The sequence below is a fragment of the Lentzea sp. NPDC003310 genome (assembly GCF_040610935.1).
Lineage (GTDB): Bacteria > Actinomycetota > Actinomycetes > Mycobacteriales > Pseudonocardiaceae > Lentzea.
The window spans coordinates 170934-372005 of record NZ_JBEXNC010000009.1 but is presented as its reverse complement, the minus strand read 5'-3'; the positions used below and the strand labels follow the sequence as shown (position 1 = coordinate 372005).

Annotated in this window: 204 protein-coding genes, 2 tRNA genes, 1 pseudogene and 2 riboswitches (1 of these 209 cut by a window edge); of the genes and pseudogenes, 80 read left to right on the top strand and 127 right to left on the bottom strand. The window is 69.9% G+C overall.

Translation table 11 applies throughout. From position 1 onward, the window contains the following. Positions 1-224: 224 nt before the first annotated feature. Positions 225-1439 (bottom strand): glucose-1-phosphate adenylyltransferase, encoded by a 1215-nt coding sequence (gene glgC, locus ABZX02_RS20990; protein ID WP_355300248.1) that lies wholly within the window; start codon positions 1437-1439, stop codon positions 225-227. An 88-nt stretch (positions 1440-1527) separates the two neighbouring features. Here glgC and glgA point away from each other — a divergent pair, with 88 nt between their 5' ends. Further along, positions 1528-2679: a glycogen synthase gene (gene glgA / locus ABZX02_RS20985; RefSeq protein ID WP_355300247.1), complete on the top strand. Its 1152-nt coding sequence runs from the start codon at positions 1528-1530 to the stop codon at positions 2677-2679. A 1329-nt stretch (positions 2680-4008) separates the two neighbouring features. Here glgA and ABZX02_RS20980 read toward each other — a convergent pair. Next, a complete protein-coding gene (locus ABZX02_RS20980; RefSeq protein WP_355300246.1) occupies positions 4009-5253 on the bottom strand; it encodes an MFS transporter in 1245 nt (414 codons plus the stop codon). 52 nt (positions 5254-5305) lie between these two features. Here ABZX02_RS20980 and ABZX02_RS20975 point away from each other — a divergent pair, with 52 nt between their 5' ends. Further along, positions 5306-6226 (top strand): LysR family transcriptional regulator, encoded by a 921-nt coding sequence (locus ABZX02_RS20975; protein ID WP_355300245.1) that lies wholly within the window; start codon positions 5306-5308, stop codon positions 6224-6226. Here the strand turns inward: ABZX02_RS20975 and ABZX02_RS20970 are convergent. The 3 genes from ABZX02_RS20970 to ABZX02_RS20960 all read right to left on the bottom strand — a co-directional run bounded on the left by ABZX02_RS20970 (position 6189) and on the right by ABZX02_RS20960 (position 9609). After that, on the bottom strand, positions 6189-7703 hold the full coding sequence (locus tag ABZX02_RS20970; protein ID WP_355300244.1) for a hypothetical protein: 1515 nt from the start codon (positions 7701-7703) through the stop codon (positions 6189-6191). The two genes, ABZX02_RS20975 and ABZX02_RS20970, sit on opposite strands and share 38 nt — an antisense overlap. Before the next feature lie 167 nt (positions 7704-7870). Beyond that, positions 7871-9322, bottom strand: coding sequence for a leucyl aminopeptidase (locus ABZX02_RS20965; RefSeq protein WP_355300243.1), 1452 nt, complete (start codon positions 9320-9322; stop codon positions 7871-7873). A gap of 119 nt (positions 9323-9441) precedes the next feature. After that, complete coding sequence (locus ABZX02_RS20960; protein ID WP_065914675.1) at positions 9442-9609, bottom strand: DUF3117 domain-containing protein; 168 nt, start codon at positions 9607-9609, stop codon at positions 9442-9444. A 290-nt stretch (positions 9610-9899) separates the two neighbouring features. On the opposite strand from ABZX02_RS20960, the gene ABZX02_RS20955 reads away from it, so the two are divergent. Then, positions 9900-10697, top strand: a complete 798-nt coding sequence (locus ABZX02_RS20955; protein WP_355300242.1) for a PaaX family transcriptional regulator C-terminal domain-containing protein — start codon at positions 9900-9902, stop codon at positions 10695-10697. 10 nt (positions 10698-10707) lie between these two features. After that, complete coding sequence (locus tag ABZX02_RS20950) at positions 10708-11493, top strand: enoyl-CoA hydratase-related protein (RefSeq protein ID WP_355300241.1); 786 nt, start codon at positions 10708-10710, stop codon at positions 11491-11493. 126 nt (positions 11494-11619) lie between these two features. On the opposite strand, the gene ABZX02_RS20945 is transcribed toward ABZX02_RS20950, so the two are convergent. Genes ABZX02_RS20945 through ABZX02_RS20930 form a run of 4 tightly spaced genes read right to left on the bottom strand, consistent with a single transcriptional unit; the run spans position 11620 to position 13493 of the window. After that, positions 11620-12207: a DNA-3-methyladenine glycosylase I gene (locus tag ABZX02_RS20945; protein WP_355300240.1), complete on the bottom strand. Its 588-nt coding sequence runs from the start codon at positions 12205-12207 to the stop codon at positions 11620-11622. Then, positions 12191-12499, bottom strand: coding sequence for a DivIVA domain-containing protein (locus ABZX02_RS20940; protein WP_355300239.1), 309 nt, complete (start codon positions 12497-12499; stop codon positions 12191-12193). The genes ABZX02_RS20945 and ABZX02_RS20940 overlap by 17 nt, the downstream gene beginning before the upstream one ends. Further along, positions 12496-13173 (bottom strand): permease prefix domain 1-containing protein, encoded by a 678-nt coding sequence (locus tag ABZX02_RS20935; RefSeq protein ID WP_355300238.1) that lies wholly within the window; start codon positions 13171-13173, stop codon positions 12496-12498. The genes ABZX02_RS20940 and ABZX02_RS20935 overlap by 4 nt, the downstream gene beginning before the upstream one ends. After that, positions 13158-13493 carry a helix-turn-helix transcriptional regulator gene (locus ABZX02_RS20930; RefSeq protein WP_355300237.1) on the bottom strand — a complete coding sequence of 112 codons (336 nt, stop codon included), beginning with the start codon at positions 13491-13493 and terminating at the stop codon, positions 13158-13160. The genes ABZX02_RS20935 and ABZX02_RS20930 overlap by 16 nt, the downstream gene beginning before the upstream one ends. Positions 13494-13625: 132 nt before the next feature. Between ABZX02_RS20930 and ABZX02_RS20925 the strand changes: the two genes are divergently transcribed. The 4 genes from ABZX02_RS20925 to ABZX02_RS20910 are packed head-to-tail and all read left to right on the top strand — an operon-like array spanning position 13626 to position 18026. Next, positions 13626-14786 (top strand): cytochrome ubiquinol oxidase subunit I, encoded by a 1161-nt coding sequence (locus ABZX02_RS20925; protein WP_355300236.1) that lies wholly within the window; start codon positions 13626-13628, stop codon positions 14784-14786. Further along, on the top strand, positions 14786-15409 hold the full coding sequence (locus tag ABZX02_RS20920; RefSeq protein WP_355300235.1) for a cytochrome d ubiquinol oxidase subunit II: 624 nt from the start codon (positions 14786-14788) through the stop codon (positions 15407-15409). Before ABZX02_RS20925 ends, ABZX02_RS20920 begins: the two co-directional genes overlap by 1 nt. Beyond that, positions 15379-16728, top strand: a complete 1350-nt coding sequence (locus ABZX02_RS20915; RefSeq protein ID WP_355300234.1) for an ATP-binding cassette domain-containing protein — start codon at positions 15379-15381, stop codon at positions 16726-16728. Before ABZX02_RS20920 ends, ABZX02_RS20915 begins: the two co-directional genes overlap by 31 nt. Further along, entirely contained in the window at positions 16725-18026 is a 1302-nt protein-coding gene (locus ABZX02_RS20910) for an ATP-binding cassette domain-containing protein (RefSeq protein ID WP_355300233.1), read from the top strand. The genes ABZX02_RS20915 and ABZX02_RS20910 overlap by 4 nt, the downstream gene beginning before the upstream one ends. Here the strand turns inward: ABZX02_RS20910 and ABZX02_RS20905 are convergent. Together ABZX02_RS20905 and ABZX02_RS20900 are read right to left on the bottom strand one after the other, a co-directional pair. Further along, positions 17958-18869 carry a glucosyl-3-phosphoglycerate synthase gene (locus tag ABZX02_RS20905; RefSeq protein WP_355300232.1) on the bottom strand — a complete coding sequence of 304 codons (912 nt, stop codon included), beginning with the start codon at positions 18867-18869 and terminating at the stop codon, positions 17958-17960. The two genes, ABZX02_RS20910 and ABZX02_RS20905, sit on opposite strands and share 69 nt — an antisense overlap. Next, positions 18869-19207, bottom strand: a complete 339-nt coding sequence (locus ABZX02_RS20900; RefSeq protein WP_355300231.1) for a hypothetical protein — start codon at positions 19205-19207, stop codon at positions 18869-18871. The genes ABZX02_RS20905 and ABZX02_RS20900 overlap by 1 nt, the downstream gene beginning before the upstream one ends. Positions 19208-19324: 117 nt before the next feature. Here ABZX02_RS20900 and ABZX02_RS20895 point away from each other — a divergent pair, with 117 nt between their 5' ends. Both ABZX02_RS20895 and ABZX02_RS20890 read left to right on the top strand, forming a co-directional pair. Further along, positions 19325-20827 (top strand): CocE/NonD family hydrolase, encoded by a 1503-nt coding sequence (locus ABZX02_RS20895; RefSeq protein WP_355300230.1) that lies wholly within the window; start codon positions 19325-19327, stop codon positions 20825-20827. Between the two features lie 10 nt (positions 20828-20837). Continuing rightward, entirely contained in the window at positions 20838-21890 is a 1053-nt protein-coding gene (locus tag ABZX02_RS20890; RefSeq protein ID WP_355300229.1) for a winged helix DNA-binding domain-containing protein, read from the top strand. Here ABZX02_RS20890 and ABZX02_RS20885 read toward each other — a convergent pair. The 3 genes from ABZX02_RS20885 to dapE all read right to left on the bottom strand — a co-directional run bounded on the left by ABZX02_RS20885 (position 21861) and on the right by dapE (position 24308). Further along, on the bottom strand, positions 21861-22382 hold the full coding sequence (locus ABZX02_RS20885) for a TIGR00730 family Rossman fold protein (RefSeq protein WP_355300270.1): 522 nt from the start codon (positions 22380-22382) through the stop codon (positions 21861-21863). The genes ABZX02_RS20890 and ABZX02_RS20885 overlap by 30 nt on opposite strands. Positions 22383-22443: 61 nt before the next feature. Then, complete coding sequence (locus tag ABZX02_RS20880) at positions 22444-23223, bottom strand: TIGR00730 family Rossman fold protein (RefSeq protein ID WP_355300228.1); 780 nt, start codon at positions 23221-23223, stop codon at positions 22444-22446. Positions 23224-23240: 17 nt separating this feature from the next. Beyond that, the gene (gene dapE / locus ABZX02_RS20875; RefSeq protein ID WP_355300227.1) at positions 23241-24308 is read right to left on the bottom strand and encodes a succinyl-diaminopimelate desuccinylase; all 1068 of its coding nucleotides are present in this window, start codon (positions 24306-24308) and stop codon (positions 23241-23243) included. Between the two features lie 59 nt (positions 24309-24367). Here dapE and ABZX02_RS20870 point away from each other — a divergent pair, with 59 nt between their 5' ends. The 3 genes from ABZX02_RS20870 to ABZX02_RS20860 all read left to right on the top strand — a co-directional run bounded on the left by ABZX02_RS20870 (position 24368) and on the right by ABZX02_RS20860 (position 26749). After that, entirely contained in the window at positions 24368-24781 is a 414-nt protein-coding gene (locus tag ABZX02_RS20870) for a hypothetical protein (protein WP_355300226.1), read from the top strand. A gap of 25 nt (positions 24782-24806) precedes the next feature. Continuing rightward, positions 24807-25763 (top strand): 2,3,4,5-tetrahydropyridine-2,6-dicarboxylate N-succinyltransferase, encoded by a 957-nt coding sequence (gene dapD, locus ABZX02_RS20865; protein ID WP_355300225.1) that lies wholly within the window; start codon positions 24807-24809, stop codon positions 25761-25763. A gap of 80 nt (positions 25764-25843) precedes the next feature. Then, on the top strand, positions 25844-26749 hold the full coding sequence (locus tag ABZX02_RS20860; RefSeq protein WP_355300224.1) for a hypothetical protein: 906 nt from the start codon (positions 25844-25846) through the stop codon (positions 26747-26749). Here the strand turns inward: ABZX02_RS20860 and dapC are convergent. Together dapC and fdxA are read right to left on the bottom strand one after the other, a co-directional pair. Further along, positions 26739-27836: a succinyldiaminopimelate transaminase gene (gene dapC / locus ABZX02_RS20855; RefSeq protein WP_355300223.1), complete on the bottom strand. Its 1098-nt coding sequence runs from the start codon at positions 27834-27836 to the stop codon at positions 26739-26741. The two genes, ABZX02_RS20860 and dapC, sit on opposite strands and share 11 nt — an antisense overlap. Then, positions 27833-28162 carry a ferredoxin gene (gene fdxA / locus ABZX02_RS20850; protein WP_218130387.1) on the bottom strand — a complete coding sequence of 110 codons (330 nt, stop codon included), beginning with the start codon at positions 28160-28162 and terminating at the stop codon, positions 27833-27835. Before fdxA ends, dapC begins: the two co-directional genes overlap by 4 nt. 153 nt (positions 28163-28315) lie before the next feature. On the opposite strand from fdxA, the gene ABZX02_RS20845 reads away from it, so the two are divergent. After that, on the top strand, positions 28316-29038 hold the full coding sequence (locus ABZX02_RS20845; RefSeq protein WP_355300222.1) for a GNAT family N-acetyltransferase: 723 nt from the start codon (positions 28316-28318) through the stop codon (positions 29036-29038). On the opposite strand, the gene ABZX02_RS20840 is transcribed toward ABZX02_RS20845, so the two are convergent. From ABZX02_RS20840 to typA, 9 genes are all read right to left on the bottom strand, one after another. Beyond that, positions 29014-29490, bottom strand: a complete 477-nt coding sequence (locus ABZX02_RS20840) for a hypothetical protein (RefSeq protein ID WP_355300221.1) — start codon at positions 29488-29490, stop codon at positions 29014-29016. The two genes, ABZX02_RS20845 and ABZX02_RS20840, sit on opposite strands and share 25 nt — an antisense overlap. 53 nt (positions 29491-29543) lie before the next feature. Next, on the bottom strand, positions 29544-30380 hold the full coding sequence (mshB, locus tag ABZX02_RS20835) for an N-acetyl-1-D-myo-inositol-2-amino-2-deoxy-alpha-D-glucopyranoside deacetylase (RefSeq protein WP_355300220.1): 837 nt from the start codon (positions 30378-30380) through the stop codon (positions 29544-29546). Between the two features lie 323 nt (positions 30381-30703). Then, on the bottom strand, positions 30704-31696 hold the full coding sequence (locus ABZX02_RS20830; RefSeq protein WP_355300219.1) for a dipeptide ABC transporter ATP-binding protein: 993 nt from the start codon (positions 31694-31696) through the stop codon (positions 30704-30706). After that, the gene (locus ABZX02_RS20825; RefSeq protein ID WP_355300218.1) at positions 31693-32853 is read right to left on the bottom strand and encodes an ABC transporter ATP-binding protein; all 1161 of its coding nucleotides are present in this window, start codon (positions 32851-32853) and stop codon (positions 31693-31695) included. Before ABZX02_RS20825 ends, ABZX02_RS20830 begins: the two co-directional genes overlap by 4 nt. Beyond that, positions 32853-33752: an ABC transporter permease gene (locus ABZX02_RS20820; RefSeq protein WP_355300269.1), complete on the bottom strand. Its 900-nt coding sequence runs from the start codon at positions 33750-33752 to the stop codon at positions 32853-32855. The genes ABZX02_RS20825 and ABZX02_RS20820 overlap by 1 nt, the downstream gene beginning before the upstream one ends. 25 nt (positions 33753-33777) lie before the next feature. Then, positions 33778-34776, bottom strand: a complete 999-nt coding sequence (locus ABZX02_RS20815; RefSeq protein ID WP_355300217.1) for an ABC transporter permease — start codon at positions 34774-34776, stop codon at positions 33778-33780. 92 nt (positions 34777-34868) lie between these two features. After that, on the bottom strand, positions 34869-36650 hold the full coding sequence (locus ABZX02_RS20810; protein ID WP_355300216.1) for an ABC transporter family substrate-binding protein: 1782 nt from the start codon (positions 36648-36650) through the stop codon (positions 34869-34871). A 302-nt stretch (positions 36651-36952) separates the two neighbouring features. Next, positions 36953-38614, bottom strand: coding sequence for an ABC transporter family substrate-binding protein (locus tag ABZX02_RS20805; RefSeq protein ID WP_355300215.1), 1662 nt, complete (start codon positions 38612-38614; stop codon positions 36953-36955). A 645-nt stretch (positions 38615-39259) separates the two neighbouring features. Continuing rightward, a complete protein-coding gene (typA, locus tag ABZX02_RS20800; protein WP_355300214.1) occupies positions 39260-41155 on the bottom strand; it encodes a translational GTPase TypA in 1896 nt (631 codons plus the stop codon). Between the two features lie 165 nt (positions 41156-41320). On the opposite strand from typA, the gene ABZX02_RS20795 reads away from it, so the two are divergent. Together ABZX02_RS20795 and ABZX02_RS20790 are read left to right on the top strand one after the other, a co-directional pair. Continuing rightward, positions 41321-41476, top strand: a complete 156-nt coding sequence (locus tag ABZX02_RS20795) for a hypothetical protein (protein WP_162185756.1) — start codon at positions 41321-41323, stop codon at positions 41474-41476. Then, positions 41473-41694, top strand: a complete 222-nt coding sequence (locus ABZX02_RS20790) for a hypothetical protein (RefSeq protein WP_355300213.1) — start codon at positions 41473-41475, stop codon at positions 41692-41694. Before ABZX02_RS20795 ends, ABZX02_RS20790 begins: the two co-directional genes overlap by 4 nt. 367 nt (positions 41695-42061) lie before the next feature. Here the strand turns inward: ABZX02_RS20790 and ABZX02_RS20785 are convergent, their stop codons facing one another. Then, positions 42062-42364, bottom strand: coding sequence for a YciI family protein (locus ABZX02_RS20785; protein ID WP_355300212.1), 303 nt, complete (start codon positions 42362-42364; stop codon positions 42062-42064). Positions 42365-42540: 176 nt separating this feature from the next. On the opposite strand from ABZX02_RS20785, the gene trpS reads away from it, so the two are divergent. Then, on the top strand, positions 42541-43464 hold the full coding sequence (gene trpS, locus ABZX02_RS20780) for a tryptophan--tRNA ligase (protein WP_355300211.1): 924 nt from the start codon (positions 42541-42543) through the stop codon (positions 43462-43464). Here the strand turns inward: trpS and ABZX02_RS20775 are convergent. The 3 genes from ABZX02_RS20775 to ABZX02_RS20765 are packed head-to-tail and all read right to left on the bottom strand — an operon-like array spanning position 43457 to position 46206. Continuing rightward, entirely contained in the window at positions 43457-44230 is a 774-nt protein-coding gene (locus ABZX02_RS20775; RefSeq protein WP_355300210.1) for a (deoxy)nucleoside triphosphate pyrophosphohydrolase, read from the bottom strand. The genes trpS and ABZX02_RS20775 overlap by 8 nt on opposite strands. Positions 44231-44239: 9 nt before the next feature. Further along, complete coding sequence (locus tag ABZX02_RS20770; RefSeq protein ID WP_355300209.1) at positions 44240-45496, bottom strand: ATP-binding protein; 1257 nt, start codon at positions 45494-45496, stop codon at positions 44240-44242. Beyond that, the gene (locus tag ABZX02_RS20765; protein WP_355300208.1) at positions 45493-46206 is read right to left on the bottom strand and encodes a response regulator transcription factor; all 714 of its coding nucleotides are present in this window, start codon (positions 46204-46206) and stop codon (positions 45493-45495) included. Before ABZX02_RS20765 ends, ABZX02_RS20770 begins: the two co-directional genes overlap by 4 nt. A gap of 155 nt (positions 46207-46361) precedes the next feature. On the opposite strand from ABZX02_RS20765, the gene ABZX02_RS20760 reads away from it, so the two are divergent. The 3 genes from ABZX02_RS20760 to ABZX02_RS20750 are packed head-to-tail and all read left to right on the top strand — an operon-like array spanning position 46362 to position 49233. After that, positions 46362-47435 carry a hypothetical protein gene (locus tag ABZX02_RS20760; protein WP_355300207.1) on the top strand — a complete coding sequence of 358 codons (1074 nt, stop codon included), beginning with the start codon at positions 46362-46364 and terminating at the stop codon, positions 47433-47435. Continuing rightward, positions 47432-48436 carry an ABC transporter ATP-binding protein gene (locus ABZX02_RS20755; RefSeq protein WP_355300206.1) on the top strand — a complete coding sequence of 335 codons (1005 nt, stop codon included), beginning with the start codon at positions 47432-47434 and terminating at the stop codon, positions 48434-48436. Before ABZX02_RS20760 ends, ABZX02_RS20755 begins: the two co-directional genes overlap by 4 nt. After that, the gene (locus ABZX02_RS20750) at positions 48433-49233 is read left to right on the top strand and encodes an ABC transporter permease subunit (RefSeq protein WP_355300205.1); all 801 of its coding nucleotides are present in this window, start codon (positions 48433-48435) and stop codon (positions 49231-49233) included. The genes ABZX02_RS20755 and ABZX02_RS20750 overlap by 4 nt, the downstream gene beginning before the upstream one ends. Here the strand turns inward: ABZX02_RS20750 and ABZX02_RS20745 are convergent. Genes ABZX02_RS20745 through ABZX02_RS20730 form a run of 4 tightly spaced genes read right to left on the bottom strand, consistent with a single transcriptional unit; the run spans position 49230 to position 53496 of the window. Next, positions 49230-49985, bottom strand: a complete 756-nt coding sequence (locus ABZX02_RS20745) for an SDR family oxidoreductase (RefSeq protein WP_355300204.1) — start codon at positions 49983-49985, stop codon at positions 49230-49232. The genes ABZX02_RS20750 and ABZX02_RS20745 overlap by 4 nt on opposite strands. Positions 49986-49997: 12 nt before the next feature. Next, on the bottom strand, positions 49998-50948 hold the full coding sequence (locus ABZX02_RS20740) for an ABC transporter ATP-binding protein (protein WP_355300203.1): 951 nt from the start codon (positions 50946-50948) through the stop codon (positions 49998-50000). Then, the gene (locus tag ABZX02_RS20735; RefSeq protein ID WP_355300268.1) at positions 50948-52555 is read right to left on the bottom strand and encodes an iron ABC transporter permease; all 1608 of its coding nucleotides are present in this window, start codon (positions 52553-52555) and stop codon (positions 50948-50950) included. Before ABZX02_RS20735 ends, ABZX02_RS20740 begins: the two co-directional genes overlap by 1 nt. Further along, on the bottom strand, positions 52531-53496 hold the full coding sequence (locus tag ABZX02_RS20730; RefSeq protein ID WP_355300267.1) for a thiamine ABC transporter substrate-binding protein: 966 nt from the start codon (positions 53494-53496) through the stop codon (positions 52531-52533). Before ABZX02_RS20730 ends, ABZX02_RS20735 begins: the two co-directional genes overlap by 25 nt. Before the next feature lie 26 nt (positions 53497-53522). Continuing rightward, positions 53523-53633, bottom strand: a riboswitch (TPP riboswitch). Between the two features lie 34 nt (positions 53634-53667). On the opposite strand from ABZX02_RS20730, the gene ABZX02_RS20725 reads away from it, so the two are divergent. After that, complete coding sequence (locus tag ABZX02_RS20725; RefSeq protein ID WP_355300202.1) at positions 53668-53961, top strand: 4a-hydroxytetrahydrobiopterin dehydratase; 294 nt, start codon at positions 53668-53670, stop codon at positions 53959-53961. A 318-nt stretch (positions 53962-54279) separates the two neighbouring features. Here ABZX02_RS20725 and ABZX02_RS20720 read toward each other — a convergent pair whose 3' ends face one another. From ABZX02_RS20720 to ychF, 6 genes are all read right to left on the bottom strand, one after another. After that, a complete protein-coding gene (locus ABZX02_RS20720; RefSeq protein WP_355300201.1) occupies positions 54280-55494 on the bottom strand; it encodes a mannosyltransferase in 1215 nt (404 codons plus the stop codon). 279 nt (positions 55495-55773) lie between these two features. Next, a complete protein-coding gene (locus ABZX02_RS20715) occupies positions 55774-55929 on the bottom strand; it encodes a DUF6131 family protein (RefSeq protein WP_090007203.1) in 156 nt (51 codons plus the stop codon). Positions 55930-55992: 63 nt separating this feature from the next. Continuing rightward, positions 55993-58734, bottom strand: coding sequence for a BTAD domain-containing putative transcriptional regulator (locus ABZX02_RS20710; protein WP_355300200.1), 2742 nt, complete (start codon positions 58732-58734; stop codon positions 55993-55995). A gap of 11 nt (positions 58735-58745) precedes the next feature. After that, the gene (locus ABZX02_RS20705) at positions 58746-61463 is read right to left on the bottom strand and encodes a BTAD domain-containing putative transcriptional regulator (RefSeq protein WP_355300199.1); all 2718 of its coding nucleotides are present in this window, start codon (positions 61461-61463) and stop codon (positions 58746-58748) included. Between the two features lie 11 nt (positions 61464-61474). After that, on the bottom strand, positions 61475-64591 hold the full coding sequence (locus ABZX02_RS20700) for a BTAD domain-containing putative transcriptional regulator (RefSeq protein WP_355300198.1): 3117 nt from the start codon (positions 64589-64591) through the stop codon (positions 61475-61477). A 305-nt stretch (positions 64592-64896) separates the two neighbouring features. Continuing rightward, positions 64897-65976, bottom strand: coding sequence for a redox-regulated ATPase YchF (ychF, locus tag ABZX02_RS20695; protein ID WP_355300197.1), 1080 nt, complete (start codon positions 65974-65976; stop codon positions 64897-64899). An 80-nt stretch (positions 65977-66056) separates the two neighbouring features. On the opposite strand from ychF, the gene ABZX02_RS20690 reads away from it, so the two are divergent. Both ABZX02_RS20690 and ABZX02_RS20685 read left to right on the top strand, forming a co-directional pair. Then, positions 66057-67343, top strand: a complete 1287-nt coding sequence (locus tag ABZX02_RS20690; protein ID WP_355300196.1) for an AlkA N-terminal domain-containing protein — start codon at positions 66057-66059, stop codon at positions 67341-67343. Continuing rightward, the gene (locus tag ABZX02_RS20685) at positions 67340-67837 is read left to right on the top strand and encodes a methylated-DNA--[protein]-cysteine S-methyltransferase (protein WP_355300195.1); all 498 of its coding nucleotides are present in this window, start codon (positions 67340-67342) and stop codon (positions 67835-67837) included. Before ABZX02_RS20690 ends, ABZX02_RS20685 begins: the two co-directional genes overlap by 4 nt. Before the next feature lie 34 nt (positions 67838-67871). Here ABZX02_RS20685 and ABZX02_RS20680 read toward each other — a convergent pair whose 3' ends face one another. The 3 genes from ABZX02_RS20680 to ABZX02_RS20670 are packed head-to-tail and all read right to left on the bottom strand — an operon-like array spanning position 67872 to position 72405. Further along, positions 67872-68372 carry a hypothetical protein gene (locus tag ABZX02_RS20680; protein WP_355300194.1) on the bottom strand — a complete coding sequence of 167 codons (501 nt, stop codon included), beginning with the start codon at positions 68370-68372 and terminating at the stop codon, positions 67872-67874. Between the two features lie 20 nt (positions 68373-68392). Further along, complete coding sequence (locus tag ABZX02_RS20675) at positions 68393-71269, bottom strand: SMC family ATPase (RefSeq protein WP_355300193.1); 2877 nt, start codon at positions 71267-71269, stop codon at positions 68393-68395. Next, positions 71266-72405, bottom strand: coding sequence for an exonuclease SbcCD subunit D (locus ABZX02_RS20670; protein WP_355300192.1), 1140 nt, complete (start codon positions 72403-72405; stop codon positions 71266-71268). Before ABZX02_RS20670 ends, ABZX02_RS20675 begins: the two co-directional genes overlap by 4 nt. A gap of 99 nt (positions 72406-72504) precedes the next feature. Here ABZX02_RS20670 and ABZX02_RS20665 point away from each other — a divergent pair, with 99 nt between their 5' ends. Both ABZX02_RS20665 and ABZX02_RS20660 read left to right on the top strand, forming a co-directional pair. Next, on the top strand, positions 72505-73416 hold the full coding sequence (locus tag ABZX02_RS20665; RefSeq protein WP_089909587.1) for a DNA recombination protein RmuC: 912 nt from the start codon (positions 72505-72507) through the stop codon (positions 73414-73416). An 89-nt stretch (positions 73417-73505) separates the two neighbouring features. Beyond that, on the top strand, positions 73506-74228 hold the full coding sequence (locus ABZX02_RS20660; protein WP_355300191.1) for a DUF6542 domain-containing protein: 723 nt from the start codon (positions 73506-73508) through the stop codon (positions 74226-74228). A gap of 122 nt (positions 74229-74350) precedes the next feature. Here the strand turns inward: ABZX02_RS20660 and ABZX02_RS20655 are convergent, their stop codons facing one another. Then, positions 74351-75295: a 4-hydroxy-3-methylbut-2-enyl diphosphate reductase gene (locus ABZX02_RS20655; protein WP_355300190.1), complete on the bottom strand. Its 945-nt coding sequence runs from the start codon at positions 75293-75295 to the stop codon at positions 74351-74353. 63 nt (positions 75296-75358) lie between these two features. Here ABZX02_RS20655 and ABZX02_RS20650 point away from each other — a divergent pair, with 63 nt between their 5' ends. The 9 genes from ABZX02_RS20650 (at position 75359) to ABZX02_RS20610 (ending at position 81196) form a co-directional block, all read left to right on the top strand. After that, the gene (locus ABZX02_RS20650) at positions 75359-75865 is read left to right on the top strand and encodes a lipid droplet-associated protein (protein ID WP_355300189.1); all 507 of its coding nucleotides are present in this window, start codon (positions 75359-75361) and stop codon (positions 75863-75865) included. Next, complete coding sequence (xseA, locus tag ABZX02_RS20645) at positions 75862-77100, top strand: exodeoxyribonuclease VII large subunit (RefSeq protein WP_355300188.1); 1239 nt, start codon at positions 75862-75864, stop codon at positions 77098-77100. Before ABZX02_RS20650 ends, xseA begins: the two co-directional genes overlap by 4 nt. Next, complete coding sequence (locus ABZX02_RS20640; protein ID WP_355300187.1) at positions 77090-77434, top strand: sugar ABC transporter substrate-binding protein; 345 nt, start codon at positions 77090-77092, stop codon at positions 77432-77434. The genes xseA and ABZX02_RS20640 overlap by 11 nt, the downstream gene beginning before the upstream one ends. Then, positions 77431-77646, top strand: a complete 216-nt coding sequence (locus ABZX02_RS20635; protein WP_355300186.1) for an exodeoxyribonuclease VII small subunit — start codon at positions 77431-77433, stop codon at positions 77644-77646. Before ABZX02_RS20640 ends, ABZX02_RS20635 begins: the two co-directional genes overlap by 4 nt. Before the next feature lie 67 nt (positions 77647-77713). Continuing rightward, positions 77714-78754: a class II fructose-bisphosphatase gene (gene glpX / locus ABZX02_RS20630; protein WP_355300185.1), complete on the top strand. Its 1041-nt coding sequence runs from the start codon at positions 77714-77716 to the stop codon at positions 78752-78754. Between the two features lie 132 nt (positions 78755-78886). Beyond that, positions 78887-79657, top strand: a complete 771-nt coding sequence (locus ABZX02_RS20625; RefSeq protein ID WP_355300184.1) for a serine protease — start codon at positions 78887-78889, stop codon at positions 79655-79657. Between the two features lie 133 nt (positions 79658-79790). After that, the gene (locus tag ABZX02_RS20620; RefSeq protein WP_355300183.1) at positions 79791-80312 is read left to right on the top strand and encodes a L,D-transpeptidase; all 522 of its coding nucleotides are present in this window, start codon (positions 79791-79793) and stop codon (positions 80310-80312) included. A 9-nt stretch (positions 80313-80321) separates the two neighbouring features. Beyond that, positions 80322-80729, top strand: coding sequence for a L,D-transpeptidase (locus ABZX02_RS20615; protein WP_355300182.1), 408 nt, complete (start codon positions 80322-80324; stop codon positions 80727-80729). A 56-nt stretch (positions 80730-80785) separates the two neighbouring features. Further along, positions 80786-81196 (top strand): L,D-transpeptidase, encoded by a 411-nt coding sequence (locus ABZX02_RS20610; RefSeq protein WP_355300181.1) that lies wholly within the window; start codon positions 80786-80788, stop codon positions 81194-81196. Between the two features lie 44 nt (positions 81197-81240). On the opposite strand, the gene ABZX02_RS20605 is transcribed toward ABZX02_RS20610, so the two are convergent. After that, entirely contained in the window at positions 81241-81669 is a 429-nt protein-coding gene (locus ABZX02_RS20605) for a hypothetical protein (RefSeq protein WP_355300180.1), read from the bottom strand. A gap of 132 nt (positions 81670-81801) precedes the next feature. Beyond that, a complete protein-coding gene (locus ABZX02_RS20600; RefSeq protein WP_355300179.1) occupies positions 81802-82767 on the bottom strand; it encodes a Glu/Leu/Phe/Val dehydrogenase dimerization domain-containing protein in 966 nt (321 codons plus the stop codon). 83 nt (positions 82768-82850) lie between these two features. Between ABZX02_RS20600 and ABZX02_RS20595 the strand changes: the two genes are divergently transcribed. After that, on the top strand, positions 82851-83312 hold the full coding sequence (locus ABZX02_RS20595; RefSeq protein WP_355300178.1) for an Lrp/AsnC family transcriptional regulator: 462 nt from the start codon (positions 82851-82853) through the stop codon (positions 83310-83312). A gap of 18 nt (positions 83313-83330) precedes the next feature. Here ABZX02_RS20595 and ABZX02_RS20590 read toward each other — a convergent pair whose 3' ends face one another. Beyond that, positions 83331-84299, bottom strand: coding sequence for an NAD(P)/FAD-dependent oxidoreductase (locus ABZX02_RS20590; RefSeq protein ID WP_355300177.1), 969 nt, complete (start codon positions 84297-84299; stop codon positions 83331-83333). A gap of 63 nt (positions 84300-84362) precedes the next feature. On the opposite strand from ABZX02_RS20590, the gene ABZX02_RS20585 reads away from it, so the two are divergent. Continuing rightward, positions 84363-85757 carry a class II fumarate hydratase gene (locus ABZX02_RS20585; RefSeq protein WP_355300176.1) on the top strand — a complete coding sequence of 465 codons (1395 nt, stop codon included), beginning with the start codon at positions 84363-84365 and terminating at the stop codon, positions 85755-85757. A gap of 45 nt (positions 85758-85802) precedes the next feature. On the opposite strand, the gene ABZX02_RS20580 is transcribed toward ABZX02_RS20585, so the two are convergent. Together ABZX02_RS20580 and ABZX02_RS20575 are read right to left on the bottom strand one after the other, a co-directional pair. Next, positions 85803-86009, bottom strand: a complete 207-nt coding sequence (locus tag ABZX02_RS20580) for a hypothetical protein (protein WP_355300175.1) — start codon at positions 86007-86009, stop codon at positions 85803-85805. A 46-nt stretch (positions 86010-86055) separates the two neighbouring features. Next, positions 86056-86727, bottom strand: coding sequence for a hemolysin III family protein (locus ABZX02_RS20575; RefSeq protein WP_355300174.1), 672 nt, complete (start codon positions 86725-86727; stop codon positions 86056-86058). A gap of 77 nt (positions 86728-86804) precedes the next feature. Between ABZX02_RS20575 and ABZX02_RS20570 the strand changes: the two genes are divergently transcribed. Continuing rightward, entirely contained in the window at positions 86805-87587 is a 783-nt protein-coding gene (locus ABZX02_RS20570) for an isoprenyl transferase (protein WP_355300173.1), read from the top strand. A gap of 61 nt (positions 87588-87648) precedes the next feature. Here ABZX02_RS20570 and ABZX02_RS20565 read toward each other — a convergent pair whose 3' ends face one another. Both ABZX02_RS20565 and ABZX02_RS20560 read right to left on the bottom strand, forming a co-directional pair. After that, on the bottom strand, positions 87649-87918 hold the full coding sequence (locus ABZX02_RS20565) for a hypothetical protein (RefSeq protein WP_355300172.1): 270 nt from the start codon (positions 87916-87918) through the stop codon (positions 87649-87651). An 86-nt stretch (positions 87919-88004) separates the two neighbouring features. Beyond that, positions 88005-88268: a hypothetical protein gene (locus ABZX02_RS20560; RefSeq protein ID WP_355300171.1), complete on the bottom strand. Its 264-nt coding sequence runs from the start codon at positions 88266-88268 to the stop codon at positions 88005-88007. A 229-nt stretch (positions 88269-88497) separates the two neighbouring features. On the opposite strand from ABZX02_RS20560, the gene ABZX02_RS20555 reads away from it, so the two are divergent. After that, complete coding sequence (locus ABZX02_RS20555; RefSeq protein WP_355300170.1) at positions 88498-89748, top strand: DUF885 domain-containing protein; 1251 nt, start codon at positions 88498-88500, stop codon at positions 89746-89748. Positions 89749-90149: 401 nt separating this feature from the next. After that, complete coding sequence (locus ABZX02_RS20550) at positions 90150-91445, top strand: PhoH family protein (protein WP_355300169.1); 1296 nt, start codon at positions 90150-90152, stop codon at positions 91443-91445. A 53-nt stretch (positions 91446-91498) separates the two neighbouring features. Here the strand turns inward: ABZX02_RS20550 and ABZX02_RS20545 are convergent, their stop codons facing one another. The 6 genes from ABZX02_RS20545 to ABZX02_RS20520 all read right to left on the bottom strand — a co-directional run bounded on the left by ABZX02_RS20545 (position 91499) and on the right by ABZX02_RS20520 (position 97943). Further along, positions 91499-92269, bottom strand: coding sequence for an ABC transporter permease (locus ABZX02_RS20545; protein ID WP_089909534.1), 771 nt, complete (start codon positions 92267-92269; stop codon positions 91499-91501). Beyond that, complete coding sequence (locus tag ABZX02_RS20540; protein WP_355300168.1) at positions 92266-93219, bottom strand: ABC transporter ATP-binding protein; 954 nt, start codon at positions 93217-93219, stop codon at positions 92266-92268. Before ABZX02_RS20540 ends, ABZX02_RS20545 begins: the two co-directional genes overlap by 4 nt. 4 nt (positions 93220-93223) lie before the next feature. Continuing rightward, positions 93224-94663, bottom strand: a complete 1440-nt coding sequence (locus tag ABZX02_RS20535) for a GuaB1 family IMP dehydrogenase-related protein (RefSeq protein WP_355300167.1) — start codon at positions 94661-94663, stop codon at positions 93224-93226. A gap of 37 nt (positions 94664-94700) precedes the next feature. After that, positions 94701-95060 carry a DUF6210 family protein gene (locus ABZX02_RS20530; protein WP_355300166.1) on the bottom strand — a complete coding sequence of 120 codons (360 nt, stop codon included), beginning with the start codon at positions 95058-95060 and terminating at the stop codon, positions 94701-94703. Next, the gene (locus ABZX02_RS20525; RefSeq protein ID WP_355300165.1) at positions 95057-95836 is read right to left on the bottom strand and encodes a GNAT family N-acetyltransferase; all 780 of its coding nucleotides are present in this window, start codon (positions 95834-95836) and stop codon (positions 95057-95059) included. The genes ABZX02_RS20530 and ABZX02_RS20525 overlap by 4 nt, the downstream gene beginning before the upstream one ends. 577 nt (positions 95837-96413) lie before the next feature. Further along, positions 96414-97943, bottom strand: a complete 1530-nt coding sequence (locus ABZX02_RS20520) for an ATP-dependent DNA ligase (protein WP_355300164.1) — start codon at positions 97941-97943, stop codon at positions 96414-96416. A gap of 91 nt (positions 97944-98034) precedes the next feature. Between ABZX02_RS20520 and ABZX02_RS20515 the strand changes: the two genes are divergently transcribed. Beyond that, positions 98035-98166 (top strand): hypothetical protein, encoded by a 132-nt coding sequence (locus ABZX02_RS20515; protein ID WP_355300163.1) that lies wholly within the window; start codon positions 98035-98037, stop codon positions 98164-98166. Here the strand turns inward: ABZX02_RS20515 and ABZX02_RS20510 are convergent. Further along, positions 98163-99515: a PLP-dependent aminotransferase family protein gene (locus tag ABZX02_RS20510; protein WP_355300162.1), complete on the bottom strand. Its 1353-nt coding sequence runs from the start codon at positions 99513-99515 to the stop codon at positions 98163-98165. The genes ABZX02_RS20515 and ABZX02_RS20510 overlap by 4 nt on opposite strands. Positions 99516-99562: 47 nt before the next feature. Here ABZX02_RS20510 and ABZX02_RS20505 point away from each other — a divergent pair, with 47 nt between their 5' ends. Next, positions 99563-100462: a DMT family transporter gene (locus tag ABZX02_RS20505; protein WP_355300161.1), complete on the top strand. Its 900-nt coding sequence runs from the start codon at positions 99563-99565 to the stop codon at positions 100460-100462. Between the two features lie 291 nt (positions 100463-100753). Here the strand turns inward: ABZX02_RS20505 and ABZX02_RS20500 are convergent, their stop codons facing one another. The 3 genes from ABZX02_RS20500 to ABZX02_RS20490 form a co-directional block, all read right to left on the bottom strand. Further along, positions 100754-101284: a hypothetical protein gene (locus ABZX02_RS20500; RefSeq protein WP_355300160.1), complete on the bottom strand. Its 531-nt coding sequence runs from the start codon at positions 101282-101284 to the stop codon at positions 100754-100756. Positions 101285-101362: 78 nt separating this feature from the next. Beyond that, positions 101363-101917 (bottom strand): hypothetical protein, encoded by a 555-nt coding sequence (locus tag ABZX02_RS20495; protein WP_355300159.1) that lies wholly within the window; start codon positions 101915-101917, stop codon positions 101363-101365. Positions 101918-101973: 56 nt separating this feature from the next. After that, a complete protein-coding gene (locus tag ABZX02_RS20490) occupies positions 101974-103947 on the bottom strand; it encodes a thioredoxin domain-containing protein (RefSeq protein ID WP_355300158.1) in 1974 nt (657 codons plus the stop codon). Between the two features lie 55 nt (positions 103948-104002). On the opposite strand from ABZX02_RS20490, the gene ABZX02_RS20485 reads away from it, so the two are divergent. Genes ABZX02_RS20485 through ABZX02_RS20470 form a run of 4 tightly spaced genes read left to right on the top strand, consistent with a single transcriptional unit; the run spans position 104003 to position 109174 of the window. Continuing rightward, positions 104003-105340: a 3' terminal RNA ribose 2'-O-methyltransferase Hen1 gene (locus ABZX02_RS20485; protein WP_355300157.1), complete on the top strand. Its 1338-nt coding sequence runs from the start codon at positions 104003-104005 to the stop codon at positions 105338-105340. Then, on the top strand, positions 105340-107808 hold the full coding sequence (locus ABZX02_RS20480) for a polynucleotide kinase-phosphatase (protein WP_355300156.1): 2469 nt from the start codon (positions 105340-105342) through the stop codon (positions 107806-107808). The genes ABZX02_RS20485 and ABZX02_RS20480 overlap by 1 nt, the downstream gene beginning before the upstream one ends. After that, the gene (locus tag ABZX02_RS20475) at positions 107805-108419 is read left to right on the top strand and encodes a nucleotidyltransferase domain-containing protein (RefSeq protein WP_355300155.1); all 615 of its coding nucleotides are present in this window, start codon (positions 107805-107807) and stop codon (positions 108417-108419) included. Before ABZX02_RS20480 ends, ABZX02_RS20475 begins: the two co-directional genes overlap by 4 nt. Next, positions 108416-109174, top strand: coding sequence for a nucleotidyltransferase domain-containing protein (locus ABZX02_RS20470; protein WP_355300154.1), 759 nt, complete (start codon positions 108416-108418; stop codon positions 109172-109174). Before ABZX02_RS20475 ends, ABZX02_RS20470 begins: the two co-directional genes overlap by 4 nt. Before the next feature lie 119 nt (positions 109175-109293). On the opposite strand, the gene ABZX02_RS20465 is transcribed toward ABZX02_RS20470, so the two are convergent. Both ABZX02_RS20465 and mca read right to left on the bottom strand, forming a co-directional pair. Beyond that, a complete protein-coding gene (locus tag ABZX02_RS20465; protein ID WP_355300153.1) occupies positions 109294-109560 on the bottom strand; it encodes a hypothetical protein in 267 nt (88 codons plus the stop codon). Between the two features lie 2 nt (positions 109561-109562). Further along, entirely contained in the window at positions 109563-110432 is an 870-nt protein-coding gene (gene mca, locus ABZX02_RS20460; protein ID WP_355300152.1) for a mycothiol conjugate amidase Mca, read from the bottom strand. Positions 110433-110528: 96 nt separating this feature from the next. Here mca and ABZX02_RS20455 point away from each other — a divergent pair, with 96 nt between their 5' ends. Then, entirely contained in the window at positions 110529-110951 is a 423-nt protein-coding gene (locus tag ABZX02_RS20455; protein ID WP_355300151.1) for a DUF4307 domain-containing protein, read from the top strand. A 186-nt stretch (positions 110952-111137) separates the two neighbouring features. Next, entirely contained in the window at positions 111138-111632 is a 495-nt protein-coding gene (gene greA, locus ABZX02_RS20450; protein WP_355300150.1) for a transcription elongation factor GreA, read from the top strand. A gap of 28 nt (positions 111633-111660) precedes the next feature. On the opposite strand, the gene ABZX02_RS20445 is transcribed toward greA, so the two are convergent. Continuing rightward, on the bottom strand, positions 111661-112170 hold the full coding sequence (locus tag ABZX02_RS20445) for an Lrp/AsnC ligand binding domain-containing protein (protein WP_355300149.1): 510 nt from the start codon (positions 112168-112170) through the stop codon (positions 111661-111663). A gap of 74 nt (positions 112171-112244) precedes the next feature. Here ABZX02_RS20445 and hppD point away from each other — a divergent pair, with 74 nt between their 5' ends. Both hppD and ABZX02_RS20435 read left to right on the top strand, forming a co-directional pair. Continuing rightward, positions 112245-113426 carry a 4-hydroxyphenylpyruvate dioxygenase gene (gene hppD / locus ABZX02_RS20440; RefSeq protein WP_355300148.1) on the top strand — a complete coding sequence of 394 codons (1182 nt, stop codon included), beginning with the start codon at positions 112245-112247 and terminating at the stop codon, positions 113424-113426. 66 nt (positions 113427-113492) lie between these two features. Beyond that, entirely contained in the window at positions 113493-113735 is a 243-nt protein-coding gene (locus ABZX02_RS20435; RefSeq protein ID WP_189158166.1) for a hypothetical protein, read from the top strand. A 54-nt stretch (positions 113736-113789) separates the two neighbouring features. Here ABZX02_RS20435 and ABZX02_RS20430 read toward each other — a convergent pair whose 3' ends face one another. The 3 genes from ABZX02_RS20430 to ABZX02_RS20420 all read right to left on the bottom strand — a co-directional run bounded on the left by ABZX02_RS20430 (position 113790) and on the right by ABZX02_RS20420 (position 117549). Further along, the gene (locus tag ABZX02_RS20430) at positions 113790-114935 is read right to left on the bottom strand and encodes a cystathionine gamma-synthase (protein ID WP_355300147.1); all 1146 of its coding nucleotides are present in this window, start codon (positions 114933-114935) and stop codon (positions 113790-113792) included. Between the two features lie 115 nt (positions 114936-115050). Then, positions 115051-116088, bottom strand: coding sequence for an RDD family protein (locus ABZX02_RS20425; protein ID WP_355300146.1), 1038 nt, complete (start codon positions 116086-116088; stop codon positions 115051-115053). A 90-nt stretch (positions 116089-116178) separates the two neighbouring features. Then, positions 116179-117549, bottom strand: a complete 1371-nt coding sequence (locus ABZX02_RS20420) for a cystathionine beta-synthase (protein WP_355300145.1) — start codon at positions 117547-117549, stop codon at positions 116179-116181. Between the two features lie 117 nt (positions 117550-117666). Here ABZX02_RS20420 and ABZX02_RS20415 point away from each other — a divergent pair, with 117 nt between their 5' ends. Together ABZX02_RS20415 and ABZX02_RS20410 are read left to right on the top strand one after the other, a co-directional pair. Next, the gene (locus ABZX02_RS20415; protein WP_355300144.1) at positions 117667-118539 is read left to right on the top strand and encodes an SGNH/GDSL hydrolase family protein; all 873 of its coding nucleotides are present in this window, start codon (positions 117667-117669) and stop codon (positions 118537-118539) included. 91 nt (positions 118540-118630) lie between these two features. Continuing rightward, on the top strand, positions 118631-119851 hold the full coding sequence (locus ABZX02_RS20410) for an acetyl-CoA C-acetyltransferase (RefSeq protein WP_355300143.1): 1221 nt from the start codon (positions 118631-118633) through the stop codon (positions 119849-119851). A gap of 373 nt (positions 119852-120224) precedes the next feature. On the opposite strand, the gene ABZX02_RS20405 is transcribed toward ABZX02_RS20410, so the two are convergent. The 3 genes from ABZX02_RS20405 to ABZX02_RS20395 all read right to left on the bottom strand — a co-directional run bounded on the left by ABZX02_RS20405 (position 120225) and on the right by ABZX02_RS20395 (position 121864). Next, complete coding sequence (locus ABZX02_RS20405) at positions 120225-120635, bottom strand: GNAT family N-acetyltransferase (RefSeq protein ID WP_355300142.1); 411 nt, start codon at positions 120633-120635, stop codon at positions 120225-120227. Between the two features lie 12 nt (positions 120636-120647). Further along, positions 120648-120983 (bottom strand): HEAT repeat domain-containing protein, encoded by a 336-nt coding sequence (locus ABZX02_RS20400; RefSeq protein WP_355300141.1) that lies wholly within the window; start codon positions 120981-120983, stop codon positions 120648-120650. A 71-nt stretch (positions 120984-121054) separates the two neighbouring features. Then, positions 121055-121864 carry a Bax inhibitor-1/YccA family protein gene (locus ABZX02_RS20395; RefSeq protein ID WP_355300140.1) on the bottom strand — a complete coding sequence of 270 codons (810 nt, stop codon included), beginning with the start codon at positions 121862-121864 and terminating at the stop codon, positions 121055-121057. 318 nt (positions 121865-122182) lie between these two features. Here ABZX02_RS20395 and ABZX02_RS20390 point away from each other — a divergent pair, with 318 nt between their 5' ends. The 3 genes from ABZX02_RS20390 to ABZX02_RS20380 all read left to right on the top strand — a co-directional run bounded on the left by ABZX02_RS20390 (position 122183) and on the right by ABZX02_RS20380 (position 125494). Then, entirely contained in the window at positions 122183-123571 is a 1389-nt protein-coding gene (locus ABZX02_RS20390) for a hypothetical protein (RefSeq protein WP_355300139.1), read from the top strand. Next, complete coding sequence (locus ABZX02_RS20385; protein ID WP_355300138.1) at positions 123556-124275, top strand: class F sortase; 720 nt, start codon at positions 123556-123558, stop codon at positions 124273-124275. Before ABZX02_RS20390 ends, ABZX02_RS20385 begins: the two co-directional genes overlap by 16 nt. A 70-nt stretch (positions 124276-124345) precedes the next feature. After that, positions 124346-125494, top strand: coding sequence for a polysaccharide deacetylase (locus tag ABZX02_RS20380; RefSeq protein ID WP_355300137.1), 1149 nt, complete (start codon positions 124346-124348; stop codon positions 125492-125494). 6 nt (positions 125495-125500) lie between these two features. Here ABZX02_RS20380 and ABZX02_RS20375 read toward each other — a convergent pair whose 3' ends face one another. After that, entirely contained in the window at positions 125501-126493 is a 993-nt protein-coding gene (locus ABZX02_RS20375) for a PQQ-dependent sugar dehydrogenase (protein WP_355300136.1), read from the bottom strand. Positions 126494-126822: 329 nt separating this feature from the next. Here ABZX02_RS20375 and pqqA point away from each other — a divergent pair, with 329 nt between their 5' ends. From pqqA to ABZX02_RS20345, 6 genes are all read left to right on the top strand, one after another. Further along, a complete protein-coding gene (pqqA, locus tag ABZX02_RS20370; protein WP_063758378.1) occupies positions 126823-126945 on the top strand; it encodes a pyrroloquinoline quinone precursor peptide PqqA in 123 nt (40 codons plus the stop codon). Between the two features lie 77 nt (positions 126946-127022). Then, positions 127023-127718: a pyrroloquinoline-quinone synthase PqqC gene (gene pqqC / locus ABZX02_RS20365; RefSeq protein WP_355300135.1), complete on the top strand. Its 696-nt coding sequence runs from the start codon at positions 127023-127025 to the stop codon at positions 127716-127718. Beyond that, positions 127715-127987 (top strand): pyrroloquinoline quinone biosynthesis peptide chaperone PqqD, encoded by a 273-nt coding sequence (pqqD, locus tag ABZX02_RS20360; RefSeq protein WP_355300134.1) that lies wholly within the window; start codon positions 127715-127717, stop codon positions 127985-127987. The genes pqqC and pqqD overlap by 4 nt, the downstream gene beginning before the upstream one ends. After that, positions 127980-129059 carry a pyrroloquinoline quinone biosynthesis protein PqqE gene (gene pqqE / locus ABZX02_RS20355; protein ID WP_355300133.1) on the top strand — a complete coding sequence of 360 codons (1080 nt, stop codon included), beginning with the start codon at positions 127980-127982 and terminating at the stop codon, positions 129057-129059. Before pqqD ends, pqqE begins: the two co-directional genes overlap by 8 nt. Then, entirely contained in the window at positions 129056-129934 is an 879-nt protein-coding gene (gene pqqB / locus ABZX02_RS20350; protein WP_355300132.1) for a pyrroloquinoline quinone biosynthesis protein PqqB, read from the top strand. Before pqqE ends, pqqB begins: the two co-directional genes overlap by 4 nt. 14 nt (positions 129935-129948) lie before the next feature. Next, on the top strand, positions 129949-131097 hold the full coding sequence (locus ABZX02_RS20345; protein ID WP_355300131.1) for a helix-turn-helix domain-containing protein: 1149 nt from the start codon (positions 129949-129951) through the stop codon (positions 131095-131097). On the opposite strand, the gene ABZX02_RS20340 is transcribed toward ABZX02_RS20345, so the two are convergent. Continuing rightward, a complete protein-coding gene (locus tag ABZX02_RS20340) occupies positions 131051-131896 on the bottom strand; it encodes an SGNH/GDSL hydrolase family protein (protein ID WP_355300130.1) in 846 nt (281 codons plus the stop codon). The genes ABZX02_RS20345 and ABZX02_RS20340 overlap by 47 nt on opposite strands. A gap of 117 nt (positions 131897-132013) precedes the next feature. Here ABZX02_RS20340 and ABZX02_RS20335 point away from each other — a divergent pair, with 117 nt between their 5' ends. Both ABZX02_RS20335 and ABZX02_RS20330 read left to right on the top strand, forming a co-directional pair. Further along, a complete protein-coding gene (locus ABZX02_RS20335; protein ID WP_355300129.1) occupies positions 132014-132754 on the top strand; it encodes an inositol monophosphatase family protein in 741 nt (246 codons plus the stop codon). Next, positions 132751-133437: an SDR family NAD(P)-dependent oxidoreductase gene (locus ABZX02_RS20330; RefSeq protein ID WP_355300128.1), complete on the top strand. Its 687-nt coding sequence runs from the start codon at positions 132751-132753 to the stop codon at positions 133435-133437. The genes ABZX02_RS20335 and ABZX02_RS20330 overlap by 4 nt, the downstream gene beginning before the upstream one ends. Here ABZX02_RS20330 and ABZX02_RS20325 read toward each other — a convergent pair. The 15 genes from ABZX02_RS20325 to ABZX02_RS20255 form a co-directional block, all read right to left on the bottom strand. Further along, a complete protein-coding gene (locus ABZX02_RS20325) occupies positions 133382-133831 on the bottom strand; it encodes a DUF6346 domain-containing protein (protein WP_355300127.1) in 450 nt (149 codons plus the stop codon). The two genes, ABZX02_RS20330 and ABZX02_RS20325, sit on opposite strands and share 56 nt — an antisense overlap. Before the next feature lie 16 nt (positions 133832-133847). After that, the gene (locus ABZX02_RS20320) at positions 133848-134948 is read right to left on the bottom strand and encodes a DUF3578 domain-containing protein (protein WP_355300126.1); all 1101 of its coding nucleotides are present in this window, start codon (positions 134946-134948) and stop codon (positions 133848-133850) included. Between the two features lie 389 nt (positions 134949-135337). Then, positions 135338-135414: transfer RNA gene (locus ABZX02_RS20315), tRNA-Leu, on the bottom strand. A 118-nt stretch (positions 135415-135532) separates the two neighbouring features. Further along, a complete protein-coding gene (locus ABZX02_RS20310) occupies positions 135533-136636 on the bottom strand; it encodes a hypothetical protein (RefSeq protein ID WP_355300125.1) in 1104 nt (367 codons plus the stop codon). Next, positions 136633-136755, bottom strand: coding sequence for a hypothetical protein (locus ABZX02_RS20305; RefSeq protein ID WP_256238980.1), 123 nt, complete (start codon positions 136753-136755; stop codon positions 136633-136635). The genes ABZX02_RS20310 and ABZX02_RS20305 overlap by 4 nt, the downstream gene beginning before the upstream one ends. Positions 136756-136981: 226 nt before the next feature. Continuing rightward, positions 136982-138307: an NAD(P)/FAD-dependent oxidoreductase gene (locus ABZX02_RS20300; RefSeq protein WP_355300124.1), complete on the bottom strand. Its 1326-nt coding sequence runs from the start codon at positions 138305-138307 to the stop codon at positions 136982-136984. Positions 138308-138449: 142 nt separating this feature from the next. Then, a complete protein-coding gene (locus tag ABZX02_RS20295; RefSeq protein ID WP_355300123.1) occupies positions 138450-138905 on the bottom strand; it encodes a hypothetical protein in 456 nt (151 codons plus the stop codon). Next, positions 138905-140134, bottom strand: coding sequence for a DUF58 domain-containing protein (locus ABZX02_RS20290; protein ID WP_355300122.1), 1230 nt, complete (start codon positions 140132-140134; stop codon positions 138905-138907). The genes ABZX02_RS20295 and ABZX02_RS20290 overlap by 1 nt, the downstream gene beginning before the upstream one ends. Further along, positions 140131-141072 carry a MoxR family ATPase gene (locus ABZX02_RS20285; protein WP_355300121.1) on the bottom strand — a complete coding sequence of 314 codons (942 nt, stop codon included), beginning with the start codon at positions 141070-141072 and terminating at the stop codon, positions 140131-140133. The genes ABZX02_RS20290 and ABZX02_RS20285 overlap by 4 nt, the downstream gene beginning before the upstream one ends. Further along, positions 141069-141419, bottom strand: coding sequence for a hypothetical protein (locus ABZX02_RS20280; protein ID WP_355300120.1), 351 nt, complete (start codon positions 141417-141419; stop codon positions 141069-141071). The genes ABZX02_RS20285 and ABZX02_RS20280 overlap by 4 nt, the downstream gene beginning before the upstream one ends. After that, complete coding sequence (locus ABZX02_RS20275; RefSeq protein ID WP_355300119.1) at positions 141416-142039, bottom strand: DUF4129 domain-containing protein; 624 nt, start codon at positions 142037-142039, stop codon at positions 141416-141418. The genes ABZX02_RS20280 and ABZX02_RS20275 overlap by 4 nt, the downstream gene beginning before the upstream one ends. A gap of 27 nt (positions 142040-142066) precedes the next feature. Further along, positions 142067-142531, bottom strand: coding sequence for an SMI1/KNR4 family protein (locus ABZX02_RS20270; protein WP_355300118.1), 465 nt, complete (start codon positions 142529-142531; stop codon positions 142067-142069). Continuing rightward, entirely contained in the window at positions 142531-142821 is a 291-nt protein-coding gene (locus tag ABZX02_RS20265; RefSeq protein ID WP_355300117.1) for a hypothetical protein, read from the bottom strand. Before ABZX02_RS20265 ends, ABZX02_RS20270 begins: the two co-directional genes overlap by 1 nt. A 484-nt stretch (positions 142822-143305) precedes the next feature. Further along, complete coding sequence (locus tag ABZX02_RS20260; protein ID WP_355300116.1) at positions 143306-143632, bottom strand: CPCC family cysteine-rich protein; 327 nt, start codon at positions 143630-143632, stop codon at positions 143306-143308. 10 nt (positions 143633-143642) lie between these two features. Then, entirely contained in the window at positions 143643-144266 is a 624-nt protein-coding gene (locus tag ABZX02_RS20255; RefSeq protein ID WP_355300266.1) for a uracil-DNA glycosylase, read from the bottom strand. Positions 144267-144296: 30 nt separating this feature from the next. Here ABZX02_RS20255 and ABZX02_RS20250 point away from each other — a divergent pair, with 30 nt between their 5' ends. Genes ABZX02_RS20250 through ABZX02_RS20240 form a run of 3 tightly spaced genes read left to right on the top strand, consistent with a single transcriptional unit; the run spans position 144297 to position 146745 of the window. Next, complete coding sequence (locus tag ABZX02_RS20250; RefSeq protein WP_355300115.1) at positions 144297-145757, top strand: peptidase S10; 1461 nt, start codon at positions 144297-144299, stop codon at positions 145755-145757. Then, entirely contained in the window at positions 145754-146182 is a 429-nt protein-coding gene (locus ABZX02_RS20245; RefSeq protein ID WP_355300114.1) for a GNAT family N-acetyltransferase, read from the top strand. The genes ABZX02_RS20250 and ABZX02_RS20245 overlap by 4 nt, the downstream gene beginning before the upstream one ends. Next, positions 146179-146745 (top strand): AAA family ATPase, encoded by a 567-nt coding sequence (locus ABZX02_RS20240; RefSeq protein WP_355300113.1) that lies wholly within the window; start codon positions 146179-146181, stop codon positions 146743-146745. The genes ABZX02_RS20245 and ABZX02_RS20240 overlap by 4 nt, the downstream gene beginning before the upstream one ends. A 7-nt stretch (positions 146746-146752) precedes the next feature. Here the strand turns inward: ABZX02_RS20240 and ABZX02_RS20235 are convergent, their stop codons facing one another. The 23 genes from ABZX02_RS20235 to ABZX02_RS20125 form a co-directional block, all read right to left on the bottom strand. Continuing rightward, positions 146753-147748 carry a dipeptide ABC transporter ATP-binding protein gene (locus ABZX02_RS20235; RefSeq protein ID WP_355300112.1) on the bottom strand — a complete coding sequence of 332 codons (996 nt, stop codon included), beginning with the start codon at positions 147746-147748 and terminating at the stop codon, positions 146753-146755. Continuing rightward, the gene (locus ABZX02_RS20230) at positions 147741-148691 is read right to left on the bottom strand and encodes an ABC transporter ATP-binding protein (protein WP_355300111.1); all 951 of its coding nucleotides are present in this window, start codon (positions 148689-148691) and stop codon (positions 147741-147743) included. The genes ABZX02_RS20235 and ABZX02_RS20230 overlap by 8 nt, the downstream gene beginning before the upstream one ends. Positions 148692-148736: 45 nt before the next feature. Then, positions 148737-149711 carry an ABC transporter permease gene (locus tag ABZX02_RS20225; RefSeq protein WP_355300110.1) on the bottom strand — a complete coding sequence of 325 codons (975 nt, stop codon included), beginning with the start codon at positions 149709-149711 and terminating at the stop codon, positions 148737-148739. Further along, complete coding sequence (locus ABZX02_RS20220; protein WP_355300109.1) at positions 149704-150633, bottom strand: ABC transporter permease; 930 nt, start codon at positions 150631-150633, stop codon at positions 149704-149706. Before ABZX02_RS20220 ends, ABZX02_RS20225 begins: the two co-directional genes overlap by 8 nt. A 121-nt stretch (positions 150634-150754) precedes the next feature. After that, positions 150755-152380 carry an ABC transporter substrate-binding protein gene (locus ABZX02_RS20215; protein WP_355300108.1) on the bottom strand — a complete coding sequence of 542 codons (1626 nt, stop codon included), beginning with the start codon at positions 152378-152380 and terminating at the stop codon, positions 150755-150757. Between the two features lie 176 nt (positions 152381-152556). Further along, positions 152557-153498 (bottom strand): Ppx/GppA phosphatase family protein, encoded by a 942-nt coding sequence (locus tag ABZX02_RS20210; RefSeq protein ID WP_355300107.1) that lies wholly within the window; start codon positions 153496-153498, stop codon positions 152557-152559. A gap of 147 nt (positions 153499-153645) precedes the next feature. Continuing rightward, positions 153646-153885 carry a hypothetical protein gene (locus ABZX02_RS20205; RefSeq protein WP_355300106.1) on the bottom strand — a complete coding sequence of 80 codons (240 nt, stop codon included), beginning with the start codon at positions 153883-153885 and terminating at the stop codon, positions 153646-153648. Beyond that, positions 153886-154263 carry a hypothetical protein gene (locus ABZX02_RS20200; RefSeq protein ID WP_355300105.1) on the bottom strand — a complete coding sequence of 126 codons (378 nt, stop codon included), beginning with the start codon at positions 154261-154263 and terminating at the stop codon, positions 153886-153888. It lies immediately after the preceding gene. A 44-nt stretch (positions 154264-154307) separates the two neighbouring features. Then, positions 154308-154700: a hypothetical protein gene (locus ABZX02_RS20195; RefSeq protein ID WP_355300104.1), complete on the bottom strand. Its 393-nt coding sequence runs from the start codon at positions 154698-154700 to the stop codon at positions 154308-154310. A 4-nt stretch (positions 154701-154704) separates the two neighbouring features. Then, on the bottom strand, positions 154705-155094 hold the full coding sequence (locus ABZX02_RS20190) for a hypothetical protein (RefSeq protein ID WP_355300103.1): 390 nt from the start codon (positions 155092-155094) through the stop codon (positions 154705-154707). A gap of 3 nt (positions 155095-155097) precedes the next feature. Continuing rightward, on the bottom strand, positions 155098-155253 hold the full coding sequence (locus ABZX02_RS20185) for a DUF397 domain-containing protein (RefSeq protein ID WP_355300102.1): 156 nt from the start codon (positions 155251-155253) through the stop codon (positions 155098-155100). A 97-nt stretch (positions 155254-155350) separates the two neighbouring features. After that, the gene (locus tag ABZX02_RS20180) at positions 155351-155905 is read right to left on the bottom strand and encodes a GNAT family protein (protein ID WP_355300101.1); all 555 of its coding nucleotides are present in this window, start codon (positions 155903-155905) and stop codon (positions 155351-155353) included. Beyond that, positions 155892-156437, bottom strand: a complete 546-nt coding sequence (locus ABZX02_RS20175; protein ID WP_355300100.1) for a GNAT family N-acetyltransferase — start codon at positions 156435-156437, stop codon at positions 155892-155894. The genes ABZX02_RS20180 and ABZX02_RS20175 overlap by 14 nt, the downstream gene beginning before the upstream one ends. A gap of 36 nt (positions 156438-156473) precedes the next feature. After that, a complete protein-coding gene (locus ABZX02_RS20170; RefSeq protein ID WP_355300099.1) occupies positions 156474-156890 on the bottom strand; it encodes an SUKH-3 domain-containing protein in 417 nt (138 codons plus the stop codon). A 120-nt stretch (positions 156891-157010) separates the two neighbouring features. Further along, the gene (locus ABZX02_RS20165) at positions 157011-157415 is read right to left on the bottom strand and encodes a hypothetical protein (protein WP_355300098.1); all 405 of its coding nucleotides are present in this window, start codon (positions 157413-157415) and stop codon (positions 157011-157013) included. A gap of 82 nt (positions 157416-157497) precedes the next feature. Continuing rightward, entirely contained in the window at positions 157498-157656 is a 159-nt protein-coding gene (locus tag ABZX02_RS20160) for a DUF397 domain-containing protein (RefSeq protein WP_355300097.1), read from the bottom strand. Positions 157657-157670: 14 nt separating this feature from the next. Further along, positions 157671-158504: a helix-turn-helix transcriptional regulator gene (locus ABZX02_RS20155; protein ID WP_355300096.1), complete on the bottom strand. Its 834-nt coding sequence runs from the start codon at positions 158502-158504 to the stop codon at positions 157671-157673. Positions 158505-158606: 102 nt separating this feature from the next. Beyond that, on the bottom strand, positions 158607-159905 hold the full coding sequence (locus ABZX02_RS20150) for a lytic transglycosylase domain-containing protein (protein ID WP_355300095.1): 1299 nt from the start codon (positions 159903-159905) through the stop codon (positions 158607-158609). A 151-nt stretch (positions 159906-160056) separates the two neighbouring features. Then, entirely contained in the window at positions 160057-160554 is a 498-nt protein-coding gene (locus tag ABZX02_RS20145) for a DUF501 domain-containing protein (RefSeq protein ID WP_355300265.1), read from the bottom strand. Continuing rightward, positions 160536-161030 (bottom strand): septum formation initiator family protein, encoded by a 495-nt coding sequence (locus ABZX02_RS20140; protein WP_355300094.1) that lies wholly within the window; start codon positions 161028-161030, stop codon positions 160536-160538. The genes ABZX02_RS20145 and ABZX02_RS20140 overlap by 19 nt, the downstream gene beginning before the upstream one ends. Positions 161031-161043: 13 nt before the next feature. Continuing rightward, on the bottom strand, positions 161044-162330 hold the full coding sequence (eno, locus tag ABZX02_RS20135) for a phosphopyruvate hydratase (protein WP_355300093.1): 1287 nt from the start codon (positions 162328-162330) through the stop codon (positions 161044-161046). Positions 162331-162409: 79 nt separating this feature from the next. Continuing rightward, a complete protein-coding gene (locus tag ABZX02_RS20130) occupies positions 162410-163102 on the bottom strand; it encodes a hypothetical protein (RefSeq protein WP_355300092.1) in 693 nt (230 codons plus the stop codon). A 4-nt stretch (positions 163103-163106) separates the two neighbouring features. Beyond that, positions 163107-164330, bottom strand: a complete 1224-nt coding sequence (locus ABZX02_RS20125) for a cytochrome P450 (RefSeq protein WP_355300091.1) — start codon at positions 164328-164330, stop codon at positions 163107-163109. A 15-nt stretch (positions 164331-164345) separates the two neighbouring features. On the opposite strand from ABZX02_RS20125, the gene ABZX02_RS20120 reads away from it, so the two are divergent. After that, positions 164346-165047: an alpha/beta fold hydrolase gene (locus tag ABZX02_RS20120; protein ID WP_355300090.1), complete on the top strand. Its 702-nt coding sequence runs from the start codon at positions 164346-164348 to the stop codon at positions 165045-165047. Here ABZX02_RS20120 and ABZX02_RS20115 read toward each other — a convergent pair. Then, entirely contained in the window at positions 165032-165772 is a 741-nt protein-coding gene (locus ABZX02_RS20115) for an SDR family oxidoreductase (RefSeq protein WP_355300089.1), read from the bottom strand. The two genes, ABZX02_RS20120 and ABZX02_RS20115, sit on opposite strands and share 16 nt — an antisense overlap. A gap of 50 nt (positions 165773-165822) precedes the next feature. Then, positions 165823-167361, bottom strand: a complete 1539-nt coding sequence (locus tag ABZX02_RS20110; protein ID WP_355300088.1) for a BTAD domain-containing putative transcriptional regulator — start codon at positions 167359-167361, stop codon at positions 165823-165825. A 134-nt stretch (positions 167362-167495) separates the two neighbouring features. Here ABZX02_RS20110 and ABZX02_RS20105 point away from each other — a divergent pair, with 134 nt between their 5' ends. Continuing rightward, positions 167496-167867: a tetratricopeptide repeat protein gene (locus ABZX02_RS20105; RefSeq protein ID WP_191305703.1), complete on the top strand. Its 372-nt coding sequence runs from the start codon at positions 167496-167498 to the stop codon at positions 167865-167867. Here ABZX02_RS20105 and efeB read toward each other — a convergent pair. From efeB to efeU, 3 genes are read right to left on the bottom strand one after another with little or no spacing between them, the layout of a single operon-like run. Continuing rightward, positions 167864-169114 carry an iron uptake transporter deferrochelatase/peroxidase subunit gene (gene efeB, locus ABZX02_RS20100; protein ID WP_355300087.1) on the bottom strand — a complete coding sequence of 417 codons (1251 nt, stop codon included), beginning with the start codon at positions 169112-169114 and terminating at the stop codon, positions 167864-167866. The two genes, ABZX02_RS20105 and efeB, sit on opposite strands and share 4 nt — an antisense overlap. Continuing rightward, on the bottom strand, positions 169111-170229 hold the full coding sequence (gene efeO / locus ABZX02_RS20095) for an iron uptake system protein EfeO (protein ID WP_355300086.1): 1119 nt from the start codon (positions 170227-170229) through the stop codon (positions 169111-169113). Before efeO ends, efeB begins: the two co-directional genes overlap by 4 nt. 15 nt (positions 170230-170244) lie before the next feature. Beyond that, complete coding sequence (gene efeU, locus ABZX02_RS20090) at positions 170245-171069, bottom strand: iron uptake transporter permease EfeU (RefSeq protein ID WP_355300264.1); 825 nt, start codon at positions 171067-171069, stop codon at positions 170245-170247. A 130-nt stretch (positions 171070-171199) separates the two neighbouring features. Here efeU and ABZX02_RS20085 point away from each other — a divergent pair, with 130 nt between their 5' ends. Continuing rightward, entirely contained in the window at positions 171200-172018 is an 819-nt protein-coding gene (locus ABZX02_RS20085; protein ID WP_355300085.1) for a lytic murein transglycosylase, read from the top strand. Positions 172019-172069: 51 nt separating this feature from the next. Here the strand turns inward: ABZX02_RS20085 and ABZX02_RS20080 are convergent, their stop codons facing one another. The 5 genes from ABZX02_RS20080 to mfd form a co-directional block, all read right to left on the bottom strand. Then, complete coding sequence (locus ABZX02_RS20080) at positions 172070-172741, bottom strand: hypothetical protein (protein WP_355300084.1); 672 nt, start codon at positions 172739-172741, stop codon at positions 172070-172072. Positions 172742-172836: 95 nt separating this feature from the next. Then, positions 172837-176007, bottom strand: coding sequence for a PDZ domain-containing protein (locus ABZX02_RS20075; protein ID WP_355300083.1), 3171 nt, complete (start codon positions 176005-176007; stop codon positions 172837-172839). A 29-nt stretch (positions 176008-176036) separates the two neighbouring features. Continuing rightward, a complete protein-coding gene (locus ABZX02_RS20070; protein WP_355300082.1) occupies positions 176037-176957 on the bottom strand; it encodes a MazG family protein in 921 nt (306 codons plus the stop codon). Continuing rightward, on the bottom strand, positions 176954-177895 hold the full coding sequence (locus tag ABZX02_RS20065) for a hypothetical protein (protein WP_355300081.1): 942 nt from the start codon (positions 177893-177895) through the stop codon (positions 176954-176956). Before ABZX02_RS20065 ends, ABZX02_RS20070 begins: the two co-directional genes overlap by 4 nt. 14 nt (positions 177896-177909) lie before the next feature. Beyond that, the gene (gene mfd, locus ABZX02_RS20060) at positions 177910-181461 is read right to left on the bottom strand and encodes a transcription-repair coupling factor (RefSeq protein WP_355300263.1); all 3552 of its coding nucleotides are present in this window, start codon (positions 181459-181461) and stop codon (positions 177910-177912) included. 187 nt (positions 181462-181648) lie between these two features. Between mfd and ABZX02_RS20055 the strand changes: the two genes are divergently transcribed. Next, the gene (locus ABZX02_RS20055) at positions 181649-182182 is read left to right on the top strand and encodes a DUF4291 domain-containing protein (protein ID WP_355300080.1); all 534 of its coding nucleotides are present in this window, start codon (positions 181649-181651) and stop codon (positions 182180-182182) included. A gap of 7 nt (positions 182183-182189) precedes the next feature. Beyond that, positions 182190-183299 (top strand): PQQ-dependent sugar dehydrogenase, encoded by a 1110-nt coding sequence (locus ABZX02_RS20050; RefSeq protein WP_355300079.1) that lies wholly within the window; start codon positions 182190-182192, stop codon positions 183297-183299. 145 nt (positions 183300-183444) lie between these two features. Here the strand turns inward: ABZX02_RS20050 and ABZX02_RS20045 are convergent, their stop codons facing one another. Beyond that, the gene (locus ABZX02_RS20045; RefSeq protein WP_355300262.1) at positions 183445-184047 is read right to left on the bottom strand and encodes a TetR/AcrR family transcriptional regulator; all 603 of its coding nucleotides are present in this window, start codon (positions 184045-184047) and stop codon (positions 183445-183447) included. Between the two features lie 99 nt (positions 184048-184146). Here ABZX02_RS20045 and ABZX02_RS20040 point away from each other — a divergent pair, with 99 nt between their 5' ends. The 8 genes from ABZX02_RS20040 (at position 184147) to pth (ending at position 191948) form a co-directional block, all read left to right on the top strand. After that, the gene (locus ABZX02_RS20040; protein ID WP_355300078.1) at positions 184147-185286 is read left to right on the top strand and encodes an alpha/beta fold hydrolase; all 1140 of its coding nucleotides are present in this window, start codon (positions 184147-184149) and stop codon (positions 185284-185286) included. Between the two features lie 89 nt (positions 185287-185375). Further along, positions 185376-185446 (top strand) — tRNA-Gln (locus tag ABZX02_RS20035). A 28-nt stretch (positions 185447-185474) separates the two neighbouring features. After that, the gene (locus ABZX02_RS20030; protein ID WP_355300077.1) at positions 185475-187169 is read left to right on the top strand and encodes a GGDEF domain-containing protein; all 1695 of its coding nucleotides are present in this window, start codon (positions 185475-185477) and stop codon (positions 187167-187169) included. Positions 187170-187216: 47 nt separating this feature from the next. After that, positions 187217-188689 carry a bifunctional UDP-N-acetylglucosamine diphosphorylase/glucosamine-1-phosphate N-acetyltransferase GlmU gene (glmU, locus tag ABZX02_RS20025; protein WP_355300076.1) on the top strand — a complete coding sequence of 491 codons (1473 nt, stop codon included), beginning with the start codon at positions 187217-187219 and terminating at the stop codon, positions 188687-188689. 14 nt (positions 188690-188703) lie between these two features. Beyond that, complete coding sequence (locus tag ABZX02_RS20020; RefSeq protein WP_355300261.1) at positions 188704-189675, top strand: ribose-phosphate diphosphokinase; 972 nt, start codon at positions 188704-188706, stop codon at positions 189673-189675. A gap of 545 nt (positions 189676-190220) precedes the next feature. After that, positions 190221-190826, top strand: coding sequence for a 50S ribosomal protein L25/general stress protein Ctc (locus tag ABZX02_RS20015; RefSeq protein WP_355300075.1), 606 nt, complete (start codon positions 190221-190223; stop codon positions 190824-190826). 62 nt (positions 190827-190888) lie between these two features. Then, positions 190889-191395, top strand: a complete 507-nt coding sequence (locus ABZX02_RS20010) for a DivIVA domain-containing protein (RefSeq protein WP_355300074.1) — start codon at positions 190889-190891, stop codon at positions 191393-191395. Next, complete coding sequence (gene pth / locus ABZX02_RS20005) at positions 191385-191948, top strand: aminoacyl-tRNA hydrolase (RefSeq protein WP_355300073.1); 564 nt, start codon at positions 191385-191387, stop codon at positions 191946-191948. Before ABZX02_RS20010 ends, pth begins: the two co-directional genes overlap by 11 nt. Here the strand turns inward: pth and ABZX02_RS20000 are convergent. After that, on the bottom strand, positions 191945-193558 hold the full coding sequence (locus tag ABZX02_RS20000) for a fatty acyl-AMP ligase (RefSeq protein WP_355300072.1): 1614 nt from the start codon (positions 193556-193558) through the stop codon (positions 191945-191947). The genes pth and ABZX02_RS20000 overlap by 4 nt on opposite strands. Positions 193559-193712: 154 nt before the next feature. On the opposite strand from ABZX02_RS20000, the pseudogene ABZX02_RS19995 reads away from it, so the two are divergent. Together ABZX02_RS19995 and ABZX02_RS19990 are read left to right on the top strand one after the other, a co-directional pair. Further along, positions 193713-193817, top strand: a pseudogene (locus tag ABZX02_RS19995) (DivIVA domain-containing protein); the annotation flags it as partial. 6 nt (positions 193818-193823) lie between these two features. Further along, positions 193824-195017 carry a DivIVA domain-containing protein gene (locus ABZX02_RS19990; RefSeq protein WP_355300260.1) on the top strand — a complete coding sequence of 398 codons (1194 nt, stop codon included), beginning with the start codon at positions 193824-193826 and terminating at the stop codon, positions 195015-195017. A gap of 10 nt (positions 195018-195027) precedes the next feature. Here the strand turns inward: ABZX02_RS19990 and ABZX02_RS19985 are convergent, their stop codons facing one another. The 6 genes from ABZX02_RS19985 to rsmA all read right to left on the bottom strand — a co-directional run. Next, positions 195028-196800, bottom strand: a complete 1773-nt coding sequence (locus ABZX02_RS19985) for an ABC-F family ATP-binding cassette domain-containing protein (protein WP_355300071.1) — start codon at positions 196798-196800, stop codon at positions 195028-195030. Positions 196801-196867: 67 nt separating this feature from the next. Continuing rightward, entirely contained in the window at positions 196868-197833 is a 966-nt protein-coding gene (locus ABZX02_RS19980) for a 4-(cytidine 5'-diphospho)-2-C-methyl-D-erythritol kinase (RefSeq protein ID WP_355300070.1), read from the bottom strand. 54 nt (positions 197834-197887) lie between these two features. Further along, positions 197888-198688: a MetQ/NlpA family ABC transporter substrate-binding protein gene (locus ABZX02_RS19975; protein WP_355300069.1), complete on the bottom strand. Its 801-nt coding sequence runs from the start codon at positions 198686-198688 to the stop codon at positions 197888-197890. A 28-nt stretch (positions 198689-198716) separates the two neighbouring features. Further along, positions 198717-199400 carry a methionine ABC transporter permease gene (locus tag ABZX02_RS19970; protein ID WP_355300068.1) on the bottom strand — a complete coding sequence of 228 codons (684 nt, stop codon included), beginning with the start codon at positions 199398-199400 and terminating at the stop codon, positions 198717-198719. Beyond that, positions 199397-200395, bottom strand: a complete 999-nt coding sequence (locus ABZX02_RS19965; RefSeq protein WP_355300067.1) for a methionine ABC transporter ATP-binding protein — start codon at positions 200393-200395, stop codon at positions 199397-199399. The genes ABZX02_RS19970 and ABZX02_RS19965 overlap by 4 nt, the downstream gene beginning before the upstream one ends. 223 nt (positions 200396-200618) lie before the next feature. Then, positions 200619-200712: riboswitch (SAM riboswitch) on the bottom strand. A gap of 88 nt (positions 200713-200800) precedes the next feature. Then, positions 200801-201072, bottom strand: partial view of a 16S rRNA (adenine(1518)-N(6)/adenine(1519)-N(6))-dimethyltransferase RsmA gene (gene rsmA / locus ABZX02_RS19960; RefSeq protein WP_355300259.1) — the 3' end only. It continues 550 nt past the right edge of the window; 272 of the gene's 822 nt are visible here — the last part of the coding sequence; its start codon lies off the right edge, out of view — the gene reads right to left on this strand; it ends in the stop codon at positions 200801-200803.

Genomic DNA, 201072 nt, shown 5'->3' with positions numbered 1-201072 from the left:
GTGGCCCGCTCTTGGCTCGGCTCGTGATGGGACCCCACCGCCAACGCAACCTTCTAAGCAACGGGCAGCCGCTCTACGCAACAGGCGTGCCATCAACCCGCCCACAGCGCGGACCACCTGATCAGACCACCTGATCAGATTGCCGGGGTCTGGGGCAGAGCCCCAGGGGAAGCACCCAACGCAAGGTCGCCGCACGCAAGGCGACCACCCACAAAACAACGCGATCAGTAAGCCCGAACGCCCTTGCCGAGGACCGTGACTCCACTCGCGGAAACCGTGTACCGCTCCCGATCCATAGGAGCGTCCACCCCGATCAACGCCCCATCCGGCACCACGACGTTCTTGTCCAAAATGGCCCGCCGAACCACGGCACCCTTACCGATCCGCACCCCAGGCAGCAGCACAGACCCCTGCACCACAGACCCGACCTCCACAGTCACATCAGACGAGATCACCGACCCGTGAATCTTCCCGGAGATGATCGACCCAGGCCCCACCATCGAGTCCTCGGCAGACCCCCCGGCGATGAACTTGGCGGGCGGCAACGGCGGCGTAGCCGTCCGAATAGGCCACAACTGGTTGTACAAGTTGAAGATCGGGTGAACGGACACGAGGTCCATGTGCGCGTCGTAGTAGGCGTCGATCGTCCCCACGTCCCGCCAGTACCCGCGGTCCCGATCGGTCGCCCCGGGCACCTCGTTGTCCTGGAAGTCGTAGACGTGCGCCTTACCGCGGTCCACGAGCATGGGGATGATGTCGCCACCCATGTCGTGGTCCGAGTCGGGGTTCAACGCGTCCCCGCGCAGCGCGTCGAGCAACGCCTCCGTCGTGAAGACGTAGTTGCCCATCGAAGCGAAAGTCACTTCCGGGTCGTCCGGCACGTGCGGCGGCTCGGACGGCTTCTCCAGGAACCGGGTGATCTTGCCGGAGGCGTCGCTGTCGATGCAGCCGAACGCCTTGGCCTCGTTGCGCGGCACGCGGATGCCGGCCACGGTCACGGCCGCGCCCGACTCGATGTGCTGCGAGATCATCTGGCCCGGGTCCATCCGGTACACGTGGTCGGCGCCGAAGATGACCACGTGGTCCGGCTTCTCGTCGTGGACGAGGTTCAGCGACTGGAAGATCGCGTCCGCCGAGCCCGTGTACCAGCGCGGACCGAGGCGCTGCTGCGCCGGGACCGGGGTCACGTACTGACCGAGCACATTGGACAGGCGCCACGTCGTCGAGATGTGGCGGTCCAGCGAGTGCGACTTGTACTGCGTCAGCACGCAGAGCTTCGCGAGCCCCGCGTTGACCAGGTTCGACAGGACGAAGTCGACGAGCCGGTAGTTGCCCCCGAAGGGCACAGCCGGTTTCGCGCGGTCGGCCGTCAGTGGCCAGAGGCGCTTGCCTTCACCACCGGCAAGCACAATTCCGAGGACGTGCGGCTGCCCCTTCACAGCATGTGACCCTATCCGTGCGATCGTTCTCGAACCAGACGCAAAGTGGCCAGTCCCAACACCTGTGCGAGTGATCTACGGTGAGTGCGTGCGAGTTGCGCTGCTGACACGGGAGTACCCGCCGGAGGTCTACGGCGGAGCTGGAGTGCACGTGGGATTCCTCGTGCCTCATCTCCGCGAGCTGGTGGATGTCGACGTGCACTGCTTCGGTGCGCCCAGATCCGACGCCACGGCCCACAACGCCCCGCACAGCCTGGAGCAGGCGAACGCGGCGCTCTCGACCCTCGCGGTCGACCTCGAAATGGCCTCGGCGATCTCCTCGGCGAACCTCGTGCACTCGCACACCTGGTACGCCAACATGGGCGGTCACCTGGGCAAACTCCTGCACGGCATCCCCCACGTGGTGACCGCGCACTCGCTCGAACCGCGCCGGCCGTGGAAGGCCGAGCAGCTCGGCGGCGGGTACCGGATCTCGTCCTGGGCGGAGCGCACGGCGTACGAACACGCCGACGCGGTCATCGCCGTGAGCGAGGGGATGCGGGCCGACGTGCTCGACGCCTACCCCGCTCTCGACCCCGCGCGGGTGCACGTCGTGCGCAACGGCATCGACAGCAACGCGTACCACCCGGTGGCCGAAACGGACGCCCTGACGACCCGTGGAATCGATCCCACGAGGCCGATCGTGACCTTCGTGGGAAGGATCACCCGCCAAAAAGGTTTGAGCCACCTCGTGGCCGCCGCGCACCACGTCGACCCCGAGGCGCAGATCGTGCTGTGCGCCGGCGCGCCGGACACGCCGGAGATCGCGGAGGAGATCCGGCAGGCGGTCGCCGAGCTGTCCGAGCACCGGCCCGGCGTCTTCTGGATCCAGAAGATGCTGCAGCCCGCCGAGGTCCGGCAGATCCTCAGCCACTCGACGGTGTTCGTGTGCCCGTCGGTCTACGAACCGCTCGGCATCGTGAACCTGGAGGCGATGGCGTGCGGCACCGCGGTCGTCGCGAGCGACGTCGGCGGCATCCCCGAGGTCGTCGTGCCCGGCGAGACGGGTCTGCTCGTCCACTACGACGAGCGTGATTTGTCGACATATCGACACCAGCTCGCCGAGTCGATCAACGAACTCGTCACGGACCCCGAGCGGGCCCAGCGCTTCGGAACGGCCGGGCGCGCGCGGGCCGAGCAGGAGTTCTCCTGGTCCGCGATGGCCGAGCAGACCGTCGAGGTCTACCGCAGTGTGATCTGAGACACACTCTGCGGGGGCAACCCCAACGAGTGAGGACCGCCTTTAACCAGTAGTGACGTTTCGGCTTCAACTGGTGAGGGGCAAGAGGACTGTGCGTGGTGCGCTGCTGGGCCTGACGCTCCTCCTGGCAGCGACAGGATGTGCCACAGCTCCCGCCTCCCAGCCGGCCGCGATCCAGCCCACCATCGACGGCAAGAAGCTGGCCGATGCCTCTGAGCTGCAGTCCAACGCCGAAGCCCAGCTCGCCTACACGCTGGAGTACGGCTACGTGGCACGGGCCGGGGCCGCCGCGGTCAGCTGCTGGTTCGCGAAGACCGGCCTCGAGTCCGAGGTCGACAAGCGGCTGTGGTGCGGGCCGGTCCAGGTGCCCGGCACCGGCGCCGGCACCGACTGGGTGCCCGTGCCACTGAAGGAAGTCACCAAGACGGATGACGAGGTCCGTTACGAGGTGCAGTCGCCGCAGGTGCCCGAGAAGGGCAACCGCAGCACGCCCAGCGGGACGCTCGTGCGCACCGACGGCAAGGAGTTCGACCCGTCGAAGCAGCAGGACCTGACGGCCGGGCGCGACTTCCTGGCCGTGCTGCCCGACGACGGCAAGCGCTCCAACCTCGACCTCGGCCTCGGCGAGGCCGACATCAAGCTGCGCGACGACCTGCTCGGCACCACCGTGACCGGCTGGGCGAACCCGGACATCTGGTTCACCTCCGAGGGCACGCTGCGCGCCGAGGCGGGCTCACGGCTGCGCGTCGTCCGGATGAAGGTCGAGAAGCTCAACGAGACGGACAGCGGTTTCCACCGCACGAACTGGCAGGGGTTCGCCCCGCAGCCGTCCGAGCTCGCACTCGAGGTCCCCGGCAAGCGCCAGGTCCTCCCGGCCGACCGGCTGCCCGCCAACGGCTCGGTCTTCGTCGTCTACACCGTGCCGGACCCCCAGGAGGGCGTCGAGCACCTCGCGCTCGGCACGCTCGGCGCCAAGTCGCTGGAGCAGCGCGTCGAGGTCCCGTCCGGCAAGCGGACCGACACCCCGCCCGCCGTGCTGCAGCGCGCCGCCGCGCCCGGCCAGTTCAAGGAGCAGACGCAGAAGATCCGCTTCGGCGACCGCGAGCTCGGCATGAAGGTCACCGGCGTGCGGCTCGGCCGCCAGCGCCCGGTCAAGCTCGGCGAGAGCCAGTACGACGTGGCCACGATCTCCGGCGCCGACAAGGCGTTGCTGGAGGTGCGGGTCGAGGCCGTCGGCGACCTCCCCGACACCGCCGGTGGCCTGCTCACCAAGGACCTGATCACCGTCACGCTGCCGGACGGCTCGACCGCCAAGCAGGTCGGCGCCCGCTACGACGGCGGCCCGCTGCCGTTCGCGATCGTCGTCGAGGTCCCGGCGGACACCCGCTCGGTCTCGGTCGGCATGACGGACGGGGTGCTGGACCTGCCGCGCCTCGGCAGGACGAGCATCTCGCCGGTCGACTCGCGGGTGACCCTCGCCCTGGAGTTCTGAGCGAGCATCGCCGCCAGCGCGAGCCAGCCGAGGATCACCAGCACCAGACCGCTCCAGCCCCACTCCTCGTACGCGGTGGCTCCGGACGTCCCGCCGATGCTGCTGCCCACGTAGAACCCGGCGAGGTAGAGCCCCGAGGCCTGGCCTCGGGCGTGCGCGGGAGCCCGGGCCGCCACCCAGCCGCTCGCCGTGGTGTGCGCGGCGAAGAACCCGGCGGTGACGACCGCGAGACCCAGCGGCACCCACAAGAGGCTCGCCAGGGCGCCGGCCGCCAGCACGCCGATGCACAGCAGCAGGACCCGGCCGCGCCCGAACCGGTCGGCCATCCGGCCCGCCACGGCGGCCGCGGTGCTGCCGAACCCGTAGAAGAGGAACACCAGCGTCTCGAGCCACGTGGGACCGGACAGCTGGAAGCCCGCGACGTTGTAGAACGAGATGAACGTGCCCACGAGCAGCACCGCGACCACGTACATCGACAGCAGCACCGGATCGCGCAGCGCGGCCCGCATGCCGCTGGGCGCCCGCTTCGGCCGCTGCTGGGCCCTGGGCAGGAAGAACACCACGACCAGTGCCGCGACCAGCCCGAACGCGCCCGCGAGCAGCACGGAGCCGCGCCAGCCGAGCCAGTCCGAGGTGAGGCCGGTGACCATCCGCCCGGACATGCCGCCGAGGCTGTTGCCCGCGATCATCGCGCCCATCGCGGCGCCGAGCCGGTCCTTGCCGAGCTCGTCGGCGAGGTAGGCCATCGACGCCGCGGGCACGCCGGCCGCCGCGATGCCCTGCAGCACTCGCAGGGCCAGGAAGACCTCGTAGTTCGGCGCGAACGGCAGCACGAGCCCGAGCAGCGCCGCCACCAGCACGCTGACCACGATCACCGGACGCCGGCCGACCCGTTCCGACAGCATCGCGATCGGCACCACGACGACCGCGAGCGCCAGCGTGGCCGCGGACAGCGCCAGCGACGCGCTGCCCGGACCGAGCCCGTACTCGGCGGCGATCTGCGGCATGACCGGCTGCGGGGTGTAGAGCAACGCGAAGCACGCGAACCCCGAGGCGGCGATGGACGCGGTCAACCTGTTCACGCCTCTGACGCTAAGCCATACGTCCAATACGAAAATGCGGCAGAATCAATCCGTGGATGAATTAGACCTGGCCCCGAAGCTGGCGGTGCTGAAAGCGCTTGCCGCCGACGAGCACGTGACTCGCGTCGCAGAACGGGTCGGGCTCCCCCAGCCGACCGTCAGCCGCTGGATCGCCGAGCTCGGCGAGCAGCTCGGTGCGCCGTTGCTCGCGAGGTCGGGCCGCCGGGTCCGCCTCACCCGCGTCGGCCGGCTGCTCGCCGAGTCCGCGACGCGGTCCCTCGCCGCGCTCGAGCCCGGTCTGCGCGAGGTCGAGGAGGAACTCGACCCGGAGAAGGGCCGGGTCGTGCTCGGCTTCCTGCACATGCTCGGGCGGGCGATCGTGCCGGAACTGGTCCGCAGCTACCGCGCCGAGCACCCGCACGTCCGGTTCGGCCTGGTCCAGAACGCCCGCCAGGCCGTGGTCGACAAGCTGCGCAGCGGCGAGATCGACCTCGCGCTGGTCGCCCCGCCGCCGGAGGGACCCGAGTTCGAGTCCGTGGTGGTGTTCGAGCAGCCGCTGATCGTCGTGGTGCACGAGGGGCACCGCCTGGAGTCCCGCCGGGCCGTGCGGATCGAGGACCTGGCCGACGAGGACCTGATCACCCTGGAGCCGGGCTACGGCCTGCGCCAGATCACCGACGACATGTGTGCCGCGGCCGGCGTCACGCCGCGGTACGTCTTCGAGTGCCAGGAGATCGAGACCGTGCGAGGCCTGGTCGCGCACGGACTCGGCGTGGCACTGCTCACCCACGCCGAGTTCGCGCCGCCTCCCGGGCTGCGGGAGCTGTCACTGACGCCGAGGAGCGGCCGGACGTTCGGGCTCACCTGGCTGCGGGACAACCCGCTGCCACCCGCCGTCCGGGCCTTCCGCGACCACGCCCTGAGGACTCACGGCGTCAGCGCGTCCAGCGCTGCACCCCCTGCCACGTCCTGAGGTACGACTCGGCACCGCTCAGCATGTCCTGGACGAGCTGGTCGCCGCCGAGCTGGCGGACGCGCTCGACCCAGTCCGGCAGCAGCCCGATGTGCGCGCCGCCGTCGACGTTGATGTCCCAGACCCGCTCACCGGTGCGCTGCCGGTCGACCAGCGGGCCGTCCGGGAAGCTGCGGAACGGGTAGGTCACGCCGGTCTGCGGTGCCGGGTGCGAGCCCACGCCGTTGTAGTCGGAGCCGAACCCGATGCCCACGTCGTACTTGCGCCGCAACGGTTCCGCGGCGGCGGCCTGCGCGACGTACCCCTCAGGGCTGTTCTCGTAGCCCGCCACGAACCCGCCGAGCTGGTAGACCTTCTCGGTCCACTGCGCGTCCATCCAGCTGTGGCTCGACACGATGCCGGGGTAGCGCGCCGCGGCCGCGAGGTCCAGCGTGCGGCCGGCGGCCTTCACGCTCATGTGGTCGATCTCGATCATCATGTGCCGCTTCATCATGGCCTGCACCGCGTACTCGCCGAGCGAGGTCAGCCCGCGCACGTTGCAGCGCTTGGCCGGGTCGTAGGCGGGCGCGACGACGCCCGCGGGGATCAGCGCGTTCGGGCCGACGGTGCCGATCGGGTTGTCCTGCTGCGGGCCCTTGCAGACCTCGGTCTGCCACCACTGGCCGGTGCGCAGGAACTGGCCCGCGTTGATCACGCCGCCCTGGGTGCCCGAGTCGAACCGGACGCCGCACAGCGCGTTGTCGAACTTGTGGCACAGGAACGCGCTGCGCACGCCGAGCGCGTACATCTCGTCCAGGCCGCGGTCGATGGCGTCCCGGTTGCACAGCGGGAGGTCGAGGAACGTGCGGCAGCCGAAGATCTCGGAGGTCTCGATGCCGAGGACCACCGCGAGCTTGCCCTGGGTGATCACGTCACGGGCCTGCTCGGCCGAGGTGACGATGCGGAACCAGCCCTTGCCCGCGCCGCCGAACTGCTTGTCGATGAACGCCTGCAGCTCGTAGGTGCGCTGGGCCTGCAGCCGGACCGACTGCATCTCGTCGCAGGGCTTGTCCTTGAACGGGTGGATGACGCACAGCGTGGCGTTGCTCGTCAGGTCCTGCACCAGCACGCGCTGGCCGCCGCGCCAGGCCCGTTCCAGCCAGGCGTAGTAGTTCTGCTGGTGCGACACCGTGGTGGAGGACGGCCAGTCCTTGAACGTCGGCCAGCCCACCGGGTCGTGGCCGTCGAAGTCGCCCGTCACGATCGCCTCGAAGATCGCGCCGAGGCCCGCCGGGTGGTGCTCGGAGCAGTCCTTCAGCGCGTCCGCGATGCCCTGCTCGGAGAACGGCTTGCCGCAGATCAGCTTGCCGCCGAAGCCCTCGTGCGTCATGAGGTGGTTGTGCGCGTCGACGAGCCCGCGCACCCTGCCCTGGCCGTCCGTGCCCTTGAACGGCTCACCCGTCACGTTGATCTGCGAGTCCGGTGCCGGTCGCGACACCGGTTCCCACCACGGCGCCGCAGCGGCTGCGGCGGGCGATAACGACGCTATGACCAACGAGACGGCGACAGCCAGGCGGAGTAACACGGGCGGGCTCCTCTACGGCGTTGTGAAGGAGCTCACATCATGCCGTGGAACGTCGCCGTCTCGTATCGGTCGTTCGTAGGTTAACGCGAATATTTTTCAGCCAACTCGACCAGCGTCCGCGCGGCGAAGCCCGTGGCGCCCGCGACGACCTCGTCGTAGACCTTCTCCGACCGGGCCGGGCCCGCGATGTCGAGGTGCGCCCACGGCACGTCGCCCGCGAACTTCTGCAGGAACAGCGCCGCGGTGATGCCGCCGGGGCCGGGCGGGCACTGCCGGTAGTCCGCGATCTCGCTGGAGACGGCGGCGGCGTGCTCCTCCAGCAGCGGCATCCGCCACCACTTCTCGCCGACGTTCGCACCGGCCGCGACGACCTCGGCCGCGAGCTCGTCGGACGAGCTGAACACGCCACCCGTGCGCAGGCCGAGCGAGACCTTCATCGCGCCGGTCAGCGTCGCGACGTCCACGAGGAGGTCGGGCTTCAGGGTCTTGACCGCGTACGCCATCGCGTCGGCCAGCACCATGCGGCCCTCGGCGTCGGTGTTGGTGACCTCGGTGGTCGCGCCGCCGTAGTGGCGCACGACGTCGCCCGGCCGGTACGCCGAGCCGGAGACGTGGTTCTCGGCGCACGGCACGAGCCCGGTCACCCGGACCGGCAGCTGCCGCCGCGCCACGGCGAGCAGCGCGGAGATCACCGCGGCGCCGCCCGCCATGTCGGTGCGCATGAGGTGCATGCCGTCCGCGGGCTTGACCGAGATGCCGCCCGTGTCGAACGTGATGCCCTTGCCGACGAACACGATGTGCGGGCCAGTGGTGCCGTAGGTGAGCTCGACCAGGCGCGGCGGGCGGGCCGAGCCGCCGCCGACCGCGAGCACGCCGCCGAAGCCCTGCTGCTGCAGCCACTTCTCGTCGCGCACGGTGACCTTGAGCCCGTCGACCTTGTCCGCGAGCTTCGCGGCGGTCGTGGCGAGCCAGCGCGGGTCCTTGACGTTGGACGGGGTGTTGGCGAGGTCGCGGGTCAGCGAGGTCGCGGCGGCGAGCGCGTGGGCCTTCAGCGCGGCCGACGTGAGCACCTCCTCGAACCCGGTGTCGGCCGTGACCAGCCGCAGCGAGCCGACCCGCTTCGGGGCGTCCTCGGCGGTGACCTTGAACCGGTAGCCGCCGAGCGCCGCGCCCAGCACGAACGCGCGCACCTTGGCGGCGTCGAAGTCCGGGGTCAGCAGGACGTCGGCGGTCTTGGGGGCGTCGTCGCCTCCCAGGGCGCGCACGAGGCTCGCACCGGCCGCGCGGAGGTCGGCCGGGGTGCCGGCGCCGACGCCGAGCGTCCAGGCGTCGTCGTGCCGCACCGCCTCACCGGCCTTGCCCGTCAGGTCGGAGACGTCGATGCCGTCGCCGCCCGGTCCGAGCGCGGGTCCGGTGGCCGCGAGCACGACCTGCGGGACGCCGCGGCGCGAGGTGGTGGCCACCTCGACGTCCACGAGCTTGGTGGGCACTGACGGCACCGTCGACGGCACGGTTGGACCTCCCTGACGCATTAACGACCGTTCATTCTCACCCACGGCTCGGGGCGCCCACCCGCAGGGCGGGAACGAAGCGATGCCCCGGTCTCCACTGTGGAAACCGGGGCTCGACACTGCTTCCTACGCCGGGTGCCTCAGCCGGCGGCGGCCTTCAGCGCGTCGCCCAAGGCGCTGGCCTCGTCCGCCGACATCTCGACGACAAGGCGCCCACCACCCTCGAGCGGCACGCGCATGACGATGCCGCGTCCCTCCTTGGTGACCTCGAGGGGACCGTCGCCGGTCCGGGGCTTCATGGCCGCCATCGCGTGCTCCCTCCGTCAACATCTTCCCCGTCCGGCCAGGCCGGATCTGCTCCATTCTCCCCTATCGCGACTCAGGGGCGAAACCGAACCGATCTTTTGGCGAGTCCGGGTGACACTTGTGGATCTTCACTTGTGCCTGATCAACACCTGTTCTCACGACCTCACAACAGTTTCGGCACCGACGGGCGCGGCGGGCCGGAATCGCCGGCGGGTGACGTCGCCGGGAGGTCCGCGGGCCCGGACCGCCGCGGTCGCGCCGGCGTGCGGCCCACCGTGACAGACTGGGCAGGGTGCGAGCCCGTTCCGCGCTCTTCGACGTCTACGGCGGCCACCTCCGCGACCGCGGTGGCGCCGCCACCATCGCCGCGCTCGTCCGGTTGCTCGAGCCCCTCGGTTTCGCCGCGCCGGCCGTCCGCACGGCCGTGTCGCGCACCGTCCGGCAGGGCTGGCTGCAGCCCGCACGGCTCCCTGACGGGCCCGGATACGCCATGACACCCCGCGGGGAACGCCGTCTCGACGAGGCCGCCGCCCGCATCTACCGCACCGGGCCGTCCACGTGGGACGGTCGCTGGCACGTCGTGGTGCTGGAGGAGTTGCCCGGCCGCGACTCGCGCGACCACCTCGCGTCGGAGCTGCAGCTGCTCGGCTACGGCGCCCTCGGTCCTGTGACGTGGATCGCGCCCCGGCCGTCCCCGGAACTGGCCGACGTGCTGGCCGCCGAGCAGGTCGCCGCACGAACTTTTCACGGTTCACACGACGGTGGCGACGCCGAGCTCGCGGCGAAGGCGTGGGACCTGGCCGAACTGGGCCGCGACTACGCGGAGTTCGTCGCGCACTGGACCGAGACGGTGTCCGTTGTGGACGAAACGGACGACGCGGCCGCGTTCGCCGCGTCACAACAGCTGCTGCACGCGTGGCGCAAGTTCCTGTTCCGCGATCCCGGTCTTCCTGCTGAACTGTTGCCACCGGACTGGCCGGGGCACGCGGCAGCGTCGTTCTTCGACGAACAGACGCTGCGGCTCGCGCCGGGCACGAGTCGTTTCGTCGACGAGTGCCTGCGGCCGGTGCGCAACGTTTCCACTGCTTGATGGAGGTCCAGTGTCCGAGCTCCTCGTCGACGACGCCGATGGTGTGCGCACGCTCACGTTCAACCGCCCGGAGTCGTTCAACGCCTTCACGGTCACGTTGAAGGAGGCGTTCCTCGCCGCGCTGAAGGAGGCGGCGGCGGACCCGGAGGTGCGCGCGGTGGTGATCACGGGCGCGGGCCGGGCGTTCTGCGCGGGCCAGGACCTCAAGGAGCACATCGGGTTGCTGCAGGCCGGCGACCCCGCGCCGTTGAACACGGTCGAGAAGCACTACAACCCGATCGTGCGCGAGCTGATCGGCATGCCGAAGCCGGTGATCGCCGCGGTCAACGGCAGCGCGGCCGGCGCCGGCGCGTCGTTCGCCTACGCCGCCGACCTGCGCATCGCGGGCCAGTCGGCCAAGTTCCTGATGGCCTTCGCGAACGTCGGCCTCACGGCGGACTCGGGCGCCTCGTACACGTTGCCGCGGCTCATCGGCCACGGCCGCGCGATGGAGATGATGCTGCTCGCGCAGCCCGTCGGCGCCGAGGAGGCGTTGCGGGTCGGCATGGTCAACCAGGTCGTGCCCGACGCCGAACTGCTGGAGACCGCGCACCTGCTGGCCGCGAAGCTCGCCAAGGGGCCGACGACGGCCTACGCGAAGATCAAGGAGGCGCTGGCCGCCGCCGCGGACGGGACGCTGGAGGACGCGCTGGAGGCCGAGCGCCGCACCCAGGCCGAGTGCGGCGCGACCGAGGACCACCGCGAGGCCGTGGACGCGTTCGTGAACAAGCGGGCGCCGGAGTTCAGCGGGAAGTAGGCCGTGTCCCGGAAGTTCGTCCGGTGGCAGGCGCGGGCGAGAGTCCCGGAGACGGCGCCGCCGCGATGCCCTCATACCGGGCGTATTCGGGTGTCGCGGCGGTGTCGTCTCCGGGGCCCTCGGCCGCTACTGCCGCCCGACGGGACTTCCGGGACACGGCCTGGCGCGGAAGCACGTCGAGATGTGGTCGTCGACCATCCCGGTCGCCTGCATCAGCGCGTAGCACGTGGTGGGGCCGAGGAACTTGAAGCCGCGCTTCTTCAGTTCCTTGGCCATCGCCTTGGACTCGTCGGTGATCGCCGGCACGTCCGCGAACGTCCGAGGCCGCCGGTGCCCCACCGGCGCGAACGACCACAGCAGCGCGTCCAGGTCGACGGACTGCTCCACGATCACGCGGGCGTTGTGGATCGCGGCGTCGATCTTCATCCGGTTCCGGACGATGCCCGCGTCGGCCATCAGCCGTTCGACGTCGGCGGGGCCGAACGTCGCGACGACCTCCGGGTCGAAGTCGCCGAACGCCGCGCGGAACGCCGGCCGCTTGCGCAGGATCGTGATCCACGACAGGCCGGACTGGAACGCCTCCAGCGACATCCGCTCGTAGAGCTCCGGCGTGCCGTGCAGCTCCACGCCCCACTCGGTGTCGTGGTACTCGGCGTAGTCCGGGGTCGAGTCGCCCCACGGGCAGCGGACGACCGGCTCAGGCGCCGTGTTCACTCGTCTCCCGGTCCTCCAGCTCGGCGACGCGCGCCCGCAGGGTCTCGACCTCGGTCGCGAGCCGCTGCAGCGCCCAGTCCACCTCGCTCATCTTGTAGCCGCGGAAGACCTGCTGGAACTTCAGGTCGCGCACGTCGTCCTCGGTGATGTCGTCGGACGGCAGCCGCGTGGGCGACGCACCGGGGGGCAGCGGCGCGAGCTCCTCGCCGCGCCCGAACACCAACGCCGCGAGCAGGAACACCACTGCCGCGACGGCGATCATCACGATCAGGTAGATCAGGGCGTTGGTCACGCGACGATCGTGGCACAGCGCAGGCTGCGGCGAGCGAGCAGACCGAGTCGGACGATCACGATCCAGGTGATCAGGCTCGCGATGGTCATCGGCAGGGACTGCACCAGCCGGGCCAGGTCGAGGTGCGCGGTGGCGAGGATGATCGACACGTTGCCCAGCAGGACGGCGGCGACGGCCGCGAGCGCGACGCCCGCACCGATCCTGGCCAGCAGTTTCGCGTCGTACCGGCGGGCGAGGACTCGGCCGAGGATCAACGCGACCAGTGCCACGCCGGACGCGATGCCGCTCGTCAGGTCGTTGGCCTTGGCGACGAACAGGTACCAGGCGGGCGGCATCGCGCCGAAGTCCTGCCACGGCCCGATGAGCAGCATCCGGCCGTACTCCCACGCCATGTGCATCAGCGGCAGCACGATCGCGAGCCACACGAGCGTGCGCGTGCCGTACGCGACGGCCAGCTCCGCCTGGTACTCATTGGCGATCTCGCGGACGGGACCGAACTCCTCGACCGCGCGCCGCTGGGCCTCGTGCTCGCTCAGGCCGCTGCCGACGTGCGCCTCGGTGGCGTCGGTGAGGCTGTCCCTGGTCTCGGTGAGCAGGTCACGCACCTGCTTGCGCGACCCCTGCAAGCGCGAGCCGAGGTCGGTCACGTACTCCTCGATCACTGCTGCGCCCACCTGCCACCTCCCAGGACCCCGTCGATGACGGTCGTGAACTCGCGCCACGCGGCGCGTTCGGCGTGCAGGGCCCGCTGCCCGGCCTGCGTCAGCCGGTAGGTGCGGCGTTTGCGGCCGCCCACCGTGCTCCAGTCGCTGGTGACGTGCCCGGCCCGTTCGAGGCGGCGCAACGCCGGGTAGACCGTGCCCGTCGGGAGGTCGAGCGCACCCCCGCTGCCCTGCTGCAGCGCTTCGATGATTGCGTAGCCGTGCAGCTGCTCGCCGTCGAGCGTGGCCAGCAGCAACGCATCGAGGTGGCCGCGGAGCGCGTCGGGCTTCATGAGTAGCGAGTCTACGGATCGAGGCCCTCGGAGCGGTCCCTGAAATCCGCGGTCAGGGTCAGCCCTGAGATCCCCCGGAGATGCGCCGCGAAGCCTTCATAAGTAGCGGAGCTACACATAGCTTCCCTACTCATGAGCGCCGTAGACCTCGCCCGCCTCCAGTTCGCGTTGACGACCTCGTTCCACTTCCTGTTCGTGCTGCTCACGCTGGGTCTGGTCACGCTGCTCGTGATCATGCAGACGAGGTTCACGATCACCGGCGCGCCCGTGCACGAGCGGATGACCCGGTTCTGGGGCCGCATCTACGTGATCAACTACGCGCTGGGGATCGTCACCGGCGTCGTGATGGAGTTCCAGTTCGGGTTGAACTGGTCGGGCCTCGCGACCTACGCCGGCGACGTGTTCGGGGCGCCGCTCGCGCTGGAGACGCTGATCGCGTTCTTCCTGGAGTCGACGTTCCTCGGGCTGTGGATCTTCGGCTGGGGGAAGCTGAACCGCTGGCTGCACCTCGCGCTGCTGTACGCCACCGCGCTGACGGCGTTCGCGTCGGCGTTCTGGATCATGGCGGCGAACGGGTTCCTGCAGCACCCGGTCGGCTACCGGGTCGACGGGGACGTGCTGCGGCTGGACGACTTCGGCGCGCTGCTGACCAACCCGACGTTCACCTCCGCGCTGACGCACGTGGTCTTCGCGTCGATCACGGTCGGCGGCGTGTTCCTCACCGGTGTCTCGGCGTACCACTTCATCCGGCGCACCCCCGAGGTCGACTTCTTCCGGCGCTCGCTGCGGCTGGGCGTGGTGACCACGGCGCTCGCCACGCCGTCGCTGATCGGCGCCGGGTTCGCGCAGTTCCCCGTCATCGCGCAGTACCAGCCGGGCAAGACCGAGGCGGCGCCGTGGATCGGGGCACCGCTCGGGTTCATGATCCTGATCGGGATGGGGCTGACGGCGATCAGCTGGCTGACGCTGCCGTTGCTCATCAAGGACGCGGTGATCCGGATGCGCTTCCCCCTCTACCTCATGGTGATCGGCATCCCGTTCCCGTTCGCGGCGGCGATCTTCGGGTGGATGTTCCGGGAGGTCGGACGGCAACCGTGGCTCGTCTACGGCCTGTTGCGCACCGAGGACGCGGTGTCGCATGTGGACGCTTCGCAGATCCTGCTGTCGCTCATCGTGTTCACGTCGTTGTTCGTCCTGCTGGCCTGCGTCGACTGGGCGTTGATCGCACGTGCGGTCCGCCGCGGCCCGGACGTCGCGCCCGCTCCCGTCTCGCCGATGGTGGTGACCCTCTGATGGAAGCCCTGTGGTTGACCGTGCTCGGTGTGCTCACCGCCGGGTACTTCGCGCTGGCCGGTTTCGACTACGGCAGCGGCCTGCTGCTGCCGTTCCGCTCCCGCGCCGAGACCTACCGCTCGGTGACGCAGTTCTTCCTCGGCAACGAGGTGTGGCTGGTCGCGGCGATCGGCGTGCTGTTCGCCGCGTTCCCCCGGCTCGAGGGCGAGCTGCTCTCGGGCGCGCACAGCACGTTCACGCTGCTGCTGGCCGGACTGGTGCTGTTCATGGCGTCCGTGCAGCTGCGGCTCTGGTGGTGGCTCGTGTTCACCGGCGCGCTGATGGTGTCCGCGGGCTGGGGGTTGTTCCTCGCCCACCTGCTGGACGCGCCGTGGCCGGTCGCGTTCGTGATGCCGGTGCTGTTCGCGGTGCACGGCTGGGTGTTCCAGACGCGGCGCTGGAAGCTGTTCCCCGTCACGGCGTCGCTCTGCGCGCTGCCGATCCCGCTCGCGTTCGGCTCGATCGACGTCACCGGGCTGATGGCGCACCCCGACACGCTCGGCCTGCTCGCGTGGGTCGCGATCCCGATCATCCCGCTGGTGGTGGTGTTGCAGTGGTCGATCGTCGCCCTCTCCTCGCGCTGATCCCCGTCCCGTTCCTGGCGCTGGCGCAGGCCGAACTGCTGGCGTCCGTGCTGAGCGGCGGGACCGGTTTTCTCCTGCTGTGCCTCGTGATCGGCGCACGGGTGCTGGTGTGGTGGCTGCACCGCGAGTGGGCCCACCGGGCCGCCGAACGGACCCGGACGCGGGTGCGGGAGGCCTTCCTGCGCTCGCCCGGTACCAAGGCCGGCGAGGTCGCCACGCTGGTCACCAGGGGCGTGCACGACGTGACGCCGTACGCCGTCGGCTTTCTGGCGCAACAGGTCCTGGCCGTGGTGGTCCCACTCGCGGTGGTGACCAGGCTGGCGTTCGCCGACCTCACCGCCGCGCTGACGATCCTCGTCACGCTGCCGTTGATCCCGGTCTTCGGTGCTCTCGTCGGGGCGCACACCCGCGAACGCACGGCGCGGCAGTGGGACGCGCTGGCCACCCTCGGCGGGCACTTCCTCGACGTGGTCAAGGGAATCGGCACGCTGCGGGCGTTCGGACGGGCCGAGGCGCAGTCGGCGACCGTGCGGAAGCTGGCCGAGCGGCACCTGACCGAGACCATGTCCGCGCTCAGGGTCGCGTTCCTGAGCGCGTTCGTCCTGGAGCTCGTGGCGACGATGTCGGTCGCGCTCGTCGCGGTGCCGGTCGGCCTGCGGTTGCTCGACGGCGGGGTGCCACTGCACACCGCCCTGCTCGTTCTTCTCCTTGCCCCGGAAGCGTTCCTGCCGCTCCGATCCGCCGGAGCGCAGTACCACGCGAGCGCCCAGGGTCGTGCGGTCCTCGCGAAGGTGCCGCAGCACGACGACACCAAAGGCGTGATGCCACCGGACCTCGCGGGGGCCGAGATCGTGCTCGACAACGTGTCGGTCCGCAGCCTCAAGAACTTCTCGCTGCACATCAAACCTGGCGACCGCATCGCACTGGTCGGTCCGAGCGGCGCGGGCAAGAGCACGGTTCTCGGGCTGCTGCTGGGTTTCGTGCGCCCGGACGAGGGGCGCGTGCTCGTCGGTGGCGTCGACCTCGCGGACATAGACCGGGCGAAGTGGCTCGAGGCGCTGTCCTGGGTGCCGCAACGCCCGACGCTCGTCCCGGCGAACCTCTCGTCCGGCGAGCAGCAAAGGGTCGCGCTGGCCAACGCCCTGGACCGCCGCCGGGCCGGGCTGTTCCTGCTGGACGAACCCACCGCCCACCTCGACGCCGAAACGGAGTCCCTTGTGCTCCAGGCAACACGCACTTACACGAAAGGCCGCACCGCCGTGATCGTCGCGCACCGGGAAGCCCTCCTCGGCGAGGTCGACAGAGTGGTCCGGGTATGAAGCTCGCGATCGTCGTCGGCACGCTCGCCGAACTGGCGGGCGTCGGCCTCACCGCCACCGCCACGTGGTTGATCATGCGCGCCGCCGAGCACCCGCCGATGGCGGCGCTGACCGTGGCGATCGTCGCCGTGCGCACGCTCGCGCTGGCCAAGGGCGCGCTGCGCTACCTCGAACGCCTGACCAGCCACAAAGCTGTGCTCGGCGAGGCCGTCGAGCTGCGCGGCCGGGTCTACGACGACCTCGCGCGCCGTCGCCACGTCCCGTCCGGCACCGCGCTCACCCGCGTCGTCACGAACGTCGACCAGCACCTCGACACGAGGCTGCGCGTCACCCTCCCGTGGATCACCGCGGCGGCCACCGGCGCGACCGTCGTGGTCGTTTCCGGCTTCTCGCTGCCGCTAGCCGGCGGCCTGCTGATCACCCTCGTGCTGCTCCCCTGGCTCGCCGTCCGCAACCCGCGCGACCTCACGCCGTTGCGCGCGAAGCTGACCGAGCAGGCCACCGAACTGGTGCACAGCAAGGAAGAGCTCATCGCGTACGGCCTGTTCGAGGAGCGGCTGGCCGCAGCCACCAGGACCGCGAAGACGTTGTCCCGTAAGGAACGCACGCGAGACCTGACCCCGCTGGCGATCGCCGTCCAGTTCGGCACGGCCTTGCTCCTGCTGGCCCAGCACGAACCGGCCTGGCTGGTCATGGCGGCCGTCGCCACGTTCGAGATCACCGTTCCGCTCGCGGCGCTGACGAGGCCGGCCCCGGAGCCCACCGACGAGCCGGACCCACCGCACGTCCCCGAAGTCCCGGAACTCAGCGGCAGGACGGCCGTCGTCGGCCCCAGCTGCGCGGGCAAGACCACGTTGCTCAACGCCGTCGCGCGCGAGCTCGAACCGAGCAAGGGCGCGCTGGCCGACGCGCACGTCTTCCACACCACGGTCCGCACGAACGTCCTGCTCGCCAAACCCGGTGCCACGCAGGAAGAACTCGACCGCGCGGCCGAGATCGCCGAGCTCGACCTCGACTGGGACCGGGTCGTCGGCGAACGCGGCGAGGAGATCTCCGGCGGCCAGCGGCAACGCCTGGTCCTCGCCCGGTCCGTGCTCGCCCGCCCCGAGGTCCTGCTGCTCGACGAACCGACCGAGGGCCTCGACCCCGAACAGGCCGACCGCGTGCTCGCCAAGGTCCTCGACCACAGCCGGGGCACCGCCCTGGTCGTGACGCACCGGACCGAGCAGCTAGCCCTGTTCGACCACGTGCACCATCGGGGGCCGGTCGGCCACGACCACGTCGGTCGAGTCGGGTAGCCACTCGCCGCCCACCTGCACGAACTGGGTGAGCGGACCGGACTCGGCCTCGACCCCGCACCGGGCCAGCGCCGTGCCCATGATCTGCGACGACATCGCGCCGAGTTGCAGCAGCGACCGGTTCCGGTGCTTGCGCACGCCGAGGTTCACCTGCGCCAGCGCGGACAGGCCGTGCAGCCGGTGCACGTCCAGCAGCAACCCGATCTCCACGCCGTACCCGGCCGCGAACGGCACGGACTCCAGGAAGGACCGGGTGGCCGCGTACTCGCCGCCGAGCGGCTGCACGACACCGGACAGCTCCGGCCGCAGGGTGTTCAGCAACGGCCGTGCCACCAGTTCCGTGACCCGTCCGCCGCCGGAGCTCTCCAGCCGCAACGGCCGCCGGTAGAAGCCCTTCACCAGGTGGACGTCACCGTCGAGCAGCAACGGCCCGAGCAGCGCCGTGACGAACGCGGTCTCGGGATCCACCAGGTCGGAGTCCAGGAAGACGACCAGGTCGCCGGTGGTCGCGGCGAGCGAGCGCCACAGCACCTCGCCCTTGCCCGGCACCGGCGGCAACCACGGGACGACGTCCTCGCGCAGCACGACCCGCGCACCGGCGGCGGCGGCGACCTCGACGGTCCGGTCGGTGGAGCCGGAGTCCATGACCACCAGCTCGTCGACGAGCGTCCCGAGCAGCGGGCGGACCACGGAGACCACGTCCCCCACGGTCTCCTCCTCGTCCAGCGCGGGCAGCACGACGGACACCGTCCGGCCGCGCTTGAGCGCCACCAGCTCGTCCACCGTCCACGACGGCTGCTGCCAGGTGTGCGAGGCGAACCAGGCTTCGACCGAGGGCAGCATCAGGCGAGCGCCCGCAGCGCCCTGGCCGGCGGACGCGTCCCCTGAACGCTCGCCACCATCTCCACGACCTTCCTCGCCTGCCGCACGTCGGACGCACGAACGGCGCGTGCTCCGGACATCGCAGCGACCGTGGCGGCCGCCAGCGTGAAGTCCTCGTCCCCTGCTGGGATCGTCACCACGTCCAACGTTTCGGACAGCGACGGCAATTCCAGCTCGCCGTCGAACTCGACGACGTCGGCACCGTCCTCGACCGCCCGCACCAGTGCTTCCGCGCTGGTCAGATGCGCAACGACCAGCACGCGGTCTTTCGGCAGCTCAGTGACGCGGAATCGGTTCACGCCACCCAGCGTAGACAGTGAGCTGGCTCACAGCTTCTTGCTACCCACGAGTAGCAACCTGGTTTACTCCCCGGTAACAACCCTGTGTGATCTACGTCATGGTCAAGGAGGACCAGCGTGCGACGATCACTTGTTTTAGTCCTGGTACTCCTCTCAACCCTGCTCGGTGCTCCTGTTGCCGCCACGGCGGCACCCGGACACCAGATCACCTACCGCTCCATCCCCGGCGTCGGCGGCACGGTCCTGAAGGCCCTCGTCGTCGAGCCGACCGGTCAGGGCAGCGGCCCGTTCCCGCTGCTCGTCATGCCGTCCAGCTGGGCGGTGCCCAACATCGAGTACGTCGGCGCGGCGGCCAAGCTCGCCAAGGAGTCCGGCTATGTCGTGGTCAGCTACACGAGCCGCGGCTTCTGGGACTCCGGCGGCACGATCGACGTCGCCGGACCCGAGACCGTCGGTGACGTCAGCAAGGTCATCGACTGGGCGATCACGAACGCGCACGCCGACGGCTCCAAGGTCGGCGCGGCCGGGATCTCCTACGGCGCCGGGCAGTCCCTGCTCGCGGCGGCGAACGACAAGCGCATCAAGGCCGCGGCGGCCCTGAGCACGTGGACCGACCTCGCCCGGTCGCTCTACCCCAACAACACCGTGAACAAGCAGGCCGTCGAGGTCCTGCTCGCGGCGGGCAAGGCCACCGGACGGCCGGGCCCGGTCCTCGTCGAGGCCGAGGACGCCTACCGCGACGGCAGGTTCTGGGAGGTCGTGCCGATCTCCGCCGAACGCTCGGCGGCCACCGCCACGAAGATCGCCCAGATCAACGCCAACGGCACCGCGGTCATGCTCGGCAACGCCTGGAACGACGGCATCTTCGCGCCGGGCCAGATCGCGGACTTCTACGGCAAGCTCACCGGCCCGAAGCGGCTCATGCTCTCGCCGGGCGACCACGCCACCGCCGAGCTGTTCGGCGCGGCCGGTCTGCCCAACGAGATCTGGGAGTCGGTCGGCCGCTGGTTCGACCGCTACGTCAAGGGCACGGCCAACGGCATCGACGCCGAGCAGCCGGTGCAGCTCAAGCCCAACAACGGTGGCACGTGGAAGAAGTTCGGGGCCTGGCCGAACGGCAACGCCGACACGCTGCAGCTCGACGGCAAGCGGATCACCGCGGGCTGGGGCACGGTCGCGGACAGCGGCACGATCCTGCTCTCCGGTGCGCTGCAAGGGTTCCTGAACATCCCGACCGGGGTCTCGCTGCCGTTCGTCGACCGCAACGTCGCGGGCGTGTGGCACGGCCCGGTGTACTGGGGCGGCGCGACGCTGGCCGGCACGCCGAAGCTCAAGCTGACCGTGACGCCGAGTGCGGAGACGACGACGTTGTTCGCGTACCTGTACGAGGTGGGCCCGCTCGGCCTGGGCGCGCTGGTCACGCACAAGCCGGTGAAGGTGACCGGCGCGGGCCGCACCCAGACGCTCGACGTCGAGCTCGAACCGACGGTCTGGAACGTGGCTCCGGGCAACCGGCTCGCACTGGTGATCGACACGGTCGACCCCCGTTACCTGACGGAATCGACTCGCGGCTCAACCGTCACCTTCGGACCGTCGAGCCTCACGGTTCCGAAGGCGTAAGAATGTCCGGGTGGACCTCACCCGGCAACAGGTGCTCCTCCACCGGATCCACCAGCACGAGCTGGACCGGCGGACCGGCGACGCGACCGAGCTGGCGGTGTTCTCCCTGGGCGTCCAGGACAACACCGCCGGTTCGGCGCTGCTGAGTCTCGCCGCGAGGCTGGACGCACCGACGACAGACGACTTCACCGTGACCTGGTCGGTCCGCGGTGCCCCGCACCTGCACCGCGCCGGCGAGCTGAAAGCGTTCTCCCGGGCCCTGTGGCCGTGGAGCGACGCCGACGCGCGCGCCCGTGCCGCCCGCCCGAAGGTCGACGACCTCCTGGACGCCCTGCGGCACATCTCGACGGCGATGCGCTCGATCGTCACGAAGCCGATGACCAAGGGCGAGGTCAGCAAGGCCCTCACCCCGTTGGCACCGAAGCAGACCGTCGAGCCGTGCCGGGGTTGTCAGACCGAGCACGTCAGCGACCCGATCTTCCGCCTCGGCGCGCTGCCCGCGGGCCTCCGGATCATCCCGGAGGAGAAGACCGTCACGTTCGAACGCATCCACGGCTGGCCGGGCGTCCCGCGCAAGACGGCGGGGTTCGACGAGCTGATCCACCGCTACCTGACCCTGCACGGCCCTGCGGGACCGTCCGATGTGGCCAGTTACTTCGGCACCTCGACGCGGGAGCTCAAGAAGCGCTGGCCGAAGGAGGGCCTCGTCGAGGTGACTGTCGAAGGTCAGAAGGCCTGGCTGCCGGAAGGCCTGGAGATCGTCGACGCCGAACCACCGGACGTGCGGCTGCTCCCGCCCACCGACCCGTACCTGCAGGCGCGCGACCGCGACCTGCTGCTGCCGGACAAGGCGGCGCAGAAGGACATCTTCCGCATCCTCGGCCGCCGCGGCGCGATCCTCGTCGACGGCGAGATCGCGGGCTCCTGGCAGGGCAGGGTGGTGTCCGGCAAGCGCTTCGAGGTCACCGCGACCCCGTACCGCCCGCTGCCGGACCTCCTGCCGGAGACCCAACTGCTGGCCAAGGCCAAGGGACTAGACGACGCAAGCGTCAAGAGCAACTGACACGTCGTCCGTGACGATCAGCGACTTCAGCGCGGCGTGCGAGACGAAACCCTTGTCCCGCAACTCCATCAGCCACTCGACCAGACCCTTGTAGTGGTTGTCGACGTCCAGCAGCACCACGGGCTTGCCGTGCATGCCGAGCACGCCGGCCGTCCACACCTCGAAGAACTCCTCGGCGGTCCCGATGCCTCCGGGCAGCGTCAGGAAGGCGTCGGCCTTGTCGTCCATCATCTTCTTGCGCTCGCGCATGGTGTCGACGACGTGCAGCTCGGTCGACTCGCGGTCGGCGATCTCCCTGGTGGCGAGCCCCTTCGGGATCACGCCGTAGGTGTGCGCGCCACCGGCCCTGGCCTCGCGGGCCACCGCGCCCATCATGGACGTCTGCCCGCCGCCCCACACGAGGTGCCAGCCGCGGGCCGCGATCTGCCGGCCGACCTCGGCGGCGAGGTCGACGTAGCTCTGGGGCACCGTGGCGAGGCTTCCGCAATACACAGCTATGTACACCGCGCTGATGTTTCCACCTCGCCGCCGGGAGGTGTGCGCGGCTCCCGGCTCAGTGGGCGTCGGCCCACGCCTTGTGCGCGTCCTTGACGACCCTCACGGCGTCGTCGATGTCGTCGGTCAGGTGCAGCAGCGCCAGGTCCTTCTCGCCGACCTTCCCGCCCTCCAGCACGGAGTTCTGGATCCAGTCGTAGAGCCCCTGCCAGTACTGCGTGCCGAACAGGACCACCGGGAACTTGGTGACCTTCTTCGTCTGCACCAGGGTCAGGGCCTCGAACAGCTCGTCGAGCGTGCCGAACCCGCCCGGCAGGCAGATGAACGCCTGCGAGTACTTGATGAACATCGTCTTGCGCACGAAGAAGTAGCGGAAGTTCACACCGAGGTCGACCCACGGGTTCAGGCCCTGCTCGAACGGCAGCTCGATGCCGAGGCCGATCGAGAACCCGCCGGCCTCCGAGCACCCGCGGTTGACCGCCTCCATCGCACCGGGTCCGCCACCGGTGATCGCCGCGAACCCGGCCTCGGCCAGCGCCGCGCCCAGGTCGCGTCCGAGCTGGTACTCCGGGTGGTCCCGGCCGGTCCGCGCGGACCCGAACACGGTGACCGCGCTCGGCACCTCGGCGAGCGCGCCGAAGCCCTCGACGAACTCCGCCTGGATCCGCAGCACGCGCCACGGGTCGGTGTGCACCCAGTCCGACGGGCCGCGCGAGTCGAGCAGGCGCTGGTCGGTGGTGGTCAGCTCGTCCTTGCGGTCACGCCTCAGCACGACCGGGCCGCGCTGCTTCTCGGTGGGGCGCTCGTCGACGGCGCCGTTCTTCTTCTCTTCCGTCATCACTGAGATTCTAGTGATCAGTCCAGCAGAAATCGCTTAAGCACGGCGAAACACTCGGTGATCTGGTGGACCGGCACGTGCTCCTCCCGAGTGTGCGCGAGCGTCGGGTCGCCCGGCCCGAAGTTGACCGCGGGCATGCCCAGCGCGGCGAAGCGCGCGACGTCCGTCCAGCCCAGCTTGGCCACGGGCGTGCCACCGGCGGCGGTGACCAGCTCGACCGCCGCCGGAGCGCCGAGTCCGGGCAGTGCGCCGGCCGCGGAGTCCGTGAGCACGACGTCGAACCCGTCGAACACCTCGCGCACGTGCTGCTCGGCCTGCTCGACGGACCGGTCCGGCGCGAAGCGGTGGTTCACCGTCAGCACGGCCTCGTCCGGCACGACGTTGCCCGCGACCCCGCCGCTGATCTTCACGGCCTGCAGGCCCTCGTGGTAGTGGCAGCCGTCGATCTCGGGCTGCCGCGGCACGTACGCCTCCAGGCGCCGCAGCGCCTCGCCCAGGCCGTGGATCGCGTTGGAGCCCATCCACGCCCTGGCGGTGTGCGCCCGCTTGCCGGACGTCCTGACCTCGACGCGGAGCGTGCCCTGACAGCCCGCCTCGACCACGCCGTTCGACGGCTCGCAGACGATCGCGAGGTCGCCCAGCAGCCACTCCGGCAGGTCGCGCTGGATGCGCGTCAGGCCGTTGCGCTCGGCCTCGATCTCCTCGCAGTCGTAGAAGACGAACGTGAGGTCGTGGCGCGCGTCGGCGCTCAGGGCCGCGATCGCGAGCATGACCGCGTCGCCGCCCTTCATGTCGACGGTGCCGCAGCCGTGCAGCACGTCGCCCTCGCGGCGGCTCGGGAAGTTCTGGTTGATCGGCACGGTGTCCAGGTGCCCGGCGAGCACCACCCGCCGGCCGCGGCCGAGCGAGGTGCGCGCCAGCACGGCGTTCCCCGAACGGGTGATCTCCAGGTGCGGCGCGTGCAGCCGGAGCGACCGTTCGACGAGGTCCGCGATCTCCGCCTCCTCCCCGGACACGCTGCGGACATCCACCAGCGAGGTCGTCAGGTCGATCGGGTCGGCGAGGAGATCAAGGGTGTCGGACACGCGGTCACCCTACTGCGGCGGCTTGGGCGCTGAGCCGTTCGGCGGATACGGTGCAGCGCGTGATCAAGCGCACACTCCTGGTCATCTCCCTGCTGCTCACGGCCACCGCGTGCGGTGAGGCCCCCGCCGCGTGCGACCGGCAGTGCGGCGAGATCAGGGCCTTGTTCACCGCGCCGTGCGGGTCGCAGCACAGCTTCACCCCGGCCGACTGCGCCGGCTGGGTCCACGAGGTGAGCACCATGACCCGGGAGCTCGACGAGTCGTTGCAGGGCAAGCAGGTCCAGCAGGACGTCAGCGAGGTCCTGCCGCGCCTCCTCACGGCGGTCGGCGACTTCGAGGCGCACCGGTGCGGCGAGGTGCGCGTCGACAACGTGTCGAGCACCGACGCGCGCCAGTCGAAGTGCAACGAGGCGCTCATCGCGACCCGCGGCGACCTGGGTTCGCTGTACTTCAGCGCCGAGGTCCCCGACTGACCCCGTCGGACTAAGCTCGGTACCCGTGAGCACCGCATACGGCATCGGCCTGGCCACTGTGACCCCGGACGGCACCGTCCTCGACACCTGGTACCCGTCCCCCGCCCTCGGTGAGGCGGGCGAGCTGGGCACCACCCGCGTGTCGTCGGCCGAGATCGCGGAGGCGCTCGGTGAGGCCGCCGCGAAGCTGCTCGGCGAGGACCTGGAGCGCGGCGTCGAGGTCGTCGGCGTCAGGGTCGCCATCGACCTGGACGCGGCCCCGGAGAACACCTACGACGTCTGGCTGCGCCTGCACCTGCTCAGCCACCGCCTGGTCCAGCCGCACGGCGCGAACCTCGACGGTCTCTTCGGCCTGCTGACGAACGTGGTGTGGACCAACCACGGCCCGTGCGCGGTCGACGGCTTCGAGCAGACCCGCATCCGCCTGCGCGTGCGCGGCCCGGTGACGGTCTACAGCGTCGACAAGTTCCCGCGCATGGTCGACTACGTCGTCCCGTCCGGCGTCCGCATCGGCGACGCGGACCGCGTCCGCCTGGGCGCCCACCTCGCGGCCGGCACCACGGTCATGCACGAGGGCTTCGTGAACTTCAACGCCGGCACGCTCGGCAACTCGATGGTCGAGGGCCGCATCTCCGGCGGCGTCGTGGTCGGCGACGGCTCGGACGTCGGCGGCGGCGCGTCGATCATGGGCACCCTGTCCGGCGGCGGCAAGCAGGTCATCAGCATCGGCGAGCGCAACCTGCTCGGTGCCAACGCGGGCCTCGGCATCTCGCTCGGCGACGACTGCGTGGTCGAGGCGGGCCTCTACATCACCGCGGGCACGAAGGTCACGCTTCCGGACGGGGAGGTCGTCAAGGCGGTCTCCCTGAGCGGACAATCGAACCTGCTGTTCATCAGGGACTCCGTGACCGGCACGGTCCTGGTGAAGCCCCGCAAGGGCACCGGCGTCGAACTGAACGCGGCTCTGCACGCGAACGACTGAGGGGCCTCGAAAACTCGGTGTCCGGGGCCCGGTCTGCTGATGCAGGCTGGGCCCCGGCCAGCTGGACGGAGGAGGTGCACGTGCTGAAACAGCGACTGGAGTTGAACGCCCGAGCCGCCATCGAACGTGCCCTCCAGGGCGCGCAGTCAGAGGACTCCTTCGTGGAGTTCAAGACGCAGTGGCCGGTGGACCACGGCAAGGCGGCCCGGCAGATCGCGGCCCTGTGCAACGCGGCGCGCGGCTCCGAGGCGATGTGGATCGTCGGGGTCGACGAGAAGGGCCGCTACGTCAAGGGCGCCCCGGCCGAGGAGCTGTCCTCGTGGTGGCCGCGCGTGGAGAGCCACTTCGACGGCGTGGCACCGGGTCTGACCACCGTCGCGTTCGACTGGGCGCGCAACCGCACGGTCGTCGTGCTGAGCCTGCAGACCGACAACGCGCCGTACGTGTTCGTGACGAAGAAAGAGCCGTATAGCAGGGAGATCCCGTGGCGCTCGGGCGAGCGCACGAGGTCCGCGCGGCGTGGTGAGGTGCTGGAACTGCTGGTGCCCAAGCTCGACATGCCGGGCTGGGAGTTCGTGAGCGCGCGGGCGACCCTGAGCCAGCACTCGCCGACGCTGCGGTTCGAGGGCGACCTCTACCTGGAGACGAACCAGCCGTTGTCGTTGCCGCACCACCGTTGCCACTCGTACGCGACGTACGGGCTCGACAGCGAGACGGTCGACCTGCAGTTCAGCTTCCGCACGAACACGCGGGACGTGCGGGCGGTGGAACGCGTCGTGCGCGTGGCGGAACCGGCGGTGCTGCACGTGAGCGCGGACGCGGACGTGGAGCTGGACGCGTTCGCCGACCTGTGGGACCTGCACTGGCACCTGGTGCTGGGCCTCGGCCTGAGCGGCGAGGAGATCAGCACCAGCGTCCGCCTGACGACGGACGCGGTGCCGCCGAACCAGTTCACCCGCAGGGTCTGGTCGGCTCTCAAACCTTGAGTCGCTCGACGGCTGCGGCGATCCGCTCGTCGGTGGCCGTGAGCGCGATCCGCACGTGCCGCGCGCCCTGCGGGCCGTAGAACGTGCCGGGAGCGGCCAGGATCCCGCGGTCGGCCAGCCAGGAGATGGTCTCCCAGGCGTCCTCGCCGCGCGACGACCACAGGTAGAGCCCGGCCTCGGAATGCGACACGGTGAACCCGGCCGCCTCCAGGGCGGGCTTGAGCACCTCGCGCCGAGCCAGGTAGCGCGACCGCTGCTCGGCCACGTGCGCGTCGTCCTCGAGCGCGGCCCGCATGGCCTCCTGCACCGGCCGCGGCACGATCATGCCCGCGTGCTTGCGCAGTTCCAGCAGGCCCGCGACCAGTTCCGGGTCACCGGTGACGAACCCGGCCCGGTAGCCCGCGAGCGACGACGACTTCGACAGCGAGTGCACCGCGAGCACGCCGTCGAACGAGTCCACAACGGACGGGTGCAGCACCGACACCGGGGAGGAGTCCCACGGCAGCGCCAGGTAGCACTCGTCCGAGGCCACGACGGCGCCGACGGCACGGGCCGCGGCCACCGCGTCCTTCAGCTGCGCGGCCGACAGCACCCGCCCGGTCGGGTTCGAGGGCGAGTTGAGCCACACGAGCTTCGTGCCGGCGGGCGGCAGCTCGCCGTCGGCCAGGCGGACGACCTCGGCCCCCGCCATCAGCGCGCCCACCTCGTAGGTGGGGTACGCGACGGCGGGCACGGCCACGACGTCGCCCGGCCCGACGCCGAGCAGGGTGGGCAGCCACGCGACGAGCTCCTTGGAGCCGATCGTGGGCAGCACCGCGTCCGCCGTGAGCCCGACGATCCCGTACCGGCGCTCCACCGCGGCGACGAAGGCCGCGCGCAGTTCGGGAGTGCCGTGGGTGGTCGGGTAACCGGGGACGTCGGCGACCGACGACAACGCGGCCTGGATCACCGCGGGAACCGGGTCGACCGGGGTGCCGACCGACAGGTCGACCACACCACCGGGGTGCTTGCGCGCCTTGGCGGCGTGGTCTGCCAACTGGTCCCACGGGAAGTCCGGCAGAGCCGGACCCCTGCTGTGAATGATCAATGCCCCTCGGCAGCCTGCGGTGCGAGCGCCTTCACGAACTCCGGGTCGGCGCTGACCTTGCCGACCTTCGACGCGCCACCGGGCGAGCCGAGCTCGTTGAAGAAGTCGACGTTCGCCTTGGTGTAGTCCTTCCACTCGTCGGGGACGTCGTCCTCGTAGTAGATGGCTTCCACCGGGCACACCGGCTCGCACGCGCCACAGTCCACACACTCGTCGGGGTGGATGTAGAGCATCCGGTCGCCTTCGTAGATGCAGTCGACAGGGCACTCTTCGATGCACGCCTTGTCGAGCAGATCCACGCACGGCTGGGCGATCACATAAGTCACTGCGCTCTCCAACTTCATCTGGTCACACCGCGCAAGCCGGAGAGTACGCGGCACGTTCGAGTATCACCCGGTCAGGCTTGCCTTAGCTGTGCGGTGTGACACGTCACAACCCCTCCCCGGAAAACCTCTTCCCAACCTAGTCAGGATGGACGGGTGCACACCGTGGATCACCTGGAAACGCTCTGCGCGCGAGCATGGCCCGCCCTGGCAGAAGTTCCGCTCGGAAATTGGTGGATGCGCGCCGCCGAGGGCTTCACCGGCCGCGCCAACAGCACGCTGACCTGCGGCGATCCCGGCATGCCGATCCCAGACGCGCTGAAGCTCGTGCAGCGGTTCGCCCGTGACCACGGCATCAAACCCACCGCGCATGTGGTCAACGGCTCACCCGCGGAGTCCGGCGTCGAAGCCGCAGGCTGGAGGGTGGATCTGGATCATCCGGGCGGCGCCGAGTCGCTCGTGATGACCGGTCCGCTGGAGAAGTTCGCGGACGGCGTAGTCGAGAGTCGTGATCTTCCCGGATGGTGGGAACTGACGGCAGGATCCGAGATCACCACCGCCCAGCGGCACGTGCTCGGCAGCGGCCCGAACGTCTGCTTCGCGTCGATCGTCGTGGACGGCGTCGTGGTCGCGGCCGTCCGCGGGGCCGTGGTCGAGGACGTCCTGCACGTGGCCCGCCTCGCCGTGCGCCCGTCGCACCGCCGTCAGGGCCTCGCCCGGCGGCTGATGGGCGAGCTGGCGGGCTGGGGCCTGACCCAGGGCGCCACGACGTGCGTGCTGCAGGTGGCCGAGCACAACGAGGCGGCGATCAGGCTGTACGAGGAGCTCGGCTGCACCGAGCACCACCGCTACCGCTACTGGATCCCGGCGGTCTCGTAGAGGCCGGGCCGGTTGGCCGCGTTGCGCGCCATCACGGCCCCCACCGCCACCGCACCGGGGAACGCCCCGGCGGCGAGGAGCAGCAGCCCGCGCCAGTCCTGCAGCAGCAGGGTCGAGCTCCCGGTGCTGCCCGGCTCCAGGTACCCGAAGATCATCAGCGTGAAGAACCACACGAGCAGCGGCAGCGACGCCGTGAACACGCGGGTGGACAGCGAGGCCGCCCACGACACCAGCACCGGTGTCATGACGGCGGCCACCGCGATCGTCACGGGGAAGGGGAAGTCCGCCAGCTCCGGCAGCAGCGTGCCGTCGAAGCGCAGGGGCAGGTAGATCGTCTCGAGCACGGCGAGCACCGCCGCCTCGACGCACAGGAGCAGCAGCAGGAGCACCCGCCAGCCGGTGCGGTGGCCACCGGTCGCCGTCGTGTCGTCCTGGCGGTCAGACGGGTGCATCGCAGCCCCCCGCCGAGCGCCGGCACGCCCCGGCGACCAACGCGGTCATCGCACTAGCGGTCACCCAGTCCTCCGAACAGATCCGTCTCCGCGCCGGCCGCGGACCCCTTGGCGAGCACGTAGTACTCGGCACCGACGAGCGGCTGCGCGATGTCGTTAGACAACGCGTACCCGCCCTCCCACACACTGACCTGCGTCGAGTGTGCCCTCAACGCACGCCGTTTGGCCGTCAGGTGCTCCGACACGTCCACAACCGTTGTGATCTCTTCATCCGGCGTCACCGGCAACTCGCCCGCCTCCGGCAACCGGAACGCCTCCGGAACGTTTCCCAGGGCCGCGACCCCGGCGCTCGTGGCGTCCCGCGACGTCACCGCGTAGAACACCCGCTCGACGTCCGAGACCTGGGCGCACGCGGCGACCGTGATCTCGTGCGCGCGGATGTGGTCGGGATGGCCGTAGCCGCCGAACGCGTCGTAGCTCACCACGACCTGGGGCTTGACCTCGCGCAGGATCTCGACCAGCTGAGCCGTCTGCTCGTCGAGCGGTCCCTGGATGAACGCGCGCGGCTTCGCGTTGGACGGCACGTCGACCATGCCGGAGTCGCGCCAGCGGCCGATGCCGCCGAGGAACCGGTGGTCGGTCACACCGAGCGCGGCGCAGGCCGACCGGAGTTCGCCCACTCGGTAACCGCCGAGTTGGTCGGCCTCGTCGGCGGCGAGGTGCGCCAGGGCGGGCGGGATGATCTCGCCCTCTTCTCCCAGCGTGCAGGTGACCACGGTGACGTGCGCGCCGGCGGAGGCGTAGCGCGCGATGGTGCCGCCGGTCCACAGACTCTCGTCGTCTGGGTGGGCGTGCACGAAGAGCAACCGTGGTGGGGCAGTCAGGGTCACTGAAACAGAGTAAAGCTGTGTTAATGGCCCCTGCTCCGCAGGGGCGGCGAGATCGCCGGGAAGTCGGTCGTCCGGCCGAATCGCTCTTGTCGAATTGGGCTTCGCCGAATTCGACAAGAGCGGTTGACCGGACGACCGACGCGATCTCGCGAAGCTCGTGGCGCGGTTGCAGCGCGGCACCCAAACCGTTGTCCAGCAACGAGAATCCAGCTCGGCAATGCCTTCCCAGCCGACAGCACAGACCTCGGCCACCAAAACGAACCGGCCCGAGGGCGCCCTTTCGGCGCGGCCTCGGGCCGGTGTCTCACTTCGTGGCGTGGTGGTCAGACCACCACTCGTTCTTCGGCGAAGTGGCACGCGGAGAGCGTTCCCTCCGGGCCGCCGCGCCGTTCCAGCTTCGGTTCCTCGGTCGCGCAGATGTCCTGCGCCTTCCAGCACCGCGTGCGGAAGCGGCACCCCGACGGCGGGTTGACCGGCGACGGCACGTCACCGGTCAGCACGATCCGCTGGCGCTTGCGCTCCGCCTTCGGGTCCGGCATCGGCACGGCCGACAGCAGCGCCTGCGTGTACGGGTGCATCGGCTTGCCGTAGATGGTCTCGCGCTCGCCCATCTCGATGATCTTGCCGAGGTACATGACCGCGACCCGGTCCGAGATGTGCCGCACCACCGAGAGGTCGTGCGCCACGAACAGGTAGGCGAGGCCGAGCCGTTCCTGCAGTTCCTCCAACAGGTTCACGACGCCGGCCTGCACCGAGACGTCCAAAGCGGACACCGGCTCGTCCAGCACCATGAACCGCGGGTTCAGCGCCAGCGCGCGGGCGATGCCGATGCGTTGGCGCTGACCGCCGGAGAACTCGTGCGCGTAGCGGTTGCGGTGCTCGGGGTTGAGGCCGACGAGCTCCATGAGTTCGTTGACCCGCCGCTGCACGCCGCCTTCGACACCGTGGATCACCAGGGGTTCCGCGATGATGTCGTTGACCTGCCACTTGGGGTTCAGCGACGCGTACGGGTCCTGGAAGACGATCTGGATGTCCTTGCGCAGCGGCCGCAGCTGCTTGGTGCTCATGGAGGTGAGCTCGCGGCCTTCGAACTTCACCGAGCCCGAGGTCGGCTTGTGCAGCTGCAGGATCGCGCGGCCGGTGGTGGACTTGCCACAGCCGGACTCGCCGACGAGGCCGAGCGTCTCGCCGGGGTGCAGCGTGAACGACACCCCGGACACGGCCTGCACCGTGCCGACGTTGCGCGGGATGATTCCCTTGCCGCGCACCGGGAACTCCTTGACGAGGTCGGTGACCTCCAGCAGCGGAGCGGTCACTTCGCCTCCTCATCGGTGATCAACGAGCCGTGCACGGCGGTCACTTCGAGCGACTCGTCGGGGTTGGCCGCGGCGAACGCGGCGGGGTTCTCGACGGTGCCGATCTCGTCGTGCAGGAACAGCCTCTGCGGCGTCTCGATGTTCGCCAGGTGTTCCCAGCGGTGGCAGCGCGTCGTGTGGTTCGCGGCGCCCGCCTCCTCCAGCAGCGGCTCGTACTCGTGGCACACGTCGGCGACGAGCGGGCAGCGCGGCGAGAACGAGCAGCCGGTCGGCAGGTTCACCAGCGAGGGCGGCGCGCCCTTGATCGGGGTGAGCCGCTTGCCCAGCGTGGACGGGTTCGGGACGGAACCCAGCAGCCCGACCGTGTAGGGCATCCGCGGCCGTTCGAAGACGTCGTCGACCGGGCCGGACTCGACCACGGTGCCGCCGTACATCACCTGCACGCGGTTCACCATGCCCGCGACCACGCCGAGGTCGTGCGTGATCATGACGATCGCCGCGTCGGTCTCGGTCTGGATGCGCAGCATGGTGTCGAGGATCTGCGCCTGCACCGTCACGTCGAGCGCGGTGGTCGGCTCGTCGGCGATGATCACGCTGGGATCGTTGATGATCGACATCGCGATCACCACGCGCTGCCGCATGCCGCCGGAGAACTCGTGCGGGTACTGCGCCGCGCGCTTGTCCGGCTGCGGGATGCCGACCAGTTCCAGCGACTCGACCGCCTTGGCCCACGCCGCCTTCTTCGAGACGTCGTGGTGCGCGCGGTAGGTCTCGGCGAGCTGCCACCCCACGGTGTAGACGGGGTTCAGCGACGTCATCGGGTCCTGGAAGATCATCGAGATGTGCTTGCTGCGGAACGGCTGCATCTGCTTGTAGGTGCGGCCGTTCAGCTCCTCGCCGCGGTAGCGGATCGAGCCCTCGATGACGGCGTTCTTGGGCAGCAGGCCCATGATCGCCATGGACGACACCGACTTGCCGGAGCCCGACTCGCCGACGATGCCCAGCACGTCGCCGGGGTTGAGGTCGAACGAGACGTTGCGCACGGCGCGGACGTCACCGTCGTCGGTCGGGAACGTGACGCTCAGGTCCTTGACCGACAACAGAGGTGCGGTGGTCTTGGAGGGCAGGAAGTCCTCCGACAGTTCGGAAACACTCATCAGGCACGCACCTTCGTCTGCCTCGGGTCGAACGCGTCGCGCAGGCCGTCACCGATGAAGTTGACGGCGAGGGAGAGCGACACGAGCACGATGAACGGACCCCAGAACAGCCACGGCCGGTTCATGAACTGCCCGTAGTTCTCCAGCACGATCACGCCGAGCGAGGTGTCCGGGGGCTGGACTCCCAGTCCCAGGAACGACAGCGCGGCCTCGGTCAGCACCGCGGCGGCGATCGCCAGCGTGGCGTTGACCGTGATGCTGCCGATCATGTTCGGCACGAGGTGCTTGAAGATGATCCGCGGCGTCGAGGCGCCACAGGCACGTGCCGCCTCGATGAACTCCCGCTGCGCCAAGGAAAGCGTCTCACCGCGGGTGATGCGGGCGATCGACATCCACGCGAACGCCGCGAGCACCAGGGCGACCACGTACCAGCTGCCCGAGAAGCCCTTGACGACGATCGCGGCGACCGCGATCTGCGGGATGATCAGCAACAGGTCGACGAGGCGCATCAGCGCGGTGTCGATGAAGCCGCGCAGGTATCCCGCCAGGGCGCCAAAGGTCACGCCGATGGCGGTCGCGAGCGCGGCCACGATCAACGCGATCTGCAGCGAGTAGCCCGTGCCGCGCATGAGCAGCGCGAGCATGTCCTTGCCGACCTGGGTGGTGCCGAGCGGGTGTGCGCCGCTCATCGGCTGGTAGGACTTGCTGGTCACGTCCTCGTAGTCGTAGGTCCAGACGAACGGGCCGACGAACGCGAAGAGGACGAGGAACACGAAGACGGCGAGGCTCACCATCGCGAGCCGGTGGCGCAGGAAGCGCCGCAGGACGAGCTGGCCCTGCGTGCGGGTCTTGGTGGCGTCGAACTCGTGGGAGTCGGACTGGGGAGCGCTGTTCACCACGCCGCCCTCGGACGCCAAGTTGATGTTAGCCAAGGCGAATCCTAGGGTCGAGGATGCCGTACACGACGTCGGCGATCAGGTTGAACAGCACGATCAGGGTCGCGGTCACGGCGAGCCAGCCCATCAGCATCGGCGGGTCGAACTGCCGCACCGAGTTGACCAGCAGCGTGCCCATGCCGGCCCAGCCGAACACCGTCTCGGTGATGATCGCGCCCGAGAGCACGGCACCGAAGTTCAGCGAGAACAGCGTGGACACGGGGATGAGCGCGTTGCGGAACGCGTGCCGGAAGATCACGCGGCCCTGCGAGATGCCCTTGGCCCGCGCGGTGCGCACGAAGTCCGAGTGCAGGATCTCCAGCATCGAGGCACGTTCGAACCGGCTGTAGGCGGCGAAGCTGATCAGCATCAGCGCGACCGTCGGCAGCAGGAACGTGCCGGTGTACTTGAAGATCACTTCGCCGAAGCTGCCGGTGAACCCACCGGGCCGCGGACCCGCGGTGGTGAGCCAGCGGTCCAGCCCCATCGACTCCAGGACGTTGTTGAACTGGATGCCGTAGTTCTTCACGATGACCGCGACGCAGAAGATCGGCATCGAGAACATGAGGAACGCGGTGCTGGTGGCGAGGTAGTCGAAGATCGAGTACTGGCGCACGGCGGCGAGCACGCCGACCGCGACACCCAGTGTCAGAGCGAGGAGTTCGGCACCGATGACGAGTCGTCCGGTGGTCCACAGCGCGTCGGTGACGGCCGGGAAGACAGCGGTCTTGGCCTGACCGAGGGCGATGCTCTGGCCCCAGTCACCGGACAGGAAGTCCGTGAGCCAGTTCCAGTAGCGGATGACAACGGGCTTGTCCAGGCCGAGGGCGACTTCGGCGGCCCTGAGGTCGGCTTCGGTGACGCCGGGCCGGAATCGCATTTCCGCCAAGGGGTTTCCGGCGGTGGCGACGAGGACGTAACAGGCGAAGCTGCCGATCAGCAGAATGGGTATGGAGATCAGCAGCCGTCGGAGGATGTACTGGATCACGGCGGGCTCCTAGGGGGCAACCCGGCTCGGGCGGGGCCGGACTCGTGGTCCGGCCCCGCCCGGTCAGGCGTTGCGCACTTCAGCTATGGCGATTACTTGGTCTGCCACTCGTTGGCGTTCCACAGCGCGCCGTAGTAGCTCTGGAAGTACACGCGGTCGAGACCCTTGAAGGCCCACATGTTCGGCATCTGGAAGAGCGGGAGCGAACCGTAGGCGTTCGCGATCTCCTCGTCGGCCTTCGCGAACAGCTTGAGCGAGTCCGAGATCGACGTCTGCGAGACGGCCTCCTTCATGGCGGCGTCGGCAGCCGGGACGCTCAGGTTCTGCCAGTTCTGGCCACCGCCGGTCTCGTAGATCGACTTCTTGTCGCTCTTGAGAGGACCACCGGACCACGCGAACAGCGCGACGTCGTAGTCACCCTGCGAAACGCGCTCGTCGAGGAAGTTCGGGTCGGTGTCGTCCTTGACCTCGATGCCGGCTTCCTTGCACTGGCCCTGGATCAGCTCGACGGTCTGCTTGCGCCGCGGGATGTCGGTGTGGCTGATCCGGAAGGAGGCGCGCAGGCCGTCCTTCGCGAACACGCCGTCCGCACCCTGCGTCCAACCCGCGTCACCGAGGATCTTCTTCGCCGCGGCCGGGTCGCCCTTGGCCTTCTCGGCGTAGACGTCCTTGTAGCCCTCGTCCTTCGGGAAGAAGATCAGGCTGCCGAGCGGCTTCGCGTCGGACTGCACCTCGGAGATCAGCTTGTCGATGATGTCCTGGCGCTTGACGCACATGAAGAAGGCCTTGCGGACCTCTTCCTTGGCGAGCACCGGGTTCTTGAACTGGATGTCGAGGTGCTCGAACGACAGGCCGGGGCCCGCGCCGAACGTGATGCCCTGGGCGCTCAGGCCCTTGAGCTTCGTCGCGGCGTTCGCGTCGGGCTGGGCCATGGAGTTGACGGCGACCTCACCGTTCTCCAGCGCCTGCGCCTGCGCGACGGGGTCCGGAACGGCCTTCAGGATGATCTTGGCGGGGCCACCCTTGGCGCCGATCCACTTCGGGTTGCGCTCGAGCGTCACCGACTGGTTCGGCTCGAAGGCGGTCAGCACGTAGGGACCGGCACCAGGCATGAGGTCCTTGGTGAAGCCGTTCCACTTCTCGTTCCAGAAGTCCGCGGCCTTCTGGATGTCCGCGGCGGCGGAGTCCTTGTTCAGCTTGGTGATGTCGGCGACGCCGGCGTTCTTCTCGAGGATGTGCGCGGGAAGGACGTCGTTGTTGAACAGGCCGATGTAGTCCGGGTACGGGCTCGAGAAGGACCCGACGAACGTCTGGTCGTCCTTGCACTCACCGGACATCAGGTCGTAGCCGGTGGTACCGGCGGCCTTGAAGTACTTGCCGGCGTCGGCCTTCTTGGCCGAGTTGCTCTGGGAGAACCACGCCAGGTAGAAGTCGTCGCAGTCCCAGGCCTCGCCGTCGGACCAGGTGACGCCCTTCTTCAGCTTCCAAGTGACGACCTGCGGAGACTTCGAGGTGACCTCGACGCTCTCCATGACGTTCTTGTTCAGGCTGTACTTGTTGTTGCCGTTCAGGATGTGCGCACCCGGTTGCGTGAGAACCAGCGCGAACGTGTTGTAGGACTGGTTGGCGTCCTCCGTCGCGTTGTTGTACGCCGTAAACGCCTTGTCAGTGGAGACGACGACCTGGTCGCTCTCCTTCGTCTCCGGCGCGGTGTAGCCGTCCGCGGATTCACCGCGTGCGACAGCCATCTCCGCGATGGTGGAGTCGCCACCGTTCGCGTCGCTGCTCCCGCCACCGCCACCACCACATGCACCCAGCACGAGAGACGCGCTGGCGACCAGCGCGATCGCCGGAAGTGCTTTGGTTCTCCTCATCGACACGTGCCCTCCTAGCACTGGGCGGCCGTCGCCAGGACGGCGAGCACACCCATAACCGTGATGTGCCATACGCGCCCCGAACCGGCACATCGTGGGCAGCACGGTAAGAACCCGTTGAGGCGGCGGTCACTACCTGAGAGGGCGATCGTGACCCAATGGAAACAGGTTGTAGCAGGCCGCAATGGCCCGATTACCGGGCGAAAGCGTTCGTTGACCGGGCACGCGGAATTCTGTCAATGAAGGCGGCCGAACGTAGCAACGCTCCGAGGCCGCGCGCAACGCAATTTCGGGCCCCTCGACTACTTGTCGAGACGCCGCCATTCGGGTGCTCCGCTGAGCACGCCCGCCAGGGGTGCCCCGGTGTCGACACCTGAAACCGTCGGCAGCACCCCGAGCAGGTCGACGACCTGGAACAGGGGCACCGCCACGGCCTGGGCGGCGATCAACGGCTCGACCCTCGCCAGCACGTCGGCCACGAGGACCTTGCCGTTCAGCGCGGAGTCGATGTCGGCCTGGATGGCCTGGTCGCAGAAGCCGGCGGGGTTCTGCGGGCTGGGCGTGGCACCGTCCGGTGCCTCCCCCGCGCACCCGAACCAGCTGGCGAGCGCCGCCGCCGTGTCGCCGGTGTCGACGCGCGGTACGACAGCGATGTCGACGTCGGACTCGGTCAGCTGCTTGCTGAAGAGGTCCTCCGCCGTGGGCGTGACGACCTCGGAGTCGATGCCGCGCTCCGCGAGCTGGGCCTTGATGCGGTTAGCGAGGCCGACGTAGGGCTCGCTCTTCTCGGGCGCGGCGATGCGCAGCTTGAGTGCCTTGCCGGCCTTCTGCCACTGACCGCCGGTCTTCGCGTACCCGGCCTCGGTCAGCAGCCGCTCGCTGGCCGCGGCGTCGAGCGTGTTCCCGTTGATGGTCTTCACGTACCCGGCGCGGCTCGGCGGCACGACGTACGAGTCGGCGCGGAACGAGGCGCTGGGTCCGCTCTGCGTGCCGGACGCGATCAGCGCGTCGCGGTCGAGCGCGGCGACGACAGCCTTGCGCGTGGTCACGTCCTTGAGCTGCTCGCTGGCGGGCCGCAGCAGCACCTGCACGACCTCGTTGCGCGGCACCGGCTTCGTGGTGACCTCGTCGAGCGTCTTGAGCAGGTTCACGTCCGCCGCGTCGGCCCGCAGCAGCGCGGCCTGGTTGTCGCCCTTGGACAGCGACTCGGCCATCGCGCTGTGCGTGGCCCGGCGCAGGACGACCCGGTCCAGCGTGGTCGGCACCTCCCAGTACCGGTCGCTGCGCTCGAGCACGACCTCACCGCGCGGCTCGTCGAGGCTGCGCACCTGGAACGGCCCGGCGGTGGCGGGGAACCCGGTGGCGAGCACGTTCGACCACGTGCCGGGCGCGTCCTTGAGCAGGTGCGCGGGCAGGAGGTTCGAGAAGAGGCTCCGCCAGCCGGGGAACGGCTTGCCGAACGCGACCTCGACGGTCTTGCCGCCCTCGCGGGCGCTGATGTTGTTGATGAGCCGGTAACCTGCCGGATCCACAACTCCCGGTTCGGCGCGCATACGCTGCCACAGGTAGTAGAAGTCCTCGGCGGCGATCGGTGCGCTGTCCGACCAGCTCGCGTCTTTGCGGATCGTGTAGGTGACGGTGAACGGCTCGGCCTTGGTGACCTTCGCGCTGACCATGAGGTTGCGGTCGAGCTGCGGCGCGCCGTCGTTGCCCGGCCGGAACGGACTCGGCAGGAGCAGGGAGCCGAGCGCGGTCGTGATGGGACTCTGGGCCGCGAGGGCGTGCGGGTTGTAGCCGCCCGCCACGTCGTCCACGCCGACGACGATCTCGGTCACCTTCGGGCCCGTGGTGGTGATGACCGGGGCCTCGGACTTGGGGACCAGCGGGGGAGGCGGCGCGTTCGTGCACGCCGCAGCGGTGCCGCACAGGACGGCCGCAGCTAGCACTCCCCCGAGTCGCCTCATGGTCCTCACACTGCCAGAAGGGTGGTGGTGGCGGTCGGGCAACCCAGGTTTTGTCACCCTTGCCACGTGTAGGGACGTGTGGTGGTTCGGCGGGGTTGCTCGTTCGGTGAGTAGTACGGCTCACCTGGAAGAGTGGTTCGGGTTGTTCGTCACCTTGCGTGGGCTGGCGCCTGTTCCAGCGGGGTGGTCGCCTCCTGTGCGTCCCGTCACCTTGCGAGGGTGGTCCATCAGGTCGGCACGAACCCGTAGTGGGTTGCGATCGGGGCTTGACCTCGAGCCTCTGGCGGGGCGCTGTGGACGGCCGGAAAAGGCCGGGCTGAAAAGCGCCCGGCCGTGCCCGTCAGGGGTAGCACCCCGCCCCTCGAGGTCAAGCCCCGATCGCCTTCGCGTACCCGAACCGCTGCCCGGCGCCGTAGAGGTTCGTCCGGCTCGCTTCGCATCGCCACGCCAGGCCTCGTGCGTGGTTGGCCTTGGGTGGGCGGGCGCCTGTTCTGGGGCGGTTGTCTGCCTGCCTCGTGGGTTCTGCGGCTGGTTCCTGTTCCAGCGGAGGGGTCGCCCTGCGTGCTCCCGTTTGCCTCTCCCGGACACGACGAAGGGCGGCCAGGCCTTCGGCCCAGCCCGCCCCGTCAGGCGTTCAGCTTGCTGCTAGCCGCGCTGCTTCAGGCGCGAGCGCTCGCGGCCGCGCAGGTTCGCGTCCAGGATCACCTTGCGGACGCGCACGACCTCCGGCGCCACCTCCACGCACTCGTCGAAGGCGCAGAACTCCAGCGCCTCCTCCAGCGAGAGCTTGCGGGGGCGGGCCAGGGTCTCCATCACGTCGGCCGTGGAGGAGCGCATGTTCGTGAGCTTCTTCTCGCGGGTGACGTTGACGTCGAGGTCCTCGGCGCGCGGGTTCTCGCCCACGACCATGCCCTCGTACGCGTCGGCGCCCGGCTCGACGAAGAACGTGCCGCGGTCGGCGAGCTGGATCATCGCGTAGGCGGTGATGGAGCCGCTGCGGTCGGCGACCAGGGAGCCGTTGTGGCGGGTGCGGATCTCGCCCGCCCACGGGCCGTAGCCCTCGGAGACGGCGTTGGCGATGCCGGTGCCGCGGGTCTCGGTGAGGAACTCCGTGCGGAAGCCGATGAGGCCCCGCGACGGGACCACGTAGTCGAGCTTGATGCGGCCGGTGCCGTGGCCCGACATGTTCTCCATGCGGCCCTTGCGGTTCGCGAGGAGCTGCGTGACGGCGCCGAGGTGCTCCTCGGGGCAGTCGACGGACAGGCGCTCGAACGGCTCGTGGACCTTGCCGTCGACCGTGCGGGTGACGACCTGCGGCTTGCCCACGGTGAGCTCGAAGCCCTCGCGGCGCATCTGCTCGACCAGGATGGCCAGGGCGAGCTCGCCGCGGCCCTGCACCTCCCAGGTGTCCGGGCGCTCGGTCGGGAGGACGCGCACGGACACGTTGCCGATGAGCTCCGAGTCGAGGCGCGACTTGAGCATGCGGGCGGTGAGCTTGGTGCCACCGTTGCGGCCGGCCAGCGGGCTGGTGTTCACACCGACGGTCATCGAGATCGCGGGCTCGTCGACCGTGATGCGGGGCAGCGCGACCGGGGCCTCGGCGTCGGCGAGGGTGTCGCCGATCGTGATGTCCGGGATGCCGGCGATCGCGACCAGGTCACCGGCGCGGGCCAGTTCGGCCGGCTGGCGGTCGAGGGCCTCGGTGATGAGGAGCTCGGTGATGCGGACCTTGACGGGCTCGCCGTCCTCGCGGCACCAGGCCACGGTCTCGCCCTTGCGCAGCGTGCCCTGGTGGATGCGGCACAGCGCGATGCGGCCGAGGAACGTGGAGGCGTCGAGGTTCGTGACGAGCGCCTGCAGCGGGCCGTCGACGTCGACCTGGGGGGCCGGGATGTGCTCGAGCAGCACCTGGAACAGCGTGTCCAGGTTCTCCTCGTCCGGCAGGCCGCCGTCCTCGGGCTGGGTGAGCGACGCGCGACCGGCGCGCGCGGAGGCGTAGACGACCGGCAGGTCCAGGACGGACTCGTCGGCGCCCACCTCGGTCGCGAGGTCGAGCAGCAGGTCGTGGGCCTCCTCGACGACCTCGGAGATCCGGGCGTCGGGGCGGTCGACCTTGTTGACCAGCAGGATCACCGGCAGGCCGGCGGCGAGGGTCTTGCGGAGCACGAAGCGCGTCTGGGGCAGCGGGCCCTCGGACGCGTCGACGAGCAGGACGACACCGTCGACCATGGACAGGGCACGCTCGACCTCGCCACCGAAGTCGGCGTGGCCGGGGGTGTCGACGACGTTGATGATCACGTCGCCGTCCGGCGTGTGCCTGCGCACGGCCGTGTTCTTGGCGAGGATCGTGATGCCCTTCTCGCGCTCCAGCTCGCCGGAGTCCATGACCCGGTCGACGAGCTCGGCACGCGCGGAGAAGGCGCCGGACTGGCGCAGCATGGCGTCGACCAGGGTGGTCTTGCCGTGGTCGACGTGCGCGACGATCGCGACATTTCGCAGGTCAGTGCGCGTCTGAAGGGCAGACGCGGTGGCCGTGGGCACGCAGAACTCCTAGAGCTTCGAAGGCGTTGGAGGGGCTCGCGCCGGACACTTCGATGCGCAGGGCCGCGTTTGATACTACCGGCTGCGTCGCCATTACCACACAAGAGTGCCAGTGAAGTGAGCCTCACCTACTCTAGCGATACGTGGCGGAGTGGAGTTCAACCAGTGGGTAAAAAGCTCAAGAAGAAGTGCTGCCGGTCGAAGCCCCAGTGCAAGCGCTGCCCGGTTCCGTTCCTGCTCAAGGAACGGGACAAGGCCAGGAAGAAGGCGGCGAAGAAGGCCGCGAAGGCCGCCAAGAAGGCCCTGAAGAAGGCCGCTTGAGACCGGCGGGCCACGCGTACGTCGACACGGCGCTCGACCTCCTCCAGCGCCACTCGATCGAGAGCGCGGGCGCCGACTGGCCCTCGTTACGTGCGCAAGCTCACGCCGTCGAGGACGCCGACGAGGCGATCCGGCACGTGATCGCCGCCCTCGGCAACCCGCACACCCACCTCATCACGGCCGCGGACCGCACGCCGTCACTTCGACAGGCGGGATGATGGCAGGAGCCGGGCGGCTGGTCCTGCCGCAACGGCCGGGCCCACGTCGCGGCGGGTCCGCGCGTGTCGCGGCCTGATCGCCCGGCGACCGACCAGCTGGGTGGTCGACCCGCACGGCGACCGCGGCGGCGAGGTGCCGGTGCTCACGGTCGTCGTCCCGTTGCTCGGCGAGGCCGAGCGGGGCAGGTCCATCGGCCGACACGGCGGACGAGCTGGGCCGTGCGGCGCGGCCACGTGCACAACGGCGGCCGGACGGCGTTGCAGTGGCGCGGACCCCCTGCCGGACGTACGGCAACGACCCGATCACCCCGCACGTGGTCGTCGACGACGCACCCGCAGCGGCGATCGAGTGGCTGGCTGAGCCGACCTAAGACTGGAGCACGGCCTCGTTCAGCTTCGAGAGCTCGGGCGCCGTCCGCGTCGCCTCGAACTCGCAGATCTCGTACTTCACCAGCTTCTGCTCGGCCCACGGGTCCGTGGCGAGCAGCGCTTCGAGCTTGCCCCGGGGCATGGGCCGCGTGATGATCACGCCGCCCGTCCTCGGCACCTGACGCCCCGAGGCGAGGAAGAGACCTCGCTCGTACTGCTTCTCGACCCACTCGCGGTGGTCGGGGAGGGCGTAGTCGATCTGTTCCAGTGGCGCGACGTACTTCAGCAGCACGATGAACATGCGTTGACGGTAGACCTATACTCATGATCGTGCGCACTCTGAACGCCTTCTGGTGGGCCGCTTTCAGGCGGCCGGAGTAGCAGCGCGCAGACACCACTGACGCGAACCAACTGGCCGCCCGGACGGGCGGCTTTTTTGATGCGCACGCACGGGCGGTCCCCACGGAAGGACCGACCATGATCCGCCTCTCCGCCATCACGCCCTCCGGCCAGGTGCACTTGGGCAACTACCTGGGCGCCCTGCGCACGTGGGCGAAGGAGGGCACCGACGAGGACGTGTACTTCATCAGCGACCTGCACGCGATGACGTCCTCGCACAACCCGCAACGCCTGCGAGCCATGACGCGCGAACAGCTCGCCGTGCTCGTCGCGTCCGGCATCGACCCGGCCAGCGTGTGCGTGCAGAGCGACCTGATCCGCGAGCTGGGGGCGTTGAACTGGGTGCTGGAGTGCACCTGCACCTACGGCGAGGCCGCGCGGATGATCCAGTTCAAGGAGAAGTCGCTCGGCCGCGAGTCCGTGCGGCTGAGCCTGCTCACCTACCCGGTGCTGATGGCCGCGGACATCCTGCTGCAGGGCACCGCGGAGGTGCCGGTGGGAGAGGACCAGCTCCAGCACGTCGAACTGGCGCGCGCCCTGGCTCGGCGGTTCAACCACGCGTACGGCGACGCGTTCATCGTGCCGACCGCGGTGGTGCCGAAGGTCGGAGCGCGCATCAAGGACCTCGCGGACCCGGAGCGCAAGATGGACAAGTCGGCGCAGAACTCCGCGGGCGTGGTGTTCGTGCTCGACGAGCCGGACCTGGTGCGGCGCAAGGTCCGCAGGGCCGTCTCGTCGACGGAGGGCATCGCGAACCTGACCGAGATCCTCGCCTCCTGCACCGGCAAGGAGCCCGAGGACTACACGAGCAGGTTCGCCGACCTGAAGAACGTCGTCGCCGAAGCGGTGATCGAGGAACTTCGCCCGGTCCGCGACCGCACGCTGGAGCTCCTCGCCGACCCGGCGGAGCTGGACCGGATCAGGGCGTCGGGTGCCGAACGGGCCCGCGACCGCGCGCAGCACCGGCTGAACGCGGCCCTGCGCCTGTCCGGGCTCAGTTGAGGAGCTCCTGAAGGGCCGGCACCAGCACGCGGTCGGCCGGCAGCCAGTCCAACCCGGGGACCTCGTCGGCGGTGATCCACCGGACAGCGTTGTGCTCCAACGCCTCCGGCTCACCGTCGGCGAGCTCCGCGGCGAAGATCCGCAGCACCATGTCCTTCTTCAACGGCACGTCCGGCCCGACCTGCTCGCCGACGACCACGCGCACGCCCAGTTCCTCCACGCACTCGCGCACCAGCGCGTCCGCGGGCTTCTCCCCCGGCTCGACCCGCCCGCCGGGCAGTTCCCACTGCCCCGCATGACTTTCCGGGTACGACCGCTGCTGCGCCAGCAACCGTCCACCCCGGACGATCGCCGCGCCGACGACGACCCGCGCCGCCCGCAGCTCCTCACACCGCCGGGCGAGCAGCGCCGAGCGCTTCTCCAGCACCCGCAACGCCATCCCGCGTCCGACGGTCAGGTCCGCGACCCTCCCGACGACGCCGCGCACGGAGGTCCACGCGACGCGGTCGATCACCATCGTCCCTGCACCGGTGACCACGAGATCCGTGTGCAGCTCCAGGAAACCGCCCGCCGCCGACACTCCGGACAGATCGGCACGGGTGACCGTCAGCCGGACGCCGAACGGCCCGGTGAGCACATCTCCCCGGCACAGCAAGGAATTCGGGACCTCCACCCCGAACCCGGTGATCAGCGAGGTGTCCAACAGGGCACCCGCGACAGCGGCAACCGGCGCGTCGACCAGTGCCGACGCTCGCAACTCTGGCACCAGAGCTTGCTACCAGGACGGCCAGCGGATCTCCAAACGCGCACCACCGGCCGGGGACTCGGCGGCCCGCACCGAGCCGCCCCGCCGCTCCACGAGGTGCGAGACCAGCGCGAGCCCCAGGCCGAAGCCTCCGGAGCTGCGCCCGCGGTCCTCCTCCACCCGGTAGAACCGGTCGAACACCTTCGTCCGGTGCTCGGCGGGGATGCCGTGCCCGTCGTCGTCCACGAGCAACCGGACGTCCCGCCCGACCGGCACCAGCGTGAGCGTGATCGTCGAGTACGCGTACCGGGCGGCGTTGCGCAGCAGGTTGTCCAGCACCAGCTCGACCTCGGACCGCGTGGCCGACACCAGGCACGCCGACGGCGGCGCGTTGAGCCGCACCAGCAGTTCCGTGTCGAGGCGCGAGATCGCCGCCTCGGCCTCCAGCACCAGGTCCACGGCCTCGGCCCGCGGCGGCGCCCCGGTGTCCGCGCGGGCCAGGATGAGCAACGAGTCCACCAGCGCGCTGAGCCGGATCGACTCCTCGACCACGGACTCCAGCACCTCGATGGAGAAGTCCGGATCCGGGTGCGCCACCGCGACCTCGGCCTGCGCCCGCACGGACGCGACCGGCGACCTCAGCTCGTGCGCGGCGTCGCCGGTGAAGCGCCGCAACCGGTCCGAGGCCTCGTCCCGGCGGGCCAGCAACGCGTTCAACGCCTCGGCCAGCGCCTGCAGCTCGTCGCGCGAGGGCGGCACCGGCAGCCGTTCACCGTGCGGCAGCTCCCCCGCCGCGACCCGCATCCGTTCGACCGGCCGCAGCGACGACCGCACCGAGAGCCACGTCGCGATGCCCACCAGCCCGGCCACCAGCACGGCCGCGACGGCGAGCCAGCGGGTGCCGAGCGTGTTCGCGTTCTCGTAGCCGAGCAACGTGCTGCCGTAGACCTCCAGGCGCGGCGTGCCGTCCCCGGTGAACACCACCTGGCCTCGGTAGCGCAGCGCGGAGGCCCCGTCCATCCGCAGCACCGGTTCGCCGGACCGCAGGGTCCGGATGTCCTGGTCGGTCAGCGCGAGCGGTGGCTTGCCGTCGACCGGCGCGCCGGAGACGTCCAGCAGCCGCGGTTCCGACTTCGCGAGCTCCTGGTCCACGGCGGTGATCTGGATCAGCCCGATCAACGCCGGCGCGAGTCCGGTGAACGCGAGCAGGCACAGCAGCGCGACCCCGGTGGCCACGACGGTGATGCGGAAGCGCAGGGTGCGCCGCAACCACCAGCCAGGCGTCACCTGTTCCCCAGCGCGTTGTCGAGGTCCGGCGTGGACGCGATGTACCCGTGTCCGCGGATGGTCCGCACGACCTCACCGGCCCCCACGGCGTCGAGCTTGCGGCGCAGGTACCCGACGTAGACCTCGACGGCGTTGCGGGTCGCGGCCTGCTCGTCGCCCCAGACCGTGCGCAGCAGCTCGTCCTTGGTCACCACGGACCCCGCGCGCGACGCGAGCACGTCGAGCACCGCGTACTCGCGGGGGCTGAGCGACACGTCGAGCCCGGCCCAGCTCACCTCGCGCAGGCCGCGGTCGATCACCAGGTTCCCCAGCGTGAGCTTGCGCCGCGCCCCGCCACCGCGCCGCAGCAACGCCCTGACCTGTGCCACCAGCACGACGAAGCTGAACGGCTTGACCAGGTACCCGTCGGCGCCGAGGTCGAGGCCGTCGGCCTGGTCGATCTCGCCGTCCTTGGCGGAGACCATCAGCACGGGCGTGCGCACCCCGTCGGCGCGCATGCGCTGCAACACCCGGTAACCCGAGAGGCCCGGCAGCATGATGTCGAGCAGCACCACGTCGAACGCCCCGGTCAGCGCCACCCGCAGCGCGGTGGGGCCGTCGGCCGCGGTGACGACCTCCATGCCTTCGGCCGACAGGCCGCGTTCCAGCGCCCGGCGCACGCCGACTTCGTCGTCCACGACCAGCACTCGAGGCTTCACGGGACACAGCATGCCGTTCCGGACTCCCAGCCGCGCGCATGATCTCAGCCGACTCTCAGAAACGACCTCGTCACGAGCACATAACCGCAGGTGGGACTAGTCTCAGCACCATCTCAGCAACCCACCACCAAGCTGTGACTACAAGCCCTTGGAGGAGGGGACCACTGATGAACAAGCGAAAGGTGACCCTGGCCGCTGCGGCGGCCGGTGTGATCACCGGTGCGGCAGGCCTGAGCCTGCTCGCCATGCCAGCGGGTGCGGGCCAGCCGCCATCACTCCCGGACGTGTCCGCGGAGTCACTCGTGGAACAGGTGCTGACGAGCAAGCCGGGTGCGTTCGGCGGAACCGTGGAGGTCGACAACAAACTCGGCCTCCCGGCGATCTCCGAGATCCCGCAGCTCGCCGACGGCAAGCACAGCGCGCGGATCTGGACGGACGGCACCGGCAAGTTCCGCGCCGCCCTGCCGAACGGCCAGTCCGAGCAGACCATCGTGAACGACGGCACGACCACCTGGTCGTGGAACTCCGCGGACAACGAGGTCGTGAAGTCCGAGCACAAGGCGGACGAGCCGAAGGCCGAGAAGCCGGAGCAGGCCGAGTCGGTCAACCCGGCCGAGGCGGCCAAGCAGGTCGTCGGCATGACCAAGGAGTTCAGCGACATCACCGTGGACGGCACCGCGCGCGTCGCGAACCGTGCCGCCTACGAGCTCGTGCTGACCCCCAAGGCCAGCGAGAAGACGCTGATCCGCGAGGTGCGGATCGCCGTCGACGCCGAGCTCAAGATGCCGTTGCGCGTCGCCGTGCTGACCAACGGCACGGCGGAGCCCGCGGGCACCGTCGGCTTCAGCCAGATCAACGTCGGCCCGCAGGACCCGAAGCTCTTCGAGTTCACGCCGCCGGCGCAGGCGAAGGTCAGCACGCCGGAGGACAAGGAGCAGCGGGAGGACCGCAGGCCCGAGCTCGGCCTGGAGCAGGCTCTGCAGGGTGAGGACCCGCAGATCTTCGGCACGGGCTGGGACACGGTCGTGGGCGCGCGCATCCCGGCGCAGGCCATGACCCAGGTGCCGGCCGAGGCCCAGGGCCTGGTCGACAGGTTCACGAAGAAGGTCAGCGGCACCTGGGGCAGCGGCCAGCTGTTCACCACGAAGGTCGCCACGATCCTGATCGCGGACGACGGCCGCGTGGTCGCGGGTGCCGTGCCCGAGCAGGTCCTGTTCGACACGATCGGACAGGTGAAGTGACCACCTCGACCAGCGCGCCGGTGACGGTTCCGTCGAAGACGGCCGTCGCCGCGCGGACCAAGGGACTGCGCAAGGAGTACGGGAGCACGGTCGCCGTCGACCGCGTCGACCTCGAGCTGCCGGAAGGTGCCGTGCTCGGCATGCTGGGCCCCAACGGGTCCGGCAAGACGACCACGATCCGGATGCTGCTCGGGCTGGTCCGCCCCACGCAGGGGGAGATCGAACTGCTCGGAAGGCCGCTGCCGGAGGGAGCCGAGCAGGCGCTGCCGCACGTGGGCGCGCTGGTCGAGGGTCCGGGGTTCCACCCGTTCCTCAGTGGACGGGAGAACCTCGTCAGGTGTGCCGCGTTCGAGCCTCTGCTGCCCCGCAAGGAGATCAAGCAGGCGGTCGAGGACGCCATCGAACGCGTCGGGCTCGCCCAGGCGGCCCACCGCAGGTACCGGGGGTACTCGCTCGGCATGAAGCAACGTCTCGGCCTGGCCGCGGCGTTGCTCGTGCCGCGCAAGCTCGTCGTGCTCGACGAGCCGACCAACGGCCTCGACCCGGCCGGCACGCGGGAGATCCGCAAGATCATCGCGGACCTGCACGCGTCCGGCAGCACGGTGCTGGTCTCCAGCCACCTGCTGAGCGAGGTCGAGGCCACCTGCACGCACGTCGCGGTGCTGCACCGCGGCACCGTGGTGGCGCAGGGAGAACTGACCGAGCTGCTGCAGGCGGGCGGCTCGGCCCTCCAGGTGATCACCCCGGACGTCGAGGTGGCGCTGAGCGCGTTGCGGCAGGCCAAGATCTCGGCCCGGCCGCTCGGTGACGGGCTCCGCGTGGAGCTCGCCGGCACGAGCGCGCCGCAGGTGATCGAGACGCTGGTGCAGGGCGGCGCGCGCGTGTTCGAGGCGACGCGCTGGAAGACCGGCCTGGAGGAGCTGTTCGCGCGGCTCACCGAGGCCGAGGAGGCCGAGCGCGGAATGTCCGCTGTGGACACCCTGGACGGGGGACGCCGATGATCACGCGTCAGTTCGGCTCCGAGGTGCGCTGGATGCTGCGGCGCCCGCGCACCCTCATCGGCCTGTTCGGGCTCGTGCTGGTGCCGATCGTCATCAGCTTCGGCGTCTGGACGGCCGGCGACGAGAGCGGCGGCCCCGGGCTCGCCGCGATCATCCAGGGCAACGGCCTGATCGTCCCGATCTTCACGTTGTTCCTGTCGCTCAACCTGCTGCTGCCGCTGGTGGCGTCGATCTGGGCGGCGGACGGCCTGGCGGGCGAGGCCCAGCACGGCACGTTGCGCGGCCTGCTGGTCGCGCCGGTGTCGCGGGTGCGGCTGCTGTTCGTGAAGCTCTTCGGCCTCGCCGCGATGTCGTTGTTCGCCGTCACGCTGATGGCCGTCGTCGGCATCATCGCCGGCACCGCGTTCCTCGGCTCCGACGGCATGGCGACGCTGTCCGGCACGACCCTCTCGACCGGAGAGGGCCTGGTCCGCATCGCGTTGTTCATCGTCCTGGTGACGTTCCAGATGGTGTCGGTCGGCGCGGTCGCCCTCGCCGTCTCGGCCACCACCGAGCACCCGCTCGTGGTGCAGGCGGCGACCATGACGACGATCATCGTGTTCCAGGTGCTGGGGCAGTTCCCGTCGCTGGACTGGCTGCACCCGTTCCTGATCACGACGGGCTTCCCGGGGCTGGTCGACGTGATGCGCGACCCGATCCCGTGGGGGCAGATCGGCGACAGCACACTGCTGGCCGGGTGCTACCTGCTGATCGGGACCGGGCTTGCGGCGATCCGCCTGATCACGAAGGACAACTAGCGGCGGAAGCCGCCCTCGCTGTTGAGCACCTGTCCGGTGATCCAGGCAGCGTCGGGCGTGCAGAGCCAGGAGATCAGCCGGGCCGCGTCGTCCGGCTGACCCCAGCGCTTCAACGGCATTCGCTCGTTCACGAACTCGGTGAGCTCCGGCCCCGCCCACCCCGTGTCGGTGGGGCCGGGGTTCACCGCGTTGACGGTGATCCCCCGGTCCGCGAGCTCGTGCGACAGCGTCGCGACGATCGCCGCCAGCGCGCCCTTCGACGCCGCGTAGGCGATCTCGCCGGGCATCGGGCCGAGGTTCTGGCCGGACGTCAGGAACACGATCCGTCCGCCGTCGGTCCTGGTCCAGCGCCGGGCAAACGCTTGCGCCAGCAGGATCGACGACCGGGTGTTCACGGCGTAGTGCTCGTCGATCATCTCGGCCGTCAGCTCTCCCAACGGCCCGTCTCCGCCGGATCGCGCGTGGTTGCACACCAACATGTCGACCCGTCCGAACGCCTCGACGGCCGCGGCCACCAGCTCCTCGGGTGCCTCCGGCCGGGCCAGGTCCACGCCCAGACCGGGCGCGCCGATGTCCTCCAGCACCTCGTCCACGGCGTCGGCGCCCCACGGCTGCGAGGCGTCGTGCGCGACGTGGTGCTGCACGAACAGGTCGGCGCCCAACGCGCGCAGCCGGGAGGCGATGGCGTAGCCGATGCCCGCCCGCCTGCTCACGCCGGTGACCAGTGCGACGCGTCCGTCAAGAAGTCCCATAGGGCTCAATGACTACCCGACGCGCGCGACGCCGTCCAAGTCGATTGCGAGCCGCACGCGGTCGCCGACGGACACCGGTCCCACGGCCTCGTACTCCTCGCCGCCGATCTCCACCAGCAGCCGCACGTGGTCGCGGCGGTGGACCCGTTCCAGCACCGTGCCTTCCAGCAGGCCGTCGGCGTCCACGCGCAACGCCGTGGCGCGCAGCCCCACCCGTTCGACGTCGAGCCCCACGAACGAACCGGGCACGAACTTGCTGCAGCCCAGGAACTTCGCGGTCTCCACGTCCACGGGCGACGACCACACCTGCGCCGGCGGGCCGACCTGGACGATCCGGCCGCGCGACATGATCGCGACCCGGTCGGCCAGGGTGAAGGCCTCGTCGTGGTCGTGCGTCACGACGAGCGCGGTGGTCGCGGCCTCGCGCAGCAGCCGGGCCAGGTCGACCGCGAGCTGTTCGCGCAGTGCGCGGTCCAAGGCCGACAGCGGTTCGTCCAGCAGCAGCAGGCGCGGCGAGGGAGCCAGTGCCCGCGCCAGCGCGACCCGTTGCTGCTCGCCGCCGGACAGCTGCGTCACGCGACGCCCCGCATACCCCTCCAGGCCGACGAGTTCCAGCAACGAGAGCACGCGCTTGTCCCGCGCTTCCCGCTCGACCTTCTGCATGCGCAGGCCGAACGCCACGTTCCCGGCGACCGTGCGGTGCGGGAACAGCTGGCCGTCCTGGAACACCAGCCCGAACTCCCTGCGGTGCACCGGAACGCCCGCCAGGTCGGCGGAATCCCACCGCACGGCACCGGAAGAGGGCTTCTCCAGCCCGGCGACGGCGCGCAGCAGGGTCGACTTGCCGCACCCGGACGGCCCGAGCAGCGCGACGACCTCGCCGTCCGCCACCTCGAGCGACACGTCCGACACGGCGGTCGTCTGTCCATAGCGGACGGTGATCGAGTCCAGTTCCAGTGCCATCAGAACTCCCCGCTGCTCGGCACGCGCAGCCGTTCGATCAGCAGCACGCACCCGACCGTCACGACCATCAGCAGCGCGCACGCCGCGTAGGCCATCTGGCTGTTCAACTCCCCCGGCCGCGACATCAGCCGCGCGATCACCACCGGCAACGTCGGCGCGTCCGGCCGCGCGAGGAAGCTCGTCGCCCCGAACTCGCCCAGCGCCACCACGTACCCGAACCCGGCCGCCGCCACGAGCGACCGGCCGACCAGCGGCAGGTCCACTTCGCGCCACACGCGGGCCGGCGAGGCGCCCAGCGTCGCCGCCGCCTGCCGCAGCCGTTCGTCGACGGCCCGCAGCACCGGCAGCACCATCCGCACGATCAACGGCGTCACCACGAGCGCCTGCGCCAGCGGCACCAGCAGCGGCGAGGTCCGGAAGTCGCCGGGCAGCGCGTCCATCGTGATCAGGTACCCGAAGCCGACCGTCACCGCGGACACGCCGAGCGGCAGCATCAGCGCGGTGTCCAGCACCTCGGCGAACCGCGCGCCGGACCGCCGCAGCCCGACCAGCACGACGGCCGAGAACACCCCGACCACCAACGCCACGAGCGTCGCGTCGAAAGCGGTCCGCAACGAGTTCACCGCCGCGTCGATCCCGGTCACGGCCAGCGTTCCCCGGTCGCCGCGGGTGGTCAGCGCCACGTACCCGGCGAAGCTCCAACCGTCCCGGGTGGACAGTGACCTGGCCACCAGCCCCACCACGGGCACCAGCAGCGTCGCCACCACCGCGAAGGCGGCGGCCACGACGTACCACTCGCCGCCGGACGGGCGCCGCGCCAGCTCTTCCCTGCCCCGCAACGCGAGCGCGGTCTCGCGCCGCCGCCGGGCCAGCGCTCCCAGCACCAGCACCGCGAGCACGGCCGCGAACTGCAGCAACGACAACGCCGCCGCCCCGGACAGGTCGAACAGCTCGACCGTGCGCAGGTAGATCTCGGTCTCCAGCGTCCGGTACCGCGACCCGCCCAGTACCAGCACGACGCCGAAACTCGTGGCGCAGAACAGGAACACGACTGCGGCGGCCGACCCGATCGCCGGCGCCAGCGCGGGCAGCACGACCGAGAGGAACGCTCGCGGCCGTGACGCGCCCAACGCCCGTGCAGCGTCCTCGGCCCGCCGATCTGTGTGTGCCCACAGCCCACCCACGGTCCGCGCGACCACGGCGACGTTGAAGAACGCGTTGGCCAGCACGATCGGCAGCACCCCGCCGTCCGGCCAGAACGTCCGGAACGCGAGGCCCACCACCACGGTCGGCAGCACGAACGGCACCATCACGGCCGCGCGGATCACACCCAGGCCGCGGATCTTGCACCGCGCCAGGACGAACGCGAGCGGCATCCCGGCGACGACGGCCACGACCGTCGACGCGGCGGCCTGGCCGAGGGTGAACCCGACCAGCTCCCACGTGTCGCCCTCACCGAGTGCCTTCAGCACACCGCCTTCGCGGAAGCCGAGGGCGACGATGGCGAGGACGGGCCAGGCGAAGAACAGGGCGAGGAAGGCGAGCGGCAGCAGTGCCGCCGCCGACCACCCCGTCCGCGAACTCAGCCCTGCACCAGCTTGCGCCACTGCTCGACCCACGCCTCGCGGTTGTCCTTCACCTTGTCCGCGGGCAGCGACTGCGGCGAAGACGGCAGCGGAGCGTCCTTGGCCCACGACTCGGGCAGCGCGACGCCCTCGCGCGACGGGTACACGTACATCTGCTCGGCCACCTGGGCCTGGAACTTCTCGCCCAGCAGGAAGTCGAGGACCTTCTTGGCGTCCTCGGGGTTCTTCGCCCCGGTCAGCACGCCCGCGTACTCGACCTGCCGGTAGCAGGTGTCGAGCACGGCCTTGGTCTTGCCGCCCTCGGCCGACGGCGACGACGCGTACGACACCACGATCGGCCGGTCGCCCTTGGTGGCGGAGAACTCCTGGTTGTAGGCCTCTTCCCAGCCGCTCACGACCTTGACGCCGTTGGCCTTGAGCTTGGTCCAGTAGTCCTGCCAGCCGTTCTCGCCGTACTTGGCGATCGTGCCGAGCAGGAACGCGAGCCCCGGCGACGAGGTGGCCGGGTTCTCGACGACCAGCTTGTCCTTGAACCTCGGGTCGATCAGGTCGTCGTACGACTTCGGCTCGACGCCACCGAGCTTCGCCGGGTCGATGTTGAGGCACACGTCACCGACGTCGACGGCCTGCAGCCGGTTCGTGTCGTCGGCCTTGTACCGCTGGGCGCCCTTGGAGGCCTCCGGCGAGGCGTACTCGGCGAACACGCCCTCGGTCAGCGCACGCGAGGCGAACGTCGAGTCGACGCCGAACGCGATGTCGCCGATCGGGTTCGCCTTGGTGAGCACCAGCTTGTTGGTGAGCTCACCCGCGTCCCCGCTGGCGATCTGCTTCACGGTGATGCCCGAGGACTTCTGGAACTCGTCCAGCACCTCCGGCTTCACCACGAACGAGTCGTGGGTCACCAGCGTGACCTCGTGCGACTGCGGCGCCGTCGGCGCACCGGCCGAACAGCCGGCCAGCACGAGAGCAGCGCAAACAGCGAAAATCCTTCTCACGTCAAACCTCTCCCTACGCCGGTATGACCCGGATCAGGTGGACGGTCGAGGGCTTGCGAGCCCTCCTCTCAGCCCGGCGCTTCACCGGACTCCCGTGGTAAACGCGCAGCTTACGTGACGTGGTGGGACGATCAGGACATGGCCGAGCTGTTGAGCGACGATCAGTTGAACGACGTGCTGCCCAAGCTGCCCGACTGGACCGCGCAGGACGCGGCGCTCGTCCGGACCGTGGAGCTGGCGAGCTTCCCGCAGGCGATCATGGTCGTGAACCGGATCGCGGAGATCGCGGAGAACGACAACCACCACCCGGACATCGACATCCGTTACAAGACACTGACATTTCGCCTGAGCACGCATTTCAAGGGAGGAATCACCGCCCTCGACGTGACTCTCGCCGAGGAGATCGACGGAGTCCTGGACGCGATGAGCTGATTCGGTCAAGATGTGCGCTGCCGCCGCCCGCGGAGTGGAGAGGGAACACCCTCATGCGGTTGCGCACATCACTTTCTGTCGCCAACGCGGGCTTCCACGTCGGCGACCTCGCCCAGGTGCGGACCACCGGCATCAGCAACCACAAGACGTGGCCGTGGGTACAGGCGAACTCCTACCTGCTGCCGGTCGACCCGGCGAACCCCCTTCGCCCCGGACGCGCTGAACATGGCGCTGCCGTCGTTCACGCGGATCGCGCTCGCGGACGATGGCCAGGCGATGCTCGGCTGGACCGCGGCCCGCAACTCCTGGAGGCCCGCGTCAGCCGGAGACTCGGCTGGGTTCGCCGTCGGCAGCTTCCTCGTCGCGGGGCAGCAGCTCGTCCCGCTGACGCCGGGCTGCTAGCCCGATCGCGACCAGCGTGAGCACGCCCGCGGCCGGATAGCCCCAGCCGAGCACGACGAAGATCCACGGTCGCGGGAAGTCCCAGATGTTCGGCTGGGCCAGCAGCAGGAACGAGATCAGGTAGCCGCCGGTCAGCACCACCCACAGACCGGCGGTGATCTTGCAGAGCAGGTGCCCGCCCTCGTAGACCAGCCACAGCAGGGCGGGCACCATCCACACCCAGTGGTGGCTCCACGAGATCGGCGAGACGAGCAGGCCGAGCATCTGGACGCTGACGATCAGCGCCAGCACGTCCTTGGTCCTGCTGACCGCGAACCAGGTGAGCGCGGCGGCGATCAGCACGGCCACGATGTAGATCGGCCCGGTCTTCACGTCGTAGCCGAACGTGCGACTCAGGGCTCCGCGCAGTGACTGGTTGATGGCGCTGCCGACCGGCCCGACGCGGCTCGCGTCCCCGAGCAGCTGGAACCAGAACTTGTCCGACTGCGACGGCGAGATGGCCCAGCCGATGCCGTACACGACGACAAAAGCGACGAACGACCACACAGCGGCCATCCAGCGGCGCTGGATCAGGAAGTACAGCCCGGAGATCGCGGGCGTGAGCTTGATGCCGGCGGCGAACCCCACGCCGGCGCCGCCCACCCAGTTGCGCGCGCTGGCGAGCGTGCCGATGAGGATCGCGACCAGCACCAGGTTGATCTGGCCGTAGTTGAGCGTGGTGCGGACCGGCTCGATCCACAGCGTCAGCGCGGTCCACATCATGGCGCGGCGCGGGTCCTGGAGCTTCAGCAGCTTCAGGCTGGTGCGCACGATGAAGTACAGGCAGCCCAGGCAGATCAGCTGCCAGATCCACCGGGAGGCCTCCCACGGCACCCAGCTCATCGGCGTGAAGATCGCGGCCGCGAACGGCGGGTACGTGAACGGCAGCGGGAACACGTCCGCGTACTGGTCGAGCCGCCACTCGTAGAGATCACCTTGGAACAGGTGCGGCGATCCGTTGCGGTACACCAGCAGGTCGATCATGGTCATCTTCGTCTGGAAGGCGACCATGAACAGGTGCCCGAGCACCGACAACCCGAACAGCCACGGCGCTACGGAGAGCACTCGCGCTTCCACAGCACGGAGTTTCACCCCGAAAACGTTACCCGAGGCAACGAAACGGGGTACCCCGGCGTCATCAAGACGGGAGAGATCGCAAGAGGGAGTTTTTCTGATCATGTCTGTTGATCTTGTTGTTGCCGCTGTCGCCGCTCTGGCCATGCTGGGGGTCGCGTTCGGAGTGTTCGCCGCCGCCGCTCGCGCCAAGAACAACGTGTAAAACCGTTGTGAGACAAAAAGAAGGGGGAGCCTCCACAAAGGAGACTCCCCCTTCACCGTTTCCGAGGGGAGGAACGGTGATCCGAGCGGCGATCAGAAGTAGTGCGCACGACCACCGATCGGCTTGCCGACCGCGCCGAGCACGGCGAGAATCGCGCCGATCACCAGCAGCACCACGCCAAGCGTCGTCAGGATGCTGATACCAGCCAGCCATCCGACGACGAGCAGGATCAGTCCGAGGACGATCATGACACCTCCAGGTGGGGAATCCTGAACTAGAGGTACCCGGCGGAGGTCGGTACAAACCTCGCGTCATACATTTGTCAGTGATGCAATCAGGTCACGCGCTTCCTGCAGCTCCTCGACGCCGAAGCTGTGTCCCCCCTCCGGCACGGTGGCGATCACTTCCAGCGCCTCGGCGAGAGCCTGCCTGCCGCGCTCTGGCAGTCCAGCGCCGATGAGGGCCTTCCCGAGCACCAGGAGGCAGGCAGCGGCGTTGGTCCCGTCACGCATGCGCCGCCACAACGCCAGCGCACGCTCGTAGCTCTCGATGGCCTCGTCGTGACGGCCAAGCCCGAGATAGATGTCTCCCAGCGTCTCGAGGTTGGCCGCAGGACCCTCGTCCTGGCCGTTGTACGCAGTCTCCTCGAACTTCCGCGCCGCGGCCAGGCAGAGTTCGAGCGCGCGGGTGCCCTCGCTCACGTTGTGATGGGCTCTGCCGAACGCGGCGAAGTGACGTCCCACCTCGTAACTGTCACTGTGCCCTTCCACGCGCGGATGGACCTCCGCCAGCACGTCGAGCGCTTCCGCGAAGCGGTCCTGCTTCTCGTAGGTGAAGGCGAGCCCGCGCCGCAGGTGCGCCTCCGCGAGGACGTCACCGGCAGGCTGTGCGCACCGGATCGCCTCCCGCAGGTGGTGCTCCCCCTGGACGTACTCGCCGAAGCTCATCAGCGTGGCGGCGAGCCTGCGGTTCATGAGGCTCTGCGCGTGGAGGTCTCCGAGCCGCTCCGCCGCCGCAAGGCCCCGCCGGTGACCAGCGGCGACGTCGTACATGTACCCCTCACGGGCGAGGTAGCCGTGCATCACGAACATCACTTTCCAGATGAACTCGTCCGCTCCGAACTCGTCCGCTCGTTCGACGGCGTTGAGCATCACCCGGTGTTCGACGCCGAACACCGCCCATGCCGTGTCGGCGTCCGCGACCGGTTGTAGCAGCACCCCCGCAGCGGGCGGTTCCGTCACGATCGGGGGGATGTTGAACTGCAGCTGCTGCCAGCAGGCGTGCGCGGTGTGCAGGTAGTGGTCGAGCATCCTGCGCAGTGCCGCACGCCGCTCCTCCTCCGGCATCACAGTCACGCGTTCGGCGGCGTAGTCCCGCAAGAGGTCGTGCAGCGAGAACCGTCCGCTGTCCATCGCGGTGAGCAGGCTGCGCGCCACCAGCTCGCGCAGCGCCCGTCGCACTTCGTCCACCGGCAGCGCGATGAGGCTCGCTGCGGCCTCCACCGCGAAGTCAGGCCCCGGATGCAGGCCGATCAGCACGAACAACCGGGTCGCCGGCTCGCTGGTGGACCGCAGTGACCAGGAGAAGACGGAGCGGACACCGGTGCTGGGGTCGTCGATGTCGAGCGCGTCGAGCCGTTCCCGCTCCAGTTCGTCCGCGAGCACCGCGAGCGGGTCACCGTAGGCCGCGCGGGCGGCCACGACACCCAGCGCGAGTGGCAGACCCGCGCACCGTTCGACCAGCCGCGCGACGGCATCCGGCTCGGCCGCGACCCGCTCCGCGCCGATCCGTTCGACCAGCAGGCCGGTCGCGGCCCGCTCGTCCATGACGTCCAGCGCCACGGATCGGGCCCCTTCCCGCGCGACGAGCTCGCTCAGGTGGTTCCGGCTGGTGACGATCACCAGGTTGCCGGTGCCACCGGGCAACAACGGGCGCACCTGCTCGACGTTCCTCGCGTTGTCCAGCACCACCAGCATCCGGCGCCGCGCCAGCGTCGACCTGTACTCGGCGACCACCGCGTCGTCGGACAGGGAGCGCAACCTCGCCGGCGGAACGCCGAGCGTTGCCAGGAAGTCCCGCGCCACGCCGAAGGGGTCGAGCGGCTCGGCACTCGAGTCGAACCCGCGCAGGTTGACGTGCAGCTGGCCGTCCGGGAACCGTCCGGCCACCCGGTTCGCCCACTGCAGCGCGAGGGTCGTCTTGCCGACGCCGCCGATGCCGTTGATCGCGGAGATCAGCACGGGCTCGCCGGGCCGCGACTCGTGCAGCTCGGTCAGCTGGGTGAGCTCGTCCTGGCGACCGACGAAGTGCGGGTGGGCGGCGGGCAGCTGGCGCGGGATCGCTGCCTGCGCGGGCACGTCACCGCTGAGCACCTGCTGCTGCGCCTCGCGCAGCCGGACGCCGGGCTCGACGCCCAGTTCGTCGGCCAGGCGGGCGCGGGCCTCCTGGTAGATCTCGAGCGCCTCCGCCTGGCGGCCCGCGCGGTGCAGCGCGAGCACCAGCTGGGCCCAGAACGTCTCGCGCACCGGGTACCGCCGCACCAGCGACCGCAGCTCCGGCACCAGCACGTCGGTGGTGAGGGCGAGGTCCTCGTCGATGCGGCGCTCCAGCGCGACGACCCGCTCCTCGGCGAGCCCCGGCACGTCCTCGCGGTGCAGCGAGTCCGAGACGACGTTCGCCAGTGCCTCACCCCGCCACAGCGCCAGCGCCGCCCGGTGCTCGCCCTGCGCGGCGAGGCGGCGGAACCGTGCGAGGTCGAGCTGGTCGGGGCCGACCTCGGCCATGTACCCGCGCGCCGACGTGCGGACGCAGTTGGCCGGTCCCAGCGCCTGCCGCAGCCGCAGCACGACCGTCTGCAACGTCTTGTGCGCGCGGTCCGGTGCGGGCGGCTCGCCGTCCCAGACCCGGTCGACCAGCTCGTCGACCGGCACGAACTCGTTGGCGCGCAACAGGAGTGTGGCGAGCAGCACGCGTCCGCGGCCGGCCGGGACAACGACGGGGTCGCCGTCGAGGAGCACTTCGAGCGGCCCCAGGACGCGGTACTCGACGATCACAACCGGCGAGTCTAGATCTGGTCGAGCGAGGCGAGCAGGTCTCGCGCCCGTTGCACCTGGTCCTCGAAGTTCTCCCGGTCCAGCAGGCTTTCCGCGATGGTCAACGCCTCGATCAGGCACTCCCGGGCCCGCACGGGTTCACCGACCTCGATGAGGGCCTCGCCCTGCAGGATCAGGCAGTCGGCCACGTCGGTCATCGCGCGCATCTGCCGCCACACCGCCACGGCCCGCTCGTAGCTCGCGAAGGCCTCCGCGTGCCGGCCGAGGTGGAGGTAGATCTCGCCCAGCGTCTCCAGGTTTCCCGCGGGCCCGGCGTCCTGGCCGTTGAACCCGGACTCGGCGAACTTCTCCGCGGCGAGCGTGCAGAGCTCCAGCGCGCGGTCGCTCTGCCCCACCTTGTGGTGCGCCCGGCCCAGGGCGGCCAGGTGGCGGCCGGACTCGTAGGGGTCCGGGTGGTCCGCCATCCGCGGGTGGATCTCCGCGAGCACCTGGAACGCGTCGGCGAAGCGGCCCTGCTTCTCGTACGCGAACGCGAGCCCGCGCCTCAGGTGCGCCTCCGCGGGGACGTCGCCACCGGGCTGTGCGCACCGGATCGCCTCGCGCAGGTGGAACTCGCTGGCGGCGAAGTCGTCGAAGCTGATCTGTGTGGAGGCGAGCCTGCGGTGCATCAGGCTCTGCGCGTTCATGTCACCGAGGCGTTCGGCCGCCGCCAGCCCGAGGCGGTGCCCGGTCGCGGCGTCGTGGATGTGCCCCTGCCGGGACAGGTAGTCGTGCAGCGTGAACATCGTCTTCCAGGCGAAGTCGTCCTCCCCCAGATCGCTCGCCCGGTCCACGGCGCTGAGCAGCACCCGGTACTCGGCCTCGAACCGGGCCCAGGCGACGTCCGCGTCCGGCACCGGTTCGACCAGCACGCCCGGTGCCGGTGGCGTGGTGACGACCGGTGCGGCGTTGAACTGCAGCAACCGCCAGGCCGCGTGCGAGGTGTGCAGGTAGTGGTCGAACATCCGGCGCACCGCCTCGGCCCTGGACGCGGCGGGGAGCGCGGCCGCCCGTTCCGCCGCGAAGTCGCGCACCAGGTCGTGCAGCGCGAAGCGGCCGTCGGAACCGGTGTCGACCAGGCTGCCGGCCACGAGCTCGCCCAGCAGCTTGCGGGTCCTGGGCAGCGGCAGCGCGGCGAGGCTGGCGGCGGCCGCGGCGGCGAAGTCCGGCCCGGGGTGCAGGCCCAGCAGGACGAAGAGGTGGGCGGCGTCCTCGCTGAGCGAGCGCAGGGACCAGGAGAACACCGCGCGCACACCGGTGAAGTCGTCCACGTCCAGGGCGTCGAGACCTTCGAGCGCCAGTTCGTCGGCGAGACCCGTGAGCGAGTCGTCGGTGGCGGCGCGGGCGGCCACGATGCTCAGCGCCAGCGGCAGTCCCGCGCACTGCACCACCAGGCGGGCCGCGGCCTCGGGCTCGGCGGCGATCCGCTCCGCCCCGATCCGCGACGTCAGCAGGTCGAGTCCGCCCCGCTCGTCCAGCACGTCGAGTGCGACCGGGCGGGCACCCTCGCGGGCCACCAGGCCGCGCAGCTGGTTGCGGCTCGTGATCAGCACGAGGTTGGACGTGCCGCCCGGCAGCAGCGGCCGGACCTGGTCCGCGTCACGGGCGTTGTCCAGCAGCAGCAACACCTTCCGCTCCGCGAGCACCGACCGGTAGTAGGAGACCAGCGCGTCCGCCCGCAGGTCGCCGACCGGGACGCCGAACGCCGGCAGGATCCGGCTGATCGCGGCCAGCGGCCGGACCGGCTCCGCGCGCGAGTCGAACCCGCGCAGGTTCACGTAGATCTGGCCGTCCGGGAAGTGGTGGGCCACCCGGTGCGCCCAGTGCACGGCGAGCGAGGTCTTGCCCACCCCGCCGACGCCGTTGATCGCCGAGATCAGCACCGGCTGGTCCCGCCGCGAGCGCAGTGCCTCGCTCAGCCGTGCCAGCTCCCGTTCCCGGCCGACGAACCGCGAGTGGGTGAGCGGGAGCTGCCGCGGTACCGCTGCCGACGACCCGCTGCGCGAGATCTCGTCGTGCGCCTCGCGCAGCCGCCGTCCGGGATCGACGCCCAGGTCGTCCGCCAGCCGTGCGCGGATCTCGTCGTAGGCCGCGAGCGCCTCCGCCTGCCGGTCCGCGCGGTGCAGCGCGAGCACCAGCTGGGCCCAGAACACCTCGCGGAACGGGTGCTGCTCGGTGAGCTCCCGCAGCTCCGGCACCAGGCGGTCGGTGGGGCCGGTCAGCTCCTCGTCGAACCGGCGTTCCAGCGCGACGGCGCGCTCCTCCACGAGCCGCGGCACGTCGTCTCGCCGCAGCGCCTCCGACGGCACGTCGGCCAGCACCGGCCCGCGCCACAGTTCGAGCGCCGCGCGGTGCTCGCCCTGCGCGGTGAGCCGCCGGAACCGGGTGAGGTCGAGCCGCTCCGGGTCGACCTCGGCCGTGTAACCGCGCGCCGACGTGCGGACGCAGTTGGCCGGGCCGAGCGCCTGCCGCAGCCGCATGACGACCGTCTGCAAGGACTTGTGGGCGCGGTCCGGAGCGGGCGGCTCGCCGTCCCACACGCGGTCGACGAGCTCGTCGACCGACACGAACTCGTTGGCGCGCAACAGGAGTGTGGCGAGCAGCACCCGGCCGCGTCCCGCCGGGACGGTGACCACGTCACCGTCGACGAGCACCTCCAGCGGTCCCAGCACGCGGTACTCAACGATCACGCCAGAAGAGTCTATGCAGGATCTGCGAGCGCGCCACAGGCCCGGTGAGCCGCCGCGGCCAGCGCTTCCGCCTCCACCGCGCCGTCCTCGTCCCCGGCGGCGCGACGCGCCTTCGCCAGCACCCCGAGTGCCTGCGCCTCCCTGAGCCGCTGGTGGTGCCGGCGGCCCGCGGCCACCGCCCGTTCCGCGGCCGTGACGGCACTCCCGGGGTCACCGGACGCGAGGTGCAGCAGGGCGCTCTCCGCGAGCAGTTCGCCCTCCACCCCGCCGTTGGACTCCAGGACGAGTCCGCGGGCCTGGTCCAGGTGGTGCGCGGCGCGCTCCAGCTCACCGAGGTTGCGGTAGGCGCGGGCGACCGCCCAGTTGGCACCGATCCGCTGGGTGACGAACGTCGTGTCCTCGTCGGTGAGCCTCAGCTGCACCAATGCGGCGGCCAGGGCGTCCTCGTGGTCGCCTTGGACGTGGTGCACGTGCGCCAGCGCGTGCCAGAGGTGGAGCTCCTCCTCCAGCCCGACCCTGGACCGCAGCTTCTCGAGCAGCTCGATCGTGAGGTCGAACGCCTCGTCCACCTCGCCGCGCGCGAGCAGCACGGAGACGAGGTCGGTGGTGCCGATCGAGAAGTGGTCCGGGTTGCTGACCTCGGCCTCCAGCGCGAGGTAGGTCTCGTAATGCGCCACGGCCTCGTCGAGCCTGCCGAGATGCAGGTTGACGGTGATCAGGCTGTCGTGCACGTGGGCGTGGATGCCGCGCGACTCGGACAGCTCCAGCGCCTTGGTCAGCGCCTCCTCCGTGGCCGGGTAGTCGGGCACCTCGAACAACAGCGCGGCGATGCCCAGCTGGACCAGCGCCTGCCCCTCGACGGACCCCGTCCGCTCGTGGATGGCGAGCGCCTGGCGTTGCAGGTCGAGCGAGACCTCCGCCTGGCCCTCGATCCTCGCGACGGTGGCCAGCGCGTTGTACGCGGCCGCCTGGATGGCCAGGTCACCCTCCCGCAGGCCGAGGTCGAGCGCGGTCCGCGCCTGCTGCTTCACCCCGGCGTAGTCGCCCTGGCAGAAGCGCAGGACGACGGCGCCCGCGCTGGCGCTCGCGATCAGGAGGTCGTCGCCGGACGCCTCGGCGGAGCGGGTCCGGATCTCGCACAGCGCCGCCCAGTTGGAGTCGTCGCGCACCTCGTAGTGAAACCCGTTGAGCACCGCGGCGATCTCCTCGACCAGCCGGTGATCTCCTCGCTCCGAGGCGACGAGCATCGTCGCGACCAGGTTCGCGTTCTCGGTGCTCAGCCAGGAGAAGGCCTGTTCCCTCGTCCGCAGCCCGACGTCGGGCAGCTGGGTCGTGCCGGCGGTGAGCGGCAACCGCCGCTGGTCGGGGAACAGCAGCTCGGCGGCGTCGTTCGTCATCCGGCGGTAGAAGTCGTACAGCCTGCCGAGGGCCTCACCGATCTCGTCCTCCGTGCACCGCTCCCGCGCGTACAGGCGCAGCAGGTCGTGCAGGGCGAAGCGGTCGTCGCGCTGTTCCACGAGGTGCACCGCGACGAGCTGGTTGAGCTGCCGGCGCGCGCTCGGCAGCCCCGCGACCACGGCCGCGTCGTCGGCCGTGAAGTCCACGCCGGGCAGCACACCGAGCCGCCGCAGCACCAGCCGGGCGTCCTCGGCCAGCGCGGCGTAGCTCTCGTCGAAGACGATGCCGACCGCCGCAGCGGGGTCACCCGGCACCGCCAGCTCGGCGAGCCGGTCGGCGTCGAGCTGCGCGACCTTGTCCGCGATGGTCATGTCGTCCTGCGCCCGCAGGTCCGCGGCCGCGATGCGCAACGCAAGGGGCAGCCCGGCGCACAACCGCACCAGCGCGGCGGCCTGGTCCTCCTCCGCGCGCACCCGCTCCGCGCCGAGCACCCGTTCCAGCACCCGCATGCCGTCGTCGTCGCTCAGCGTCGGCAACCGCAGGAGATCCGCGTCGTTCAACGTCAACCCGCGCAGATCCGCACGGCTCGTGACGATCGCCAGCGCCCCCGCCGCGGTCGGCAACAACGGCCGCACCTGCTCGGCGTTCGCCGCATTGTCCAGCAGCAGCAACAACTTCCGGTCCGCGGCGACCGACCGGTACAGCGCCACCTGCTCGTCCAACCCGACCGGCACCGTCTCGACCCCGAGCCCCTTGAGCACGAGTGTCAGCGCCTCCTGCACCTCCATCGCCCGCACCGGGTCCTGCCCGCGCAGGTTGACGAAGATCTGCCCGTCACCGAACCGGTCGGCGATCCGGTGCGCCCAGTGCACGGCGAGCGAGGTCTTGCCGACCCCGCCGGTACCCGAGATGACCACCACCGGCGCCGTGCTGGCGGCCAGCCGCGCCACGTCCCCGTCGCGCCCCGCAAAGGTGGCGAGGTCCGCAGGCAACTGCCGCGGCGTGACCCGCTTCTCCTTCGGCGCCGCCACCTCGCCGCGCAGGATCTGCTCGTGCAACTCGCGCAGCGCGGGCGCCGGATCGATCCCCAACTCGTCCGCGAGCATCTCGCTGACCTGCCGATAAGCCGCCAACGCGCCGGCCTGCTGCCCGGACCGGTAGAGCGCGAGCATCAGATGGGACCAGAACCGGTCCCGCAACGGATGCCGCCGAGTGAGCTCCTGCAACTCCGGCACGAGGTCCGCAGACCGCCCGTCGCCGAGATCGGCCTCGATCCGCTGCTCCAGCGCACCGAGCTGCTCCTCCACGAGCGGCGGCACGTCGTCGCGGTGCAACGACTCCGACACGACGTTCCCGAGCACCGGCCCCCGCCACAAGGCGAGCGCGGCCCCGAACTCCTGCCGCAAGACCAGTTCGCGGAACCGCAGCAGGTCGAGCTGCGAGGGCTCGATCTCGGCCAGGTAGCCACCGCGCTCGTGCCGCACGCAGTTCGCCTCACCGAGCGCCTGCCGCAACCGCATGACGACCGTCTGCAGCGTCTTGTGGGCGCGGTCGAGGTCCGGCGGCTCACCCTCCCAGACCCGCTCGACCAGCTCGTCCACCGAGACGAAGCGGTTGGCGCGCAACAGGAGTGTGGCCAGCAGGACGCGGCCGCGTCCTGCTGGGACAGCCACGGGTTCGCCGTCGAGCAGTACCTCGAGGGGCCCCAGAACCCGGTACTCAACTGTCACGGGGTGGAATTCTAGGTGCGTGAGCTGGGACGCGTGCGGGCGCGACCGCGCTCAACGGTGAAGTTCCCCGACCTGAACAGCCAGCTTCACCCAGTAGGACAGCTCGACAAAGGCGATGCCTCCATCCGCATCGGAACACAGCCGCACCGGGAGGCCGAGCCGCTTGGAGGCGGCGATGAAGGCTTCTACTGCTGGGCGCCCACGTCCCGCACCACCGACTGCGCGGATGTTCGGTGTTCGGTCAACACCGAACACCGAACACCGCTCACACATGTGGTGCGGAAACCCAGATCAGAGGGCGGCCGTCAGACGTTGAAGCGGAACTCCACCACGTCGCCGTCCGCCATGACGTAGTCCTTGCCCTCCATGCGGACCTTGCCCGCCGCCTTCGCGTCGGCCTTCGACCCCGAGGCCACCAGGTCGTCGAACGACACGACCTCGGCCTTGATGAAGCCCTTCTCGAAGTCCGTGTGGATCACGCCGGCGGCCTGCGGGGCGGTGGCGCCCTGCGGGATCGTCCAGGCGCGCGCCTCCTTCGGACCCGCGGTCAGGTACGTCTGCAGGCCGAGAGTGTGGAAGCCCGCGCGGGCCAGGGCGTGCAGGCCCGGCTCGGACTGGCCGATCGACTCCAGCAGCTCCAGGGCCTCCGCCTCGTCGAGCTCGAGGAGCTCCGACTCGACCTTGGCGTCGAGGAAGACGGCGTCGGCCGGGGCGACCAGCTCGCGCAGCTCCTTCACGCGGGCCTCGTCGCTCAGGACGCCCTCGTCGGCGTTGAAGACGTAGAGGAACGGCTTGGTGGTGAGCAGGGAGAGCTCGCGCAGCAGTTCGCCGTCCACTTCGGACTGCGCCGAGAACAGCGTGCGGCCCGAGTCGAGGATGTCCTTGGCCTTCTTGGCGTTCTCGAGGGCGGCGCGGCGGTCCTTCTGCATCCGCGCCTCCTTCTCGATGCGCGGGATGGCCTTCTCGAGGGTCTGCAGGTCGGCGAGGATCAGCTCGGTGTTGATCGTCTCGATGTCGCTCGACGGGTCGACGCGGCCGTCGACGTGCACGACGTCCGGGTCGTCGAAGACGCGGATGACCTGGCAGATCGCGTTCGCCTCGCGGATGTTCGCGAGGAACTTGTTGCCGAGGCCCTCGCCCTCCGAGGCGCCCTTGACGATGCCCGCGATGTCGACGAACGACACCACGGCGGGCACCTCGCGCTCGGAGCTGAAGATCTCCGCCAGCTTGGTGAGGCGCGCGTCCGGCAGCGGCACGACGCCCACGTTCGGCTCGATGGTCGCGAACGGGTAGTTCGCGGCGAGCACGTCGTTGCGCGTCAGCGCATTGAACAGGGTGGACTTGCCGACGTTGGGCAGGCCGACGATACCGAGGGTCAAACTCACGAGCGACGAGTCTACGGCAGGCGACGGTCGTGTCCGATTCCCGCGAGCCAACGCCCGTTCTCGCTGGCAGGATCGTTGGCATGGTCATTGACGAAGAACACGCGTACCGGGTGTGCTCCGCACGTGACGCCCGTTTCGACGGGTGCTTCATCCACGCGGTCCGCACGACCGGCATCTACTGCCGGCCGTCGTGCCCCGCGGTGACCCCGAAGCGCCGCAACAGCCGGTTCTTCCTGACGGCCGCGGCCGCGCAGTCGGCCGGGTTCCGGGCGTGCCGCCGCTGCCTGCCCGACGCGGTGCCGGGCTCGCCGGAGTGGAACCTCCGCGCGGACCTCGCCGGCCGGGCGATGCGCCTGATCAGCGACGGCATCGTGGAACGCGACGGCGTGACGGGCCTGGCCTCGCGCCTGGGCTACTCGGAGCGCCACCTCACCCGCGTGCTGACCGCCGAACTCGGTGCGGGACCGCTGGCCCTGGCCCGCGCGCACCGCGCCCACGCCGCCCGGTTGCTGATCGAGACGACCGAGCTGGCGTTCGCCGACATCGCGTTCGCCGCCGGCTTCGCGTCGGTGCGCCAGTTCAACGACACCATCCGCATGGTGTTCGCCTCCACGCCGTCCGACATGCGCGGGCGGGGCAAGGCCCCCGTCGGCACGCCGGGGCGGATCGTGCTGCGGCTGCCGTACCGGGCGCCGTTCGACGCCGAGGGCCTGCTGCTCCACTTCCGCGCGCACGCCCTGCCGGGCGTCGAGGAGGTGACCGCCGACTCGTACGCGCGGACGCTGTCGCTGCCGCACGGTGAGGCGACGGTGCGCCTGACGTTCCCGGCGGACCACGTGCTGTGCTCGTTGCGCCTCGCCGACGTGCGGGACCTGGGCGCGGCCGTGGCCCGCGTCCGCCGCCTGCTGGACCTCGACGCCGACCCGATGGCCGTCGACTCGTTCCTGGGCGCGGACCCCGTGATCGGTCCACTCGTCCGCGCGGTACCGGGCATCCGCGTGCCGGGCAGCGTCGACGGCGCCGAGACGCTGCTGCGGCTGGTGGCACCGTTCACCGGTGTCCCGTTGAAGATCCCGGACGGCGCCCTGACGCACCTCTACGCGGCGGGCGAGCACCCCGTCACCGAGGCGCTGGCGAGCGGCAGGCTCGTCGTGGACGTGGGCCGCACCGCCGAGGACCTGACCGAGGAGCTGACCCCGCTGGTCGGCGCCGAGGTGGCCGACGAGGTGGCCATGCGGGTGCTCGGCGCACCCGACGTGCTCGTACTCCCCCGAACCGCACGACACCTGGCTTCCCACGGCGCCGACTGGCGGCCGTGGCGCTCCTACGCCGGAGCACACCTGACGAGGAAGGCAGCAACATCATGACCGTCGCGCACACGTCCACCGCGGACACCCCGGCGGGGCCGTTCACCGCGATCGTCGCGCCGGACGGAGCGGTGCTGGCGAGCGGCTGGACCGCCGACCTGGCCCTGCTGACGCCCCAGATCCACGCCTCCCTGATGCCGTCCGAGATCACGCCCCGGCAGGACCTCGGCGACGTCACCAAGGCCGTAGTCGCCTACCACGACGGCGACCTGACCTCGATCGACACCGTCGAGGTGCGGCAGCGGTCCGGCCCGTTCCTGCAGCACGCGTGGGACGTCCTGCGCACCGTGAAGGCGGGCGAACCCGTCACCTACTCCGAGTACGCGGAACTGTCCGGCCGCCCGGCCGCGATCAGGGCGGCGGCCTCCGCCTGCGCGCGGAACTCGGTGGCGTTGTTCGTGCCGTGCCACCGCGTGATCCGGCTCGGCGGCAACCTCGGCGGCTTCCGCTGGGGCCTCGACGTCAAGCGCTGGCTGCTCGCGCACGAGGCCTAACCGACGAGCGTGATCTCCGGCGGTGCCGTCATGGTCACCAGGTCGGTGCCGCACTTCCGGCAAGGCCTGGCGACCGGCCAGACCAGGTTGGTCTGCAGGGACTGCTCGCCGTTGAACCACTGGTCCTCGCCGGCGTCGCGGCACGTGTGGCAGCCGACCCGGTGAACAGCCGGACCCACGGCCCGGCTCCGAGCTCGCTGCCCTGCGCCTGCGGCCGGCGCACGTCGGTGAACGGCGCCCACCAGAACGACAGCCTGCACCGCAACGTCGTGGTGGCCGCGCCGCTCGCGACGTCGAACCCGGTGATCCTGATCGGCGCCGGGTGGCTGCCCGCCTGCTCCAGCTCGTCCTGCCACTCGAGCGGTGCCTGCGAGGAGTGGCACAGGCCGTGCTCGGCGCCGTGCCGCACGCTGACGGTCCTGCCGGTCCGGCGGCACACGAAGCAGTCGTGCGAGAACTCGACCTTGTTCGACCACCCGAAGTGGGCGGCCTCGGTGACCTCGACACGAGCGGTGATTTCCACGTGGGACAGCACGCGCCGAGGTTAGACGCTGATCAGCCCAGCGACACCTCCAACGTGGACCCGGTGCGCGCCTTGCGCACCCGCAGCCTGGTCGGGATGCGCTGCCGCAGCTCCTCCACGTGCGACACGAGCCCCACGACGCGGCCGCCGGCCCGCAACTCGTCCAGGGTGTTCATGACGATGTCCAACGTGTCCGAGTCGAGGGTGCCGAAGCCCTCGTCCACGAACAGGGTGTCGAGCAGGGCGCCACCGGTCTCGTTGGCCACCACGTCGGCGAGGCCCAGCGCGAGCGACAGGGACGCCAGGAACGACTCGCCGCCGGACAGGGTCTTGGCCGGGCGGGACCGGCCCGAGTAGTCGTCGAGCACGTCGAGGCTCAGGCCGCCGCGGGTGCCGCGAGCACCCGCGGAGTCGGAGTGCACGAAGCTGTAGCGACCCTGGCTCATCCGGTGCAGGCGTGCGGAGGCGGCCACGGCCACCTCCTCCAGGCGCGCCGCCAGCACGTACGACCGCAGCGTCATCTTCTTCGAGTTCTGGCCCCGGCCGTTGATCACGTCGGTCAACGCGTCGAGCTCGGCGTAGGTGGCCTCCAGCGGTTCCAGTGACTTCCACTCGGCCCGCAGGCGCTTCGCCAGCTCGCTCACCCGGTCGAACGCCGCCTGGGCGCGGGCGAGCGCCGTGGCGGCCGAGGACGCGGCGGCACGGGCCGAGGACGCCGCCTCCGTCACCTGGCCCAGGTCGATCTCGGTGTCCGGGTCGACGCCGGTCAGCTCCTCCAGGGTGGCGAGCGCCGAGGCGCGGGCGCGTTCCCAGGCGGCGATCCGGTCGTCCAGGGCCTGCAACTTGATCTGCGGGCGGGCCGCCGCCAGGGCGGTGTCCACGTCGGGGAAACCGGCCTCGGTGGCGAGCCCCGCCACCAGCGACTGCTGCTCCTCGACCCTGGCCTGCGCCGCGTCCCTGGCCGAGCGGCGGTCGGCCAGGTCGACCAGTGCCTTCGCGAGCTTCAGCAGGTGGTCCCGGCGGGCCAGGACGTCGTCGTGCTCTCCCCGCGCCTTGTCGAGGCGGGCGCCCCGGTCCTCGACCACGGCCATCAGGGACGTGTGCTCGGTGCGCAGGCCGACCAGGTCCTGCTCGACCTCGGCCTTCTCCGCGCCCAGGTCCCTGGTCTTGGCCTCCAGGCCCACGAACTCGGTCTGGCGCTGCGACCGGGTGCGGGCCAGCTCCAGGGCCGCGCGGTGCTCGGCGATGGCGGTGGCGGGCTCGTCGGAGCCCAGGGCCTCCCAGCAGGCCTGGATGCGCAGCTCGGCGGCGTGCGCGGCCCGTTCCGCCTCGGTGCGGCGGTCCAGCGCGACCTGCTCCTCCTGCGCCGCGTCCTCCTCGGCGGTCGCGTCCACGCCGCCGAGCATCGGCTGGGCCGGGGCCGGGTGGGACGGCGACCCGCAGACGGCGCACGGCTTGCCGCGCTTCAGGGCCGCGGCGAGCTCGATCGCCATGTTCTCCAGGCGCTGCTGCCGGACCTGCTGCAGCACGTCCTTCGCCTTCTGGTGGACGTCGATGGCCTCGTGCAGCGCCTTCTTGGTGCGCTCCAACGCCTTCGTCGCCTCGGGCAGGGCCTCGGCGGCATCGGCGCGGGCCTTCAGCGACTCCAGGCGCGCGGACGCCTCCACGGCCGCGTCCAGCTGCAGGCGGCACTGGGCCAGGCGCTCCGGCAACACCTCCAGCTCGGCGTTCAGCGCCAGCAGCCGGCGTTCGACCTGGTACGACGAGTTCTTCAGCACCGAGAGGCGGCGCACGTCTGCCTGCTGGCGCTCGGCCTCCGCCGCCAGCTCGCCCAGACCGCCCGCCTCCTCGCGGTGGCGCTCCGCGTCCTCGCGCAACGAAGAACCCTCGTACCCCAGGCGCTGCAACGACTCCTGGGCGCGGGCCTCGTCGCGGACGGCGAACTTGAACGTCTCCTGCAGCTTCGCGATCTCCCCGAACGCCGGCACGACGGGGAGCGCACGCCGGGCCGCGTCGCGCTCGGCGAACCACGCCGCCGAGTCCGCCGCCTCCACGCGGGCCAGCAGGTCGCGCGCCTCGCGCACGCGGCGGACCTGGTCGGCGTGCACGCGCGCCTGGTCCAGCAGCACCTGCGCGCCGTCGGCCACGCCCGCCGTCTCCTCCGACAGCGCCTCGGCCGACCTGACGGCGAGAGAAAGCCGTTCCAGCACCGACTCGAGCCACCCCGGCTCGAACGACGGCTCCTCGCCCGCGGCCTCGGCGACCCGCTGCACCAGTTCGGACGCGCCCCGGCGGCGCTCCTCCAGCACCCGCCCGGCGGCGACCCTCCTGTCGCGGAACCACTTCTCCACGTCGAGGAACCGCTCGGTGCCGAAGAGCTTCTCCAGCAACACCTCCCGCTCGGCCGTGTCCGACCGCAGGAACTTCGCGAACTCCCCCTGCGGCAGCAACACGACCTGGAAGAACTGCTCGTACGACATGCCCAGCATGTCCTCGACCGCGCGCGCCACGTCGTCGATGCGCGTGATGCCCTCGCCGTCCCAGCCCTCCAGCCAGGTGAGCGTGCACTTCGCGGGCTGCGTGGTGAACCCGCCGCCGCGCTTCTTCGGCCGGTCGAACTCCGGCGAGCGCACGATCCGGAACCGCCGGGACTGCACGGTGAGCTCGAGCGACACCTCCGTCGGCACCTCTGGATCGGCGTACTCGCAGCGCAGCTTCTTCACGTCGCCCCGCGCGCCCGGCACCCGGCCGAACAACGCGAACGCCACCGCGTCGAGCAACGTCGTCTTGCCCGCGCCCGTGTCGCCGTGCAGCAGGAACAGCCCGTCCGCCCCCAGCTCGTCGAAGTCGACGGCCTCGGGCTTCGGGTAGGGCCCGAACGCCGTGAGCTCCAGGCGGTGCAGCCTCATTGCTCCTGCTCCCTCGCCACCGACGCGAACGCCTCGCGCAGCAACGCCTTCTCCGCCTCGGAGGGCTCGGAGCCGCGCGCGTCGGACACGAAGCAGCAGGCCACTTCCTCGTCGGAACGGCCGCGCACCCGTTCCGCGTACGTCATGTCGTGCTGCTGGCCCTGCTCCGGCCGCCACTCCACGTGCACCGCGTGCTCGAACCGCTTCTGCAACTGCCGCAACGCGTCCATCGGCCGCACCTGGTCCGTCAGCACGACCGACAGGAAGTGGTCCTCCAGCGGCTTGTGCGCCGGGTCCTCCAGCACGTCGGTCAGCGTCCCGGACACCACCGCCAACTGCCGCGGCACCGGCAGATCACGCCGCTCCACGCCGACGAGCCCACCCTCGTCCAACTCCACCAGCCACACCGACTTGCGGTGCCGCGCCTCGGAGAACGAGTACGCGAGCGGCGAGCCCGAGTACCGCAGGTTCTCCGCCAGCGTCTGCGGCCCGTGCAGGTGCCCCAGGGCCACGTAGTCGACGCCCGCGAACACCTGCATCGACACGTCCTGCACGCCGCCCACCGCGATGGTGCGCTCGGACTCCGACGGCGCCCCGCCCGTGACGAACGCGTGCGCCAGCACCACCGACCGCGCGTCCCGCGAGGCCAGGTCGGCGCGAATCCGCCGCATCGCCTCGCCCAGCACCGGCGCGTGGCCCTTGTCCGCCACGCCGAGCACGTGCCGCGCGGGCTCCGGTTCGAGGAACGGGATGCCGTACACCGCCACCGGCCCGTGCTCGTCCTCCAGCTCGACCGGCTTGTCCAGCAACGAGATCTGCGTGCGCAGGTGCAGCCCGCCCGCCGCGGCGAACTCCCCGAACACCCCGATCCGCGCCGCCGAGTCGTGGTTTCCCGGCGTGATCACGATCCGCGCCCCGGCCGCCCGGATCCGCATCAGCACCCGCGCGCACAGCGCCACCGCGTCGGCCGACGGCACCGCCCGGTCGTACAGGTCGCCCGAGACGACCACCAGGTCGACCTTCTCGGAGGACACCAGGTCAGCGAGGCCGCCCAGCACCGACTCCTGCTCCACGAGCAGGTCGCGGCCGTGGAACGTCCGTCCCACGTGCCAGTCGGAGGTGTGCAGGATCCGCATGGCACCAACCGTAGAGACGGGGTCCGACAAAACTCCGGGAGGGTTCCCGGCGTGTCACCCGATCGAGTTCAACATCTCTGGGGGAGCATCATCGGTGCCGTGACCGCAGTGATCATCACCGCCCTGATCGTCCTGGCACTCGTCAGTGCCGGGGCGCTGCTGTTCGTCTGGCGCCTCTACCAGGACAGCGTCCGGCGCACCGACGAGGCGCTCGCCGCCATCAACGTCGAACGCGCGCGCTACGACACCCAGCAGCAAGCCCTGCAACGCTACGAAGTGGCGTTCTCCAGCGTTTCGGGACGCGGCGAACTCGGCGAACAGGTGCTCGTCGAAACGGCGCGCGCGCTCGGCCTGAGGGAAAACCTCCACTACACGTTGCAGACGGACGTGGCGGGCGGCGGCGCGGTCCGGCCCGACATGGTGCTGAACGTCGGCGGCGGCCGCGCGGTCCCGGTCGACTCGAAGATGTCCATGGCCACCTGGGCCGAGGCCGTCGAGACCGACGACCCGCAGGAGCGCCAGGACGCGCTGCGCGTGCACGTCCGCAACATCCGTTCGCGGGCCGCCGAACTGGCCGGCAAGGGCTACCAGCGCTGGGCCGACGCCATCTACGGCACGATCATGTTCGTCCCCAACGACGGCGCGGTCGTCGCGGCGCTGGACACCGATCCCGAACTGCTGCGCTGGCTGCTCGACCGGCGCGTCTTCCTGTGCGGCCCGACCGGGTTCGCGGTGATCGCGTCGAGCGCGATGTTCGCGGTCACCGAACGGGCGCTCGCCGAGGACGTCGAGCAGGTCAGGCTGTCCGCCGGCCGTGCGAACCGGGCCGCGGACAGCGCCATCGAGGCCGTCAACCTCTCCACCACGCACCTGCAGCGCTTCCTTAGTGCGCGCCGCCGCGAGCTTGAGGCGTTGGAGGGATTCCGGGCGAGCGTGGAACCCCTGACGGACGCTTCCGCCACTCCTACGCCCCTCCCGCTCGTCCGAAGGGCGGACGAGCAGTCCGCTTAAAACGCACGCAGTGTGCCCGCAGGTTGCTTCTGGGTGAGAAACGAACGGACTGACGAACACCGAATGGCCGAACGGCTACCGTGTGCGTCGTGAGTGAGTTGCGCGAGCGTTCTGCAGCCTTCGATGACGACGTCGAGGACTACGACGCGGTTCCGTGGAACTACCGGGCCCTCTTCGGGGAGTTCAAGGGAATCCCCTGGTGGGCGGCGATCCTGGCCGCCCTGGTCCCGGCCTTCATCGGTGCCTTCATCGACATCAACTCCAGCAAGACCGTCGGCTGGACGTTCAACGTCGTGTTCTTCGTGGGCGCGCTGGCCGCGATCGTGCTGGTGCAGCGCCGCAGCCTGTTCGGGCCGATGGTGCAGCCGCCGCTCGTGCTGGCCGCCACGGTGCCGACCCTCGTGCTGCTCACCGGCGGCGTCGCCAAGGGCGGCCTGTCCACCATGGCGCTCGGCCTCGGCAAGCCGCTCATCGACAGCTTCCCGGTCATGGCCATCACCACCGCCGTCACGGTCGGCCTGGGCATCCTGCGGATGATCCTGCAGAAGAACCCGAACCGGCCGAGCAAGGACGAGGTCCGCGAGGCCAAGGCGGAGATCAAGGACCGCGCCAAGCCCGTCCGCAGGCCCCGCGAGGAGCCGGCGGAGGAGGAAGAGCGCCCGCGCCGTCCCCGCCCGGAGCGCTCCGAGCGTCCCGAGGGCGCCCCGGCCCGCCGGCCACGCCCCGAGGGCGCTCCCGCCCGCCGTCCGCGTCCCGAGGGCTCCCGCGGCGAGCGTCCGGCAGGCCAGCGCAAGCCGCGCCCGCGCGACTAGGCGCTGTCTTGCAAGTCCGTCGGGCGGCAGTGGCGAGCGAGGGCCCCGCAGGCGGCACCACCTAGACCCCAGAACGTCGAAAAGGGGCCGTCACCACTCGGTGACGGCCCCTTTTCGACGTTCTAGCGGACCAGGTCCTTGCGGAGCTCGCGCGGCAGCGAGAACGTGATGCGCTCGTTCGCCGTCGTGATCTCCTCGACCTCGCCGAAGCCGTACGTCTCGAGGAACTTCAGCAGCTCCATCACCAGCAGGTCCGGCACCGACGCGCCCGACGTGACGCCGACGGTCTCGACGCCCTCGAGCCACGCCAGGTCGACCTCCTTGGCGTAGTCGATCAGGTACGAGGCCTTGGCGCCGTGCTGCAGCGCGACCTCGACCAGCCGGACCGAGTTGGAGGAGTTCTTCGAGCCCACGACGAGCACCAGGTCGCACGACGGCGCCATCGTCTTCACCGCGGTCTGGCGGTTCGAGGTGGCGTAGCAGATGTCGTCGGACGGCGGGTCCTGCAGCTCGGGGAAGCGGTCCTTGAGCTGACGCACGCGCACCATGGTCTCGTCGACCGAGAGCGTCGTCTGCGACAGCCAGATCACCTTGTTGGGGTCGCGCACCTGGACGTTCGCGGCGTCCTCCGCGGTGTCGACGAGCTGCACGTGGTCCGGCGCCTCCCCCGCGGTGCCCTCGACCTCCTCGTGGCCCTCGTGGCCGATCAGGAGGATGTCGTAGTCCTCCTTGGCGAACCGCACCGCTTCTTTGTGGACCTTCGTCACGAGGGGGCACGTCGCGTCGATGGTGCGCAACGACCGTTGCTCGGCCTCGGCGTGCACGGCAGGCGACACGCCGTGTGCTGAGAACACCACGAGAGCGCCCTCAGGTACTTCGTCGGTCTCGTTGACGAAGATGGCGCCGCGGTCGGACAGCGTCTCCACGACGTACTTGTTGTGGACGATCTCCTTGCGCACGTAGACGGGCGCGCCGTACTTCTCGAGGGCGAGCTCGACCGTCTCCACGGCACGATCAACGCCCGCGCAGTAACCACGCGGCTTCGCCAACAGGACTCGCTTGGGCATGCCCTCAGGGTACCCAGCCCCGGTCCTAGGCATTTCAGACGCGGTTGCGGCAGGCTAGTGGGCATGAAGCCACTGCCACTGGGTGTCCGCGTCGCCGCCGGGCTCGCGGCGACCGCCCTCGAACAGGCCCGCAGGCTGCCCCAGCAGCTCGCCGGACTCCCGTTGACGGTGGTCAGCGAGGCGATGCAGCTGTCGATGCGCGTGCAGCAGCATGTGACCGAACTCGCCATCAAGGGCGACGACGTCCTCTCCGGACTGCGCCCGGCGGAGGAGGAACCGGAGTGGGCGACGTTCGACGAGGACGAGACGCCCGTCACGACTTCTCAGGAAATCACCGAGCAGGTGCTCGCCGACGACCCGTGGGAAGAGGAAGAGCGCGCGATCGCCGAGGTGCCGGAGTTCCTGCCCACCTACGACGAGCTGTCGATCGCCCAGCTGCGCGCCCGGCTGCGCAACCTCGACGTGGCGCAGCTGGAGGAACTGCTGCGCTACGAGAAGGCGCACGAGTCTCGGCCTGAGTTCGTGGGCATGCTCAACCGGCGGATCGCGACGGTCAAAGCGCAATCGTGACTGACGCGAAATCCACGCCGGAGAACCCCTGGCCGGTGCGGACGGTCGCCCGCAAGCTGCTCGACTGGATCAACCGGCTCGGCGACGTGTGGGTCGAGGGCCAGGTCACGCAGCTCAACGCGCGCAGCTCCACGGCGTTCCTGACGCTGCGCGACCCGAGCGTCGACATGTCCATGTCGATCACCTGCAACGCCTCGATGGTCCGCGAGCTGCAGCTCACCGAGGGCAGCAGGGTGATCGCGCACGGCAAGATCAGCTTCTACCCGAACCGGGGCACGCTGTCGTTGCGCGCGGACGACATCCGCGCCGTCGGCATCGGCGAGCTGCTCGCCAGGATGGAACGGCTGCGCAAGCTGCTGCACGCGGAGGGCCTGTTCGACCCGCGCCGCAAGCGCCGCCCGCCGTTCCTGCCGAACAAGATCGGTCTCGTCACCGGACGGGCGTCGGCGGCCGAGCGCGACGTGCTGACGAACGCGCGGAACCGGTGGCCCGGCGCGCACTTCCGCGTCATCAACGTCGCCGTGCAGGGCCCGACCGCGGTCACCCAGGTGATGACCGCGCTGTCCACTTTGGAACGCGACCCCGAGTGCGACGTGATCATCATCGCCCGCGGCGGCGGCAGCGTGGAGGACCTGCTGCCGTTCTCCGACGAGGCGCTGTGCCGCGCGGTCGCCGCGTGCCGCACGCCGGTCATGTCGGCGATCGGCCACGAACCGGACACCCCGTTGCTCGACCACGTCGCCGACGTGCGCTGTTCGACGCCGACCGACGCGGGCAAACGGGTGGTTCCGGATGTCGCCGAAGAGAGTGAACGGGTCCGCCAGATGCGCGATCGCGGCCGCCGCGCGCTGCACGGCTGGGTCGATCGAGAGCGCAAACTGCTCGACTCGCTGCGCTCCCGACCAGTACTTTCGGACCCTTACGGCCCGCTGGAGCGCCGTTCCGAGGAAGTGAAGCGGTTTCGCGACCAGGCACGCCGAGCGGTCACGCAACGACTCGATCGGGAGGACGTCCACCTCTCGGGGACGAAGGCCCGCTTGACGACCCTCGGACCAGCCGCCACGCTGGCCCGCGGGTACGCCGTTGTGCAGCTCGTCACACCTGACGGGCCCGACGGCGTGGTGCGGTCGGTGGCGGACGCGCCGAGCGGAACACAGCTGCGGGTACGCGTCGTTGACGGAGCAGTGCAGGCCACTGTCGTGAGTGTGGAAGGGGGAGGTACCGATGATGCGTGATGCCGTGTTCCTGCCCCTCACCATGGAGGCGGCGGGTTCCTGCGGCTCGGGCCTGCGGAGCAAGGCGGAGGCGGCGAACCGCGCCGCGGCGGACTGCTGGACGGACATGGTGGGCGACTGCGACACCACGAGCCGCCGCACGCTGATCCTGACGTTGCACGACCTGAGCGAGGCCACCGCCGGCACGGTCCAGTACCGGCGCGTCGCGGAGGCCGAGGCGCTCATCGACGAGGCGGTGCGAGAGGGTGACGGCGAGGAGTTCGCGGAGGCGCTGGTCGGCTACGACCTGGCCGTCGCGACCGTGCTGAGCCGTCTGAGGAGCCAGTCCGCGTGAGTTCGGAAACACTGGGTTACGAAGCCGCCCGTGACGAGTTGGTCGACGTCGTCCGCAAGCTGGAGGCCGGAGGTCTCTCGCTGGAGGACTCCCTCGCGCTGTGGGAACGCGGCGAGGCGCTCGCCAAGACGTGTGAGCAGCATCTCGCGGGTGCGCGCGAGCGAATCGATGCAGCTCTCGCTGTGGTCGAGGAGGACGTTTCGGACGCGTGATCCCGTGCAAGGATTCAGTTGCCGATCACAAAATCCGGCACGCTGAGTAGTCGCATGGAGGCGCGCAATGGTGAACACCCCCGCGGAACGACGTCGCGAAGCCCCCGACCGGAACCTGGCATTGGAGCTCGTGCGCGTCACCGAGGCGGCGGCGATGGCCGCGGGCCGGTGGGTGGGGCGCGGCGACAAGAACGGCGGTGACGGCGCGGCCGTCGACGCGATGCGCAAGCTCATCCACACCGTCTCGATGAGAGGCGTCGTGGTGATCGGCGAGGGCGAGAAGGACGAGGCGCCCATGCTGTTCAACGGCGAAGAGGTGGGCAACGGCGAGGGCCCCGAGTGCGACGTCGCGGTCGACCCGATCGACGGCACGACGCTGATGGCCAAGGGCATGCCGAACGCGCTGGCGGTGCTCGCGGTGGCCGAGCGCGGGGCGATGTTCGACCCGTCCGCCGTGTTCTACATGGAGAAGCTCGCCGTGGGCCCGGAGGCGGCCGACGTCATCGACATCACCGCGCCGCTCGCGGAGAACATCCGCCGCGTCGCGAAGGCCAAGCACAGCGACGTCTCCGACGTGAACGTGTGCATCCTCGACCGGCCCCGGCACGAGAGCATCGTGCGGGAGGTCCGCCAGGCGGGCGCCCGCATCCACTTCATCTCCGACGGTGACGTGGCCGGCGCGATCGCGGCCGCACGCCCCACGTCGGGCGTGGACATGCTCGTGGGCATCGGCGGCACCCCGGAGGGCATCATCGCCGCAGCGGCCCTCAAGTGCGTCGGTGGTGCCATCCAGGGCCGGTTGTGGCCGAAGGATGACGAGGAGCGCGAGAAGGCGATCGGCGCGGGCCACGACCTGTCCCGCGTGCTCACGACGAACGACCTCGTTTCGGGCGACAACGTCTTCTTCTGCGCGACCGGCGTGACCGACGGCGACCTCTTGCGCGGCGTGCACTACCGCGCGGGCGGCTGCACGACCCAGTCGATCGTCATGCGGTCCAAGTCCGGCACCGTGCGCATGATCGACGGCTTCCACAGCCTCCACAAGCTGCGCGAATACTCCTCGGTCGACTTCGACATCCCCGAGGACGCGCAGCAGCCGCTGCCGTAAATGTCCCATTCACTGTGAACTGTGAACGCTCGGTGACCAGACGAGTGACCCTAGTGACAGTGTGACCTTCGTCCATAGGTTCCCTCCTGACCCCGGCAACCCTGCGCCGGGTTCAGGAAAGGACACTCAACGATGAGGGCACGTTCGTTGTTCTCCGCAGTCGTCGTGGCCGCGGGCGCCCTGCTCGCCTCGGCCGTCGCGGCCAACGCGGCTCCGGCTCCCACCGCTGACGGCGAGGTCTCGCCGATGATCGTCGGCGGCACCAACGCCACGCAGGTCTACTCCTGGATGGTCTCCCTGCAGAGCACCTCCGGCAGCCACTTCTGCGGCGGCACGCTGATCAAGGCCAACTGGGTCGTGACGGCGAAGCACTGCGTCCAGGGCTCGTCGGCCTCGTCGATCCGCACCCGGATCGGCACGACGAACCGCACCAGCGGCGGCACCACGACCGGCGCGTCGCGGATCATCAACCACCCGTCGGCCGACCTGGCGCTGGTGCAGCTCAACACCTCGGTCAGCCAGGCGCCCGCCGCCGTGGCGGCCTCGTCCGGCGCGGTCGGCACGGCCACCCGCATCATCGGCTGGGGCCAGACCTGCCCGACCCGCGGCTGTGGTGGCGCTCCCATCACGCTGCAGGAGCTGAACACGTCGATCGTGACGGACAGCCGTTGCGCCGGCATCAGCGGCGCTTCGGAGATCTGCACCAACAACACCGGTGGCAACAAGGGCGCCTGCTACGGCGACTCGGGTGGCCCGCAGGTGAAGTCCGTGAACGGCCGCTGGGAGCTCATCGGCGCCACCAGCCGTTCCGGTGGCGGCGCGACCTGCGCGACCGCTCCGTCGATCTACGTGGACGTCCCGTACTTCCGCTCGTGGATCAGCCAGTACGCCGGCACCGTCTGATCGGTGTAGCTCGGTAAACGCGTTCCGAGGCCCGTCTCCCAACCGTTATGGGAGGCGGGCCTCCGCGTTGCAACCCGGGTGATCCTCCCGTCGTCTACTTCGGCAAGGGATGGAACAACCAGGGGGGTGCCCGATGCGGATGTTGTTCGCGGCGGTCGCGTTGATGTCGGTGGCGGGGTGCGCGCAGGGGACCGTGCAGGCCGAAACTTCACCAGCACCACCACCTTCGTCGTCCTCGGCGCCTTCGTCCTCGTCGGCCGCGCCGACCACGACGACTCCCCCGCCACCCCCGCCCGTCGTGAAGCCGACTCCGTGCACCATCAGCGACGGCGCGTGCATCCAGCTCTCCACGAACCAGTCGTGGATCGTCCGGGGCGACAAGATCGTGCACGGCCCGTCGAAGATCACGCACGGACGCCGCGGCTTCGAGACGCCGCTCGGCAACTTCCCGGTGCTGCGCAAGGTGAAGGACGAGTGGAGCCGGCCGTACAACGCGCCGATGCCGTGGTCGACGTACTTCACCGAGAGCGGCATCGCGTTCCACGAGGGCTCGCTCACCGACCCGTCGCACGGCTGCATCCACCTGGACCCCGCCGCGGCCCGCTACTACTTCGAGAACCTCTCGATTGGCGAGACCGTGCAGGTGGTCTCATGATCATCAGCCATGAGACTCCTGGCCGCAACGGCCTTGCTGCTGCTTAGTTTGGCGGCTCCCGCGCACGCGTCGGTGTGCACCGTCCACAACGGAGCGTGCGTGCAGAAGCACTCGAACCTGGCGTGGCTCGTCACCAACGGCGTGACGAGCCACGGCCCGGTCCGGATCAGTCACGGCAAGCCCGGCTTCGGCACGCCGGTGGGCACCTTCCCGGTGCTGCGCAAGGTGAAGAACGACTGGAGCGTCCCGTACAACGGCCCGATGCCCAACGCCGTCTACTTCACCACCGACGGCATCGCGTTCCACCAGGGCGACCTGAACTCGCAGTCGCACGGCTGCGTCCGGCTCTCGTGGAACGACTCCGAGGTCTTCTACAACAACCTCTTCCCCGGTGAGCGCGTCCAGGTGCTTCCATAAATTTATGATTGAGATCACCCGATAGTGGTCACCCCACTACCGAGGGGTGATGAGAGATGCGAGTTCTGATCGCGACGGTGCTCCTGATCCTCGGCTTTGCTGTTCCCGCGAATGCTCAGGCGGGATGCACCGTCTACAACGGAGCGTGCCTGGAGAAGCACTCGAACCAGGCGTGGCTGGTGTTCAACGGCCAGGTGAGCTACGGGCCGGTGACCATCAGCCACGGCAAGCCGGGGTACGAGACCCCGGTGGGCACGTTCTCGGTGCTGCGCAAGGTGAAGAACGACTGGAGCGTCCCCTACAACGGCCCGATGCCGAACGCGGTGTACTTCACCACGACCGGTATCGCGTTCCACCAGGGTGACACGGCAGTCCAGTCGCACGGCTGCATCCGGATGCCCATGGATGCGTCGCTCGTGTTCTACGACAACCTGATGGTCGGCGAGCAGGTGCAGGTGCTGCCGTAGACCGTCCCGAGTTGGGGGCCTGACCGGTGGCACTGGTCAGGCCTTCAGCACTTAGCGCGTTCCTGCTCGAACTCGGCGCCGCTCAAGTAGTCGTCCTCGAACTTGACCTTGCCGTCGCGCAGCCCGTCGAGCGTGAACTCCACGGCGGGCGTGCTGCCGTCCTCCAGCCGCACGGTCAGCGTCAGGCGCGCGTCGCCGTTCGGCCGCTGCCAGGCGACCTTCTCCTGCAGGCCCTCGGGTTTCTGGCCCACGGCGAGCTCGCGGAGCTTGGCCGGCGGGGCGAACCCGACCCGCCAGACGTCCTTCGAGTCGGCCTGGACCCACGCTTCGGTGACCGCCGGCGCACCGCAGGCGGTGTCGACGAACTGCGGCAGCCCGGTCGGCGTGAGCTTCACGGCCCAGCTCTGGCCGGAGGAGCAGCCCCCGAGCGCGGTGACCGCGGCGAGCACCGCGACCAGCTTCCACCGGGTCATGCTGTTCTCCTCGAGCGATCTCGGTACACCGGCGCCCATCATCGCGCCCCGGAACCGCCACGCGCCCGGCGAGACCGTTCGGCAACCAGCCCGTGAGCCGTTCGAGTCGCTCGCCGACGTCCTGCTGCCGCCTCACTGACGCGCCAGCAGTCTCCGCACCGTCGCCTCGATCGCGTCGACCCTGGTCAGCGCTGTCTCGTGGTCGTCCCCGTCGTCCTCGCGCGCCAGCGTGTAGATCACCCCGCCGGCGCTCGCCACGTGATCGGGCACCCACACGATGCCGCGTTCCTCCAGCAACGCCTCGACCCCGTCTTCGGTGAGCTGGTTGTTGGCCGGTCCCACCACCACCCGGACGTCGAGCTCCCGCACCGTCTCCGGGCTCAGCACCCCGCCCACCGCCGCCGGGACGAGCACGTCGGCCTTGGTCCGGTAGGCCTCTTCCGGCGCCACCCAGCCGAACTCGCCGGTGCGCCGGCTCTGGTCCACATCGGACACGACGACGTCCGCCCCCGGGAGACCGCGCGCGACCAACTCCCCCACGGACCCGAACCCGCTGATCACGACCTTGCGACCGGCGAGGTCCTCCGTGCCGAACGTGTGCCGCGCCGCCGCCCGCAACGCCGCCAGCACACCCCGTGCCGTGGGTCCGCTCGACGACCCGGTGCCGCCGTGCTCCTCGGGCAGGCAGTAGGCGTGGGGCGTGAGCTCCTTGAGCACCAGCATGTCGTCCGGCCCCGTCCCGACGTCCGGTCCGGCGCGGTAGGCGCCGCCGAACTCGTTGATCAGGTCGGCGTGGTCGAGCAGGACGGCCCGCCGCCGTTCCGGCGTGAGCTCCCGGTCGACCACGATCACGCTCTTGGCTCCACCGTGCGGGATCCCGGCCGCCTCGCACTTCCGCGTCATCGCCCTGGACAGCCGCAGCACGTCGGTGACGGCATCGGTGACCTGGTCGTACGCCTTCATCCGGCACCCGCCGACCGCCGGACCCGCCTGCGTCGAGTGCAGGGCGACCATCGTGGTCATCCCCGACCGCCGACCGGTGCGGACGACGAGTCGTTCGTGCTCCCACATCTGCGTTCCCTCCCGAACTTCAGCCACCGTTCGTGCTCGAAGTTAGGGTGAAAAGCAGTGCTGCCGAGCTGATTCCGAACTTCGTTCGGTTCGGCGACCTGAGGAGCGAGATGGATGAACTTGATTCGGCGATCGTGCGCGAACTGCAGCGCGATGCCCGGCAGTCGAACCGCGACATCGCCCGCAAGGTGGGCGTGGCGCCCTCGACGTGCCTGGAACGCACGCGCCTGCTGCGCGAACGCGGCGTGATCCGCGGCTACCACGCCGACATCGCCCCGTCCGCGCTGAACCGCGGCGTGCAGGCGCTGGTGTCGGTGCAGGTCCGCCCGCTGAGCCGCGCCGTGATCGACTCGTTCAAGGCCTTCGCCGCAAGCCTGCCGGAGGTGACGGCGGTGTACGTGATGGCGGGCAACGACGACTTCGTCGTGCACGTGGGCGCGCAGGACAACGACCGGCTGCACGCGTTCCTGGTCGACAGGTTCAGTCAGCGCAGGGAGATCGTCGGGTTCCGCACCTCGATCATCTTCCAGCACCTGGAGAAGCACGACCCGGCGCCGCTGCCGGGGGCCTGACGGCCCCCGGCCCGCGCGTCAGGTGCCGTCGCTGGAGTGCCCGGGGAACAGGTGCGCCGACGGGTTGAGCGCCACCGCGATGTTGTTGACGGCGGTCGCCGCCTCGCCGAACCCGGTGGCGATGAGCTTGACCTTGCCGGGGTACTGCGCCACGTCGCCGGCCGCGTACACCCGGTCCAGCCTGGTCTTCATGGTGGTGTCGACGAGGACCGCGCGGTGGTCGAGCTCGAGCCCCCACGACTCGATCGGCCCGAGGTCGGCGGTGAAGCCGAGCGCGGCCACGACCGTCTGCGCGGGCAACGTCCGCGCGTCGCCACCCTTGACCTTGACGTCCACTTCGGACAGTGGTTCGCCGCGCAACGCCAGCACCTCGGCGTCCGTGATGATCTCGACGCCGAGCTCCCGCACCTGCCGCACGGTGGCCGCGTGCGCGCGGAAGTTGGCCCTGCGGTGCACGATCTTGACGCTTGCGGCGATCGGGTGCAGCGCCAGCGCCCAGTCGAACGCCGAGTCGCCACCGCCCACGATCACCACGTGCTGCCCGGCGTGCTCGGCCAGCACCGGCACGAAGTGCACCATGCCGCGACCCAGCCACCCGTCACCGGCGGGCAGCGGGCGCGGGTTGAACTCACCCATGCCCGCCGTGATGAGCACAGCCCTGGCGTTGATCGTCGACCCGTCCGCGAGCCCGATCCGCAGACCGTCCTCAATGGACTCACACGTGCGCGCCTGACGGCCGAGGAGGTAGGTGGGCTTGAACTGCGCGGCCTGCTCGACCAGCCCGTTGACGAGGTCGCGCCCCCGCACCGCCGGGAACCCCGCCACGTCGAAAATCATCTTCTCCGGGTACATCGCCGTGACCTGACCGCCCGGTTCGGGCAGGGCGTCCACGACGGCGACGTTCATCTCCCGGAAGCCTGCGTAGTAAGCGGCGAACAACCCCGTGGGACCAGCTCCCACGATGAGGAGGTCGACGTCACGCTCCATGAGTGGTGCCCTTCTGCCAGTGGTGGGTGGCAGTGCTGTGATCGACCATAGAGACTCGGAGGTATGTCTGAACAGGAGTACCGCGTCGAGCACGACACGATGGGTGAGGTCCGCGTGCCGGTCGACGCATTGTGGCGCGCCCAGACCCAACGCGCGGTCGAGAACTTCCCGATTTCCGGTCGAGGCCTGGAACGCGCCCAGATCAGAGCACTGGGCCTGCTCAAGGCAGCGGCGGCCCGAGCCAACGCGCAACTGGGCGTCCTCGACGCGGACGTGGCGGAGGCCATCGCGACCGCGGCCGACGAGGTCGCCGCCGGCCGGTGGGACGACCACTTCCCGGTCGACGTCTTCCAGACGGGCTCCGGCACGTCGTCGAACATGAACGCCAACGAGGTCATCGCCACCCTGGCCACCCGCGCCCTGGGCCGCGACGTCCACCCGAACGACCACGTCAACGCCTCGCAGTCGTCGAACGACACGTTCCCGACCACCCTGCGGGTGGCCGCGACCGAGGCCGTCGTCACCGACGTGATCCCGTCCCTGTCCCACCTGCTCGAAGTCCTCGAGTCCCGCGCCGCGGACTGGTCCGACCTCGTCAAGTCCGGCCGCACCCACCTCATGGACGCCGTGCCGATCACCCTCGGCCAGGAGGCGGGTGCCTGGGCCTCCCAGATCCGCTACTCGGTGGAACGCCTGACGTCGTCCGTCCCGCGCCTGGCCGAACTGCCGATCGGCGGCACCGCAGTGGGCAGCGGCCTGAACGCGCCGGCGGAGTTCGGCGCCCTCGTGTCGGCAGAGCTGGCGTCCGCGACCGGCCTCCCGCTCGTCGAGGCTCGCGACCACTTCGAGGCGCAGGCCACCCAGGACGGCGTGGTCGAGATGTCGGGCCAGCTCCGCGCCACCGCCGTGGCACTGTTCAAGATCGCCAACGACCTCCGCTGGCTCGGCTCCGGCCCCCGCACGGGCCTGGGCGAACTGGCGCTGCCGGACCTCCAGCCGGGCTCGTCGATCATGCCGGGCAAGGTCAACCCGGTGATCTCCGAGGCCACGATGATGGTCGTGGCGCAGGTCATCGGCAACGACGCCGCGGTCGCGTTCGCCGGCTCGCAGGGCAACTTCCAGCTCAACGTGATGCTGCCGGTCATCGCCCGCAACGTCCTGGAGTCGTCCCGCCTGCTCGCCGCCGTGGCCCGCCTGCTCGCGGACAAGGTGCTCGTGGGCACCGAGCCCGCTGTCTCGCAGATGCGGGAGTACGCGGAGTCGTCGCCGTCGATCGTGACGCCACTGAACCGGTACATCGGGTACGAGGAAGCGGCTTCGATCGCCAAGCAGTCGTTGAAGGAGCGCAAGACGATCCGCGAGGTGGTGCTGGAGCGCGGGCACGTGCCTTCGAAGCTGAGCGAGGAGCAGTTGGACGCGGCTCTGGACGTGCTGCACATGGCGCGCGGCGGCCGCTGATCGGCTGAAGGTTCCGGTGCCGGGTTCGCCCGGCACCGGACTCGTTCACCTCCGCCGCAGCTGCCGCTCGAGGCTCTCGATCACCTTGCCCAGCCGACTGGTCTCCTCCGGCGTGAAGTCGGGCAACGGAGCTCCCGCCGCGATGTGTTCGCCCCAGCCGTAGAGCGCGTCGCGAAGCACAGCAGCGGTTGTGCGGTCCACCTCGATGCGAACGAGATCGACATCAGTCGCTGCGCCCTCTTCGACACTCATGCGTCGACCGTACGCACCGGCCCGCCTTCAGCCGGCCAAGTGCAGGTCAGGAGTACATCGCGAGCCAGATGGCGATGTAGTGGCAGATCGCCGCCACCACAGTCGCAGCGTGGAAGAACTCGTGGTACCCGAACACCTGCGGCCAAGGATTGGGCCACCGGGTCGCGTAGAACACCGCCCCCACGGTGTAAAGCGCCCCACCCACCAACAGCAACACCAACGCCGCAACCCCGGCGTGGTGCAACAGCTCGGGCAGCACGAACACCGCCACCCACCCGAGCGCGATGTAGATCGGCACCCCGAGCCACCGCGGCGCGTGCGGCCAGGCCAGCTTCAACGTCACCCCGAGCAACGCCCCGGTCCACACGACCCAGAGCACGGTGGACCCGGTCCCGGGATCCATCGCGAGCAACGCGAACGGCGTGTAAGTGCCGGCGATGAACACGAAGATCATCGAGTGGTCGAGGCGCTTCATCCACGTCCGGACGCGGTCCGACTTCCACGTCACGCGGTGGTACAGCGCCGAGACGCCGAAGAGGCCCAGGACCGTCAGGCCGTAGACGGAGGTGGCGAGGGCGGCTCGGCCGGACACTGTGGACGCCGCCAGAGCGATGAGAGTCGCGCCTGTCGCCACCGAGGCGATGAACGACCAGAAGTGCAGCCATCCACGCAGGCGCGGCCGCAGTCCGGGCTGGGGAGGAACGGTCGCAGTGGTCACGAGGCTCTAGGTTACGCGACCGTAGGTTTCCTACCGCGGCTCAGTGATGAACCTTGCACGGCGTACGCTGTTCGAGCGTGGCACTCCGCACCCGTGTGAAAGACGTCGCTATCCACTTCTACGAGTGGATCCTCCGCCGCGAGCTCAGCGCGAACACGCAGGTGCCCAAGCACGTGGGCGTGGTCCTCGACGGCAACCGCAGGTGGGCCAGGGAAGCAGGCTTCACCGATGTCGCGCACGGGCACAGGGCCGGCGCGCGCAAGATCCTCGAACTGCTCGAGTGGTGCGGTGACGCCGACGTCGAGGTCGTCACCCTCTGGATGCTGAGCACCGACAACCTCAACCGCGACAACGACGAGCTCGCGCCGTTGCTCGACATCATCGCGGACATCACCGACGAGCTGGCGGGCGACGGCAAGCCGTGGCGCGTGCGGCACGTCGGGGCCATCGACATGCTGCCGAAGGAGCACGCCGAGCGGCTCACGAACGCCTCGGCGCGCACCAAGGACCGCACCGGCATCCAGGTCAACGTCGCCGTCGCGTACGGCGGGCGGCAGGAGATCGCGGACGCCGTGCGGAAGCTCCTGCAGGCGCACGCGGAACGTGGCGGGACGATCGAGGAGCTCGCCGAGGTGCTCGACGTCGACCACATCGCGGAGCACCTCTACACGTCCGGGCAGCCTGACCCTGACCTGATCATCCGCACGTCCGGTGAGCAGCGGCTCTCCGGCTTCATGCTCTGGCAGTCGGCGCACTCGGAGTTCTGGTTCTGCGAGGCCTACTGGCCGGGCTTCCGGCGCACGGACTTCCTGCGCGCCCTGCGCGAGTACGCCAAGCGCCACCGCCGTTACGGCAGCTGAGCCCACGCGAAGGGGCGCCCACCGCGAAGGTGGGCGCCCCTTTTCCGAGCAAGAGCGGCGATCAGCCCCAGTAGTGGCCGAAGTCGTCGCCGTCCTCGATGCCGCCGGCGGCGCAGGTCTCGGTGATGGAGGGCGAGTTCACCGGGACAGCAGCGCCGAGCACGCCGACGTTGTTGCCACACGCGCCGACAACACCGTTCAGGTTGTTGGCGTTGCCGACGATCAGCAGCGGCTCGTTGACCCAGTGGTGGCCGGGAGCGGCCATCGCCGGGGAACCGATGGCAACGAACGCAGCAGCGACGCCCAGGGCGGCAGCAGCCTTCTTCAGCACGATTTTCTCCTCATGAAGGTTTAAAGCGGGGAAAAACGCGTCTGGGGACGCCAGAATGACGTCCCCAGACGTAGAACAAAGGGAGATCAGCCCTCGTCGACGATGCCGCCGGCCGCGCAGGTCTCGGTGATCGACGGGGAGTTGATCGGCACAGCGCCGCCCAGCACGCCGACGTTGTTGCCGCAGGCGCCGATGGTGCCGTTGAGGTTGTTGCCGTTGAGCAGAACCAGCAGGGGGCCGTTCTTCCAGTGGTGTCCACCGTGACCGTGGCCCTCGCCGGCCATGGCGGCCGGGGCGAACGCGAGCGACAGCGCGGCGGCAGCAGCCACCACGGCACAAGCCTTCTTCATGTGATTCTCCTTCATGTCGGGTTATCCCCGTCATTTCCGGAGTCTTCGGGGATCTCCGGAGCGGTGGGGTCTCCGGGCGGAAACGCTATAGGCAATGATCGCAATCGGCCGCACGAGTGACACCATTGTGTGACGGCAAGATCAACAACATTCCCCGATGGGGTGGTCGTCGTTTCACGATTCGGTCGCGAGTAAGTCGCTGTGGTAGACGCCCTAAGCTCTCCGACTCATGGACGCCAACGAGCTCGTGCGCGGATACCTGGTGCTGGGGCTTCGGCTCGGGCGCCTCGTGTCCGGGTTCGTCGACTCGTACACGGGCGACCCGGCGCTGAGCCGCTCCGTCGACAACGAACCGCGCCTGCACCCCAGGGCGCTGGGCGACCACGCCCGCCTGCTGCGCCGCGAACTGCCCGGCAGCGACCTCGCCGAACAGCGCAAGCAGTTCCTCGACGCGCACCTGAGGGCGTTGGAGTGCACGGCGCGCAAGCTCGACGGCGAACGCGTCTCGTTCGTCGACGAGGTCGAGCAGTACTTCCAGGTCCGCATCCGCCCCGGCGACCAGGACTCGTACGCGCTCGCGCACCGCGACCTCGACGCGGTGCTGGAGGGTCCCGGCTCGCTCGCCGACCGGCTCACGGCGTTCCGCACGTCCGACGAGGTGCCCGCACGCCGGCTCCAGGGCGCCGTGCAGGCCCTCTCGAGCGCGCTGCGGGACCGGGTGCGGAGCAAGTACGCGCTGCCCGAGCAGGAGATCGTCGAGTACCAGGTCGTCACGAACAAGCCGTGGAGCGGCTTCAACTACTACCTGGGCCGCTACCGCAGCCGCGTCGCGATCAACGCCGACCTGAACCACCGCATGTCGAACCTGCCGCACCTGGTCGCGCACGAGTCCTACCCCGGCCACCACACCGAGCACTGCCGCAAGGAGTCCGGCCTGGTCGCGAAGCGCGGCCACGCGGAGCAGTCGATCTTCCTGATCAACACGCCTCAGTGCCTGATGGCCGAGGGCATGGCGGACCTGGGCCTGCACGCCGCGGTCGGGCCGGGCTGGGGCGTGTGGACGGAGCAGATCCTCGGCGACCTCGGGTTGCGAATGGACGGCGAACTGTCCGAAAAGGTCGAGTCGGCGGCGTCGGGCCTGCTCACGGTCCGGCAGGACGCCGCCCTGCTGCTACACGATCGTGGTGCGGATCAGGATGACGTGGTTGCGCATCTGCGCAGGTGGCTGCTAGTCCCCGACCGCCGCGCACGGCAAATGGTTCGTTTTCTGGCGGATCCGCTGTGGCGCGCGTACACGACCACATACGTCGAAGGAGTGCGTCTGGTGCGTGCCTGGCTCGACGTCCGCGCACCGGGCGAAACACTCGACTCCCGCTATCTGAGACTTCTCGACGAACCGCTCGTGCCGAAATCACTCGAACCCCAGGTCAGGGACGGCCTGTCGTGGCTTGCCCGCAACACGCACGAGAACAGCATGTGACCAGCGGAAACACGCGAGCGGTCACGTTTCGGGTTGTTGTCCGGAAGATGACAAATTCGGATTCACCTGTGTGGCTTCGTGCAGATGGGGCACTTCCACAGGTAACTTCGAAAGCGGCGGGACGCGACCACTGCGGACCGCGCAGGGAGGCTCTGATCGTGGCAGAAAACGTCGCGAGGGGGCCGGCACCCGGCCCTCGTGGTCGACCTGCCTGACGCCTTAGCCGGCGGAGGGTGAGACGACCGATCAGGGTGGTGCCTGGCCCAGCGAGGAGCGGACGCGGGTGCCGCGTTCGTGAGGGAGTTGCCGTGAACGCACGACGTCCCGCGAGCCGTTCCTCAGGCTCATCGCGCAGTTCTTCCTCCCGGCGCAAGTCCGCCGCCCCAGCCATCACGACATATGTGCTGGACACGTCGGTACTGCTGTCCGACCCTCTCGCCCCCACCCGGTTCGCGGAGCACGAGGTCGTGCTCCCGCTCGTGGTGATCAGCGAGTTGGAGGGCAAGCGCCACCACCCCGAACTGGGCTGGTTCGCGAGGGAAGCCCTGCGCCTCCTCGACGACCTGCGCTTGCGGCATGGTCGCCTCGATTCGCCGGTTCCCATCGGGGACCTGGGAGGCACCTTGCACGTCGAGCTCAACCACTCCGACCAGGAGGTGTTGCCATCAGGTTTCCGAACGGACTCCAACGACGCCCGAATCCTCGCCTGCTCCCTCAACCTCGCTGCTGAGGGACGCAACGTCACCCTGGTGACGAAGGACATGCCGCTGCGGGTCAAGGCCGGATCGGTCGGCCTGCCGGCGGAGGAGTACCGGGCGCACGACGTCACCCTGTCAGGCTGGACGGGAATGTCCGACATGGACGTTCCGCAGTCCCTGGTGGACAGCCTGTTCAAGGAGAACGTCGTCGACCCGACCCAGTACGAGGACCTGGAGCACATCGCCGAACTGCCCTGCCACACCGGGATCCGGTTGCTGGCGGGCACGTCGAGCGCTCTGGGCCGGGTGACCGCGGACAAGCAGATCAGGCTGGTGCGCGGAGATCGGGAGGCGTTCGGACTGCACGGGAGGTCCGCCGAACAGCGGATCGCCCTGGACCTGCTGCTGGATTCGGAGGTCGGCATCGTCTCGCTGGGCGGACGAGCCGGCACCGGCAAGTCGGCACTGGCGCTGTGCGCCGGTCTCGAAGCGGTGATGGAACGCCGGCAGCACCGCAAGGTCGTGGTCTTCCGGCCGCTGTACGCGGTCGGCGGCCAGGAGCTCGGCTACCTGCCGGGCAGTGAGAACGAGAAGATGGGGCCGTGGGCGCAGGCGGTGTTCGACACCCTCGGCGCGCTGGTGAGCCAGGCGGTCGTGGAAGAGGTGATGGACCGCGGGATGCTCGAGGTCCTGCCCCTCACCCACATCCGCGGCCGATCGCTGCACGACTCCTTCGTGATCGTCGACGAGGCGCAGTCGTTGGAGCGCAACGTGTTGCTGACCGTGCTGTCGCGGCTGGGCAGCAACTCGCGGGTGGTGCTGACGCACGACGTGGCGCAGCGCGACAACCTGCGGGTCGGCCGGCACGACGGCGTGGCGGCGGTGATCGAGAAGCTGAAGGGCCACCCGCTCTTCGCCCACGTCACCCTGACGCGCTCGGAGCGGTCGCCGATCGCGGCCCTCGTCACGGAGATGCTGGAGGAGGACTACGCCTCCTAGCGTCCTGACCGAGAACGGCCCCGCGCACTCGTTGCGCGGGGCCGTTCTCCGTTCTAGTCGAGGGCTCGTTTCATGAAGCCCCGCAACCCAAGCCCGCCGAAGCCCGCGATCGCGACCACGAGCACCAGCAGCACGATCGGCAACGGGATGTGCGGCACGTCCGGCACCAGCTCCGCACGCATGCCCTCGCTCACGTACGTCAGCGGGTTGAGCGCGCAGACCACCTTGAACCACAGCAGGTCGTCGCTGAGCGAGCGCCACGGGAACTGCGCCGAGCCGGTGAACAGGATCGGGGTGAGGATCACCGCGAACATGACGTTCACCCGGCGCGCGGGCACGGACGTGCCGATGACCAGGCCGACGCTGCCGCCCGCGAGACAGCCGAGAACGATCACCAGCAGGGCACCGGGAATCCCCGACCACGCCCACGAGACGTCGAGCATCACGAACCCGACCGGCACCATCAGCACGGCCGCGAAGAAGCCGCGGATCGCACCGAACACGATCTTCTCCACCGCCACGAGCGGGATGGAGATCGGCGCGAGCAGCCGGTCCTCGATCTCGCGCGTCCAGGAGAAGTCGAGCACCAGTGGCAGCGTGGTGTTCTGCAAGGCACCTAAGAACCCGTTCATCGCGATGATGCCGGGCAACAGCACCTGCGCGAAGTCGTCCTGCACGTACCCGATGTCCCCCAGCACCTTCGCGAAGATGAAGAGGATGAAGAACGGCTGGATGATCACCTGGGCGAGGAAGCTCGGCAGCTCGCGACCCGTGACGAAGACGTCTCGCCACAGGATCGCCCGGAACGTCGTCAGTTGGCTCACCGCAGCTCCCTGCCGGTCAGGTGGATGAAGACGTCTTCCAGGCTGGGCTTGCCGATCGCGACGTCGCTGACCGTGACGTCGAGGTCCCGCAGCACGTTCAGCACGGCGGGCAGCGTGATCGCGGTGTCGCTGTCGGTGTAGACGCGGAACGTGGAGTTCAGCTCCTCGACCTGCTGCACTCCGTCCAGTTCGGACAGTCCCTGGGTGATCTTCGTGGTGTCGTGGCCGTTCGGGCTCACCGTGACGCTGACCGTGTTGCTGCCGGGCAGGGTCTTGGTGAGCTCGTCCGGGGTGTCGAGCGTGAGCAGCTTGCCGTGGTCGACGATGCCGACGCGGTCGCAGAGCTTGGTGGCCTCGTCCATGTCGTGCGTGGTGAGCACGACCGTGACGCCCTCGGCGTGCAGCGCGGCGACGCGTTCGTGGACGAAGAGCCGGGCCTGCGGGTCGAGGCCGGTGCTCGGTTCGTCGAGGAACAGCACCTTCGGGCGGTGCATGAGCGCGCGGGCGATCATCAGCCGTTGCGCCTGACCGCCGGACAACGTGTCGACGAGCGCGTTCTGGTGGTCCTTGAGGCCCATCCGCTCGAGGATGTCGTCGGCGAGCCGCTGGCGTTCCTTCGGGCCGATGCCGTGGTACGCCGCGTGGAACAGGAGGTTCTGCCGCGCGTTGAGCGAGCGGTCGAGGTTGTTGCGCTGCGGCACGACGGCGAGCAGCTGCCGGGCGCGCTTGGAGTCGGCCACGACGTCGACGCCCTCCACGAGCGCCTGCCCCGCGGTGGGGCGGACGCGCGTGGTGAGGACGCCGACGGTCGTCGTCTTGCCCGCGCCGTTGGGGCCGAGCAGTCCGAAGACCTCCCCGCGGCGGACGTCGAAGCTCAATCCGTCCACCGCGGGTTTTTGTCCCGTTCTATAGACTTTGCGGAGATCTCTTACCGAGACCGCTTCGTCCACTTTCTCACCATCCCCCTGGCAACGGCCTTCCTTCCGCGAACCCAGCGGCGGACTGGATGCCGAGCACAGCCTTGTCGTGGAATTCCTCGAGCGAGGTCGCACCGGCATACGTGCAGGCCGAGCGAACGCCGGACGTTATCGCATCGAGCAGGTCCTCCACGCTCGGGCGCACCGGGTCCAGCTTCATCTTCGACGTGGAGATGCCTTCTTCGAACAGCCCCTTCTTGGCCCGTTCGAACGCGTTGTCGCCGCGCGTGCGAGCCGTGACGGCGCGCTTGGACGCCATTCCGAAGGATTCTTTGTAGAGGTTTCCGCGCTCGTCGCGCTGCAGGTCGCCGGGCGACTCGTAGGTGCCCGCGAACCAGCTGCCGACCATCACGCTGGACGCCCCGGCCGCGAGGGCGAGAGCGACGTCGCGCGGGTGCCGAACGCCGCCGTCGGCCCACACGTGCTTGCCGAGCCTGCGGGCCTCCGCGGCGCATTCGGCCACGGCGGAGAACTGCGGCCGCCCGACACCGGTCTGCATGCGGGTCGTGCACATCGCACCCGGCCCGACACCGACCTTGATGATGTCCGCGCCGGCCTCGACCAGGTCGCGCACGCCCTCCGCGGTCACGACGTTGCCCGCCGCCACCGGCACACCGGGATTCGCGTCCTTCACCGCCCTCAGCGCCGCGAGCATCTTCTCCTGGTGCCCGTGCGCGGTGTCCACGACCAGCACGTCCACCCCGGCCTTGACCAGCGCCTCGGCCTTGGCCTGGACGTCCCCGTTGACCCCGACGGCCGCCGCGACCCGCAGCTTCCCGTCGTCGTCCGTCGCCGGCTTGTAGACCTCGGCCCGCAGCGCCGTGAGCTCGATCAGCACACCCCGCAGGCGGTGCGCCTCGTCCACGCCCAACGCGACCTTGTGCGCGCTGTGGTGGAGCTCGTCGAACACGTCCTGCGGCCGCGAGTCGAGCGACAGCTTCAGCACGTCGGTGTTCATGACGTCCCCGAGCCGCGCGAACCGGTCGACGCCGGTGAGCGCCGCCTCGTCGACGACGCCGAGTGGCCGTCCTCCGTCGTCCACCACGACCACAGCCCCGTGCGCCCGCTTGTGCAGCAGGTTCCACGCGTCCGCGACCGCGTCACCGGTGGTGAGAGTCAGCGGCGTGTCCCACACGGGATGCCGCTCCTTGACCCACGCGATGATCTCCGCGACGGCCTCGGTGGGCACGTCCTGCGGGATGACGACGAGCCCGCCGCGACGAGCGATGGTCTCCGCCATGCGCCGCCCGGCCACCGCCGTCATGTTCGCGACGACGATGGGGATCGTGGCCCCGGTGCCGTCCGAGGTGGAGAGGTCGACGCCGAACCGCGACTCCACGGCGCTGCGGCCGGGGACGAGGAAGACGTCGTCGTAGGTCAGGTCGTAAGAGGGTCGATGCCCTTCGATGAACCGCACGTGCTTCCACGATACCCGCAGCGTCTCACTAGGGCATTCAGTCGGAGTTGTGCCACATCAGCACGCCGGACCCGTCGGGCGTGACCACGGGCACCCAGGCCTCCGCGACCTCGGCTTCACGACTCTCGTCGAGCCGCAACGGCACGGGCTCGTCGGTCCAGTACAGGGCCTTCGCCACGACTGCTCGCAGGTCTTGGAGCCGTCGGCGCTTGAACAACGCCCGCAGCTCAGCCAGGGCGGGCACGCTCTGCAGCGGCACCAGGAAGCCCTCGACAGCGTCGAGCCGGTTCTCCGTGCCGCCGTGCTGCTGCTCGTACAGCACCCCGGTCCGCGCCCGCACGACCACGTACAACCAGTCCTGCTGGGTCCCGTCAGGGTCCAGGAAGACCTTCCTCACGGCGACCACGCGTACCCGGTCGTGGTGGTGACCGCCACGAACCCCAGCCGCTCCAGGATGGGCCGGCTGTCCTCGGACGCGTCGACCTGCAGGTACTTGATGCCCCGAGCCACCGCGAGCCGTGCCCGGTACGCGACCAGCGCCCGGTAGATGCCCTTCCCACGCCACTCCGCGAGCGTGCCGCCACCCCACAGCCCGGCGAACTCCGTGCCTGGCACGACCTCGATCCGCGAGGAAGACACGACGCGCCCGTCCGCCTCAGCGACGACCGCGACCACGTTCGGGTCGTCCTTTGCCTCCAGGAGCCGGTCGACCAGCCACTCGTGCCCGCGCCCGAACACCTCGGTGGCGGTGGCGGCGAGCCGGCGCACGTCGTCTTCGTCCGCGACCTCCCGGACGACCACCCCGTCCACCTCGACCTCGGCCGTCATCTCGGCGGCGAGCCCGATGAGGACGGTCTCCCGCCCCTCCGACTCGAGCCCCGCCGCGACCAGGCGTGCGGGCAGGTCAGCGGGGGTGTCGTGACCCCACGTCTTCCACTCGAAGCCCTGGTCGCGCGCGGCGAAGAAGTCGCGCTGCCGGGCGATGAGCGCGTCCAACTCCCGGCCGGTGACGCCCAGGTCCGGCGGACCGCCGACGAAGCCGCGCCGACGGGGCCAGCTCACCCGGAAGACCGGGCCGTCGGGGTGCACCTCGGCACCGGGGTCCAGGACCGTCCACTCGGCGGGGCGGGCCTGGGCGTCGAAGGCGCTGAGCAGCGCGGCAGCATCGGGCACCCGGCGGACGGTATTGGCGGGCGCCGGAGGTGCGCACGCGAATTTCGCGCCACGCCGAGGAGTCGCACGCCACCAGGCCAGGTATCGCGAGGCAGCCGCCAACTGGCCAACCGTCACCAGCCAAACGTCGCCAGGCCAAACGCCGCCAGGCAGCCGCCGGTGCGCCATCAGACCGAGCGCCACTAGCCCAGCGAGCCACCGGCCCAGCGCGCCACCGGCCCAGCGCGCCACCGGCCCAGCGAGCCACCGGCCCAGCGAGCCACCGGCCCAGCGCGCCACCGGCCCAGCGCGCCACCGGCCCAGCGCGCCACCGGCCCAGCGCGCCACCGGACCTGGCCCCACCGGCCCAGGCGCCAATGGCCCAGCCCCACCGACCCCGCGCAGCCCCCACCGGTCAGCCCAGGCCACCGCGTTGGCCTCGAGCCCGCCGCGCCTCCGCAGAAGGCCCAGCCGGCCCCGGCTGCCGCACCGCCGCCCTGGCACCGAGCCACCCAGAGGCACCTCAGCCACATCAGCGCCCTGGCCGCACCACCGACCCGGCGCCGACTCACCCAGCCGCGCCACCGCCGCAGGCCCGTCAGGCCTCGCGGTTCGGTTGTGCCGTGGGCAGGAGTGCCCTCACCTCCTCGATCGTGGTCGCCTCCGCCGGGTCCTTGTCCGGCCGGTACCTCACAACGCGCGCGAACCGCAGTGCCACGCCGCCGGGGTAGCGGGGCGAGACCTGCACGCCGTCCAGCTCGATCTCGATCACCAGCTCGGGGCGGACCATGACCACCCAGTCGTTCTGCTCGGTGGCGATCTCCTGCAGGGCCTTGGTCTGCCACTTCAGCAGCTCGTCGGTGAGGCCCTTGAAGGTCTTGCCGACCATCACCGGCGGGCCGCCGTCCGGGTCGCGGGCGCCCAGGTGCAGGTTCGACAGCCAGCCCCGGCGGCGGCCGCTGCCCCACTCGACGCCCAGCACCACCAGGTCGAGCGTGTGGACCGGCTTCACCTTCTGCCAGGCGCTGCCCCGGCGGCCCGCGGCGTAGGGCGAGGCCAGCGACTTCACCATCACGCCTTCGTGGCCTGCCGCCAGCGACGCCGCCACGACTGCCGCGGCCTCCTCCGGCGTCGGGTCCAGCACACCTGGGATGACGTGCTCGCCCGCCACCTGGCGGAGTGCGGCCAGGCGGTCTCGCAGCGGGTCGTCCAGGAGGTCCTTGCCGTCGAGGTGCAGGCAGTCGAAGAAGTACGGGTGCAGCAGCAGGTCGCGCTCGTCCTGCGCGCCGAAGCGGCTCATCGTCTCCTGGAACGGGCGGGGTCTGCCCTCGTCCGTCAGCGCCAGCGTCTCGCCGTCGAGCACCACCGACGTGCACGGCAGGCCGCGCACCAGTTCGACGAGCTCCGGCACCGTCTTGGTGATCTCGCGCAGCGTGCGCGTGTAGACGTGGACCTCGTCGCCGGAGCGGTGCACCTGGATGCGCGCGCCGTCGAGCTTGTGCTCCACCACGCAGCTGCCGAGCTCGGTCAGCGCCTCGTCGAGCGACTCCGCCGGTGAGGCCAGCATCGGGCGCAGCGGGCGGCCCACCTCGAGGCGGAACGCCTCCAGCACTGGCGCGCCGCCGTCCAGCGCGGCCACGGCGGTCTCCGGTAAGCGGCCGGACAGCATGAACGCGCGCCGCACCGTCTCGCCCGGCACGTCGGCCGCCGAGGCGATCGCGTCCAGCATCACGCCCTCCAGCGCGCCCTGGCGGAGCTCGCCGGTGAGCAGGCGGCGCAAGAAGTCCTGCTCCGCCTCGGTCGCCCGCGCGAACAACGCCGTGAGCAGGTCGACCCGGCGTTGCGCCGAGCCCTTGCCGGACGTGCCGGCCACCTCGGCGAGCGCGCCGTCGACCTCGGCGATCGTCAGTTCGGCGCGGGCTGCGGGCGGCACCGACAGGTCGATGACCGTGCGCCAGCCCGTGCCGATGCGACCCTGCCGCGGCGTGCCTATGAGGAAGGACACCACCGCGACCACCACGTCCGCCGTCGCCGCGCGCAGCAACGCCGACAGCGCCTTGACCTTGGCAAGGCGCGACCGGGTCGCCGCGACCGCGGCTGACGTGTCGACCACTTCGGAGAGAAGCACAGGTCTCATGGTGCACCCGAGCACTGACAATTTCTGGAGGCTCGGGCTAGGCTGACCGGGTCAACCGTTCTACCTGGGGGTTTACCGAACCATGCGCGCCTTCATCGCTGCCGCCCTGCTCGTCGCGGCCGTCGCCGCCACCACCGCCGGTGGTCCCGTCACGACCGATCGCGAGCACATCCTCGGCGCCGACGCGAGCGCCAAGCGCGAACACATCCTCTAAGCCACGGCGAGGTCCGCGATCTCCCTGACCGCCTCGCGCAGGCGGTCAGGGGTGAGCGACGCGTAACCAAGCACGAGGCCAGGCCACATGGGCGTGCGCGTGTACTGCGCCAACGCCCAGACGTTCACCCCTCGCTCCGCAAGCCTGCTCTTCAACGCGAGGTCGTCCGTCCCGTCAGGCATGCGCAGCACCACGTGCAGACCAGCCGCAACGCCGATGGGCTGCCATGCGGGCAGATGCTCCGCAACGGCGTCCAACAGCGCGTCACGCCTCTTCCGGTAGAGCGCGCGCGTACGGCGCAGATGCCGGTCGTAGCCACCAGTGCGCAACAAGTGCGCGAACGCGGCCTGAGGAATCGTGCCGGTGCCCATGTCGTTGTACTGCTTGCGTTGCACGATTCCTTCGCGCAGCCGTTCCGGCACCACGAGCCAGCCGAGCCTGAGCGCCGGCGCCAGCACTTTGCTCGTCGTGCCCTGGTAGACCACGTGTTCGGGCGCGAGCGCCTGCAACGCCCCCAGCGCCGGCCGGTCGTAGCGGTGCTCGGCGTCGTAGTCGTCCTCGATGATCAACGCGTCCCGCTCGCGCGCCCAGTCGACGAGCGCCCGCCGCCGTTCCGGATCGAGCACCACGCCGAGCGGGAACTGGTGCGCCGCAGTGACAAGAACCGCCTTGCAGTCCGTTTTGGACAGAAGATCGACCCGAATTCCCTTGTCGTCAACGGGAACCGGAACGGTGTCGAGCCCGTGCGACCGCAACATGTTCTCGCCGCCGAAGTGGCTGGGCTCCTCGATCGCGATGCTGCCGTTCAGCATCCGGGCGGTGAGCTGCAGGCCGTCCGCGGCGCCGTTGGTGATCACCGCGTCCTTCGCCACCACCGCCCGCACGCGGGCCAGGTAGTCGACGATCTCCTTGCGCAGCCCCACGAACCCGGCCGGGTCGGGGTACGCGAGATCGTCGTCGGGCAGCTCGGCGAGCGCCGCCCGGTGAGCCGCGACCCACTCGGCACGCGGGAACGCCCCCAGGGCGGGCAGGCCCGACCGCAGGTTGTACCGCCACCGCTGCGGCGGCTCCGGCACCCCGCACGCACCGGCCGGCCCGAGGCTCGCGACCGTCGTGCCCGACCCACGCCGCGAGGTGAGGTACCCCTCCGCCACGAGCTGCGTGTAGGCCGACGTCACGGTCCCGCGAGCCACGTCGAGCTGCGCGGCCAGGTCCCGGCTCGACGGCAGCCGCGTCCCCGGCGGCAACCGCCCGTCCCGGATCGCACGCCGGAGTTCAGCCTCCACGCCACGCCGCCGCTGGTGCCCGGGCAACAGCAGCTCGCGGAAAGTGGTCCAGTTCGTGGCCATCGAAGTGGAGCTTAAACCTGGACCAGTTCGGCGCAAGGCTTCACGACATGAAACTCGGGGTGGCCGCAGGAGCGACAGCGGCATCGATCGTCGGCGCGTCCGTACCGGTCACAGGCATGCTGGAGGGTTACCCGGTCCTGACCGGCCAGGCCATGCGCTACGCGCTCGGCGCGGCGGTGTTGCTGCTGGTGGCACGCCGCCTGCCGATGCCGTCATGGCGCGACGTCCCACCGCTGCTGGGCGTGGTCGTCACCGGCATGCTCGGCTTCAACGCCGTGCTCATCGCGGCCCAGCAGTACGCGGAACCGGGCTTCGTCGCCGCGGTCATGGGCGGCTCGCCCATCCTTCTCGCCCTGCTCTCACGCCAACGAACCACATCCGCCGTGGTGGGCGCCGTAGTAGTGGCGGCGGGCATCGTGCTGTTGTCCGGCGGCGGCTCGTGGCACGGCCCCGGCCTTGTGCTGGCTTTGGTGACGATGGCCGGCGAAGTCTGTTTCACCTTGTTCGCCGTGGGAGTCGTACGGCGCCTTGGTGTGCTCGGCGTGGCGACCTGGACGTGCATCTTCGCCACGGTGATCGGCGCGGTGATCGGCACGTTCGTGGGCGGCTGGCAGGTGCCGACCGTCCGGCAGGGTCTCTCGCTGGCGCTGTTGGCGGTCGTGGTGACCGCGCTGGCCTTCGGTCTCTGGTACTTCGCCGTGAACAGGCTGGGCTCGGACCGCGCTGGGGTGCTCATCGGCCTGATGCCGGTGTCCGGTCTGGCAACCTCCGTGCTGCTCGGCGCGCAGGAACTCACCCTCGTGTCCGTGGTGGGCGTGACCACCGTTGCGCTCGGATGCTTCATCGGCCTGAGGGGGCGCAACCACACACACGAGGCGGGCCGGGTACCCCCAAATTCAACAATAGCGCGCGGGTCTGACACTCCTGCGGAAGCTGTTGCGCCGTAACGGCTTCCGGGCTGGCGAACTGGGAACGGCGAGGTCAGCGGGGTGGATAGTGGGGTTCGCGGAGCAGGTGGCGGGCTCGCGCAGCAGGTGGCGGCTCGGAGCAGGTGGCGGGCTTGCACAGCAGGTGGCGGCTCGGAGCAGGTGGCGGGCTTGCGCAGCAGGTGGCGGGCTCGACGCACACGATGGGCAGCGGGCGCGTGGAATGGGTAGACGGGAGGCGCAGCCGAGAGACGGGTCGCCGGGGAGACGCGGCGGACGAGCGAACGAAACGCGCGGCAAGCTGGCACCTCCTCAAGCGCCGACCACCACCTCCATCTGCTGCACGACCCTCCAAGACACACCCGGCTCGGCACGGACGCGCTCGAAGATCTCCCGCTGCTCCTCCGTGAACCGCCCCCGCTCCAGCAGAGCAACGGCAAGCGCCTGCACGTCCACGTCAGCAGAGGCGCCCTGCGAGTACCAGAACCACACGGCGTGAAGCGCGGCCTCGCGCGGTGCGCCGTACCAGCGCAAGCGGCGGTTCGGGTTGAGTGCGGACGGGTGTGGTGCCCGCTGACCCAAGCGCTTCGCATGGCTGCGCATCAGGCCGTACGCGCGGAGTTCGGTCTGCCAGGCGTTGTAGCTCGCGGTCAGCATCTCCAGCGCCGCAGGCAGCAGGGACGGGTCGCGCGTGAAGTCGCCCACCGTCGCCTGGATGAAGCTGTGCGTCGCGTGGTAGCCGATCGGGCAGTACATCCACACGCAGTGCCGGAGGGCGGTGTGGCGAAGCCCGAGGGGCAGTGAGGTGTCCAGGGCTTTCCTTGCGGAGGCGGAAAAGCTCACGATCGACCCCTCAACGGCGCCAGGGCCGTCGCGGTCTGCGAACGGCCCTGGGGCAAGTCGGCATCCACGCGGTGCAGCCTAGGTGAGGTCAGGTCCCTGCGAGCGCAGATCGTCCACACGCGACATGGCGGAACGGAGTTCGTCCAGCCACGTGTCGGCGTGTTCGCCGACCAAGCGCACGGACCATGCCAGTGCATCGGCTCGTGAGCGGGCCACGCCGGCGGCCACGAGGGTGTCGAGCACCTGGCGTTCCGGCTGGCGCAGGCGCGTCATGACCGGCACGGCCAGGTGCGTGAACAGTTCGCGGGTGCCGCCCAGCGCTGCTCCCCACGCGACCTTGCGGCCGTAGCGGTGCTCTGCCTGGCGCGCGATCTCGATGCGTTCGTCGCGGGTCTCCTCGCGCCAGCGCGCGATGCGTCCCGACTCCGCCGCGGTGCGGCCCGCCTCGTCGAACTCGCCCTCCAGGTCGGGGAGCGTGCCGACGACCGTGATCTCCTCGCGGTCGACGACCACCTCGGCCGGGCCGGTGAACCAGCCGTCCGGGAGCCTGCCCGCGAACCACGCCGCCGCGTCGTCGGCCGACGGCAGGTCAGCCTGCTGCCACCCGCCTCGTCCTCGCCATCCTCGTCCCATCACAACCACCCCTGATTACATGATTACGTCATTACTGACGTTACGCCTGCAATCAGCTAGGAGGCGTTCGCCGTCAGCGAAGTGACCAGGGCTTCCGCCGAAACCACAGGTCGGTCGCACACGTAGCCACGGCACACGTATGCCGCGGGGCCTTCGTCGACCAACGGGCGGTCTTCCAGCAACGGCACAGAGGAAGGTTCTCCTGCCACGACGACGCCGCCTCCGGGTACATGAGCCACCGCCGCCGCCCACAGCGACGCACGGCGCGAGTCGTCGGCACCCACTACGGCCACCTGCAACGGGCCTGCCACCAGTGCCTCGGCCGCAGTGAGCCAGTGGCCGGCGAACCGGGGTGCCCGCGCGACCAGCAAACCGGCGCGGACCACGGCCGCCGCGGCAGCCTCGTAGTACTTCGAAGAACGATCGGCACCGGCGAGCAAAGAGGCCGTCAGCAGGGCTGAGGCCAGCGAAGACGCACCCGAAGGCGACGCGTTGTCCGTCGAGTCGGCGGGACGGCGCACCAGCACCTCGGCGTCATCGGCCGTGTCGTAGTAAGCACCTGGAGAGTCGGGCACGGCGAAACGAGAGAGAGCGGTGTCCAACAGGCCGCACGCCAGGTCGAGCCACCGGATGGACCCCGTCACCTGGTGCAACGCCAGCAGGCCGTCCGCGACGCAGCCGTAGTCCTCCAGCACGCCGAACGACGGTCCTGCCGCTCCGTCACGCGAGGTCCGCAGCAGCCTGCCCTCCACGACGTGCACCGAGGCCAGCAACGACGCGGCGTCCGAGGCTGCCGCGATCCACGACGGCTCGTCGAAGAACGCCCCGGCCTCGGCCAATGCCGCCACGGCCAGGCCGTTCCAGGCCGCGACCACCTTGTCGTCCCGCCCCGGTTGCGGCCGAGACGCACGCGCGGCCAGCAGAGCGGCCCGCACCTCCTCTCCCGGCTCGGACACGAACCGCAGCGTCGACCTGCCGTCCTCGAAGTTCGGCTCGGCGGTCACGCCGAACGCCGCGGCCGCCGACCCCAGCTCCTCGTACGACCACACGTACGTCAGGCCCTCGACCCCGTCGGTGTCGGCGTCCAGCGACGCCGCGAACCCGCCTTCGGCCGTCCGCAGGTCCCTCAGCAGGAAAGCAGCCGTGTCCCGCGCGACGCGCCGGTAGCGGTCCCCACCCGTCACGCGCGCGAGGTGTGTGTAGAAGCGGAGCAGCAGAGCGTTGTCGTACAACATCTTCTCGAAGTGGGGCACCACCCACGACGCGTCGACGCTGTACCGCGCGAACCCGCCGCCGAGCTGGTCGTAGAGGCCACCGTTGGCCATCGCGTCGGCGGTCGAGGTCGCCATCGAGATCGCCTCCACCGACCCGGTGCGCTCGTGGTGGCGCAGCAGGAACTCCAGCACCATCGACGGCGGGAACTTCGGCGCGCCACCGAATCCGCCGTTGCGCCGGTCGAACTCCCCCAGCAGCGACACGACGGCGCCGGCGAGCACGTCGGCGTCCACAGCGGACGGTGGCAGCGGGGCGGCGTGCCGCGAGATCTCCTCCACCACGGCGGAAGCCGACGCCAGGACCTCGTCCGGCTGCGCGGTCCACGTCGCCGACACGGCCTGCACGAGCTGCGAGAACGACGGCATGCCCGGTCGCGGCGACGGCGGGTAGTAGGTGCCCGCGTGGAACGGCCGCGCGTCCGGCGTCAGGAACACCGTCATCGGCCACCCGCCCTGGCCGGTCATGGCCTGCGTGACCTCCATGTACACGGCGTCGACGTCCGGACGTTCCTCGCGGTCCACCTTCACCGCCACGAAGTGCTCGTTCACGAACGCGGCGACTTCCGCGTCCTCAAACGACTCGTGCGCCATCACGTGACACCAGTGGCAGGCGGCATAACCGACGGACAGCAGGACCGGCACGTTGCGCCGTCGGGCCTCCGCGAACGCCTCCTCGGACCAGGGCCACCAGTCGACCGGGTTGTCCGCGTGCTGCAGGAGGTAGGGGCTGGTCGCGTCCGCAAGTCGGTTCGCCATGCCAACAACAGTAAATGAGCAGCGAAAACGGCGAACCTCGATCAGACTCGGCCAGGTGTTGCTCACCATGACCACGACGCACCAGCCGGCGACCGACCTCGGCCACCTGCTGCACAAGCATCCCGACCGGGCCCAGTCGTTCACGACGAGCTCGGGAGTCGCGCACGTCTTCTACCCGAAGGCGACGAACGAGGAATGCACGGTCGCCCTCCTGCTGGAGGTCGACCCCATCGCGCTCGTCCGAGGTCCCGGCAGCACGCTCACCCAGTACGTCAACGACAGGCCGTACGCGGCCGGGTCGTTGCTCACGGTCGCGCTCGGCAGCGTGTTCCGCACGGCCATGAACGGCCGCAGCGAGAGCTACCCCGAGCTCGCCCAGACGCCGATCCCGCTGATCGTCCGCATCCCCGCGCTGCCGCACCGGCTCGCGGAACGCCTGTTCACGCCGCTGGGCTGGCAGGTCGAGATCACCGCGCACGGCGACTCGCGCTTCGGCGACGTGACGCTGACCGGCACCGTCCGGCTCAGCGACGCGCTCCGGCACCTCCACGTGCTGCTGCCCGTGCTCGACGGCGGCAAGCACTACTGGGTCGCGGCCGACGAGGTGGACAAGCTGCTCAAAGCCGGTGACGGCTGGCTCGCCGAGCACCCGGACAAGGAGCTGATCACCACCCGGTACCTGGCCCGCAAGCGTCCGCTGATCACCTCCGCCCTCGAACGACTCGCCGACGTCGACGAGGTCGAGCCCGAGGAGCTCGACAACGCGCTGGCCGAGCCGAAGATCTCCCTTGCCGTGCAGCGCAAGGAGGCCGTGATCGCGGCGCTCAAGGAGGCACGGGCCAAGCGCGTGCTCGACCTCGGCTGCGGTGGCGGCGCACTGCTGCGTGCCCTGATCAACGAGCCCGAGTTCACCGAGATCCACGGCGTCGACGTGTCCGCGAAGGCGTTGCAGGAGGCCGCGCGCAAGCTGCACCTGGACCGCATGGGCGAACGGCAGCGCGAGCGGATCACGTTGCGGCAGTCGGCTTTGACGTACGCGGACACCGCGCTGGCGGGCTACGACGCGGCCGTGCTGATGGAGGTCGTCGAGCACGTCGACCCGTCCCGGCTGCCCGCGCTGGAGCACTCGGTGTTCACCGTGGCCCGACCGGCGACGGTGCTGGTCACCACGCCGAACGTCGAGTACAACGCGCTGTTCGAGACGTTGCCGGAAGGCCAGTTCCGCCATTCCGACCACCGTTTCGAGTGGACTCGCGCAGAATTCCGCTCGTGGGCGGACGGAGTCGCGGAACGCCGCGGCTACACCGTGCGGTACCTGCCGATCGGGCCGGAGGACGCCGATCGCGGCGCACCGACCCAGATGGCCGTGTTCAGCCTGAAGGACGAGAACTGATGGAACTGAAGATCCCCGACCTGTGCCTGGTCGTGCTGGTCGGCGCCTCGGGTTCGGGCAAGTCGACGTTCGCGCGCAAGCACTTCCTGCCCACGCAGGTGCTGTCGAGCGACTACTTCCGCGGGCTCGTGGCCGACGACGAGAACGACCAGTCGGCGTCCGCGGCGGCGTTCGAGGTGCTGCACTTCGTCGCCCGCAAGCGGCTGGAGGCCGGCCGCGTCACCGTGGTCGACGCGACCAACGTGCAGCCACAGGACCGCGCCCAGCTGGTCGAGGTCGCCAAGAGGGCGAACGTGCTGCCGGTCGCGATCGTGCTCGACACCCCGACCGAGGTGTGCCTGGCCCGCAACGCGCAGCGGCCCGACCGCGACTTCGGCGCGCACGTCGTCAAGCGGCACCGGGCGGCACTGCGGCGGTCGCTCAAGTTCCTCGGCAAGGAGGGCTTCAAGCGCGTCCACGTGCTGCGCTCCGAGTCCGATGTGGACAGCGCGACGATCGTGTACGAGCGGCTGCTCAACGATCTCAGGCACGAGACTGGCCCGTTCGACGTCTTCGGTGACGTGCACGGCTGTCGCGCGGAGCTGGAGGAGCTGCTCGGCGAGCTCGGGTACTCGCTGGTCAGGGACGACGAGGGCCGCGCGGTCGACGCGGTGCCGCCGGGCGACCGCAAGGCGGTGTTCGTCGGCGACCTGGTCGACCGCGGCCCGGACTCCCCCGGCGTGCTGCGGCTCGTCATGGGCATGGTGGCGAACGGTCACGCCCTGAGCGTGCGCGGAAACCACGAGGAGAAGTTCGTCCGCGCGATGCGCGGCCACAAGGTGACGGTCCGCCACGGCCTGGAGAAGTCGCTGGAGCAGTTCGCGCACGAGCCGGAGGAGTTCCGCCTCGCCGCGACGAAGTTCTGCGACGGCCTCGTCGCGCACTACGTGCTGGACGGCGGAAAGCTCGTCGTCGCGCACGCCGGTCTGCCCGAGCGCTACCACGGCCGCGCGTCCGCGAAGGTCCGCAGCTTCGCCCTGTACGGCGACACGACCGGCGAGACCGACGCGCACGGACTGCCGGTGCGCCTGCCGTGGGCGAACGACTACCGCGGCGCGGCGATGGTGCTGTACGGGCACGTCCTCACGCCCGAGGCCGAGTGGATCAACAACACCATGTGCCTGGAGACAGGTGTGGTGTTCGGCGGCAAGCTGACCGCGTTGCGCTACCCCGAGAAGGAGCTCGTCTCCGTCAAGGCGCACCAGACCTGGTACGAGAACGACGCCCCGTTCCCGCCCAAGGCCGTCGAACGCGCGCCGGACGTGCTGGCGCTCACCGACGTCACCGGCCTGCGCCGGATCGACACGTCGCTGATCGGCCCGGTGACGGTGCGCGCGGAGCAGTCCGCGTCGGCGCTGGAGGTGATGAGCCGGTTCGCGATCGACCCGCACGACCTGCTGTACCTGCCGCCGACGATGGCGCCGGTGGCGACCTCACAGCGCGACGACGTGCTGGAGCACCCGGAGGAGGCCTTCGCCGAGTACCGGTCCGCCCGCGTCGAGCAGGTGGTCTGCGAGGAGAAGCACATGGGCTCCCGCGCGGTGTTGTTGGTGCGCAAGGAAGGTGGCGCGATCTACACGCGCACCGGCCGTGCGTTCTTCGACGGCGCGCTCGGCACCGAACTGCTCGACCAGGCGCGCAAGGCCTGTGCCGGGCTGTTCGACGAGCTCGCCACGGACTGGCTGCTGATCGACGCCGAGCTCATGCCGTGGAACGCCAAGGCCTCCGGCCTGATCCGCGAGCAGTACGCGGCGGTCGGAGCGGCGGCGAACGGCGCGCTGCCGGTCGCGGTCGACGCTTTGACGACGGCCGCGGCACGGGGTGTCGACGTCGGGGACCTGCTGGCGCGGACTGCTCAGCGCGCCTCGAACGCGGAGGCCTACAACGCCGCGTACGAGCGGTACTGCTGGCCGACCGACGGACTGGAGGGCGTGCGGATCGCACCGTTCCAGCTGCTCGCGGCCGAGGGCCGGACGTTCCACGACCGCTCGCACCTGTGGCACCTGGAGACGCTGGCGAAGCTCGAAGGCCCGTTGTTCCAGCGGACCCGGCACCTCGTGGTCGACGTCAACGACCCGGAGCAGGTGGCCGCGGGCGTGAAGTGGTGGGAGGAGCTGACCGCGGACGTAGGTGAGGGCATGGTCGTGAAGCCGGTGCAGAACGCCGGCGGCCGCTACCAGCCGGGCGTGAAGGTGCGCGGGCGCGAGTACCTGCGGATCATCTACGGCCCGGACTACACCTCGCCCGAGAACCTCTCGCGGCTGCGCAAGCGTTCGCTCGGACGCAAGCGCGGACTCGCCCTGCGCGAGTACGCCCTGGGCATCGAGGCCCTGGAGCGGCTCGTGCGCGGCGAACCCCTGTGGCGGGTGCACGAGTGCGTCTTCGGCGTGCTCGCGCTCGAGTCGGAGCCGGTGGACCCACGACTGTGATCCTCGAAGCGGTGATCGGCTCGCACGCCTACGGCCTGGCGAGCGCGGAGTCCGATGTGGACAGACGCGGGGTGTTCGTCGCGCCCACGGAAGCGTTCTGGCGGTTCGACAAGCCCCCGACCTCGGTCGAGGGCCCGGACCCCGAACAGCTCAGCTGGGAGGTCGAGCACTTTTGCAGGCTCGGCCTGAAGTCGAACCCGACGGTGCTCGAAACGCTGGTGAGCCCGTTGGTCGAGGTCAGCACGCCGCTCGGAGAGGAACTGCGGGACCTCCTGCCCGCGTTCCTCTCCCGGTACGCGGTGCGGTCGTTCACGCGCGCGACGGAGATGCAGCTGTCGCGCGCGGGCCGCAACCTCAAGCCCAAACAGCTCATGCACGTGGTGAGGTTGAGGCTGGTGGGCCTGAACCTGCTCCGCACCGGCGTCTACGACATCGCGGCGGACCGTTCGCTGCTGAAGATCCGCACATCGGAGATGCCGTGGGACGAGGCGGTGGCGTGGGCGCACCGGTTGGGTGACGAGATCGCTTCGGCCGAGGGGCCGCTGCCCGAGGAACCGGATCGGGCGCGGGTGGAGGACTGGTTGGTGTCGGTGCGCAGGAGGATGTTGTGAGCTACGAGGTACCCGACCTGAGCGCCGTCGTCGCCGAGCAGTCGCACGACCTGCTGTTCGCGACCGTGTCCGGCGCACACCTGTACGGCTTCCCGTCGCGGGACTCGGACGTGGACCTGCGCGGCGTGCACGTGCTGCCGCTCGCCGAGGTGATCGGCCTGCGGCACGGGCCGGAGACCAAGGAACGGATGTGGGTGCGCGACGGCGTCGAGATCGACCTCGTCACGCACGACGTGCAGAAGTTCTGCCGGCTGCTCACGCGCCCGAACGGCTACGTGCTGGAGCAACTGCTCTCGCCGCTGGTCGTGCACACCACCGAAGGGCACCGGAAGCTGGCCGCCCTCGCTGCCGGGTGCCTGACGTCACGGCACGGGCACCACTACCGCGGGTTCGCCACGACCCAGTGGCGGCTGTTCGAGAAGACCGGCGAGATCAAGCCGCTGCTCTACACGTTCCGCGCGCTGCTGACCGGGGTGCACCTGATGCGCACCGGCGAGGTGAACGCGCACCTGCCGTCGCTGCTGGAGAAGCTCGACGGCCCCGGCTACCTGCCGGGGCTGATCGAGGCGAAGGTGCTCGGCGAGCACCGCGCGCTCGCCGGGGTGCAGGACCGGCCCGCCCCCGAACGGCTGGAGGCGGACGTCGCGCACTGGCACGAGGAGTTGCGGCAGGCGCGGGAGACCAGCGACCTGCCGCTGGAGGCGCCCGCCTTCGAGGAGGTCCACGAGTTCGTCGTGAACCTCAGGCTGGACTAGGGCTGGTGTCGAGGTCTGGCTTCGATGAGAGTCGCGCCTGAGGTGGTTCCTGGTGGCGCGGCCGGGTAGGCCGCGCACCGGTGTTGTGCGCGGGTCGTCCGACCGTGCCGATGCCCGCCCTAGTCCTTCTTGGGCGCGTCCGACGCTTCCTTGGGAGCTTCCGAGGCAGGCTCGTCGAACGACGCCGGCAAGCCCTTGATGTGCTTGTTCATCGACTTGACGAGGAAGAACACCGCGATGAAGAACACGATCAGCAGGACGAGGCCGACCGGGGAGGACTTGCCGAAGTCCTCGCCCTGGCCGCCCTTGTCGTTGTCGTTCGTGTTCGACGGCTGCACGGCGACCAGCGCCACCGTGGAGCCAAGGGAGAAGTCTGGGGAGAGCACCCCTAGACCTTAACTCCGGCGAACAGGTCGGTTTCCGGCAGCGTCGAGTCGACCTGCGAGCGGACCAGCTCGTACTCCTCGGTCGGCCAGATCTCCCGCTGCAGTTCCATCGGGATCCCGAACCAGCGGCTGGTCGGGTCGATCTGGGTGGCGTGCGCCTTGAGCGCCTCGTCGCGGACGTCGAAGTACTCCGCGCACTCGACCTGGGTGGTGACGCGCTGCATCACGTCCGGGCGGTCGGTGCTCCAGTTCGCGAGCCACTCGCCGTACGGCGACTCCAGGCCGCGGGCTTCCATCGCCTCGTGGAACGCGACGATCTTGGCGCGCGAGAAGCCGTGGCCGTAGTAGACCTTCTGGGTTTCCCAGGCTTCGCCGAGCTCCGGCTTGTAGGAGGCGTCGGCGGCGGCGTCGAGGGCCGCCATCGAGATCTCGTGCGTGCGGATGTGGTCCGGGTGCGGGTAGCCGCCGTTCTCGTCGTAGGTCACGACGACGTGCGGGCGGAAGTCGCGGATGGCCTCGACCAGGGACGGCACCGACTCCTCCAGTGGCACGAGGGCGAAGCACCCCTCGGGCAGCGGCGGGAGCGGGTCGCCCTCGGGCAGGCCCGAGTCCTTGAAGCCCAGCCAGCGGTGCTGGATGCCGAGGATCTTGGCCGCGTTGGCCATCTCCTGGCGGCGGACCTCGACGATGTTCTCGAGCACGTCCGGCTTGTCCATCGCCGGGTTGAGGATGCTGCCCGCACCACCGTCGGTGCAGGTCACGACCATCACGTCGTGCCCTTCCGCGATGTAGCGAGCCATCGAGGCCGCGCCCTTGCTCGACTCGTCGTCGGGATGTGCGTGCACTGCCATAAGGCGCAGCTTGTCGGCCATGACCCCCGTGGTCCTCCTGTGTGAACGGTCCTGCGACACTCATCAACTGAACGTCGGTCACCATTGTTCCCCAGAGCCGGAGGAGGGCGCGGACAAGTGGCACAGCGCGCGCTCCCGGAGGGTCGCTACAGCAGGCAGAGCCGCAAGCCGCTGGCCACGTGGGCGCGGTGGGCATTACTCGCTGTAGCCGTGGCCGTGGGGGCCCTGATCGCCTTCGTCGGTTACCGAAATCTCGGCACAAAACCGATCGAGGCGAAGCAGACCGCGTTCATCCTCCTCGGCGACGACCAGGTGAAGGTCAGTTTCGAGGTTTCCCGCGATCAACCAGAGCGCGCCGCCGTCTGCATCATTCGGGCCCGGTCCAAGGACGGGGACGAAGCAGGCCGGCGTGAAGTTCTGGTGCCGCCGGGAAATGACGTCGTCGTCGAGACAACAGTTCTTCGCACCTCGAAGCCGCCGGTCACCGGCGAGGTGTTCGGGTGCTCCTACCAGGTTCCCGCCTACTTGTCCACGAGCTAGCGGCCAAGCGGGTGATCTGCGGTTTAACGGCGAGATTCGGGAACAAATCGCCGTCGCTGAACGTTGTCTCCGTGTTACTATTGCAGCTCAAGCACGGCCCCGGCGCGGGCCGTGTTTTTCCGTTCCGGGCCACGGCCCGGGAACTATCTGGTGCACACGCGTGCGCCGGAGCAAGACGAGGAGTTGGTGACCGTGAGCGACACCCAGGTGACCTGGCTGACCCAGGAGGCCTACGACCGGCTCAAGGCTGAGCTGGACGAACTGATCGCGTACCGCCCGGTCATGGCTGCCGAGATCAACGCTCGTCGCGAAGAGGGCGACCTCCGCGAGAACGGCGGCTACCACGCGGCTCGCGAGGAGCAGGGCAAGCAGGAGGCGCGCATCCGCCAGCTGCACGAGCTGCTCCAGGCCGCGAAGGTCGGCGAGGCTCCCACCACCAAGGGTGTCGCGGCACCGGGCACGGTGCTCACGATCCGCTACGAGGGCGACGACGAGGCGGAGACGTTCCTGCTCGCCACCCGCGAAGAGGGCGCGCACGGCGAGATGGAGGTCTACTCCCCGCTTTCGCCGCTCGGCAAGGCCCTGAACGGGGCGAAGGACGGCGAGACCGTCGAGTACGAGCTGCCCAACGGCAAGCTGCAGAAGGTCACGCTGATCTCCGCCGTTCCGTACTCGGCGTAACCGCGCCACACGACGTGCGAAGGGCCGGTCACTTCGGTGGCCGGCCCTTCACGCGTTCCAGGAGCGGCCGCACGCGTGGGGGCACGGGCGTGGACAGCGCGATCGACGTCGAGAGCCTTCTCACGTGCGGCACGTCCACGACGTGGTCGACCACGCGCTGCAGGTCGGCGTTCGACCGCGCGACCATCCGCACGAAGAGGTCCCCCTGACCGGTCGTCGCGTGCACCTCGCACACCTCGGGGATCGCCGCGAGCCCGTCGCACACCTCGGCCCGTCGCCCCTGCGCGATCTCGACCGTCGCGAACGCCGTCAGCCCGTACCCCATGGCGCCGAGGTCGAGCGCGGGCGGGAACCCGGTGAGCACGCCCTTGTCGGTCAATCGATCCAGACGCGCCTGCACCGTGCCGCGGGCGACGCCCAGCCGCCGGGAGCATTCGAGGACGCCCAGACGGGGCTCGTCCGTCAAGAGCAGGAGCAGCTTCGCGTCCAGTTCGTCCACGGTCTGGTCAGAGTGCTCACTCTGTTGGTCGTTGGGCATAGATCACTATACAAATTGCCCTGATAAATCGCTGACTATTGCTCACCCTGTTGGGTCGAATCATGCTGATGGACATGACTCAGCAGCTTGACGACGTGAGCTACGACCAGCTCCGGCAGCTCGTGGGGTTGGTCGACTACGACGCGACCAAGGACCCCTTCCCCGTGCGCGCCATGGACGCCGTTGTGTTCGTCGCGGGCAACGCCACGCAGACCGCGTGGCTCTACCAGGTGGCGTTCGGCATGGAGCTCGTGGCCTACGCGGGCCCCGAGACCGGCCAGCGCTCCCACAAGTCGTTCGTGCTGAAGTCGGGCTCGGCCCGCTTCGTGATCCACGGCGGCGTGAGCCCCACCTCGGACCTCCTCGACCACCACCGCCGCCACGGCGACGGCGTCGTGGACCTCGCGCTGGAGGTCGGTGACGTCGACCAGTGCGTGGAGCACGCGCGCAAGCAGGGCGCCACCGTCCTCGAAGAGCCGCACGACGTGTCGGACGAGCACGGCACGGTCCGGCTCGCCGCGATCGCGACGTACGGCGAGACCCGCCACACGCTCGTCGACCGCACCAAGTACAACGGCGTCTACCTGCCCGGCTACGTCGCCAAGAGCTCGACCGTCAAGCGCCCGGAGGGTGCCCCGAAGCGCCTGTTCCAGGCCGTCGACCACTGCGTCGGCAACGTCGAGCTCGGCAAGATGGACTACTGGGTCGAGTGGTACAACCGCGTCATGGGCTTCGTGAACATGGCGGAGTTCATCGGCGACGACATCGCCACGGACTACTCGGCGCTGATGTCGAAGGTCGTCTCGAACGGCAACCACCGCGTCAAGTTCCCGCTGAACGAGCCGGCGATCGCGAAGAAGAAGTCGCAGATCGACGAGTACCTCGAGTTCTACGAGGGCGCGGGCGTCCAGCACATCGCGCTGGCGACGAACGACATCATCGCCACCGTCACGGCGATGCGCGACGCTGGCGTCGAGTTCCTGGAGACCCCGGACTCCTACTACGACGACCCGGAGCTGCGTGCCCGCATCGGCGAGGTCCGCGTCCCGATCGAGGTCCTCAAGGAGCACCGCATCCTGGTCGACCGCGACGAGGACGGCTACCTGCTGCAGATCTTCACCAAGCCGATCGGCGACCGCCCGACCGTCTTCTACGAGATGATCGAGCGCCACGGCTCGCTGGGCTTCGGCAAGGGCAACTTCAAGGCCCTCTTCGAGGCGATCGAGCGCGAGCAGGAGCGACGGGGCAACCTGTAGCGACACCGCTGCGCCCGTTCCCCCGGTAGGCTGCCTTACGGGGGACTCACATCGGGTGGAGGTGGCATGGCATTCGCGCGACGCGTGGCCGCGGTGATTCCGCTGGTCGGAGCCGTGACCACGGCTGCGGCACTGACCGGCGCCGCTTTCCTGACCGTGGCGCACGCGGGTTGTGACGAGGCCGGCCGCTTCGTCCGCACCGGCGAGACGATCCAGTTCGTCGGAGGCTGCGTGAACGGCGCCGACCTCCCGGCGGCGCCGACGGCGGAAGCCGAGAACGTGGACAGGTTCGGCTCCAAGAAGCCGTGACAGACGCAGAAGGCCCCCTCACCAGCGTGAGGGGGCCTTTCGCGTGCGTGGTGTCTACCCGAGTGCTTCGAGCAGGTCCGCCACCAGGTCGTCGCCGGACTCGATGCCCACGGAGACGCGCACCAGGTCGGCCGGCACCTCCAGCATCGACCCCGCGGTCGAGGCGTGCGTCATCTTGCCGGGGTGCTCGATCAGCGACTCGACGCCGCCGAGCGACTCGGCCAGCGTGAACAGCTTGGTCCGCGCGCAGACGTCCAGCGCGGCCTGCTCGCCGCCCTCGACGAGGAACGAGATCATGCCGCCGAAGCGCCGCATCTGCTTGGCCGCGACGGCGTGGCCGGGGTGCGACTCGAGACCGGGGTAGATGACCTTCTTCACGCGCGGGTGCCGGACGAGGGCCTCGGCGACCAGTTCGGCGTTGTCCGAGTGCTTCTCCATGCGCAGCTCGAGCGTCTTGATGCCGCGCAGCGTCAGGTACGCGTCGAACGGTCCGGGGACCGCGCCGGCACCGTTCTGCAGGAACCCGAACGCGGCGTCGATCTCCTCGTCGGACGTGATCAGCGCACCGCCCACGACGTCGGAGTGCCCGCCGACGTACTTGGTGGTCGAGTGCAGCACGACGTCCGCGCCCAGCTCCAGCGGGGTCTGCAGCGCGGGCGAGGCGAAGGTGTTGTCCACGACCAGCTTGGCACCGGACTCGTGCGCCACCGAGGCGATCGCCGCGATGTCACCGATGTTCAGCAACGGGTTCGTGGGCGTCTCGATCCACACGAGCTTGGTCTCGGGCCGGATGGCCGCGCGGATGGCGTCCACGTCCGACACGGGGGCGGGCGAGTGCGTGACGCCCCACTGCGAGAAGACCTTGTCGATCAGCCGGAACGTGCCGCCGTACGCGTCGTTCGGGATGACGATGTGGTCGCCGGGCTTGAGGAACGTGCGCAGCGCGGCGTCGGTGGCACCCATGCCGGACGAGAACGCACGGCCGTGGCGACCGCGTTCGAGCGACGCGAGGCACGTCTCCAGCGCGCGGCGGGTCGGGTTGCCGGTGCGCGAGTACTCGAAGCCCTCACGCAGGCCGCCGACGCCGTCCTGGGCGTAGGTCGACGTCGCGTAGATGGGGACGTTCACCGCACCCGTGGTGGGGTCCGGGTCCTGACCGGCGTGAATCGCCCTGGTGGCGAAGCCGTATGGCGTGCTCATGTCCGCAGGGTACTCACCCATCCGGCTGCCAACCGCACGAGTCCACGCCTTGAACCGGGAAACGGAACAGCCCCCGGTCACGGGGACCGGGGGCTGTTCCACGAGCCGGAAAGGCTTACCAGCCCTGCTGCTGACCGCCGTAGCCCTGCTGCGGAGGCTGGCCGTAGCCACCCTGCTGCGGCTGCTGCGGGTAACCGCCGGTGCTCGGCTGCTGCGGGTAGCCGCCGGTGCCGCCGTACGGCGACGCGGTCTCCGGAGCGTTGATCACGACGGACTTCATGATCTTGTCGGCCCAGGTCTGCTTCTTGGGCTCCCACAGCGGCGCGAAGAAGCCCGCGTAGCACGGCAGGGCGTCGACGACGTGGCACAGCTGGCGCACGAACGTCGTACCGCCGCCGAGCGGCTGCATGGTCTCCTCGCCGACCAGCTTGATCTTGGCGACCTTCTTGCCGATCGACTGGCCCGTCTGGCCCTGCTTGATCACCGTGTTCCAGATGATGAAGCCGAAGTTGGCCAGCAGGACCGGGATGACCAGCAGCGTCAGGCCGGGGGCGTCCGAGCCGATCGCGATGCCGATGATCACGTAGTACAGGATCACCGTGACGACGGACGGGGCCGCGACGTCGATCAGGTAGCCGACGAAGCGCGAGCCCCACTCGGCGTACCCGGTCGGGGGCACGGGCGCCATGCCGTAGCCGGGCGCGCCGTACGCGCCGGGCTGGCCGTAGCCGGCCGCGGCGGGCTGGCCGTACGGGTTCGACTGCGGCTGACCGTACGGCTGCTGCTGCGGCTGGCCGTAGGGCTGCTGCGCGGCCGGCTGGCCGTACGGCTGGGCCTGCGGGGCGCTGTAGGGCTGGGCCTGCGGAGCGCCGTACGCCGGCGGCTGCTGGGCGGGGAACCCGCCGGAGCCGGGTCCCTGCGCAGGGAAGCCACCCGAGCCGGGAGGCACCTGGCCGGGGCTGACGACCTGGGTGGCGTCCGCGTTCTGCTGCGGTGCGGCAGGAGCCTGACCAGGCGAGACGACCTGCGTCGCGTCAGGGTTCGGGTTCGCCGCGGACGGCTGGCCACCCCCCGGGACGATCTGCGTTGCGTCCGCGTTGGGCTCCTGCGGCTGACCGCCGAACGGATTTCCTGGCGGCTGCGGAGCGTTCATCCGGTATCCAACCCCCTTGGCTGGGCCGTGTTCGAGTAAGACAGGTGATGATCTGGGGCGTCACGCTATCGGACGCACCCCGTTCTACGCTCAGCGACCAGCCAAGAAGCCCAGAATGTCCTGCCGGGTGACGACTCCGGCGGGCTTCCCGTCCTCCAGCACCAGGGCCGCGTCGGCGTTCGAGAGCGCGTTCATGGCGATGCCGACCGGCTCGCCGGCGCCGAGCGTCGGCAGCGGCGGCGACATGTGCTTGTCCAGGCGGTCGGAGAGCTGCGCCTTGCCGGTGAACAGCGCGTCCAGCAGGTCGCGCTCGTTGACCGCGCCGGCGACCTCGGCGGCCATGATCGGCGGCTCCGCGTTGACGACGGGCATCTGCGAGACGCCGAACTCGCGCAGGATCGCGACGGCGTCACCCACGGTCTCGTTCGGGTGAGCGTGGACGAGGTCGGGCAGCATGCCGCCCTTGCGGCGCAGCACGTCGCCGACGGTCGCGCCGGTCGAGTCGGGCGGCAGGAAGCCGTAGGAGGCCATCCAGCGGTCGTTGAAGACCTTGGACAGGTAGCCGCGGCCGCCGTCCGGGAGGATCACGACCACGACGGCGTCCTCGGGCAGGTCGCGGGCGACGCGCAGCGCGGCGGCGGCCGCCATGCCGCAGGAGCCGCCGACGAGCAGGCCCTCCTCGCGGGCGAGGCGGCGGGTGATGTCGAACGAGTCCGCGTCCGAGACCTCGACGATCTGGTCGCAGATGGTCTTGTCGTACGCCTCGGGCCAGAAGTCCTCGCCGACGCCCTCGACCAGGTACGGGCGGCCGGTGCCGCCGGAGTAGACCGAGCCCTCCGGGTCCGCGCCGATCACCTGCACGGCGCCCTCGGAGATCTCCTTGAGGTAGCGGCCGGTGCCGGAGATGGTGCCGCCGGTGCCGACGCCCGCGACGAAGTGCGTGATCTTGCCGGCGGTCTGGCGCCAGATCTCGGGACCGGTCTGGTGGTAGTGGCTCGCCGGGTTCTCCGGGTTGGAGTACTGGTCGGGCTTCCACGCGCCGGGGATCTCGCGGACCAGGCGGTCGGAGACGTTGTAGTAGGAGTCCGGGTGCTCGGGCGCGACGGCCGTCGGGCACACCACGACCTCGGCGCCGTAGGCCTTGAGGACGTTGCGCTTGTCCTCGCTGACCTTGTCCGGGCACACGAAGACGCACTTGTAGCCCTTGCGCTGGGCGACCAGCGCAAGGCCCACGCCGGTGTTGCCGGACGTCGGCTCGACGATCGTGCCGCCGGGCTGGAGCCGGCCGGACTTCTCGGCCGCCTCGACCATCCGCAGCGCGATGCGGTCCTTCACGCTGCCGCCGGGGTTCAGGTACTCGACCTTGGCCAGCACGGTGGCCTTGATGCCCGTGGTCAGGGAGTTGAGCTTGACCAGCGGCGTGTTGCCGACCAGATCAACGACGTGCTCGACGTACTCCACCGGTATCCACTCCCCTGTTCCACTCTCCGAGATAGCGGACGAAGCGTAGCTCTAGTGGCTGCGGAGGTTAATTCGAACGGCGGCGCCGACGATTCCACTGGAAAGGGGGTGGTGCGGATGATCGGGCTGCGGACGCTGCGCGCGGTGGCGATGACCGCCGCGACTCTCGGAGGCCTCTCCGGTGCGCTCGTGGGACTGCTCTCCGAGCAGGGAAGACGTGCTCGGGCCACCATCGGCGTGCTGGAACACCTCTGGCCCGCACCGGACGGCGTGTACCTCGACGACGGCGGTGACCCGCTGCGGTTCGCGGTGCTCGGCGACTCGATGGCGGTCGGCGTGGGTGTGACCCATCCCTCGCAGATGCCGGGCGTGTTACTCGCCGAGGCGCTGGCCGAGGAGGCGGGCAGGCCGGTGCGCCTGTCGACGTACGCGATCAGCGGGTCCACCACCCGCGACCTGGTGCCGCAGGTCGACGCGGCCGTGCTGGACGCGCCCCAGGTCGCGTTGATCATCATCGGCGCGAACGACGTGACGTCGCGGATGGGCACCGGCGAGTCGGCCCGGCTGCTCGGCGAGCAGGTGCGCAAGCTGCGGGCGATCGGCTGCGGTGTCGTCGTCGGCACGTGCCCCGACCTCGGGATCGTGCGGCCGATCCCCCAGCCGCTGCGGATGGTCGGGCGCCAGTACAGCCTGCGGCTCGGTGCCGCGCAGACCGTCGCCGTGCGCCGGGAGGGCGGGGTGCCGGTGTCGCTCGCGAACCTGCTGGCGCCGGAGTTCCTGGCACGCCACCTCGACATGTTCAGCTCGGACCGCTTCCACCCCAGCTCCGTCGGCTACGAGGCGGCGGCCGGTGTGCTGCTGGCGCCGTTGTGCCAGGTGGCGGGGCTGTGGCCGGGCTCGGTCGCGCCGGTCGTGCCGCTGCCCTCCGCAGCCGCACGCGCCGTGCGCCCCTCGCGCGTGCCGGCGTGGCTGCAGAAGCGGCACGCCTGAGTTTCGGAATCCTCGTCACTCGCGCTGGCCGGGGTGAGCGGGCGTTAACTAGGCTCGACGGCAACCTTGACTCTCAACGAGGAGTTTCGTGATGCCTGAGGCCGTGATCGTCTCCGCCGCCCGCTCCCCCATCGGCCGCGCGGGCAAGGGCTCGCTGAAGGACGTGCGGCCCGACGACCTGGTGGCGCGGATGATCCGCGCGGCGCTCGACAAGGTGCCGCAGCTCGACCCCGCGCAGATCGACGACCTGATGCTCGGCTGCGGCCTGCCCGGCGGCGAGCAGGGCTTCAACATGGCGCGCGTCGTGTCCGTGCTGCTGGGCTACGACAACCTGCCCGGCACGACCGTCACCCGGTACTGCGCCTCGTCGCTGCAGACCACCCGCATGGCCCTGCACGCCATCAAGGCGGGCGAGGGCGACGTGTTCATCTCGGCCGGTGTCGAGACCGTGTCGCGGTTCGCCAAGGGCAGCTCCGACTCGTGGCCCGACACGCACAACCCGCTGTTCGGCGAGGCCGAGGCGCGCACCGCGTCCGTCGCTGCGTCCGGCGCCTCGGAGTGGGTCGACCCGCGCACGCTCGACGTCGTCCCGGACGTCTACATCCCGATGGGCCAGACCGCCGAGAACCTGGCCCTGCTCAAGGGCATCTCGCGCCAGGAGATGGACGAGTTCGGCGTCCGCTCGCAGAACCTCGCCGAGAAGGCCATCGCCGACGGCTTCTGGGCCCGCGAGATCACGCCGGTCACGCTGCCCGACGGCACCGTGGTCTCGACCGACGACGGCCCGCGCGCCGGCGTCACCTACGAGGCCGTGTCGCAGCTCAAGCCGGTCTTCCGCCCCGACGGCCGCATCAACGCCGGCAACTGCTGCCCGCTCAACGACGGCGCCGCGGCTCTCGTGATCATGTCCGACACCAAGGCGCGCGAGCTCGGCCTCACCCCGCTCGCCCGCATCGTGTCGACCGGCGTCTCGGGCCTCTCGCCCGAGATCATGGGCCTCGGCCCGGTCGAGGCCTCGAAGCGCGCGCTGGCGCTCGCCGGCCTGTCGGTCTCCGACATCGACCTGGTGGAGATCAACGAGGCGTTCGCCGCGCAGGTCATCCCGTCCTACCAGGACCTCGGCATCGACCTCGACCGCCTGAACGTCAACGGCGGCGCGATCGCCGTCGGCCACCCGTTCGGCATGACCGGTGCCCGCATCACCACGACCCTGATCAACTCGCTGCAGTTCCACGACAAGCAGTTCGGCCTCGAGACGATGTGCGTCGGCGGCGGCCAGGGCATGGCGATGGTGATCGAGCGCCTCAGCTGAGGTTTTCGCTCAAGATCTGCAATTTGACGCTTGCAAGTAGCTCCGCTTCACCCGAACGGAGCTACTCGCAAGCCCCCTTTCTGCCGATGAGACAAAACGTCGCTCAATGGCGTCATCAGGCGAGGGGAAGTCCGTCCCTACCGATGAGCAAGGAGGGGTCGGACATGCCCTACGTGTGGTGGCAAAGCGAATATGACCTGCAATGTCACGCTTTCTCACTCGATCAAGCCCACGGTTCTCCGAGAAGCTTTTACGAGGCCGTTTGTGATCATTCGGTGCCCGACGAACGCGTCTCCCGGGCCCAGGCGGGCGCACTCTGCGTGGACTGCCTGATCAAGGTCGGCACCGAGCTGCCGGACGTGCGCTGGCGGGCTTAGGCCCGTTTCATGCCGATGCTCGCCGGTGCGCTCTCCACGAACCCGTGTCGTGCGTAGAGACGACGGCCTGGCGGGTCGGCCAGCAGGTTGACGTACGCGTTGGGCGCGTGCGCGTCGATGCGTTCGAGCAACGCGGTCAGAACCGCGTCGCCGATGCCTTTGCGCTGGTGGCCCGGCAGCACGGCCATGTCGATGATGTGGAAGTACCAGCCGCCGTCGCTGATGACGCGGCCCATGCCGACGATTTCGCCTGATTCCACGTGGACGACAATTGCGCAGGCCCACGCGCCGTTGATGCCGTTTTCGGCTTCTTCTCGGGTGCGCGCGCTCAGTCCTGATTCTTTGCGCAATCGCAGGTAGTCGTCGATGCCCGTTGGTTCCAGGACCAGCCGATATGCGGAGTCCATCGCCATTCCCCCTCAGTTGTGCGCGTTGTTCGCGTGATGACGGTAGAGGGCGGTTCGCGCTTCCTTGGTGTCGAGCTCGCGCAGGCCCGACTCGGCCCAGGACGCGAGCGACTCGTCCTCGTGGTCCAGGTACTCGACCAGCAGCGGCAACGCTTCGGACGAGCGCGCGTACCCGATCAGTTCGAGCAGCCAGCAACGCAGACCGCGGTCCTCCTCGCCTCGGAACGCCTCGATCAGTTCTCCGACGTGTTCGGCCGCGTGCGGCCGCAGCAGGGCGAAGCCGTCCTCCGCCTTCTGCGGATCGTGGCGTCGCATCAGCCACATCGCCTCGTCGAACCTCTTCGACACCCTCCACCTCCCCACCAACGCCGAAGGGGCGCCCCGCCGCAGCGGAACGCCCCTCCAGCACACCCGAAGCGTCAGTCCGAGTTGAAGTACGACAGCAGTCGCAGGATCTCGGTGTACAGCCACACCAGGGTGACCGTGAGACCGAACGCGATCTGCCACGCGAACTTCGCCGGCACGCCGGCGCGGATCGCCTGGTCGGCGGCGTCGAAGTCGATCAGGAAGCTGAACGCCGCGAGGCCGATGCAGACGAGGCTGAAGATGATCGCGAGCGGGCCACCGTCGCGGAGGCCGAGGCCGCCGTCGGTGAAGAAGCTCATGATCAGGTTGAAGAGCATGAGGACGCCGACGCCGATGATCGCGCCGACGATCCACTTGGTGAACTTCGGCGTGACGCGGATCGCGCCCGTCTTGTAGACCACCAGCATGCCGGCGAACACGCCGATCGTGCCGATGATGGCCTGGCCGATGATCACCACGCCCTGACCGGGGGTGCCGGTCATGCGGTCGACCATTCCGCCGATGATGCCGCTGAACGCGCCGAGGAAGATGCCCTCGACGGCCGCGTACGCGATCACCAGCGGCGGGCTCGGGTTGCGCTTGAACGTGATGATCAGCGCGAGCACGAGGCCGATGATGGCCGCGGGGAACAGCAGGACGTACGCCTTCATCAGGTACGTGATGACGGCGGTGACGGCGACCACGGCGAGCGTGATGCCGGTCTTGGTGACGACGTCGTCGATCGTCATCGGCCGCTCGCTGGTCAGCGGCGGCGGGCCCTGCTGCTGGTAGCCAGCCTGGTCTGGCTGGCCGAAGCCTGCGTAGCCTCCGTACCCGCCGCCGGTCGGCAGGTTACGGAAAGCCGGGTTGCTGCTCGAGCGCACCTGGTCCTCCTGGGGCGTTGCTTTACGCCGTCACGGGTACAACGAGCACGCTCGGTGCCATGTTCCCCGTCGGTAAAGGCGACTTTACCCGCAACGACGATCACACGTGCGCAAATACTGCGCTAACTCCGGAGCGTAACGAGACTACGGCGTGTCGCGGCGTGTCTTTCACGATCAGAGTAAGCCCCGTCACATTCCGATCACGTTCACACCCTGGGTAGCGAGAGACTTCCCCCTCGTGGCGGCTTGTCCCCGGTGTGGGGGAACGAGAAGCTCGCACGCGGGATATACACAGGTCAGAGGGGATCAAGATCCAAAATGGGCTGGAAACGTCTGGCCGCCGTGGCGATGGTCGCAGGGCTCACCCTGCTGACCGTTCCCGCGACGGCGACAGCTGTCGGCGTCAAGGGCATCGGCCACAACGCGTCAGGGCTCCAGCCCAACGCCACACCCGGTAGCGAGTGGCACGGGTCATACATCTGGCAGGACAAGCAGGTGTGGTGCGTCCAGTACGCACTGCCCGCACCGGACAGCAACGTCGGGTACCAGCCCGGTGACGCGCTGCGCACGAAGGCCGGCAAGGACCTCGCCCCGGACATCGCGGCGAACATCTCCTACCTGCTGCTGCGCTACTCCACGACGAAGTCGCCGGAGGAGGCCGCGGCGCTGGCGCACCTGCTGCACAGCTGGACGTCCGTGCCCGACGGCGCGGTGCGGCTCGACACGACGGACCCGAAGTTCCTCGCCTACGACGCGGCTTTCTACGCCGCGCGCCTGCCGCAGTCCGTCCTGGACACCGTGGCGCGCCTCAAGGCCGACGCGGAGGCCAACCGCGGCCCGTGGAAGCTCACCGCGACCGCGCCGAAGGAACCGCTGATCATCGACACCGAGTCCACCTGGACGCTGTCGCTGGTCAAGGCCAACGACAAGGGCGTCACGAACGCCCCGATCAACTTCACGCTGACCGACGCCAAGCTCGCGGACGGCGCCACCAGCGGCACGGCCACCACGGGTGCCGACGGCAGCCCCGCCGCGGTCAAGCTCATCGCGACCGGCCCGAAGCCGTCGATCGCGGCCGTCGCGGACTCCCCCGCGGACAAGCCGGTCGTGCACTTCCCGATCCAGACCGAGAACATGCAGCGCATGGTCACCACCGGCGGCGAGAAGAAGCTGAACGCCGCCGCGAACGGTGCCGCCAAGACCGCTCCCGGCGCGGTGAAGATCACGAAGATCGACTCGGAGACCAAGAAGGCGATCTCCGGCGTCGCGTTGCGTGTCACGGCGAAGGATCAGACGTCGGCGGCGAAGAAGCAGGACGACACCGACCTCGTCGGCACAGACGGCAAGCCGCTGGTGCTGCAGACCGGTCCGGACGGCACGGTCGAGGTGCCGGACCTGCGCACCCCGCAGGAGATCTGCCTCGTGGAGGTGGCCGCTCCCAAGGGTTATGAGGAGTTCTTCGACCCGAAGGCGCCGCCGTCCGCGTGCGGCACTCTCGCGGCCGGACAGACGCTCGCGCTCGAACTGGTGAACAAACCGAACAAGCCGGTGGTGCCGAGCACGATCCCGGCCGGCGCGGACGGGCAGACACCGGTCGCGACCGCGGCGTTCGACTCGCAGCTGCGTCCGGGGCTGATGCTCGCGGTGGGTGGCCTGGTGCTGCTCGGCGCGGCGCTGGCAGGCTTCCTGGTGTGGCGCAGGCAGTGAGTTCGAAGGCTTTCCTGACCGGGGCGCTGGTGGCGGGTGTGGTCGCCGCCAGCGCTCTGGTCACCACGTCCGAGACCGAGGTCGTCGCGGGACGCGCGGTCGCGGACGAGGTCCCGGTCGTCGGACCGGGACCGGTGGCGGACAGCCTGAGCACCGGTCGCGGCCCCGACCTCACCGGGTTGATCGGCGGGGCGAACACGGCCAACGCGCGGCCCGCCGACCCGACGCAGCAACCGCCGCAACAGCAGCAGCCCGCGCCGCCCAAGGCCGGTCCGGGCTCGGTGCGGCTGCCCTCGGGCGGCTCGGCCACGTTGGTGCGCAAGGAGGTCAAGGACGGCGTGCTGCCGGTGCCGGACGGCATCGGCGAGGCGACCTGGTGGGGCACCGAGCTCGCCGCCTCCGAGGGCGCCACGGTGCTCGCCGGGCACGTCGACTGGAAGGGCGCCAAAGGTCCGTTCGCGGAGCTGTGGCAGGCGCAGAACGGCCGTGAGGTCGTGATCGCCGACAGCGCCGGCAAGGAGTTCAGGTTCCGCATCAAGCAGATCGAGACCATCCGCAAGGAGGAGCTCCCGGCGCGCGCCGTCGAGTTCTTCGGGCCGCGCGGGCCGCACCGGCTGGTGCTGGTCACCTGTGGTGGTACGTGGATCGGTGGTCAGCAGGGGTACGAGGCGAACAGAGTGGTCATCGCCGAACCCGTGCAGTGACCAATCGCGCACCTCGCGCAACCCGTTCGGGTAATCAGTCGTCTCCTAAGGTGTGAAACGGTGGGGATGGTTGACCACGGGTCTGGCACTGGGGCTTGTTCTGGCGATGGTGTGGACCCTCGGGTCGCACGACGAGCAGACGCCCGTGGCGGACTCCGGCCCGTTGCCGATGGCACCGAGGCTGCCCGCCCCGAAGGACTCGGGACCGACGCCGACGGTGCCCGCCCCGAGTCCCGAGCAGATCGCCAAGCAGCCGTGGATGCACAAGCTCGCACCCGGTGAGAAGCCTCCCCAGTTCGTGCTCTTCTCGTTCGACGGCGCGGTGTCGAAGCAGCACTGGGACAAGGTCCTGCCGATCGCGAAGGCCAAGAACGCGCACGTGACGGGTCTGCTGTCCGGCGTCTACATGCTCGCGGAGCAGGACAAGAACCAGTACCAGCCGCCGGCGGGCCTCAAGCGCGGCCTGTCCGACATCGACTTCGGCGGCACGCGGCAGGACGTCACGTCGCGCATCGGCTACCTGAACCAGGTGATCGCCGACGGCCACGAGATCGGCACGCACTACAACGGCCACTTCTGCTCGAACGGCTCGCAGCCGTCGGTCGACAAGTGGGACACCGCGGCCTGGAACGCGGAACTGGCGCAGTTCAAGCAGATCGTCGACAAGTCCCGTGCCGCCGGGCTGAACCTGCCCGCCGACGCCGTCCGGGGTGGACGGACGCCGTGCCTGGAAGGCAACTGGGACCAGGCCTTCCCGGCGATGGCCGCGAACGGGCTCGTCTACGACACCAGCAAGGTCGCGCTCGGCGTGCAGTGGCCGACCGTCCAGAACGGACTGTACGAGTTCCCGATGCCCGAGGTGCGCGTCCCCGGGCTGGGCAAGCAGGTCGTCATGATGGACTTCAACCTCTGGTACTCGCTCAACCAGGCCAAGGACGAACCGTGGCGCGCGGCCGACTTCGCTCAGATCGTGCTCGAAACCTACAAGTCGGTGCACCAGGCCGCGTTGAACGGCAACCGCGCGCCGATCGTGGTCGGCAACCACTTCAACGAGTGGAACGGCAACGCTTTCTCGACCGCGATGGAGCAGTTCATGGAGTTCGTGTGCGACAAGCCGGAGACGGTCTGCGCCACCTACACCGAGGTGATCCAGTGGATGCAGCTGCAGGATCCGGCGGTGCTGGACCAGCTCCGCCGGATGCCCGCTGCTCGCAACTGAGGTCCGTCAGCCGTCGGTCGAGATGATCCGGTCGTCGTTCGCACCCGGTGAGCCGTTCGCGTCCTGGTTGGACGTGCCGAGCCACAGCGTGCCGTCCGGCGCCGGAGCCACCGACCGCACGCGGCCGTAGCTCGTGAAGACCGCCTGCGGGGTGCCGAGCGTGGTGCCGTTCACCGGGATCTTCCACACGCGCTTGCCGGTGACGGCGCCGATGTACAGCGCGTTCTTGTAGTACGCAACGCCCGCCGGACCGGCCTGGCTGGTGGACCAGGTCTTGACCGGGTTCGTCATGCCCGCGGTGTTGCAGTTGCCTTCACAGGTCGGCCAGCCGTAGTTCTTGCCGGCCTCGATGCGGTTGAGCTCGTCGGTCGTGTTGTTGCCGAACTCGGTGGCGTACGCGGTGTTGCCGACCCAGGTGATGCCCTGGACGTTGCGGTGCCCGATCGAGTAGACGACGCTGCCGGCGCGGGGGTTGCCGGCGGCGGGCCTGCCCGCGGTGTCGAAGCGGAGCACCTTGCCGCCCAACGAGTTCCAGTTCTGCGCGGTCGAGGTGTTCTGCCCATCGCCGGTGGTGGCCCACAGGTAGCCGTCCGGACCCCACTGCAGGCCGCCGCCGTTGTGGTAGCGGTTCTTGGGGATGCCGGTGACGATCGGCTGCGGCGTGCCGCCGAGCTGCAGCTTCGCGACGCGGTTGTCGCTCGCCGTCGAGTAGTAGATGAAGACCGAGTTGTCGGTCGCGAAGGTCTTCGACACGGCGAGGCCGAGGAGTCCGCCCTCACCGCCCGTCAACTGGGCCTGCTCGACCGTGTCCAGCTCGGTCACGGTCGTGCCCTTGAGCTTCTTGATCTTGCGGGTGTCCCGTTCGGTGAAGATGCCGCTGCCGTCCGGCAGGAACTCGATGTCCCACGGGATGTCCAGCTTCGTGGCGATCGTCCGCTCGGCCAGAACTGAGGGATCGTCCTGTGCCGACGCGGGCATCACGCCGAGGGATGCGGCCATGGCAGTGCAGGCTGCCACCGCTGCGATACGACGAGCACGCATGTGCTCTCCTCCGGTCCGCTCGTGATGGTCTGCGGCGGCGGTGTTGCAGGGCGTGTTCAAGCAATCACATATCGCATCACCCCGCAACAGTGGTCCGAGGTTCCGGGATTTCCACGGTCGGCTCGTCCGAAACGAGACGTCACTCCTCCGATGACTTTCGACAACTTCGTGGACGGTCTAGACCGCGACCGTCCGGACGCCATACCGTGAGGTCGCCGCCGCGCCCCCACGGAAAGCGCTTGCCTGCCCGACCTGGGCAGACAGGCCCGAGAGCCGAGGAGTTGCGCATGAACGTTGCCGTCACCACGACCGAGACCAAGCTGCCCGAGGTCAGGCGCGAGTGGGTCAAGCCCGACTTCCGCGACTTCGAGACGCCGATGGAGGTCACCGCCTACGCGGCCCGCAGCTGACGTCAGGCATCGCGCCGGGGTTCCTGGTAGGACGCACGGGAACCCCGGCCCCGCGCGTTCCCGGAGGAGTTCCCGCCATGACTGCCGTTGCCCCCGCGGAGTTCGTCGCCGAGCTGCGCGCCCTCGCACCCCGGTACTGGGACAGCCACCCGTTCCACCTGCGCATGCACGCCGGACAGCTGAGCAAGCACGAGCTGCAGGCCTGGGCCGCGAACCGCTGGTACTACCAGCGCTGCATCGCCCAGAAGGACGCCGCGATCCTGTCGAACTGCCCGTCGCCGGAAATCCGGCGGCAGTGGCGCGAGCGGATCGTCTGGCACGACGGCACCCGGCCCGGCGAGGGCGGCGCGGAGAACTGGATCCGCCTCGCCGAGGCCGTTGGCCTGACGCGGGAGGAGGTGCTCGACGAACGGCACGTGCTGCCCGGCACGCGGTTCGCCGTCGACGCGTACGTGAACTTCGCGCGCACCAAGCCGTGGGTCGAGGCCATCGCCTCCGGGCTCACCGAGATGTTCTCGGGGGCGTTGATGCGCAAGCGCCTGGCGGCGTTGCGGGAGCAGTACCCGTGGATCGCCGAGGAGGGCTTCGCCTACTTCACCGACCGGATCCAGGCGGTCGCCGGCGAAGGACGGGCCACTGTGGACATCGTCGTCGAGCACTCGCTGACCCGGGAACAGCAGCTGGCGGCCGTGGCCGCGTTGTCGTTCAAGTGCGACGTGCTGCGGGCCGTGCTGGACGCGGTCGACTACTACTCGGGCAAGGGCCGGCCGTGACGACCGCCCTGGACGCCGTGCCGCGGATCCGGCGCGGGGTGAAGTGCACCTTCGACCAGATCCGGGAGGCGCACGTGGTGCTGTTCCCCGAGGGTGTGCTGGTGCTGAACGAGACCGCCGCGTCCGTGGTGGCGTTGTGCGACGGCGTCCGGTCCGTCGGCGACATCGCGCTGGCGCTGGCCGAGTCCTACGACGGTGTCGAGCCGTCCGACATCGCGGAACTGGTGGCGCGGCTGGTCGAGCGGAGGGTGGTGGACGTCGATGGCTGAGGCGCCCTTCGGCCTGCTGGCCGAGCTGACGCACCGGTGCCCGTTGCAGTGCGGCTACTGCTCGAACCCGCTGGAGCTGGTCCGCCGGGACGCCGAGCTGTCGACCGAGAACTGGCGACGCGTGTTCGACCAGGCCCGCGCGCTCGGCTGCCTGCAGATCCACCTGTCCGGCGGGGAACCGTTGCTGCGGCCCGATCTCCCCGAGCTGGTGGCGCACGCGAACAGCCTCGGCTGCTACGTCAACCTGGTCACGTCCGGCGTCGGTCTGTCGCGGGACCGGTTGCGCACGCTGGCTTCGCTGGGCGTCGACCACGTGCAGCTGTCGTTGCAGGACGCGACTCGTGCCGGGAACGACCGGATCGCGGGCATCAAGGCGTTCGACCGCAAGGTGGAGGCGGCGGCGCACGTGCTCGACGAGGGCCTGCCGCTGACCGTGAACACCGTGCTGCACCGGCAGAACCTCGACAACATCGCCGGCATCATCGCGATGGCGGAGCGGATGGGCGCCGAACGCCTGGAGCTCGCCAACACCCAGTACTACGGCTGGGCGCTGCGCAACCGCGCGGTGCTGCTGCCGACCCGCGAGCAGCTCGCCGCCGCGGACCCCGTCGTCGCCGCGGCGCAGGAACGGCTGCGCGGCCGGATGGAGATCGTGTACGTCATCGCGGACTACCACGAGGCCCACCCCAAGCCGTGCATGTACGGGTGGGGCGCGCGGCAGCTGACGGTGGCGCCGAACGGCGACGTGCTCCCCTGCCCGGCCGCCACGGTGATCACCTCCTTGGAGATCGAGAACGTGCTGTCGTCGTCGTTGCACGACATCTGGCACGACTCGCCGTCGTTCAACGCCTACCGCGGCTTCGAGTGGATGTCCGACCCGTGCCGCTCGTGCCCGCGCAAGGAGGTCGACTTCGGCGGGTGCCGCTGCCAGGCGTTCCAGCTGACGGGGGACGCGGCGGCGACCGACCCCGTCTGCTCGCTGTCGCCCGACCGGTCCACTGTGGACCTGATCCTGGAGACCGAGATGACGCCGGCCGAGGAGCCCGCGATGGCGATGAGGAAGATGCGGTGAAGGCGGTCCTGCTCGGCACGACGGCCGGTGGCGGCTTCCCGCAGTGGAACTGCGCGTGCGGCCTGTGCGTACGCGCCCGTTCCGGCTCGTTGCCCTCGCGTTCCCAGGACTGCCTGGCGATCAGCGCCGACGGCACCGGCTGGTGGCTGGTCAACGCCTCGCCGGACATCCGCACGCAGATCGCCTCCTGCGCGTTGTTGAACCCCGGTCCCGGACCGCGGGAGACGCCGTTGCGCGGCGCGTTGTTCACCGACGCCGAGCTCGACCACACGCTGGGGCTGCTGACGTTGCGCGGCGGCGCGGGCCTCACGGTGTGGGCGCCGGGCACGGTCCTGCACGCGTTGAAGGACCAGTTCGACGTGCGGTCGGTGATCGACGGGTACGCGCCCGTGGCGTGGCGTCAGATCGACGACCAGCCGGTCGACCTCGGTGGCCTGCGGGTGACCGCGATCCCGATCAGCGCGAAGAAGCCGAAGTACGCCCGTTCGTCCACTGTGGACGGGCACTGGGTGGTCGCGTACCGGTTCTCCGACCCCGTCACCGGTGGCGTGCTGGTCTACGCGCCCTGCCTGGCGTCGTGGCCCGACGGGTTCGACGAGGTGGTGGCCGGGGCCGACTGCGTGCTGCTGGACGGCACGTTCTACGCGGCCTCGGAGATGGGCGCGGCGACCGGCAGCGCGTCCGGCCAAGCCGCCATGGGCCACCTCCCGATCACGGCCTCGCTGCCCGAGCTGCGGCGGTTCCCGTCCGTCCGGCGGCTCTACACCCACCTCAACAACACCAACCCGGTGCTCGACCCGGCGTCGCCGGAATCGGTGAAGCTCCGCGACGCCGGAGTCGAGGTGCCTGTGGACGGCACGGTGATCGAGCTTTAGGCCAGAATCGGCGGATGTCCTACGTGATCGGCGGACGACCGCTGGCGGCGCGACTCGTCGCGGAGATGCCGACGTTCGTGCGGCAGGTGATCGCGTCGCTGGTGGAGCGCGTGCCCGCGTACGCGCAGCTGCCCGCGGAGGAGCTCGCGGGCGACATCCACCGCGTCACGGAGCACGCCCTGCGCGCGTTCGCCGCCGTGCTCGACACGGGAGCGTTGCCGTCGGCGGAGGAGCTGCGGTTCCTGCGCGAGTCGGCGGCACGGCGGGCCGAGGAGGGCGTGCCGATCGACGTGGTGCTCACGGCGTACCACGTGGGCATCCAGGTCGTCTGGGAGACGCTGGTGCCCGAGGCGCGGCCCGAGGAGGTTGCCGACGTCCTGGCGCTGAACGCGTTGGCGTTGCGGTACCTGCAGCTCGTGACGCCCGTCGTGAGCGCCGGGTACCTCGACGAGCGGCAGACGATGTTCGACGACGAGCGCTCCGCGCGGGCGACGTTGCTGACGGGCCTGCTCGCCGGCACCGCGGAGGCGCCCGGACCGCTCGTCGTGCTGGCGCTGGACGTGCCGCCGCACCCCGACGAGCTGCTGCCGGGCGTGGACGCGGCCGTGGCCTCGCGGCGGAAGCTGCGGCGGGTGCGCGTGGAGCTCGAACGCCACAGCCGGGAACCGGTGCTGTCGTCGCTCACGCCGGAGGGCGGCCTCGCGTTGCTGCCCGGCGAGGACCTGCCGTTGGAGCGAATCGTGGCGGACGTGACGCGGGCGTCCGGCGTCGCCCTGACCGCGGCGGCGGTCGCGGCCCCACCCTCCGGGGTCGCGGCCGCCGCCGTGCTGGCGCGTGAGGTGCTGTCGGTCGCCCTGCGGTCAGGACCGGGCCTGTACCGGCTGTCCGACGTGCTGCTGGAGTACCAGCTCTCCCGGCCCAGCGCCGCGCTGGAACCGTTGGCCGAGATCGTCGCGCCGCTGACCGACGAGCTCGTGCAGACGCTGGAGGTCTACCTGCGCCGCGGTTCGCGCAGGCCGGCGGCCTCCGAGCTGCACGTGCACCCGAACACCGTGGACTACCGGCTGCGCCGGGTCGCGGAGCTGACCGGCCTCGACCCGACGCGCATCGAGCACGTCACGCTTTTGACGGCTGCGCTTGCTGCGCGGCGCGCGCGACCGTAGCCCCGAAGGCCGCCATGCCCGCCGCGTTGGGGTGCAACGGCGCCGCGATCGTCGTGGGGATCAGGCCCTCGAGGTACCGGTCGGAGGGCTTGGCGCAGGTGTCGTGCCCGACGCTGACCGCCGCGAGATCCACGTAGGTCGCGCCGCGCTTCTCGGCCTCCGCCCTGGCCGTGGCGCTGAGCAGGTTGACGGAAGCCTGCAGGTAGTCGGCGTCCCGCGCCCAGATCGGCTGCACCGGGTAGCACCCGCCGGGCCGGATGTAGGTGCCGTAGCCGGTGACGAGGATCTTGGCCTTGGGCGCCCGCTTCTTCACCTCGTCGAGGGCCTGGCCGAACTCCGGCGCCCAGCCCTTGATCGCCGCCGCGACCTGGTCGCCACCCGCCGTGAGCCGGTCCCTGCACGAGAGCCCGATCGGCTCCGGCAGCAGGTTGATGCAGCCCAGCGCGGTCTGCACGAGCCCGACGTCGTTGCCGCCGATGGTGATCGACACGAGGTCCGTCGTGGACTTCAGCGCGTCGAACTGCGGCTTGACGAACCCGAACTGCCTGCCCGAGAAGTCCTCGGTCTTCGCTCCCGAGCAGGTGACGTCCGTGAGCTGGGCGCCGAGGATCTTCGCCGCCACCTGCGGGTAGTTGTTGTTGCTGCTGCGCAGGCACCACAGCGCCGGGTCCTGGTTCGGGATCAGCGGTCCGGCCGCCGCCGAGTCACCCAGCGCCACGTACTCGAGCGTGTCCGCCTGAGCGGTGCTTGTTCCGGCGACCAACATCGCCACCACAGCCATCCCGGCCAAGATCCGCATCCCGGTCCTCCAACGTCGTTGTCAGGTCAGCTCATCGTGGTGGCTCAGGTCACTGGCGCGGGTAGGACGTTGCCCAGAGTCATCCGGTCGTGTTTGTGACCGATCACAATGGGCGTCGTGACTCCTTCTGCTCTGCTCTCGCTGGCCGTCTCGTCGTGCGTGGACGCGGCGGCGCTGCTGCGTTCCGTCGAGGTCGACGTGTTCGCGAAGGGCGCGGTCGACCAGGTCAGCAACGTCGACCTGGAGGTGGAGGCGTTCCTGCGTTCGGCGTTGACGGTGGGCGCGCCCGGCTCGGCGGTCGTCGGCGAGGAGCTCGGCTCGGCCACCGCGTCCGTCACCTGGTACGTCGACCCGATCGACGGCACGCGGAACTTCGTGCGCGGCCTCCCGTTGTCGTGCATCTCCGTCGCCGCGGCCGTGGACGGCGCGCTGGTCGCGGGCTGCGTGCTCGACCCGTTCCGCGACGAGCTCTTCACGGCGGCTGACGGCGTGCCGTTCGCCGTCCGGTCGTCCGGCCTGGCGATCACGCCGGGCACGAGCCCCCGCCCGTTGGTGCTGACCGACATCCCGTTGCCCGGTAGCCCGTACACCGGCGAGATGGAACTGCTCGGCTCGTTGATGGAGATCGCCGACGTCCGCCGCGTCTACTCGACAGCCCTCGCGCTCGCCTGGGTCGCGGCGGGCCGCGCGGACGCCGTGGCGAACATCGGTACGTTCCCGTGGGACGTGGCGGCGGGCGCGGTGCTGGTCCGCGCGGCGGGCGGCGAGTTCGTGGAAGTGGCGGAGAACGCCTTCGCGGCCGGCCGTGGTGAGATCGTCGACTGGCTGGCAACACGCGTGAAGGGCATCGTCTCGTGATCGATCTCAGCGGCAAGGTCGTCCTGGTCACCGGCACCCACGGCAGGGTGGGTGCCGGCATAGTCCGCCGCTTCCTCGACGCGGGCGCCACCGTCGTGAGCCACAGCGGCACCGACGACGGCGACCTGCGCACGTCGGCACAACGGGTGGTCGACGACGCCTTCGCCCGCCACGGCCGCCTCGACGCGGTGGTCAACAACGCGGGCATCCAACCCGTGACTCCGTTGCCGGACATGACCTCCGCGCAATGGCAGTCCGTGATGGACACCAACCTGATGGCCCCGTTCGCCGTCACCCAGGCCGCGGTCGCGCTTTTGCCGGCAGGCGGCTCGATCACGCACATCGCGTCGATCGAGGGCAGCCACCCGGCCCCGGGCCACGCCCACTACGCCGCCTCGAAGGCGGGCCTGATCATGCACGCCCGAGCCGCCGCCCTGGAGTACGGCCCGTTGCGCGGCATCCGCGTGAACACGGTCTCCCCGGGCCTGATCGCCCGTCCCGACATCGAGTCGTCGTGGCCGTCCGGGGTGGAGCGGTGGAAGGCCGCAGCACCGTTGGGGCGTCTCGGGAAGCCGTCGGACGTCGGTGACGCGTGCGTGTTCCTGGCCTCGGACCTGGCGTCGTGGATCACCGGACACGATCTCGTGGTGGACGGAGGCGTGACGGCGCGCCCGACCTGGTGACCCAGACGGACACGTACAGCCAGACGGCGGTGAACGCTACGAGCGTGACCACGGCCTGGGTTGCTTCCGGCCTTTTAGGACGGAACTCGCCACGACCGAACTCCTCGCCGACCACCGGTTCGCCGATGAGGTGGGGCTTCAGGAACCCGCGCACCGTGGTGATCGTGGTGCTGTCGCCGCGCTGCACCCTGGCGCGGCACTCGGACACGAACCCGAAGCCGTGCCAGGTGATCGGGCCCTCTTGCCGGCACGACAGCGCGGTGATGGTGAGGTCGGCGTCCGCTATCTCGACCTCGTCCCAGAAGTGGGTGAAGACCGTGGCGCCGAGCAGGTAGCCGAACGTGGGCATGACCAGGAACGCGAAGACGCGGTGCAGGGTTTTCGACACGACCACGACACCGACGCTAGCGTCACTCGCCGACGAGGTACCGGTAGGACACCGGGGTCAGGTGCGGCTCCACGACCTTCCACGGGTGGACCACCTTGAGCTCACCGCCCGAGGCGGCCGGCGGTGTGACCGAGTGGTCCAACACGATGCGGCTGACGATCACCAGCATGGTGTCCGGGTACTCGCGCAGGTGGAGCTCGACCTCGTTGCGCGTCAACATGATCTCGGAGGCGTCCGTCCACTTCGTGGTGGTGCCCTTGACCTCGACGTAGAGGTGTTCCGCGCCGCGTCGAGCATCCAGGTCGTACGACTTCGTGGCACCGACGTCCTTGACCGAGTAGCCCAGCGCTTCGAGGTGTTCGACCGCGAGGTCGACGGCCCGCCGTTCGACGGCGACCCGTTCCGCGACGTTCAGCCGCAACCCCTGCCCGCGCCGTGCCTTCCCCGCCGCGTGCTCCGCCTCCACCTCCGCGTCGACGATCTCGGGAGCGGGATCGCCCGGCGGAAGGTCGACGACCGCGAGCTCGTACAACTCGCTGAGCACCGAGCAGAGGAAGACCAGGTCCGCGGCGAGCACCTCCTCGGAGGGCAACGCCTCCACCGGGTACTCGAACGCCACGACGTTCCCGTCCTCGTACGCACGCCCGAGGTTCGACTTGCGCGCCCCCAACGCGATCGTCTCGACCAGATCCGGCCGCACCTGCAGGCTCGCCGCCAACGCGGCCCGCGCCCAGTCCGACCGCTGCCGCAACTCCTGACGGGCCCGAGGCTGGAACTCCCCGTTGCGCCACCGGGTCGCGCCCTGCATCAACGACAGGTAGACCCGATCACCCCGAGCCCCGAACAGGTAGACGACGTACCAGCCCACCGTCGCGGACGGCGACAGGCTGGCGGAATGCACGCGGGCCCAAGGAATTTCGGACTTGAGGCCGGCACCGTCGCTGCCCTCGGCGGCCCAGTCGTCGACCTCGTCCGGCACCGCCGCCTCGACCGCGGGCAACTGCTCCCGCAGCCAGTTCACGACGTCGCGCCGCACCAGCCGGCCGCGCTTCTCCATCTCCTGCGTGTTCTTGGACTGCCAGAAAGGCTGCAACTGCAGGACGTCACGGAGAAGCTCACGCATGGCCTCAAGATCGCACGGAACCCGTCCAAGTGTTACCCGTTCAGGCTCAGTCGCACGGCGACCTCATGGATCTGTGCGATCCCGCCTCAGCAATCGCCACCCGTGACGAACAACACAACGATTGGTACAACAGTGCCAAACCTAGCAGTGCCGCGCCACGAGCTGGGTCGAGCGCCTTGACGATGGCCCTGACCTGCCGCGACGCCGCCGATCAAGATCACTCCGTCCGGCGTCGCCGGAACCGCTGAGCATGATCGACCTGTCGTCACTCTCCGACTACTCTCCGCACATCACCGAGGAGTGGTCAACTGCGCCGAACGAGTCGGCCGAGCAGTGGCCGCGACCAACAAAACACCTGATCAGCCACCATGGTCTGGGCTGGTTGGTAGTGGTACCCCCGACGGGATTCGAACCCGTACTGTGATCCTTTTAAGGGACCTGCCTCTACCGATTGGGCTACGGGGGCGCGGTGAGCCTAGGCCTTGATCGTCGGCTTGTGTGAGCGGATGGTGGTTTCTCGCCCGAGCGGCCCAGCGAATTGGACTAGAGCGAGCATCCGGGTAAGCGTCGAACGGCCCCGAACATCAGCGTGCCCTCCCCGCTCCGAGCAGCTCCTTGAAGCGCAGCGCCACCCAGTCGTGCACGGCCGTGGAGACGCTGCTGTCGCCCGCGCGGTGCTCGAACCAGCGCCAGTCGCAGTTGACGTTGATCTCCAGGAACACGTGGTCTCCACCCGTCACGAGCAGGTCGAACGCTGCCACCTGGACTCGCCAGTGCCGGGCCAGCGCCAACAACTTGTCCGAGAGGGACGTCGGGACCGCGGTCGGCGTGACGCGAACCGCGTCGGGATCCACCCACAGTTGCGCGGGGTCGAGCTTGTCGACCTGGTAGGCGAGGCACTGCTCGCCCACTACGAAGACGCGTAGTTCCGTCTCGGACGGGACGTACTCCTGGACGATCACCGGGGCCGGTTCCGGGGCGTCCGAGGCCCGGGAGGTCTCCAGGGGGCGGGGGAAGAGGCCGTGCTGGACGCCTGGGCGTGGTTCCAGGAGGTGCCTGCCCGCCGTTTTGACGATGCAGGCGCCTCCGCCCGGGCGGGTTCGGCCTGGGCGGGTCGTTACGGCCGTGCGGGGCACACGGAGACCGAACGACGCGGCGTCGGAGAGCTGCGTCAGGCGGTCCAGGTGCGTTGAGAAGCGTGAGGGGTTCACGTGGGCCCAGTCGGAGCGTGAGGCCAGCCAGTTGGCCACTGAGGCCCACTGGTCGACGGCGTAGGCGCCGGCCAGGGTGCCTGGTTCCACCGGGACCGCGGAGAGTTCGAAGTGGCGACGCCAGACGAGCAACGGGCGCAGGAGCCAGCGGTCCAGTTCGATCAGCGGCTGGTCGGTGTAGACCGACAGGGGGAGGTCCACGCAGCGGTCCGCGTCTATGCGGGCCATGCGGATGCCTCGTTCGGCCAGGGCGATGGAGAGCTCGTTCATCTCCATGTCGGCGGCGCGGGCCAGCACGAGGACGCAGGGTTGCGGGTTGCCGTCGCCTTCGTCGACCATGCCGAGGCGGTGGACCTGTTCCTGGAAGTCCAGGCACTTGGGCGGGGAGCGGAAGAGGTATTCCTGGCCCTGGAGCAGAAGGGGCCTGGCGGCCTCGGACGGGGCACCTGGCACCCGCCCGTCAGCCGACCTGCTCAATCGTCCTTCTTGCTGCGGAAAACTTGCCCCGCCTGCGCGTACTCTGCGGCGTACTGCGCCAACGCGGGGTCCTCGATCTCACCGCGACGAAGCTGTGCGGCCAGCTCCTCGAGAGACATCGGGATCACCTCTCTCCCCACATGGCGAATCACGCATTCAGGTGATGCACCAGCCGTAGTCTCCGAAACACGTAACGCAATGTCAAGGCGCCCCTCGAAGCTTTACTCCGATTGGGGGCTCAAGTTCCGCCCCCAGAGCAGCGAGATGCCCCGAACGAGCAGTTCGTCCGGGGCATCGCTCACTCACGGAGAGTGCGGGGCTAACGCTGCGTCACTCCAACGGCGGTCAGGACTGCACCGCGCGGTCGAAGTCCGACTTCGGGTCGTTGATCTGTCCCAGAGCCACGATCTCGCGGCCGTAGAACAGCGCCTGCGTCCAGTCCATGAGCACGCGCAGCTTGCGGTTCACGGTGGGCATGAACGCCACGTGGTAGCTGCGGTGCATGAACCACGCGGGCACGCCCTTGAAGCGCAGGCCGAACACGTCCGCGACGCCCTTGTAGAGGCCGAGGCCCGCGACCGAGCCGAGGTACTTGTGGAAGTAGTCCTTCGGCTTCTGGCCGCGCAGCGACGCGACGATGTTCTTCGACAGCAGCTTCGACTGGCGGATGGCGTGCTGCGCGTTCGGCACGCACGTCGCCGTCGGGTCCTCCTCGATGCGCGAGAGGTCCGGCACCGCGGAGCAGTCACCGGCGGCCCACACGCCGTCGAGGCCCTGGACCTGCATGGCGGCGGTGCACCGGACGCGGCCGCGCTCGTCGAGCGGGAGGTCCGTGTTGCGCAGCACCGGGTTCGCCTTCATGCCGGCGGTCCAGATGATCGTGTCGGAGTCGAACTCCGTGCCGTCGTCGAGGATGACGTGACCACCCTCGAGCGACTTCACGCGGGTGTCGAGGTAGATCTTCATGCCGCGCTTCTCGAGCGCCTCGACGGTCCACGCGCCGAGCTTGGCGGACACCTCGGGCATGATCCGGCCGGCGGCCTCGACCAGGACCCAGTTCATCTCCTCGGGCTTGATGCCCTCGTAGTACTTCAGCGCATACCGCGTCATGTCCTCGAGCTCGGCGAGCGTCTCGATGCCCGCGAAGCCACCACCGATCACGACGAAGCTCAGGAGCTTCTTGCGCAGGTCCGCGTTGTTGGTGCTGGCGGCCTGGTCCAGGCGCGAGAGCACGTGGTTGCGGACGTAGATCGCCTCGCCGATCGTCTTCATGCCGATGCCGACCTCGGCCAGGCCGGGGATCGGGAGCGTGCGGGAGATCGCACCCAGCGCGGAGACGAGCACGTCGTACTCGATCTCCTCGACGTGGCCGTCCGACAGCTCGGCGGTCACGATCTTGCGCGCGTGCTCGATCTTGGTGACGCGGCCGGTGACGACGTGGCAGCGCTTGAGCACCTTGCGCAGTGGCGCGACGACGTGGCGCGGCTCGATCGAGCCGGCCGCCGCCTCGGGCAGGAAGGGCTGGTAGGTCATGTGCGGCTGCGGGTCGATTACCGTCACGGACGCCTCACCGGAGCGCAGTTTCTTCTGCAGTCCGAGAGCCGTGTACATCCCGACGTACCCACCGCCGACGATAACAATCCGAGTGGGGTGCGACTTCACAGCAGCCATACACACATGGTCGCACCAGGACCCCATTTTTCGCGCGTCCGAAGGGGCTGTTGTGACTACCGTCGCCAGGTGATGCCGGACACGATCGCGGCTGACCTGCGCCTCGACCGGAACTCGACCTGTTCTCCCTGAGAGTGTCGATTCAGATCCTCAGCGCCACGACCCCGATGAGGACCGTCAGAGCGCCCAGTCCGAGCACCTCCACGAGACCGATCCCGGCACCCGACGGGACGACGGCCGCGAAGATCGTCACGACAAAAGTGATCACTTGGACAATGGCGAACCGGCGTGCTGGTGCTTTCAGCGCAGCGGGCTCGATTTTCGTTTTCACCGGAACGACCGCCGCGAGCGCGGACGTCACGTGAATGAGGTGCAGCGCCGGAATCAGGACGAGCACCCCGAGGCGCAACGGGTGCCCGTCGGCGAACGCCATCGCGAGCGCCGCGTACCCGATCAGCAACGCCGGCCCGGCGCTCCCCGGCAGCAGCACGGTCAGCACCGTCAGCGCCGCGACGATCAGCAACGGCGCGATCGACGTCGACTCGAGGTGCAGCACCACCGCCACGGGCAGCACCGCGAGCACGATCGCCAGCCTCATCAGCACTCGCGCGTCACCGCCACCCCGTGCTCGGCCATGCGCCGCAGCCGCAGCCGGTGCTCCGCGGCGATCATCTCGGCCGCGACCTCGCCCCATGCCGACTCACGATCGGGCACCAGGTCCAGCGGCAGCGTGCTGATCGCCAGCACCGTGTGGCCGTGCTTGCGCGTCTGCACGGCCAGCTCCGCCACGTCGTCGTCCAGGAACGGCGACAGCAGCACGACCACGCTCCCGTGCGGCAGCTTGCGCAGCGCGACCCGCGACGACCACCCGGCCGCCTGCACGCACACGACGAGCTGCGTGCGGATCCTCAGCAGGTGCCGGCGGCCGACGCCCGAACGGACGTTGAGCTGCGGGCGTGACAGGTCCGTAAACGCCACCCGGTCGCCCTGCCGCAGGTAGCCCGCCGCCATCGACGCCGCCCGCCGCACCGCCCGGTCCAGGCTCCCTCCCGGCCTCGTGGCCGCCCCGTGGTGCGGCGACGACCACGAGGCGACGTCCGCGCCGACGTCCACGCGCGTGTCCAGGGCCAGCACGATCTCCGCGTCGGCCTCGGCGTGCCGCTCGCGGACGTGCACGGTGCCGGTGCGGGTCGTGATACGCCAGTCGATGCGCTTGAGCCGGTCCCCCGGCTGGAACGCCCTGATGTCGCGCAGCTCGGTCGAGTCGCCGGCGCGCGGCGAGCGGTGGATGCCGACCAGCCCCGCGGGCCGCGGCGGCAGCGGGCCGGACGGGTGGTGCTCGACCGGCGGCAGGATCGTGCGGACGTGCTCGGTGCCGACGACCGGTCCGTAGACGTGCATGCCGTCCGGGCCGGCGAACAGGTGGTCCAGCCGCAGGTCGATGCCGGGTCCCCAGGCTTCACGCCGGATCTCCACGGGCAGGTCGGGCGACTGCGCCGGCACGGCCCTGGCGCCGCCAGGCAGCTTCACCACCGCGATCTCGGCGTCCGCGCCGTCCAGGTGGGCGACGGTGTGCACGACGCCCAGCCCGGCCCCGCGCGGCACCGGGCGAACCGTGACCGACGGGGTGCCGGACGGCTTCGACGTCAGCAGCACGGACAGGACCAATGGCACGCCGAACAGCACCAGCTCGACCTGGTGCAGGAACATCCCGCCGACGACGAGCCCGACGCCCAGCCAGACGGCGCGCGAGTACGCGTCCGTCGGGTGCCAGTGCGCGCCGCGCGACCCGGCGATCGCCTCCCTGATCTTGTCCGCCCTGCTCATGAGCTGGGCGGGCCCGGGACCTTGCCGAGCAGTTCGGTGACGACCTGCACCCCGCTCACGCCGGACGTCCACGTCTCGGGCTTCATCACGAGCCGGTGCGCCAGCACGGCGACGGCGCACTCCTTGACGTCCTCGGGCGTCACGTACGCGCGTCCGTCCAAAGTGGCCAGCGCACGGGCGACGAGCACGAGCCCCTGCGCGCCGCGCGGCGACGCCCCCACCTCGACCGAGGCGTGCCGGCGGGTCGCGACGGCCAGGTCGACGCAGTACCGCAGGAGATCGTCGTCCACAGTGGTCTGTTCGAGCAGGGCCTGCAGCTCCGCGAGACGACCCGGCGCCAGCACCGGTGCCACCTCGGCCTCCTCCCGCTGCCGTGCGAGCCGCCGCCGCAGGACCTCGACCTCCTCCTCGGCGGGCGGGTAGCCGATGTCGAGCCGCACCAGGAACCGGTCGAGCTGCGCCTCGGGCAACGGGTAGGTGCCCTCGTACTCCACGGGGTTCGAGGTCGCGAGCACGTGGAACGGCCTGGGCAGCGGGAACGTGCGGCCCTCGACCGTCACCTGCCGCTCCTGCATGGCCTCCAGCAGCGCCGACTGCGTCTTCGGCGGCGTGCGGTTGATCTCGTCGGCGAGCAGCAGCCCCGTGAATACCGGTCCCTGGCGGAACTCGAACTCGCGGTTGCCGGGGTCGTAGAGGAACGACCCGGTGACGTCCGCGGGCAGCAGGTCCGGCGTGCACTGCAGGCGGCGGAAGTCGAGGCTCAGCGCCTGCGCGAGCGACCGCGCGATCAGCGTCTTGCCCAGGCCCGGCACGTCCTCCAGCAGCACGTGCCCGCCCGCGAGCACGGCGGCGAGCGCGAGCCGCAACGTCCGCGTGCGCCCGACGACGACCTTGCCGATCTCGTCGAGGACCGCCTTGGCCTCAAGCGAAATGGTCACTCGACCCTCCTGAGCCTTTCCGCGAGTTCCTTCGGGTCCGGCATCTCCGCCGCCTCGATCCCCAGCCGGGCGAGCCGGGCGCGGAACCGCTCCTGGTAGCGCCTCGGGTCCTCCGCCGCCTCGCCCAGCCTGCTCGCGAGCGTGCTGGCGTGCGCGGTGCTGATGGAACCCGGTGACGGAGGCGACGGGCTCCAGATGATGTCCGTGGCGCGCGGCAGTCTCGTCACGAGGACGCCGAACGCGGTGGGCGGCACGGCGAGCACCGCGGCCCACTCGGGCGGGGCGCCGAGCAGCCAGATGACCACGCCGATGACGACCCCGACGACCAAGGCCAGCGCGGTCCTCACGCGAGCTCCCGGACGATGCGGCCCAGTTCCTGCCGTGCCTGTTCGGCCTGCGCGGCCGTCACGTCCTCGTGCCCGAACCGCGCGCGCTGGTAGAGGTCCCTCAGCACCACCGCGTCCACGCCGAGCCGTTCGGTGAACTCGGTGGGCGTCTGGTGCGGCAGGCGTTCCTCGGCGGCTTCGAGCGCGAGCCAGGCGGCGATCACGGCGTCGCGCGGCGGCCGGTTCGGGTGCTCGGTGAACTCCTGCAACGCCTTCTCCACCCGTCGCACGACCGCTTGCTCGGTCAACTCCCCGCCCTCGATCTCGACGCCGCGCACGCCGCGACGGCGCCACCGGGGCAGCTCGACCGCGAGGACGATCCCGACCAGTCCGAACACGACGAGCCCGGCGAGCACCAGCAGGTAGACGCTGAGCGGCACGGCGACGACGTCGGGCAGGTCGTCCGGCAGCGCGAGGTCCAGCGCGGGCGCGTTGTCCTGCGGCGGCGGGCGGTCGTCGAGGCGGTTGACGAACGTGACGGGCGACGTGCCGGAGGCCGCGACGACGACGAGCAGCAACGCCGCCACCGCCACGCCCGCGCGCCACCACTTCATGGCGGTCAGCCTCGCACGGTTCCGCACCAGCCGGATGATCCTTTGGTCGGGTCTCTAGTCGAACGAGTGCTCGGGCACCAGGCCAGCGAGAAACGTGCGGAAGTCGGGCGCCAGCGCCACCTCGGACTCGTCCTCGGCGTCGAGCCACACCACCGACGGCTCGCCGCCCGCCCGGTAGTCGAGCGCGATCCACGTGTGGCCGTCACCGGTCAGCAGCACCACGGGCGACGGCAGGTCCCACTCCTGCACCAGGTAGGGCGTGTCGAGCAGGGACAGCGAGCCCTCCGCCGTGCCGATGCCCATCAGGCTGTCGAACGGCACGTGGTCCGGCGCCCAGGTCGTGCGGACCCGGGTGGGGAACGCGGACAGGGCGTCCGTGACGGTGCCGCCGTTCTGGACGCGCAGGAGGTCCAGCAGCGAGTCCGGCAGGCGGACGCCCAGCAGTGCCTCGGCGTCGCGGACGGCCTCGTCGGTGAGCGGCGCCTGCACGCCGTAGGTGCCTTCGGCCCAGAACTCCACTACAGCTCCTCGAATCGGTGCATCCGGAACGCGGACCCCCAGCGGAGCGCGTGCTCCTCGTGGCGGTCCTCCCAGAACTCGACCTGCCGGCCCGGCCAGCACGCGGCGATCTCGTCGACCGTGCCGTAGAAGACCGCGGCCGTCCAGAACCCGAACTCGCGACGCGCGACGTCGAGGTGCAGCCCGAGTTCCGGCCCGACGTCCCACTCGGACAGCCGCTCCCAGCCGGTGACCGGCGTGCGCCCGGCCAGCGCGTCCAGCAGCGCGGGCCGGCCCACAGCGGCTCGCATCGGAGGTGGTTCAGCTGGTACCCGAGCACCGAGCCGTCGGAGTGCCGGACGGTCACGAGGGTGTTGGCGCAGTCCAGCTCACCTGGGCCGGAGTGCAGCACCGGTTGCACGCGGGGCAACTCGCGCACGGAGGTCCGGTCGAGCCCGAGGTGCGCGACCACGTCCTCCAGCCCGCCGTAGGCCCAGCGGACCTGCCAGCCGGGCCAGTGCGCGGCGATCGCGGCCAGCCTGCGCCGCCGGTCGTCGACACCGTCGTGGTGCCAGGTGAAGAGCAGCAGGACGCGGTGGACGGTGTCGACGAGCGAGGCGCCCTCGCACCAGACGTCGTCCAGCCAGTGGTCGACGCGCCGCACCTCGCGTATGTGCTCGAGCACGTCGGCCGGATCGTCCGCGAAGGTGCTGAGCAGCGGAACCGCGCCGTTGTGCTCGTAGTACAGCTCCCAGCCGTGCTCGCCCACGATCACGTGGTTCGTCCGGCTGCCCATCAGACGGGCTCGGCGGGCGGGACGTGCTGTCCCGGCACGCCGCCCATCTCCACGTACCGGGCACGCGCGTCGTCGAGGCTCTCCCCGCCGTTCGGACCGCCGCGGACCACCGAGCTGTCGTGGTCGTCCTGCCCGTCGTCCTCCCACCAGCACTCGGGGCAGAACTCGAACGAGCCGCGCCCGGCGAGCGTCAGGTGGCCGCAGCACGGGCACGTGTACGGGCCGTGCTCGGCCGGCGCGAAGACGTGCTTCCAGCCCAGCGGGGCCACCACGCCCGTGGAGACCCGCGCCACGCGCGGCACGATGCGGAAACCCTCGCCTTCCATGCCGCGGATCCTAGGCAGACCCGGCGGCCCGTTTCAGCACGTTTTGCAGCATCTCCTGGGTGAGCCTGCCGGTGTACGTGTTGTGCGGCGACACGTGGTAGCACCCGAACACCCGCAGCCCGCCCACGACGGCCTCCACGCCGTGCCCGAACTTCGGCCGCTCCGGCCCCAGCAGCGGCAGCACCGCCTTCCACCCGAACGCTCCGAGCACCATCACCGACCGCAGCCGCGGCATCAGCGAGATCTCCTCGCGCAGGAACGAGGAACACGTGTCGCGTTCAAGAGGCGTGGGCTTGTTCTCCGGCGGTGCGCACCGCACGGGTGATGCCATGCGCACGCCGTAGAGCTCCATGCCGTCGTCACGGGACACCGAAGTCGGTTGCGAGGCCATGCCGACCTCGTACAACGCGCGGTACAGGAAGTCGCCGGACGGGTCGCCGGTGAACATCCGGCCGGTGCGGTTGGCGCCGTGCGCGGCGGGGGCTAGGCCCACGATGAGCAGCGAGGCGTCCATCGGCCCGAAGCCCGGGACCGGCTTGCCCCAGTAGGTCTCCGTGCGGAACGCCGCGCGTTTCTCGACCGCCACGGTCTCCCGCCACACGACCAGGCGCGGGCAGGCTCGGCAGGCCGTAATTCGATCGTCGAGTTCCGTAGTGTTGCTCCCATGTCCGAGGAGAAGACCGAAGAGAAGCCCGAGTCTCCCGCTGATGATCTGGTCACCACCCAGCACAGCATCACCGTCAAGGGCCGCGAGCTGAACTACACCGCCACCACCGGGCGGATCGTGCTCAAGGAGGAGGTGTTCAAGGACGGCGTGTTCGAGGGCCACAAGCCCAAGGCCGAGGTGTTCCTGACCGCCTACACGCTCGACGGCGCCGACCCGCTGACGAGGCCCGTCACGTTCGCGTTCAACGGCGGGCCGGGCTCGGCCAGCCTGTGGCTGCACATGGGCGTCCTCGGGCCGCGCCGTGTTCTCAGCGGTGACGTCGGCAACCTCACCGCGCCGCCGTACGGGATCGCCGACAACGAGGAGACGCTGCTCGCCGAGAGCGACCTCGTGTTCATCGACCCCGTGTCGACCGGTTACTCCCGGGCCGCGCAGGGCGAGAAGCCCGGCAGCTTCCACGGCTACCAGCCCGACATCGACTCGCTCTCCGAACTCATCCGCCTGTGGACCTCGCGCAACGGCCGGTGGATGTCGCCGAAGTACCTCTGCGGCGAGTCGTACGGCACGCTCCGCGCGGCCGGTCTCGCCGAGCAGCTGCAGAAGAAGCACGGCATGTACTTCAACGGCCTGATGCTGATCTCCAGCGTGCTCGACTTCGCGACTCTCGAGTTCAACGAGGGCCACGACCTCGGCTACACGCTCTTCCTGCCGACGTACGCGGCCATCGCGAACTACCACGGCCTGCACGGCGACCGGCCGCTCAAGGAGGTGCTCGCGGAGGCCGAGGAGTTCGCGGTCCGCGACTACCCGTACGCGCTGGCCCGCGGCAACCGCCTGAGCGACGTCGAACGCGCCGCCACGATCGAGAAGCTCGCGCGGCTCACCGGCCTGTCCGAGGAGTACGTGGACGCGGTCGACCTGCGCATCGAGCACATCCGGTTCTTCACCGAGCTGCTGCGCCGAGACCGCAAGACCGTCGGCCGCATCGACGGCCGCTTCACCGGGTGGGACAAGGACTACGGCCGCGAGGAGATCTCCGCGGACCCGTCCATCGACGCGATCCTCGGCCCGTACACGGCCACGATCAACCACTACCTGCACTCCGAGCTCGGCTACTCCAACGACCTGCCGTACGCGACGTTCGCGTCGGAGGCCATCGAGAAGTGGTCGTACAAGGAGTTCGAGGGCCGCCACGTCACGACGGCGGGCAGGCTCTCGGCGGCGATGCGGGCGAACCCGCACCTCAAGGTCCACGTCGCGTTCGGCTGGTACGACGGCGCCACGCCGTACTTCGCGGCCGAGCACCTCATCGCGCACCTGCAGATCCCGAAGGAGCTCACGGCGAACATCGAGTCGGCCTACTACCCGGCCGGTCACATGATGTACGTCCACGAGCCCAGCCGGGTGCAGCAGTCCGAGGACCTGGCGGCGTTCGTGCGGAACTCCTCCGGCAAGTGATCCTCGACCTGTCCGACGACGCCGTCCTGCGCGAGCTCTGGACGGTGCAACGGCTGGCGTACGCCGTCGAGGCCGAGCTCATCGGCTTCGACGGCATTCCCGCGCTGCACGAGTCGCTCGACGACCTGCGCGCCTGCGACGAGACCTTCCTCGGCCTGCACGACGAGGAAGGCCTCGTGGGCGCGGTGTCCTACCGGCTCGAAGGCTCCACTGTGGACATCTGCCGGCTGGTCGTGCACCCGCGGGCGCACCGGCGCGGCATCGCCACGAAGCTGCTGGACGCGCTGCCGGACGGGCCGCAGGTCGTCAGCACCGGTACGAAGAACGAGCCCGCACTCGCGCTCTACCGCAGGCGCGGCTTCGTGGAGACCGGCACGCGCGAGGTCGGTCCGGGTGTGTCGATCACGGACCTGGCCCGAGAGTGATCATCTTCCTCAACGGGACGTCCAGCTCCGGCAAGTCGAGCATCGCGGAGGCGTTGCTGGAGGAGCTGGACACCCCCTTCTTCCACCTGAGCATCGACGCGTTCAGCGCGATGTGCGCGGGCGAGAAGGCCATGGCGCTGCCCGAACCCGAACTGGCCGCGTTCCTGCGCCGCATGCGGGCGGGCTTCCACCGCGCCGTGGCGGGCATGGCGCGGGCGGGCAACGACCTGGTGGTCGACCACCTGTTTAGCGAGCCCTGGCGGCTTCAGGACTGCCTGGAGGTGCTGGAGGGCCTGGACGTCGTGCTCGTGGGCGTGCACTGCCCTCCAGACGAGCTGGAGCGGCGCGAACGGGCTCGGGGTGACCGGATCCCGGGCCAGGGCGTCGCGCAGCTGGAGAGCGTCCACCGGCACGGCGTCTACGACTTCGAGGTCGACACCAGCACGCGCAGCCCGCGCGAGTGCGCCCAGGCGATCAGGGAGTTCCTGGACCGCGCTCCGAGGGCACGGGCTTTCGACGAACTGAGGGGCCGCGCCCGCAGGCACGACCCCTCAGCCACGTAGGACACGATCAGACGACCGCGCGCTCCTCCGCGAAGTGGCACGCGGCGGGATGACCGCCGCCCCGCACCACCAGTTCGGGCACCTCGGTCGCGCAGATGTCCTGCGCCTTCCAGCACCGCGTGCGGAACCGGCAGCCCGAGGGCGGGTCGATCGGCGACGGCACGTCACCCGTCAGGCGGATGACGTCACGACGCCCGCGCTGGGTCGGGTCCGGCACCGGCACGGCGGACAGCAGCGCCTGCGTGTACGGGTGCATCGGGTGCTCGTAGATCTGTTCCTCGGTGCCGATCTCCACGATCTTGCCGAGGTACATCACCGCGACGCGGTCCGACAGGTGGCGGACCACCGACAGGTCGTGCGCGATGAAGACGTACGAGAGGCCCATCTCCGACTGCAGGTCGCCCAGCAGGTTCATGACCTGCGCCTGGATCGACACGTCCAGAGCGGACACCGGCTCGTCGCACACGATCACCTTGGGCTTCAACGCGAGCGCGCGGGCGATGCCGATGCGCTGGCGCTGACCGCCGGAGAACTGGTGCGGGTACCGGTTGATGTGCTCCGGGTTGAGACCCACGGTCTCCAGCAGCTCCTGGACCTTGCGCTGCCGGTCGCCCTTGGGCGCGACCTCGGTGTGGATCTCGAAGGGCTCACCGACGATGTCGCCGACCGTCATGCGCGGGTTCAGCGACGTGTACGGGTCCTGCAGCACGATCTGGATGTCCCGGCGCAGCTTGCGCAGCTCCGAGCCCTTCATGCCGAAGATGTCGCGACCTTCGAACTTCGCGACGCCGGACGTCGGCGGCTCCAGGCGCATCAGCACCTGGGCCAGCGTGGACTTGCCACAGCCCGACTCGCCCACGACGCCGAGGGTCTCGCCCTTGTTGAGCGTGAACGAGACGCCGTCGACCGCCTTGACGTGGCCCACGGTGCGCTTGAACAGCACGCCGACGCGGACCGGGAAGTGCTTGACGAGGTTCTCGACCTCGAGGATCGGCTCAGCCACGAGCGACCACCTCTTCCGCGATGTGGCACCGGCTGGTGCGGCCCATGCCGAGGTTGTGCACGGCCGGCACCTCGGTGGTGCAGCGGTCGAACACGCGCGGGCAGCGCGGGTTGAACGGGCAGCCGGCCGGGATGTTGGTGAGCGACGGGGGCAGACCCTTGATCGTCTTGAGCTCCTGGCCGCGCAGGTCCACGCGGGGCAGGGACTCGAGCAGCGACTCGGTGTACGGGTGTCCCGGCGCGCGGAACAGCTCGTAGACGTCGGCGTGCTCGACGATGCGGCCCGCGTACATGACTGAGATCCGGTCCGCGACGTCGGCGACCACGCCGAGGTCGTGGGTGATCAGGATCATGCCCATGTCGCGTTCCTTCTGGATCTCCGCGAGCAGGTCCATGATCTGGGCCTGCACGGTGACGTCCAGCGCGGTCGTGGGCTCGTCCGCGATCAGCAGCTCCGGGTCGAGCGCCAGCGACATCGCGATCATCGCGCGCTGCCGCATGCCGCCGGAGAACTGGTGCGGGTAGTCCGAGATCCGTCCCTTGGCGTTCGGGATCTTGACCTGGTCGAGCAGCTCGATGGCGCGCTTGCGGGCGTCCGCCTTGGACATCCCGCGGCGGACCTTGAGCTGCTCCTCGATCTGGAACCCGACGGTGAACACGGGGTTCAGCGCCGAGAGGGCGTCCTGGAAGATCATGGCGATGCCCTCGCCACGGATCTGGCGACGCTCGTCCGCCGACTGCTTGAGCAGGTCCTCACCGCGGAACTTGATCGAACCGTTGGTGACGAACCCCGGCGGCGTGTCCAGGATGCCCATGATCGTCTGCGCGGTCACGGACTTGCCGGAGCCGGATTCACCCAGCACGGCAAGCGTCTCACCGGCGGAGACGTGGTAGTTGACGCCGTTGAGCACCTTCGCGACACCGTCGCGGGTGCGGAATTCCACGTGGAGATCCTCGACCTCCAGCAATGGCTGAGTCACAGGATCTTCCTAACGGGACTTGGGGTCGAGGGCGTCGCGCACGGCGTCGCCGAGCATGACGAAGGCCAGCACGGTGATCGTGACGAAGCCCGCGGGGAACAGCAGCATGTGCGGAGCCGACTGGAAGTAGTCGCGCGACTCGGAGATCATCACGCCCCACGACACGACCGGCGGGCGCAGGCCGATGCCGAGGAACGCGAGCGTGGCCTCGGCACCGATGAAGGCACCCAGGGCGATCGTCGCGTACACCAGCACGGGCGCCACGGTGTTCGGCAGCAGGTGCCGGAACACGATCCGCAGCGGGGACGCCCCGAGGCCGCGCGCGGCCTTGACGTAGTCCTGCTGCTTCGCCACCAGCGTCGCGGAACGCATGATGCGCATGGCCACCGGCCACGACAGCACGGCGATCGAGAGCACCACCTGCGTGATGATCCGGACGACACCGGGGTTCTCCGTAGGCGCGTTCAGCGTCGTCAGGATGACGATCGCACCGAGCACGAACGGGATGCCGGCGAAGATGTCGCCGAACCGCGAGAGCACCGAGTCGATCCACGTCTTCGCGTAGCCCGCGATGATGCCGATGATCGATCCGATGAGGACGGTCAGCAGCGTCGCGAACAACCCGACGAGCAGCGACGCGCGGGCACCGTGCATCGCACGGGCGTAGACGTCGTAGCCCTGCAGGTCGTAGCCGAACCAGGCGTCGCCCGATGGCGGCTTGAGCGAGTTGTCGAGGTTGGACGCGCGCGGGTCGACGGAGGTGAACAACGTCGGCCAGATCGCCATCAGGACGATGATCGCGATGATCACCAGCGAGACGATGAAGGTGGGCTTGCGGCGGAGCTCGCCCCACGCGTCGCTCCAGAGCGAGCGGGGCTTGCGCTGCTTCTGCGACGAGTCGTCGACGTGGCTGAGCTGGTCGACACCGGCCGCCGCGGAGGCCTCGAGTCCGGTTCCGCCGGACACGGATCCTGGGTCACTCATAGCGAATCCTCGGGTCGAGAACGGCGTACAGGAGGTCGACGAGCAGGCTCATCAGCAGGTACACGAGGACCAGCAGGGTCACGATGCCCGTGACCATGATCCCTTCCTTCTCCTGGATGCCGCGGAAGATCAGGCCGCCGATGCCGTTGATGTTGAAGACGCCCTCGGTGACGATCGCGCCACCCATGAGGCTGCCGAGGTCGGTGCCGAGGAACGTGATCACCGGGATGAGCGAGTTGCGCAGCAGGTGGATGCCGACGACGCGGGACTGCGGCTGGCCCTTCGCGATGGCCGTGCGCACGTAGTCCGAGCGCCGGTTCTCGACGATGCTGGTGCGGGTCAACCGGGCCACGTAGGCCATCGAGAGGCTGCCGAGCACGAAGCCGGGGAGGATCAGCTCCCCGAACGTCGGATCGGAGCTGACCGAGGTGTCCATGATGTCGAAGCCCTGCGGGCCGAGGTAGAGCCGCAGCACGAAACCGGTGACGAAGACCGGGAGCGAGATCAGGAACAGCGTCGAGACCAGGACCAGGTTGTCCAGGAAGCCCGACTTGCGCAGGCCGGTGAGGACGCCGGCGATGATGCCGATGACGGCCTCGATGATCAGCGCGATGATGCCCATCTTGAGGGTGATCGGCCACGAGGTGGCGATCTGCTCACCGACGGACACGCCGTTGAAGGTGGTGCCGAAGTCACCGACGAGCAGGTTGCCCAGGTACTTGAAGTACTGGACGACGAGCGGGTCGTTGAGGTTGAGCTTCTGGCTCATCTCGGCGATGTAGGCCGGATCGCACGGCCGCTGGCCGCACTTGCCCGCGAAGGGGTCCTGCGGGATGGCCCAGACCAGGGCGTAGATCAGAAAAGTGGTCCCCAGGAAGACCGGTATCAGCTGCAGCAGACGGCGCAGCACATAGCGACCCATGAGGTCGGCTCCTTGCGTGGTGGGGGGCACCAGAGGTCCGAACACCGGTCCGGCCCCGCGCCCGTAACGCTCGAGGGACGCGGGGCCGGACGGTGTTGCTCAGAACTCAGGTGTCAGGCAATCAGGCCTTGACGCGGAACGTCTCCAGAACGCCCTGACGCTTGAACGACATCTTGGCGTCGAGCAGGTTCTTGGACCGGCCGCCGATGCCCTTCTCGTTCCAGGTCGGCATGGAGGGCAGGTCCTTCGCGATGAGGTCCTCCGCCTGCTGGTAGATCTTGATCGCCTCGTCCTCGTTCGCCGTCTCGTCGGCCTTCTTCAGAAGGGCGTCGACCTCAGGGTTCGAGTAGTTCGAGTCGTTCGAGGAACCACCGGTGCGGTACAGCGGGTTGAGGAAGTTCTCGATCGACGGGTAGTCGGCCGACCAGTCCGAACGGCTCATGCCGGTCAGCTGCTTGCCGTCGACGATCTGGCGGAACGCACCGAAGTTGGTGGCACCGACGAACTCGCAGTCAACGCCGAGCGCCTGCTTGATGCTGTTGCACGCGGCCTCGAGCGGCTCCTTGCGGCCACCGTCCTGGTTGGACTGGATGGTCAGCTTCTTGCCGGTGAAGCCCGACTCCTGGAACAGCTGCTTGGCCTTCTCCGGGTTGTACTTGCAGTACTCGCCACAAGTGTCCGCGCGGTAGCCCTTGATGCCGGGCGACACGAAGCTGGTGGACGGCACGTAGGAGCCGGCCAGCACGGTCTTCGTGATCTGCTCCCGGTTGATGGCCATCGAGACGGCCTGGCGCAGCTTCACGTTCTTGAACTCGGGGATGTACTGCGGGAACGCGATGGCGCTCTGGCCGAGCAGGTTCGCGGTCACCACGGCGTCACCGAGGTCGGCCTTGTACTTCTCGCCGACCTTGGCGGACGGGGGCAGGGCCTCCATGAAGTCCAGCTTGCCCGCGACCAGGTCCTGGTACGCGGTCTCCTGGGAGGAGTAGATCTTGTAGTCCAAGGTCTTGAAGTGGACCTTGTCCTCGCCCTTGTAGTCGTCGAAGCGCTCCATCTTGATCAGCGCGTTCGGCGTGCGGGAGACGAACTTGACCGGGCCGTTGCCGATCGGCTTGGCCTCGGCGGCCTTCGGGTCCGCGAAGAACGAGTCGGCCATCGGCGCGAACGGCGTGTAGCCGATCATCGTCGTGAAGACCGAGGTCGGGCCGTTGAGCGTGACCTTGAACTCGTAGTCGCCCACCAGCTCGAGACCGGACATCTTGTCCTTGGCCGGCTTGGCGTTCTCGTCGGCCGGGTGGACGTCCTCGAAGCCCGCGATGGGGGCGAAGAAGGATGCCGCCTGCTGAGCGTTCGGCGCGTACGCGGCCCAGTTCCAGGCGTCGACGAAGTTCTTCGCCTTGACCTCGGTGCCGTCGTGGAACTTCCAGCCCTGCTTGATCTTGATGTTGTAGACCTTGGCGTCACTCGACGTGATCGACTCGGCCATCAAGTTGTAGGGCGCGCCGTCCTCGGCCTTGTAGCCCACCAGACGCGAGAACAGGGAGTCGGTGACCTTGCCACCGCCCGCCTCGGTCGTGTTGGCCGGGAACAAGGTGCTCTTGGGCTCGGTGCCGTAGATCGACACCGTGCCGTCCGGGTTGTCCTTGCCATCGGCGGCGTTGTTCGTGCCACCGCCGCCGCCGCATGCGCTGAGCGTCATGGCCAGCGCGGCTGGCAGAGCCACCCACGCAACCCGTGATCGCGACATCAGTCTCTCCCGCCTTTCCCCGGCGCCGCCGCAGATATTGCGTGCGCGCGCCTCCCCGGGAGGTCTCGTCCACCTCCCAAAACGTGAGAGGACGTTAACCGGGGCGTCCAGTACATCGCGCACCGAAATCGGTCACAAAATAGTCACGATCACCTCAAGCGCACCTTAATTCGGCGCTAGACCAGCGAAAACGCGATGCCGTCGAGGATGTCGTGCTCGCTGCACACGAGCGTGCGAATTCCCGCGCGATTCTCGAGCTCGTCGGCAATCGCACGCAGTACCACTGCTCCACCGCAGATCACGTCCACCCGACCGGGGTGCATGGGTCCCAGCGAGGCACGATCATCATGCGTCATGGAGAGGATACGGTCGGTGATTTCACGAACATTGTCAAGTGTGATGCGGCTGAGGTGAATATCGTCGCTGTTGTACACCTCCAACCCCTGGACCAGGGCTGACAATGTCGTAACCGTCCCGGCGACCCCGATCCACGTCTTCGTCTTCTCCACCGGGACCACTTCGAACGCCTCTTTGATTGCGGCGCGCGCAAACGCTTCCGCTTGTTCGATTTCGTCCTTGCTGGGCGGATCGGAGTGGATGAAACGCTCCGTCAGCCGCACGCAGCCGATGTCCATCGACCGCGCGGCCTCGACCTCCGAGCCCGTCCCGAGGACGAACTCGGTGCTGCCACCACCCAGATCGGTGACGAGGAAGGGTCCCTCGTCCGGGTCGAGATCGGCCACCGCGCCGAGGTAGGACAGCCGCGCCTCCTCGTCCCCGGTGATCACCTCGGCGGGCGCGCCGAGGATCTGCTCGGTCATGCCGAAGAACTCGTCGCGGTTGCTCGCGTCCCGCGTGGCGCTCGTGGCGACCATCCGCGCCGACTCGACGCCCTTGCGCTGCATCGTGCGCGCGTAGTCGAGCAACGCCTGCCGGGTGCGCTCGATCGCGTCGGGGTGCAACCGCCCGGTCGCGTCGACGCCCTGGCCGAGCCGGACGATCTTCATCTCGCGGTGCACGTCGCGCAGCCACGCGGTGCCGTCTTCGCGCTTCGTCACGTCCGCGACGAGCAGCCGGATCGAGTTGGTTCCGCAGTCGATGGCCGCGACCCGCGACATGGGCACTCCTCAGTGGTTCTGTCGATGTTCTTCAGCAAGCATCGCGTACACGCGCTGGGCCGGCACGAGCCGAGCGGTTCCGGCCTGGAGGTCAGGTCATCGGCTCGTCCACCGCAGTGCCGGCGGACGAGCGTCGAGCCACCTGCGTCAGGGCAGCCGGTGGAGCTCGTTGCCGTCGGCGTCGCTGGTGATCACGTTGCCCGGCGGCCAGACGGAGATGCCGCCGTTCCACTGCTCGATCCTGATCTCGTCACCGCCGTCCCGGTCCACGACCGTGGCGTGCACGGCCTCGTTCGGGCCGAGGTCGTAGGTCATGCCGCTCGGCTCGAACATCACCGTCAACGAGCTTTCCTCGGCCGCGCGGATGCTGATGCGAAGTCCCTCCACCTACCTGCCCTCCGGGGCAAGAAGTGCTTCCATGCCGTTGAGGTACGGCATTCCCTCGCGCTCGGAGCGGTGCAGGACCTTCCGGTACGTGTCCGCGGGATCAGCGGGGTCGGCCGCCCGCAGCTCTTCGAGATCGCGCAGCTGTTGCTGGTACAGCTCGGCCAGTCGCGTCTCCGAGACCACCGCCTCGTCAGCGGACGGGGTGCGCCACGCGGTCAGCGCCGCGGACACGGCCAGGCCCGCGTCGCTCTCCTCCAGCTCGACGAGGTCGCGTCCCAGTGCTTTCAGCGCCGCGTCGACCGCGAACGCGGACCGGGCGGTGTCGTCGAGCTCGTCACACCCCCGCCGGACGAGTTCGATCTCCTCGGTCGTCAGCACCGCGGCATTCTCACCCACAGCGGTGCGAGTCGGGGTCGCGCCTCTCACCAGGACTCGGCGCCGGTCAGCACGATGACGACCTCGTCGGGCTCGTCCGTACCGTCGCTGTAGACCTCGACGCGGTTCTCGACGTTCGGCACGGGCACGGTGATCCGCACCGAGTCATTCGGGTCGGTGATCTCGATCGACGCGCTGAGCAGGGTCAGCTCCCCCGAGTGGACGAGGACTTTCCCCTCCGGCCGGTGTGGTCCCTGCACCCACCGCACCGTGGCAGGACCGCTCGCCGCCTGGCGGACGGCCACGTACAGGGAATCCGGTCCGCCGTGGACGACGTCCGTCGCCGCGTCCCAGTCCTCGTGCACGTCGACGCTGCCGGGCGAGGCCACGACGACCAGCCCGTGCGCGAACCTGACCGTGCACGCGGCGAAGAGCATCATCAGGTCAGTATCCGGCGGCCGTGAGGTCGGCGATCGTGCGGTCGTCCAGACGGCTCATGAGGAAGATCGTGTCGCGGGGACGACCGTTGGCGACGACCTCGCCGTCGTGCTTGTGCTGGAGCCACGCCGCGATGATCGAGACGTAGGTGAGGGCGTCGCCCGGGATGACCTCGTCGCGCGAGAAGCAGTCGACCACGAGTTGGCCGTCGAACCAGGACGTGGTGACGACTGCGGGGAACGGTTCAACGTCACCTACGGGCGGCGGTGGCGGGGTCCGGTCCAGTTCGCCCTCCGCCGCTGTGAAGGTCCACCTCCAGCGCCACCAGCCGAGCACCTGGATGGGCTCCGGCAACATCGACGGGGACAGGCGGTAGCCGTCGTAGGGATGGGGCACGTGTCAGGCCTTCACGAGGTGCAGGAACGCCGACCACGCCTGTTCGGAGACGGGGAGGTGGGTGGCGGGGGCCTTGCTATCGCGGATGCCGACGCCGTGGCCGACCTCGACGCAGCTGCTGGCCTCGGGGCTGTAGCTGCTCTTGCGCCAAGTCGCCATGCGGAAACGTCTCCTCAGAACAGGACGCTGGTGATCGGCTCCCTCGATTGTTCCGGCTCAAGGCGTCCCGATCCAGCCCCATCAGGGCCTTCACTCCTCAGTGGTTCTGTCGATGTTCTTCAGCAAGCATCGCGTACACGAAACTGTCCGCCCACTCGCCCTTGAAGAGCTCCCGGTGCCGGAAGTGCGCCTCGCGCCGCATGCCGAGCCGCTCCATCACCCGCCACGACGCCTCGTTGCGCACCTCGCACTCGGCGGTGATCCGGTGCAGCCCGAGGTCGAAGAACCCGAGGTCGAGAAGCGTGCGCGCGGCCTCGGTCGCGAAACCCCTCCCCTGGACCGCCGGGCTGAGGATGTAGCCGATCTCGCCCTGCCCGTGCTCGGCGCTGAGCAGCTTGAGGTCGGCCTCGCCGATCACCCGCCCCTCGAACACGACGGCCAGCGCCAGCGACTGCCCGTCCTCGACGATCTCGTCCTGCGCCGTCCACCGGGCGAGGCTCTCCTCGGTGTCCTCGCGGCTGCCGGCCTCGCTGTAGAGGAAGCGGTGCACCGCGGGCAGCCGCCGGTAGGAGAAGACGTCGTCGAGGTCGGTCTTCTCGAACGGCCTCAGCAGCAGCCGTTCGGTCTTGACCGGGTAGTCAGGCCTGAGCACGCGCGAACTCCTCCTCCAGCATCGCGTAGACGAAGAGGTCACCCCACTCGCCCTTGAAGATCTCCAGCTCGCGGAAGTGGGCTTCGCGGCGCATGCCGAGCCGTTCCATCAGGCGCCACGACGGCTCGTTGCGCGGGTCGCACTCGGCGACGATCCGGTGCAGGCCGAGGTCGCGGAAGCCCAGTTCGAGCACCGCGCGGGCGGCCTCGGTGGCGTAGCCGCGGCCGTGGAAGTCGGGGTTGAGGCTGTAGCCGATCTCGCCCTGCCGGTCCTTCTCGCTCCGCCACTTCAGGACGGTGCTGCCGATGACCCGGTTCTCGTCGGGGAGGTGGACCGCCAGCGCGAGCCGGTCGCCCTCGGCCTTGAGCTCGTGGTCGGCGATCAGCTTGTCCAAGAGTTCGGCGCACTCCTCACGCGTCACGGACTCGCCGTAGAGGTAGCGGAAGACCTCGGGGCGGGAGCGGTAGGCGTAGAAGTCGTCGAGGTCGGTCGGTTCGAAGGGGCGGAGCAGGAGGCGGTCGGTCTTCAGCACCCCAGCACCCTGCCAAGGAACGTCCCCGGTGCCACCTCATTTACCCCACACGAACGGGCACGTGTCCGAGGACGAGGCTCTCCAGCCCGCGTCACCGACCCCGAAGACCTTCAGGACGGACCCGACGAAGCAGATCGTGCCGCCGTCGTCCACGCCTGGGAACCACCTGCCGTCCAGCTCGCCGATCGGCGCGACGATCCGCCCGTGGGCGGCTCCCACCTCGCCGAACCTGCCTGCCTCGCCCACGCACAGCAAGGGGCCGAACTCCAACGCCTCCCTCGCCCGCGTGACCCCGTGGCCGGGCGCGGACAAGCCGAAGAATTCGGCCAGGAACCGCACGGCGGTCTCCGGGAAGACGAACCCCTCCTCCTCCAGCGAACCCCGCCACTGCTCGGTGCCGACCGTCCTGGCCCGAGGGTGCGTTCGGAGAAGCGCGGACTCATGCGGCCTCAACGAAATGCGGGAGCGCCGGCCATCGACTGCGTGAGCAACTCGATCCGGCTGCTCGTCGAGAAGCGGGAGGACGGCTCCGCCTGGCCGGCCCAGAACTCGCAGCGCCGCTGCGGTCATCCGTCAGCGCGCTCGCAACGCGCGGACGAGGTAGTCGTCGATGTCCAGCGCCTCCGCCTGGGACACCGGCGGAGCGGACCACTGCGCCCGCTCCATGTGATCCAGGACGGACTGGTCCAGGCCGATCCCGTACGTCTCGACGTAGTCGGCGGCGTCACACCGCCAGTAGTAAGTGCCATCGGTCATCACGCCGGAACCGCCGGCGACTCCGAACCGTCCGTCCAGGACATCTTCGGTGTACTCCATCAGCGCGATCACCAGGGCACCGCCGCGGAGGTACCTCGCCACCTTCTTGCGCAGGTCGCTGTCCAGCGCGCCGACAAGCGGCCGCAGGGTTTCCGGCGACAGGTCGAACGGCTGGTCACCGCCGGGACCGAACAGCCCGAGCGGTTCGACTGCACGGGGCACCGCAACCTCCACGTTCATCACGTCCACTCACGCAGCACGCCGGACCAGGTCGGCGAACCGCCGGGGTTCGCCTTGACCTCTGTCAGGGAGCCTTGACGAGGTGGAGGAACGCCGACCAGGCCTGTTCGGAGACGGGGAGGTGGGTGGCGGGCGCCTTGCTGTCGCGGATGCCGACGCCGTGGCCGACCTCGACGCACTCGCTCCCGCTTGCGCTGTAGCTGCTCTTGCGCCAGGTCGACATTCCGGTCCGCCTCCTCAGGACAGCATGCTGGTGATCAGCCCCCTCGATTGTTCCGCGTCCAACGCGTCTCGATCCAGCGCCTTCACCAGGTCCGCGTACATGTCGAGGGACGCCTTGTCTTCCAGGAAGAGGCCGGTGTTGAGGTTCTCCAGGTAGACGACCGGTTCGAACCTGTCGTAGTTCAGCAAGGTGAAATTGCTCGCCAGCCCGGCATGAGCACCGATGGCGGTCGGCACGATCCTGAAGGTGATGTACTGGCGCACCAACATCACCATGATGTGGTTGAGCTGCGTCCTCATGAGCAACTGGCCACCCACGGGCAGTCGCAGCGCCTGTTCGTGCACGTAGAAGAAGAACTCCTTGCCAGGCCTGAGGATCGCCTGCCGCTCAAGCTTCGCCCTGATCAAGGCATCGATGTCAGCGGGCAGGAGCTTGCGGGAGGACTTCTCCGCCACCTCGCGGATGTAGCCGGCGATCTGGAGCAGGCCAGGCAGCACGTTCATCGTCCACACGGTCACCTTGCTGGCGAGGCGTTCCTGGTCGACGAGGCTGCGCAGCTGGTCCGGTACTCCGTCCTCGGGGAACAGGAGCCAGCCCTTCTCCCGCGACTCCCGGTACAGGGCGACCATGCGGTCGAGTTCGGCGTGCGGCACGCGGCAGTAGGAGAGCAGGCGGATGACGTCGAGCTCGCTGACGCCGCCCTTCCCGTTGACCGCGTCGGAGAGCTTGGCCTCCTGCCAGTCCAGGACTTCGGCGAGTCCGCGCTGGGTCATGCCGCTCTGCTCGACGGCGTCGCGGACGCCCTGACCGAACTCGCGGCCCACCACGCTCGAGTTGCGCTTCGGCATGCGGACGAAGCTAGGAGACGAACTCCCCTTCACTCCAACGTTTCTGCCCGAATCGCCCCGAACGAAGTACGGGTTGGAATCGTTCCAACCCGACACGCCGGACTAGCTGGGCGTGGTCGTTAGCAAGCTCTGCGACGTCGTGGTCTCGGCCGCGCTGCTGGAACCGTTGGGAGTGGACGACTGCGAGTTCCCCGTCGAGCCGGTCGACCCCGTGGACGTCGACTGCTGCTGCGTCGTCGTCGTGGTCGTGGTGGTCGTCGTCGTGGTCGTCGTGGTGGTGGTCGTCGTCGGGTTCGTCGTCGTGGTCTGGCACGGGTCGGCCGGCGGCCTCGTGGTCGTCGGCGTCGTCGTGGACGTGGTGGTCGACGTCGTCGTGGACGTCGTGGTGGTGGGGCAGTTCGGGAACGACGGCGAGGTGGTCGTGGTCGTGGTCGTCGTCGGGTTGGTCGACGGGTTGCCGGTGTTGCCGTTGCCGTTGGTCGGCGGGTTGCCCGTGTTCGGGTTGCCCGGCGTCGGGTTCTGCACGTTGTTGCCGGTGTCGGGCAGCAGCGGCAGCGGGTCGACGTTCTCGCTGTACGTCTTGGCCCACTGCAGCACGGTCTGCACGTACGACTGGGAGTTGTTGTAGCGGAAGACGGCCTTCGCCTTGTCCTCCTGCTTGCTCAGGTCGCCGCCGCCGGAGCAGAGGTAGCGGCCGGCGCCGAGCGCGGCGTCGTAGATGTTGTTCGGGTTGACGATGCCGTCGTCGTTCAGGTCGCCGCCGAAGCTCGCCCACGTCGTGGGGATGAACTGCATCGGGCCGACCGCGCGGTCCCAGGCGGTGTCGCCGTCGAGGCGGCCGCCGTCGGTGTCGCGGATCGCCGCGATGCCGGGGGCGCCGTTGAGGACCGGGCCGAGGATCTTCGGGGTGGCGTCGCCGGCGGCGTTCACGCGACCGCTGTTGGCGTGGCCGGACTCGATCTTGCCGATGCCCGCGAGCAGCGACCAGTCGAGGTTGCAGCCGGGGACGAGCTCGGCCATGCGGTCCGCGGCGCGGATGTAGGCGTCGACCATCACGCCGGGGATGTCGTGGACGCCGGAGATGCCGTCGTCGAGGAGGCCGTCGTCGTCGAGCTCGTCGTCGAGGGAGCCGTCCTCGAGGTCGGCGAGCAGTGCCGCGCTCAGCTCCTCGGACAGCGGGAGACGGCCGGACGCGCCGAGCTCGGACGGGTCGCGGTGCAGGGCGCCGAAGACGTCGGCCGGTCCTAACGAGACAGCGATGTCATCGTGCTTGGCGAGGTTGACCCAGTCGACGAGCTTGGTACCGACGATCATCGCGGGGGCGAGCATCGCAGCCAGCGCGGCGACGGCGAAGCCCTTTTTCCTGGGGCTCAGCGCCGACGGTCCACGCAGTTTGGCCATTGCCACGAATACTCACCTCTCGTGCGTCATCGCGGCTCGCCGTCCTGCAGTTACGGCGAACGCCCCCGTCGTGACCTGTTCCACCCTGCCTCACTACGAAGCCTAGGTGTACCCAAGACGGAGTGAAGCGTGTGTTCGGTTCCGTTGACCGTTAACCGGCCGCGCAGTCACCGGCGGGCCACAGCCCCTGCTCGCCCAAGAGTGCCAGCGCCTCGTCGCCCATGGGGTTCACGCCCGGCCCCTTCGCGAGGGCGTGGGCGACGTGGACGTGCAGGCACTTGACGCGGACCGGCATGCCGCCCGCGGTGACCTGGGTGCCCAGCGACTCGATGGCGTCGCGCTCGGCGAGGTACGACTCGTGCGCGCGCTGGTAGGCGGCCGCGAGCTCCGGCTCGGTGGCCAGCCGGTCCTGCTGCTCCTTCATCAGCCCGCCGCTCTCCAGCGTGCTGACCAGCGAGTTCAGCTTGGGGCAGGTCAGGTAGTACAGCGTCGGGAACGGGGTCCCGTCCGGCAGCCGCGGGGCCGTCTGCACGACGTTGGGGTGCCCGCTGGGGCACCGGGAGGCGATCGCACGTGTCCCGCGCGGCGTGCGGCCGAGCTGCTGAGCGACCGTTTCCAGGTCAGCAGCACTTACTTGTGCGTCACCGATTCCCACAGTTCCTCGTACCAAGACCCTTGTGCCGCCTGCTTGCCCGACGGCCTCTCCGTTTCCGTGTTGCGACCCTCGTCACCCGGCAGTTGCACGATGTAGGGCGTCTCGCCGGGCCGCACCCAGTGCAGCCGCTTGCGCGCCTCGATCTCGACGTACGCCGGGTCCTGAAGCTCGGACTTCCGCTTTTCCAGGGCGGCCACCGTCTCGCGCAGCTTCTGCTGCTCGGCGCCCACGTCCCTGAGCTCGTCGCGCTGCGAGAGGTAGGTCCGCAGCGGGACCGCGATGCTCAACGCCAGTGCGCACAGCACCATCGCGAACATCGCGGCCCGCCGCGTCCCGGTCATCCCGAACGCGCCACCCGTGCCCTCACCGCGCCGTGCCGGCGCCTTCGGACGGGGTGGTTTGCGCGCGCGTGCGGGCCGCGCCTCCCGCTCTTCGCGGGGGCGGCGGGGACGACGCGCGCGCTCGGCCATGCCCTACAGCCTCTCAGCTCTCCGGCGTGTAGCGCGGGAACGCGAGCTCGCCCGCGTAGCGCGCCGCGTCGCCGAGGCTCTCCTCGATGCGGAGCAGCTGGTTGTACTTCGCGGTGCGCTCACCACGCGCCGGGGCACCGGTCTTGATCTGGCCGGCACCGGTCGCGACGGCCAGGTCGGCGATGGTGGTGTCCTCGGTCTCGCCGGAGCGGTGGGACATCATCGACTTGTAGCCGTACGACGTGGCCAGCGAGACCGCGTCGAGCGTCTCGGACAGCGTGCCGATCTGGTTGACCTTCACCAGCAGCGCGTTGGCGGCGCGGCGGGAGATGCCCTCCTCCAGGCGCTCCGGGTTCGTGACGAACAGGTCGTCGCCGACGATCTGGACCTTCTCGCCCAGCTCGGCGGTCATCTGGACCCAGCCGTCCCAGTCGTCCTCGGACAGCGGGTCCTCGATGGAGACCATCGGGTAGTCGCGGACGAGTTCGGAGTAGTAGCCGATCATCTGCTCGGCGGAGCGCTTGTTCTTCTCGAACGTGTAGGCGCCGTCGTTGAAGAACTCCGTGGCGGCCACGTCGAGCGCGAGCGCGACGTCGCGGCCCGGCCGGTAGCCGGCCTTCTCGATGGCCTCGAGGATGAGGTCGAGCGCGTCGCGGTTGCTGGCGAGGCTCGGCGCGAAGCCGCCCTCGTCACCCAGGCCGGTCGCGAGGCCCTTGCTCTTCAGCACGGACTTCAGCGCGTGGTAGACCTCGGTGCCCCAGCGCAGGCCCTCGCGGAAGGTCTCCGCGCCGATCGGCGCGATCATGAACTCCTGGATGTCCACCTCGGTGTCCGCGTGCGAACCACCGTTGAGGATGTTCAGCATCGGCACCGGCAGCACGTGCGCGTTCGGGCCGCCGACGTAGCGGAACAGCTCCAGGCCGCTGGAGGTCGCCGCCGCCTTCGCGACCGCGAGGCTCACACCGAGGATCGCGTTGGCGCCCAGACGACCCTTGTCCGGCGTGCCGTCGAGGTCCACGAGCTTCTGGTCCACGACGCGCTGCTCGACGGCCTCGATGCCGACCAGCTCGGGCCCGATCTCGTCGAGCACCGCGGTGACCGCGCGCTCGACACCCTTGCCCAGGTACCGCTTGGCGTCGCCGTCCCGCAGCTCCACCGCCTCGTGCTCACCGGTCGAGGCACCCGACGGAACGGCCGCACGCTCCAGCGTGCCGTCGTCCAGCGCCACCTCGACCTCGACGGTGGGGTTGCCGCGAGAGTCCAGGATCTCGCGTGCTCCGACCTGCTCGATGACCGCCACTTGCGCTCCCTGTTTCTCCTGCGTCTCGTCGTCGTGACGAGCCTACTTGGGCCAGGTGACCGGCCGGGGCTCGACACCGTCAGATCACAGTGGGGCCGCCACGCCTGTCGTCTGAATCGTGCCAGACGCTCTGCGTGCTCGACAGGGGCTCGGCGGGGAGATCCAGTCGGAGGAGCTCCAAGACTTCGGCACGGGCGCCGTCCGCCCGCCCGATGACCAGCTGGAGCGCTTCCCGCAGGCCGCTCGCGAAGACGACCGTCCCCTCCGCCCCCACGTGCAGGACCTGCCGCTCGTACCCGGCGTCGCCAGTCAGGTGGAACCGGCCTCCGGCGGAGTCCACGGCGAGCAGCTCCAGCGGGGGCTCGGAGTCGATCGCCGCGTCGTCGGTCGCACGCACGTCGAAGCCGAAGCCGGCGAGCAGCTCCCGCACCCGCGCGTTCTCCCGCACGGCCACCAGGAGTTCGTCGGTGCGCCTCGCCCAGCTGATGTCCTGCCCGGTCAGCCCGAACTCCCGCACCACCGCCCGGTGGACCAGTTCGTGGTCCGCCGCCTCCTCGACGTAGACCGCCGTGCCCCGCATCGACCTGGACTCGGTGTACCGCACCAGGCCTACCTGCCCGAACGACGTCGCCAGCACGGCGAACCTCACCGGCCCCAGTTCGTCCACGTCCTCGGTGAAGACGAACCCGTACCGCTGCGCCAGCTCCTCCCACTCGAACCGCACCAGCAGCAGCGGGACGTGGTCGGTCGCCGCCCAGTCGGCTGTCGCCACCTGCTCAAACACGACGGACCGGCAGGTGCTTGACGCCGTTCTGGAAGTTCGACCGCAACCGGCTGACCTCGCCGTCGAACTCCAGCACGCCCGGCAGGTCCAGCACGGCGTCGAACACGGCCCTCATCTGCGTCCGCGCCAGCTGCGCGCCGAGGCAGAAGTGCGGCCCGTGCCCGAAGCTCAGGTGGTCGGCCTCCCGCCTGCCCACGTCGAACCGGTCGGGCGCGGTGAACGCCCGCTCGTCCCGGTTCGCCGAGGAGAACCACACCACGACCTTGTCCCCCGCCCTGATCTCCTGCCCGGACAACGAGGTGTCGGCCACGCACGTGCGGCGGAAGTGCATGACCGGCGTCCACCAGCGCAGCATCTCCTCCACCGCGAGGGGGAGCAACGACCGGTCGGCGCGCAGCCGGGCGTACTGGTCCGGGTGCTCCAGCAGGGCGATCATGCCGCCGGGGATGCCGTTGCGCAGGGTCTCGTTGCCCGCCACGGAGAACAGCCAGAAGAGGTTCTCGAACTCCTCCAACGAGATGTCCTCGCGCATGAGGTTGCTCATCACGTCGTCGCCGGGGTGCCGACGCTTGTGCGAACCCAGCGCGTGCGCGTAGGCGTAGAGGTCGGGCATGCCGTCGCGGGCGCGCGGGTCGCGGCCGTCGTCGGGCCGGAGTTGGAGCGCCTCCAAGGCCATGTCGGTCATGCCTGCGGTGGAGCTGGACGACAGCGCGTACTCGGTGTCCTGGAAGCCGATCACGCGGTTGCTCCAGTCGTAGAGCAGCGCTCTGTCCTGGCGCGGCACGCCGAAGACGTCGGCCAGGGTCAGCAACGGCAGGTCGGCGACGTCGTGGGCGAAGTCCCCGGAGAGCGCGGCGACGATCGCGCGGGCGTTCGCGCGGATGCCGTCCTCCAGCCGGGCCACGGCCCGCGGCGTGAAGGCCTTGGTCAGCATGCGCCGCAGGCGGGAGTGCTGTGGCGGGTCCTGGTTGAGCATCATGCGCTGGACGTAGGCCAGGTCGGCGGGCGCGGGGTCGCGGATCTGGGTGGCGCCGCGGTGCGACGAGAACGTTCCCGGCGAGCGCAGGACCGTCTTGACGTCCTCGTGGCGGAACACCGCCCAGAAGTCGTCGATCCGGACCACGTTCTCCTCACGCAACCGGGTTAGTGCGTCGTGCGGGACTCCCGAGGTATACGTGTCCGGGTCGACGATGAGGTCGGCATCGGTCCTGGGCATAGAACGGATTCTGACGTGCTTCATGTCGAACGTGGTGGGAACGGGCCGTTGCTGGTGCTGCTGCACGGGCTGGGCGCGACCGGCGAGGTGTGGCACGACGTCGTGGAGGGCTGGTCCGGCAGCTGGCTCGCGCCCGACCTGCCCGGTCACGGGCGCAGCGGGCGGCTCGACCGCTACTCGTTCGGCTCGCTCGCGGCGGCCGTGGCGGAGGTGGTGCCGCGCGAGCCCGTCATCGTCGTCGGGCACTCGCTGGGCGGCGTGGTAGGGCTGGCGCTCGCGAGCGGGTGGTTCGGCGTCGACGTGACCACGTGCGTCGGCGTCGGGATCAAGGTGCAGTGGACCGACGAGGAGCTGCAGAAGGCGGCTGCGCTCGCCGGGAAGCCCGCGAAGGTGTTCGCCACCAGGGAAGAGGCGGAGGAGCGCGCCGCGAAGATGGCCGGTGTGCCACTGCGGCGCGGGGTGTCCGAAGTGGACGGTGGCTGGACGCCGTCGCTCGACATGAGGGCCTTCGGCGTGGGCCGGCCGGACATGCCCGGACTGATCATGGCCGCGCAGGCCGAGGTCGTGCTGGCGGCGGGCGAGAACGACCCGATGAGCCCTCAGGACCACCTGAAGGAGCTGGTGCCCGAGCCGGTCGCGTTCCCCGGCGCGGGCCACAACGTGCACGTCGAGTCGCCCTCGTCGCTGCACACCGTGCTGGCTCAGCTCGCGACGTAGCCGCCGTCGGCCGTGATCACCGAGCCGGTGATGAAGCTCGACTTCTCGGAGGCCAGGAACAGCACGGCCTCCGCGATCTCCTCGGGCTGGCCGACGCGCTGCAGCGGCAGGTCCTTCGCGATCGAGTCGAACACCTCACCGGCCTCCGACAGCGCCTTGTCCGTGGCGACCGGGCCGGGCGCCACGGAGTTCACGCGCACGCCGGCCGCTCCGAACTCGGTGGCCCACGAGCGGGTCAGCGCGTCCATCGCGGCCTTGGAAGCGTTGTAGACGGAGCCCACCGGGGTCCCGACCACGGCCGCGATCGACGAGACGTTGACGATCGAGCCCCTGCCCTTCGCGACCATCGCCGGGGCGAGGGCGGCGGTGAGGAAGTAGGTGCCGCGCACGTTCACGTCGAACACCTGCTGGTAGGTCTCGAGCGACTGCTCGGTGGTCGGCGAGAACGGGAAGATGCCCGCGTTGTTCACGAGCACGTCGACCTCGCCGACCTCCTGCGCGAGCTTGCGGACGTCGTCGACGCTGCCGATGTCCGAGACGATGAAGTGACCGGTGCCGCCGGCCTTCTCGATGAGCTCGACGGTCTCCTTGCCGAGCTCGGCGCGGCGGCCGGTGACGTAGACGGTGGCGCCCTCCTCCGCGAGCTTGACCGCGATCGCGCGGCCGATGCCCGAGGTGGCTCCGGTGACGAGTGCCTTCTGGTTCACGAGAGTCTTGGTTGACATGTCTACGAACGTGCCCGCCCCGCGTGGTCGAGCCGTGAATTCCGGATGAATCAGCTGGTCGTGAGCAGTGTGCGGGTGCCGAAGTACATCTGCACGTACTTCGGCAGGCGGTACCGGCCGAGCACCAGCGGTTCGATCAGGTGCACGTCCGCGAGCGACTCGAGCAGGACCTCGATGCGCGCGATCTCGCCGCCGCTCATCTCCGCGGCCTCGCACACGTTGATCACGTCCGACTCCCGGCGGGCGAAGCACCGCAGCACGTGCCGCTGCTCCTCGGTCAGCTGCGCGTCGGCCTTCATGATCGGCGCGAGCACGGCCCGGCAGTCGGACGGCATGGCGTCGCCCAGCACGGTCTCGCGCTCCATCTGCCGCAGCAGCATGGCGAGCGTCCAGGTCGGGCGGCCGCTCAGCTTGCCGCCGAGCACGCGGATCGGGTTCGGCAGGTGCGTGACGCGGTCGAGGACCTCGTCGGCCTCCGCCTGCTCGGCGGCGATCCGGGCGGGGTCGAGGACCTTGCGGAAGAGCTCCGCCGCCTCGGACGGGGTGAGGCCCGCGATCTTCAGCCACGTCACGCCCGGCAGCTCGTTCAGCCGGCGCACGCTGGTGAGGATCATCGCCGTGCCCGGCGAGTGGAGGTCGCGCAGCTGCGCGGCGTCCCGCACGTCGTCGACGACCACCAGGAACCGCTTGCCGCGCGCCTTCTCCCGCCACAGCGCGGCCTTGTCGCCGACGGGGTTCTCGACGCCGACCGCACGCAGCAGCTCCCCCGCGACGTCGGCGGACCGCACGACGATCTGGCCGTCGGGGAAGCGGCGCCGCACCAGGTGCCCGATCCGGGTGGCGAGCACGGTCTTGCCGCTGCCGTGCATGCCGGTGATCCCGACCGTGCCGGGCAGGGCGTCGAGGGCCTGCGCGATCTCGGCCCGGCGGCCGGTGAAGTCGGCGAGGTCCGGCGGCAGCTGTTCCGGCCGGCGGGACAGGTGCAGGTCGCCGCGCAGGATCCGCGCGTGCACCTCGCGCAGCTCGGGACCGGGTTCGAGGCCGAGCTCCTCATTCATCAGCGTGCGCGCCTCGTGGAACAGCTCCAAGGCCTCGGCCTGCCTGCCCTCGCGGTAGAGGGCGTGCATCAGCAACGCGCGCGGGCGTTCCCGGAGCGGGTAGGACGCGACGTGCTTCTGCAGCTCCAGGACGTCGAGCTCCCGTTCGAGCCACTCCTCGCGCGCCTTGAGCCGGTGCTCGGCGAGCCGGACCCGCTGCCCCTCGAAGTACGTCCCTTGGAGGCCCTCCAAGGGCTCGCCGCGGCAGTCGTCGACCAGCTCGGCCCGGACCGTGTAGCCGCCGTCCTTCGACCTCAGGTCGAGCTCGGGGAGCGCTTTGCGGATCTTGTACGTGTACGTCCGCAGCGCCACGACCGCGCTCGGCGTCGGGTCGTCCCAGACCATGCCGATCAGCTGGTCGTTGCTCAGGCGGATGCCGTTGTTCAGCAGCAACGCCGCGAGGACCGCCCGCTGCTGACGCGGCCCCAGGTCGATCTCCTCGTCGTCGCGCCAGGCTCGTACCGGACCCATCAGTGAGAAGCGCAGGCTCATGCAACGAGTCAACGCTCGTGCACATTCCGTGCTTCCCGTCTCGGCCTCTGTCCTCTGTGGTGCCGTCGCTCGTTCAGGTCCTGTCGCCCGGACGGCAGTCGAAGAACGCGCCCGGGGTGGGTACCGTTGATCGAATGACGGACGGCACCTTCGAGGCGTTTCGGAAGGCCGAGGCGTTGATGGCGCAGCGCAGGCCCCTCGACGCGCTGCGCGAGCTGAGGCAGGTGCTGGACGAGGCCGGCGAGGCGCCGTCCGTGCAGCTGCTGGCCGGCCGGGCCTATCTCGGATCAGCGCAGCTCAACCGGGCCGAAGAGGCGTTCCGCAAGGTGCTCGACCTCGACCCGAGCGACCACTACGCGCGGTTCGCGCTGGGCAAGACGTTGCAACGGCAGGGCCGCCTCCCCGAGGCGCTCGCCCAGCTCCGGATGGCGGTGGCGATGCACCCGTCCCCGGAGTACCAGGAAGCGCTCGGCGAGGTCAAAGCCCGGCTGGCCCTGGGGAACTAGCTCCCGAAGAGCGTGTCGCCCCAGAACCCGCCCTCCTTCACCCCCGGCGGCACGGCGAAGTGCCCGGAGCCGGTGTGCTCGACGTACTCCATCATGTCGTCCTTTGTGGACAGCGCCTGCTGCATCGGCACGAACTGGGTGCGGCTGTCCCGGTTGAACGCGACGAAGAACAGGCCCGCGTCGAGGTGGCCGAGGCCGTCCGAGCCGTCGGTGAAGTTGTAGCCGCGGCGCAGGATCCTGGCGCCGTTCAAGGACTCCGGTGACGCGAGCCGGATGTGCGCGATGTCGTTGATCAACGGCACCCCGCCCGCGCCCTTGACGTGCAGGTCGGGTTCGTCGAACTCCTTCGCCTGCCCGAGCGGCGCGCCCTCGCCCTTGGTGCGGCCGACGATTTGCTCCTGCTCGACCAGCGAGGTGCGGTCCCAGATCTCGATGTGCATGCGGATGCGGCGCGTCACCAGGTACGTGCCGCCGACGAGCCAGTCCGGGCCGTCCTCCTCCGCGACCCACACGTGGTTCCTGAGGTGGTCGGTGTCCTCGGCCTTGATGTTGCGGGTGCCGTCCTTGAACCCGAACATGTTGCGCGGCGTGGCCTGGTCGCGCGTGGTCGACGAGGTGCGGCCGAAGCCGAGCTGCGACCAGCGGACCGCGACCTTGCCGAACCCGATCCGCACCAGGTTGCGGACGGCGTGCACCGCGACCTGCGGGTCGTTCGCGCAGGCCTGGATGCAGATGTCGCCGTTGCTGCGGGCGGGGTCCAGGTCGTCCTTCGGGAAGCGCGGCAGGTCGATCAACCGCTCGGGCTTCTTCGCAGCGAGCCCGAAGCGGTCGTCGAAGAGCGACGGCCCGAAGCCGATCGTGATCGTCAGCGCGGACGCCGGCAGGTCGAGCGCCTCGCCGGTGTCCTTGGGCGGCGCCTCGGCGTTGCCGCCGACCGCGCCGTTCTCCGCGGCCTCCTGGCCCGCCGTCATCCGTTCCGCGGCGACGGTCCACTCCTTGAGCAGGGCGACCAGTTCGGCGCGGCTCTTCGTCTTCACGTCGAGCGCGACGAAGTGCATGTGGTCCTGCGCGGGCGTGGTGATGCCGGCCTGGATGTCGCCGCGGAACGGCACCTTGGCCGCCGCGACGTTCTCGACCTCGGGCGAGGCCTTGGTGGCGAGCACACCGGCGGCGGCGCCCGCGCCCGCGAGCGCCACCCCGGCGCCCGCGAACCCGAGGAGCCTGCGCCGGGGAACTCCCGCGCTCACTTGGCCGACACCACTTCCGCGACCTTGCTGACCGGCTCGCCCAGCGCGTCGACGGCCTCGGCGAGCGCCTTGACCTCGTCCTGCGTGAGGTCGGTGTAGAGCTTGAAGCCGTCGCCCTTGCGCTGCTTCTCGAGGGCCTCGTCCAGCGCCTTGAACTTCTCGTCCAAAGTGGACACGAGCGCCTTGTCCTTCTGCTCCACGACGGGGCGCAGCGCGGCGATGGCGGCCTGCGAGCCGTCGACGTTGGCGCGGAAGTCCCAGAGGTCCGTGTGCGAGTAGCGGTCTTCCTCGCCGGTGATCTTGCCGGTGGCGACCTCGTCGAGCAGCTCCTTGGCACCGTTGGCGAGCTGCAGCGGCGTCAGTTCGACGGACTTCGCCTTGGCGACGATCTCCTTGACGTCGACGAGCAGCTGGTCCGCGATCTTGTCGGAGTCGGCCTGCAGCCCGGACTCCCAGAGGTCCTTCTCCAGGCGGTGGTAGCCGGTGAAGGCCATGCCTTCCTCGATCACGTCCTCGCGGCCGTCGATCTTGGGGTCGAGGTCGCCGAAACTCTCCGCGACGGGCTCGATGCGCTCCCAGTAGGTGCGCGAGACGGGGAAGAGCGCCTTGGCGTCGTCGACCTTCTTGGCCTTGACGGCGTTGACGAACTCCTCGGTCTTCACCAGCAGCTGGTCGGCCTGCGAGTTCACGTAGCGCTGGTAGCTCTTCGTCGCCTCGGCGAGCAGCGCGTCGCCGTCGGTCGACTTCTTGCTGTCCCCGGTGACGGTGAAGTCGCCGCGGATGCCGTCGCCCTTCATGCCGGGCTTGCACGCGGTCTGGAACTTGCCGGACTCGGTGACCTCGACGATCAGCTTGCGGGTGAGGCCCGGCCCGATGTTCTCGACCTCGCCGAGGATGCGGTCGCCTTCGGCATAGAGGTAGAACTCGGTCACCTTGGTGCCCTTGTTGGTCACCTCGAACGTGACGTTGCCGGTGCTCGCGTCGGTCTTCGCGACCTTGCAGGCGTCGTCGCTCGCCTCGACCGCGATGTTCCCGCTCGCCGCGGTCGTGCCGCCGTTGCTGCTGCACGCCGCCAGCACCGCGAGAGAACCCAGGATGACTGCTGCCTTGCGCACGGTTGCTCCAGTTGATCAGTTGGCCACGGCGGCGCGACGGCGCGGCCGGATGAGGAACAGGGACAGGACGACCCCCACGTAGGCGACCCACGCGACGGCCTGCAGCACGGACGTCCGCTGCGAGTAGTTGAAGAAGCCCTTGAGCAGCGCCCCGTACCAGGAGTCCTCCGGCAGGGTGTCGCTGATGTCGAACGCGAGCGTGTTCAGCCCCGGCAGGATCGCGGCCTCCTGCAGGTCGTGGATGCCGTAGCTGAGCACCCCGGCCGCCACGAACACGAGCAGCACACCCGTGACGGTGAAGAACTTGCCGAGGTCGAACCGGATCGCGCCCTGGTAGAGAAGTGCGGCGATCACCACAGCAACCCCGATGCCCGCCAGGAACCCGATCAACGGCTCCGCGGTTCCACCACCGGCCGCCTGCACGCTGGAATAGAAGAAAACCGCCGTCTCGAGCCCTTCCCGCCCAACAGACAAAAGGGACACGACGACAATGGCGAAAGGTCCGATTTTGAGTGCTTCATCCATTTTGCCGCGCAGCTCGGCGGCAATGGTCTTGGCCGCCTTGCGCATCCAGAAGATCATTCCCGTGACGAACGCGACCGCGATGATCGACATCGTCCCGCCGAACGCTTCCTGCTGCTCAAACGTCATGCCGGCAGCACTGAACGTGATGATCGCACCCGCCGCCACGGACAGCGCCACCGCGGTCGCGACACCCACCCAAACCCACTTGAGCGCGTACCGCCGATCGGTCTTCACCAGGAATGCGATCAGGATGCTGACGACGAGCGCGGCCTCGAGCCCTTCCCGCAGCCCGATGAGCCCATTGGCGAACAACATCCCGAGGCCTCCAGAAATTAGGTCGGCCTCATTTAAGGTAAGCCTCACCTGAATGTCCAGCGGCCACCAGTGCCGGTTTCATCACTCTTCACTCCGTCACGGACCGAGCGGAGCACGTAGCCTGGGTGCCGTGGTCCCGCCGCCGACTCTCCAGGAACCCGCCCGCCGCAACCGCAACGGCAACGTCTTCGGCCGCATCGTCCTGGTGCTGCTGTTGATAGTCGTGGTCGCCGCGGGCGCCTGGGGCCTGGGCGCCCTGAACCGCCGCGACGCCGCTCCCCTGGGCCCGCCACCGTTCCTGGTCCCGATCCAGGACGTGGAACCAGGAGCAGCCCCTCCGGGCAACGCCGCCTCCCCCGGCACCGCCGAGACGGCGAACCCGCTGTCCGACTGGGCCACGAGGGTCGCCTCGAAGACCGACATCCCGGCCCGAGCCCTGAACGCCTACGCGCAAGCGGACCTGACGATGCAACGCGAGGCCCCGGCCTGCCGCATCAGCTGGGCCACCCTCGCGGGCATCGGCAGGATCGAGTCGCACCACGGCAACATCAACGGCGCCCGCCTCCAGGAGAACGGCCTGCCGTCCCGCCCGATCATCGGCATCCCGCTGGACGGCGGCCCGGGAGTGAAGGCGATCCGAGACACCGACGGCGGCCGCCTGGACGGCGACACGACGTGGGACCGGGCGGTGGGCCCGATGCAGTTCATCCCGGGCACCTGGAACCGCTGGGCGAAGCGAGCGGCAGGCGACGGCCTCCCGGCAGATCCGCAGAACATCGACGACGCGGCCCTGACGGCGGCGCGCTACCTGTGCGGGGGCGGGGCACGCGACCTCGGCACCGGGCAGGGGTGGTGGGCGGCGGTGCTGACCTACAACAACTCGGTGGAGTACGGGCAGAACGTGTTCAGCGGAGCGGACGCGTACGCGCGGGCGAGCATCCCGCAGTAGACCTGAGAATGGGGCCGGGGCCAGGCGGAAGCACGGCCCCGGCACCCTCTCTCAGACCCCCGCCGAGGCCGTGGACAGGTCCGCGGCAGGGGAAGTCACCTCGACGGAGACCTCAGGCTCCACAACGGTTTCCTCGTCGCCAGGAGGCAACGACCGGTCGCACGGCGGCTCGGGCGTGGTCACCGGCGGCGTGACGACGGGAGTGGTGACGACAGGGTCCTCGGCCCGAGGCCTGGACGAGGGTGGAGCCTCGACGGAAGGCTCGGGCGCCACGGACACCGGCGGCGGTGGCGCGGTCTCCACAGTGGACACGACGGCCGAGGACGCGGTCACCACGGGCGACTCGGACGGGACCGGCTCCTCCTCGACAGGAGGCTCGTTCCGTTCCACCACACCGGGTTTCGCCGCAGCGGAAGACCGAACGGTCTCGGTGACGGTGGTCCCCACCACCCGAGTGGAAGTAGCGGTCCGAGCAACAGCCTCCCGAGCCGCCCCCTGGACCACCACCGTCTCGGTGACGGTCGACAACGACACCGCCGTCTCGAACGGCTCCGTCCACCACGACGACGTGGGACGGGCGGAAGGCGGCGCGGCCAACGGCGCCTCGGACGGTGACCCCGTGAAGGCGATCAACGCGAACATGCCGCCCAGCGCCAGAAACGGCACCACGACCACGGCCCCGAAGCACCCGCGTCCACTGCGCGGCTCTTCACGGTGACTCATCTCCAGCACACCCCCGAACGGTGAGGACTGTTCCACCTGGTTGATCGTCCACATGGAACAGTCCGTCACAGTTCTTTAGTCACACGATGGGGTGTTCACGACAGCGGCGGCAACTCCGGAGCGTGAGCGGCTGGCGAAGACGAAAGGGTTTCCAGTGCCAGCGAAACGGCCTTCTCCAGCTGCGGGTCGCGGCCGGAAACGCGGTCCGCAGGCGTCATGACGACCTCGATGTCCGGGTCGACGCCGTAGTTCTCCACCGCCCAGCCGTGGCCGGCGAAGTACGACGCGTACCTCGGTTGGGTGACCATGGTGCCGTCGACCAGCGAGAACATCATGTCGATGCCGATGACGCCGCCCCACGTCCGCACGCCCACCACGGGGCCGATGCCGAGCTCCTTGATGGCCACGTTGACGATGTCGCCGTCGGAACCGGCGAACTCGTCGGCGACCGCCACGACCGGGCCGCGCGGGGCGTCCTGCGGGTACGACTCGGAGGCCGTGTAGCCGCGGGCCACGGACCAGCCGATGACCTTGCGGCCCAGCTTCTCGATGACCAGCTGCGAGGTGTGGCCGCCGCCGTTCTCGCGGACGTCGAGCACCAGGGCCTCGCGGGTCAGCTCCAGGCGCAGGTCGCGGTGCAGCTGCGCCCAGCCGGCGCCCATCATGTCCGGCACGTGCAGGTAGCCCACACGGCCACCTGACTTCTCGTGTGTGTACGCGCGGCGGTTCGCGACCCAGTCGTGGTAGCGCAGTGGCTCCTCATCGGCCAGAGGGACCACCACGACCCGACGCAGTTCGCCACCACCACCGGGGCGCACGGTCAGTTCGACGGGCTTGCCCGCGGTGCCGACGAGCAACGGGCCGGGGCCGGCCAGTTCGACCGGTCGGCCGTCCACGGCGACGAGGACGTCTCCCGCGCGCACGGCCACTCCCGGCGCGCACAGTGGCGAACGGGCGTGCGGGTCCGACGTCTCGCCCGGGATCACGCGCTCCACGACCCACGCGCCGTCGACCCGTGCGAGGTCGGCGCCGAGCAGGCCCTGGCGGCGGGACGACGGGACGTGCGGGCCCGAGCCCCAGACGTACGCGTGCGAGGTGCCCAGTTCGCCCTGGACCTCCCACAGCAGGTCGACCAGGTCGTCGTGGCTGCCGACCTCGGCGACCAGCGGGCGGTAGCGGTCGAGCTCGCCCTGCCAGTCGACGCCACCCATGTCGGTGCGCCAGAAGTGGTCGCGCATGAGGCGGCCGTTCTCGGCGTACATCTGCGCCCACTCGAGCGCCGGGTCGACGACGACCCGCACACGCGCGAGGTCGATCTCCACGTAGTCGGCCGAGTCCTCGTCGGCCTTGCTGTCGGTCGGCACGACCCGCAGGTCACCGCGGTCCTCGACGACCATCCGCTTGCCGTCGCCGGACACCGCAAACGCTTCCGCGCTGTCCGCGAGGCACTCGGTCTTCTGCTTGGTGAAGTCGTAGCGCTCCAGCACCGTGCGCGGCGGGCGGGCGTCGGGCGTCGCCAGGTTGTCGCCCAGCACGCCGAGCAACGGCCGCCGCAGCCACAGCAGGCCACCCCGGGCTGCCTTCAACGCGATGTAGTCGGCCGCGGCGACCGGCACCGGGACCACGCGGTCGGCGAGGCCTTCGAGGTCGACCTTCGTCGCCGGCTTCTTCTCGTCGTCGTCCTCGGAGTCCTTGTCCTCGTCGCCGACCGGGCGCCCGCCGTGCATCGGCGCGAACGGCGACGGCGTGGTGGCGGCCAGCGGCACGACGTGCGGACGGCAGCCGGTCGGGAACGACAGGTCGAACACGTGCGCGTCGTAGACCGGGTCGAACGTCCGGATCGACAGGAACGCGAGGTACTTGCCGTCCTCGGTGAACGTCGGCGCGAAGTCGGCGAACCGCAGCGGCGTCACGTCGACGACGGACAGGTCGACCGCGTTCACCATCTTGATGTGCCGCAACGGGTTCGGGCCGGGGTGCGACCACGCGAGCCACGCCGAGTCCGGCGAGAACGCGAGGTGCGTGACGTGCGCGTTCGCCCCGCGGACGACCTCGCGCACCTCCCCGGAGGCCACGTCGACCAGCAACAACCGGCCGTCGTGCGTGGCGACGCCGACGCGCGAGCCGTCCGGCGCGGCGGCCAGCGACATGACGCGGCCGAGCCGGCCCGAGGCCACCCGGCGGGCCGTGTTGCCCGGTTCGACGCCGCCGACGGGCGCGATCTCCAGCGCCTCCTCGCCCTCGACGTCGGTCACCCAGACCACGTGCCCGGTCTCGCCGAGCACCTTCGGCAGCCGGGCCCGCACGTCGGAGCGGTCGGCCAGCACGCGGACGGGGCCGTCGCGGTGCGTCACCCAGTGCACGGAGCCGCGGACCTCGACCGCCGACGCGCGACCGGTGTGGTCGACGCTGAACGACTCGACGTTGCCGGAGGCCTTGACCCGGTGGGGCTGCACGCCGGTGCGCGGACCGCCGAGCTTGATGTCGAGCTTGCGCAGGTCGTCGAGGCCGTCGAGCAGCCACAGCTCGCCGGCCTGGTGGAAGATCACGCGCGAGCCGTCGGTGGAGGCGTTGCGGGCGTAGAACTCGCCCTCGGTGTGGCGGCGCAGGTCCGTGCCGTCCGGCAGCACCGAGTACACGCTGCCGACGCCCTCGTGGTCGGACAGGAAGGCGATCCGGCCGTCGACCCACATCGGGTTCGACAGCGACGACTGCAGGTCGGAGAGCACGCGGACGAAGTCGCCGGAGCCCTCGGTGTCCACCCAGAGCTTCCCGGCGGTGCCACCGCGGTACCGCTTCCACCAGGCGGGGTCCTGCATGTAGCTGGAAGACGCGACGACCTGGCCGTCCGGGCCGAACGACACGTCGTTGACCCAGCCGTACGGCAGCACCTCGGACGGTCCGCCGTCAAGCGGGACGGCGTGCGCCTGCTTGCGGTGGCGCGACATCTGTCCCGTCGTCGAGACGGCGAGCACCCGTCCGTCCGGTGTCCAGCCGGACACGGCCGTCCTGGCCACTCCCCAGTGCGTCAGCCGGCGTGCGGGGCCACCGTCCACAGGCGCCACGCGCACTTCCGGCGCTCCGTCGAGGAAGCTGCCCCAGGCCAGGTGCGTGCCGTCGGGCGAGAACCGGGGTGTCCGGGCGGGCACCTGGTCGGCGGACGCGCGCCAGGCCCTTCCTCCGTCGACGGGCGCGAGCCACACGTCGTCCTCGGCCACGAACGTCACCAAGTCACCGCGCAGGTGCGGGTACCGCAGGTAAGTCACGAGATCGACGTTAGCCCACGCCCACCGTTTCAGGAGGGGAAAAAACGCCGCCAGTCTTCAGCCGCAAGCGAATCAAGACCTTCGGCCTTCGCCTTGGCCTCGGCGTCCCGCACGTTCGCGGCGAACCGGCGGGACGTCTGGCGCAACTCGGTCTCCGGGTCCTCCCCGGCGAGCTTGGCCAGCGCGGTCACGGCGAACAGCGTCGTACCCGTGTCGTCGCCCTCCGGCAGCAGGTCGACGGGGAAGCCGGCGCGTTTGGTGCGCTGCACCAGCTTCGCGGCCAGCGCCACGGCGGGTTGCCCCAGCGCGACACCGTCCACACTGGACTCGCGCTGCTTCTCGACCTGCTTGAGCTCCTCCCAGCGGTGCTGCTGCGAGGTCGCGTCGTGCACGGCGGGGTCGCCGCCCTCGAAGACGTGCGGGTGCCGGCCGACGAGCTTCGCGACCAGTTCTCCCGCCACGGCGTCGATGTCGAACGGGTCGGCGGCGTCCTCGGCCGCGACGCGGGCGTGGAACAGCACCTGCAGCAGCACGTCGCCGAGCTCCTCGCGCATCGCCGCGCGGTCGCCGTCCTCGATCGCCTCCAGCAGCTCGAAGGTCTCCTCGACGAGGTACTGGCGCAACGAGTCGTGCGTCTGCTCGGCGTCCCACGGACAACCGCCCGGCGAACGCAGCCGGTGCATGACCGCGGCCGCGTCGAGCAGCCCGGCCCCCAGCGGTTCCGGCGTCGTGATCACGGACGCGTCCGGGTAGGCGGACGCATCGGTCGTGATCACCACCGCGCCGGCCTCCGGGACGGCCGGCACGGGTCCGTCGACGCCGAGCTCGCCCCAGAACTCCAGGGGCACGCCCTCGCCCGCGTAGACGGCCTTCGCGGCGCGCAACGCGGGCAGGGCGGCAGCGGGCAGCACGGCTCCGAGCCGCTCGCTGAGGACGACGACGGTGATCAAGACTTGTTCTTGGTCGCGGTCTTGGCGACGAAACCGGCGCGCTCGCCGGGGTTGCCGACGACCTGCGCGTTGGTCGGGTCCCACACGCCGTAGCGGGGGTTGACCTCGATGGTCGTGTCCGCGGTCAGGTACTGGGCGATCCGCAGGCCGAACGCCGCGAGCAGCTGCGGGTCGATGCGCTCGATCAGGTCCTCCTCACCGGGGACCGGCGAGACGGTGTTGCGCTCCTTGACCAGCGCGACCATCCAGCTGGACTGCTGCTCGTCGGCCGGGAAGGCGACGACGGTGCCGGGCTGCACGCCCCACAGCATCGTGTGCACCAGCGACGGGTTCTCGGTCACGCGGACCTTCTGGTTCGTCGCCGAGGCCTGCTGGCCACCCGTGGTGCGCGGGGCCTCCTGGATGAACCGCGACATCTTGGAGGCGTCGGCCGCGACCTCGGCCGCCTTCTCCCTGGCCTCCTTCGGGTCCTGGACCTGGAAGAAGTCGATGACGACCTGCAGCGTGGAGAGGTTGCGGCGGGCGAGCTCCCCCATCACCAGCACGTCGCGCTGACGGCGGTAGATCGTGGTCTCGTCCTGCTCGCTCTGCTTGGCGGCCGCCTCGGGGCCACCCTTCTCCTTGATCGCGTCGTACACCTTGGTCTCGTCGACCGTGATGTTCTCGCGCTGGGCCGCGGCGGCCGCGATCTGGTGGGTGATCTCGTCCGCCACCACTAGCTTCGAGACCTGGTCGAGCTTGCCCTGGTCCTGCATCTGCTGGGCGGCGGGCTCCTTCTTGAGCACCTTCACGGTGCGGTCCTGGACGGTCTCCAGGCTGATCGTCTGGTCACCGACGATCGCGGCCGAACCGGCCTTGGCAGGTCCGGTGCCACACCCGGTGGCGAGGAGCGCCACAGCCACACCGACCAGCGAGAAACGCTTCAGAACAGTGCTCACGAGGATCTACCCTCTCACGCCGTGGTGACTCCGGTCACGGGAGTCCCCGCGAGTGAGTCGAGGAACGCAGCGCACCAGTCCAGCAGCTCCTGGTCACGCAGCTGCGGTGCACCCATCCGGCCGCCCGCTGCTCCCTCCGTCGGCCTAGGCACGGTGACCGTGCCCATCGCCTGCTTGTAGACCGCCTTCGGGAAGAGCCGGCGCAACCTGACCAGCTGCGAGTCCTTCAGCTCCAGCTTGGCGAACCGCAGGTTCTGGCCCATCGCGATCACCTCGGTGACCCCGTGGCGGCGGCACGCGTGGCGCAGGCGGGCGACGCCGAGCAGGCGCTCGACCGGCTCCGGCGGCGTGCCGTAGCGGTCCTTGAGCTCTTCCCAGACGGACGTCAGCGCGGCCTCGTCGGAGGCGGCCGCGATCTTGCGGTAGGCCTCCAGCCGCAGCCGCTCGCCCGGCACGTACTCGTGCGGGATGTGCGCGTCGACCGGGAGGTCCACCCGCACCTCGGCGAGCTCCTCCTCCTCGGTGCCCTCCGCGCCGGCGTGCTTGCGGAACGCCTCGACGGCCTCGCCGACCAGCCGCACGTAGAGGTCGAAGCCGACGCCCGCGATGTGGCCGGACTGCTCGGCGCCGAGGATGTTGCCGGCGCCGCGGATCTCCAGGTCCTTCATCGCGACGGCCATGCCGGCGCCGAGCTCGGTGTTCTGCGCGATCGTCGCGAGCCGGTCGTGCGCGGTCTCGGTCAGCGGCGTCTCGGACGGGTACAGGAAGTACGCGTACCCGCGCTCGCGGCCACGGCCGACGCGGCCGCGCAGCTGGTGCAGCTGGGCGAGGCCGAGCAGGTCGCCGCGTTCGACGATCAGCGTGTTGGCGTTGGAGATGTCGAGACCGGTTTCGACGATCGTGGTGCAGACGAGGACGTCGAACTCGCGTTCCCAGAAGCCCTGGATGATCTTCTCGAGCCTGTCCTCGTTCATCTGGCCGTGCGCGGTCACGACCCGCGCCTCCGGGACCAGCTCGCGGATGCGGCGCGCGGCCTTCTCGATCGACGAGACCCTGTTGTGCACGAAGAAGACCTGGCCGTCGCGCAGCAGCTCGCGGCGGATCGCGGCACCGACCTGCTTGTCGTCGTACGCGCCGACGTAGGTGAGGATCGGGTGCCGTTCCTCCGGCGGGGTCAGGATCGTGGACATCTCGCGGATGCCCGCGAGCGACATCTCCAGCGTGCGCGGGATCGGCGTCGCGGACATCGTGAGCACGTCGACGTGCGTGCGCAGCGCCTTGATGTGCTCCTTGTGCTCCACGCCGAACCGCTGCTCCTCGTCGACGATCACGAGGCCGAGGTCCTTGTACCGCACGGACTTCTGCAGCAACCGGTGCGTGCCGATCACGATGTCGACCGTGCCGTCCGCGAGACCGGCGACGGTCTGCTCGGACTCCTGCGGGTCGGTGAAGCGGGACAGGCCCTTGACGTTCACCGGGAACTGGCGCATGCGCTCGGCGAACGTGTTGAGGTGCTGCTGCGCCAGCAGCGTCGTCGGCACCAGCACGGCGACCTGCTTGCCGTCCTGCACGGCCTTGAACGCCGCGCGGACCGCGATCTCGGTCTTGCCGTAGCCGACGTCACCGCAGATGACGCGGTCCATCGGGACGCCGCGCTCCATGTCGGCCTTGACCTCGTCGATCGCGGCCATCTGGTCCTGCGTCTCGGTGAACGCGAACGCGTCCTCCAGCTCGCGCTGCCAGGGCGTGTCGCTCGCGAACGCGTGGCCGGGCGCGCTCTGCCGGGCCGCGTAGAGCTGCACGAGCTCGGCCGCGATCTGCTTGACCGCCTTGCGCGCCTTGGACTTCGTGTTCTTCCAGTCGCTGCCGCCGAGCTTGTTGAGCGTGGGCAGTTCGCCGCCGACGTACCGGCTGACCTCGTCGAGCTGGTCGGTCGGCACGAACAGCCGGTCGCCGGGCTGGCCGCGCTTGGACGACGCGTACTCCAGCACCAGGTACTCGCGGGTGGCGCCGGCGACCGTGCGCTGGACCATCTCCACGTACTTGCCGATGCCGTGCTGCTCGTGCACCACGAAGTCGCCGGCCTTGAGCGCGAGCGGGTCGACCGCGTTGCGCCGCTTGGACGGCATCTTGCGCATGTCCTTCGTGGACGTGCCGCCGCGGCCGCCGGTCAGGTCGGTCTCGGTGAGCACCACGAGCGCGAGGTCGGGCAGCACGAAGCCGTCCTCCAGCGCGCCGCGCACGACCGTGACCATGCCCGCTTTCGGTGCCTCGTCGAGGGATTCGACGCAGACCGCGGGGACCTCGGCCTCCTTGAGCCGTTCCTCGGCCCGGTGCGCGGTGCCCGCGCCGGGCACGACCAGCACGGCCGAGCCGCCGGTCGCCGTGTGCGCCTTGAGGTCGGCGAACGCCCTCTCGACGTCGCCGGAGTAGGCCTCGACCGGCTTGACGTCGAGGTGCACGACGTCGCTCGCGTCGGTCGTCAGCTGGCTGAGCGTCCACCAGGGACGGTCGTTCGCCCTGGCCTGCTCGGAGATCTCGCCGATGCCCTGGTACGCGCTGCGGCCCAGGTCGATCGGCGCCTTGCCGCCACCGGCCGCCGCCATCCACGACGCCTCGAGGAACTCCTGCCCGGTGCGGACGAGGTCGGCCGCGCGGGCCCTGATCTTCTCGGGGTCGTTCAGCAGGACGTGCGTGCCGGGCTCCACGACCTCGGTGAGCAGCTGCAGCTCACCGGGGCAGAGCGCGGGGATGAGCGCCTCCATGCCCTCGACCGCGATGCCGCCGGAGATCTTCTCCAGCATCTCGGCCAGGTGCGCGTCGGACTGGTGCTCCTCGGCCAGCGCGGCCGCGCGCTGCTTCACGTCCTCGGTCAGCAGCAGCTCGCGGCACGGCGGCGCGACGAACTCGGCGACCTCCTCGGGCAGCGACCGCTGGTCCTGCACGGAGAACGGCCGGATCTCGCTGACCTCGTCGCCCCAGAACTCGACGCGGTACGGGTGCTCGGCCGTGGGCGGGAAGATGTCGAGGATGCCGCCGCGCGTCGCGTACTCGCCGCGCTTCTCGACCATGTCGACGCGGCTGTAGGCGTTCTCGGCGAGGCGGGTGACCAGCTCGACGAAGTCCTGCTCCTCGCCGACCTTGAGGTGCACGGGCTTGAGGTCGCCCAGACCGGGCGCCATCGGCTGGATGAGGCTGCGGACTGTGGTGACGAGGACCTTGACCGGGTTGCCCTCGGGGTGCCGGAGGCGGCGCAGCACCTGCAGGCGCGCGCCGACCGTGTCCGCGCGGGGGCTCAGGCGCTCGTGCGGCAGCGTCTCCCAGCTCGGGAAGAACGCGACCTTGTCCGGGCCGATCAGGTCGCGCAGGACGTTGGTCAGCTCCTCGGCCTCGCGACCGGTGGCGGTGACGGCCAGCACGGGCCGGACCGTCGACAGCGCGGCGGTGACGAGCGGACGCGCGGCCAGCGGGCCGTCGAGCGCCAGCTCGGGCACGCCGGCCGAGTCGATCAACGTGCGGAGGGCCTTGTCGGGCAGGACACCATCGAGCAGGCCGAGCAGCGGCATGTGAGAAACCCCGGTCGAGTGCGGAACGGCGGACGAAGTCGCGACGCCGGACAGACCCCTGCCTGGGACGAGGGGTCTCACCACCCACCTTAGCTCGTTTCGCGACCCCTCATCGGGTGGCTCGAGCGGCGCTCGTGCGACGGGGCGTGGTGACCAATTCGGTTGACCGGCGCCTGATCCTGGACGCGTGTCGACGAAAGAGATCAGGGCCGACTTCGACGATCGGTCCATCGTGGTCTACCAGGCCTACTCACCCGCGATCGCCGATCCCGCCGTGGCGGCGCAACGGTTCGTGCCGCCGTTCAAGATGGAGCGGATGACGTGGATCAAGCCGTCGTTCCTCTGGATGATGTACCGCTGCGGGTACGCGCAGAAGGAGGGCCAGGAACGGGTCCTCGCCGTCCGCATCACCCGTGCGGGTTTCGACTGGGCGGTGGCGAACGCCGTGTCGAGCCGAATCCCGGGCAAGCCCGCCGTGCGCGTGCAGTGGGATCCCGAGCGCGGCCTGAACCACGAGGCGTTGGAGCACCGCTCCATCCAGATCGGGCTGACCCGCGAGGCCGTGGACATGTACGTCAACGAGTGGACGATCGGCATCACCGACGTGACCGCTCTCGCGCACGAGGTGCACGCCAAGGTCCGTGCGCATGATCTGGACGGAGCGCGCGCGTTGCTGCCCGTTGAACGGCCTTACGGAACCTCCACGGCACAAAACGCATAGTTGGGACATGCGCGCACTCGTTGCTGCAGGGTTGGTGCTGGTCGTCGCGGCCTGTTCGTCGCCGGAGCCGGGCGGCAACGCTCCGTCGAAGGCTCCCGCGCCCCAGGGCCTGAAGGTCGAGGAGGTCGCGGGCGGCTTCCAGCACGCGTGGGACATCGGGTTCCTGCCCGGCGGCGCGATGCTGGTCACCGAACGCCCCGGCACGATCAAGCTCGTCCGGAACGGCCAGGTCACGCCGCTCGACGTCGACCTCGGCGACGTGCAGGCCCGCGGCGAGGGTGGCCTGATGGGCCTCGTGATCCACCCGGACAACCAGCGCTTCACGGTCTGCTACAACACCTCGCGCGACGTGCGGCTGGTGACGTTCCGCCTCGACGGCACCAAGGCGTCGAAGGTGAAGGACCTGCTCACGGGCATGCCGTCGAACTCCAGCGGCCGCCACTCCGGCTGCCGCCCGACGCTCGCGCCCGACGGCTCGATGTACGTCGCGACCGGCGACATCGCCCAGGCCCGCAACCCGCAGGACCGCACCAGCCTCGGCGGCAAGGTGCTGCGCATCGACGCCGAGACCGGCGAGGGCGCGGCCGGCAACCCGTTCATCACCTCCGCGAACGCCAACGAGCGCCGCGTCTACACCTACGGCCACCGCAACGTGCAGGGAGTGGTGTTCCGGCCCGACAGCGACCAGGCGTTCTCGAGCGAGCACGGCCCGAGCGTCGACGACGAGGTCAACCTGCTGCGCAAGGGCGCCAACTACGGCTGGGACCCGTCCGAGGGCGGCACCAAGGGCGGCTACGACGAGAGCGTGCCGATGACCGACCTGCAGCGGTTCCCGGACGCGGTGCCGGCGGTGTGGTCGTCGGGCTCGCCGACCGAGGCGATCTGCCAGGCGGCTTTCTGGAACGGCAAGCTCGCGATCACGGCGTTGAAGGGCTCGAAGCTGATGCTCTTCACCCTCGACGCCGAGGGGAAGGTGCAGAACGTGAGCGTCCCCAACGAGCTGAACGACACCTACGGCCGCCTGCGCGCCGCCCGCACCGCGCCGGACGGGTCGCTGTACCTGACGACGTCGAACGGCACCGACGACAAGCTGCTGAGGCTCTCCGGAACCGCGTGAGCCCGGGCCGTCCGACCCCTCGACGGACGGCCCGGGCCCCGGGCTCTCGTAGGGAGTCATCGCTGCCGCGCACCTGGACCGTTTCACTCCGCGCACGCCTTCGGCCAAGTGCACAAGCGAAGCGTCCGTCAGCCGTGCACGCGCACTACTGCGAACGGATGCGCAGCTTCGGCTTGTGCTCCATCGCCGACAACCCGTTCCACGCCAGGTTCACGAGGTGCGCCGCCACCTCGTCCTTCTTCGGCTTGCGCGCCTCCAGCCACCACTGACCGGTCAGCGCGACCATGCCGACCAGCGCCTGCGCGTACAGCGGCGCGAGCTTGCGGTCGTGGCCCCGCTTGGCGAAGTGCAGCCCGAGGACGTGCTCGACCTGCGACGCGATGTCGTTCAGCAGCGACGAGAACGTGCCGGAGGTCGAGGCCACCGGGGAGTCGCGCACCAGGACGCGGAACCCGTCCGTCGAGCCCTCGATGTAGTCGAGCAGCGCGCAGGCAGCCTGTTCGAGCAGCTCACGCGGGTGCGAGTCGTCGTCCAGAGCGGTGGTGATCTGGTCCATCAGGCGCTGCATCTCGCGGTCCACGACGACGGCGTAGATGCCTTCCTTGCCGCCGAAGTGCTCGTAGACGACGGGCTTCGACACGCTGGCGCGGTGCGCGATCTCCTCGATCGAGGTGGCGTCGAAGCCCTTCTCGGCGAACAGGGCGCGGGAGACGTCCAGGAGCTGTTCCCGGCGCTCCTTGCCCGTCATCCTGACCCTGGCCACCGAGTCAGCCTACAAACCTCACTTTCTCCGACTCGAAGCGCTGTGTCGCGTGGAATCGAGACCTGGGCGCGGCATCATCGGTGGATGGCCAGACGCAAGATCATCCGGATCACCGTGACCTCGCTGCTCGTCGTGCTCGTGCTGGTCACAGCGGCTCTGGGCGGCGTCGGCTGGTACTACAGCGGTGAGCTGCTCGAACCCGCCGAGGTGCCGCGGCGCTACCCCGAGACCGCGCTCGGCGTCGACGACAAGAACCTCGTGCTCGCCGAGTCGAAGCTGACGACGCTGCGCGGCACGTTCGGCGTCGTCTGGCCCGGCGGCACCGCGAAGGTCGGCGACATCGCGTCGAACAAGGACGGCCGCGTGGAGCGTCCACTGCTCGATGGCACCGCACCGCCCGAGGGCACCAAGGTGCGCATCGAGACCAACGTCTACGAGGGCACCCCCAAGACCGCACTCGGCCTGGTCTACAGCGACGTCGCGATCCCCGGCGAGCTCGGCGACATGCCGGCCTGGTTCGTGCCCGCGTCGAACCCCGACACCTGGGTCATCACGGTGCACGGGCGGGGCGCGTCCCGCCAGGAGGCGCTGCGGGTGGTGCCCCAGCTCCACGGCGCCGGGCTGCCCGTCCTGCTGATCACCTACCGCAACGACGCCGACGCGCTCAAGTCGCCCGACGGCCTCTACCACCTCGGCGACACCGAGTGGCACGAGGTCGAGGCCGCCATCAGGTACGCGCAGGGGCAGGGCGCGAAGAAGGTCGTGCTCTACGGCTGGTCGATGGGCGGCGCGATCGTCGGCCAGACGCTGGCCCGCTCCGGTCTCGCGGCGGCCGTGTCCGGCGTCGTGCTCGACTCCCCCGTCACGAACTGGACGCAGACGCTGGACCTGCAGGCGCAGAACCGGGGCGTGCCGACGTGGCTCACGCCGGTGGCCGAGGTCGTGTCCGGCTGGCGCGCGGACATCGACTTCGACCGGTTCGACCTCGTCCGCAACCCGCCCGCGCTCAGGCCCCCGACGCTCGTCATCCACGGCTCGGCGGACGGCACCGTGCCGGCCCAGTCCTCCCGCGACCTCGCGACGGCGGCGGGCGGTCTCGGCTGGCCGCTGCAGTACGTGGAGATCCCCGGCGCGGACCACACGTCGGGGTGGAATGTGGCGACGGACACGTATCGAACGGCCCTGGGCGACTTCTTGACCAGGTCAGTCGGCGCCAAGCCGTGATCTTGAACTGAGCCGAGCGAGTGGTGGTTGGACAAGAAGAGGACCACTCGTGACAACATGTGCCCCTGGGCGGGCGCGAGTTCGCCCATTCCGCCATGGTGTAAAGGCAGCACCTCGGATTTTGGTTCCGATGGTCCAGGTTCGAATCCTGGTGGCGGAGCAGGGGGCCTTGAACGCGCAGGGTCCGGGTGTCTTTGGGAGGTGCGAAGCTGCCCGAGGAAACGGTCGACGAGCAGGGCAACGCAGGCCACCGCCATCACGAGATGTCCGACGCGTGGCTGGTGGGGCGTGCCTCCGAGCTGGTCGCCGTGGCCCAGAGCAGCCACCTCGCCGCGCAGCTCGACGCGGCCGCCGAGATCGACCACATCCTCGCCGAGGCCCAGGGCCGGGGCGAGCCCCGCATCGTCGGGCAGCTGCTGCGGGCCGCGGCCGTGGTCCGGTTGGTCACCCCCGGCCTCGTCGACATGTCCGACCCGCAGCTCGACGAGATGCTGGCCCACTGCCGCCGCCACGGCCTGATCGTGCTGGAGGCGGACGCGCGGGCGTTGCGCGGACGCCGGTTCCTGCTGGGCAACGCCGAGGACAAGGCGCTCACCGAGATCGCGTCGGCGCTCGCCATGATGCTCGACGAGGAACCGGACGTGGACCCGGTCTTCGACAAGCGCGTCTGGGACCAGCTGCTGGCCAACACGTTCCAGGACATCGCGCTGGTGCTGACCCAGCTCGGCGTCTACGAGATGGCGGACGACGTGCTGGCGGGCGCGAACAACGCGTTGCGCGAGAGCGGCCAGCCCCACCAGATCTACGTGCACCTGGTCAACCGCGCACGGCTGCGGATCGGCTGGGGCATGCGCCTCGAACGGGTGAACCTGCACGACGCCGCGGCCGAGCAGTTCCGCGTCGCCTCCGGACTCGCCGAGGCCGCCGAGGTGCCGTTCCGCCAGTCGCTGCACCCCGGCAGGCGTGACCTCGCCGCCGCCGAGCAGGTGCCGATCCTCGGCGCCGCGCACGCGCTGACGAACCCGAGCGAGGACCACCTCGACCGGCTGTGGTCGTTGCGCGGCCTGTCGATGTACGCGCGGGAACTGATCATCGTCGCGATCGCGCTGGCCCGGTGCCTGGTCGAGGCCGGCCGGCTGGACGACGCGCTGAAGGTCCTCGACGACACGCGCACGCAGATGGAGCACGACACGTCCGAACCGTCGCTGGTGCTGTCGCTGGAGCGCGAGTACGCGCACCTGTGCGGGCCGCACACGACGTCGGCGCTGCAGTCCTACAACGCGGCCCTGGAGCTGGAGCTGTGGCAGATGCGCGAGTCCCGCGTCGCCACGCTGCAGACGCGCCGCGAGCACGAGAGGCTGACGCGCGCGCACGGCCAGATCGCGCAGCAGGCGTTGCAGGACCCGTTGACCGGCCTGCCGAACCGCCGCGCGCTCGACGACAAGATGGGCGAGCTCATCGCAGGCCAGGTCGAGCCGTTCTCGATCGCACTGGTCGACCTCGACGGGTTCAAGGGCGTGAACGACCGGCATTCACATGCCGAGGGTGATGATGTTCTTCGGGTGATTGCCAGCACACTCCGGCAGGCCCTGCGGGGCGACGACATGGTGGCCCGCTACGGCGGTGACGAGTTCGTCGTGCTGCTGCCGGGAGCCCCTCTGCACGCCGCCGAAGCCGCACTCGGCCGGGCCGTGGATGCGGTGGCAGGCTTGCCAATCGACCTCTCCCGGGGCGTGACGCTGTCGGTCGGCGTGATCTCGCTGCGCCCCCGCGAATCCGCGAACCAGGCCCTGTCGAGGGCGGACTCCGCGATGTACGTGGCGAAGCGCCAGGGTGGCTGCCAGGTAGCGGCTGTGGCGGGAGAGCCGTCCGCGGAGGCCTAGGCTGGTCCGCGGACTTCGAACCACCCAGCCTGTTAGGGAGAGCATTGATGCTCGAGGGCCCTGTCAGCACGGTCGTGCTCGCCGCCGGGGAAGGCACCCGCATGCGGTCGTCCACGCCCAAGGTGCTGCACCGGATCGCCGGACGCACGCTCGTCGAACACGCGGTGCGCGCGGCGGCCGGCACCGACCCCGACCACCTGGCCGTCGTCGTCGGTCACGGCCGCGAAGCCGTCACCGAGCATCTGGAGACCCTGGCCGGCGCACTGGGCCGCAAGGTCACCGTCGCGGTGCAGGCGGAGCAGAAGGGCACCGGGCACGCGGTCGGCTGCGGCCTCGCCGAACTGCCCGACGACCTGGGCGGCACGGTGATCGTGAGCTACGGCGACGTGCCGCTGCTCGACACCCAGACGTTGTCCGCCCTGCTCGCCGAGCACTCGGGCGCGGGCAACGCCGTCACCGTCCTCACGGCCGTGGTGGAGAACCCCACCGGGTACGGCCGGATCGTCCGCGACACCGACGGCAGCGTGCTGCGGATCGTGGAGCAGAAGGACGCCGACGCGACCGAGCAGCTGATCACCGAGATCAACTCGGGCGTCTACGCGTTCGACGCCGCGGTGCTGCGCGACGGCCTCTCGCGGTTGTCCACCGACAACGCGCAGGGCGAGCTCTACCTGACCGACGTCCTGGGCATCGCCCGCGGCGACGGCAAGCGCGTCGGTGCGCTCATCGCGTCCGACCGCTGGCTGGTCGAGGGCATCAACGACCGCGTGCAGCTCGCGGCCGTCGGCGCCGAGATGAACCGCCGCATCGTCGAGGGCCTCATGCGCGGCGGCGTGACCGTCGTCGACCCCGCCTCGGTGTGGGTGGACGCGGACGTCACCGTCGGCCAGGACGCGCTGATCGAACCGAACGTGCAGCTCCGCGCGGGCACGGTCGTCGGCGCGCGTGCCACCGTCGGCCCGGACACGACGCTCTCGGGCGTCACGGTCGGTGCGGGCGCATCGGTCGTGCGCACCCACGGCAGCGACTCGGTGATCGGCGACAACGCCTCCGTCGGCCCGTTCGCCTACCTCCGCCCCGGCACCTCCCTGGGCGTGAAGGGCAAGATCGGCACCTTCGTCGAGACGAAGAACTCGACCATCGGCGAGGGTTCGAAGGTCCCCCACCTCTCGTACATCGGCGACGCCACGATCGGCGATCACAGCAACATCGGTGCGGCATCGGTGACCGTCAACTACGACGGCGTGAACAAGCACCGCACGATCGTCGGATCCCACTGCCGCACCGGCTCGGACAACATGTTCGTAGCGCCGGTGACCGTGGGCGACGGCGCCTACACCGGCGCGGGCACCGTCCTGCGCCGCAACGTCCCACCGGGCGCGCTCGCCGTGTCCGGAGGCCCTCAGCGCAACCTCGAGGGCTGGGTCATCAGCCGTCGTGAAGGCACGGCCGCCGCTCAGGCAGCGGCCGAGGCCCTGGCGAAGCAGAATGCCGACGAGAAGACAGAGGAGGGTCGCTGACCGTGAACCCGCAGATGCCCGGCACACCGAAGAAGAACCTGATGCTCTTCGGCGGGCGTGCCTACCCGGAGCTGACGGAAGAGGTCGCGAAGCACCTCAACGTCACGGTGACCCCGCAGTCGGCCTACGACTTCGCCAACGGCGAGATCTTCGTCCGGTTCGAGGAGTCCGTCCGCGGCTGCGACGCGTTCGTCATCCAGTCGCACACCGCCCCCATCAACCAGTGGCTGATGGAACAGCTGATCATGGTCGACGCCCTGAAGCGCGCCAGCGCCAAGCGCATCACCGTGATCATGCCGTTCTACCCGTACAGCCGCCAGGACAAGAAGCACCGCGGCCGCGAACCGATCTCCGCGCGCCTGGTCGCCGACCTGTTCAAGACCGCGGGCGCCGACCGCCTGGTCTCCGTCGACCTGCACACGGCCCAGATCCAGGGCTTCTTCGACGGCCCGGTCGACCACCTCTGGGCCATGCCCCTCCTGGCCGACCACATCCGCGGCAAGTACGCGGGCCACGAGATCACCGTCGTCTCCCCCGACTCGGGCCGCACCAAGCTGGCCGAGAAGTGGGCGGACACCCTGGGCGGCGCCCCGATCGCGTTCATCCACAAGACCCGCGACCCGCTCCGCCCGAACGAGGTCGTCTCGAACCGCGTCGTCGGCAAGGTCGAGGGCCGCCTCTGCATCGTGATCGACGACATGGTCGACACCGGCGGCACCATCGCCGGAGCGGTGAAGCAGCTGCTCAACGAAGGCGCCTCCGACGTGGTCATCGCCGCGACGCACGGCATCCTCTCGGGCCCCGCGACCCAGCGCCTGCAGGACTCGGGAGCCCGCGAGGTCGTGTTCACCGACACGCTGCCAATCCCGGCGGAGAAGCGGTTCCCGAACATGACGGTCCTCTCGATCGCGCCGCTGCTGGCCCGCGTGATCCAGGAGGTCTTCGAGGACGGCTCCGTCACGTCGCTGTTCGACGGCAACGCCTGACCGTTCGCTCGCAGAGGGGCCTCCCGCAGTCCGGTGACGGACGGCGGGAGGCCTTTTCGCTTCCCGCACCGCGGTCGGGTGGCACGCACGACACCAGCACGTCCGGACGCGCGAGACACGCCCGTTTCCCGCCTTCAGCGAACCCCACACGGTGTCAGCACGTCCCACGCGCGGAGCCCGCCTGTTCCCGGCACCCCGCCGAACCCACACGATGCCACCGCGTCCAGACGCGTCAGACCAGACGCGTCCCACAGCGCCATTCCACGGCACCCGGCCAGACCCGGCACCCCCCAACCCAGCCCGAGGTACCCCCGATTGGCCTCCCCGCACCGCACTCACCTACACTGGTCGGGTTGCCTCGGCGAGGGCGAGCTCCCCAGCTCGGCGTGATCGACGCGGTGGCTTGATGCCGCGCGTGTTGACCCCCAATTGTCCGCAATTGAGTCCGCGCTGCTCGCCGCCGCAGGCCACCACCAAGCCTCAACCGCTGAAAACTTGTGCACCGCCCCGACGTACAAGGCCAGACTTGTAAGGAGTACCCCACCGTGTCCGAGGTCCGTCTCGCCGCTGAGCAGCGCACCGAATTCGGCAAGGGCGCCGCCCGCCGTACCCGTCGCGCCGGCAAGATCCCCGCGGTGCTCTACGGCCACGGCTCCGACCCCAAGCACCTGGCCCTGCCGGCGCTGGAGTTCGCCCGAGTCGTCCGTGAGCACGGCCAGAACGCCGTTCTCACCCTCGCGCTGGACGGTGCGGCTGAGCTTGCGCTCACCAAGACCGTCACGACGCACCCGATCAAGAACTACATCGAGCACGTCGACCTGCTGCTCGTGAAGCGCGGCGAGAAGGTCACCGTCGACATCCCCGTCGTCGTGACCGGTGAGGCCGCCTCCGGCACGCTCGTCACGCAGGACGCCACGACCATCACGGTCGAGGCCGAGGCGCTGCACATCCCCGAGCAGGTCGAGCTGTCGATCGAGGGCAAGGAGGCCGGCACCCAGATCCACGCCGGCGACCTGGAGCTCCCGCAGGGTGTCACCCTGGCCACCGACGCCGAGGCCCTGATCGTCGCCGTGAACGAGGCGCCGTCCGCGGCGCAGCTCGAGGGTGACGACTCCGCCGAGGCGCCGGCCGAGGCCACCGAGGAAAGCTGAGCCCCATCACGTCGGGCCGAAACGACGGCGCGTCACCTCCTCACAAGGGGGGCGGCGCGCCGTTGCCGTACCTGCGGCCCGTCGACGTCCGGTCCAAGACCTTCCGCCGCAAGCGACAGGGGTACGACCCGGACCAGGTCAACGAGTTCCTGCACATCATCGCCGACGCCCTGGCGGGCCGGCTGCGGCTGAACCCGGACCACGTGCGCACCGTCCGGTTCGCCACGGTCCCGAACGGCTACGACCCGCTGAGCGTCGACGGCGTGCTGCACCTGCTGGAGTACCAGGTCCGCAACGGCATCGTGCCGCCCACGGGTCTGAACAGCAGCGAGGACCTGCACGCGCGCAAGATCCCGAAGGCGGGCACCGGCTACGATCGCGCCGAAGTCGACGCCTTCCTCTCCCGTGCCGCGGCCAACCTGGACGGCCGGGGCGCGATGACCTCCACCGAGGTCCGCAACACCCGGTTCAGCACCACGTCCGGCCTGCTGGGCAAGGGGTACCAGGTGCAGGCCGTCGACCAGTTGCTGGACGAGCTCGAGCAGGAGTTGCGGTTCCGTGGACGCTGACCTCGCCCTCATCGTCGGGCTGGGCAACCCAGGCCCCAAGTACGAGGGCAACCGCCACAACATCGGTTTCCTGGTGCTCGACGAGCTGGCCGCGCGCATGAGCGGCAAGTTCAAGGCACACAAGTCCGGTGCCGAGGTCGTCGAGGGCCGCCTGTCCGGCCACCGGGTCGTGCTGGCCAAGCCGCGCAGCTTCATGAACCTCTCCGGCGGCCCTGTCGCGAGCGCAGTGAAGTTCTTCAAGCCCACCACGATCCTCGTGGTCCACGACGAGCTGGACCTGCCGTTCGCGCAGCTGCGGATGAAGCTCGGCGGCGGCGACAACGGCCACAACGGACTCCGCTCGATCACGAAGTCCCTGGGCACCAAGGACTACCACCGGCTGCGCTTCGGCGTGGACCGCCCGTCGGGCCGGCAGGACCCGGCCGACTACGTCCTGAAGGACTTCTCCACGGTCGAGCGCAAGCAACTCGCTCTGGAGATCGACCGGGCGGCCGACGCGGCCGAGGCCCTCGTCACCAAGGGCCTCGAAGCCGCGCAGAACACCTACCACTAGACCAGGGCAGCCGCCGCGGACCGCCTCAGCTTGCCGGAGGGCGTCTTCGGCAACGTGCCCGGCGCCTGGACCACCACCGCGAACGGCCGCAGCCCCACGGCGTCCACGACCCGCGCGGTCACCTGCTTCACGAGCTCCTTCTCGGCGTCGGCGTTCCCGGCCAGCTTCGACTCGAGCACCACGGCGAACCGCTCGCGCTTCGTGCCCGCGTCCAACCGCACCGCGACGGCGTTGCCGGCCCGCACGCCCTCCACGGAGCACGCGGCACGTTCCACGTCGGTCGGGTAGATGTTGCGCCCGCCCATGATGATGACGTCCTTGCGGCGCCCGCAGACGACGACCTGGCCATCCTCCACCAGGTAGCCGAGGTCCCCGGTGGACAGCCACCCCTCTGCGTCCTGAGTGGCCAGTGGGCCGTTCACGGTGAGGTAGCCGGGAGTCACGGCCTCGCCGCGGATCTGCAGCTCGCCGACGTCCCGCACCCCGAGCACGTCACCGGAGTCCGACACCACCCGCAGTTCCAGCCCCGGCAACGGAGGCCCGAGCAACGGGAACGCACGCCCACCCTCCGTGGGCACGGCGCGGTGCTTCGCCTCCAACGCGTCCGCGTCGACCACGTCCACCGACAGCCCGGTGAACAACGGCGCGAATGCGACACCCAGAGTGGTCTCCGCCATGCCGTACGCCGCGAGGATCGACTCGGGACGCAGCCCGAAGCGCGCACCGGCGGAGACGAACGCCTCCACGGCGGCGGGGTCGATCGGCTCGGCGCCGTTCAGGGCCAGGCGCATCGAGGACAGGTCGAACGAGTCGGACGACGACGCGAGCCGGCGCGCCACGATGGCGTAGGCGAAGTTCGGCGCGGCCGTGATCGTGCCGCGGTACCGGGTGATGAGGTCCGCCCACAGCGTCGGGCGGGACAGGAAGTCGACCGGGGTGACCTTCACCAGTTCCAGTCCGAACAGCATCGGCACGGTCAGGAAGCCGACCATCCCCATGTCGTGGAACAACGGCAGCCACGACACCATGACATCCGAGGTGGGATCGAGGGCCGCCGCGACGCGCATGCCCTCGGCGTTCGCCATCAGGTTGCGGTGCGTGATGCGCACCGCCTTCGGATCGGCCGTCGATCCACTCGTCAACTGCAGCAGTGCCGTGGCATCCTCGTCGGTGGGAACAGGAGCAGCGATCGGTTCCGCATCGAGTTCGGAGAGCAGTTTGTAAGGCACTCCGTGCTGGTCCAGAACGGCAGCCAGGGCGTCGAACGGGCTGCCGAGCAGGACCAGGTGCGAATCGATCATGGCGAGCACCCGCAGCGTGTCCTCGGCCCACTCGGCCAGGTCGGTGCGTGGTGTGGGTTGATGCAACATCGTGACGCTGCCACCACACAGCCATGCGGCCTGCACGGCTGGGGCGATCACGGCTGGTTCGGCAGCGAGCACGGCGATCGCGGTGCCCGGCGCCACGTCGAGCGCACCGGCCATCCGCCGGGCGCGTTCGTGCACCTCGGCCCAGGTCCGGCGGACGGGCGCGGCGGGTTCACCCGTCGTCATGCCCCTGTCCCGGCCGTTTGCGGCCGTCGCCAGCATCACATCCACGAACTGACTCATGTTCGCGATCGTAGTGGCGCCGTTTGGTCCATCAGGGCGAAACGTTATGCCACGCGAAACGCGATACTCCCCAGTACAGGTACGCAGGAGGAGGTCATTGGTGGATCGGGGCGGTCCCGGAGCGCAGCATCGTCTACCCGCGCATCCGGCTCCTCTGCTCTCCGCGCAGGACGTGGCCGTGGTCGCGTTCCACCGGCCCCCGGCGGGTCAGCGCGGGTACGACGCGGCTGAGGTGGACGCGTTTCTCGACCGGGTCGAGAACACCATGAAGAGCAAGGACATCCTCACGCGCGAGGACGTGCTGGGCGTCAAGTTCAGCACGGCGACCCGAGACCCGGGCTACGACGTGAACGAGGTCAACGTCTTCATGGAGCTCGTGGCGGACACGCTGCGGTCCACTCCGCAACGAGTGCAGGCCTCCGCACCGGCCCAGGGCGCCCACGCCACCTCGCAGGCCATGAGACCGGCGGTGCGGTTATCGCCCGACGACGTCGCCGCCGTGCGCTTCCACAAGCCCAGACCGGGGACCCGCGGTTACCACGAGGGCCAGATCGACGCCTTCCTCGACCGCATCGAGCAGACCCTGCGGGGCAGGGACAACCTGACCGCGCAGCAGGTGCAGGACGCCGTGTTCGGCGAGACCGCGCCCGGCACGTTCGGCTACGACGAGGAGGACGTCGACACGTTCCTCGACCTCGTCGTCCTGATGTTCGAGACCGCACCTCCCCCGCGCGACCCCGGCCCGCCGACCACGCAGCTCCCGCAGCAGCAGCAACGGCCGCAGGAACGCCGCCCGCAGCCCGATCCGCGCCGTCAGCCGCCGCAGCAGGTGCCGCCACCCCAGCAGCGTCCCCGGCAGTCGCAGCAGGCCCCTCAGCCGCCGCGCCGGCCCGCCCAGCAGGCCGCGTCGCAGCAGGCCATCGACGCCCCGAAGCTCACGGCGGCGGACATCCGCAACGTCGCGTTCCACCGCCCTCCCCGCGGCCGCCGCGGCTACCAGGAGTCCCAGGTGGACGCGTTCCTCGACCGCGTCGAGGCCACCCTGCTCGGCCAGGACAACCTGACCGCGAAGGACGTCCGCGACGTGCGGTTCTCCCGCCCGCTGATCGGCCGGCGCGGGTACGACGAGACCGAGGTGGACTCGTTCCTCGGCCAGCTCGAGCAGCAGCTCTCCGGCCCGTTGCGCAGCAGCATGCCGCCGGTGAAGTCGTGGAAGGACCTGCGCCAGCTGCGGATCCCGCAGGCGGCGGCCGGGCAGCGCGGCTACCGCACCGCGCAGGTCGACCGGATGCTGGAGGAGATCGGCGTCGCGCTCGACGGCATGCTCGGCGCGACGGCGGACGAGGTCATGAAGGCCCGCTTCAGCTACGCGCTGCTCTCCGGCCAGGGCTACGACACGTCGTTCATCGACGAGCTGTTGCCGCAGCTCGCGGACGAGCTGCGGCGCAAGGGCCGCTAGGAGGGCCTGGCTAGCCCTCCACCACCTCGGCCGCGACCATCCAGGCCGTCTCCACTTCGGACTCCTCCGCCAGCACGGCGCGCAGCTCGGCGTCGAGCTTGAGCAGGCGGTCGGGTTCGGTCGCGGCCTCGGCCAGCGCGGCGTGCAGCTCGGCCTCCTTCTTGTGCAGCACCTCCAGGCGCCGCTCCAGCCGGGCCAGCTCCTTGCGGGCGGCGCGCTGGTCGGCGGCGTTGGAGGGCGCCTTGTCGGCGGCGGGCGCGGACGGCGCGGACTCCCTGGCGCGCAGCGAGTCGCGGCGCTTCAGGTACTCCTCGATGCCGCCGGGCAGCTCGGTCAGGCCGCCGTCGCCGAACAGCGCGACGACCTTGTCGCACACGCGCTCGACCAGGTAGCGGTCGTGCGAGATCACGACGAGCGTGCCGGCCCACGAGTCGAGCAGGTCTTCGAGCTGCTGCAACGTGTCGATGTCGAGGTCGTTCGTCGGCTCGTCGAGCAGCAGGACGTTCGGCTCGGCCATCAGCAACCGGCACAGCTGCAGCCGCCGCCGCTCGCCACCGGACAGGTCCGAGACCGGCGTCCACTGCTTCTGCGACGAGAAGCCGAACCGCTCGCCGAGCTGCGACGCCGACATCTCGTACTTGCCGAGCACGACGCGGCGCGCGACCTCCTCGATCGCTTCCAGCACGCGCATCGACCCGTTCAGGTCGAGCAGCTCCTGCGAGAGGTGCGCGATCTTGACCGTCGAGCCCTGGATGCGCTTGCCCGTCTCGGTTTCGCGCTCGCCGGCGAGCAGCTTCAGCAGCGTCGTCTTGCCCGAGCCGTTGACGCCGACCAGGCCGATCCGCTCGCCGGGACCGATGCGCCACGTCAGGTCGCGCACCAGCACCCGGTCCGGAATGGACAGCGTGGCGTCCTCGATCTCGATGACCGTGCGGCCCAGCCGCTTCTTCGCGAACGCCACCAGCTCGACGCTGTCGCGCACCGGCGGCACGTCCGCGATCAGGGCCTCGGCGGCCTCGATCCGGTAGCGCGGCTTCGAGGTGCGGGCGGGTGCGCCGCGACGCAGCCACGCCAGCTCCTTGCGGGCCAGGTTCTGCCGCTTCTCCTCCGCCGCGTCCGCGAGCCGCTGCCGCTCGGCGCGGGCGAAGATCCAGTCGGCGTAGCCGCCCTCGTACTGCTCGACCTTGCCGTGCACCACTTCCCACGTGCGGTTGCAGACGGTGTCGAGGAACCACCGGTCGTGGGTGACGACGACGAGCGCGCACTTGCGCGCCAGCAGGTGCTCCGCGAGCCACCGCACACCCTCGACGTCGAGGTGGTTGGTCGGCTCGTCCAGCACGAGGAGCTCGAGGTCCTGGATCAACGCGGCCGCGAGCACGACCCGGCGCCGCTCGCCACCGGACATCCGCGAGACCACGGAGTCGAGGCCCAGCGCGGTGATGCCCAGTCCGTCCAAAATGGACCGGACGCGGGCGTCGGCCGCCCACTCGTGCTCGGCGTCGAACCCGAGCGGGTCGATCACCGCGTTGCGCACGGTCGACCCCTCCGGCAGCTCGGTCCGCTGCGTCACGACGGCCATCCGCAGGTCGCGCGACCGCGACACGCGGCCCTCGTCGGCGGGCTCCACCCCGGCCAGCACCTCGAGCAGCGTCGTCTTGCCGCCGCCGTTCAGGCCGACGACACCGATGCGGTCGCCCTCGTTGACGCCGAGCGACACGCCGTCGAGCAGCGGCCGGACGCCGAACGACTTCGACACGGACTCCAGGTTGACCAGGTTGGCCATCAAAACCTCACGACTAGTAAGAAACTGCCCGGTGCAGGCTACCCAGGCAGGCCACGTCCCCCGACAGCTACGCGTGCACCTCGGGTGGAGTGGGCTTGGGTTCTTCCGTCGTGATCACGCGCGCACCGGGCACGGGGCCGTGCGCCACCCGCACGGTCCGGCACACACCGGCGCCCGCGAGCTCGGCGGCCACCTTCACGGCCGTGTCGCCGTCCTCGCACAGGAACGCCGTGGTGGGGCCGGACCCGGACACGATGCCGGCCAGCGCGCCCGCGTCGACCCCCGCGCGCAGCGTGCGGCGCAGGTTCGGGCGCAGGGACACGGCCGCGGCCTGGAGGTCGTTGCCCAGCAGCAGCGCGAGCTGGCGCGGGTCGCCGGAGGACAGGCCCTCCAGCACGGCCTCGACCTCGCCCACGCGGGGTGGATCTCCCTCGGCGCGCAAGCGGTCCAGCTCGTCGAAGACGTCCGGAGTGGACAGTCCGCGGCGGTCGAACGCGAGCACCCAGTGGAACTGGTGGCGCCCCAGCACGGGCACGATCCGCTCGCCGCGGCCGGTGCCGAGGGCGGTGGCGCCGTAGAGGGCGAACGGGACGTCCGCGCCGAGCTTGCCGGCCAGTTCGGCCAGTTCGTCGCGGCTGATGTCGAGACGCCACAACGACGACAGGCCGACCAGCGTCGCCGCCGCGTCCGCGCTGCCGCCCGCCATGCCGCCCGCGACCGGGATGGCCTTGCGGATGACGACGCGGACCTTGGGGTCGTCCGCGTCCTTGCCGACGTGCGCGGCGAGCAGCTGGACGGCGCGCCAGGCGAGGTTCGAGGCTCCGGTGGGCACCTGGTCGGCGCCCTCGCCGTGGACCTCGACGCCTGGCTCGTCGGCGACCGCGACCGTGACCTCGTCGACCAGCGACAGCGCCTGGAAGATCGTCACCAGGTCGTGGTAACCGTCCGGGCGCACGTCACCCACGGCCAGGTGCAGGTTGACCTTGGCCGGGACGCGAACTGTGACCGGGGGAGGAACGACTGCGAGCACCATGTCAGCGTACGGGCGTTCTCGGTCCCCGGACTCCTCCCCCGGTCGCAGTCGCGCTCAGACCGGGATGACCGAACCGTTGTAGGTCTGCTTGATGTAGTCCTTGACCTGCTGCGACGCGAGGAGCTCCGCCAGGTCCTTCACGCGCTTGTCGTCCTTGAGCTCGGTGCGCGTCACCAGGCCGTTGGCGTTGGGGTTGCCCTCGGCCTTCTCCAGCGCGAGCGAGTCGGTGGCCGGCTTGAGGCCCGCGTCGATGGCGTAGTTGCCGTTGATGACCGAGGCGTCGGTGTCCTCCAGCGACCGCGGCAGCTGCGCGGCCTCCAGGGGCACGAACTGCAGGTTCTTGGGGTTCTCCGCGATGTCGCGGACGGTCGGCTGGTCGACCTGCTTGAGCTTGATGAGGCCGTTCGCCTCCAGCAGCTTCAGGCCGCGCGCCTCGTTCGTGGCGTCGTTGGCCACGGCGATCTTGGCACCGCTGGGCAGCTCGTCGATCTTCTTGGCCTTCTTCGAGTACAGGCCGAGCGGCTCGACGTGGACCGGTCCGACCCACTCGACCTTCGCGCCGGACTCCTTGGTGAACGTCGCCAGGTACGGGACGGTCTGGAAGTAGTTGGCGTCGAGCGACCCGTCGACCAGCGCCGTGTTCGGCTGCACGTAGTCGGTGAACTCGACGACCTCGATCTTGAGACCCTTCTGCGCGGCGAGGTTGTCGGCCACGTACTTGAGGATCTGGGCGTGCGGGACCGGGGAGACGCCGACCTTGAGCGTGTCGGAGGCGCTGGAGCCGCCGGCCGAGCAGGCGGACAAAGCGGTGATACCGGTCAAAGCGACTGCGATCAGGGCAGCACGAATACGCATGACGTTCCTTTTGAGAAATTGCTATGGGTCAGACTGAGGCGTGCCGCCGCCGGTCGGACGCACGGGCGGCACGGGTGAAACCGAGCTGGATCACGGTGGTGAGCACGGCGAGCCACGCCACGGTGCTCCACAGGATCCGGTCGTTGAAGCGCTGGTAGCCCTCGCGGATGGCCAGGTCACCGAGGCCTCCGCCGCCGATCACGCCGGCCATCGCCGAGTACCCGATGAGGGCGATCACGGTGACGCCGATGGCGTTGATCAGGGCGGGCAGCGACTCGCGGATGAGCACGGACCTGACGATCCTGAGGGTGCTCGCTCCGGTCGTGATCGCGGCTTCCACCACGGTCACGTGCACCTCGGACAGGATGTTCTGCACGAGCCTGCCGACGAACGGGATCGCTCCCACGGCCAGCGGCACGATGACCGCCGTGCTGCCGATGGAGCCTCCGACGAGGAGCCGGGTGACCGACGTGAGCGCCACGAGCAGCACGATGAACGGCATCGAGCGGCCCAGGTCGGTGACGAAGCTGAGGATCCTGTGCACCGCGGCGTTCGGCCGCAGCCCACCCTTGGCGGTGAGCTGCAGCCAGACCCCGACGGGAACTCCGAGCAGTGTTGCGATGACCGTGGAGACGCCGACCATGTACAGCGTTTCTCCGGTGGCCTCGACGAGGTACGCGACGACGTCGGACCAGGGTGTTGCAGACCTCACGCAGCTACTCCCTGTGGCCCCTTCAGGGACCTCTGCACAGCGCCGCCGGCCTCGCCGATCCACTCGAGAGCGGAGTCAGAACGTTCGCCGTTCAGCCCCAGGCGGAAGCGCGCGACCGGGGTCTCCCCGAGACGCGTCAGGCCACCGCCGACGATGTTGAGCTCGACCCCGAACCGGTGCGCGGCCTCGGGCAGCAGCGCGCCGACCGCGGCGAACCCGACGAGCACGACGTCCGCGACGCGGTCGTAGCTGCTCTCGTTGATCGGGTTCAGGTCGACGGCGGGCAGCAGGGCGCTGCTCGTGCGGCTGGCCGGGTTGTTGACCAGGTCGAGGACCTTGCCGTGCTCCACGACGCGACCCTGCTCCAGCACCGCGACGTCGTCGCAGATCTTCCGGACCACGCCCATGTCGTGCGTGACGACGAGAACGGTGACACCGAGCTCAGCGCGCGCACGGTCGAGCACGGTCAGCACGGAACCGGTGGTCTCCGGGTCCAGGGCGGACGTGGGCTCGTCGGCGAGGAGCACGGACGGGTTCGCGGCGAGGGCGCGCGCCACGGCGATGCGCTGGCGCTGCCCGCCGGACAGCTGGTCGGGGTACGCGGCGGCCTTGTCGGTCAGCCCGACGAGGTCGAGCAGCTCACCCACACGCGTGCGGCGCTGCGGTCCGGGCACACCGGCGCTCTCGAGCGGCAGCGCGATGTTGCCGGCCGCGGTGCGCTGGCGGAGCAACGAATCCCCTTGCGGCACAACGCCGATCTGCCGGCGAGCGGCCCTGAGCGCCGAGCCGTCGAGGCTGGTGATGTCGGTGCCGTCGACGCGGATCGCCCCGGAGTCGGGACGCTCCAGCAGCGCGACGCAGCGGGCGAGCGTCGACTTGCCGGCGCCGCTGGGGCCGACGACGCCGAGCACGGACCCGGCCTCGACGTCGAGGGTCACGCCGTTGAGGGCGGAGACACCCTGGAAGGACTTGGTGAGGTTTTCGACAGTGATCACTTCTGCTCCACGGCTGCGCGCGACGGCACACCGTCCGGTCGTGTTCCGGGCGTGCGCGGTCGAGGTGTGCTGCTCAGGGGGTGCGCCACTCTTCGTTCGAGTGCGCGTCAAAGGACTTTGAGAAGGCGCCTTAGACGAGGTGGCGACGACATGCAGAAGCGGTGCGACGGCACTGGTCGACAACTCGACGGCGCGTCAGCATTCGCACGGTACCCATGGTGCTCCTCCATCGGTCCTGGCGTTAGCACCTGCCCGCATCCAGCGGGTGGTTGCTGCGACGTCGTAGAGCCAGGTCTCTCAGTCGCTCCGGATGGCAAGTAGCAGTCAACCGGACGGACGTTCGGTTGCGCAAGCCAAAACCGGATTCGTTCGACAGATCACACTGATGGCCGATGGATCCCCGGCCTAGACCTCCGCAATCCGGATGAAGTCGATCACGGTGAGCTGCTCACCCCGGAGTTGCGGGTCGACGCCGGCCTTTTCGAGCAGTTCGTCCACGTTCGCGGTGTGCCCCTTGAGGGCAGCCCTCAGCGTCTTGCGCCGCTGCGCGAAGGCAGCGTCAACGATCTTGAAAAGCTTCTTGCGATCCACTGTGGACAGCGGCTTTTCGTGGCGCTGGAAGTGAACCAGGCCCGAGTCGACGTTCGGCGCCGGCCAGAAGACGTTCTTGCCGATGG

Coding starts and splice junctions, on each gene's coding strand:
- ABZX02_RS20300 (WP_355300124.1), bottom strand. CDS start 138,307: ATGGCTGCTGTGAAGTCGCACCCCACTCGGATTGTTATCGTCGGCGGT.
- ABZX02_RS19990 (WP_355300260.1), top strand. CDS start 193,824: ATGAAGAGCAAGGACATCCTCACGCGCGAGGACGTGCTGGGCGTCAAG.
- ABZX02_RS20930 (WP_355300237.1), bottom strand. CDS start 13,493: ATGAAGCCCGACGCGCTCCGCGGCCACCTCGATGCGTTGCTGCTGGCC.
- ABZX02_RS20265 (WP_355300117.1), bottom strand. CDS start 142,821: ATGCGAGCCGCTGTGGGCCGGCCCGCGCTGCTGGACGCGCTGGCCGGG.
- ABZX02_RS20925 (WP_355300236.1), top strand. CDS start 13,626: ATGAGCGCCGTAGACCTCGCCCGCCTCCAGTTCGCGTTGACGACCTCG.
- ABZX02_RS20155 (WP_355300096.1), bottom strand. CDS start 158,504: ATGCCGAAGCGCAACTCGAGCGTGGTGGGCCGCGAGTTCGGTCAGGGC.
- ABZX02_RS20810 (WP_355300216.1), bottom strand. CDS start 36,650: ATGAGGAGAACCAAAGCACTTCCGGCGATCGCGCTGGTCGCCAGCGCG.
- ABZX02_RS20020 (WP_355300261.1), top strand. CDS start 188,704: ATGCCCGGCACACCGAAGAAGAACCTGATGCTCTTCGGCGGGCGTGCC.
- ABZX02_RS20375 (WP_355300136.1), bottom strand. CDS start 126,493: ATGGCCGCATCCCTCGGCGTGATGCCCGCGTCGGCACAGGACGATCCC.
- ABZX02_RS20505 (WP_355300161.1), top strand. CDS start 99,563: ATGAAACTCGGGGTGGCCGCAGGAGCGACAGCGGCATCGATCGTCGGC.
- ABZX02_RS20825 (WP_355300218.1), bottom strand. CDS start 32,853: ATGAGTGTTTCCGAACTGTCGGAGGACTTCCTGCCCTCCAAGACCACC.
- ABZX02_RS20150 (WP_355300095.1), bottom strand. CDS start 159,905: ATGGCCAAACTGCGTGGACCGTCGGCGCTGAGCCCCAGGAAAAAGGGC.
- ABZX02_RS19980 (WP_355300070.1), bottom strand. CDS start 197,833: ATGGTGCTCGCAGTCGTTCCTCCCCCGGTCACAGTTCGCGTCCCGGCC.
- ABZX02_RS20290 (WP_355300122.1), bottom strand. CDS start 140,134: ATGAGCAGGGCGGACAAGATCAGGGAGGCGATCGCCGGGTCGCGCGGC.
- ABZX02_RS20195 (WP_355300104.1), bottom strand. CDS start 154,700: ATGATGCTCTTCGCCGCGTGCACGGTCAGGTTCGCGCACGGGCTGGTC.
- ABZX02_RS20220 (WP_355300109.1), bottom strand. CDS start 150,633: ATGGGTCGCTATGTGCTGCGCCGTCTGCTGCAGCTGATACCGGTCTTC.
- ABZX02_RS20760 (WP_355300207.1), top strand. CDS start 46,362: ATGAACAAGCGAAAGGTGACCCTGGCCGCTGCGGCGGCCGGTGTGATC.
- glmU (WP_355300076.1), top strand. CDS start 187,217: ATGCTCGAGGGCCCTGTCAGCACGGTCGTGCTCGCCGCCGGGGAAGGC.
- ABZX02_RS20260 (WP_355300116.1), bottom strand. CDS start 143,632: ATGGAAGGCGAGGGTTTCCGCATCGTGCCGCGCGTGGCGCGGGTCTCC.
- ABZX02_RS20580 (WP_355300175.1), bottom strand. CDS start 86,009: ATGAGTGTCGAAGAGGGCGCAGCGACTGATGTCGATCTCGTTCGCATC.
- ABZX02_RS20650 (WP_355300189.1), top strand. CDS start 75,359: ATGAAGCCACTGCCACTGGGTGTCCGCGTCGCCGCCGGGCTCGCGGCG.
- ABZX02_RS20905 (WP_355300232.1), bottom strand. CDS start 18,869: ATGCTGCCCTCGGTCGAAGCCTGGTTCGCCTCGCACACCTGGCAGCAG.
- ABZX02_RS20745 (WP_355300204.1), bottom strand. CDS start 49,985: ATGGGACTTCTTGACGGACGCGTCGCACTGGTCACCGGCGTGAGCAGG.
- ABZX02_RS20920 (WP_355300235.1), top strand. CDS start 14,786: ATGGAAGCCCTGTGGTTGACCGTGCTCGGTGTGCTCACCGCCGGGTAC.
- ABZX02_RS19975 (WP_355300069.1), bottom strand. CDS start 198,688: ATGCGTATTCGTGCTGCCCTGATCGCAGTCGCTTTGACCGGTATCACC.
- efeU (WP_355300264.1), bottom strand. CDS start 171,069: ATGTTGTTCGCCAATGGGCTCATCGGGCTGCGGGAAGGGCTCGAGGCC.
- ABZX02_RS20110 (WP_355300088.1), bottom strand. CDS start 167,361: ATGAGCCTGCGCTTCTCACTGATGGGTCCGGTACGAGCCTGGCGCGAC.
- ABZX02_RS20585 (WP_355300176.1), top strand. CDS start 84,363: ATGTCTGAACAGGAGTACCGCGTCGAGCACGACACGATGGGTGAGGTC.
- ABZX02_RS20140 (WP_355300094.1), bottom strand. CDS start 161,030: ATGGCCGAGCGCGCGCGTCGTCCCCGCCGCCCCCGCGAAGAGCGGGAG.
- ABZX02_RS20625 (WP_355300184.1), top strand. CDS start 78,887: ATGAGGGCACGTTCGTTGTTCTCCGCAGTCGTCGTGGCCGCGGGCGCC.
- ABZX02_RS20405 (WP_355300142.1), bottom strand. CDS start 120,635: ATGGACTCCGCATATCGGCTGGTCCTGGAACCAACGGGCATCGACGAC.
- ABZX02_RS20495 (WP_355300159.1), bottom strand. CDS start 101,917: ATGGGACGAGGATGGCGAGGACGAGGCGGGTGGCAGCAGGCTGACCTG.
- ABZX02_RS20675 (WP_355300193.1), bottom strand. CDS start 71,269: ATGAGGCTGCACCGCCTGGAGCTCACGGCGTTCGGGCCCTACCCGAAG.
- ABZX02_RS20000 (WP_355300072.1), bottom strand. CDS start 193,558: ATGAGTCAGTTCGTGGATGTGATGCTGGCGACGGCCGCAAACGGCCGG.
- ABZX02_RS19985 (WP_355300071.1), bottom strand. CDS start 196,800: ATGGCCAACCTGGTCAACCTGGAGTCCGTGTCGAAGTCGTTCGGCGTC.
- ABZX02_RS20415 (WP_355300144.1), top strand. CDS start 117,667: ATGATCGGGCTGCGGACGCTGCGCGCGGTGGCGATGACCGCCGCGACT.
- ABZX02_RS20910 (WP_355300233.1), top strand. CDS start 16,725: ATGAAGCTCGCGATCGTCGTCGGCACGCTCGCCGAACTGGCGGGCGTC.
- trpS (WP_355300211.1), top strand. CDS start 42,541: ATGATCCGCCTCTCCGCCATCACGCCCTCCGGCCAGGTGCACTTGGGC.
- ABZX02_RS20610 (WP_355300181.1), top strand. CDS start 80,786: ATGCGAGTTCTGATCGCGACGGTGCTCCTGATCCTCGGCTTTGCTGTT.
- mfd (WP_355300263.1), bottom strand. CDS start 181,461: ATGCCGCTGCTCGGCCTGCTCGATGGTGTCCTGCCCGACAAGGCCCTC.
- ABZX02_RS20125 (WP_355300091.1), bottom strand. CDS start 164,330: ATGCCCAGGACCGATGCCGACCTCATCGTCGACCCGGACACGTATACC.
- glpX (WP_355300185.1), top strand. CDS start 77,714: ATGGTGAACACCCCCGCGGAACGACGTCGCGAAGCCCCCGACCGGAAC.
- ABZX02_RS20620 (WP_355300183.1), top strand. CDS start 79,791: ATGCGGATGTTGTTCGCGGCGGTCGCGTTGATGTCGGTGGCGGGGTGC.
- ABZX02_RS20210 (WP_355300107.1), bottom strand. CDS start 153,498: ATGTCGCGGGTCGCGGCCATCGACTGCGGAACCAACTCGATCCGGCTG.
- ABZX02_RS20215 (WP_355300108.1), bottom strand. CDS start 152,380: ATGTCGCGATCACGGGTTGCGTGGGTGGCTCTGCCAGCCGCGCTGGCC.
- ABZX02_RS20430 (WP_355300147.1), bottom strand. CDS start 114,935: ATGAGCACGCCATACGGCTTCGCCACCAGGGCGATTCACGCCGGTCAG.
- pqqC (WP_355300135.1), top strand. CDS start 127,023: ATGACTGCCGTTGCCCCCGCGGAGTTCGTCGCCGAGCTGCGCGCCCTC.
- ABZX02_RS20425 (WP_355300146.1), bottom strand. CDS start 116,088: ATGAACGCTCCGCAGCCGCCAGGAAATCCGTTCGGCGGTCAGCCGCAG.
- ABZX02_RS20785 (WP_355300212.1), bottom strand. CDS start 42,364: ATGTTCATCGTGCTGCTGAAGTACGTCGCGCCACTGGAACAGATCGAC.
- ABZX02_RS20345 (WP_355300131.1), top strand. CDS start 129,949: ATGTCCTACGTGATCGGCGGACGACCGCTGGCGGCGCGACTCGTCGCG.
- ABZX02_RS20805 (WP_355300215.1), bottom strand. CDS start 38,614: ATGAGGCGACTCGGGGGAGTGCTAGCTGCGGCCGTCCTGTGCGGCACC.
- ABZX02_RS20410 (WP_355300143.1), top strand. CDS start 118,631: ATGCCTGAGGCCGTGATCGTCTCCGCCGCCCGCTCCCCCATCGGCCGC.
- pqqE (WP_355300133.1), top strand. CDS start 127,980: ATGGCTGAGGCGCCCTTCGGCCTGCTGGCCGAGCTGACGCACCGGTGC.
- ABZX02_RS20040 (WP_355300078.1), top strand. CDS start 184,147: ATGGCCAGACGCAAGATCATCCGGATCACCGTGACCTCGCTGCTCGTC.
- ABZX02_RS20250 (WP_355300115.1), top strand. CDS start 144,297: ATGTCCGAGGAGAAGACCGAAGAGAAGCCCGAGTCTCCCGCTGATGAT.
- ABZX02_RS20765 (WP_355300208.1), bottom strand. CDS start 46,206: ATGCTGTGTCCCGTGAAGCCTCGAGTGCTGGTCGTGGACGACGAAGTC.
- ABZX02_RS20320 (WP_355300126.1), bottom strand. CDS start 134,948: ATGCGTGAGCTTCTCCGTGACGTCCTGCAGTTGCAGCCTTTCTGGCAG.
- ABZX02_RS20305 (WP_256238980.1), bottom strand. CDS start 136,755: ATGTCTCTCGAGGAGCTGGCCGCACAGCTTCGTCGCGGTGAGATCGAG.
- ABZX02_RS20605 (WP_355300180.1), bottom strand. CDS start 81,669: ATGACCCGGTGGAAGCTGGTCGCGGTGCTCGCCGCGGTCACCGCGCTC.
- ABZX02_RS20590 (WP_355300177.1), bottom strand. CDS start 84,299: ATGGAGCGTGACGTCGACCTCCTCATCGTGGGAGCTGGTCCCACGGGG.
- ABZX02_RS20965 (WP_355300243.1), bottom strand. CDS start 9,322: ATGCGTCAGGGAGGTCCAACCGTGCCGTCGACGGTGCCGTCAGTGCCC.
- ABZX02_RS20445 (WP_355300149.1), bottom strand. CDS start 112,170: ATGCCCAACGACCAACAGAGTGAGCACTCTGACCAGACCGTGGACGAA.
- ABZX02_RS20105 (WP_191305703.1), top strand. CDS start 167,496: ATGACGGACGGCACCTTCGAGGCGTTTCGGAAGGCCGAGGCGTTGATG.
- ABZX02_RS20080 (WP_355300084.1), bottom strand. CDS start 172,741: ATGAGTCACCGTGAAGAGCCGCGCAGTGGACGCGGGTGCTTCGGGGCC.
- ABZX02_RS20390 (WP_355300139.1), top strand. CDS start 122,183: ATGGGCTGGAAACGTCTGGCCGCCGTGGCGATGGTCGCAGGGCTCACC.
- ABZX02_RS20740 (WP_355300203.1), bottom strand. CDS start 50,948: ATGGCACTGGAACTGGACTCGATCACCGTCCGCTATGGACAGACGACC.
- ABZX02_RS20225 (WP_355300110.1), bottom strand. CDS start 149,711: ATGAGTGACCCAGGATCCGTGTCCGGCGGAACCGGACTCGAGGCCTCC.
- ABZX02_RS20960 (WP_065914675.1), bottom strand. CDS start 9,609: ATGGCGGCCATGAAGCCCCGGACCGGCGACGGTCCCCTCGAGGTCACC.
- ABZX02_RS20880 (WP_355300228.1), bottom strand. CDS start 23,223: ATGACGGAAGAGAAGAAGAACGGCGCCGTCGACGAGCGCCCCACCGAG.
- ABZX02_RS20840 (WP_355300221.1), bottom strand. CDS start 29,490: ATGCACCCGTCTGACCGCCAGGACGACACGACGGCGACCGGTGGCCAC.
- ABZX02_RS20490 (WP_355300158.1), bottom strand. CDS start 103,947: ATGGCGAACCGACTTGCGGACGCGACCAGCCCCTACCTCCTGCAGCAC.
- ABZX02_RS20725 (WP_355300202.1), top strand. CDS start 53,668: ATGGCCGAGCTGTTGAGCGACGATCAGTTGAACGACGTGCTGCCCAAG.
- ABZX02_RS20480 (WP_355300156.1), top strand. CDS start 105,340: ATGGAACTGAAGATCCCCGACCTGTGCCTGGTCGTGCTGGTCGGCGCC.
- ABZX02_RS20185 (WP_355300102.1), bottom strand. CDS start 155,253: ATGGCGACTTGGCGCAAGAGCAGCTACAGCCCCGAGGCCAGCAGCTGC.
- ABZX02_RS20615 (WP_355300182.1), top strand. CDS start 80,322: ATGAGACTCCTGGCCGCAACGGCCTTGCTGCTGCTTAGTTTGGCGGCT.
- ABZX02_RS20435 (WP_189158166.1), top strand. CDS start 113,493: ATGGCATTCGCGCGACGCGTGGCCGCGGTGATTCCGCTGGTCGGAGCC.
- ABZX02_RS20655 (WP_355300190.1), bottom strand. CDS start 75,295: ATGCCCAAGCGAGTCCTGTTGGCGAAGCCGCGTGGTTACTGCGCGGGC.
- ABZX02_RS20670 (WP_355300192.1), bottom strand. CDS start 72,405: ATGCGGATCCTGCACACCTCCGACTGGCACGTGGGACGGACGTTCCAC.
- ABZX02_RS20715 (WP_090007203.1), bottom strand. CDS start 55,929: ATGATCGTCCTCGGACTGATCCTGCTCGTCGTCGGATGGCTGGCTGGT.
- ABZX02_RS20295 (WP_355300123.1), bottom strand. CDS start 138,905: ATGAGGCTGGCGATCGTGCTCGCGGTGCTGCCCGTGGCGGTGGTGCTG.
- ABZX02_RS20750 (WP_355300205.1), top strand. CDS start 48,433: ATGATCACGCGTCAGTTCGGCTCCGAGGTGCGCTGGATGCTGCGGCGC.
- ABZX02_RS20115 (WP_355300089.1), bottom strand. CDS start 165,772: ATGTCAACCAAGACTCTCGTGAACCAGAAGGCACTCGTCACCGGAGCC.
- ABZX02_RS20050 (WP_355300079.1), top strand. CDS start 182,190: ATGCGCGCACTCGTTGCTGCAGGGTTGGTGCTGGTCGTCGCGGCCTGT.
- ABZX02_RS20685 (WP_355300195.1), top strand. CDS start 67,340: ATGACCGTCGCGCACACGTCCACCGCGGACACCCCGGCGGGGCCGTTC.
- ABZX02_RS20555 (WP_355300170.1), top strand. CDS start 88,498: ATGGACGCCAACGAGCTCGTGCGCGGATACCTGGTGCTGGGGCTTCGG.
- ABZX02_RS20045 (WP_355300262.1), bottom strand. CDS start 184,047: ATGACGGGCAAGGAGCGCCGGGAACAGCTCCTGGACGTCTCCCGCGCC.
- mca (WP_355300152.1), bottom strand. CDS start 110,432: ATGGCCGACAAGCTGCGCCTTATGGCAGTGCACGCACATCCCGACGAC.
- ABZX02_RS20560 (WP_355300171.1), bottom strand. CDS start 88,268: ATGAAGAAGGCTTGTGCCGTGGTGGCTGCTGCCGCCGCGCTGTCGCTC.
- pqqA (WP_063758378.1), top strand. CDS start 126,823: ATGAACGTTGCCGTCACCACGACCGAGACCAAGCTGCCCGAGGTCAGG.
- ABZX02_RS20510 (WP_355300162.1), bottom strand. CDS start 99,515: ATGGCCACGAACTGGACCACTTTCCGCGAGCTGCTGTTGCCCGGGCAC.
- ABZX02_RS20595 (WP_355300178.1), top strand. CDS start 82,851: ATGGATGAACTTGATTCGGCGATCGTGCGCGAACTGCAGCGCGATGCC.
- ABZX02_RS20160 (WP_355300097.1), bottom strand. CDS start 157,656: ATGTCGACCTGGCGCAAGAGCAGCTACAGCGCAAGCGGGAGCGAGTGC.
- ABZX02_RS20640 (WP_355300187.1), top strand. CDS start 77,090: ATGATGCGTGATGCCGTGTTCCTGCCCCTCACCATGGAGGCGGCGGGT.
- ABZX02_RS20515 (WP_355300163.1), top strand. CDS start 98,035: ATGCGCGCCTTCATCGCTGCCGCCCTGCTCGTCGCGGCCGTCGCCGCC.
- ABZX02_RS20690 (WP_355300196.1), top strand. CDS start 66,057: ATGGTCATTGACGAAGAACACGCGTACCGGGTGTGCTCCGCACGTGAC.
- hppD (WP_355300148.1), top strand. CDS start 112,245: ATGACTCAGCAGCTTGACGACGTGAGCTACGACCAGCTCCGGCAGCTC.
- ABZX02_RS20340 (WP_355300130.1), bottom strand. CDS start 131,896: ATGCGGATCTTGGCCGGGATGGCTGTGGTGGCGATGTTGGTCGCCGGA.